The sequence below is a fragment of the Paraburkholderia sp. J63 genome (genome assembly GCF_905220245.1).
In the GTDB taxonomy this organism is placed as follows: domain Bacteria; phylum Pseudomonadota; class Gammaproteobacteria; order Burkholderiales; family Burkholderiaceae; genus Paraburkholderia.
This window is the reverse complement of record NZ_CAJMZF010000015.1, coordinates 1-174,270: the sequence shown is the minus strand read 5'-3', so window position 1 is coordinate 174,270 and position 174,270 is coordinate 1. Positions and strand designations below refer to the sequence as shown.

Here is a 174,270-nt window from a genome sequence, read left to right as displayed (position 1 = left end):
TGATTGCGCCGCACTTCTTCCCTTCTTCTGCACTCCGTACCACCGCCGCCCTTCCGGGCGGCGGTTTCATTTCAACGCTTCAACGTGTCGATGCTTCAATGCACGCCGTTCGCGGCAGCAATCGCTTCGGCATAGACATCGGCCACGCGCTTCGCAATCACGGCGTTGTCGAAATGCTCGCGCGCGTAGGTCTTGCACGCTTCCTCGTCGGGCAGCTTGATGCGGCCCGAGAACGCGGCATCGATCCCCTCGGCAATCGCCGCGGCGCCCGTTTCCGGCAACACGAGGTCTTGCGAGAGGCCGGCCACCGCTTCGGGCAAGCCGCCCACCGGCGTGACCAGCACGGGCGTGCCCGCCGAAAGCGATTCCACCGTGATGAGGCCGAAGCCTTCGAGCGCCACCGTGGGCACGATGCTCAGCGTCGCGGCGCGGTAGAGCGAAGGCAGATGCGCATCGGGCACGAAGCCCAGCAGCTTGACGTTATCGGTCAGGCCCGCTTCGTCGATACGCTGCTGGAGCTCCGCTTCAAGCCGCCCACGCCCGGCAATCAGCAGCAGCACGTCGGGATGGCGCTGCTTCACCACCTTGATCGCATCGATCAGGTCTTCGAGGCCCATGCGCCGCACGAGACGGCGCACCGCAAGCACGATCGGGCGGTTCTGCGGCAGTTGCAGGCGCAGCCGCGCCTCGGCACGCGTGCATTGCGGATCGAAATGCGCGGTATCCACGCAGCCCGGGACGATACGCACGCGCTCGGGTGAAATCGCATAGCGCTTCGTGAGGATGTCGCCGAACGCTTTCGAGAGTACGATGAGCCGCGACGATCGTTCGTACACCGATTGTTCGAGCGAATGCTTGATGCGCTGGCTCAGCGTGGCCGCGCCTTCGACGAAGCTCTCGTCGGCCCACGGTCCCTGGAAGTGCGAAACCTGCGGAATGCCGCGCGTCACGTCGAGGCCCGGGAAGGTGTAGAGCGCGAAGTGCGAGGAGATCACGTCGGGACGATGGCGCTGGATCTCGCGACGCAGCGCGCGGCGCGCGTCCATGAGGCGAAACGGCAACGCGCGCGCAGCCGAGCCGAAGCCCTGGATCGCGCCGCCGCTGTCTTCGGCCACCTTGGGCGAGCCGGCCACCACGCCACGCACGTGCACGCCGGCACCCGGCAGCGCGCCCACGAGCGAGTAATACATACGGTCGAGGCCGCCGGCACGCTCCGGAAACCAGTGCATGCCGATCTGTAGCGAATGGATGGAATGTTTCGTCATTTCGTATCCTTGTTATGCCCGAATACTGGCGTCTTCTGGCTGATAGCCGTTTCAGGGAGTCTCGGCGCGCTGCAGCGTCTGTCCGCCGTGCAGCGGCGCCGGCGCGAAATTGCCTTCCGCGCCGCGTCGGTCGTCCCGCATTTCATCGCTATGGTTGCCACGGTTGCGTACGGTCGCGCCCGCGTCGCCCGCGAGCTCACGATAGAGCGCGATGTATTGCGCGGCCATGCGCGCCCAACCGAATTCGCCGGCCAGTTGCGCGGCGGCCTCGCCCATCGCGCGGCGGCGCGGGGTATCGTCGGCGAGTTGCAGGATCGCATTGGCGAGCGCTGGCACCTCGTCCGGGTCGTCCAGCACGATGCCGCAATCGGGCGTGATGATTTCCGCACCGCCCGCCGTCTGCGCGGTGACCACGGGCAGGCCCGCCGCCATCGCCTCCAGCAGCGAGAGGCTCATTGCTTCGTAGCGCGAAGGAAAAACATAGGCGTCGACACTGCGCATCAGCACCGGCATCTCGCGCACGAGGCCGAGAAAATGCACGCGCGAGGCAATGCCCAGCTCACGCGCCAGCTCCGGGTACGGGCTGCCGGGCAAGTACCCCGCCACGGCCAGATGCACGCGCTCGGGTAATTGCTTGAGTGCGTGCAGCACCGTGCCCAGGTTCTTGCGCGGCGTGCGCAGGTCGCCCACGAACAGCAGGAAGAACTTGTCTTGCGGCAGCTCGAACTTCGCGCGATCGGCACCGGCCGAAGCAAAGCCGCGCGTATCCACGCCGTTGTAGATCACGTCCAGGCGCTCGACCGGCTCGCCGCCCGACGCGATGATCTCGTCCGCGACTTTGCGCGAGACGGCCGCGATCACGCGCGAGCGCCGGTAGGCCCAGCGTTCGAGCACGGCGTTCGCGCGCGTATAGACGTACTGGTACGCCGACCATACGCCGCCCGTGAGCCCGAACGGGTAATACTTGCTGCGCCCCCAGCCGCCATGCACGAAGTGCGCGGTGTTGACGTCGGCATGCGCCCACGTGATGAAGCCGTTCACATGCAGCACGTCGTATTCGCTGCGATGGCGGCGCAGCCATAGCGCGCTCTTCAAGGCGAACACCTGCTGGCGCAGCAGGTTGGTCGGCCACGCGCGCGAAGGCTGCACCGGCACCCACTTCACCCTCGGATGCGCGAGCAGTTCCGGCGCGACATGCGAAGCCACCAGCGTGACCTCGAATCCTTCGTCGAGCGCCGCGCGCGCGATTTCATGATTGACGCGCCCCTGGCCGTCGTTGTGGCGCACCACGTGCGTGACGATTGCGACTCTCAATCAGACCTCCCTGTTGCGGGCCTGGAGGCGAGTCAGCTTGCTCCAGTGTCCCGCGCTGAGAATGGAAAACACACTCGAAAACAGCAGCAGACCGCCCGTGCCGACCAGCGAGTTGGTGAACACGAGCATCGCGAAGATCGACACCGTGAGGCTCAGGCATGCGCAGACATAGCGGTCCTCGGGCATGCGCAGCGCGATGCGCAGCGCGCGCACGATGAGCCACAGCACGCCGGACATGTACATCAGCGTGCCGGGCCAGCCGAGCACGAACGGAATGTTCATCACGCCGCTGTCGAAGCTGCCGTACTGGCCGAGCTGGCCGTTATTGCTCGACAGCTTGGTCGATGCACCGGTCGCGCCGAGTCCCTCGCCCGTCACGTCGGTGAAGGCCTTTTTGGCGAAGTCGGCATAGAACTGGTTACGCGCCTCGTAGCTCTGATCGTCCTTCAGGTTCACGAGCGTATTGAGGCGCTGCTGCATGCGGTCGGCCACCGGGCCGAAGGTGAGCAAGGGTACGCACACGCCCGCGAGCACGAGCGCGCTCACGATGATGCGAATGCGCACTTTGTTGCTCGACTTCATCAACTGGATCACCATCGCGATCGCCCAGCCGCCCCAGGTCGAGCGCACCAGCGAAAGCGCGAACGAGAAGAAGCCGAACGCCGCCGCGACCCAGCGCACGCGATGCTTCGCGGCCATCACGAGCACCATCGCACCCATCATCGCGAACGCGAACGGCCCCGACGAATTCATCGTGCTGAAGACGCGCACGCCGAGCGGCACCGGGTCGCCCTGCGAGTTCATGTCGGAGCCGATCATCCACATGGCGTCCCACGGCGGCATGATGAAGAACTGCACGAGGCCGTAGGCGCCCATCACGAGCATGCCGTAGATGAAGGTGTTGACGATGGTGTCGCGGCACTCGGGATACTGGCGCGTGAGCACCATGATGTGAAAGCCGATCAGGAACGGATAGATCCAGTTCGCGAGGTCGTAGACGGCCGCTGCGGGGCCGCTCGCCACCACGCCCACCACGAAGCCGTAGCCGATGCCGAACAGCGCGAGCAGGATCGGCAGCCCGCGACGCTGCGCGAGCATCGGGTAATAGCGCAGCAGCGAAAGCCCGCTGATCATCGTGACCGCGAGCGGCGCGACCTGAATCAGGCTCGTGGGCGTGAAGCCGCCCTTGCCGTAGTCGGCGAGGCGGCGCACTTCGGGGCTCAGAAACCACAGCCACCACATGAAGCCGATATAGCGGACCGGATTCACGAAGTAGAGCCAGAAGCCCACGGCGATGGCGAGCGCGGGAAACGCGAGCGTGAGCACCCTCCCCTGGTGCGCGACGATCAACAGCGTCGTGAAGGTCCATAGCGCGATCACGGGCAGCGTATCGCGGCCGAGCGCGCGGCGCAGGCCCCGGCGCCTGGGCGCGGCCGGCGCCGGTGCAGGCGCGCTCGCCCGCACCGTGACGGGGCGAGAAGGCGGCCGTGGCGGCGGTGCCGGAAGAGCGGACGGAATACGCATGATCACATCCCGCCCGGCATCTGGCCTGAAGCGCGTGCACCAGCCGCCATACCGCTATTCGCGGCCTGCGCCACGCGCGGGTCGCGCTCGCGCATCATTTCACGCGTCAGTTGCGCGTGCTGCCGCGCGAAATTCTCGGTCGTGAGATCGCGCGTGCTCAACTGCTCGCAGGCCTCGCGCGCCTGGGCGAGCGCGCGCGCGGGATGGTCCACGAGCGCATTCACCGCTTCGCACAACTGCTGTGCGTTGAAGGGCTCGACATAGAATGCCGCCTTTTCGTCGAAGTAATCTTCGAGCGCGCCCACCTTCGTCACGATCATCGGCTTGCCGAGCGCCGCCGCTTCGAGCATCACGGTAATGCCGGACGCGTGCGTATTGGGGCGCAGCGGCACGACAATGATGTCCGCCCAGTCATAGAGCGCATGCTGTTGCTCGATGCCGGAGACACGCACGATCTCCACATTCGACGCGCGCGCCGATGCCGGCATGCGCCGGCGCGTGGCGATGCGCACCTGATAGCGCGCGTCGTTGCCGAGCGCGCCCACGAGCGTGGTCCAGTCGCGGTCGCGATCGTTGCCGATGCCGGCCACGCGCACGGGCATATTCGGCTTCCACTGCGAGGACGGACGCAGCGGGAAGTCGTTGGTGTTCAACCCATAGAGCACGTGGCGCGCATGACGGCCGAAATAGTCGCCGCACAGCGCCGCGTTCTCGCTCGCGAGCGTGGTGAGCAAATCGGCGCGCTTGAGCAAGCGCTGATAAAACGCACGGCGCAGCGCGCCATAGCCTGGCCAGCGGTCGAGCAGCCAGACGCTTTGCGCAAGCAGCAGCGGGCGCGCGCCGCCCTTCTTCGCATTCATCAGCAGAACTAACGCCACGGCCAGATGCTCCTGCTCCGTATGCGTCCAGATCACGTCCGAATCGAGAATCGCGTGGCGATTGCGCCACGCGTGAATGAAATCGAAGCCGAGCGCGGCCTTCAGCGCGCGGCGCGCGAAGCGCACCGGCGTGCTCTCGCTCACGTCCTGCGCGTAATTGAGCGCGAATTCCGCCGACTCCGCGTGATGGTAGCCGTAGAGGGAGCCGATATTCTCACCCTTGCGGTAACGGCGCGGATCGGCCCCATAGAAGAGGTGGACGTGGACTTGCGTACCGCTCATTCAAGGTCCTCCGTTGAATCGATTGCAAAATGCGCGTGAGGCGCGGGCCGCAGTTGGCCGCGGCCTCTTTCAGCGCGCGACGCGCCGGTCTCAGGCGAGCGCGCGGCGTGCTTCGCGCGCGCCGCCCCGCACTGCGCGCCAGCGCGCGAACGCGACGGAAGGCGAGCCCGCGCGCACTGCGCTCAGGCCCGTCAGCAGCAGGCCCGGATAGACGCGGGTGCCAACGAGCGCCCACCACCACCACGCCGTCTCGCGATGCAGTGGCGAAAGATGGGCGCGCAGGATCAGGTGGAAGTTGTAGGCGGCATTGCGGATCGAGGCGAGCGTCTGCGCATTGCGCGGATCTTCGCCTGGACGCGGCGCGGGGAAATGGTCGACGGCCACGCGCGGGTCGTACACGAGCTTCCAGCCCGCATGCTTCACGCTCATGCTGAACGCCATGTCGTTATGTGTCTGCGCGCCGGTGCCGCGCAGGCGGCGGTCGAAGCGCCGCTCGCCGATGGCCTCGCGCCGGTAGCTCATGTTCGCGCCCTTGAGCAGATCGACTTCGCGCGCCTCGCCCACGCCCAGATGATGATTGCCGATAATGCGACCCGAGCGCTGCACGCGGCCCACGAGCGTGCGCTCGCCGTCGAGCACGCGGCCCTCCTCGTGAACCCAGTCGCGCCCGCCGAGCGCACCCAGCTTCTCGTCGGCCTCGAAGTGCGCCGCGATACGCGCGACCCAGTCGGCGTGCGGCGCGGCATCGTCGTCGGTGATGGCGATCACGTCGCCCGTTGCGGCTTCGATGCCGCGATTGAGCGCGGCCACCTGGCCCGGCTCCTCCACGGTCGCCACTTCCACGTTGAGCACGCGTGGCGTCACGTGCTCCGCGAGGCACGCGTGCGTGGCCTCGTCGTCGGCGCGCGCCACCACCACGATCTGCTCGGGCGTGCGCTGCTGGCGCAGCAGCGCCGAGAGGCAGCGCGCCAGATCGTCAGGACGCCGATACGTCGGCACGAGCACGGTCACTTTCATCGCGCTTTTCTCCGGTTTTTCGACGTTGCGCATCACGCGCTCAGGTATTCCTGCACGGCGGAGTAGCCGTACGCGTACTTGCCGTGCGCGCGCGCCGGCACGCCGTTGAAAATGCCGCCCGTCACGTGCACGCCCACGTTGCGCAGACGCTTGAGCGCATCGGCGATCTCGGCTTCCGTATGGATGCCCGAGCGCAGCACGAGGAACGTCGATCCCGCATGGCCGCTCAGAATCGCGGCATCGGTCACGGCGAGCACCGGAGGCGTGTCCACGAGCAGGATGTCGTAGCGCTTCGCCAGCCCTTCGAGATACTGGTTCAGGCGTGGCGACATCAGCAGCTCGGACGGATTCGGCGGACGGCGGCCGCACGAGATGAAGTGCAGGTTGTCCACTTCGGTCGCGCGAATGGCCTCGTCCAGCGCGATCTGGCCGGAGAGCAGCTCCGAGAAGCCATTGGCCTGCGGGCCGCCCAGATAGCGCTCGAGCGCGCCGCGGCGCATGTCACCGTCGATCATCAGCACGCGCTTGCCCGAGTGGGCGAGCAGCACGGCCAGGTTCGCCGTGAGAAAGCTCTTGCCCACGCCCGGTACCGAACCGGTCAGGACCACTACGCGATTGCTCGCGTCCATGACGCTGAACTGCAGCGAGGTGCGCAGCGAGCGCAGGCTCTCGACCGTGAGGTCCTTGGGCGCCGAGTTCGCGAGCACTTCGCGCAGGCGGTTGCCGCCGCGCACCGGGGCGCGCTTTTCGAGCACGGCCTGCTCGGCCGACAGCGGCACGAGACCGTAGACGGGCAGATCGAATGTGCGTTCGATCTGGTCCGGATCGACGATGCCCTTGAACATGTTCCGGCGCATCAGCACGAAGCCGGTGCCGAGGATGAGGCCGAGCATCGAGGCCGCCGAGATGATGAGCAGCTTCTTCGGCTTCGAAGGATTGCCGGGGCGCATGGCCGCGTCGACGATATGGACGTTGCCGCCCGTGCCCACGCGCTGCACCGAAAGCTCCTGGATACGGTTGAGCAGCAGCACGTAGATGTCTTCGGCCACCTTCGCGTCGCGCTGGAGCTGCACGGCCTTCACTTCGGTGGCCGGCAGGTCGCGGAACTTGGTGTCGTACTTCGCGCGCTCGCCCTGCAACTGCGCGAGCTGCTGGCGCGCCGCGATCAGCACCGGATGCTGGTCGCCAAAACGCTGCTGGAGCGAAGCAATCTGCAGTTGCAGCGCCGAGATCTGCTGCTCGTACTGCACGCTGCCGTCCAGATAGATCTTGGCTTCGTCGCTCGCGTTGATCGAGCCGGACTTGCTCTGATACGCGGTGAGCGCGGCTTCGGCGTTCTCGAGATCGGCCTTCAGGCGCGGCTGCTCGCTGCGCAGGAAGTCGAGCATCTTGCTCGCCTCGGCCTGCTTGCTCGCTACGTGCTCGCGCAGATACGACTGCGCGACGGCGTTGGCGATATCGGCCGCGGCCTGCGGATCGCTGCCTTCGAGCGAGATGTCGATCACGCCCGTCTGCTTGCCCTGCTCCTGCACCTTGACGGCGTTCTGGAACGCCGTGACCGCGTCGAGGTCGTTCATGCGCACGACCTTGAAGCGCTCACCCGGACGCGCCTTGAGCTCGTTCACGAGCAGCGAGACGCCGCCGCCCTGCTCGCGCTGGCCCACCGCGCCTTCGAGCAGGCGGCCGCCGTCGGGTCCGGAAATCACGTAGCGGTTGTCGTCGAGCGCGGTGAGCGTGAGCTTCTTGCCTTCGAGCTCGGGCGCCACCTGGATCGAGTCGATGTTGAGGACTTCACCGCCCCACGCATAGTCCTTGAGGCCGAACCACGGACGCGATGGCGTGCCCGGCGTCGCGAGACGCGCGGCGAGGCTGCCCACGATGGGCAGCGAGACCGGCGCGGCCGTGAAGTTCAGCTTGAACTGCTTGACGACCGGCTCGAGCACGCTGCGGCTCTGGATCATCTGGATCTCGGCGTCGGTGGGCAGAGAGCCCTGCTGGCCGCTGGTGACGTTCGCGCCCGACTGCGTCTGCGTGAGCGCCTGGGACGTGTAATCCTGCTGCTCGACGCGCACCTGCGTATCGGCCGTATAAATCGGCTTGGCGACGAAGCAATAGAACACTGCCGCGCCGATCACGACCGCCGCGATCGCGATGAGCCAGCCGATGTCGTCAAAAATGACACGCAGCAACTGGCCGAGGACAACGTCCTCTTCCTCTGTGCGGGCCGCCGGGGCCGGCTGACTGATGGCTTGTTGCATACTCACGATTCGATCCCGTTTCAATTCATGTTGCGAGAAGAGAACGCCCGCGCGCGCTTAGCGCGTGAGCTGCTTCAGGTAGAAGGCCGTCTCGACCGAAGGCAGCACCTCTTGCAACAGACGGTTGAAGGTGGCCGAAGCGGCAGTGCCGACGTACACGACATCCAGCGGATGCAGCTGGAATTGCGACGACAGCATGATCGCGTCGGGCTTGGTCATATCGAGTCGGTAAATCTCCGGCTGGGTGGGGTTGTCCTTCATGCCGCGCATCACGAAGATCTGACGCGGGTTCGCGTCGGTGTCGAGAATGCCGCCGGCCGAGGTGAGCGCGTCGGCAATGGTGAGCTTGCCGCGGATCAGGTTGGTCTGGATCGGCGTCTTCACTTCGCCCATCACGAATACCCGGCTGTCCGAATGATCTGGCACATTGATGATGTCGCCGTCCTGCAGCAGCACGTTCTGGCTCGCGTCGCCGCCATTGAGCATGCGATTCGCGTCGAGCACGTAGAGCTTGCCGTTGCGCGTGAGGCGCACGCGGTTGATGTCGGCGTTGTCGGTATAGCCACCCGAGCGCGTGATGGCGTCGACGAGCGTGAGCGGCACGTCGCTCATGGAGAGCGGACCCGGCGTCTTCACGTCGCCGGTCACCTGGATCTTCTGGCTGCGGTACGAAAGCACGCGCACGTCCACTTGCGGGTTCTTGATGTACGGTCCCAGACCCGAAGCCAATTGGTCGCGCAACTGACCAGGCGTCTTGCCCGCCGCGTGCACGCGGCCCACGAACGGGAAGTAGATCGTGCCGTCCTTCGACACGGTCTGCCCGTACGGGTCGGCCTCGCCCGGCAGCGCGTTGGTGTACGGCTGCGTGAGCGCCTGCCCCACGGTCTGCGTGGTGTTGCCGCCCGACGAGAAGGTCGAGCCTTGCGGCGTCGAGATCTCGGGGTGGTCGTAGACGGTCACGCCCAGAATGTCCTGGGGCTCGATGTGATAGACGTAGTCGGACGCATTCGCGAACTTGCCCGGAGGCAGATCGTGGTTCTGCGCCGCAACGGCGGCCTGGGCCTGCTGCATGACGAGCTGCGAAGTAATCAGATGCACGTCGTACTGCTGCTGCGGCTGATTGCTCGGCTCTTCCTTGAGGCTCGAGGTGTCGAGGTAGTTGCCGGGCGCCGTGGAGCACGCGGCGACGAAGGCGCTCAACGCCAGAGCAGTCATCAGATTGAGTTTTCTCATTGGCATATTCGGCTCAGCCATCCCTTAACCAGTCGATCCATCAATTCCAGACTCTCGCGATACGCGGCCTCGTCGAGGCCATGCGGATCGGCGACATCGGAGTTTTCCCAATTACCGAGCGCGTACACCTTGCCGCGCGCGGTCGGTTCGATTCGCTCGACGGCGCCCACCTGGCGGCGCTCCGTCACGAGCACGAGGTCCGCGCGGCGCACGAGGCCGCGCGTGAGGCGGCGCGAGCGATGCTCGCCGACCTCCACGCCGCGCTCCGCGAGCAGGCGCTGCATCATCGGGTCCATATCCTCGCCGTCCAGCGCGCGCAGGCCCGCCGAATGAAACGCGCCCGCACGCTCGCCCGCCTGCTCGCGCAAGCGCGTGCGAAAGAGCTGTTCCGCCGCGGGCGAGCGGCAGACATTGGCGTGGCAGACGATCAATACGTCCTTGAACATGGCCTGGTGACTCCTCAGTTTTCCTTATTACCTGCGTAAGCTGCGGCGGTTCGCCGGGCGTCGCTACGCCGGAACCCGCGTCTGCGTGGCGGCTTCCGCGCGTGCGCGGCTCGCTTGCGTGGCGCTCGCGCGGCCCACCGCGTGATATTCGATGCCGAGTTCCTGGAGCGCGAGCGGGTCGTAGAGATTGCGCCCGTCGAACACGATCGGCGTCTTCAACTGCTCCTTGAGCGTCTCGAAGTCGGGCGCCTTGAACACCTTCCACTCCGTGGCGACCACCAGCGCATCGGCGCCGCTGGCCGCGTCCATCGCATCCTGCACGTAGGCCAGGCGTTCGAGCTGCTCGGGCGTCTTTGCCAGATCGAGCGCGAGCACGCGCTGCGCTTCGGGCATGGCGACGGGGTCATAGGCCACCACGCGCGCGCCGCGCGCGAGCAGCTCGGCAATCAGCGTGCGGCTCGGCGCTTCGCGCATATCGTCGGTATTGGGCTTGAACGCGAGGCCCCAGAGGCCGAAGGTACGGCCCGTGAGATCGGAGCCGAAGCGCGTGACGATCTTCTGCGCGAGCACCTGCTTCTGCGCGTCGTTCACCGTTTCCACGGCGCGCAGGATCTGCAGCGGCTCGCCGAAATCCTCAGCAGTCCGCATCAGTGCCTTGACGTCCTTCGGGAAGCACGAGCCGCCATAGCCGCAGCCCGCATAGAGAAAGTCGTAGCCGATGCGCGGGTCGGAGCCGATGCCGCGACGCACGGCCTCGATGTCGGCGCCCACGCGGTCGGCGAGATTCGCAAGCTCGTTCATGAACGAGATGCGCGTGGCGAGCATGGCGTTGGCCGCGTACTTCGTGAATTCGGCCGAGTGCACGTCCATGTAGAGCGTGCGCTCGTGATTGCGGTTGAACGGCGCGTAGAGGCGCTTCATCAATTCGCGTGCGCGCTCGCCGGGCACGTCGTCGTCGCAGCCCAGCACGATGCGGTCGGGGCGCGCGAAGTCGTCCACGGCGGCGCCCTCTTTGAGGAACTCGGGGTTCGAGACCACCGAGTACATGTGGCTCTCGCCGCGTTTGCGCAACTCGGAGGCGATCGCGTCGCGCACGAGCGCGGCCGTGCCCACCGGCACCGTCGACTTGTCGACGATCACCTTGAAGCCCTGCATATGGCGGCCGATATTGCGCGCAGCCGTCAACACGTATTGCAGATCGGCAGAGCCGTCTTCGTCGGGGGGCGTGCCCACCGCGATGAACTGCACGTCGCCATGCGCGACGGCCGCCTCGACATCGGTCGAGAACGTGAGCCGGCGCGCGCGCCGGTTGCGCTCGATGATCTCCTGCAGGCCCGGTTCGTGAATCGGCACGACGCCTTGATTGAGCAGATCGATCTTGCGCTGGTCCACGTCGAGACAGAACACGTCGTTGCCGATGTCGGCCAGACACGCGCCTGTCACGAGACCCACATAACCGCTGCCAATGATCGTCAGATTCATGCCCACCTCAAATGTGATTGCCTGTTGGTGTCCATCCGGGCCGCGCCGTCACCGTTACTTACAGTGCCTATGCACCGCTTGACGACGGCTCGTGCCCGGCGCGCTCAATATGCGTTCTGGCCTGCGAAGCCTTTCCACATGGTCATCGCCACGATCCGCAGATCAAGGCCGAAGCTCCAGTGCTGCATGTAGTGCAGGTCGAAGCGCACACGGTCGCGCATTTTTTCCACGCGGTCGGTTTCACCGCGGTAGCCGTTGACCTGCGCCCAGCCGGTAATGCCGGGCTTGATGCGATAGCGAGCCATGTAGCCGCGCACGAGGTCCTTGTAGATGTCGTCGTGGGCGAGCGCGTGCGGGCGCGGCCCCACCACCGACATCTCGCCCTTGAGCACGTTGATGAATTGCGGCAGTTCGTCGAGGCTCGTGCGGCGCAGGAAAGCGCCCACGCGCGTGACGCGCGGATCGTTGCGGCGCGCCTGCGTGACTTGCCCCGCCACTTCCGCATGGACCTTCATCGAGCGGAACTTGTAGATCTCGAACTCGTTGCCGTCGAGGCCCTTGCGGCGCTGCTTGAAGAAGACCGGCCCCTTCGAGGTCAGCTTCACCGCCAGCGCAATGACCGACAGCAGCGGCGCGAGCGCGACCAGCACGGCGCCTGCGAACGCGATGTCGAACAGGCGCTTGGGCAGCACGCGCAGGTCCGTGACCGGCGACGCCGCGAGATTGATGGCCGGCACGCCGAGCAGATCGACCACGGGCTGACTGAAGAACGACAGGCTGCGCACGTCCGGAATGAAACGGATGTTCACGAAATCGTTGCGCAGTGCCATGACGATGCGATGAATCGTGCGCTCCTTCGTGATCGGCAGCGCGAGCCACAGTTCGCGCACGTCGTGCTCGCGCACGTATTCGAGCATGGCCTGCAAGTTACGCTCGACGGGAACGCCAGCGAGACGCGCCTCGCCATCGGCATCGCTGTTCTCGTCGAACACGAGTGCGGGATGAAAGCCGGCCTCGGGACGGCTCTTCATTTGCTCGATCAGGAAGCGCGAGTAGCGATGATCGCCCACCACGGCCACCGCTTTCTGGTTGTAGCCTTCGCGGCGCAGGCTGCGCAGCACCATGTGCACCATCGTCTTCGAAACGATCAGGAACGCGACCGACGCGACCACCCAATAGGCGAGCCAGATGCGCGAAAGCGAATCGGCGCGGTGCACGCTGAACGACAGCAGAATGCCCGTGCACTCGACCGCGATCCACGCGGCGCACACGCGCGCCGCGAGCACGTAGAGCGACTTGCCGCGCCACGATTGATAGATGCCGAACGCCGGGAACATCCAGATCGCGAGCACGCAGTTGAATGCGAGCGCCACGCTCTCCATATCGGAAAGCGCCGCGAATTTCCCGTGGTGCAGAGCGGCCGCTACCAGCGCGCCGGCGGCGATGGCGGCAACATCGATGATTCTGGCAAGAACGCTCAGCATGTCCGGCACCTCGGGTTAGAAAAAAAGAATTGCAGCCACGCGCTATGCATCATGGCCGCCGCGACAGGAAACATCAGGAAACAGGAAAGTGCACCGGCTCGCCCGGCGCCGATAAAGCGCATCCGAATAAACCCTAATAAAGCACGATAAAAATTGAATGCGCAACGCCCAAAAGTATCTCCAAATGTTTCGTGGCTAACTGTCTATTTTTGGTGTGATTTTTTCGGCAACGTTTTCCGCAAGTTGCGGCTGCAACGCCTGCCGGCGCGTTGCCGAAGCGGAAATTTTTGCCGTGTCGACGGCACCGGACCCCGATTAATTTTTTCCTCACCGGGGCCGTCTCGTCATTTTTATTCGATTTTTTATTCGTCTCCGATTGTGACGGATTCGTTATTTTCAATTTGATTCGAATATTTTCCGTTTTCTTCTTTACGAATCTATTTATATCGATTTTAAGCATGCTACAAATCGCAGAACCGAAACGCCTTTCAGGAGAGTGAGATGACGGATACGGGTTCCGCAACGACATCGGCACACGCGGCTGATACGCGCGCCGAATCGCGCAGTGCGCTGCAAGTCTGCCCCGTGGTGCTGGCAGGCGGCGCGGGCTCGCGGCTATGGCCCCTGTCGCGCGAACAATACCCGAAGCAGATGATCAACCTCGTTGGCGAGCGTTCGCTGCTCGCGGATACGGCAGGCCGTCTCGACGCGCTCGCCGAACGCGTCACGCTCGCCGACAAGCTGATGATCGTATGCAACGAAGAGCACCGCTTCACCACCGCCGACCAGGTTCGCGCGGCGGGCAAGGAAGCGCGCCTCATTCTCGAGCCGCTTGCGCGCGACACGGCGCCGGCGCTCACCATCGCGGCGCTGTCCGTGGTCGCCGACCAGCAGGACGGCATTCTCGTGGTGATGCCTGCGGATCATGCGCTCGCGGACCTCGCGGCATTCCAGGCCGCCGTTGCCGACGGCGTGCGTCATGCGGCCAACGGCCAGATCGTGACGATGGGGATCGTGCCCACGCGTCCCGAGACGGGCTATGGCTATATCCACGTGGGCGAGCCGCTCGCAGCCGAAGATCAGGCAAACGGCGAAGCTGGCGCGCGACGCCTGAACGGCTTCGTCGAGAAGCCCTACTTCGAGCTCGCGCAGCAGTACGTCGCCTCGCAGCGCTACTGGTGGAACAGCGGCATCTTCATCATGCGCGCGAGCACCTGGCTCAAGGTCATTCGCCATTTCCAGCCCGCGATTTACGAGGCCTGCACGGCCGCCGTCGAGCACGGCAACGCAGACGGCGACTTCTTCCGTGTGGACAGCGAAGCCTTTGCGCGCTCGCCCTCCAACTCGATCGACTATGCCGTGATGGAGCCGCTTTCGGGCGACACCACCGTGGCAGGCGCCGTGGTCGTGCCGCTCTGCGCGGGCTGGACCGATCTCGGCTCGTGGGACACCGTCTGGCAAGTCGCCTCGAAGGACGATGCCGGCAACGTGGCCCAGGGCGAGGTGATGTTCGAAGGCGCCAGCGATACCTTCGCGCATTCGGACGGACGCCTGATCGCCTGTCTCGGCACCGAGAATCTCGTGGTGGTCGAGACCGCCGACGCCGTGCTGGTGGCCGACCGCTCGCGTGCCCAGGACGTGAAGAAGATCGTTCAGCGCCTGAAGTCGCAGCGCCGCAGCGAAGCCGTCGCGCATCGTCTCGTGCATCGCCCGTGGGGCCACTACGACAGCGTCGACAGCGGCGAACGCTTCCAGGTCAAGCGCATCGTGGTCGAGCCGGGCGCGCGCCTTTCGCTGCAAATGCACCATCACCGCGCCGAACACTGGGTCGTCGTGCGCGGCACGGCGCTCGTCACACGCGGCGAAGAGCGCTTCATCGTTTCGGAGAACGAATCAGCCTATATTCCGCTGGGCGTGGCGCACCGCCTCGAGAATCCCGGCAAGATGCCGCTCGAGATCATCGAGGTGCAATCGGGCTCGTACCTCGGCGAAGACGACATCGTGCGTCTCGACGATCAGTATGGCCGGCAGTAAGTTGGGCTAACGTGGGGTAAGGGGCGACGCAGAACGCCCCTCAACAAACGCAATAGACGCAACAGACAGTTGGGAAATGGACGGAGACATCACTGGCGGCTGTAGCGGCGATCATTCTGGAGTGCGAATATCCCACCGCTACAGCCGCTTGTGCCAGCAAATGTGCAAGACGGCGATGGATAACGGGCGCTCGACAAGCGATGCAGCAACCTCGGAAGCGAAGAGGCGAATGGGCGCCAGGGGGCGCCCGCGCTCAGCCCAGATGCGTTCTGTGGCGCAAGGCGTGGTGGCGGCGTTCGGCGCTCGCACTGCTTGCGGAGGAAGCATCGCGTGCTTCGCCGCCGCTGCGCAGTATGCCGGTCGCCGTGTAGCGCTGCAGCGGCGCGATGCGCACGCTGCCCGTGCCGTTGGCGGCAACGGAGCTGGCAACTGCAGTGGCAACGGCCGCGCTCACCGCCGTGGAAGCCGTGGCGGGCATGGCACGCGTGACGACGGCGCCCGGAGCATAGGGAAGCGCCGCAGTGGGACCCGCACTCGCGCCATTGGCGGACGCAGAAACGCCGCCAGCAGCGCCATCGTCGAAGCCCGGCATCTCGCGCTCGATCCATTCACGCGCCCAGTCGAACGCATAGTGCCGCGCCGTGTCGCCATCGCCGAACGGCGGCCCAATGAGGCCCGAGCGCTCCACGCGCCTGTCGTCCTTGACGATTTCCACGGCCGCACGATACATGTCGTTGCGCGCGGGCTCCACGCTCAAATGGATCTCGTAGCCGCGCCATTGCACGATCTGCACGGCTTGCGGCGTGGCGCTCGTCCATGGCGCATCGCCGGAAGACTCGAACGATTCGTCGGGCACGACGGTGCGGCCGGCAACGGGCGCGCTCGCGCTCGCGTCGGCCTGACGCGGCACGGCACCCGACCCATGCGCCGGTTGCGAACGATGTGGCATCGGCTGCGAGTGAGCCGGCTTGCCGGGCCGCGTGAGCCCGTCGTCCAGACTCACGAGCTGCCGCGTCATGCTCTCGATAGGATCGGCGAGCGGCGCGTCGGCGACCGACGCAGGCGCCTGCCATGCCTCGGGGCTCTTCCAGTAGACCGCGGGCAGACCGTCGTCTTCGACGACTTCTTCGGCCACGGCCGTCACGGATTGCACCGCCTGGGCGTTCTGCACCGCCGCCTGCGGCTGCACGGGCTCGGGCACATAGACGAAGCTGCGGCCGCGCTGCACGAGCAGCTTGACCAGTTCGCCGAGCGTGCCGCTCACGTGCCATTCCTCGAAACGGCGCCGGCAGGTCGGGCCGGACGGATAGCGCGCAGGCAGACGCGACCAGGATTCACCGGTCGTCAAGATCCACAGCACGGCGTTCGCAACGACGCGCGGCTCCGCGCGCGGACGACCGCGGCGGTTCAGCCGTATGGGAGGTTCATCGGATACGAGCGAGGACACCAGCATCCACTCGTCATCGCTCAGTTCTTCGAAATTCATGCTTTTCTCCACGCAGCCGGACCGGGGCTGCAGTGACGGAGCCGTCGCTTGCGGATCTTGCTGTCCGCATTGGCGTGCTCGGTTGCACCATAGGCTTATATGACTTGTTCATTTGCGTCTTCATTTGCACATTGGCAGTGCGTGTATTCACGGAATTGACGCAAAGAACGTGGTCTCACTCGTGCAAGGGAGAATTTGTGCAGGAAGCATACCACCTGAAACCAGCTGATGAGGAGGGCCGTAATAAGTGTTACGGTTAGAAACAAAGTAACGCTTTGCGTGGCCCGAATTATGCCCGTTCGCACTTGTCAACTTGCTTGCGAGCGCCCTCTCGACTTCGAAAACCCCTTGCTGCAAGGGATATTTCGCGCTTTTGCCAACCCTGTGCATTGCCCTGCCCCCGGCAACTCGATGCAAGCGTTTGCGTGCCTCTCGTGCCAGACCCGCCACTCTCGATGCGGCTCGCCACTTTGTTTATCTGGCTACACCCATCGCGCATTCCTGTTCGGCGGCATTATTCAGGCGCGCCTGATTTATAAACTCAGTTGTGCCCGCAACAAATGACATGGCGATGAAACCCACCGCTCTGGCGAGTTGCAACCGCTATTTCATGCTGCGCGCATGCGGCATGGCCGCGATGAACACGCGCACACGAACGCGCGTTCGATACGCGCATTCGATGCGCGATACGCGGCGCCCCACCGAGTTACGCGCCTTCATGCCGCGGCCACGCAGCAAAAGCCGCGCGACGAATCCGTCTATAGTACGAAAGCCTCAGTTATCAATCCGTTAGCTATTCAGGAGATTCGTGTATGCATACTTCCGCATTGCGTGGCGCCAGCGCCCTGATTGCCGTGGCCGGCGTCGCCGCCGCGCTGCTCGCGCCGTGGAATGCCGCGCAGGCCCAGCTCGGCAACCTGCTCAACCAGGCGGGCGGCAGCGGCTCGACTTCGGGCGCGGCCGGCAATATGGGTAGTCTCGGCAGCCTCGGCAGCTCGCTCTCGGGCTCCTCGCTCACTTCCGGCAGCGTCGGCAACGTCACGGGGCTGCTCCAGTACTGCATCAAGAACAATTACCTCAACGCCAGTTCCGCGAGCGGCGTGAAGGACTCTCTGCTCAGCAAGCTGCCCGGCGGCGCGTCCACCACGGACAGCGGCTACCAGCAGGGCACCAACGGCATCCTCACGGCCGGCAACGGCTCGCAGCTCGACCTCTCCGGCAACGGCCTGAAGGAAGCGGCCACGAAGCAGGTGTGCGACAAGATCCTGACCCAGGCGAAATCGATGCTTTAACGGAAGTCGCAAGGCGGCCACGTGCGGCGGCCGTCTTTTGAGTTCCGAAGTGAGTCTGAATGTGCGGTGTGGCGCAGAAGTGCGCAATTTCCGTGCCGCACCGCTTGAACACCGGCGGCGTTTGGGTGTCGAATGAGTTCAAGCGGAATGCAAGTCACTGCCATGAACCAGCGCCGAATCTCCGTCATGCCCCTCCACGTCGTGCTTTGTGCGCTTTGCGCGGGGCTGGCCGCCCTCCTCGTGCCGCACCTCGCGAAAGCGCAATCCCACGACCAACAGTTCGACTGCAAATCGAATCCGCATGAATTCATTTCGGCGCTGATTGAAGAAAAGTCCATTAACCCGCAACCGAGCCGGGTGGAAGCGAACTCGGTCAACGCATTTCGCCCCGTGCACGGCGCACGCCTGAGCGCCTTCGGCTTTCCCATTTACGTCGTGCTCGGCTATGCGCGCGACGACACGCTGTTCCATCGCGGCGCGGGCAAGGAAATCGACGCGCCGCTCTATGGCGTCGTGGTCTCCGCGCCCGCGGAATCGGTCCGAACGCGCGTGCGTGAGGCCAATAGCGACGCGACCGTGCACTCCGTCGTGCCGCTGCTGCTCACGGCCATCGTGTGCGGCGGATGAAGCGTCCGCAGCGTAACGCAACGGCTACGCGAAGAACGCCAGCGCGCCCATCACCACGCCAACGGCGCCAACGCCCAGCGAGGCCCATAGCAGCCACCGGCTGCGCGTGAGCAGCGTCATTGCCGTGAGCGCGATTGAAATCTGAATCAGCGTGGTCGCCTGAGCCCAGCGATGGTGACCGTGCAGCAGTTCCTCGGCGCGCGCGTCGTCCCGTGCCACCTGCTTCTCGATCGACTCGGCCTGCGCGCGAATCGGCTCCTTCTGCTTGCGATAACGATCGGCATCGGCGGCGAAGCGGCGCTGGGCTTCGGTTGAATTGGGCGTGAGCGCCGAAAGCGCGGCGCCCAGTTCGGCGAGATTCTGTTTCTCGCCTTTGGCCTGGTAATAAGCCCATTGATTCGCGGCCTCGGTTTTGCGAATCGCCGCTTCATTCTTGTAGTAGAGTGCGAGATTCTCGCTGTTGCCGCTCTGGTAGGCGAGGATCGCGCCGATCGACGCGAGAATCGCGGTCATCACGGCCATGCGGCCCGGAAACGGATCGCGCTCCTCCATGCCATGGTGGCCATGGCCGCCGTGGCCGGCGGCCGCGTGCTCGACCGCATGATCGTGCGGACCGTGCACTTCATACTCTTCAGACATCCAATCACTCTCCGGTATGACTCAGATACTTTCGCACACGGTGCATGCCGCATCGTGTTTTCGCGAAACGCTCAATTATCGTGAGCGCGGCCCGCTTGTCCAGTATCGGTTACGCATGTCAGTCCCATCGTAACAACCGGAAAGAAAATCGCATCGAATTGAAACCGGTTTGAAAGTTTATTGGTCTATTGGCAAACAAATGCACTTGCCTGTTGCGACACGGCAACCCTCAAGCGGGCGTCCAGATGAAAAACGGCCCCGCGCAATCGCCGCACGAGTGCGGTGGATTGCGCGGGCCGCGATGGCGTCGAGCCGTTGCGCGAGAGGCGCTCAACCGCCCAGGTAGGCGCGCTTGATATTGTCGTTCGCGAGCAGATTGTCGGCGCTATCGGCGAGCACCACGCGCCCCGTTTCGAGCACATAGCCGCGATCGGCCACGTGCAGCGCCTTGTTCGCGTTCTGCTCGACGAGGAACACCGTCACGCCCTCCTCGCGAATCGCGCGGATGATGTCGAAGATCTGCGCGATCACGAGCGGTGCGAGACCGAGCGTGGGCTCGTCGAGCAGCAGCAGGCGCGGCTTGCTCATCAGCGCGCGGCCAATCGCGAGCATCTGCTGCTCGCCGCCCGACATCGTGCCCGCGCGCTGCTTCGCGCGCTGGTTCAGGCGCGGAAACAGCTTGAACACATGCTCGATACCCGCGTCGATCTCGTGCTGCGAGGCGAAGAAGCCGCCCATCTGCAGGTTCTCGAGCACCGTGAGGCTCGGAAACACGCGGCGGCCTTCGGGCGAGATCGCCATGCCCTTGCGCATGATCTCGTGCGTGGACTTGCGCGTGATGTCCTCGCCTTCGAACGTCACGCGCCCCGACGAGGCGCGCGGCGTACCGCACACCGTCATCATGAGCGTGGTCTTGCCGGCGCCGTTGCTGCCGATCAGCGTGACGATCTCACCCTTGTTCACTTCGATCGACACGCCCGCGAGCGCTTCCACGGCGCCATAGTGGGTATGGACCTTTTCCAGCTTCAGCATCAGTCCTCTCCGAGATAGGCCTTGATCACGCGCGCGTCGTTGCGCACTTCGTCGGGCAGGCCGATCATGATCGGCTTGCCGTGCTCCATCACGAGGATGCGGTCCGATACGCCCATCACGAGGCTCATATCGTGTTCGATCAGGAGTACCGAGATTCCGAACTCGTGGCGCAAGCCGTCCACCATTTGCTGGAGCTCGATCTTCTCCTGCGGATTGAGGCCCGCGGCGGGTTCGTCGAGCATCAGCAAACGCGGATCGGTAATCATGCAGCGCGCGATTTCGAGGCGGCGCTGGTGGCCATACGAAAGCGTGCCCGCCTCGCGGTTGGCCACCTGCTTCAGGCCCACGCGCTCGAGCCAGTACGCGGCGCGTTCGAGCGCCGCGCGTTCGGCGCGGCGGTATGCGGGCGTCGCAAAGAGGCCGCTCAGCATGTTGCGGTTCACCTTCAGGTGCTGCGCGACCATCAGGTTTTCCAGCACCGTGAGCTGCCTGAACAGACGAATGTTCTGGAACGTGCGCACGAGGCCGCGCCGCGCGACCTGATGGCTCGGCTGGCCGGTAATGGCGTGGCCGTCGAGCACGATGTCGCCCGCGCTCGGCTTGTAGAAGCCGCCCACGCAGTTGAACACCGTGGTCTTGCCCGCGCCGTTCGGCCCGATGATCGCGAACACCTCGTTCGGACGCACGTCGAAATCGATGCCGTCAACGGCAAGCAGACCGCCGAAGCGCATCTGCAGGCCCGCTACTTTCAACAACGCTTGGGCGCTCATTGCGGCAACTCCACGTGCGGACGGCTTGCGGGCAAGAGGCCCTGCGGACGCCAAATCATCATCAGCACCATCACCAGACCGAAGATCAGCATGCGGTATTCGGCAAAGCCGCGCGCGACTTCGGGCAGCACCGTGAGCAGGATGGCCGCGAGCACCACGCCCAGTTGCGAGCCCATGCCACCGAGCACCACCACGGCGAGAATCAGCGCCGATTCAATGAAGGTGAACGACTCGGGCGTGACGAGCCCCTGGCGCGCCGCGAAGAACGCACCCGCGAGACCCGCGAACGAAGCGCCCAGCGTGAACGCGGAGAGCTTGATGCGCGTGGGATTCAGGCCGAGCGAACGGCACGCGATCTCGTCTTCGCGTAGCGCCTCCCATGCGCGGCCCATCGGCATGCGCAGCAGGCGGCTCGTGACGAACAGCGTGAGCGCCACCAGCACCAGCGCGAGCAGGTACAGGAAGATCACCATGTGCTCGCCATCGTACGGAATGCCAATCAGTTCGTTGAACGTCTTCGCACCTTCCACGCTTGCATGACGCGCCATCTCATAGCCGAACACGGTGGGCTTCGGAATGCTGGAGATGCCGTCCGGGCCGCCCGTGATGCTCGTGAGGTTATTGAGCAGCAGGCGGATGATCTCGCCGAAGCCGAGCGTCACGATCGCGAGATAGTCGCCGCGCAGGCGCAGCACCGGAAAGCCGAGCACGAAGCCGAACGTGGCCGCGGCGAGCGCCGCGAGCGGCAGGCACTCCCAGAACGTGAAGCCGAAGTACTGGTTGAGCAGCGCATAGGTATAGCCGCCCACCGCGTAGAAGCCCACGTAGCCGAGATCGAGCAGGCCCGCGAAGCCCACCACGATATTCAGGCCCAGGCCGAGAATCACGTAGATGAGCGCGAGCGTGGCCACGTCCACGGCGCCGCGCGAGCCCATGAACGGGAACACCGCGCCGAACGCGAGCAGCACCCAGATCGCTACGCGCTGCTGGCGCGCGCCGAGCGCGGGCGCCTTGGGCAAGCGCACCGAACTCGTTGCGCGCACAAACATCGGCTTGGCGAGCTGGAACACGAACACCACGGCGGCCGCAATCCACACGGGACGCCAGTGCTGGTGCAGCACGACCTGATAGCCGTCGAGCGTGAGCTGCAGGCCGAGGATGGGTGCGGTGAGGATGATCGTCGCGACGGCCGCGGCGAGCGCGCCCTTCACGGTCTGCGACGACGACGGGCCCTGCGCAGCGGCCATGCGAACCGAAACAGTCTGACTCATTGCAATCGCCCTCACACCTTTTCGACATCCGGCTTGCCGAGCAAGCCGGTGGGACGGAACAGCAGCACGAGCACGAGCAGGCCGAACGCCACGACGTCCTTGTACTCGGCCGGCATGTAGCCCGAGGCGAACGTTTCGGCAAGACCGAGCAGCACGCCGCCGAGCATCGCGCCCGGAATGCTGCCGATACCGCCCAGCACGGCGGCCGTGAACGCCTTGATGCCCGCGATAAAGCCGATATACGGGTTGAGCTTGCCGATCGTGAGACCGATCAGCACGCCGCCCACCGCCGCCAGCATCGCACCGAGCACGAACGTGAACGAGATCACGCGGTTCGTGTCGATGCCGAGCAGGTTGGCCATCTTCATGTCCTCGGCGCAGGCGCGGCAAGCGCGGCCCATGCGCGAACGCGAGATGAAGAGCGTGAGCGCGACCATCAGCACGAGCGTCACGCCGACGATCAGCATGCGCGCATACGGAATCGTCACGTCGAAGCTGCCGCCCATGTTGAACTCGAGCGCGCCGGAGATGAGCTCCGGCACGGACACGTCGCGCGCGCCCTGCCCGATCTGCACGTAGTTCTGCAGAAAGATCGACATGCCGATGGCGGAGATGAGCGGCACGAGCCGTGGCCCGCCGCGCAGCGGCCGATACGCGACGCGCTCGACCGCGAAACCGTAGAGCCCGGTGACCAGCACCGAGACGATGAGCGCCGCGCCCAGCACGAGCGGCAGCGGATAGCCCGCCGAGGTGCCGATCGCCGTGAGCGTGACGAGGCCCACATAGGCGCCGATCATATAGATCTCGCCGTGAGCGAAGTTGATCATGCCGATGATGCCGTAGACCATCGTGTAGCCGATGGCGATCAGCGCATAGATCGCACCCAGCGTAAGCCCGTTGACGAGCTGCTGGGTGAACTGCGGAAGAAAATCATTCATGCGTTGAGCCCCGCGGCCGTGCAGCCGATGAGAGACCTTTGAAACCGTGTCGATCTTTTTGATTTGGTTGCGCACACAACTTGCATGAAGGCGCCCCGCCCGCCTCGGGCGGCGGGGCGTCAGGCAACGTGCAGCGCCAGGATCAGTTCGCGGCGGTCTTGGTGGCGTCCTTGTGCCACGTGTAGACGACGAAGCGGAACGACTTCAGGTCGCCCTGGGCGTCGTACTCCACCTTGCCGATCGGCGTGCTCATGGTGTTCTTGTGCAGCCAGGCCGCGACCTTGGTCGGGTCCGTGCTCTTCGCACCTGCGATACCGTCGGCGATCACTTCGACCGCGGCGTACGAGGGCATCTGGAACGGGCCGTTCGGGTCGCGCCTGGCGTCGGCGAAGGCCTTCACGAGCCTGGCGTTGGCCGGGTCCGAAGCGAAGTCGGCCGGCAGCGTGACGAGCATGCCTTCCGAAGCCGGGCCGGCGATTGCCGTCACGTCCTTGTTGCCCACGCCTTCCGGCCCCATGAACGTGGCCTTCACGCCCTGCTCACGCGACTGGCGCATCAGGAGGCCCATTTCCGGGTGATAGCCGCCGAAGTAGACGAAGTCCACGCCTTGCGACTTGAGCTTGGTGACGACTGCCGAGTAGTCCGAATCACCTGCGTTGATGCCCTCGAACACGACGACGGGAATATGCGCCTTGTCGAGCGCGGCCTTCACCGAGGTGGCGATGCCCTGGCCATACGACTGCTTGTCGTGCAGGATCGCGACCTTCTTCGGCTTGACCTTGTTGATGATGTACGCGGCGGCGGCCGGACCTTGCTGGTCGTCGCGGCCGATGGTGCGGAAGATGTACTGGCGCTTCTTGCCTTCGGTGAGCTGCGGCGCCGTTGCCGACGGCGTGACCATCACCACGCCTTCGTTCTCGTAGATGTCCGAAGCGGGGATCGTCGAGCCCGAGCAGACGTGGCCGACCACGTACTGGATGTGCTGCGAGACAATCTTGTTCGCGACGGCGACGGCCTGCTTCGGCTCGCATGCGTCGTCCATCAGGACGGCTTCGAGCTTGTTGCCGTTCACGCCGCCAGCGGCGTTGATCTGCTCGATCGCGGTCAGGGCGCCCGCCTTGACCATGTCGCCGTACTGGGCAACCGGGCCGCTGAACGGGCCGGCGATGGCGATCTTCACGGTGTCGGCGTTTGCAGCGGCGCCAAAGGCGAGCAGCGCGGCGGCCACGGAAAAGGAGGTAAGGCGGTTAAGGCGGGACAACGGCGTCATCAGGAGCTCCTCGATTGTTTTCGGGTCAACCGGGCAGACGGCATGACCTGCGCAAACGAACACGAACAGCACCCCAAGGACTGCGCGGGGAGGACAACAAGGACGGGCCAAAAAACACAAGACGCAACGGGGCCCGGCAAGTATCGGCCGCCTGGTAGCGGCTTCAGTTCGGAGAGACTGTGGATACAACCTCTATTGCGCAAGCGATCCGCCTGCCCCGTTCACTGCATTTCAAACCGGAAAGGTGGTCCGGCCAAAATCAGCGACCCGCGGATGCTATCAATAAAACCGCGTTTTCCGCAACCGAGGGTTTTTTCGGATATCGACCGACATATTGATATATGTCAATTGATGAAAACCGCCCGAGAGCGACTCAAAACCCTTGAAAAATCGGCACGAAAGGGGTTTCGAAGCCATCGGGAAGCCGCTGGAGGCCCGTCTGGAGGCGGCTTGGGGAAACCGGTTTCCGATACGAAATTTTGAGTGTGAATTTCTATTTTCTGAAAATCATGCTGGAGGCCGTTCTAATATATTTATTGATAACAGGCATCATTTTAATGAGATGCGAAAAACGGCGGGAAATCTCGCGGCGCATATAGTGCAAACCCTAAATGCAAATCGCGCCAACTCATTGATTTCATTAACAAAAATTACATTTTCATTTCAATGAATAGTGTGCAATCGGAATAATCAGATCCCAGCGATACGAAGCGCGCGTACCTATTATTTCCAGACGGAAATCGGGAAAATTTTTGGCACGTCGCCGATTTTTCCCAAAAATCACCAATGAGATTTACGGCGCGCGGCCAGGACACCGTCGCATCCATGCACCACCCGCGCGAGGCACGTTCCGGACCCGTGAAAGGCAATGGTATGCTCGCTGCCTCGCCGCCGGTCTTGCGCGCCACTCGCGGCGCACGGCGCGCGGGGGCTGCGTCGCGCGCCCGCCCGGTCGCGCTGCCGCGCCGCGGTCCATACCCGTTCAGAACCGAAAGAACCGACCATTCGGGGGAGATCAAACAGAATGAAGAGCTTCACGCAAGCCGCCAAGGCCGCCACCCTTACCCTGATCGCTGGCGCTGCCGCGCTCACGTTCACCGCCGGCGCCGCTCACGCGGCCGACACCGCGACCGTGGAAGTGCTCTCGATCGTCGAGCACCCCGCCCTCGACGCCATCCGCGACGGCGTGCGCGACGAACTGAAGGCCGCCGGCTACGACGCAGGCAAGAACCTCAAGTGGGAATACCAGAGCGCCCAGGGCAACACCGGCACGGCCGCGCAGATCGCCCGCAAGTTCGTGGGCGACGACCCGAGCGCGATCGTCGCGATCGCCACACCTTCGGCGCAGGCCGTTGTGGCCGCAACGAAGACGGTGCCCGTGGTCTACTCCGGCGTGACCGATCCCGTTGCCGCCCAGCTCGTGAAGACGTGGGCGCCGAGCGGCACGAACGTGACCGGCGTGTCCGACAAGCTCCCGCTCGACAAGCAGATCGCGCTCATCAAGCGCGTAGTGCCAAACGCGAAGAACGTGGGCATGGTCTACAACCCCGGCGAAGCGAACTCGGTCGTGGTCGTGAAGCAGCTCAAGACGCTGCTCGCGCAACAGGGCATGACGCTCAAGGAAGCGGCCGCGCCGCGCACCGTGGACATCGGCCCGGCGGCGAAGAGCCTGATAGGCAAGGTCGACGTGATCTACACGAACACCGACAACAACGTCGTCTCGGCCTACGAGGCGCTCGTGAAGGTCGCCGACGACGCGAAGATCCCGCTCATCGCCGCGGACACGGACAGCGTGAAGCGCGGCGCCATCGCGGCGCTCGGTATCGACTACAGCGACCTCGGCCATCAGACCGGCAAGGTGGTCGTGCGCATCCTGAAGGGCGAAAAACCCGGCGCGATCGCATCGGAAACCAGCAACAAGCTGCAGTTGTACGTGAACCCGGCTGCGGCGCAGAAGCAAGGCGTGAAGCTCTCCGACGATCTGCTCAAGGACGCCACCACGGTCGTGAAGTAAGCGCGCAGCGACCTGCGGAGGCGCACGAGCCGTCGCGTTGCCGATCGGAAATTTCGCGGAAACAGCGCGGAATTCACGCAAATGCGTGCCGAAAACGCGTGACGGCAATGCACGACGCAAGCGCATGACGCAGGCGCGCGAAGCCGACGCGCCACGGAACGCGCCGCCGAAACCCGGCGCAACCATGCTAGTCGAGCCGTAAAGAACGTACCCGCCCAAAACGGGCCCCCGCGACCGCCGGCACGCCGCCTCACCCAGGCCGCGCGCCGGCGGCGTCCGATCCGGCGCGGCGACCACCGCCATGGTCATCGCAGTGAGCCCATCCGGCCCGCCGGAAACCGCAACAGGATTTCCCCATGTCCCTCTACTCGCTACTGGGCGCGCTCGAGATCGGCCTGATCTTCAGCCTCGTCGCCCTCGGGGTGCTGATCTCGTTTCGCATCCTCAACTTTCCCGACCTCACCGTCGACGGCAGCTTTCCGCTGGGCGGCGCCGTTGCCGCCACGCTGATCGCGAACGGCCACGATCCCTTCATCGCCACCTTCTGCGCGATGATCGCGGGTGCGTTCGCCGGCTTCGTCACCGGCTGGCTCAACGTGCGCCTGAAAATCATGGACCTGCTCGCCAGCATTCTCATGATGATCGCGCTCTACTCGATCAACCTGCGCGTGATGGGCGCACCGAACGTGCCGCTCATCTCCGAAGCCACGGTCTTCACGATGATCCAGCCCGCGTGGCTGCCCGATTACGTGCTGCGTCCGCTCGCGCTGATCGTCGTGGTGCTCGCGGCCAAATTCGGCGTGGACTGGTTCTTCTCCTCGCAATACGGCCTCGCGCTGCGCGCGACGGGGGCCAACCCGCGCATGGCGCGCGCCCAGGGCATCGCCACGGGCCGCGCGACGCTCGCCGGCATGGCGCTCTCCAATGCGCTCGTCGCGCTCGCGGGCTCGCTGTTCGCGCAAACGCAAGGCGGCTCGGACATCTCGATGGGCATCGGCACCATCGTGATCGGGCTCGCCGCGGTCATCATCGGCGAAAGCATTCTGCCCGCGCGCCGTCTCGTGCTCACGACGCTCGCGGCCGTGCTCGGCGCGATTCTCTACCGCTTCTTCATTGCGCTCGCGCTCAATAGCGACTTCATCGGCCTCAAGGCGCAGGACCTGAACCTGGTCACCGCCGTGCTCGTGACGATCGCGCTCGTGCTGCCGGCCACGCGCAAGAAGCTCTTCGCGCGCAAGAACGGGAGGGCCTAAGCCATGCTCAGCGCACAAGACCTCAAACTGACGTTCAACCCCGGCACGCCGATCGAAACGCGCGCGCTGCGCGGGCTCACGCTCGAGATTCCCACGGGCCAGTTCGTGGCCGTGATCGGCTCGAACGGCGCGGGCAAGTCCACCTTCCTGAACGCCATCAGCGGCGACCAGATGGTCGATAGCGGCAAGATCACCATCGACGGCCAGGACGTCACCAGGAAGCAGGCCTGGGACCGCGCGCATCTGGTCGCGCGCGTGTTTCAGGACCCAATGGCGGGCACCTGCGAGGCGCTCACGATCGAAGAGAACATGGCGCTCGCGATGGCGCGCGGCAAGCGTCGCGGCCTCGGTCCCGCGCTCAAAAAGCAGGACCGCGAACTATTTCGCGCGAAGCTGCGGCTCCTGAATCTCGGCCTCGAAAATCGCCTGACCGACCGCATCGGCCTGCTCTCGGGCGGCCAGCGCCAGGCCGTGAGCCTGCTGATGGCCTCGCTCCAGCCTTCGCGCATCCTGCTGCTCGACGAGCATACGGCGGCGCTCGATCCGAAGACGGCCGCGTTCGTGCTGGAGCTGACCGCACGCATCGTCGAGGAAGCGAAGCTCACGACCATGATGGTCACGCACAGCATGCGTCAGGCACTGGACTACGGCCAGCGCACCGTGATGCTGCACCAGGGGCAGGTGGTGCTGGACGTGTCCGGCGACGAACGCCGCGGGCTCGACGTGCCGGACCTGCTGCGCATGTTCGAACAGACGCGCCACGAGAAGCTCGACGACGACGCGCTGCTGCTGGGTTGATCGGCGCGGTTGCGTGGAGGTCGTGCCGGGTTGGGTCCGCACACGCGTCGCGTAAGCGTGAGGATCTGCGGTCATTCAGTCTTTGCTGATCTCGATGTGCGCCGTGGAGGGATACTTCTGCCTGAGACCCTTCCACACTGCCTCGCACGCTTCGCAGGCCTTGCTGGTGTGCGTCCCGTCCGAAAACGAAAATGCCACATGTCCCGCAATATCGATGTCGGCAAGATTGAACGGCTGCTCGTGACCGACCGTTAGCGTCGAGAGGTATTCGAGGAAAGCACGCAGTTTGTAGGCAAGGATCTGCTCGACGTGCACCTGGCTCCCGCTTTTCCCTTTGGCCTGCACGTCATACCTCTCCTGCCGGGTGTCTTCCCGAGTGATGTTATAGGCAGTGGCGAGCACGAGATCCTGCACCGGACCGTCGGGCACAACGACTTCTCCCAATTGGATACGGCGCTGAAGATCCCGCAGTTTCTTCAGGGCTTTCGGATCTTTCGAAGACGATGCCGTATCCGCCACCGCGGCGCGGCGAGTGAACCGGAGCATCATGTATCCCGTGCAGATGCTTTGTTTCGTCCCGCTCATGCGAATGCCATTCATGACGCCGCTTGCCCGGCCAACCAACGCGTCTTCGAGGCCTCGCTTGGGGTGGGCGATATTCTCCGCGACACCGCCGCCGTCAATTCGATTCCCCGGCGCCAGGTCTCCATCAAGCACCAAATACGGCTCCGCACGCCGCAGCGTCAACGTCAGCCCGGGAGGCGTCTTTGTGTCCTCTTCCACGGAGTAAGGCACTTCCACGTTATGACCTAACTGGACGCCAAGAAACGTCACCGCGTTGTCGGCTTGCCCCAAAATTTCCGCCATGCCACCTCTCCTGTGGATCATCCCGTAACCGCGCGTGATTGCGCATGATTGGGCGGCCCGGGAGAAAGATTGGCCGCATCGACTCATCGCCGGCGGCCGTGGGCCGCTCCGGTGAGCCCCTCTTTCCCAAGACGAATCAGACCGCAGGAATTTGAACGCCCGGCGATCAGGCACAAAAAAACCGCCAACGATCGGCGGGTTTTTTCTGGCTAATTCCTATGGATTCCGAAGCAAATGCAAGCGATGCGGCGAGGCCGCACTCAAACCGTCTTCGAATACTTGAACGTGCCCTGCGCGCTCGCGATCAGCACGCGGTCATCCACCCACGCTTCCGCGCGTGCGAAGAAGATCGAACGGCCGCCGCGCTCCAGAAAGCCCTTCGCGCGCACGAACTGCCCGAGCCCCTTGTCGAGATAGTTGGTGGTGAGCGAGAGTGTGAAGCCGTGCCGCGGCGGCTGGCCCGGCTCCGCGAACAGGCCCGCGTAGCCCGCCGCCGCATCGAGCAGCGTGGCGATCGCGCCGCCTTGCAGCACGCCCTGGCGGTTGAGCTTCGAGGCGTCGATGGGCATGAGCAGTTCCGCGTATCCCTCGCGCCACTGCGCGACGCTCACGCCAAGCGTTTCGAGAAATGGATTGTCGACGGCGAATTGCGGCATGCTGCTGTCCCCTTGATGATGTCGATTGCGATGTCGATGCGGACTGCGCGCCGTGGCGCACCACTCGCACCCTGCGCGCGCAGGCCAGGCAATCGATTATAGGACGCCGCCGCGTGCCGGACGCAACGGTGCACTGTTCAGATAAAATCCGCGCAACTGTATATGGTTTTACTGGCGGCCAGGGAGAACACTGTGCTTTTCCCCGCCGCCCACGTGCGCGCATTTCTTCCCAGCACCGCAAAGGAACCCATCATGACCGACAACACGCGCCCCACCGACTCCCTGACCCAGCAACGGGCGGCGGCGGCCGCCGCGGCGTTGCCGGTCCCCTGCCCCGGCGTGGACCCGCTCACCAGCATCCTGCCCGAGGAGCCGCTCCTCATGATGGGCGCGGGCCCCGTGCCCATTCCGGACGCCGTCGCGAAGGCCAACTCGGTCGTCATCAATCACCTCGGCGACACCATGGCGCGCGTCATCGACCAGGTGAAGACCATGGCGCGCTATGTGTTCCAGACGCGCTCGAACTGGGTGCTCGGCGTGGCCGGCCCTGGCTCGGCGGCCATGGAGATGGCCGTTTCGAATCTCGCATGGCCGGGCACGCGCGTGCTCTCCATCGTGAACGGCTTCTTCAGCGGCCGCATGGCGGAGATGGCGCGGCGCGTCGGCGCCGAAGTCACCACGCTCGAAGTGGCCGACCGCGAGATCGTCTCGCTCGATGCGCTCGCGCAGGCCATCGAACGCACGCGTCCCGAAGTCGTCACCGTGGTCCACGGCGAGACGTCCAACACGGTCTGGAACCGCCAGTTGCAGGACGTCGTGCGCATCGCGAAGGCCGCGGGCGCGCTGGTCGTCGTGGACGCGGTCTGCACGCTGAGCACGATGCCGCTGGAGATGGACGCCTGGGGCATCGACGTAGTAATTACCGGCGGCCAGAAAGGGCTTTCTTCGATACCCGGCGTTTCGCTGATTGCGTTTTCCGATGCCGCGTGGGAGCGCGTGCGCGCGCGTAGCGTGCCCAACACGCATTGGTGTCTCGACGCGATACTCGCCGAGAACTTCTGGCACAACGCGGGCTATCACTACACCGCGCCCGTCTCGGGCGTACTCGCACTGCACGAGGCGCTGCGGCTCGTCTGCACGGAGACGCTCGAAAAGCGCTTCGCGCGGCATCAGCGCTGCTCGCTCGCGCTCCAGAGCGGCGTGGCGGCGCTCGGCCTCGAGCTTTATACGCCCGAGGCGTGCCGCCTGAATTCCGTGGTCGGCATTGCGTTGCCCGCCAGCGTCACGCCGCGCGACGTATGCAGCCACATCTCGCAGCAGTATCAGGTGGAGATTGCCGGATCGTTCGGACTCCCCATCGTGCGCATCGGGCAGATGGGCGAGCAATGCCGCGAGCACCATCTGTTCCGTACCGTCCATGCGCTCGGCCGCACGATGTGCGATCTCGGTGCGAACGTCGATCTGCCTGCCGGCGTGGCCGCGCTCGAAGAATCGCTTTCGGCGGCGGCCGGGCGCCGCTGAGGCAGGCGCACCGCGCCGCGTGGCGTGCTACACGCGGCGCGCCCGCACGCAGAGAAACGCCGGCGCCAGCGCAAGCTCCGCATGAAGCCGGGGCGCCACTGCCTTCATTTCCGGCTGCGGCAGTGGCTCGATGAGTTGCTCGATCGCCCAGCCGCTCGCGGTGAGTCCATTGACGATATCGGCGAGCGGCCGGCGATACGCCTCCACATAGGGCTTGGGCTCACCAAAGCCGCCCCAGTGCAGGCCAAAGCGCGTGGTCTCGAAGTACGGGCGGCCGCCGCGCGTGCGCGTGTCGATCCAGTCGCGCATGGGATGCGCCATCGAGAACACCAGCAGTGCGCCGGGCCGCGCCACGCGCCGGAACTCCGCGAACGTGGACGCGAGATGCTCCACGTAATCGAGCGCGAGCGAGCAGACGATGCGGTCGAACTGCTCATCGGCGAGCCACGCGAGCGGCTGGCCCAGATCGCCTTGCACCACCTCCACGGGCAAGTCCGCGCAATGTGACTTCGCGAGCTCGACCATCGCGGGCGTCACGTCGAATGCGTGCACGCGTGCACCCGCGCGCGCCATTTCGGTACTGACGATGCCGGGCCCGCAGCCTGCATCGAGCACGTCAAGGCCCGAAACATCGCCCAGCAACGCAGCGGTGGCCGGCCGTTCATAGAGCGCGTTGTGCGGCTTTTCCGGCGCGATTTGCGCATAGCGCTGCGCGAACTGCGTGTAGTTCGCGCGACCGGGCAGCTCGGTGGCGGCGCTCGTGTTCGTTTCGGCGCAGGCGTCGGGCATGGAAGGGGCGTTGGCGCGAGTATCGTTCTGCATGCTGGCGTGACAGTCGTAAGCGAAAACGCTATTGTCCCGCGTTTTGCCCCGCATTGCGTACGCTGAGCTCCAGCCCCCGCTTCACGCGCGCGATATCCACGCCGCCCGCACCGGGCAGATCGGCGAGCGGCATATAGCGTGCGGGTGTGTGCAGCAAATAGGCCTGTAGCTCGTCGATCACGATGCGGTCCGACGGGTCGTAGCCCATGCTCGTCAGCTCGTCGGTGAGCGCCTCGCGCTCGGTGTACGTGAGTTGATGCCACCAGAACGTCCGGCACGCATGGGCATAAGCGGGATCGGAGAAGAAGCGCCAATGTCCGAGCTCATGGCTCAGGATGGCTGCGCGCACTTCGGTGTCGATCACTTCGCCCGCCGGCCCCTTGCCCGTGCCTGGAATCGTGATGAGGAAATCATGCGGCGACGCGGCGCGCCAGGCCGGTCCTCCCGCGCCCGCCTCCTGCCGGATGAGCCCCCATTGCGTGAGCAGCGTCTGCAACGCGCGCTCGCCTTCGGTGAGGCTCGCGTGCTGCCGCTGCGCCACCTCGAAGAACTGCGCGATCTGCGACGTGCTGAAATTGTTGCCCGCCGTGAGCCCCGCGGGGTCTTCGCCAAAGCGGCGCGCGTTCGCGGCAATGGCGTTCATCGACACCACGCGATCGCGCGGCATATCGCGACGCTCCACGAGCGCCACCACGCGCGAGAACATCGCGCCCTGCGCCGCGAGGCTCGGCGCATGGAGCACGTAGAGGCCGGCCTGGTCCGTGATGGCGTAGAGCCGCAGCGTCGGCCCCAGCGGCAATGCGCCTGCGAGCTGCGCGAGCGGCAAGCGCACCACCGCGGGATGCGGCGCGAACGCATCGGCGAGCTGCGCGCTCAACGTTCCCGTTGGCATCGGTGTGCCCGACGCCCCCGAGGCCCCGAATCCCGGCGTAGCGAAACCGGCGCACCAGCACACGAACGTTGCATATGCAACGTTCAGGACGCCGATGCGTGTGCGCGATAAAGTCCCCGCCGATCCGGACGGCATGCGCGAGTGCGGCACCTGATTCAATCGGTGACGGTCACGATCGTCACGCGGCGGTTTTCCGGCGCCGCAAGATTACGCGTGTTGAGCGGCTCGCTCGAGCCCTTGCCCACGGCGCTCAGGCGCTCCGCCGCGATGCCGTCCTGCTGCGTGAGGTAGTCGACCACGGCTTGGGCGCGCTCCTGCGAAAGCGTCATGTTCGCATCGGCGTTGCCGCGCGGGTCGGCGTGGCCTTCCACGCGAAAGCGGTATGCGGAGAGCTTGTCGGACTGCAGCGCCCGCGCGACCCTGTCGAGCGCGGCGCGCGCCGTGCTCGTGAGGTCCGTGGAGTTCGTGTCGAAGGTAATCAGTATTTGCGCCGATGGGGCTTTTTCAGGCCGCTTCGCCTTCGCCGACATCGCGCCCGGCTGCTGATTCGAGAGCACGAAGCCGCGCGTGAGCACGTCGCCGGTCGACTCGCTCGGCGTGAGCGCGTTGGTGATCGATTGCTCGGTGATGTCCTTCTCCTTCATCACCTGTGCCTGGGCATGGGCCGGGGTCTGAATCGCGCCCGCGATCGCAAAGGCGCAGCAGGCGAGCGCGGCGGGCCACGCACGCCGCAGCCGCGCTTGCGAAACGTTCTTCATGAAAGCCAACATGTCGTCTCTCCGTTGATTGCAATCTTGCCATCGAGCCGCTCCATTGCGGCTCGGGTTGCGGTTCAGGTGCGGCGCAGCGCGATCGCCGTCTGCCAGGGCGCCTGCGCCGCGTCGAGCAGATCCGCGAAATGCGGCCCGTCGAGCAGGCCCGCCGTCACGCGCAGCGTGGCCGGAACCGCATCGGAGCCTTCGCTCCACCACAGGCTTTCCCCTGCTGCCGCGCGCGTGGCAAGGCACTCGCCCAGCGCAACGCCCGGTTCCTCGCCCTCGGCTACGCAAGCATAACGCCAGGGCGTGCCGTCGTGCGGCTCGGACCCGTCGTCGCCATCCAGCACGCACACTTCTTCATCGAAGCGTTCGAGGTCGAACGACGGCGCAAGCGTCGAAAGCGCAAGCTCGGCCGCTGTATCGAACCACGCCTGCGCGCCGCGCAGCCCGCTCGCGAGCCGTTCCGGCGCAACCGGTCGCGCGAGCGTGAACGGAAAATAGCGCCCCACGCGGTCCACGCCCGGCATCAGCACGCCCATCCACGCCTCCCCGCCGCATAGCGCCGCGCCCAGCGCGAAACGCCATATCGGCGCGTTCAGGTAGAGCGGCAACCACTGCGCGCCATAGCGCGCCCGCGCTTCGAGCATGCCCGCCTGGACGCTGCGGTCCCACGGCTCGATGAACGCCGCCGGCAGCCTTCGCGCGACAAAGTCGCCGTGCGTGCGCACCTTGCCGAAAAACCCCGTCTCGCTCATAGATGATCAGGACAACGGAACTGATCGATCATGCCGCGCCGGAACGGATTCGTCACGCTGCTCGCGTCGAGCTCCAGTTGAACATGGCGGCCGTCCGAGACGAAATCGATCTTGAAGCGGTCGGGCTGCCCCATCTGCTGCAATTGCGCCTTGTCCATCAGATGCAGGAGCGCCCACGGGCCGTCGGCGCGCGCCGCATCGCCGCTGCCGGGCGGCGCGAATTCCACGTGCGCCTGCCCCGTGCCCTTGCCGCTCGGCCACTGGAAGCCCATGCCCTCGTTCGCGCCCGGCTTGACGACCCATTGCTGGCCGTCCACGTCGAGCGTGAATTGCGTAATCGACGGATCGATCGCAATGGGCTTCACCGTGAAGCGCACCGAGACATCGCGTCCGCCCGCACGGAACAGCGCGTCGCGTATCTGCGCGGCGCGCTGGAACTGCACGAGCACATCGTCGGGAATGCCAGGCGATTCCGTGCCGGGCCGCCAGCGCCACACAGGCCCCGACATATCGACGAAGTTCTGCAGATTCTTCTGGAAGAAGTCGTCGATCAGGCCGCCCGGCGCAAGCAGACGGCCGAAGTCGTCGGGCGCGGCGTCGCGCGTGGAGCTGCGCACGAGCGGGTAGCGGCCGTCGAGCGCCTGCTTGCACAATTGCCCGACGTTCGCGAGCCAGAGCGCATTGAGGCGCGCGCGCTCGCCGCCCGCCATCAGCGCCGTCGCGCCCGTGGCCACGTCGTTCGCGACCGCCGCGAGCGGCGCGGGCGCGCCTTGCGAGGCGAGCTTGAGCTTGCCGATGGCGTCGCCGGGCGGCGGCGCGAGGCCCTGGCGGCGCGCCGCATCGGCGGCCTGGAGATAGGTGGCCGCGTCCTTGAGCGCCGCGAGCTGCGTGTCGAGCGGCGACGGTCCTTGCCCGCCGGGCTTGCCCACGAGGTCGTGCAGCGGCTGAAAATGCGCATCGACGGGATTGACCTGCGCGGGCGCGCCGCCCACATTGTCCTCGGGCGTATTGCCGAGCGCGCTCTCGAGCTTTTTCTTCATCGCCTCGATCTTGCCGTTGATGAGCGCCCCCGCCTGCGCGCCCACCGAGCCGCCTTCGTTGATGTTGCCGAGCGTGGTCTCCTGCGCCGCCGCCACCATGACCGAGCGCAGCGGCGAATCGGCGTTGCCGAGCGCGTACGCGACGCGCGCGCCCTTGTCCACGCCATCGAACGGGACCACGTCGATGTCGCCGAGCAGCGCGTCCCACTGGCGAATGTATTCGTCGTAGTAGAGCTGCGTCATCGCGGTCTTGAGGTCACTGGCGGCGGCGGGCGTGAGCACCTGCTCGTCGCGGCCCAGCACCCAGTTGTCGCGCGCGACGTCGAGCACCGCCGTATCGCGCAGCGTGAGGAACTGGCGATAGCCCGCGCGCGTGAATGCGCCGGGCACGCCGCGCGTGAGCGGCGCGCCGCTCTTGCGCACCAGCACGAGCGCGGCGTTCTGGCCGCCCGCGCCCGCCACGCTGAAATCGGGCAGATGCTGGGCGTCGAGATCGCGCCGCACGCTATCGAACATGCGTTGCGCGAGCGGCATCTTCGCGAGATTCGTGCGCGCCTGCTGGATCAGGTTCTTGTCGAGCGGCAGCGAGGGGTCGAAGAACGCGGGCTCGAACAGCGCGGCAAGATGGCCGTCGATATCGTTGCGCTGCGCGTCGCTCGCATCGCGCAAGGGGCCGCGCTGCCAGTCGACGTCGGCCCACAGGCGCACTGCATCGGCGTCGTAGTGCGACGGGTCGCCGAGCATCAGGTAGGCGCGCAGGACCTCGTACTGGAACTCGCCGTTATTCGCATCGCCGCGCCGCAACTCCTCTTCCATGCGCCGCACCACGAGCGGCAACAGCGTCTGCCCCAGCAGCCGGCGATAGCTCGCCTGCGCTTCCAGCCCGAGCTTGTCGCCCTGGTAGAGGCCGAGGCGCGAGAGCCACGGCGCGCTCGCGTTGCGCTGCGCGTAGCCGCCAGGCAAGTCGCGCGCGGCATTCAGCAGCGGCAGCAGCGCGAGCGGATTGTCGGTGGGCGGCGTGGCCTGCGCGAGTTGCTTGAGCGCATCGACCTGTTGCACCGCGTGCGCCACGTAGGCTTCGTTGCGCTGATAGCTGATGAAAAACGCACCGAGCGCGAGCAGCGTGACGAGCGCGATCGCGCCGAGCGCAATGCGCTGCAGCCACGCCCGCCGCCGTTCGAGCCGGCGATTGGTGCCCGCAATTCCGGCCTCGTGAAAGATCACGTCGCGCAGGAGCCGCGTGATGAAGTACGCGCGTCCGGCCGAGGCGTCGGGCAGCAAGACCTGCTGCTGAAGGCCGAGCGCCGCGGCCACGGCGCTCATGACCCGGTCGATCGGCCGTCCTTCCTGCGTGCCGCTCGTGAAATAGACGCCGCGCAGCAGCACCGGTTTTTCATAGCGCGACGCGCCGAACGCGTCATTGAGGAATGCCTGCAATACGCCTTCGAGCCCCGCGAACTGCTGCGGAAAACCGTAGACGAGCGCGCGCCGCCGCGTGTCCGTCTCCTGCTGCATGCGATGGAGCACGCGCGCCTGCAGACGCTGCTCCAAAGCATGGAACTGCACGGGAAACTGCGCGAGCATATCGTTAGGGCTGCCAGGATTGGTGGGATCGCCGTCCTCGCCAAACGCGAACGTCACGCCCCAGACCTGCTCGCGCTCGTCGCGGCCCAGATCGTCGAAAAACTCGGCGAAACCGGCCAGCAGATCGCATTTCGTCACCAGCACGTAGACCGGAAAGCGCGTGCCCAGCCGGTCATAAAGCTCCTTCAGCCGCTCGTGCACGGCCGCGGCCTGCAACGCGCGCTGGGTATCGGAAAGCTGCAACAGGTCCTGCGCCGAGACCGCCACGATCACGCCATTGAGCGGCCGGCGTGGCCGGTACTTGCGCAGCAGTTGCAGGAAGCCGCCCCACGCGGCCTGATCGGCGGCCGCGAAGCTGTCCTGCGTGGTGAAGCGGCCCGCCGTGTCGAGCAGCACCGCATCGTCGGTGAACCACCAGTCGCAGTTGCGCGTGCCGCCCACGCCGCCCACGGCCTGATCGCCCAGTTGCGTCGAGAGCGGGAATTTCAGGCCCGAATGCGTGAGCGCCGTGGTCTTGCCGGTGCCGGGGGCGCCCACGAACATGTACCACGGCAACTGATACACGTACTGGCTGCCGAAGCGCCCTTTCACGCGCGACTTGCGCAAAATGGCCATGGCCTCTTCGAAGCGCTTGCGCAGCGCGTTCACGTCGGCGTCCGATTGCTCCTTGCCGGGCGCCGCGTCGTTTGCGCCTTCGGCCACCACGCGCGTGAACTTCACGTTGGCGAGACGCGCACGCAGCCAGCGCACGAACCAGTAGAGCGCCCATAGCAGGAAGAGAATCGCAATCACGATCCAGCGGCTCGTGGCCGATTCGAGCGGCGCATTGCCCGCCCATGCGAACAGCGGCCCTTCGATCCAGACGATCAGCGCGAGCGCGAGCACGCCCAGAAACGACAGCACGATTTTGCGGCGCACCCAGTCAACCAGCTTCTTGATCATGGCGTGGCTCCCGGTGCGAGCACGGCAATATCCACGCGGCGGTTGCGCGCGCGGTTGGCCGCCGTATCGTTCGGCGCGATGGGCTCCGTGTCGCCGCGCCCTTCGGCCGTGAAGCGCGCGGGCGTGCCAGTACGTGCGGCCAGCAGGTCCTTGACGGTCTCGGCGCGCGCTTGCGAGAGATGCCAGTTCGACGGGAAGCGCGCGGAAATCAGGCGTTGATTGTCAGTATGGCCCGTGACCACGACGTTGCCGCGCACGTCCTTCAACGCGTCGCCGATGCGCTGCACGATCGGCAGATACGTCGACGTAAGCTCGGCGCTACCCGAGGCGAACAGGCCATCGCCGTTCACTTCGACGATCGTGCGGTCGGGCTGCTCGGTCACGCGCACGAGGCCCTGGGCGATTTCGGGCGCGAGGAACTGCGCGAGCTTCGGCCCAGCTTTGGGCGCGGCCTCCATCTTCGCGACGAGCACGGGCGGCGGCGCCACGCGCACGCCATGCAGCGCCTGAAATACGGTATCCGATGCATCGTTGAGCCGGAAGCTCAGCACGAGATGCACGACCACCAGCACGACGCACGCCACCGCTGCCGCGACCCATAGCGGCACCAGTTGCAGGAGCGGCTTGCGCTCCACGCTCACGGGCTGCCATTGCGGCGAGAGCTCGCGCTCGACGGCACCGCGCTGCGCGCGGATCATCTGTTCGAGCCGCTCGCGCACCGCGTCGAGTTGCGTGCGTCCGCCGTCGATGAGCCGATAGCGCCCTTCGAAGCCGAGGCCGAGTATCACGTACATCAGTTCGAGCACGTCGACGTTCGCGCCGGGATTCTGCGCGAGCCGCTGGAGGATCAGGAAGAAGCGCTCGCCGCCCGAGGCTTCGTTATGGAAGGTCACGAGCAGGCTGCGGCTCGCCCACGCGCCCGCGCCCCAGGGCGTGCTCGAAATCGACTCGTCGAGGAAGGTGCAAAGACAGTAGCGCGAGGCGCCGAGTTTTTCGTCGTCGTAACCGCTCGCGCGCCCCTGGGTCTCGAATGCGCGCATCATCTGAATCAGTTGCGTGCGCAACTGTTCGAGGTCGGGGTGCGTGGGGAGCTGGCGCAGCGGCAGCGCGAGGTCGATGAGCGGATTGGCCGCGCGCAGCAGCGGGTTCAGGCCGCCCGCGCCAGTTGGAATCGGCGCGACGGACGACGCCGCGGCCACGAACGGCGCGCGCGCGCCGCCCGGCGTCGGGATCAGGATCGTGGCGCCGGGGTCGGCGCTCATGCGTGGGTCGTCGGGTGACACGGTGCACGTCCTCCTCAATCGATGGCGCCGTTGCGCAAGAGGTCGAAGCCTTTAGCGGCGGATCGCCCAGAATTCCATCGCAAGGCCGGGAAATTCGCCCGCGACGTGCAATGCCATGCCAGCCGAGGTCGCGAACTGCTTCCACAGTTCGTTGCCACGGTCGAGCTCGAAATACGTGAAGCCCGCATGGAACGGCAACTGGCGCGGCGCTACGGGCAGCGCGCGCAAGCCGATGCCGGGCAGTTGCAGATTCACGAGGTCGCGGATGCGCTCGATCGGCCCGATCTTCACTTGCGGCGCGAAGCCGGTGAGGATCGCTTCGGCCGGCATCTGCGCGCGCACGGCGAGCACGAAGGTGGCCGCCGCGAACAGGTTCTTGTCGGGCACCAGCGCGACGCGCAGGCCGAACTTGCGCTCTTCGAGCGGGATTGGCACCGCGTGCGGGTCCATGACCATGCTGAGCGCCGCGCGCAAGTCGTCGATCACGGGCGCGAAGCTCTCGCGCAAGCGGTCGTGACGATAGACGGGATACGCGCCCGGACGCTTGTTTTTCTGGCTGAACGTGGCCAGCTCGCCCGCGAGCTGCACCACCATGCGATAGAGCGATTCGGGATGCAGCCCCGCCATCGTGGCGAAGTGCGCTGCGAGCGGCTCCGTGCGGTTGATGAGTTCGAGCAGCAGAAAGTCGGAGATTTCGGCCACGCCCGTGACGCCGGGCTGCACGAGGCGCGCGGCCAGCGCCTCGCCGCGCTGGTGCAGCAGGCCCACGAGATCGTCGGTGAAGGCGCGCAGGCGCGGCGCCACGCGGTAGTCGAGACATGGCGGGCTGTAGTCGGCTTCGAGCACGACGCGATTGTCGGGCTGCCGCTCGATCACGCGCGCCACGCCGAGCGTGGCATAGGCGTTCGCCACGTCGGGCTCCAGCGCGAGACGCACGCGCAGCTTGCCGATCTCCACGAGCGCCGCGCTCGCGTTCGGGTCGTTGCTGTCGGGCACTTCGGCATCGGCGCGGCGGTGGCGCGCGAAGTTTTCTTCGCTATCCTCATTACCCGTTTCGGGCACGCCGGGGCGGCGCACCGGCAGCGCGAGCGTCACGAGCATGCTGCGCGTGCCCTCGGGAATGTCGAGCGGCTCGGGCAGGTCGTCGTCGGCGGGCAAGTTGAAAGGCGTGCCGTCGGGGAAGACGCCCGAGCACGAGAGCAGCGCGAGCTTGCCGAGCTTGAGCAACTGCTCGTCGATCTCGAGCGCGGCGAAGCCGTAGGCATAGGGGCGCAAGCCGCCCGCGCGCGTTTCGAGCTGCGCCTGCAGATAGCGGTCGTGCTGCTGCATATGATGCGGCTGCAGAAACATGCCTTCCGACCAGATGACTTTGCTGTTCCAGGACACGTTGTTCTCGTCGTCGTGTGTATGTCGTGTGTATGAGGAAGCGGCCTTTTCAGGCGGGCCCCGTTTTCGGTTTGAGCTGGGCGGCGTCGCTTGCTGCATTACCCGCTGTGTTGCCCGCCGCGCGGCTCGCTTCGCGTGCGCGCTGCAGCGCATCCACCTGCGCCTCGTAGGCCTCGTTGAAAGCCTTGCCGAAGAGCTTCTGGAAGTCGTCCTGCGCTTCGCGCGCGATGCCTTCGCGCAACTCGACGAAGCGGTCCCAGAGCTTTGCCTTGCGGTTCGAGAGCACGCGGTCGAGCACGCCCTGCTCGCTCAACTGCGCCTCTAGCGTGGCCGGGTCGAAGCGCGCGAGCACGTGTGCGAGCGCCGCGCGCATGCCGACGAGCACGGCCAGCTCGTGCGATTCGATGTCGACGAACGCGCGCGCGACCGCTTCGGCGGGCGGCAGGTAGCCGTGCGCGCGGCCGGTGAGCATTTGCGCGAGCGCGCTGTCCACGTCGGGGAAGAACTTGAGCGGGTTGTTGTCGCGCTCGACGATCAGCGTGGTGTCGAGCCGCGCCTCGCGCTTGGTCATCGAGCGCGCGCGCAGCACCGCCATGGTCCCGCGCAGCGAATCGCGCAGCATCGCGCCGACGAGCCGCGCGACGTCCGTAGCGGGGAGGTTCGGGGCGCGGGTGGGGTCGAGTCCCAGGCCTTCGAGTAGCGCCGTGAGCACGGCCTGATCGTTAGGGGAAACGGGTGTGGCGGGTGCGGGCGTTGGCGCGGGTGTGGCCGGTGCGGGCGCGGGTGCCTGCACGGCCGCTCGTGCGGTTGGTTGCTGCTGCGGCGGCGCTTCTTCGACCTTCGCTTGTGCGGGCGGTGGCGCCTCAGGCGGTGGCGACACAGCGGGCGCAAAAATTTGCGTCACAGAAGGCAGCATCTGCTGCGGCTGCGCTTGCGGCGCGAAGGAAGGTGATGACTCAGGTGCCACCGGCGCAAAGAGATCGTCGAAGGGCGACGCGCCATGCGGTTCAGCGTCGCCCAACAAGCTCGCGGGCAAACCCGTCGGCCCACCAGCGCCAAGACCGAGCGGATCGGCCGCGCCCGGCATGGCCGCAAAGGATGGCGAAGATGCGGGCATCGGCGGCTGCACGAGCGGCGACATCGGCGTCATCGCGGGCGGCACATGAGGGGAAAAAGCGCCGGGCGTCGCCACGCCGGGCGTCGCTACGCCGGGCGTCGCCACGCCGGGCGTCGCTACGCCGGGCGTCGCCACGCCGGGCGTCGCTACGCCGGGCGTCGCCACGCCGGGCGTCGCTACGCCGGGCGTCGCTACGCCAGGCACCGACGCCCCCGCGCCGCCCGATTCCCACTGCGCGAGCGCATCGGCCAACGGATCGTAATCGGCGGGAATGCCGCCCGGAGCAGACTGAGAAGCCGGCGTCAGCGCAGGCGGCGCAAGCGCCTGCCACTCGGGCGCCACATGGTCGCTCTCCGATCCCGCATAACCGTGCCGCGCCACCACGCGCTCGCCGGCGCCCAGGCACGCCTCGCCCAGCGCATCGAGCGCGCCCGCGCCCACGCCACCCACGAGACCGCTTCCACCCGGCGCGAACGGATCGGCGGGCAGCGCCGCGCCATCCGCTTGCGGCGCGCCGCGCAGCACGTCCACACCGGCGAGCGGATCGTGCCCGAACGGCCTCGCCTCGTCCTGCGCCGCGCCCTCGGCCAGCGCCACTTCCAGCAGATACGCGCCAATCATCAGTTGATCGCCATGCGCGAGCCGCGCCTCGCGCGTGCCGCCCAGCGCGCGCTGGTTCAGCACGCTCGGATTCGCACCGAGATCGCACAGCAGGTACTCGCCGCCACGGCACTCCACGCGCGCATGCACGCGCGAAATCGCGCGCTGCTGGTCCGGCAGCACCAGCGTGCAAGTGGTCGCGCGGCCAATCGTGCCGCCGTCCGGACCAAAGCGCACGGCGATCGGTTCGGCGAGCGGCTCGTCGTTGTACTTCGCCACGCGCAGCGTGAGGATCGGATTGGTCAATTGCATTGCAGTACCCGGTTCTGCCCTGTCATTCCATCAGGATTCCAGATCAAATCGCTTCATGATTCGATCTTCTTCGTGCCATCGTCCGCGTCCTTGGGGTCGGTGGGCGCCGTGGGCGACGAGCCGTCGCCCGATCCCGCGGAGCCGCCCGAATTGAGCTGGATCGGCATGCCCGAGACCGCGACCGAGCTCGGACCGATCACCACGAACGCGCCGCCCGCCTTCAAGGTGATGCTCATGCCCGCCTCGATCACCACGTTCATGCCCGCCTTGATATGAATGTTCTGGCCCGCGTCGATGGCGTAATCCGTGCCCACTTTCTCCTGCAGCTTCTCGCCCACCGTGAGCGAGGCCGTGCCGTCCACCTTGGCGTTCTGCGCGCCGCTCACGTGGTCGTGCCGGTCGCCGCTCACCTGCATGTACTCGTTGGCCGTGACCTTCAGGTGACGGTCGTTGCCGACGTTCATCAGCGCGTCGTTGATGACCCACGTTTCGTGGTCCTTCTGCGCGTGAAAGAACAATTGCTCGCCGCCGGCCTTGTCGAGAAAGCGCACCTCGTTGTTGCCCGACGCGTTGGGCGTGGAGTTGCTCTTGATCGTAGCGAAGGCCGAATTGGCGGGCAACGTATACGGCGGCATCAGGCTCGCGTTGTAGACGCTGCCCGTCACGAGCGGATGGTCGGGGTCGCCCTCGATGAATTCGACGATCACCTCCTGCCCCACGCGCGGCAGGAAGAACATGCCCCAGGTCTTGCCCGCCCAGCCCTGGGCCACGCGCGCCCAGCAGCGGTTCGTGACCTGGCTGTCCTCGTTTTCGAAGAGCTGCTCCCAGTGAAACTGCACCTTGATGCGGCCGTATTCGTCGGTGAAGATTTCCGAGCCGCTGTCGCCCACCACCACGGCCGTCTGCAAGCCGCCCACCACGGCGCGCGGCGTCAGCCGCTCGGCGCGGAACTGGTTGTCCTTGCGCAGCGCCGTGAATGCGCAGTCGAAGAACGGCAATTTGCTTTGCCCCGGCGACGTCCGGTTAGACACATAGGTATCCGAATTGATCTCGTAGACCGCGCGCACCACCAGATAGCCGTCGTTGCAGCTATCGACGGGATGCTCGCTCATCTGCAGCAAGCCGCCCGGCCAGACGCCGCGCATCGTGCTGCGGCCTTCGATGCTGTCGTTGCGCGCCTGGCGGATTTCCACGCCCACGCGCGCGTAGCGGTCGCCGTCGGTGGGATCGGTATGGCCCGTCAGGTGCTCCTGCATCGTGTAGCTCGGCGCGTCGTAGGTCTGCGTGCGCGTGGCGCGCGAACGCAGACCGCCCTGCAGGCTCGACGAGGGCTTTTCGAAGTCGTAGTCGTTCGTCTCGTAGTAGCCGGTCTGCAGCTCGCCGCCCGCAAACCACTCGTAGACGCATTCCATCTCCTCGCGCGCGGCCGCATCGCGGTCGCGGTACGGCACGTTGCGGTAGTCGGGGATCGGGCCGTGCACGTCGCCCGCATCGGCGAGCACCATCGTTTCGCGGCCCCGCGCGTGCTCGAAATAGTAGTAAATGCCCTCGTGCTCCATGAGCCGGCTCACGAAGTCGAAATCGCTCTCGCGGTACTGCGCGCAGTGCTCGCGCTTCGAGTAGGTTGCCGTGCAGCGGTTCGTCACGTCCACGTTGTAGTCGTTGAGCACGCTCATCACGATCTCAGGCACCGTCTTCTCGTAGTAGAAGCGGCAATGCGAGCCGCGCGTGAGCAGCCACAGGCGCGGGCGCACGATGGCCTGATAGCCCGCCATGCTGCCGTACTGCTGGTTGCCCGGCGAAGTCATGCGAAACACCGTCACGATGCCGTTGAACTGCCGCTCGCCGCCCGCGGGCAGCGTGAGCGCGATCGACAGGTCCTGGCCCAGCACCTGCGCGGGCGTGACGCTGTTCTGCTCGCACAGCAGGTCCACGCGGTACTCGGAGAGGCGCCCCAGTTCGTCGCTGCCGGTCATGCGCAGGAACAGCAGGCTCGCCGTGGTTCCCTTGCAGCTCACCGTTACGTGGCGGTTGGTATCTTGCGAGGTCATGTCAGGGAATCATCGTGTTGACCGTGGCCGGGTTCACGATCGTCACCACGCCGCCCCAGTTGCACATGCACTTCGAGACATTGTCTAGCGACGGCTGGTTGCCGAGCAGCACCGTGGGCGCGCCCGCCACCCAGGGCGAGAAGGTCGCGGGAATGCAGGGCATGGGCGTGAGCACGCCCATGGCCGCCGCCGTGGCCGCGGCTACCTGGGGATTGGCCGGCGACGAGCACACGCCGAACGGCATGATGTTGACCATGGGCACGTGGTCCATGATGTTCGCGGCGGGCGGCCCTTCGCCCATCACCTGATTGACGGGCAGCACCACGAGGCTCGACGGCGCGGCGCCGAACGAGCATTGCAGCGTGGCCCCCATGCTGACCTGTTGAGGCATGGTCTTTCTCCCCTGTGCGCTTTTGCATGCGATTCCTGGTCAACCCGCAATCAACCCAAAGACGCTCAGTCGAACGTATAAACAAACTCGCCGTCGCGCGCGCCCACCTGCACTTTCGTCACGCTGCCGCCGTTCATCATGCGCGTGAGGAACTCCGTGGAGACGCGCGGCAGCAAGGTGTTGGTCAGGATCGCGTCGATCATCCGTCCGCCGCTTTCGAGCTCCGTGCAGCGGCTCGCGATCAGCTTGACCACCTCGTCGTCGTAAAGGAACGGCACCTTGTGCGAGACGCGCAGCCGCTTCTCGATGCGCGAGAGCTGCAGGCGGATGATCGCGCCCAGCATCTCGTCCGAGAGCGGGTAATACGGAATCGTCACCACACGCCCGAGCAATGCGGGCGGAAACACCTTGAGCAAGGGCTCGCGCAACGCCTTCGCGATGCCTTCCGGATCGGGCATCAGTTCGGGGTCCTTGCAAAGATTCGTGATGAGGTCGGTGCCCGCGTTGGTCGTCAGCAGGATCAGCGTGTTCTTGAAGTCGATCACGCGGCCTTCGCCGTCCTCCATCCAGCCCTTGTCGAATACCTGGAAGAAGATCTCGTGCACGTCGGGGTGCGCCTTCTCCACCTCGTCGAGCAGCACCACGCTATAGGGACGCCGCCGCACGGCCTCGGTGAGCACGCCGCCCTCGCCGTAGCCCACATAGCCCGGCGGCGCGCCCTTGAGCGAGGACACGGTGTGCGCCTCCTGATACTCGCTCATGTTGATCGTGATGACGTTCTGCTCGCCGCCGTAGAGCACTTCGGCGAGCGCGAGCGCGGTCTCGGTCTTGCCCACGCCCGAGGTGCCCGCGAGCATGAACACGCCGATCGGCTTGTTCGGATTGTCGAGGCCCGCGCGCGAGGTCTGGATGCGCCGCGCGATCATCTCGGTGGCATGGCCCTGGCCGATGATGCGCCGGTTCAGATTCTCGGCGAGCTTGAGGACGTTCTCGATCTCGTTGCGCACCATGCGGCCCACGGGGATGCCGGTCCAGTCCTGCACGACCGAGGCCACGGCCTGGCGGTCCACGGTGGGCAGGATCAGCGGCTCCTCGCCCTGATGGCTCGCGAGCTGCGCCTGCAAGTCGCGCAGCTCGGCGCGCAGCGCCTCGGGATCGAAGGAGGGCACGCCTTCCGCGCCACTCTTGCCATCGGCGGCGGGTGCCGCGCCCTCGCCCGGCGCAGCCGCGCCGCCTTCCACCTTGCCCGTGCGCTCGCGAAGTTGCGCGCGCAACGAAAGAATGCGCTCGACCAGGCCCTTCTCGGTCTCCCAGCGCGCTTCGAGTTGCGCGAGCCGTTCGCGCTCCACCGCGAGCTTTTCGCTGGCTGCCGCTTCGCGCTCGCGCGTCTCGATGCCCACCGCCGTCTCGCGGCCGATGATCTCGAGCTCCGTTTCGAGCGCGGCAATACGCTTGCGCGCATCGTCCACCGAAGGCGGCGTGGCGTGCTGGCTCACAGCTACGCGCGCGCATGCCGTGTCGAGCAGGCTCACCGACTTGTCGGGGAGCTGGCGCGCCGGAATGTAGCGGTGCGAAAGCCGCACCGCGGCCTCCAGCGCTTCGTCGAGCACCTGCACCTTGTGGTGCTGCTCCATCGTCGAGGCGACGCCGCGCATCATGCGGATGGCCTTCTCTTCGTCGGGCTCGCCCACCTGCACCACCTGGAAGCGCCGCGTGAGCGCGGGGTCCTTCTCGATGTGCTTCTTGTACTCGGCCCAGGTCGTGGCCGCCACGGTGCGCAGCGTGCCGCGCGCGAGCGCGGGCTTGAGCAGGTTGGCGGCGTCGCCGGTGCCCGCCGCGCCGCCCGCGCCCACCAGCGTATGCGCTTCGTCGATGAACAGAATCACCGGCTTTTCGGAGGCCTGAACTTCTTCGATCACCTGGCGCAGCCGGTTCTCGAACTCACCCTTCATGCTCGCACCGGCCTGCAGCAGGCCCACGTCGAGCGTGCGCAGCTCGACGTCGCGCAGCGAGGGCGGCACGTCGCCCGCGACGATGCGCTGCGCGAAGCCCTCCACTACGGCCGTCTTGCCCACGCCGGCCTCGCCCGTGAGGATCGGGTTGTTCTGGCGCCGCCGCATGAGGATGTCCACCACCTGGCGGATTTCCTCGTCGCGGCCCACGATGGGATCGAGCTTGCCGCTGCGCGCCTCTCCGGTGAGATCGGTGGTGAAGCGGCGCAGCGCCTCCTGCTTGCCCATCGCCGCGGGCGCCATGCCGGCGGCGTCGGGTCCGGCGCCCGCTTCGGCACCGGCGTACGCGTTGAAGCCGTCGCTCGCGCCCATCGCCGCTTCGGGCGAATCGCGCAGCAGGCGGTCGAACTCTTCGCAGAGCGCGTCGAGCTTGATCTGCTCGAATTGCCGCGAGATGCCATAGAGCGTGTTGCGTAGCGTTGGGGTCTTCAGGAGTCCGACGATCAGATGGCCGGTGCGGACCTGCGATTCGCCGAACATCAGCGAGCCGAACACCCAGCCGCGCTCGACGGCTTCCTCGACCTGCGAGGAAATATCCGTGACCGACGAAGCGCCGCGCGGCAACCGGTCGAGCGCCGCCGTGAGATCGCCCGCGAGCCGCGCGGGATCGATGCCATAGTGACGCACGAGCCGGTGGAGGTCCGAGTCCTGCAACTGCAGGATCTGATGGAACCAGTGCACGAGCTCGATATAGGGGTTGCCACGCAAACGGCAAAACATGTTCGCGCTTTCGAGCGCGCGAAAGCCAAGCTGGTTGAGCTTGCCAAAGAGCGCTGCACGCTTGATTTCGGCCATGTCCTCATTCTCCCGGTTGAATGTCGAGCGCCGCGTGCGCTACAGCGCCTGGCGCGTCTTCCCGTGCCGGCTCGCGCGTGCGCGCCTGCGTTCTTGCGTCGATTCCTTCGTCCGTCGCTTCATGCGCCGGGCTATGTTCCTTGCGCGAATTGGCCTGAACCGCGGCGCCGCTCGCGGGATTGAGCTTCAGTTGCCGCTGGTCGCCCTGCGCCGCGCCGCTGAGCACCCAGCTCGTGAGCCCGAGCCGCGCGTGGCGGCCGAGCTTCAGGCGCGGCACGTCGGCCTCGCGCAGTTGCAGGTTCACGTCCCAGTCGAGCCCATCACGCACGTAGTTACGCACCCAGTCGACGAGCCGCTTGAGGCTCTCGCCGCCGGGCAGGAAGCGTTCGTAGTCGGCCAGCGAAAGCGGCCCGATCACGACGCGGAACTTGTGCTGGCAATCCCATACGCGCGCGCCCAGCAGCGTGGAAACACCGAGCGCCGACGAGCCGTCGCGCAGCCCCATGCGCGTGCGCGTCTCGGCCGGCAGCGGCATCCAGTGGCCCACCCATTGCTCGATCGACACGGGCAGCCGGAAAAAACGTGTGAGGATGAGCGCGAGCCCCGCGGCCGAGCGCGTGGGCGCGCCGAGCAGCCCCGCGAAATGGAGCTTCGCGAAATCGGGCACGGCGTCGCGCTCGCGCAGTGAAGTCTCGCCCATGCCGAACGTTGCGCCCACATACATCGCGAAGCGGTCACGCCCTGGCCGTTCGAGACTCACCGCGGGCTGCGCGTTGGCCCATGCCCGATAGAACAGGCTCACCATACGGTGCTGGAACACGTCGAGAAAGCGCGCGAACGTGGGGTCGTCGGCGTTGCGCTCGCGGTCGCGGATATATTCGGTCAGATGCGTGGGCAGCGCGCCGTGAGGACCGAGCAGGCCGAAGAAGTTCACGGCAAGGCGTGGCGCCATGCCCCCCTCACCATGACCATGTTGTGAAAACGCGGCCAGCGTCGTGGGATGGAACACGAGCTCGGGGCGCTGCGTGAAGCGCACGGCGTCGTCGCGCGGACGCAGCGACTCGCCCACGCGCGGCCGCTCGGGCCATGCGTTTTCGATCAGGCGCACCGCCTGGAAGAAGTCGAAGCGCCAGGCCTCGTCTTCGAGCAGCCGCAGCACGGTCACAGTGTCCAGCATTGTCCCGCCCTCGCCGGCCAGCGCATGATCTCGCCGCGCGCCGTCGTGCGCACCACGGTCTCGGTGAACGAATTCATCGAGACGTACAGGGAAAAATAACGCGCGAGCACCGCGCCCAGCACGAAGGCGCCCGAACCTTCGAAGGCCGTTTCGTCGAGCGTCACGCTCACCTGCTGGCCGCGTCCGAACACGATCGGTCCCGGCACGGGCAGCCGCCGCGTGATGGGCTTCGCCTCGATCGAGCGCACGCCTTCGATCTGGCGCTGCGCGGCGGGATCGTCGACGGGGCAATAGAGGCTCAGCAGATCGCGCAACGCCCGTGCGCCCGTCGAGGCGTCCGAGTCGAGCAGCGATCCGTAGTTCAACGAAAGATGGCTCAGCAGCCGCCAGGCCACCGCGCCGTGCGCGAACGACGGCAAGGGCCGGCTCGGCCCGCTCACGCAGCGCACGCTTTCCACCGGCGCTTCCACGCCCAGCGTGAAATCGGACGCACCCGTGCCCGTCGAAAGCATGAGCGGCAAATCGCGGTTGGTGCAGAGCACCTTGAGGCCGAGCTGGCGCAGATCGGCGCGATACGGGGCGTTGGCCGCATCGACGAGTGCGATGAACGTCTCGCTGCCCAGGTAGCTCGTGCGCTGGCCGCGCTCGCGTCCGCGCGAGGACTGCAACCGCCGCTCGCGGCGCACCTGGTAATACGCGCTCGCCTGCTCGCCCGCCGCGAGGTCGCGCGCATGATAGAACGCCTCGAAGCGCTGCTCCTCGTTCGACCCCGCACCGTAGCCCGTCACTTCCTCGATGCGGTAGATCTCGAAGTCGAGCGGCCGTGTGCGGTCCGCAATCACCTGATACTCGAATTGCGCGGAATCGAAGGCGATGCGGTCGGCGCGGCGCGCAAACAGATTGATCGCGGGCGTGCAATGGAGCGCGAAGTGGCTGGCGTCGAGCGTCTGCTCGAGCAGCGGGTCCGCGCGGTCGAGCAGCACGATCACTTCCACCTCGTTTTCGGCGCACGCGCGCAGCGCGCCCTGCAAGCCGTCGATGGCGACGAAGAGAAAGCGCTGCGGGAACGCGAAATATTCCTGCAGCAGACGAAAGCCCTGAAACGACTGGCGGCTCACCGGCAAGAGCGCTTCGTCGTCGTCGAAGCCGATGGGCTTGACCGCCGTCTTCGGCAGCAGCCGGTGCCATGTCGCGGGCCGCGCGACCGGCAGCACCGCCACGCCCACGGCCGAAGCGAGCAGCCGCTCGTAAAGCCGTGCGGGCAGCGAGTCCGCGCCGCGCAGATAGAGCGTGAGCGTATCGAGCGCGAGCTGGCTGAACTTCACGCCGCCCGTGGTGCGCAAACGCAGGCGCACACCGGCCTTCACGCCGGGCGGCAGCGCCATGTCCACGCCGCCGAGCGCGCCCGTGTGCGTGAAAAACCGGGCCTCCGAAATTTCGATGGGCCAGAGCGTGAGCGCATGCGCGGTGCGGTATTCGCAGCGCGTCGAGCCGTTCTTGTCGAGCACCGCATGCAGCGCGCTGCCGCGCGGCACGTTCACGCCGGCCGCGAGTGCGGGATGCGCGAGATCGGGCTGCATGCGCACGACGGCCATCGAGGGCGTGGGCGCGAGGTAATGCGGATAGACGAGTTCCGTGAGGTGCTGCGTGAAGCGCGGAAACTCGGCGTCGATCTTCAACTGCACGCGCGCCGCGAGAAAGCTGAAGCCTTCGAGCAGGCGCTCGACATAGGGGTCGGCGCAATCGAGCCCTTCGAGACCGAGCCGCGCCGCCACTTTCGGAAATTCGCGCGCGAATTCGCTGCCCATCTCGCGCAGATGGGAGAGTTCCTGGTTGTAGTAGCGGATCAGGTCGGGGTTCATCGTCGCTTCATGGTCGCTTCATCATCGCTGCCGCGTCTTTAGCGCGCCGCGCCCTGGTCGATCACGCGTACCTCGCCGCCTTCGAGATCGAGCTCGGTGCGAAAGTAGAGCCGCTCCGGATACGGGAGCGCCCACAAGTCCCCTTCGATCGCGAACACGACCGTGTTGTGATGGCCCGTCGTCTCCTCTTGCAGCACCGCCGTGACCTTCACGGTATCGCGCAGGATGCGCGGCTCGAACGCGACGATCACGTCGCGTATCTGCCGCTCGAGGCGTGCGAGATTCATGCTCGACGCCGTCTTGCCCGCAATGTCGGGAAAGCCGAAATTGACCACGGAGCGCTCGACGAGCGGCCATGCGGAAAGATCCTGAACGGCGCCAAGGCCGCTCGCGTTGAGCAGCCACGCGAGATCGCGCTGCACGCCCACGCGCAGCGCTCGCATCGAGAGCACGCGGCGCTCGCGGCTCTCGACCTTGGTGCCGGGCTCGAGATCGGTCAGGCGGTCGAGCAGCGCGGGCTGCAGCCGGTCGCGGCCCGTTGGCTCAGCCATGGTCTTGCGCGCCGCCGCCGGAGGCCGCTTGCCCATCGAGCACGAGCGCGCGCACGTCGAACAGCGCGTAGTCGTTCTCGTCGGTCGTGAACATGCGCTGCCCGAGCGGGCGCGCCTCGTCGAATTCGCCGCCGCCGGCTTCGCCCCCCGCGTCGACCCATTCCGTCGCGCGCGCGAGCGCCAGCGCGTTGCCGGTTCCGCCATTGGCCGCATCGGCCGCGTTCGCGGCCAGCGTGCCCGGATAGCGCACCGGAATGAGCCCCGCCGCCTGGCCCTCGTTGGCCCAGGTGAAGACGGCCGGCATCCATACGCGGTCGCGCAGATCGTCCGGGGCTTCAAGCTCGATACGATGGATGCGCTCGAACGGCACCCAGTAATAGCGGCCGTTGAGGATCACTTCGAGCGTGGGGCCCAGACGCGTGTCCGCATCGGCGATCCACGCGAACGGCTCGCCATTGATCGTGCCCGCCGTGGGCTGCGCCGTCTCCAGCGCATTGGCGCGGCATGCGGCGGCCGCCTTGAAGTCGCCCGCGCCGTCGAGGCGCAGCGCTTCGATCAGGAGTGCGATCCATGCGGTCGGCTCGCCGAAAATGAGCGGCGCGCGCCGCCCCGCGTATACGTCCTCGCGCAGCGCCTCGCACTGGAGCGCATCGCGATAGATCTGCACCATCGGCAGCGCGGCGGCGTCGAGATCGCCTACCACGTTGAGCTGCGTGAGCGCGCGCTCCCATGCGCCCTGCACGGCCAGCAGCTGAAACAGGAACACGCGGTACGACGCGTTGGCCGGATCTCCTCGCACCTGGTTTTGCAACTGCTTCAGGCACGCGTCGAGATCGCCGGCGCGCAAGCTCTCTTCTGCGGTCATTGTCGATTTGCTCCGTCAAGCCAGCACTACGGGCGTCGATCGGGTGAAACAAGCCCGGCGGCGGCGCGCTCCCCCGCGCGCACGCCGCCGCTTTTGAGCACGCTTTTGAGCGCGCTGCTGAACGCTTACTCCGCGACGTTCTTCGCGATGTCCCACTTGGTCTCGACCACGCCGCCTTCCTTCTCGCCCTTGGCGCTCTGCGGCTGGTACTCCACGTGGTACTTCTCGAAGTTGATCGTGATGTTCTCCGTGAAGCGATCCTCGCCGCCCGAGCCGCCTTCGCTGATCGACGAAATCAGCACGCCCGAGAACGTGATCTTGAAGTATTCGAGCGGATTGTCGCCGCCGGCCTTGCGCACCGTGAGGATCGCGGTGTCGTAGTGGCTGCCCTTCGCGCACGCGCCCATCAGCACCGGCGTGGATTTGTCGACGTATTTCGTGAACGAGAGATCCTGCACGTTCACCTTGCCCGCACCGCCGCCCGTGCCCAGGTGCATCGTGCCGCTTTGCGACATGCCCCAGCTCCATGCGAGCACATCGATTTCTTCCTTGTGCGTCTTGTCCTGCGACTCGCCCTTCACGTCGCCGATCTTCATGAAAATATCAACGGCCATGTCTGTTCTCCACTTTCACTTTGAAGGTTCGCGTCAGTTCGCGTGGGTACGCGCCGGTTCGCGCGGGTTTTGCTTCAACTCTCGCTTTAACTCTCGTTATGCCGCCTTTGCGGACGGCAACTTGGACACCAGCCGCAACGACACCGTGAGGCCCTCGAGCTGGTAATGCGGACGCAGGAAGAACTTGGACGTGTAATAGCCCGGATTGCCCTCGACTTCCTCGATCACGACTTCGGCTGCAGCAAGCGGGCGGCGCGACTTCGTTTCCTCGCTCGAATGCGCGGGGTCGCCATCCACGTATTGCAGAATCCAGTTCTGCAGCCAGCGCTGCATGTCGTCTTTCTCCTTGAAGCTGCCGATCTTGTCGCGCACGATGCACTTGAGGTAGTGCGCAAAGCGGCTGCACGCGAACAGATACGGCAGGCGCGCCGCGAGATTCGCGTTCGCGGTTGCGTCCGGATCTTCGTATTCGGCGGGCTTGTGCAGCGACTGCGCACCGATGAACGCCGCGAAGTCCGAGTTCTTCTTGTGCACGAGCGGCATGAAGCCGTTCTTCGCCAGCTCGGCCTCGCGCCGGTCGCTGATGGCGATCTCGGTCGGGCATTTCATGTCCACGCCGCCGTCGTCGGTGGGGAACGAGTGCACCGGCAGGTTCTCGACCGCGCCGCCCGACTCGATGCCGCGAATGCGCGAGCACCAGCCGTATTGCTTGAACGAGCGGTTGATGTTGGTCGCCATCGCGTAGGCCGCGTTGGCCCATGCGTACTTCTTGCTGTCCGCGCCCGCGGTGTCTTCCTCGAAGGCGAACTCGTCGACGGGGTTGGTCTTCGCGCCATACGGTGCACGCGCGAGGAAGCGCGGCATGGCAAGACCGATGTAGCGCGAATCTTCCGATTCGCGCAGCGAGCGCCAGGCGGCATGCTCGGGCGTCTGGAAGATCTTCGTGAGGTCGCGCGGATTGGCGAGCTCCTGCCACGAATCCATCAGCATGACTGAAGGATCGGCGCCGGTGATGAACGGCGCGTGCGCGGCGGCGGCCACCTTGGCGACCTGGGTGAGCAGATCGACATCGGGACCGCTGTTGTCGAAGTAATAGTCGGCCACCAGCGCGCCGTAGGGCTCGCCGCCGAACTGGCCGTACTCTTCCTCATAGAGCTTCTTGAAGAACGGGCTCTGGTCCCACGCGGTGCCCTTGTACTTCTTGAGCGTCTTGTACAGCTCGTTCTTCGAGATGTTCATCACGCGGATCTTGAGCGTCTCGTCGGTCTCGGTGTTGTTCACCAGATAGTGCAACCCGCGCCACGCGCTCTCCACCTTCTGAAACGACTCGGAATGGATGATCAGATTCACCTGGTCGGTAAGCTTCTGGTCGATCTGCGCGATCAGCGACTCGATGGTCGCGAGCACGTCGCCCGACACCACGTTAGTGTCGCGCAGGGCCTGCTCGGCCAGCGTGCGCACGGCCGTCTCGACGGCCTCCTTCGCCTTGTCGCTGCGCGGCTTGAATTCCTTTTCCAGCAGGCTCGCGAACTCGCTCGCTTCCAGTGTCGCGCCACCCTGCTGGGCTTCCTGCTGCTGAGTGCTGGGTTCGGCCATGGCAGACTCCCCCTCGATAGACGGTTGAACGGTTAGACGAACGCGACGATCATTCCTGCGGCTTGGGCGCCGACGCCAGGGCCTGCAGCAACGCCGGATCGCTCAGGAGCTTCTGGATCAGGTCTTCGGCGCCGGTCTTGCCGTCCATATAGGTCAAGAGGTTCTGCAGTTGACCGCGCGCCTCCAGCAGCTTCGCGAGCGAATCCACCTTGCGCGCGACGGCGGCCGGCGAGAAGTCGTCCATGCTCTCGAAGGTCATCTCCACCGCGAGATTGCCCTCGCCCGTGAGCACGTTGGGCACCTGCACGGCCACGCGCGGCTTCATCGACTTCAGGCGCTCGTCGAAGTTGTCGACGTCGATCTCGAGGAACTTGCGCTCGGCAACGGGGGCGAGCGGCTCGGCGGGCTGCCCGGACAGATCGGCCATCACGCCCATCACGAACGGCAAGTTCACCTTCTTCTCCGACCCGTACACCTCTACGTCGTACTCGATCTGCACGCGCGGCGCCCGGTTGCGCGCGATGAACTTCTGACTGCTTTCTTTAGCCACGGCCTTTCCCCTCGTCGATGCCGCGGCGGCACGCACCTGGGCGCGCCGTGTGGCGGCGTTGCTAAAAGCCTGCTGTGCGTCACTCCTCGTTCTGAACGCCGCCGATGTGGCGCGCCTGCGCGAGCCCGTCGGGTGCGAGATCCTCGAGGATCTCCATGAAGCTTTTGTCGACGAGCCGCCGCGCCCGCTTGAGCAGCATCGGCACCGGGCTCCCCGGCTCATACGTTTCGTAGTACTTGCAGATACGGTCGAGGGCGCGCTGGACGTCCTCGCGGCTGCTGATCTCGCCGGGCGGCCGCGCCGGCACGGCGGCGCCGGGCATGGCCGGCGATCCGCCCGCCGCCTGCTCCGCACCGTCGACCGCCGCGCCCGCCGACGCCGCTTGCTCCGCTTGCGCCGCGAGATCGGTCACGCGCTCGCCAAGGAACGCCGCCGCGTGGCGCAGCAACCGCGTGAGCGGATCGAGGTCGATCGCGCGCGTTGCACCCACGTGCGCCATGAGCACCGACTCGATGCGCATCGCGGCCTGCACCGCGCACTGCAAGGCGGCGAGCGACTCGCGTGCGCTCTCGCCGGCGTCGCTTACCGCGAGGTCGATCGAACTCAGTGAAGGCGCGCTCACACCGGCGGGCACGGCAATCTCGCCGCTCGCATATTCGATGTCGCGCAGCGTCACCTGGCCGTGCGCCCGCGAAATGGCGAGCGGCGCCTCGCGCACTTCGGCCAGCGTGGTCGCGGAGTCGACGAGCCCCGCGAGCGCGTTCACGCGTGCGGTGGGATCGTTGTCGTCGTCGGGATCGAGCTGCGGATAGAGATGCGCCCAACGTTGCTCGAGCATGCAGGCCATCAGGTCGAGGCCTTCGGCAAAGCCGCCGAAGCCGCCCCGATTGAGGAGCGCGCGCGACAGATGCGCGGCCACGCGCAAATCGCGGCTTTTTTCCAGCAGGGAAAGCGCGAGCGCCTGCGCCTCCTTCCAGTCGGGTGGCACCGCTTCCACCACGGTATTGCCGTACTGGACGTCGGGCTTGCCGTGCACGACGCGCTCAAGCTCGAGAAACGCCGGATCGTATTCGACGTCCTCTCCGCAAGGCAGCGCGGAGGAAACCTCCGCGAGCAGCGCCCCGGCATCTAGCATGGCCATGGTCCAGTGGTCCGTGTGGAATCGGTTCTATTCTGTGTATCGCCCAGGAAAGCGCATTTAGACGGATAGCAGTTTTGGGGCGCCGACCTGAGCGTGTTTCTAATAATGCTTGATCCAACCGCGGAAAATTCGTCAGCAAGGGCGGTCGTGCAGCTTAACGAGTCGCTATCAGAATAGCACGACAAGTACAAAAGAAAAGCGCCCTTGGGAGAAAGCTATTTACCCGAATTTCTGTAAATTCGTCATGCATTTAATTTACAGCCGATCAAGTATTTGTTCCGTTATTCATGCAAGCAACGCACCTGGGCGCTCAGCCTTGCTCCGCGTCGCTGAGCGCACAATCCGCGTGCGCCCGGCGCGATGGAATCGCTGCCACCCCGTGCCGTTTATCCCTTGTTTTCCACGGGTTAACCATCATGCAGCATGGCTAGGAAAGTGAATCCTCCGACTTATTCGCGCGACGCATTGCCACCCGAAGTTCACTAACATCGCTGATCGAACGATCGTTTTTTCGAGCGTGCCATGTTCGCTAACGCACATAGCGATTTACCCACTTCCAGCGTGGCCGATCAATAAATTCCACGTAAACCCTGGAATGCGGCTTTTACATCTTTTATTTACAAAAAGTAAGATGTTTTAAAACATAAAATGGGCGCTTTTTCAAGCTTGTCAGACGCACGACCACCTAATAGACTCGACGTAAAAGCTGTGCCGCCAATCAAACGATCCAACCAGGACGCACGAGCGTCATGCGAAGCCAGCTCAAAACGCGATGCGAGGGGAAAACGTGTCGAACATCGAAAGCGCAGCGCTCGTAGAAGGCCCGGAGAGTCCATGCATGCTGCCCGATCTCTGGCAGCGGCGCACTGCCCTGAGCCATGCCGAAATGGCTTCGCTCTACACTATCGTGCGGCGCGCGCTCACGGGCTATCACCCGTTCGAGCTGCAGGCGCTGGGCGAAGACAAGGAAGAGCTCATCTCGCAGTTTCTCTTCTCCAAAGTCTTTCGCCTCGAAACCCCCGCCGCCGAATTCATGAGTTTTCCCGCGCATAGCGCGCCTTCGAATAGCCATGCGGTGTGCAGCTATTTCCGCCGCTACCTGATCGATTGCCTGCGCAGCGCGAGCCATCGGCGCAACGTCTCGATCGACGAAAGCGACGTGCTCGCGGAGCTCGATCAATGCAGTACGATGCACGCCGATCCCGTGGGCGCCGCGCTGTTCCAGTACGGCCTCAATGAAGAGAGCGTGCGCGTGTCGGCCACGCGCTTCATCGCAGAACTCGACGAAGCGGCCCGGCTGCTGCTCGCCGGCACGCTCGGCTGGCTCTCCGCCGAAAAAGGCGGGCTTGCGCAAATCGCCGCGCGCTACGGCATCGCGTCCTATCACCATCGCGCGCGCAAGCTGGGCGTCACGCTGCGTAAAGGCGCGATGCCCGCCGACTTCGCGCGCACCGGCATCGGCCGCTGGATCGAAGACACGCTCGGCATCGAGATCGCCGCGGAGAATCGCCTCGCACTGCTTGCCGTGCTCGGCATTCTCGCCGAGCAATCGCAGCTCGCGCATGGCGCGGCTCGCGTGCCGCATGAGTGCGGCGCACGCGTCGCGAACGCGCCGCAGTGCACGCACGACAGCGGCCACGAGATTCACGAGTGAACGAATGACCATGGGGAAGCCCGCAACAGGACAGGAGCGCGCGTGCAACTGGCCTTCGCAAGCCTGACCGATCAGGGCGGGCGGCAGCGCAACGAGGACTCGCTCGGCGACTGGTCGAGCGAGCGACTGTTCTATTGCGTGGTTGCTGACGGCGCAGGCGGGCACGGCGGAGGCGACACGGCATCGGCGATCGTGGTCGACACCGTGCTCGCCGATCTGCGCTACCTCACGCTCGCCGAGCTGCCGCCCACGGGCGAGCGCCTCGCCAATGCGCTCGCGCATGCGAACGCGAATATCGTCGAAGAGCAGTCGCACGGCGGCCCCGCGCTGCGCGACATGCGTTCGACCGCCACGCTGCTCGCGATCGACCGCGAACGGCGCACCGCCGCGTGGGCGCATTGCGGTGATACGCGGCTTTATTGCTTTCGCGCGGGCAAAGTCGTCGCGCAGACGCGCGACCACAGCATGGTGCAGGACATGGTGGACGCGCGGATCATTAGCGCCGAGGCGGCGCGCCATCATCCGCGCCGCAACGTGTTGTTCTCGGCGCTCGGCACGCTCGAAGGATTGAGCATCGCGGCGCTGCCCGGCACGTTCGAGCTTCAGGCGCACGATGCGTTTCTGATTTGCACCGATGGCCTTTGGGAATATGTTGAGGACGCAACCATGATTGCTACGTTGGCGCAGGCCGCGAGCCCCCGAGCGTGGCTGGAGGCGCTGGCCGCTCATGTCCGGGCGCACGCCAAGGCGGGTAACGATAACTTCAGTGCGAGTGCGGTGTGGGTGGGCGACGATGTGGATGGCGAGGTGGTGCTTGCTGGACAAGAGGCGCAAGGCGCGAGCATTCAGGACATCAGAACCGCTGATGATGAAGCGACGGTCATGCGTCCGGCGGGGAAGACGGATTCCTGAGGCTTGCAACCATCCTCGCGCGACGGTACGGACTGCCTTCGTGGAAATTCACACGCCGAGTACCGTGAGCGCCCGGCGGTAGTAATGCAGCCTCTCGACCAGGCCATTTATTCCGCCGTTCACGCGACGCGTCAGCATGTGATTCACCTTTTGGATACTGGTGGCGTTGCACGGGTTCACCTGATCTGCGACCGCGCACAACTGTTTTAATTTCGAAAAGAAGTACGCCGAAGCGTACATGTCTATGGTTACGTCACTGTCGAGCAGATCCGGTTGTGCTTCAAGCGGTTCGCCAATTCCAGCACCAATGGTTCGATACGCACTTTTTCCCGTTATCTGAATGGCTCCACGGCCCCGATACCTGAAACCGTCGCCTGGTTTGTCGTTGCCCAGATCGGCCCTGTTTCCGTACCAGTGCTCGAAATACTCCTCCTTTGTTTTCGCCGTGAACGCGGCTCGCTTGACGCCAGGAAGCGCGAAATTTTCCGTGCTCGTCCACGCCTCATGTGTATGGCGAAGTTCAGAGCTTTCTACCGCGAGTTGGGCAAGAAAGGCTGCAACCCGTTTTGCCGAGTTTATATCGTACTCATCCATTGCGTCGTTTAGTGGCTCCAGAAATTTCCTGGGAGCATGCCGCATGATCTGATGCAGGCTATGCAATTCGATTGGCAGCGTTGACATGACTCGCTCCGGAAAGTTATTTCCTGACTTTCTCAATACTTTTCTCGTTCCCATCCTTACTCGGGAAAGAAGGCATCAGGAATTTCAAACGCATCGGGATCCGAACTCTCCTGGATGCCGGCCTTCCGGAAAAATTCGCTACCCAGTTGGCTAGTCGGGCGCCCGCTGCAAGACTTCGATGCAATATCGCGGTTGTTTTTTTTCACGACGACACCGGCAGCGTCGGCGATTCCACCGTTTTTTGCCCACTTCCCACTGGCCGTAAAGATCGTATAGCTGAATGAATTTCGAACGATACGCAACCACGCTCCTCCTCCGCCCGAGAAAATCAACGATCCGGCCTTGAATACGGCCATACGGGAACTGGAGACCGACGGATACTCCATATCGAGATGGCCCGGCTGTCCGTGACGATACTGAATGTATCCTTGAGTCGGGGAAAGATCCTGCGAAGCGCAGACCGATGCGTAGGCTTTTCCAACTTCACAAGAGAAAACGACGCTCTCCCCCTCATTGCAAAGCGAGACCGCTGGCTGCGCCGCCCAAACTGGCACGCAGCAAGCCGTCGCGAATACCATTGCAGCCATTTTCGATGATTGCTTCATCACTCGCCCAAAAAACATTTCAATTAACGACGTATTTTTCGCATGCGTACTGCCGCTTCAAGAATCTGACAAACGGCTATAGCCAAAGCAAGAGTGAGCCCCGCCGTTCCGACATCTGCGGGCGCGCGCATGACGGGGTAAACGGGGAGTTGCAGCCGCCCTTCAAGCTGCCTGTAATCTTGTACTTTTTCGAGCCATTCTCTTGTTGCCTTATAGACCTCGCTCACCTCCTTTCGCGTCTTGTCATCCTTCGAAAACGGCTCGTCCTTCCTCAGGGCATCGACGTAAGAGGCCATAAGTCTTTGCATCTCGTCAATTTCTCGTTCCGGCAACTGAGAAATGGCGTCGTAGAAGGCCTGAATATTGGCCGCGTTTGAGGTGGCGACGATTGATTTCGATTGTTCCGCGAACAAATTGATTGCGTCTTTAGAACGTGCTTTTATATAGATATGTTGAGGCTTTGGCATGATGCGGCCTCCGTGACGTGCCCGTACGATTGAACTTCAACTCATAGTCCAGCGATCGAGGCGTTTTGTCATCGCGAATGCCCGTCCATAGTGCATGGGCATTCGCTCTTCATTCAAAAATCCCCACACCCATGCTGCCCATTCAACAGCATGCAACTGTTCAGATTAGGCTGCGAGCGCACGCGCTTCCACTCGACCGCGAGCAGGTCCTGGTTGTCGCCGGGCGGCGTGGTCGTAAAGAGCGGCTGATTCGAGCCGACGCAGATATTGGTGCCCTGGAGGTTGTTCTCGTACACGAAGGTCTTCTCGCTCATGCCGAAGAACGACTGCATCGCGCTCACCGACGACGGCAGATCGAACGCGTACGGCAGCGTCACCATCAGCGTGCCCGGCTCGTTTTGCACGATATAGCCCACGTTCGAGAGGAACGCCGGGTCGATGGCGTATTGCCCCGGCAGCGAACCGGTCGTCGCGTTGGTCGAAAGCGTGCCGCTTAGCGTGGAGGCAGGATCGCCGTTGATCAGGCCGCTTATTGTGTAGCCGAAGTTCGGATTCGGGGCGCCATAGATCTTGACCGCGCCGTCGGCGGTGACGATCACCGTGGGCCGCGCGACGTACACGAAGTGATCTCCCGTGAGCGGCACGACGCCGCCCCAGCTGCATCCCGCGCCAAAGGTACAACCGTAGAAGTTCGGCTGCGACGTATTGGGCTGCACGTTGCCGCGCGTCTCGCCGTTCCAGGTCGAGGCCCAGATACGCCAGCCGTTGGTCGCGCTCATGCGGCCGATGCCGTTGTCGGTGAAAACGCCATTCTCCATCACGAGATCGATCGTGCCGCTCGCGCTCAGGTTCGTGTTCTTGCCGCCTGTCGGGCCGCTCGCCGAAGCCGTGCCGCCGCCCAGGCCAATGCCGCCCGTCGCGGCCTGGGCGAGCAGGTTGCCGTTGAGATTGGAGTTGGTCGCGTCGATGGTGGTGGCCGCGTTCGACGCTGCATCGAACGAATGGCTCACGATCGGGCCGATCACGAAGCTCGTCGAATTCAGGAAGTTCACATTGCCCGTGTTGAGCATCGCGAGCACGCCCACGTCGTTCTGCGGATCGTTCAGCGTGAAGTTGCCGGGCCCTTCGAGCAGCAGACCGGCCGCCTGGATGCCGCCCGGGTCCGTGACATTACCCGCCGAGGCCAGCGTTAGCGTATTGCTGCCGAGCGAAATCCCGTAGAGCAGTTGAATGCCCTGACTGCCGCTGCCCGTGTTGACGAGCGTGAGGCTCTGGTTCGCGGTGGGCTTGGCGAACGACGTGCAGGCACCTTGCGACGGACACACGCCGCTCACGGTGATGAGGCCCGTCTGCGTGCTCGAACCGAGCACGAGCGTCGAGAAGCCCGAGAACAGCGCATAGGTGGCCGCGTCGATGCTCAAGCCCGCTGCGCCGGTGCCGAACAAGGTGATCGGCGTGCCGTTTTCGGCGGTAAAGGCGAAGGTCGTCGGGTTCACGCTTGCGGGCATGAACACGAGCGTGCCGCCGGAGGACGCGAGGCTCGCGCCGTTGTCGGCGAAGCTCGTCGCGGTGCCGTCGTTGGCCGCGCGCAGCGCGAGCGTGCCGTTGGTGCCGGCGTTCACCTGCACGGTGCCCGAGGTGTAGTAAAAGTTGTCCGACACCGGCACGGCGCCGAAGGCGAGGCCCGCATCCGAGGTGTTGGTCGAGCCCGCGATCGATATCGTCGTGTTGGGCGCCGTGGCCGTGATGGTGCCGTTGTAAATGAGCGTACCGTAGTCGTACTGAATATTGCCGCCGCTCGAGCTGGTGGTCGGGCTCGTCACCACGCCGCGAATATCGATGGCGCCGCCGTTGTTCGACTTGATCTGCGAGCCGTCGGCGACGAGCACGCCTTGCGCGTTGGAGCCGGAGCCGCTGCCGTAGATCGAAAGCGTGCCGCTGCCGGTGGTGATCGCGGTGGCAGGCGTGGAGACGGTGACCGAATCGGAGGAACTCGAGTCGGAGGGCTGGGCACCGAGCACGACGCCCGTTGATGAAAGGCCGGTCGTGGGCGTGCCCGTGGTGAGGCCCGTGAGCGTGATCGTGCCGCTCGTCGAGACGATGTTGGCGCCGAGGAGGTCGACAGCGATACTGCCGGCGCTATAACCGCTGATGCCGGTCGTGGCGGGGACGCTGCCGCTCACGTTGATGGCGCCGCGGTCTGTCTGGATTGTCGGTTGCGCCGTGCTGCTGCCCTGCGCGGGGTAGCCACCGTCCATCAGCGTGCCAAACGCCAGCTCGGTTGCGCCGGTCACTGTGCCCTTCAACGTCACGCTGCCGGTCGTGGTCTGGATCGAACTGAAGTAGGCCCCGATCCCTGTGCCATCGGTTCCCGATTGGCCTTGCGGATTGTTCACCGTCCCGGTCACCAGCACATTGCCGGCCCCCGCACTGACCTGCGTACTGGAAAGCTCGACACCGACTCCACTCGGAGTGCCATTCGCCGTGCCGGTCAGGGTGATGGCGCCGCCCTTGCTCTTGAGAGTCGACTCGACAATCTCGACGCCATCCGCCCCATAGCCCGGAGCCGTCGATGTTCCCGTGATCTGCAGGCTGCGGCTGCCAACTTCGACGTCCGCACCGGACATGACGACGCCACCGCCGGCGCCAGTCGCGTTGGGCTGAAGGCCGAGCGTGCCGGTAATGTTCGCCGAGCCGCTGCCCGTCACGTCGATAGTGGGAACGGGGGTGCCTGCGCTCGAATACGAACCGGCAATGACGACACCGAAATCGTACGTGTAGCTGGCGTCGCCGATGCCGGTCAAAGTGATCAAGCCATTGGTCGTCTGCAGGGCGCTGCCCGACATCGCCACCCCGGAGCCCGAGTAAAGCGAGGTGCCCGTAATCGAGATGTCGCCCGCCCCCGAATTGATGAGCGTCTGGCTCATCGTGAGCGCCGTGCCGTTCGAATTGGTGGCATTGATGTGAACGCCGCCGCCTTCCGTCGTGATCGTCGAGCCGGCCATGCTCACGGGGCTATTCCCGGTGTCGCCGATCGTGAACGTACCGCCGCCGGTGTTGAACGTCGTACCGGAAATCGTCACGCCATACGCGCTCGCAGCCCCGCCCTCGTTGGCATCGAGCGTAACGTTCAGCGGGCCGGCGCCAGCGGCTGCACCAATCGTGTCGTTGCCCACGCGGTTGTCACCAGGAGTGACGTTGATGTTGCCGGCGGCGCTGAGCAAGAGCGTCGTCGCGCCGCTCGCCGTGCTCACGATGGGCGTATCCACCGTGATATCGCCCGAGGACGTCTTCGCGGTGAAATTGCCGGCCAGCGACATCGTGGCAATCGAACCAATGTTCGTGAAGGTTCCCGACGCCGCGTCGAAGCTATCTATGCCCGATGCGCCCAGCGACAGTCCCTGCGAATCGAAGAGATTCACGCTGCCCGTTCCATACGCGGCCAACGCTCCGATCGCATTCCCCGTGTTGGTCAGCGTGAAGGTGCCCGGTCCGCCGAGCGTCAGCACCGTTGCCTGGATCGGGGCGCCTTGCGTGACCGACCCCGCCGAAATCAGCGTCAACGTGTTGCCCGACACCACCGCGCCAGAGGGCAGCGAGATTCCCTGGCTGCCGCTGCCATCGTTTTCGAGCGTCAGGTTCGACGCAAACGTCGGGGTCGTCAGTACGCATGTATCGGCGTTAGCGGCACACATGGCATTCACGGTGATGAGACCGGTATGCGTGCTCGATCCAAGCACCACCGTGCTCACGTCCTGCGTGAGCGTCGAGAACGTTCCCTGGTCGATCGACAAACCCGCACCAGTCCCGAATAGCGTGATCGGCGTGGTGTTCTCGGCGACGAACGCGTAGTTCGACGACGGGTCCACCGCCCCCGGCAGCAGCACGAGCGTGCCGTCGGGCACCTGCACGGTCAAGCCGGTTGCGGCAAGGCTCGTCGTCGTGCCGTCGTTGGCCGCACGCAGCACAAGCGTGCCGCCGTTGCCGGTCGAAACGGTCACTGGGCCTTCGTTCATATAGCCGCTAACCGAGTTGCCGAGCACGAGGCCGGGGTCGGACGTATTGGTGGAGCCTGCGATCGAGATGCTGCCCTGCGTGCCGGTCAGGCTAGTCTGCGAGGCTATCGTCGAACTGATCGTCGCGTCGTTGATGACGGTGCCGACGTCGTTCTGCATGTTTGAGGTACTACCGGTGGGCTGCGGGCCGCCCTGCACCGCGCCGCGAATGTCGATGGCGCCGCCGCCGGTGGTCTGAATATTCGTCGCGTCGGTGATCAGCACGCCCTCGGCGCCCGTGCCCGAGCCGCTGCCGTGGATGCTGATCGTGCCCGTGTCCGACTGGATCGCCGTTGCGCCGCCCGCCGGTGGTAGTTGCGCCTCCGCAACAAGACCGACCGGCGCTCCGAAGCCTTCTTCAATCTGCCTTTCCAATACGATGCCCTGCACGGTCGTGTTCGCGGCTGGCGTGCCGCTGCTCTGGCCGCTCAGCGAGATCGCGCCGCTCGTCGTGCCGACCACGGAGCGGTCGATCTCCGTGCCGACACCATAGTCGTATTGCGCCGGCACGGTGCCTTTCACGGTGATCGCGCCGCTCGAGTTATTGAGCGTGGAGTCGGACAGACCGACACCCCACGGGCCATCGCCGCCGGTAAGCGACGGCGATCGTGCGGCGGGAGGTGCCGGCTCGCTATTCGTCGGGCCCGAGCCCGGGCCGGTGGTGGGTGGCGGCGCGACGTCGACCGTGCCGGTCAGATCGATCTCGCCTCTGGTGTTCGTCACCGTCGCAAACTGGAGCGACACGCCAAGGCCGTTACTGCCGTTCGCCGTCCCATTCACGACAATGTTGCCACTACTACTGGCAAGCGTCGGTTGCGCGGACGAATCCGAGAACTCCCCTGGTAAGCCAATGCCAAGGTACACGCCAAACAGGCCGTTGTTGCCTGGGCCCGCCGCCGTCCCTAGCGCCTTGCCGGTCACGTTGATGTTGCCGTTCGTCGTGCTGACTGAGCTGTAGTGCGAGTAGTAGCCGTAGCCGTTCGCGTCGGTTGCGCCGCTGTAGATCGTGCCGTCGAGCGTCACATTCCCGCTCGTGCTGGTCAACGTCGAGTCATCCAGGTACACGCCGTAGCCACCGCCGCTCGTCCCCGCATCCGAGGTGCCGATCGTGCCCGTCACCCCGAGCGCGCCCGCGCCTGTCTCGAACTGCGAGTTCTCGATATCCACCGCAGTTTCATTGTAGGCGCTCGTCGGCGCGGTGCCGTCGATGGTCAGATTGCCGCCCTGCGTATTGATCGTCGTCGACTGGATGCTGACCTGGCTCTGGCTGTTCGTGCCAATGCTCACCGCGCCGCCGTTCGTCGCGATGTTCGCGGAGGTGAGCGTCACCATGTTGCCCGGCGACGCGCCATTGACATTCGCATCGATCACGAGGCCGAGCTCGCCCGCCGACGAGGTGATGCTCGTCAAGTAGGCGAGCGTAACCGAGCCACCCGCGCTCAGCGTGAGCGTGGCATTGCCACCGCCACTCTTGTCGATGTTGACATTCTGGTCGACGTTGATGTTGCCGTCCGACGTAGCCACCTTCACCGACGTACCACTATTCAATTGTGTGGAGATCTGCTGATCGGTGACGGACGAGCTTGTGGGACCAAACATCATGACCCCACCGCTCTCGCTGCCTCCGGGCCCCGCAACACAGGTCGATGCGCCCGCGTGGCAAATGTCGATGTCATCGGGATCGAGCAGCCATTGCCCGGCCTTGCCGTTCGTTGCTGACGCATCGATTGTTGCGCCGCGCACGTCGAGCGTTCCACCCGAAGTCTCGATCAACCCGCCGTTACCCCCCTGCGCGCCGCCGCGCGCGGTGAGCGCGCCGTAGATCCGCGCCGCCGTCGTCCCATACGCAACGATATGCCCACCATTACCGTTGGCAAGCGCATCGGCATGAATCTGCGCATTCGGGTCCATCCAGACCGCGTTGGCGTCGCGAATCGTCGGGTCCGCGCCCGCCGCACCGCCGCCAAAGCGCACGCTGCCCCCACCCGCCGCGCCGCTCGCATTCACATTCGCGCCAGAAAGCAGCGCCACGTCGTACCCCGTCACATCCACTTGCCCGCCCGTGAGCCCCGCGCCGCCCGATGCATCGAGCGTGCCCGAAACGAGCGTCTCGCCGCCCGTCCCGCCATCGAGCACGATATGCCCGTCGCGCTCGGCAAGACTCTGCGCGCGCACGATGCCCTGCTGGTTGATGACCGTGCCCGCGAGCGCGTCGGCGGTCTGCGCGCTCATCACCACGGTGCCCCCATCGGCGGCCAGCGTGCCCGTGTTGCCGAGGAACGCGTTGGCCGCGCCCGAGTTGATCTTCAGCGTCGTGAGCCCGTCGCCCGCGAAGTCGAGCGTGACGTCGCTGCCCGCGCCCATCGCCACGGTGCCGAGCTTCGCGGCCACCATGCCGCTGTTGGTGACCGAGCCGCCGAGCAGCGCAATGGTGCCGCCGTCGGCTGCCGTGATCGACCCCGCATTGACCACCGCACCCGATGCATTGCCGACGAAATGGAAATTGCCGGCAAGAAAGTCCGCATTCGAAATACCGAGCGTGGACGCCACGAGCGAGCCCACGTTCACCGAAGACCCTGGCGCGAAAATCACGCCCGCCGGATTGACGAGAAACACGCGGCCGTTCGCGCTCAGGCGTCCGGCAATGCTGCTCGGGTCGTTGCCCACCACGCGGTTGAGCAACGCCGACGTAACCGAGGGCTGCGCGATGTTCACGGCCTCGCCCGCGCCGATCGAGAACGTGTTCCAGTTCACGATGGCGTTCGGCGTGCTCTGCGTGATGTTCATCTGCGAGGCGCTGGGCGAGCTCACCGTCACGCCGCCCGCCACCACTTGCGCGCCCGTGGGATTCGCGAGCACCGACGAAGCCCAGATGGCCTCGAACAGCGCCGCCACGACGCTCGCGATCGCCTTCGCCTGAAGCGGGTGCGCGTGCCCTGGCGGCGGCAACGCACGGGCACGGCGCCGGGGTGCCGCCGCGCCCGCGCGTCCCCTGCCTCCGCCGTGCCGCATCTCACACGTGCGCTCAGTGGCCCCGCCAGGCCCGTTGCCGCTATGCTCGTTCATCGCACACCTCGCCGGCATCATCTGGTCGACCATACCTGGCCGGCCGCATCAAAACGTCTTGCTCAACTGCATGTAGAACGTCGGCAGCTTGTCGTTGCCGGTCGTATCGGGCGAGGTCGTGCGCCACGCCACGGTGCCCTGCCATGAGAATCCGTACGGCAGCGCGAGGTACGCGCCAATGCCCGCGCCGCTGCGCGTGATGTTGTTCGGCCCCTGGTCCGGACGCGGATTCGCGTTGTACCAGCCCGTGCCGAAGTCGAAGAACGTGAACGCGGTGATCTTCGAGTTCACCGCGTAACGGAGTTCGGCCGTCGCCACGAAGCCTTCGTCGACGAGGCCTTCGGAGGGCGAATAGGCGCGCACCGCGTGCGGGCCGCCCAGCAGGAAGCGCGAGGAATTGTCGAGCGTGGTGCCCGCCCATTGCCCCGAGAACCCGACGAACAGGCTCACCTTCTCGGTCACCGCGTTCAGGCGGTTGGCGAAGAACGTCGCGCGCACTTCGTTGCCCGCGGTGTTGCGCCCGAACGCCGACTGGTCGACGGCGTAGTTCGCGGCGTCCTTGAAATGCAGGCTGCCGATCAAGAGCTCGATGTCGGCGCTGTTGAAGCCGCCGCCGAAGAACGCGTCGCGACTCTCGTAGGTGAGCCCCACGCTGCCTTCGACCATCGAGCGCCGGTCGTGGTCGTCGACGATGCCGATGTTGTCCGAGAGATCGCGGTACTCGAAATTCGCGCGCGCGAGCAGGTTCTGGTTACGCGTGCGCAAGAGCGGATGCGTGACCGTGAAGTCGACCACGGTGGCGTCGCCGCTGGCGTCGAGCGAGGAATACTCCTTGCCGAGCGTGTAATTGAGGCGCGCCACGGCCACGCCCACGCGCGTGCCGTATGCGTTCACCGGCGCCTCGTAGCCCACGCGGCCATACGCGGTGTCTAGCCGCTCGGCGCCGAGGATGCGCAGGTCGAGGTTGTCGCCGATGCCGAACGGCGAGTTCAGCCGCGCGAGCGCGCCCAGGCGCCAGGTGCCGCTCGTGGAGGCGCCGTAGTTGTCGAGATCGACGGCGAAGGTCCAGCGCTTCGCGGGCGCGACGCTGATCGTGAGGTCCACGGTGCCGGGCTCGCTGCCGGCCTCGATGGCCGAGGTCACGGTGATGCCGGGCAAGTCGGAGAGCAGCAGCATGGTGCGCTCGAGCACCTGCTGCTGCAGAGGCGCGCCCACCGGGATCTGCTCCACGCGCGCGCGCAGCAGCGACTCCTTGATCGGCGTGCCCGCGGCCACGTTCAGGCGCACGTGGCCCACGCGCCCTTCGAGCACGCTCATCGTCACGTAGCCCGAGCTCACGTCCTGCGGCGGGATCACAACCTGGGCGAGCACGTAGCCGCGCGAGCGGTAGATCTGCGTGATCTGCGCGGCAATGGCCTGCAGGTCGGCGAAGTTCACCTCGCTGCCGATCTTGCCCTGCACGGGCGCCAGCAACTCGTCGCTCGCGATGGTGTCGTTGCCCTTGAGCGTGATGCCCTTGAGCACGAACTGCGTGCCGCCCGGCTGCGCGGGCCCCGCGTTCTCCTGCGGCACCGCGGGCAGCGCGCCCGCGCCGCCCGGTGGCGCGGGGCGGGTCTCGCGCGGCTGCGTCTGGTTCAGGAGCGTGCCCGAGTTGGGCAACGTCTGTCCCCAGGCGATCGCGCTGCTCGCCGAGGCGAGCGCGGCAATCGTTCGGATTCCTTTTTTCATGTCATGATCCGCGCGCGATGGAAAGACGCCAGCCGCCCATCAGGTCGAACGGCGCCCAGAAAAACGGATGCGCGAAGCGCGGCTCCTTCATGACGGCGAGCTGCGCGGCGCGCATGGCGTCGATCGCTTCTTTGCCCTGCGAAAGCTGCGAATAGAACGTGCGCATCGTGATCGCCGTGGATTCGTCGGCGACCGGCCACATCGAGACGATCAGGCTCGTCGCGCCCGCATAGAAGAACGCGCGTGTGAAACCGAGGATTTCGTCGCCGCGCGCGATGCGGCCGAGCCCGGTTTCGCAGGCCGAGAGCGTGACGAGCGCGACGTTGTTGAGCTTGAGGTTGTAGACGTCGAGCGCGAGCAGCGAGTCGGGGCCGTCGGCGGGCTGCGAGGCCGGCGCGAGCAGGATGCGCGAGTGCAGCGGGTCGATGGTGTCGGCCTGGGCGTGCGTGGCGACGTGGAGCACGCGCCCGCCCGGCGCGCTCTCGCGAAACTGCGCGCGCGTGGCGGCGCTTTGCAGGAACAGCTCCTTGGTCGCGAACAGCGGCGCGATGCCCTCCACCTCGGCCTGCGCGCCGGGCAGCGCATAGGCGGGCGCGATCTGCGGATTGCCGAACGCCACGAGGTTGCTCGCCACTTGCTGACGCCGCGCTTCGAGCTGCAACGCCACGCTCGCGGACGGTTCGAGCGCGATGGGATGCTGCTCGATCAGGAAGCCGCCGGGGCCGTGCAGCGCCTGGAACGGCAGATAGTGGAGCGCGCCGTGCGGCACGATGATGAGGCGCTCGCCGGGCTGCAGCGCGAGCGGAGCGATCAGGAGTGCGTAGAGCTTGTCGCCGTAGGTGATCGCGTTCTTGCTCCGGTGCACGATGGCGTTGCGCACGTCGGTCACGGCGGTGTCGATGTCGGCGCGCTTGAGCGGCAGCGTGTGGCCCGAAAGGCCGCTCTTGCGGATCACCCACACCACGAGCGTGTCCTTCAGGCTGTGGTATTCGACGATGGCTTCGTTGGGCCGCAGCGCGTCGCGCACCGCCTGGAGCGTCGGCACGGTGCCGTTGAGCTGCTGGTCGTCCACGCCGGCGTCGACGCGGTTGCGCACCACGTCGAGCAGCGCGCGCGCCCGGCTGCGCTCGGAGAGATTCCACGCGCCCTCGTAGTCGCCCGCATCGACGGTCAGCTTGATCGCCTCTTCGAAGACCGACTGCGTGTCGCCGAACAGGCCCGTCTTGAACTCGTCGCTGCGAAAGCGCGCGCGAATCTTTTCGGAGTCCTCCACGGCCTGCAGATAGGCTTCGCGTGCGTGGTCCTTGTCGCCGAGCGCGAGGTAGGCGCGGCCGATGCCCTCGTGCACCCAGAGGTTGTCGTAATTGGCCTCGCTCGTGCCTGTGCCACCGAGCTGCGCCTGGTAGACCTTGAGCGCATCGGCGGCCTTGCCTTCGGCGAGCAGCAGCTTGCCTTCGATGCGGCCGTAGGCGGGCGCGAGCTCGGAGCTCGCGGGCGGCCCCGCCGAGTCGAGCGTCTTGCGCGCGGCGGCCGTGTCGCCGGCCGCGATCTGCGCGTTGGTGATGGAGAGCAGTACTAGCGGCTTGAAGCGCGGCGAGGCCGTTTGCAGCGCGTCGTCGTAAGCCGCGAGCGCGCCTTGCGCGTCGCCGCGGCGCAGCGCTACGTCGCCGAGCACCTTGTTGGCGGGCGCGAACACCTGGTCGGGCTGCTTCGGATGCGAGGCGAGCGCCTCGCGCGCGTATTTGTCGGCGTCGTCGAGGTCGCCCGCGTAGCTGTAGGCGATCGCGAGATCGCGCTTGGAGAGCGCGACCAGGTCGGCGTTGTCGGTGCGCTCGGCCACCACGAGCGCGCGCGCCGCCGCGTTGATGCTGTCGCGGAAGTCACCCCGCTCCGCCGCCGCCACCGACATGCTGCAGTAGTCGTAGGCCGGCAGCGCGACGCGGTCGCGCGAGAGCAGGAGGCGGCCTTCGTCGGTGAGCGACTTGAGCGTTTCCGCGTCGCGCTCGCGCTCGGCGGCCTCGCGGAAGCCCTGGGACTCGGGCGCGAGCCCGGCGGCGGGCGCGTTGGCGTTTGCGGCGGTGGTCGCGCTGTTGGCCGCGCCCGTAGCCGCGCCTTTCGCGGGCTTTTTGGCCTTGACGGGCGCGGCGCCGTTGCTTGCGCCGTTGCTTGTGCCGTTGGTCGCGCCCGATCCTGCGCCGTTGTCCGCGCCATCGGCCGCATTCGCGCCGGGGGCCGCGCCCACGCCGAGCAGCAGCGCGCACAGCGCCACGGCCACGACTCTCGCGAGCGGCACGCGCGCCGTCCTCGCGCGCGCGGCCCACGATGGGCGCCCTGTGCACCGTGCGCGACGCGCGCCAGCCTGCTCTTGGGTCATTAGATGTTCGAGTTCGTTCACTTCGCTTTCCTGCGGGAAAGAAACATCACGCGACCAGGCCCTGAGCGCGCAGCCGGAACCGGTCCGGCGGGCCATTTCATACGAGTTAAACGAACCGGACACAGGTTTTTTGAAAGCACGCGAAAAAATTTCGTGTGCGGTAGCGCACACAGGCAGGCGCCCGCACGCCCGCACCGGCGGCGCACGCAACCACTACACTTTCAAAATCGGCCGCGCCGAATCGTCTAGAAACTGGATGGGCGAGCGCCCAGCCCGCGCGGCCGCGCCCACGCAAGGCCGCGTCTGCCACGGAGCTTCGCTAGATGAGCAGCAGCACTGACGACAAGACGGTCATCGTGTCCGCATCGGGCGGGCAGGACGCGCCACGCGCGGACGACGCAACGGCCGCGACGGTGATTCACAACGCATCGCTGCACGCGCCGCCAGCCGATGAGGCGGCGGCGAAGACCGAAGGCGCGGAGCCGGCGCAGACGTCAACATCAACGCCAGCGCCCGTGCAGGCACAAGCTTCTCAGGCGAACTCGCAGACGACGCCAGCAGAGGCGAGCGCGGCAACTGCAACAAGCGCGACGAGCGTGGCAAGTCCAGCCGCGGCCATGTCCGAAGCGGGCCACCAGGCCCTGCCCTTCAATACGCGCATCGCCGAGTTCGAGATCGTCGGGTTGATCGGCGAAGGCGGCTTTGGCATCGTCTACCTCGCCTGGGACACGCTGCTGCGCCGCCACGTGGCGCTCAAGGAGTACATTCCGGCCGCGCTCGCCGCGCGCGTGGCGGGCAGCGCCGAAGTCACGGTGCGCTCGCAGCGCCACGAGGACACCTTCCGCGCGGGGCTCAAGAGCTTCATCAACGAGGCGCAGCTGCTCGCGCAGTTCGACCATCATTCGCTCGTCAAGGTCTACCGCTTCTGGGAGGCCAACGGCACCGCCTATATGGTGATGCCGTACTACGAAGGCGTGACGCTCAAGGAGACGCTGCGCCAGCTCGGCGCGCCGCCCACCGAGGCGTGGCTGCGCGCGCTGCTCGCGCCGCTCGTCGAGGCGCTCGCGGTCATGCATGCGGCGCAGTGCTTCCATCGCGACATCGCGCCCGACAACATCATGCTGCTCAAGGGCAGCCAGCGTCCGCTGCTGCTCGACTTCGGCGCGGCGCGGCGCGTGATCGGCGACATGACCCAGGCGCTCACCGTGATCCTCAAGCCCGGCTACGCGCCCGTCGAGCAATACGCCGAAGTGCCGTCGATGAAGCAGGGCCCGTGGACCGATATCTACGCGCTCGCCGCCGTGGTCTATTACGCGATCGAGGGCAAGACGCCGCCCGCTTCCGTGGGCCGGCTGATGGGCGACACCTATGCGCCGCTCGCGACCACGGCGGCGGGGCGCTACAGCGACGCGTTCCTGCGCGCCATCGACCACGCGCTCGCGGTGCGGCCCGAGGACCGTCCGCAGGACGTGCGCGCGCTCGCGGCCGAGCTGGGGCTCGCGCCCGGCGGCGATGGCGCGGCGGGTCAGGCGGGCGCGGGGCTCGAATTCACGCAGCCCTATGCGCTGCGTGAGGGGGAGACGGCGCTGCCGCTGCCGGGGGATGGGGCGTCGGCGGTAGGGTCGCGGGCGTCGGCGCCCTCGTCTGGATCGGCGGGGGTTCGTGGTTTGTCGGCTTCGGCGGCCGCTGCGGTGGGAACGGCGGCAGCGGGATCGGCGCCCACGCGCGCGGCGGCTGGCGCCGGTGCAACACCGACCGCCCCGCACAAGCGCCGCGCGCCGCTCGCGGCAGTGGGCGCGGGCGTGGCCATCGTCGCCGCGGTGGGGGCCTGGCTCGCGCTGCGGCCCACGGGGGCTCCGCCGCTGGTGAGCCAGCACGTCAATCAGCACGTCAACACGCCGGGTGCCGAGGCACCCGCTCAAACTCAGGCAACCTCGCCCGCCAGCACCGGCGCCGCGACCAGCCTGCCGCCCGTGCCACCGCCGGCCGCGGTCACGGCCTCGCCGGCTCCGGAAACGGCCGCGCCGACAACGCCAACCACCGCCGCCACGGCACCCACCGCGCCCGCGAACGCCGCGCCACCAACCGCCGCGCTCGCGCCCTACACGCCGGCCAGCGAGTTCGAGCGCATCGTGACGCTCGCCGACCCGTCGATCGACGTGCACACGACGCTGCGCAGCACGACCGCGCGCATCAAGAAAGACTTCCTGCAGTTCCAGGTGACGAGCAACCGCGCGGGCCGCGTCTACGCGTTCATGGTCGATCCTCAGGGCGACTATCTGATGCTGCTGCCCAACGGACGCGACAAGGCCAACACGATCGCCGCCGGGCAGACGCTCACGCTGCCGCGCGCGAGCTGGCCGATGCTCGCCGACGCGCCCGCGGGCCCCATCCACTTTCTCGTGATCGTGTCGCCCGAAGTGCGCGACTTCTCGGGCGCCGGGCTGCACAACGGCGACGTCTTCGCCGATTTCCCGGCGCGCGCGCAACGCGCCGCCGCGGCGCGGCGCACGGCGGACTACTCGCCGTTCGCGGGCAAGGCGCGCTGCGCGAAGCCTGGCGCGGCGGCAGGAGCCGCCGGTTGCAACAATGCGTTCGGCGCGGCGACGTTCGAAATCGACGTGGTTGGCGACAACGGCGGCTAGGCCCCGGCAACTGAAGCACCCACTCCGGATCGACAGGAGACCGTCATGGACCGATCGCTCTTTCTGCTCGCCGCGGCAGCGGCCGCACTCGCCGGCTGCGCGAGCGACAATCCGGCCAGCTCGGTGGTGATCGGGCCGGCGGAGCATGCGCAGGCCGGCAGCGCGCAAGCGGCAATGGCCGTGCAAGCGCCGGCCACGACGTCTGTTGCGAATGCGGCTCAATCGCCGTCGGCGCCAACCGTGGCCGCGAATCCGGCCGCGATGGCGGGATCGGCGAACCCGGCAATTCCGGCAAGCCCGGCGATGCAGTCGGCGACGGCTGCGCCGCAACCGGGTACGCCGCCCGCTGGATCGACTGGATCGGCTGCATCTGCCGCATCGACCACATCAACCGCTCCACCAAACCCAGCCGCCCCACCTGCCGCCGCCTTCGCCACACGCCACGCGTGGTACCAGGCCGCGCGCTTTTCCGATCTGCCAGGCTGGAACGCCGACGACCTCAGCGGCTCGCTCGACGCCTTCAAGCGCAGTTGCGGCGTGCTCGGCTCGCGCAGCGGCTGGGCCGCGCCCTGCGCCGCCGTGCGCAACGTCGACGTCGCCAGCGCCGCCGCCATCCGCCACTTCTTCGAGACGTACTTCGACGTCTACCAGATCCGCAACACCGACCGTAGCAGCGACGGCACCATGACCGGCTATTACGAGCCGCTCCTGAACGGCAGCCGCCAGTACGGCGGCGCCTACGTCTACCCGGTCTACGGCGTGCCTGAAGACATGCTCTACCTCGACGCGCGCCGGCTCGGCGGCGCGGCGCGCGGCAGCATCACGGCGGCGCGCCTCGAAGGCCGCACGGTGATCCCGCTGCCGGGCACGATGCCGGGCAGCGCGAAGGGCGTCTACGCGCTCGACCTGCGCGACAGCGTGCCCGATATCCGCGACAAGAAAATGCGTCTGCGTCGGGACGGCGATCGCATCGTGCCGTACTACACGCGCGCCGAGATCGAGCGCGGCGCCGCGCGCGCGCCGGTGCTCGCGTGGGTGGACGACCCCGTGCTGCTCTATTCGATGCAGATGCAGGGCTCGGGCAAGATCCGCATGCGCGACGGCACGATCCGCCGCGTGGCCTATGCCGAGCAGAACGGCCGGCCCTTCCTGCCGCCCATCGCGCACGCGGGCGCGAGCGGACGCAAGCTCAAGGTGCGCGGCATCGAGATGGATATCGACGTCGCCGACGACGACAGCAACAACGACAGCGGCAGCCCCGACCTCATCGCCGACGCCAACGGACCACAGGGCGCGCCAGGCACACCGGGCACGTCTGCGGGATCGCAGGACAGCGGCGCCTCGTCGACGGGCGCGAACGACAGCGAAGACGACCAGCCCGTCTCGCCGCTGCTGCGCGGCTTCAAGCTCGCCAACGTGGGCCCGTCGACGAGCGGCGCCGCGCGGGCCGCCGTCGCGAATGCGCAGCAGCCGCCCGCCAAAACGGCGAACGTGGGTGGCATGGGAACGGCAGCGGCAGCCACGAGCGGCGGCGGCGGCGCGAGCATCGCCACGGCGCTCGACGCGAACGCGCATCCGAAGCACGCCTTCGCGACCTCGGATCCGAGCTACGTGTTCTTCCGGCCGATCCCCGACTCGCCGAACGGGCCGATCGGCGCGCTCGGCGTGCCGCTTTCGGCGGGACGCTCGGTGGCCGTGGACCCGCGCACGACGCCGCTCGGCGCGCCCGTGTTCGTCGCCACGCGCGACGACCCGCAAACGCCCGGCGCCGTGAATCGCCTGATGATGGCGCAGGACTCGGGCGGCGCGATCCAGGGCGCGGTGCGCGCCGATTATTTCTATGGCTTCGGGCAGTTCGCGCAAAACGAGGCGAGCCGCACGAAGGAGCGTCTGCGCATGTGGCTGCTGCTGCCCAAAGGCCTGCACGTGGCCGCGCAGGAATCGGCGACGAAGACGCGCGGGCTGTCGAGCCAGTCAAATGCGCAGTCGAATGCGGATTGCCTCGTGGCGGACCCGCAATTGTGTGTGGATGATGATGTGGGGGGTGGGCAGTGAGGGGAATGGGCATGTCGGATATGCGCGCTCCCGTCGGTTCGCGTGTGCGCGTATTCGCTTGTTCGCGCACACGAATTCCGGTTGGCGTTTCTGCTTTTAAGCCAGGCCCCGGCCAATTGCAGAGGCGACGAAGTAAAACAGCACCGTCCCGATGATCAAGCGAACAAGTCGTGGCACACCCTTGACGTGATCGACGCCGGGGCGCGCGCTCAGCCAACCGGTCAGGGCAAATGCGAGCGATGGTCCAAGCACGTATACGAGGAAAAGCGAAGAAGCCCACCAGGGTAAGGAACATGGGCCTATTTCGTCACAGTCACCCGATATTCGCGGCATAAGGTTGAGTTGCAGTTTGTGCGGCATATGACTGGTCGTCCACATCGCCGCCCACGTCGTTACGATTCCGACGATGAAAAACAGTGCCGCCCAACCGATGCGTTTCACATGACCTCCCAGAACAGTATCGTTTTCGAGCGGCTCAAATCGGAATATCCCATTGACGTGCCGGGTATTCGTGCGCTCGATATACCCAACCTTCTTCCAATCACGCTCAATAAATCCAACGCACCGGAAATCGTCAATCGCGATCCGTTCCAAAGATCGATATGTCCGCCGCTCGAGGTCGCCGCGGACTCGCCGTGCCGTGCCCAGTAACTGTCGAACATGACGATTCCCGTACGCCCACGGATCCTGGATTCCCAATCGCTCCCTGTGACGTCCTCAGGCTTTTGGGGCAAGCCGCAAAAGGGTTGCTTGCTCAGCCATGAACCAAGTTGATCCGCTCGCGTCGCAGTGAATTTACCGTCGAGCAAGATGCGTCCAAATTGGTCGCCGGATTTTATTGTGACGTTCGCTGGCGTAAACGACTTCATTTCGATGCCGATCTTGTGAAATGTAGCGCTCATTCGAATCGCGCATTGGTTGCTGTATCCTGGCGGCACCTTGCCAGCTTCGTCCCGATATGGATCGCCCGTTACATAGTTGCCCCAAAGGTCTGCGAATGTCGTGGCGCGAACATGAATCTTGCATACGGATCCCTTCGTAGCGTTTGTTTTCACACGAACGCGCTGGGCAAGGACACTCATTGTGCGCCTCCCGTTCTTGCAAGCGCTTCGTCTCCCCAATAGACCATGTACTCGCTCTCGCCTTCGGTATCAATGCGAGGCAGCAGCCCATTAGCCTCAGCTTTCCCTGAAAACGTCCGTCCATCAGCAAGCTCGATATAAAAAGGCATCCCGGCGATGAATGCCGATACGAGATGGGCTTGCTCGTCGAATCGTATATCCGATGGAGCGGCCGCTACGTCGTGCGCGGTCGCCCGCATACCCCTTGCCGCGCCGGAATCCTCAAACCAGGAAGTACAGTTCGGATCGGCCAGCAGGCGCGGCGGCTCGGAGCACTGGCAACACACGATGTCGCCTTCGAGCGCCAACGCCACGCCACAGTGAATATGCCGGCGCGGGCCGCCAGCCTTGGCGATCGGACCCGCGGTCTTGCAGGCGTTACAAAATGCCAGGCTTCCGATATTGGCGGCCGGCCTGCCGCGGATGCTGAATGGTCTTCCTGACCCGAAAGGTTCTATGTAGCCGCCCGTTTCGGGTTGGTCACCAATACAAACGTATCGACGCATCATGGAGTTTGTCCCCTCATAGCACGCGAAGGCTGCATCAACCGGACGGCTGCGCCCCATCGACCCTGCAATGTCGGCGTCCATCCGCGCTTCGTCCACGAAAACCGGGACATCGCGTGACCAAGGTCAGAGGCAATTCACACTGGACTGACGCCACTGCAACCGCCCCCACCTCTGCGCGCCAATCCGATGCCCTCGCCGCATCCCGGTTATCATCGCGCTCTTGCGAGTCACAACCGCCAACCGCCACACCAATCTTTCACCAGGCTTTCGCCAGCCCAGCCCGGCAAGCGCTTCAAACCATGCCCCAAACCCCCTTCGACGCCGTGCTCTTCGACTGTGACGGCGTACTCGTCGATTCGGAACGCATCACGCATATCGTGCTGGTCCAGATGCTCGACGAACTCGGCTGGACGCTTTCCGTCGACGAGGCGATGGGCATTTTCGTCGGCAAGATGGTGAAGGACGAGGCGGCGCGCATCGAGCGGCATACGGGCTTTCGCCTCACCGAGGCCTGGCTCGAAAGCTTTCGCGCGCGCCGCAACACGGCGCTCGAGCGCGACCTCGTCGAGATCCCGGGCGCGCCGGCCGCGGTGCGCGCCGTGCATGCGGCCTTTGGCGGGCGCATCGCGGTGGCCTCGGGCGCGGATCGCCACAAGGTCGAGCTGCAACTGCGCAAGGTGGACCTGCTCGACTGCTTCGAAGGGCGCATCTTCAGCGGCCACGAAACCCCGCGCAGCAAGCCGCATCCCGACGTCTACCTCGCGGCGGCCGCGGGCCTGAGCGCGGCGCCGCAGCGCTGCGCCGTGATCGAGGACACCGTGACGGGCGCGCGCGCCGGTCTCGCGGCGGGCGCAACCGTGTTCGGCTACAGCCCCGGCACGCCGGGCCACAGCAGCGCCCAGGCGCTGCACGAGGCCGGCGTCGCGCACGTGTTCACGGACATGGCGCAACTGCCCGCCCTGCTCGCGAGCTGGGGTGCGCACTAAGGTCAGCAGCGCCGCCGGACCGGCGTCCGGCATCGCCATGAAGCCCTTGTGAAATTGACCCGCCGCCGTGGCGTTCGCGCGACACGGGCAAGCGCCGGGGCAGCAAAAAACAGCATCCAGAGAGCACGCGCGCGCTCATTCCACTACCATCCGTGGATGGCGTCGCAGGCTGGAAAATCGTCAAGAAGCAGCCGAAAAAGATAGTTTGCTACCGAATCGCTTTACGCTATCATCGCGCCGATGTCGAATCTTCATACTTTACGTCTCGCCGTCAGCAGCACGCTCGTCGTGGCTGCCCGCAAATGGCGGCGCACGAGTCATGGTGCGCTGGCCGCCTACAACGTCTCCGAAGCCTGTGCCGCGCCGCTGCTCACCGCCGGGCGCCTCGGCGAGGCCGTGCGCCAGGTGACGCTCGCCGAGCACGTGGGCATCGAAGGTCCCTCGCTCGTGCGCCTGCTCGACCAGCTCTGCGCCGCGGGCCTCGTGCGCCGCGACGAAGATCCGGACGACCGCCGCGCCAAAACCATCTCGCTCACCAACGAAGGCCGCGCCGTCACCGCGAAGATGGAGGACGATCTGCGTGCGCTGCGCGCGCGCGTCCTCAAGGGCGTGAGCCGCGCCGAGCTCGAAACCGCGCTGCGCGTGCTCAATGCGTTCAACGCGGCGGACCCGGCCAACGCCACCCTTCATGACTGAAAGCTGAAAGCGGCCCCATGACTTACCCCTCCATCCGCGACTGGCTTTTCTCGGTGAAGACCTTCGCCGCGGCGATGCTCGCGCTCTATATCGGGCTGGTGTTTCAACTGCCGCGTCCGTACTGGGCCATGGCGAGCGTCTATATCGTCTCGAACCCGTTCGTGGGCGCCACGCGCTCGAAGGCGCTCTATCGCGCGCTCGGCACGGCGCTCGGCGCAGCGGCCGCGATCACGCTCGTGCCGCCGTTCGTCGAAACGCCGCTGCTGTTCAGCGTGATCGTGGCGCTCTGGACCGGCACGATGCTCTATCTCGCGATTTCGGACCGCACCGCGCGCAGCTACGTGTTCATGCTCGCGGGCTACACCATGCCGCTCATCGCGCTGCCCACCGTGACCGATCCCTCGACGATCTTCGACGTGGCCATCGCGCGGACCCAGGAGATCACGCTCGGCATCATCTGCGCGAGCGTGGTGGGCAGCAACATCCTGCCGAGCCGGCTCGCGCCCACGCTCATCGAGCGCGCCGACGCGTGGTTCCGCGACGCCGCCTTCTATGGCAGCGAAACGCTCTCCGGCCAGATCGCGGGCAAGGCGCTTTCGGCCTGCCGGCAGCGCATGGCCGCCACCGTGAACCAGCTCGAATTCCTGCTGAGCCAGCTGAGCTACGACCACACGCATCCGGAGATCGTCGCGCGCGCGCAAGACCTGCGCGGACGCATGCAACTGTTTCTGCCGATGATTTCCGCGCTCGCCGACCCGCTCATTGCCTTGCGGCGCGATCTGCATACGTGGCCCGAGGGCCTCGACGCGCTGCTCGCCGACGCGGCCAAATGGTTCGACGCCCCGCTGCCCACGCGCGCCGCCGAGATCCACGACGACGCGGGCGACCCCGTGGCCGAGAGCCTGCGCGCGCGCGTGGCCGCGCTGCAGCCTGCGCACGACGCGCTCACGAGCTGGGAAGGCGCGCTGCTCTCGAACGCGTTGTGGCGCCTCGGCCAGGTGATCGACGTCTGGCAGGACTGCAGAACATTGCGCGCGCTGATCGCGCACGAAGCGGGCACGTGGCGGCCGCGCTACCGGCACTGGCGCCTCGGCGGCACCGAGCGCTTCTACGACCGCGGCCTCATGCTGTTCTCGTGCCTCGTGCCGATGAGCGCGATTCTCGTGGCCTGCTGGCTCTGGGTCAGCTCGGGCTGGCACGACGGCGCAGGCGCCGTGACGCTCGCGGCCGTGGCCTGCTGCTTTTTTGCCGCGCTCGACGAGCCCGCGCCCATGGTGTTCCGCTTTTTCCTCGCGACCGCGGCGAGCGTGGTGTTCGCGGGCCTCTATCTGTTCGTAGTGCTGCCGAGAGTGCACGACTTCGCGATGCTCGTGCTGTTGTTCGCTGGGCCGTTCATCCTGATCGGCACGCTCATTCCGCGCCCCGCGTTCAACATGGTGACGATGCTCGTGGCCGTGAACACGGCCACCTTCATCAGCATCCAGAGCGCCTACGAGGCCGACTTCTTCGTATTCCTGAACAGTAATATCGCGGGCGTCGCGGGCCTGCTGTTCGCCTATGTGTGGACGCGCGTGACGCGCCCGTTCGGCGCGGAGTTTGCGGCGAGGCGCCTGTTGCGCTCGAGCTGGTCGGACGTGGCGCTCTCCGCCGGCGCCGGGCCGATCGACGATCAGCGCAATCTGGCCTCGCGCATGGTCGACCGGCTCATGCAGCTGATCCCGCGTCTCGCGGCATCGGACGAGCATCGCCATCCTTCGATCGAGAGTTTTCGCGACCTGCGCATCGCGCTCAACGCGCTGGACCTGCGCCGTTCGCGCCGCAAGCTCGACGGCGACGTGCCCGCCGCCATCGACCGCGTGCTCGCGGGCGTAAGCGATCATTACGCGCGCTGCGCGCAGGCGAGCGAACGCCAGAACGCCCCGCCCGCACTGCTCGCCACCATCGACGACGCGCTGCATCGCGTGACCACGCGCGGCCTCGCGCAGGAAGCCGCCGATGCGGCGGATTCCGGCACGGCGGGCGCTGCGGGCATGACCGGCGAAAGCGCGCAAACGCCATCGCCGACTCCGCCGCAAGCGCGCTTCTCGCAGCGCTGGCTGCGCGACACGCTGCATGCGCTCGTGGGCCTGCGCCTCTCGCTCTATCCCACGCTGGTCGCCCAGCGTCCCGGCGAAAGCGCTTCGGGGATAAATCGATGAGCGCGCAACCTTTTTATCTACTTTCGACTTCCGCACCATGATCGGCGAAATCGACATCTTCGGCGTGTTCGTGCCCGCCGTGCTCGTGCTGATGCTGATCGCGTACCTCATCAATGTCGTGATCGGCAATGTGCTCACGCGCGTCGGCTTTTATCGGCTCGTATGGCATCGTTCCATTTTCGATCTCGGCATTTATGTTTTCGTGCTGGCCGCCGTCATCATCGTCTCGCATCGCTTCGTGAACTAACGTGAAAAAAACCTGGTTCTCCGCAGGACAGATCCTGCTGACGCTCATCGTCGTCGTCGTGGCCGCGCTCGTGCTGTGGCGCATCGTCAACTACTACATGTTCTCGCCGTGGACACGCGACGGCCGCGTGCGCGCCGACGTGATCCAGGTCGCGCCCGACGTGGGCGGCCTCATCACCCAGGTCGATGTGGTCGACAACCAGCCGGTCAAGAAAGGCCAGGTGCTGTTCGTGATCGACCAGGCGCGCTACTCGCTCGCGCTGCGCCTCGCGCAGGCCGCGCTGCAAAATCGCGAGGCCTCGCTCGCGCAGGCAAAGCGCGAGTACGCGCGCAACCTCACGCTCGGCAATCTCGTCGCGAGCGAATCGCTCGAAGAGAGCCGCACCAAAGTGGACCAGGGCGAGGCCGCCGTGGCCGACGCCCAAGTCCAGGTGGACACCGCCAAACTGAACCTCCAGCGCACGACCATCGTGAGCCCCGTGGACGGCTATCTGAACGACCGCGCGCCGCGCGTGGGCGAGTACGTCACGGCGGGCCGCGCCGAGCTCTCCGTGGTGGACATGCATTCGTTCCGCGTGGATGGCTACTTCGAGGAAACGCGCCTGCACGGCATCCGTATCGGCCAGCCTGTGGAGATCACCGTGATGGGCGAGCCGCGTCCGCTGCGCGGCCACGTGCAGAGCATCGTCGCCGCCATCGAGGACCGCGACCGCCAGCAAAGCCCCAACCTGCTGCCGAACGTGAACCCCGCGTTCAGCTGGGTCCGCCTCGCGCAGCGCATTCCGGTGCGCGTCGCGCTCGACGAAGTGCCTGACGACTTCCGCATGATCGCGGGCCGCACGGCCACCGTCGCCGTGCGCACCGAAGAGAGCGACAAGCAGAAGACCCGGAGCGGTGCGACGGCCGGCGCGAGCAGCGCCAGCGATGCTGCCAGCACGGACAGCACGAGCGGAGCGGTTGCTGCTTCGAACACGGCCGTCGCACCCGTGATGGCGAGCGGAGCCTCGCAATGACGCGCCGCAGTCTCTGGCGCTCCTTCGCGCTCGCGCCGCTCACGATCGCGCTGGGCGCGTGCATGAACCTCGGCCCCAACTACAAGGTGCCGCAGGACGCGCTCGTGAACGCTCCGCTCGCGCAAGGTGCCATCGCGGGCGCCGATCACGCGCCCGTTTCGCAGAACGAAGTACCCAGCGACTGGTGGCGTCTCTACGACGACCCGACGCTCGACCAGCTCGTCCAGCAGGCGCTCCAGTCGAACACCAGCCTGCGAGTGGCCGCCGCGAATCTCGCGCGCTCGCGCGCCCTGGTGGAAGTCGCCAGCCAGCAAGGCGGCTTCTCGGGTAATGCGAGCGCCGGATTCCAGCGCGCCCAGGTATCGGCCGAGCAATATCTGATGTTCAGCAAGGTGCCGGTGGGCAACCTCGGCGACCTCGGCATCAACGTGTCCTATGAGTTCGACCTGTTCGGCAAGCTGCGCCGCGGCGTGGAGGCGGCGCAAGCCGACGACGAGGCCGTGCTCGCCGCCGCCGATCTCGCGCGCATCACCGTGGTCGCCAGTGTCGTGCAGGCCTATGTCGAATCGTGCTCGGCCGGTGAGGAGCTCGCCATCGCGCAGGAATCGCTCAAGCTGCAGCAGCAGCGCGTGGCGCTTTCGAAGCGTCTGCGCGACGCGGGCCGCGGCAACCAGCCCGACGTGACGCGCGGCCAGACGCAAGTGGAAACACTCGCCGCCGACATTCCGCGCTTCGAGGGACGCCGCCGCGTCGCGCAATACCAGCTCGCCATGCTGCTCGCGCGCGCGCCATCCGACCTGCCGCCGGCCGCGCTTGCCTGCAACCGCCTGCCGAAGCTGACCCAGCCGATCCCGGTTGGCGACGGCGCGGCGCTCTTGCGCCGCCGCCCCGATGTGCGCGAGGCCGAGCGCCAGCTCGCCTCGTCCACGGCGCGCATCGGTGTCGCGATGGCGGAAATGTATCCGTCGATCAGCATCGGCGCGGGCGTGGGCACGATCGGCCTCACCGACGATCTGTTTTCGTCGAAGACCAATAGCTGGTCGTTCGGACCCCTGATCAGCTGGAACTTCCCCGTGAACGGCCAGCGCGCGCGTGTGGAAGGCGCACAGGCCGCCACGGCCGGGGCGCTCGCGCACTTCGACGGCGTGGTGCTCAACGCGCTGCGCGAAACGCAGACGAGCCTCGCCACCTACGCCGCCGACGACCAGCGCGCCGACGCGCTGCGCACGGCCTATGCATCGGCGCAGCAGTCCGCCGACGAAACGCACCGCCTCTTTGCGGCGGGCCGCGAGTCGTTCCTCTCCGATCTCGACGCGACGCGCACGCTCACCGGCGTGCACGCCCAGGTGGCGTCGGCCGAAGGCCAGGTGGCGCTCGATCAGGTGAAGCTATTTCTCGCGCTGGGCGGGGGGTGGGAGCCGGATCAGGAGAAGCCGGCGCTGGCGCCGTCGGGACAGGCGGAACCCGCCGCGCAGTCTTCCGGGGCTGATCGGCCGAAGGCTGCGCAATAAGCGATTGAGGGTAGGCGCTCAGCGAACCGACATCGGACCGTGGCGCGCTGCCCCGCTATTCCAGGCTATGTCTGCGGGCGCCATGTCCAAGGATTGATCACCGTGAGATCAGCCGCCTCGAATGGCGATGTGTCCCAGGTGGCAACCGCAAAACCGTGCGCAGCGGCAATCGCGGCGATATAGCCGTCCGCGGGCGCGATCGCTTTTCCGCTCGCACGGGCGCGGGCGCGCAAAACCGCGTACGCCTTCGACGCCCGCTCATCGAACGGCAAAATGCGGTCCGCGAAGAGCGGCAGCACACGGCTCTCCAGACTCGTTTGCAGGGTATCGCGACGCTTGCCCTCGGGCAGCGCCGCGATACCAAAACGCAATTCAGCGAGGCTAATGGTCGACAGATACAGTGTTTCGAGGAGCTGGTCATCGATCCACGCAAGCACGTTCAGGTCGCCCGGCGCCTTCAGCGGCTCCGAGACGACGTTAGTGTCGAGCAGGATCATTCAAAACTCACCGGATCGCTGGGCGTCTTGTCCCGCCCGATCTCGAGTTCGACGCCACCCGCCTCCCGGCCAATCTCGGCCAGCAATGACCCAAGCTTGACACGCGATTCGGGCCGGACCGCGCTTTCGAGGATGGCCCGGATTTCCGCCTCGGTGCTTCGCCCGTGCGTAGCGGCACGGACACGCAGGGCGCGATGGGTTTCTTCAGGCAGATTACGAACAGTGACGGATGGCATTGATCTCACCCTCAATAATTGATTGCAACGATATCATTCTATATCATTTGATATCAAATAGTATCGGTTGGATTTGCGATCAATCGCCCCTCGCTCACCCGGCCATGCTTGCCGATATTGTCAAGGAGTTCGAAATATTATTCGAGTTCGGCGGCTTGCCGGTGCTGCTCGACTGACTAGCGCAGTAGTTCGAACCTAGGTCAGGACTCCAATACACCCACCCCAGGACCTTCCACACGAAAACGCCGCATAAACGTTTCCGTTCATGCGGCGCAGCGCATTCAAGCGCGATACCACTGCGCGTCACGCTACCGCTTCAAAACCTTACAGGCCCACGAAGCGGTACTTACCCAATCTCAATGCACCATGCGCACGGGCGCCGAGTAGCTACTCGCCGCACCGCTTTGCGACGTGCCGTCCATCGACGACCCATAGCCGCTGCTATCGCGCGCATCGAGACGTGCACGGGCAGCCTGGTAATCCGAGGGATAGAACGGAGAAACCACGTTCGGCCGCCAGCCCACCGATTCGAGCGCCTTGAGTTCGCCACGCACCTGTTCGCGCGTGACAGGGCCATTATCCGATTGCGACTGGGCGAAAGAAACAGCGGGGACCGCGAGCACGGCGGCAAGCGCGACAACCTTGAGAAGCGACTTCATGACAGTACCTCCGGTAACTTGATATATCGGTCGGGCACAAGCCGCAAACCGTTGGATACAGTCTAGAAAGCCTCGGGCGCGGGATAAATGGCAGTGCGGCGAATTCACTGTTTTCGCGGAACGTATAATCGCGCGCTTCATCACCGTGGCTCATATGCTTCTTTCCCCAAGGAATAAAGCGCCGCGAAACGCGCGCGACGCAACACACAGCCTGCAAACGCGCGCGCACTGGTGCAAGATAGCGCTTCGGAAACCTCACGAAGGAGGTAGCGATGGCGACCTGGAAGCCGGATCCCAGCTTTTATCCCTCTGCGCGCCTGGCGGCCACGGCAACGCCGGAAACGCTCGCGTGGGTCGCGAGTTTCGACCCCACCGGCAGCGTGCCCGACTCGCTCGACGTGATCGACCTTGATCCCGCCTCGCCCGAATACGGCCAGATCGTCCATCGCCTCGCGATGCCGAACACCGGCGACGAGCTCCATCACTTCGGCTGGAACGCGTGCAGTTCGTGCCTGTGCCCCAACGCGCCGCACGCGCATACCGAGCGCCGCTACCTGATCGTGCCCGGATTACGCTCGTCGCGCATTCACATCGTCGATACGAAGCCCGATGGGCGCCGCCCGAAAATCGTGCGCGTACACGAGCCCGAAAGCGTCGCGCAGCGCGCCGGCTATACGCGCCCCCATACGGTGCACTGCGGGCCGGACGGCATCTATGTGACCGCGCTCGCCAATGCCGAGGGCGAAGCGCCCGGCGGCATCTTCCTGATGGACCATGAGAGCTTCGACATCCTCGGCCAATGGGAAATCGAACGCGGCCCGCAGCAGCTTGCCTACGACGGCTGGTGGCATCTCGGCTACGACACGCTCGTGACGAGCGAATGGGGCCTGCCCGCGACCTTCGAGAACGGCCTCGTGCCCGAAGTGCTGCTTGCCGGACAGTACGGCCATCGGCTGCACTTCTGGGACCTGCATACGCGCCGGCACAAACAGGTGCTCGACTTCGGCGCGGAAAACCAGCTCGTGTTCGAGCTGCGGCCCGCGCACGACCCCACGAAGCCCTACGGCTTCGTGAATTCGGTCATCAGCCTCAAGGATCTCTCGGCCTCGATCTGGCAATGGTACCTGGACGGCGACCAGTGGGCGGCGCGCAAGATCATCGAGATTCCCGCCGAGCCCGCCGATCCCGAGACGCTCCCACCCTTGCTCAAGGGCTTCGCCGCCGTGCCGCCGCTCGTCACCGACATCGCGCTCTCGCTCGACGACCGCTTCCTTTACGTCGCCTGCTGGGGCACAGGCGATCTACGCCAATACGATGTTTCGGACCCCGAACATCCGAAGTTGACAGGCTGCGTGCGGATTGGCGGGATCGTCTCGCGCGCCACGCATCCGCGCGCGCAAGGCCGCGCGCTGAACGGCGGCCCGCAGATGGTGGAAGTGAGCCGCGACGGACGACGCGTGTACTTCACCAATTCGCTGTACGGCGCCATTGACGCGCAGTTCTACCCCGAGGGCATCGACGGCTGGATGGTGAAGCTCGACGCCGCGCCCGAAGGCGGGCTCGCTTTCGACGAGCGCTTCTTCGTGGAATGGCCGAAAACGCATCGCCCGCATCAGGTCCGGCTCGAAGGCGGCGACTGCTCGTCCGATTCGTACTGCTATCCCTGAGCGTGCGCGCAGCGCGGCACGCATGGCGAGACGGGGGCAAAGCGGCATGGGCGGTCTGTTTAGTACATTCAGTACATTCGGCGCGCACTGGGCCGCCTGGAGCGCCGTGGTGGCGAGCGGCGTCTTTCACGGCGCGAATCCCGCGATGGGCTGGCTCTTCGCCACCGCGCTCGGGCTGCAGCGCCGCAGCCGTACGGCCCTGCTGCTGGCGCTGCCGCCCATCGCGCTCGGCCATGCCGCATCCATCCTGCTGTTCACGAGCTCGATCGCCGTGCTGGGCGCGTGGCTGCCTGTGCTTATGCACACCAGCGGGCTGCACTGGGTGCTCGGCGCACTGCTGATCGGCTGGGCCGCGTGGCAGCATGTCCGGGGGCACCGGCATCGCGTGCGCGTGGGCATGACGGCGGGTTTTCTCGGCCTTGCGGCTTGGTCGGCGCTGATGGCCACGCTGCATGGCGCGGGACTCATGCTCATGCCCGCGCTGCTGCCGATGTGCGGTGGAGCGGCGGCAAGCGGTGCGGGGGTGGTGGGTCCGCTTGAGGTGTCCGTGGCGTTCACCGCGCTGCATACGCTCGTCACGCTCGCGACGACCGCCGCTATCGCGCTCGTGGCCTATGAATATGTGGGACTGGGTGTGCTGCGGCGTGGCTGGGTCAATTTCGACTGGCTCTGGCGCGGCGCGCTGGTGGCCACGGGTACGTTGATGATTGCTACTGCGTGAGGGGTGCGCGGCGGCGCAGCGCGCTGGCTCCCCCCAGAGCGGAGCCATCGTCCTTGCCTTCATGTATCCGATTAGATACAATGTGATTACGCCTCACAACAGCAGGACATCAAGCGCGCGATCCAGATGGCACGCGAATTGACGGAGTAAACGATGACAACCACGATATACGACCAGTTCGACGCAGCGGACTATCTGGACAGTGAGGAAGCGATTGCAGAATTTCTCGCTGCTTCTGCAGAAGACCCCAATCCCGACGTACTGCTTGCCGCCATTGCAGCAGTTGCCCGCGCGCGCGGGATGGCAAAAGTCGCCGAGGACGCGGGCCTCGGTCGCGAGAGCCTGTACAAGGCGCTCGCACCTGGCGCGCATCCTCGCTTCGAAACGATCCAGAAAGTTCTGCGGGCGCTCGGTGTTCAGACCGTTTTCAAACCCCTGCCATGAAATCGCAAGCCAATTCGAATCGTCCCTCGCCACAGTCGACTTGAAGCGCAATTAATCGGGAGGCCAGGCATTATGTCAACGCGCAAACCATTGACTGACAAGGACGGCAAAGTCCGGGAACTGACCGGCGACGACCTCAAGCATTTCAAAACCAGCAAAGAGGCCCTGCCGCATTCGCTCAAGATAAAGCTCGGCGGGCGGGTGCCACAGAAAGCGCCCAAGCACTCGTGGACTAGCTGAAAAAACGCACTCTCCCGACGAAGTAGCAGCATGACCGAAGACGCGCACGCGTCATTCGATGCGGAGGATCGCCTCGATCGCCACCACGTAAATGATGCGCCCTCTTCCCATCACGTCCCAGCCGGATAATCGGTCCCAAGGCTCGTTTCGCGCCACGCTTCGATATCGGCGAGCGCCGCGCGCAGACGCTGCGAGACCGCATCCACCCCAAACGCGCCCAGCACCAGATGGCGCGGCGGCTCCGCCACCTCCGTCACGCGGATCATCGCCTGCGCTGCCCGCGCCGGGTCCCCCGGCTGATGGCCGCTGCCTTGCGCGGTGCGCTTCATGCGCGCGCCCGCCGTTCCGGCATAGTCTTCGATGCGGTTCGGCGTCTGCACGAGCGAGCGGCCGGCCCAATCCGTGCGGAACGGTCCGGGCTCCACGCAGGTCACCTTGATGCCGAGTGGCCCCGCCTCCGCGAGCAGCGCATCGGAGAACCCCTCGACCGCATGCTTCGAGGCAGCGTAATACCCCGACCCCGGAAAGCCGGCCAGCCCCGCCACCGACGTAATGTTGACCACGTGTCCGCGTTTTTTCGCGCGCATGCCCGGCAGCACGGCACGCGTCATCGCAAAGAGGCCAAACGTGTTCGCATCGAACTGCGCGCGGATCTCGCGCTCGTCGCCTTCCTCGATCGAACTCTGATAGCCATAGCCCGCGTTGTTGACGAGCACGTCGATACCGCCGAATCTCGCCTGGGCGAGCGCCACGGCGGCATCGATCTGTGCCGGGTCAGTCACGTCGAGCGAGACGCGCAGCAAATGCTCGCCGGCGTCGGGCGCGAGATCGTCGAGCGACGCCTTGTTGCGCGCCGTCGCAACGCAGCGCCAGCCGCGCGCGAGCACGGCAAGCGCCAGTTCGCGGCCAAAGCCGCTGGAACAGCCCGTGATGAACCAGACAGGAGACGCGTTCGGGGAAGCAACGGACATGACGGGACCTCGCTGAAGCAACGGTTTGCGGCGCGGAGATCCGCGCGTCGCGTGCTGTGCGGCCACGCGCGGGACGCGCCGGAAGGGCGGGAGGAAGCCGCGGCCGCCGGCAGTCTGCTCGCGGCGGCGCGACACGACCCGTCGATGATAGCGATAACGCGCCAAGCGTGCAGGACCGCCCTGGGTCCGCAGGCATTCGAAGCGCGCCTGAGTTCACGATCGCCACCGAGCCGCCCGGCACGAGGCGCGCGAGCCATGTACCATACGGCGCTCGCACTCGACTGTATTTGCCGGAGAAGAACCTCGCAATGTCCACCCTTACCACGCCCGAGACGCCCGACGCGGCCACCCACAACACGGAAACCACCGCAGGCACCGCTCAAACGGATCGCACGGATCGCACCAATCACCCGGATCACGCATCGGCAACCGCCAGCCCCGCCCTCGAAGCGCGCTACGGCACGCCCTGGACCGTGCCGTTGCCCGCCTGGAACGCGACGCTCGACTCGCTGCTCACGCATCGCTCGGTGCGCAATTACACCGACAAGCCCCTGCCCGCGGGCACGCTCGAAACGCTGATCGCCGCGGCGCAATCGGCGTCGACTTCGTCGAATCTGCAGACGTGGAGCGTGGTCGCCATCGAGGACCCCGAGCGCAAGGCGCGGCTTTCGAAGCTCGCCGCCGACCAGTCGCAGATTCGCGGCGCGCCGCTCTTTCTCGTGTGGCTCGCCGACCTCAACCGGCTCGAAGCCGCCGCGGAGCGCACCGGCGCGAGCGCGGAAGGCCTGCACTATCTGGAGACGCTGTTCGTCGGCGTGATCGATGCGGCGCTGGCCGCGCAGAACGCCGTGGTGGCGCTCGAATCGCTCGGCATGAGCGCGGTCTATATCGGCGCGATCCGCAATCAGCCCGAACAGGTGGCCGCCGAGCTGGGCCTGCCGCCGCGCGTGCTGCCCGTGTTCGGCCTGTGCGTCGGTTATGCCGACGAGTCGCGGCCCACGCAAGTGAAGCCGCGCTTGCCTCAGCCCGTCGTCCTGCATCGCGAGCAGTACGATGCGTCTTCGCAGCCACACGGCATCGCGCAATACGACGAGGTGATGGGCACGTTCCAGAGCGCACAAGGCCTGAGCGCGGCGGGCTGGACCTCGCGCTCGCTCGCGCGCTGGCGCAGCCGCGAATCGCTGCACGGCCGCGACCGCCTGCGCGATGCGCTCCAGGCGCTCGGCTTCGAGCTGCGCTGAAACCATTCACGCAAATCGATTCGAGCTAATTCGTTGAGCACACAACCAATCGGCAACTGAACAGACAAGCGAAGGAGCAACGCAGATGAAAATCGCCATCATGGGCGCGGGCGCGGTGGGCTGTTTCTTTGGCGCCATGCTGGCGCGCGCGGGGCATGACGTCGTCCTGATCGGGCGCGCCCAGCATGTCGAGGCCATCGAGCGCGAGGGTCTGCGCCTCGAGGCGCGGAGCTTCGACGAGCGCATCGGCCGGCCGCATCTGCGTGCGAGCACCGAAGCGGCCACCGTCGCCGATGCCGATCTCGTGCTGTTCTGCGTGAAGTCGACCGACACCGAAAGCGCCGGCGCATCGATCGCGCCGCACCTGCACGCCGACACGCTCGTGCTCACGCTGCAAAACGGCGTGGACAACGCGGAGCGCTTGCGCAAGGTCATCGCGCAGGACGTCGCGGCGGCGGTCGTGTATGTGGCGACGGAGATGGCCGGGCCGGGCCACGTGCGCCATCACGGGCGCGGCGAACTCGTGATCGAGCCCGCGCGCGGGAGTCTGGCCGCCGCGCAGGCGCTGGTCGAAGCGGGCGTGCCCACCGAGATCTCCGCAAACGTGCGTGGCGCGCTCTGGGCCAAGCTCATCGTGAATTGCGCGTACAACGCGCTATCGGCGATCTCGCAGCTGCCTTACGGGCGCCTCGTGGCCGGCGCCGGCGTGCTCGACGCGATGCATGACGTGGTCGCCGAATGCATGGCCGTGGCCCATGCCGACGGCGTGACGCTGCCGCCCGGCACGGACGATGGCGTGCGCCTCATCGCCGAGACCATGCCGGGGCAGTACTCGTCCACGGCGCAGGATCTCGCGCGCGGCAAGCGCAGCGAGATCGATCATTTGAACGGCTTCGTCGTGCAGCGCGGCGCGGCGCTGGGCGTGGCCACGCCGGCCAACCGCCTGCTGCACGCGCTCGTGAAGCTCATCGACGACAAGGCGCACGGGGCGATCTGATTCGTCGACTGCAGTGCGCTCTGGTGCACCCCGCTGCAATTTAGTGCGCCTTCACGAAGATAGCACCTGCACCCCGCTGCTTGAACGAGGCGCGGCGCGGTGCATCAAGCGCCGGACGCTTCGCGTTCGAACACGAGCAGCGTCGAAGTCGCCGACGCGTAAAGCTTGCCCGCTGCATCCGTGATCGTCGCCTCGGTGAAAGCCGCGCGGCGGCCGATGCTCAGCACGCGGCCCTCGGCGCGCACGGGGCCGGTGCTCGCGGTCATGGCCCGGTGATAGGCCACTTTGAGTTCGAGCGTCGTATAGGCCTGATTCGCCGCGAGACGCGAGTGCGCCGCGCATCCGCAGGCGGAATCGAGCAGCGTGGCCGCATAGCCGCCGTGCACGGTGCCGATGGGGTTGTACGCGTGCAGCCCCGGCAAGCCTTCGAAGACCACGCGGCCCTCCTCCACTTCCACGAGCCTGAAGCCCAGCGTTTCGCCGATGGGCGCGCTGCGGCCGCTCGCGAGCATGCGCTGCAGTTGTTCGAGACCGGTCAGGCCGGCCGGTAATTCGGCTACGAGGTTCATTTGAAACGTGTCTCCGTCGAGTGGGTGGTGCGGCGCGCCTCGATGCATTCCAATGCACCCGGCGGCGCGCCGGCATCCCGACATAGTAACGTTTTGCGAACGATCATGCTAAAACCTCGGCGGCCCGGGGAAACCGCGTTCCTGTCGTGTACCCTGACGCGAGCGCTCCGTGCGAACGTGCAGCCGCACGCCCTTGTTTCGTCAGTCCTGGACCCGGGTCATATGATCACCACCACCTCGCCTCGCCAACCTGCCTCCAGAAAGCGCGAGCCGCTGCTCAATACCGTCGATCGCGTCTCCGAACTCTGCTTTGGCCTGTTCATGGCGCTGACATTCGTCGGCGCCGTCAAGGTTGTCACGGGCGGCGAAAGCGCCGCGCACAAAATGTTCTTTTCCGCGCTCGGGTGCAATATCGCGTGGGGCCTCGCCGACGCCGTCATGTTCCTCGTGCGCACGCTCGCGGATCGCGGGCAGCGCCTGACCCTCGCACGGACCGTGAAGCGCGAGCGCGACCCTGCGCTGGCGCTGCACGCATTGCGCGACGCCTTGCCCAAGCCGCTGGAGCCGCTGCTGGAGGATGCCGAACTCGAACTGATTCGCGCGCGCCTGGCTGCCGCGTCCACGTTGCCGCCGCGCGCGCATCTCACCGGCGCCGACCTTCTCGGCGCGCTCGGCATCTTCGTGATCGTTGTGACCTCAACGTTTCCGGTTGCGCTGCCGTTTCTCATCGTCAAGGACCCGACAACGGCACTCGTCATCTCACGCTCGCTCACGCTCGCGATGCTGTTCGGCGCGGGTTTTGCGCTGGGACACTACTCCGGTGCGGGCGCCATGAAAGCGGGCTTCGCCATGACCGTGCTGGGCGCCGTGCTGACACTGGCGATCATCGCGCTGGGCGGCTGACCGGCCAGGACGTCGGTAGAAAGCGTGCCTCAATACGTTTCGAGGTGCAGCCGCCCTTCGCGCTTGAGCCGCTCCCATAGCGCATCCCACGCCATGCCATGCGCCTGGGCAATCTCGCCGAGCGCCTGCAGCACGCCGTCTTCCATGCCCTTGAGTCCGCACACGTAGATGTGTGTGCCGCCGTCCTTGAGCAGATGCGCCACGTCCACGGCGCGCTCGCGCATCGCGTCCTGCACGTAGCGCTTGGGCTGACCCGGCGTGCGCGAGAACGCGAGATTCGTGTCGATGAAATCCTTCGGCAAATTCATCAGCGGTCCGAAATAAGGCAGCTCCTGCTGCGTGCGCGCGCCGAAGAACAGCATGAGCTTGCCGGTGGCGCCCTTGAGCCTGCGCCGGCGGCGGTACTCGGTCATCGCACGCATGGGCGCGGAGCCCGTGCCCGTGCAGATCATCAGCAGATGCGAGTTCGGATGGTTCGGCATCAGGAAGGTATTGCCGAACGGACCGATCACGGTCACCACGTCGCCCTTCTTCAGGTCGCACAGATAGTTCGAGCAGACGCCATCGGTGGCGTTGCCGCTGTGGTCGCGCGTCACGCGCTTCACGGTCAGCGAGACGTTGTTGTAGCCGGGCCGCTCGCCATCGCGCGGGCTCGCGACTGAATACTGACGCGCGTGATGCGCGCGGCCACCGGCATTCGTGCCAGGCGGCAGAATGCCGATCGACTGCCCTTCGAGCACCGGAAGCGGCATGGCGCCGAAGTCGAGCACGAGGTGGTGGATGTCGCTCGATGCGGCGTCGTCCGTGAGCCGGTAATTGCCGACCACGGTGGCCGTGGTCGGCGCCTTGTGCGTGTACAGATGCACATAGGGCCGCGCCGCCGACCATGGCGGCACCGTCGAGCCCCGCACCATGTCCGAGCCGGAGCCCGGCGCCTCGTCGCCGTCGCTCGCCGCTGTGGCGGCTTGCGGCAGGTCTGGCGCGGCTGCGGCATCGGCCGCGCCCACCGTGGGATTCTGCGTGGGCAGTTCGTCCCAACCGAACTGGTCTTCGATGCTATAGGCCTGGGCCTTGAGCACGTTGCGCCAGTTGTCGATCGCGCCGGTCGGGCACGGCGGCACGCAGGCCATGCAAGCGTTGCAGACATCGGCCTTCACGACGTAGTTGACGCCGTCGTGCGTGATCGCGTCGATCGGACAGGTCTCTTCGCAGGTATTGCAGCGAATGCAGATCTCAGGATCGATCAGGTGCTGCCTGAGAATTTCCACGGGAACCGGGCCGCTCATGATGGTCTCTCCCGCCTGCCGTTCAATTGAAGCGCACGTACTCGAAATCGACGGGCTGACGGTTGACGCCCATGGCCGGCGGCGCGATCCAGTTCGCGAACTTGCCCGGCTCCGCCACGCGGCCCATGAGCGAGGCCACGTAAGCGCGATCTTCGGCCGTGGGCAGCCACTTCGCCTCGTTCGCGGCCCATTGCGCTTCGTCGATCACGCGGCCATCGGGCGCGACGCGCACGCCCGCGAAGGTGCCGATCTGGCGATTGAACGCCTTGTGCGGCACGCTCAGGCGAAAGTCGATGCCGGCTTTCTCGAGCACCTTGTTCCAGCGGTTCACGCCCGCTACGGAGTCCTTGATATAGTCGTCGCGCAGCACTTCGTTCATGGCGTTGAGCATCGGCACCTCGCGCTCGACGAGCTTGCCCTCTTGCACGTCGAGCAGGCGATACATCTGGCCTTCGAGCTGATGGTCGTCGTCGCGCTTCGTTTCCTCGTAGCGGCCCTTCAGGCCCGAGCTATAGAACGTAGCCGCGTTCGACGAATGGTCTGCGCCGAACAGGTCGATCGTCACCGAGTAATGGAAATTCAGGTAGCGCTGGATCGTTTCGAGGTCGATCACGCCCGCGGCGCGCAGGCGGCTCACGTCGTCGGTCTGGAGTTCGTTCATGACCTGCGCGGTGCGTTGCACGACGCGCGAGACGCCCGACTCGCCCACGAACATGTGATGCGCCTCTTCGGTCAGCATGAACTTCGTGGTGCGCGCGAGCGGGTCGAAGCCCGATTCCGCGAGCGCGGAAAGCTGGAACTTGCCGTCGCGGTCGGTGAAGTAGGTGAACATGAAGAACGCCAGCCAGTCGGGCGTTTTCTCGTTGAAGGCACCGAGGATGCGCGGGTTGTCGTCGTCACCCGAGCGCCGCTCGAGCAATGCTTCGGCTTCCTCACGACCGTCACGGCCGAAGTGCCGATGCAGCAGATAGACCATCGCCCACAGGTGCCGCCCCTCCTCCACGTTCACCTGGAACAGATTGCGCAGGTCGTAGAGCGACGGCGCGGTCAGGCCCAGATGGCGCTGCTGCTCGACCGAGGCGGGCTCGGTGTCGCCCTGCGTGACGATGATGCGGCGCAGGTTCGCGCGATGCTCGCCCGGCACGTCCTGCCACGCGGCCTCGCCCTTGTGCGCGCCGAAATGGATCTTGCGGTCCGCCTCGCCGGGCGCGAGAAAGATGCCCCAGCGGTAGTCGGGCATCTTCACGTGATCGAAATGCGCCCAGCCTCCGGCGTCCACGCTCACCGCCGTGCGCAGATACACGTCGAAGCCGTGCGAGCCCTCGGGCCCCATGTCGCCCCACCACGAAAGAAAATTCGGCTGCCACTGTTCGAGCGCCCGTTGCAGCGCGCGGTCGTCGGCGAGGTTGACGTTGTTGGGGATCTTTTCGCTGTAATTGATGGTGGACATGTCGGTTCCTTGCGGCCAGGGCGGATCGGCTTGAAGAGGATGGATCAGACGCGGGCGAGGTCGAACTGCGCCTTGCTGCCCTTGCCGTACACCTTGAGGGCGCCCTTCTCGCCTGTCGCGTTGGGGCGATTGAAGATCCAGTTCTGCCACGCTGAGAGCCGGCCGAAAATGCGCGTCTCCATGGTCTCGGGCCCGTTGAAGCGCAGGTTCGCTTCGAGTCCCGTGAGCGCATCGGGCGACATGGCCGCGCGCTCTTCCAGCGCGATGCGGATTTCGTCGGCCCAGTCGATGTCGTCGGGCGCGGCGGTCACGAGGCCGAGGCGCTCCGCTTCGAGCGGCCTCACCGGCTGGCCGACCTGCGCACGCGCGGCATCGAGCGGTTCGGCCTCGTCATAGAAGCGCCGCGCGAGACGCGACTGATGCGTGACCATCGGATACAGCCCGAAATTTGCTTCGGATAGCGTAATAACTGGCTCTTCGTCCTCGTTTGAAGGCAGCGCCGCCATATAGCTACGGTCGGCGGCAAATGCGAGCTCCGCGAAGGTGCCCGCGAAGCACGAGCCCGGCTCGATCAGCGCGAAGAGCGAGCGCGACGAGACGTCGATGCGCGCGAGCGTCCGGCGCAGCATGCCGATGGTCTCGCGCACGAACCAGTGATCGCGGTGTTCGATCAGCGCGGCGTCGGCGGCCAGCACGCCGCGTGCATCGCCTGCGGCCTTGAAGATCCACGTGCCGATGTCGAGCTCGTTGGTGCGCATCGTGAGGATCGCGTCGTCGAGCTCGCGCGCGAACTGCAATGGCCACCAGGCGGCGCCAGCCGCGACGATCGCGTCGATACCCTCGGGCAGCGGCGCTTGCGCGGTATCGGGCGCTTTCGCCGTGAAGGTGGCGGTGCGCTTTGCGCGGTCGATCGACACCTCGACGCTCGCATAGCTCAACCCGTTCTCGTGCTCGACGCGCTCGATGCGCGTGAGCGCGACGCCCTGCGCGACTTCGGGCCGGTCGCTCTGCGCGGCGAGTTCGAGCGCGCGCGCCTGCACCGCCTGGCCGAAGCGGTTGGGCTTGACCACCTCGTCCACGAGACGCCACGCCTTCGCGCGCTCGCCGCGGATGCCCTCCGCCACGGTGCAAAAAATATCGGCGCGGTCGTGGCGGACCTTGCGCTTGTCGGTGAGACGCGTGAGGCCGCCCGTGCCGGGCAGCACGCCGAGCAGCGGCACTTCGGGCAGCGCCACCGTGGACGAGCGGTCGTCCACCAGCACGATCTCGTCGCAGGCGAGCGCCAGTTCATAGCCGCCGCCCGCGCAGGCGCCGTTCACGGCTGCAATGAATTTCAGGCCCGAGTGCCGCGATGCATCCTCGATGCCGTTGCGCGTTTCGTTGGTGAACTTGCAGAAGTTGACCTTCCACGCATGCGTGGAGAGACCCAGCATGAAGATATTGGCGCCGGAGCAGAACACCCGGTCCTTGAGGCTCGTCATGACCACCGTGCGCACCTCGGGGTGCTCGAAGCGGATGCGCTGGAGTGCATCGTGCAGTTCGATATCGACGCCGAGGTCGTATGAATTCAGCTTCAGCTTGTAGCCTTCGCGAATACCGCCGTCTTCAGCGATGTCGATGCCGAGCGTCGCGACAGCGCCGTCGAAGCTGAGTTTCCAGTGCCGGTACTGCGAGGGATCGGTGCGGTAATCGACCCGTGGGGCGGCCGGTTGGGCGGCCGGTTGAATGGTCGACTGAACGGCGGGCTGGGCGACGGCGGATTCTGCGGCGGCCATGGGGTGTCTCCTGGGTCGACCGGAGCCAGCACTGAAGCGCCGGCCCCGGTCCCATGAAAAGCGGAATATGCACTTCGTTTCAATGAACGATAGTGCAACAGTCACCCCATGTAAAGCACTTTAATGCATATACGCAAATGCAAGTGGGTAAACCATGAACTCCAATGCATCGTCCCGCCGAAGCGGCTGCGACGCTTCAGTCGATGCGCACCGGCTCCGCGCCCAGCCGAGCCGCCAGGCGGTCGCGCAATTGCAGATAGGCGTCGGCAAGCGTTTTCTCGCTGGTGTCGAAGCGCATGTCCGCGCGGCTGTACAGCTCGCTGCGGCCCGCGAGGATGCGCTTGAGGTCGTCCATCGCCTCGCGGTTGCCCGACATGGGCCGCAAGTCGCCCTGCGCGACCACGCGGCGCATGTGCTCCTCGGGCGCCGCCTGGAGCCAGACCGTGAAGCAGTGCGCGAGCAGCGTATTGAAGGTGGCCGGCTCGGACACGAGGCCGCCCGGCGAGGCGATCACGGCGCGCGGATGCTCGGCGATCACGGCCTCCAGCGCGCGCTGCTCGTAGCGGCGGTACGCGCTCGCGCCATAGAGCGAGTGAATCTCCGAGGGCGGGCAGCCGGCCAGTTGCTCGATCACGCGGGTGAGCTCGACGAACGGCACCTTGAGCTCCTGCGCGAGCATGCGCCCGAGCGTGGACTTGCCCGCGCCGCGCAGGCCGATGAGCGCGATGCGCTCGTTGCGGTGCGGGTCGGCGCTCGCCTGCGAGAACATTTCGGCGAGCGCGATGCGGGCGCGCTGCAGCGAGGCCGGGTCGCGCCCCTTCAGCAGTTCGCGAATCAGCAGCCATTCGGCCGACGAAGTGGTGACGTCGCCGATCACTTCCGCCAGCGGGCAACTGAGCGTGGCCGCGATCTGCCGTAGCACCAGCACGGAGGCATTGCCCACGCCCGACTCCAGGTTCGCGAGGTGGCGCTCGGAGAGGCCGGTTTCCGCCGCCAGCGTCTTGCGCGTCATGCCGCGGCGCGCGCGCAGCATGCGCACGCGCTCGCCCATCGCGGTCAGGAACGGGTCGCGTTCGCTGCGCTCGCCGCGCCCTGCGTCCGTGGCATCGGGGGCGTCCGTGGATTCATCCGGCTGTGGCTCGGCAACGTAAGTTTGCTTCATCTTCAGACACCTCTCAACCCTATTTTGTGTACTATAGTGCTTGACATGCATTTTACTAGCCGCTAATTTTCCGCCAAAAGACAGGCCGGCGACAACGCAAACGCCGCAGCCGGCATAACGCGAAGCATGGGACCGCGCCCAGCGTTAGCGCACGGAAACGCCAGGTCCGGTCGACAGGAGACCCCGCATGTCCCCGCAAGACTTCGAGCGCCTGATTGCAGGCATCACGAAACAGATTGCCGGCCGATCGCTCGATGATGCACTCGACGCCTGGCTCAACGCCACCTGGCCGAATGGCAGCCCGACCTTCGCGGCGCTCGAGAAGGCTTGCCGCGAGGGCGTCGCGGACGGCTCGATGTGCCAGCGCGAGGCCGGCGGGCTGCGCTACGGACGCGTCATCAAGCCGCTGCCGGCCACGCACGGCTTTTCAGTCGACGTGGTGCTGATGAAAGATCTTGCCGGCCCGCATCATACGCATCCCCACGGCGAAATCGATCTCGTCATGCCGGTTACGCCCGGCGCAACGTTCGACGGCCGGCCCGCGGGTTGGTGCGTCTACGGTCCGGGCAGCGCGCACCGTCCAACGGTTGCGCACGGCGAGGCGCTCGTGCTCTATCTGCTGCCGCAAGGCGCGATCGAATTCACACCGGCGCCGGCCTGAACGACGGCGCCCCGCAGTATGAAGAATGACTCATTGCCAGGCAATCCGAATTGACTGGAACAGCAGCTTCACGACGACCGAAGATCGACGGTGCCGACGATGCCACAAGGCCGTTCATGGCCCGTGACGTGGGACAACGCGATCGAGTCGGACAGAGCGGAGACAGCATCGTGGACACCCAAGCAGCGCCGCCGGCCCCGGCAACCCCGCAGACCGTTAGCGCACCGGCCATCGCGCAGCCGCCCGCGCAATTCAATTTCGCGACGCACTTGTTCGCGCTGAACGCGGCGCGCGCCGCCAAGCCCGCCTATATCGACGACACCGCCACGCTCGCCTACGGCGAACTCGAAACGCGCGCGCGCCAGTTCTGCGCGGCGCTGCGCGCGCTGGGCTTGCGCGCCGAAGAACGCATCCTGCTCGTGATGCTCGATACCGTCGAGCTGCCCGTGGTCTTTCTCGGCGCGCTGCACGCCGGTGTCGTGCCCGTGATCGTCAACACGCTGCTCACCACCGCCGACTACGTCTATATGCTCGCGCACAGCCGCGCGCGACTCGTGATCGCATCGGGCGCGGTGCTGCCTGCCGTGCACGCCGCGCTCGAGCAGCGCCGCTTGCAAGGCACCGACGAGGACTGCACACTCGTGGTTTCGCAGCCACTCGCCACCGGCGCGCCCGACTGCCCGCGCGACGCAAAGGTCCTCCACGAACTCATCGCGAGCGCCCCACCCGCTGCGCACGCGGCCCGAACGAGCGGCGACGACATCGCCTTCTGGCTCTATTCGTCGGGATCGACGGGCAAGCCCAAGGGAACTGTGCATACGCACGCCAATCTCTACTGGACCGTCCAGACCTATGCCCGGTCCGTGCTCGGCATCCGCGAAAGCGACGTGGTGTTCTCCGCGGCCAAGCTGTTCTTTGCGTACGGGCTCGGCAACGCCCTCTCGTTTCCGCTCTCGGTGGGCGCGACCACGGTGCTGATGGCCGAGCGCCCCACCGCCGAGGCCGTCTTCGCGCGTCTCGTCCGGCATCGCCCCACGATTTTTTTCGGCGTGCCCACGCTGTACGCGAGCATGATGGCCTCGCCCCGCCTGCCTGCGCGCGCGGAGGTGGCGCTGCGCATTTGCGCGTCAGCGGGCGAGGCGCTGCCGCGCGAGACCGGCGAGCGCTTCAGCCGCCATTTCGGCAGCGACATCCTCGACGGCATCGGCTCCACGGAGATGCTGCACATCTTTCTCTCGAACCGTCCGGGCGAAGTCGAATACGGCACCACGGGGCGTCCCGTGCCCGGCTACGAGATCGAGCTGCGCGACGAGTCGGGCCGGCCCGTACCCGATGGCGAAATCGGCGAGCTCTATATTCGCGGCCCGAGCGCCGCGTTGATGTACTGGAGCAATCGCGAGAAGTCGCGCGCGACGTTTCTGGGCGAATGGGTCAAGAGCGGCGACAAGTACCGGCGCCTGCCCGCAGGCTGCTACGTCTATGCGGGCCGCAGCGACGACATGCTCAAGGTGAGCGGCCAGTATGTCTCGCCCATCGAGGTGGAGATGGTGCTCGTGCAACACGAGGCCGTGCTCGAAGCGGCCGTGATCGGCGTGGATCACGAGGGGCTCGTGAAGACCTGTGCATTCGTCGTACTGAAGCAGGGAGCGCACGAAGCGCACGCACGGAACGCACAGCACACAGACAACGGAGATGCCGCGCTCGCCGATGCGCTCAAGGCCTTCGTCAAGGCGCGGCTCGCGCCGCACAAGTATCCGCGCGAGATTCTTTTCGTCGACGATCTGCCGAAAACCGCGACGGGCAAGATCCAGCGCTTTCGTCTGCGCGAACAGTATCGGCCGCATTCGTGAGGGGAATGCACCGCGCGTGAGCATCGCCCGCGCGCGCCCTTCGACGTTCATTGCATGCGTCCAGCATCATTCGGCCATATCACGACACTGTGCACGACACTGCCCCCCGCAGTGCCGCCGAATATGACGCTTCAGGCCCTTTCTGGCCGCATCGGCGCGCCACAATGATGTTATTGTCTTCCATTGCCGCCACAGCTACACCCGCCTGCCTTGGGACCGCTTCGCATGGCGCCTTGCACGGGCCTGGAGACACACGTGCGCAGTCAAGGCCGGCGGCGCATCCGGCATTGAACCATGAGCGATTCCACCCTGATGAACGTATCGAGAATCACGATGCGCGCGCGCCGCAGCTGGGCGGCGCTCAAGCCGCGCATGGTGCGCGCGTTCGCGCCCGCCATGCGCAACCTCCAGTATGTGAAGCGGCGCATGCGGCCACTCGCCGTGGTCGCAAGCATCGGCTTTCCGCTTTACTACTACGTCTGGAAGGACCTGTTTCCGCAGCCTTATGAGAATCTCGCGCTGCGCCTGATCGGCGCCGCATTGTTCGCGCCGATTCTCGCCTTCGAGCGCTGGCCCGCCGCGCTCAAGAAACTGCTGCCCTGGTATTGGTACATTGCCACGCTCTATGCGCTGCCGTTCTTTTTCACGTTCATGCTGCTCAAGAACAACGGCAACGAGGTCTGGGTCGAAAGCGCGCTGATCGCGGCCTTCGTCATGGTGCTGCTGCTCGACTGGCTCATGCTCGTGCTGCAGTTTCTCGTGGGCATCGGGCTCGCACTCGTCGCCTATGTGCTCACGACCGACCCGATCGTCCTCGACTCCATCTATCTCACCCATCTGGCGATTTTCTCGTTCGCCGTGGCCATCGGCGCGGTGGCGAACTACGACCAGGACCGCATCCAGATCGAACAGGAGCGCGCCATGCTGGCCACGGCGGGCAGCGTCGCGCACGAGCTGCGCACGCCGCTCGTCGCGATCCGCGTGGGGGCGGCCGGCCTCATGCGCTATTTGCCCGCGCTGCTCGACACCTATGCGCTCGCCCAGCGCAACCGCCTGCCGGTGCCGAAAATACGCGTGGCGCATCTGCATTCGATGCAGGGCGTGGTGAGCCGCATCGAGCAGGAGGCGCTGCATTCGAACGCGATCATCGACATGCTGCTCGCCACCGCGCGCTTTTCCGGCACGAACATGCCCAACGCCACGACCTGCTCGATTGCGCATTGCGTGGAAACCGCGCTCGCGCGCTATCCGTTTCGCGAAGGTGACCGTGCGCGCGTGCATTGCAATCTGCGGCCCGATTTCGAATTCGCCGGCTCGGAAATGCTCACCGTGCACGTCTTGTTCAATCTGCTCAAAAATGCGTTCCGGCATATGGGGAGCATCGACGGCGCGCATATTTCGATCCGGCTCGAAACGGAAAATCGCGGTAACCGCGCCAATCTGCTGATTTTCAGCGATACCGGCGCCGGTATTTCGTCTGAAGTCTTGCCGCACATCTTTACCCGCTTTTATACTTCGTCCACCACCACCGATGACGTGTCGCTCGGAGCAGGAATCGGGCTGGCATTCTGCCGCGATGTCATGCAAGCGATGGGGGGAGCCATCGCCTGCTCTTCGGTGAAAGGCAAATACACCGAGTTTGTTTTGACATTCCCAGCGCCATGACGAAAGCCACTCCGAAAGCCATTCAGCCGTTCTCCTGGCCGACCACCGCCGCCTTCGTCGACGATAGCGCGGCGTTTCTGTCGAATCTGAGCCTGCAGCTCGACCCCGAGCTCGCGTTCCGCCTCTTCAGCTCGCCCACGGAGGCGCTGAAGTTTCTGAACGGCCGCGCGGCGCAGGACCGTCCCGCGTCGCCCATTTTCAGTCCCTATCTCGACCGCACCGAAGAAAACGATGCGCATCAGGTCATTGCCATGCGCGTGGACGCGATCCGCTCGCTCGTGCACCGGCCCGAGCGCTTCGATACCGTCTCGGTCGTGGTGGTCGATTACGACATGCCCGAGCTCAACGGCATCGAGTTCTGCCGCCGCCTCGCCAATCCGGCGCTCAAGAAGATCGTGCTCACCGGCAAGGCCGACGAGCACGTGGCCGTCAAGAGCTTCAACGAAGGCCTGATCGACCGCTTCATCCGCAAGCACGAAGTCGACGCAGTGGAAACCCTGAACCAGGCGATCCACGACATGCAGGCCGCGTATTTCGACAAGGCCTGCAGCACGGTGCTCGATGCGCTTGCGGTGTCCGAATACGCGTTCCTCAAGGATGGCGCGCTCGCCGCGCACGTGCAGGGCATTTTCGACTCGCTCGGCATCGTCGAGCACTATCTCTCGTATCAGCCGCATGGCCTGCTGATGTTCGATGCGCAGGGCACGGCCTCGCTGCTCATCATCCACACCGACGAGTCGCTGCGCGGCGTGCACGAGATCGCCGTCGAGCAAGGCGCGCCCGCGGCCTTTCACGCCGAGCTCGACAGCCATCGCAGCGTGCCCTACTTCTGGCGCACCGAAGGCTACTATCCGGCGCAATCGGAGCAATGGCAGCCGTACATGCATCCCGCATCGGTGTTCGAAGGCGAGCGCCGCTATGTCTACGCCGTCGTGAAGCAGCCCGCGGGTCTCGCGCTCGAGAACGTGCTGCCCTATGACGCTTATCTACAGCAGCTCGACCGCGAAATCCAGGCGGCGTGGGACTCGCGCTGAGCCGCTCACGCCGCCTGCCCGTCACGCTCGCGTCATCCGTGCGTCACGGCCGCCTCACTGGCCTCTAGACGCATGGGCGCGCATCACGCGGCCACCGGCAGCTCGGCCAGCGCACGCGGCTGACGCACGCGCGCACGCCCGGCGCCGCGCTCCATGAGGCGGCGCGTCGAAGGCCAGTTCCACATCTGCACCTCGTCGCGTATCGCTTCGCACACCTCCACGATCCGTTCGAGCTCCGCCTCGGAAAGCGCCGCGCTGATCGAGAGCCGCACGAGCGAGCGGTTCTGCGCCGTGGCCGGCGCGCAGAACACCGAGCCGAAGATGCCGCGCGCTTCGAGCGCGTCGCGCAGCACGATGGTCTGCGGCTCGGGCCCGGCTTCGAGCGCGATGATCTGCGTTTCGCTGCCGTTGAGGTTGTAGCCGAGCTCCGCGAGGCGCATGCGCAGATAGCGCGCGTTCGCGGCCACCCGCGTGCGGCGCCAGTCGTCGCGCTCGATCACGTCGAGCGTGGCCGCGAGACCCGCCGTTTCGTGCGGCAGCAGCGTCGAGCTGAAAATGGCCGGCAACGCCTCGCACTTGAAATACTCCTGGAAGCGCCGCGAACAGCTGATGATGCCCGCGCGGCCCGCGAACGCCTTCGCGAGGCTCGCCGTGCGGAAATGCACGCGGTCGGTCAGGCCCAGCTCCGCAACCAGCCCCCCGCCGTGCGCACCATGCGTGCCGAGCGAGTGCGACTCGTCCACCACGAACACGCAGTCGTGCTCGGCGCACACATCCGCGAAAGCCTGCAGCGGACACACGCTGCCATTCGTGCTGTACACCGAATCGACGATCACGATGCCGGGCCCGTAGCGCTGGATGCGCTGCTCGAGATGCTCGACATCGTTGTGGAAGAAACTGATGGCCTTCGCCCCCGCGCTGCGAATGCCTTCCCAGAGCGACATATGCGCCATCATGTCGACGTAGACGGGCGTCTGCGCATTCGCGATCGACTGGATCAGCCCCGTGTTGGCCGCGAACCCCGACTGGCACAGCACGCTTGCCTCGGCGCCCATGAAGCGCGCGAAGCGGTCTTCGAGATTCAGTTGCGGGCAATCGTCGCCGTGCAGAAAGACACCCGACATCAAAAGGCCGTTGCCTTCGGAGCGGATGCTCATGCACATTGCATCGAGAATCTCGGGGTGACGGGCAATCGAAAGATAATCGTTGCTCGAAAGATGCAAAGCGTCGGCATCCGGAACGCGGCCCTTCATGATGTGGCCCCCCGCCCAGCTCTGCTGCACGCGCTCCGTGTAATAGCGGTCGACGCGTGCGGCGAGAAAGGCCGGCAGCGCCGCGTCGTTGTTGTGTGCATTCCGCCAATTGTTATTGCCAACTTTCATCTCAGGCTCCTGGTGGTTGATGGCCGCCCCCCCAAGCTGAAAAGCGACTTCCCCCGGAAATCCTGTGGGACGGCTGGCCGGTAGTGGGCCCGCGCCGGAACGTCATGCGCGAAATGGCATGACATGGGAATTCCGGCGGCGGGCGGTTGAATGCGAATACGAATGCGAGCAGATCGAAGCCTGGCGAGCGTGGGCGAAGCACGCATGGCGCGAAGGACAAGACGCGGCGCGCACCGGCTGCGCCTGCGTGCACATGCACGCGGCGCGCTACAGTGCGCGCGGCCCGAACGTGGGTCGGGCGGCCGGTGTCTTGCGACGCATGGCCCGCGGCGCGGGCCCGCATCGACGCGTCTGGCATGCGCTTCCACGCGCACGAGGGGCAGCGGATTCGAAGGCAAATGAAGACGCGCGACGCCGTGAGCGGGCGCCTCGACATCCGCACGATTCCCGCCTTGCGTGATCGCCACTGGTTACCAAGGAAAAGACGCCTGCCCGAAGAAAGCGGTGCCTGTTTCCGGCTGCGCAAAAGGCCGGGCGCGGCCGGATGAAATGAACGTTGCATTGAACGCCATTCCCATCTGGGGTCGATTATCCTTTAAAAACAGCGATGTGGCTGATCTGAATTGCATTAGCATGCGCTATGCATACCGAAATGACTGCATAGGTTCAATGCGCCGAAATGAACGCTTGTCGGCGCATTCAATTCGCATAACTTCAAGAGAAGAGAAAGGATGACGAAATAAATTCGTCGCGCAAAGAGGGAAAACACCGAGGTGCGCGAGTGGCGCTCCTGTTTTAAGGGCCGGTTTCGCGAAAGCTGCCTGGGTAATGGGAATGAAGGGAATGAAAAAATTGCCGGGCGTTATTTGATTTTTTTATGACATTGCGGCCGCGCCCGTATGTCATTGCGCCATTGCGTCATTGCGCCGGGTCTTTATTGCACCGCTGCGCTGACTACCCGATTGCGGCCGCGCGATTTCGCCTCGTAGAGCGCCGCGTCCGCGCGCGCCATCAGGCTCGCCAATGTATCGCCGTCCTGATAGACGTCGACGCCGGCGCTGAACGTCAGGCCCTGGTGCGCCGTCGAGGCATCGCCCCCGGCGCCTGCGCGTTCGTCCGCCTGAAGCGCCCTGCCCGCGGGTGCCATCTCATGCGCCATCTCGTGCGCCGTGGCGGGGTCGCCGCGCCGCACCGCGAGTGCGGCCACGCGCAGCGCATCGACCCGCATCACCGCGTCCTCGCGCGCCATCGCCGGAAAGAGCAGCGCGAACTCCTCGCCGCCCAGACGTCCGAACAGGTCCGACTCGCGCACGCCCGCGGCGATCACGCGGCCGAACTGCGCGAGCGCGCGATCGCCAGCCGCGTGGCCGTAGCGGTCGTTGATGCCCTTGAAGTGATCGATATCGACGATGGCCAGCGCGCAGGACATGCCCGAGGCGCGCGCGGCGTCGAGCAGCGCGCCGGCCTGCGTGACGAAGGCACGGCGCGTGAGCGCGCCCGTGAGCTCGTCGCGGCTCGCGAGGCGTTCGAGCCGCTCGGCCATGCGGTCGTGCGCGAGCAGCACCATGCCGATCGAGAGCGCCGGCCACACGAGGATGCCGAGTGTCAGATACACGACATTGAAGGGCGTGAAATCGAGCAGCGTGCTTTGCTGAATCAGCCCCGTTCCATAGATGAGACCCCGCAGCCCATGCGCGAACGCGCCGAGCCAGGCGGCCCAGGTGACGAAGCGATAGCTGTAGACCGGCCGGCCCGGCGGCCGATGGCGCAGCGCCAGGCCGCCGATGGCGCCGTACACCGCGGCATGAAATACGGAAACGAGCGCGATGCGCGCCGCGAGATCCGGCGTTATCCAGTACCACCAGGCAATGCCTGCGCCCACCGCGGTGCAGCCCGCCCAGGCGAGCGGCACGCGCGGGCTCAGGCCGAAGAACTCGCGGCAGCCCTGCAGCACTCGCGTGATGGCCAGCGCGAGCAGCGTGTTCGAAACGAGAATCGTGACGAGCGGCATGCCCAGGCGCTGCATGCCCGCGAGCACGAGCGCGACGCTCGCCATCACATAGGCGCCCATCCAGCGGCCTACCCCGGGAATGCGCGCAGGCCGCAACGAGCCCAGGATGGCGAGGCTCATGATGCTCGAAAGCACCGTGACGAGGAGGATATTGACTGGATCCAGCATGGCGGGGTCGTTCGGATGGCGCCCGGCGAACGCGCCGAGCGCGTACAGCCTGAGCCTTGCGTGAGTTAACGGCAAAAAATGCAATAACTTGAGCGCGGGCCGCGATTGCGCTGTGATCGGGCGGTGATCGCGCCGCCACCACGGCGTCACCCGGCGCCGCCGCGACGGGAACGCTGCCTGCTCTTACTTCATTCATGCGTCATCGAAGTGACAGAAGTGACTCAATGAAGCTCTAGCCACCCCGCCGCTAGCCGGGACCCTGGCCGGTCCCAATGCATCAGGCATGAAAAATGCGCACCAGCGGTTGAACTCGGGCACAGACAGAACAAAGCGCGGGAATCCGCCGGCCCGGACGGGGTTGTGCCATTCAAAGAACACGGGCGCACGGCGTAGCAATCGTGCAAGGAACGGCGGGCGCGCGCCGCACAGGTAAACGACGTATGGCTACCGTATTACTCGTCGACGACGACATCAACGCGCTAAACGCGCTCAAAGAGCTGGTCGGTCAGGAAGGCTATCGGGTCAAAACTGCCGAGGACGGCACGGACGCGCTCAGGGCCGCGCTCGCCGATCCCCCCGACGTCGTGATCTCCGACTGCATGATGCCGCACATGGACGGCCTCGCGCTGATGCGCGAAATGCGCCGCAACAGCGCGCTCGCGCGGGTGCCGCTGGTGCTCGTCTCCGCGCTCGTCACGCCGCCCGCCGATGCGGATGTGGTCGGCTTCCTGCGCAAGCCCTTTGCGGTCTCGCAGTTGCTCGACATCCTGCACCGCGTCGCGATGCCGTGAATGCGCCGTGAGCATGTGCCGTGAGCGCGCGGCACAGCGGTTGCGCGCAGTGACAACGAGTGCCAACGCATGACTCTATCGGGAGACAGCGCATGAACGACTACGCAGGACGCTCGCAGGACGAGCGCGTGGCTCGACGCAAGCACGCGAAGCAGCCCGCCCAGGAGCCGCCGGGCGGCGAGATGGCCGTGCCCGGCACCGAGCCGGACCGCAGCCACAGCAGCGGCGAGCTTTCCGAGCAGGGCAAGGAAGTCTGGCGCAGGGGCGCGGGGCTGGATGGCGGCGGCAGAGCGGACGAGGGAGCCGATACGGCATCGCGCGAGAAGCCGGGGACGAAGCCGGACAAACGATAAGCCAGCGCCGGACGCGTGACGCGGCAAACGCCGCGCCACGGCGCGAGCCGCGCTTGCGGCATGCGCGCCCACCGCTTCCCCACGCGATGTGCCGTAATAAGCGCCGTAATGAATCTGACGCGAAGCCGCGCTAGAGTCGAGTCATTTGCCGCAACGAGACATGCTTGCCCCTCAACTCGCGCCGCTCGTCGCCGCGTTCTACGAAACCGTCCGCCAAGGCAGTATCGTCGCCGCCGCACGACACCTCTCACTAAGCCAGCCCACCATCACGGCGCGCGTCCAGCAGCTCGAAAAACACTACGGCGTGGAGCTCTTTCATCGCCGCGGCAACCGCATCGGACTCACGCAGACGGGCGCGGCGCTCATGCCGCTCGTCGAGCGGCTCATGCAGAACGAGCGCGAGATCGACTCCGCATTGCGCCACGAGCGCGAGCACCATGCGGGCAGCTTCCGTCTGGGGACCACAGGCCCCTACTACATTCTCCCCGCCGTGGCGGCGTTCCGGCGCCGCTATCCGAACGTGCAGATCGGCATCGAGGTGGGCAATTCGAACGAAGTGCTCGACGCGCTCGTCGAGTATCGCGTAGACGTGGCCGTGTCGTCGAACCGCGTGGACGATCCCGCGCTCGCGCGCCACCGCATCGCCGGCGACCGGCTCGTGCTGGTGGTCGATCCCGCACACGCGCTCGCGCACCGGCGCGCGACCGACCTGGGCGTGCTGGCCGCCGAAACCCTGTTGCTGCGCGAGCCCGGCTCGCGCACGCGCGAGGCCACCGAGACCGCGCTGAGGCGGCGCGGCGTCGTGCCCGCCGCCATCATCGAAATCGGCAGCCGCGAAGCGATCTGCGAGGCGGTCCGCCAGGGTCTCGGCTGCTCGCTGATGTCGGCCGGTGAAGTGCCGCGCGGCGCCTCGCTCGCGAGCGTGCCCATCAAGCCCGATGGCCCCGTCATGCACGAATATCTCTACCACCTCAAGAGCCGCGCGAACGGGCATCTGATCGCGGCATTCATGAGCACGCTCGAAACGCTGCGCGCCGCGCAGGACGTCGCCGATGTGGTGGTCGATCCGGTCGCCTCATTTGATTCGTAAAACGAAGTAATTGAGGTGGCAGTCGCTGTGCATGATGCGCTCTCGCGGCGCGTATACCGAAACACGCCGAAGCGAGCAAGCCGGACCCAAGCCACCCCGCGCGAGCCCTATACCGCCTCACGCCCAGCAAGCGCCATTGCCGCCAACGTGTCATGCTCGCGGGTACGAAACCCGCATCGCGGCCCGGAACCCTCCCCGCACCAACATTGGCACCATGACCTCGAAGGACCGCCGCCGCTTTCTGCGCACCGCCGCCGCGGGCGCTGCGCTCAGCCTGTTCCCGCCGGCCATCCGGCGCGCGCTCGCGATACCGGCGAACCGCGCCACCGGCACGATCGAGGACGTCCAGCACGTCGTGATCTTCATGCAGGAAAACCGCTCGTTCGACCACTATCTCGCCACGCTGCCCGGCGTGCGCGGTTTCGGCGACCGCATCACGATCCCGCAGCCGCAAGGCGCGAACATCTGGCAGCAGAGCGACGGCACGCGCAGCGTGCTGCCCTTCCACCTCGACAAGACGAAGGGCAATGCGCTGCTCGCGGGTGGCGCACACGAATGGGTCGACGCGCACGGCGCGTGGGACAACGGCCGCATGACGCACTGGCCGAAGTCGAAGGGCGATATTTCGATGGGCTACCTCGAAGCGGCCGACCTGCCGTTTCATTTCGCGCTCGCGAACGCGTTCACGGTCTGCGATGCCTACCATTGCTCGCTGTTCGGCGGCACCAATTCGAACCGCCTGTTCCTGTGGAGCGGCACGAACGGTCCGGGCGGCGGCGGACTCTTTCCGCATGCCGTCGTGAACAACGACGGCTGGGACTGGCTCGGGCCGTCCGGCAATGGGCTCAAGTGGACCACCTACGTCGAGCGTCTGCAGAAAGCGGGCGTGAGCTGGAAGATCTATGAAAACCAGCCCGATAACTACAACGACAATCCGCTCGCAGGCTTCGCCACGTTCCGCAAGCTCCACGAGGCGATGCCGGGCTCGCCCAATCTGCCGTGGACCGCAGAGATCGAGGCGCGCGAGCCGCTTTACAAGGGCATCGGCAACACCATGCCCGATGGCGGCTTCATGCAGGCGCTCAAGGACGACATCGCCGCCAGCCGGCTGCCGCAGGTGAGCTGGATTATTTCGCCGCAGGCGTCGTGCGAGCATCCCGCCGTCTCGACGCCAGGCCAGGGCGCGTGGTACATGCAGCAGTTGCTCGACGCGCTCACGGCGAATCCGGAAGTCTGGAGCAAGACCGTGCTCTTCGTGAACTACGACGAGAACGACTGCTTCTTCGATCACATGCCGCCGCCGGCCCCGCCTTCGCCCATCGGCGACGGCGCTTACGCGGGCAAGTCCACGGTCAGCACGAAGCACGAGTACTTCAGCGCGCCGAATCCGCCCGGCGACGAGGCCCCGCTCGCGCCGGACGGGCAGCCCTATGGCCCCGGCCCGCGCGTGCCGATGTTCGTGGTCTCGCCCTGGAGCACGGGCGGCTTCGTCAACTCGCAGGCGTTCGATCACACCTCGGTGCTGCGCTTTCTGGAATTGCGCTTCGGCGTGGAGGAGCCCAATATCAGCGCGTGGCGGCGCGTCGTATTCGGCGATCTGACCTCCACGCTCAACTTCAGTACCCCGAACGAAAATCCGGCCCGATCCTTCCCTGCCCCGAGCAAAGCGGCCGCCGACGCCCTCAATGCGCAGCAGCACGCGCTGAAGCCGGTCTCGCCGCCGCCGGTTGCCGAGCAGACGATGCCGGGCCAGGCGCGCTTCGCCCGGCCTTCGCGCGCGTTGCCGTACCGCCTGCATACCGAGGCGAGCGTGGTGGTCCGGCCGCATGCGGTGCGCCTCGTCTTCGGCAACGAAGGCCGTGCCGGCGCGGTCTTTCACGTCTACGACACCTGGCATCTCGATCGGGTGCCGCGCCGCTATACCGTCGAGGCGGGCAAGCAACTCGACGACACCTGGACACCCGAGGCAGCCGATGCCGGCGCATACGATCTCTGGGTGCTCGGTCCCAATGGCTTTCATCGCCGCTTCACGGGCAACGTGAGCGCCGCGCCGCGTGGGCCCAACCCGGAAACGCGTCTGCGCTACGACGAGGCCCGCAACACCCTCACGCTCACGGTCGCCAACGCGGGGCCCGTGCCCGCCGTTTGCATCGTGGCAGCGAACGCGTATCGCACCGATGGGCCGTGGACGCTCACCGTCCCCGCGCATGGTCAGTCCGAACAGAGCTGGCCGCTCGACGCGTCGGGCGGCTGGTACGACTTCACGCTGCGCGGCGCGGCCGATACAAGCGGTATGAACAACACAAGCGACACAAGCAACATCGCGCGCCGTTTCGCCGGACGCATGGAGACCGGCAAGGACAGCATCAGCGATCCGGAAATGGGGGTCGCGCACTGAGCGACGCGCGCTTGCGACCGCAGTGCCCGAATGCGGCGCAAACGCGGCGAGCAACGAAAAGAGGCCCGCAGTACACTGCCGATTCCCCTCACGCCGTCCGCACGGCGGCGCGTTTCACACTGAAGCCTTGCATGGAAGCGGAGTGAGTGCCGAACACTCACTCCCGCCCCTATCGACAGGAGCCACGATGAAGATCGATTTGTCAGGAAAACTCGCGCTCGTCACCGGTTCGGCGGCGGGCATTGGCCTCGCCACCGCCAAGGGCCTCGCCGGCACGGGCGCCGCCGTGATCGTGAACAGCCGCCATGAAGGCAGCGTGCGCGCGGCCGAGGCCGCCGTGCGCGAAGCCGTGCCCGGTGCGCAGGTGCACGGTTTCGTCGGCGACCTCTCGAACGCCGCGGGCTGCGAGGCCATCGTGAAGGCGTATCCGAAGGTGGACGTTCTCGTGAACAATCTCGGTGTCTTCGCGCAGCAGGACTTCTTCGAGATCCCCGATAGCGAATGGCTGCGCTTTTTCGAAACCAACGTGATGTCGGGCGTGCGGCTCTCGCGTGCCTACGCGGGCGCGATGGTCAAGCAGGGCTGGGGGCGCATCGTGTTCATCTCGTCGGAGTCGGGCCTGAACATTCCGCCCGACATGCTCCATTACGGCATGACCAAGACGGCACAGATCGCGGTCGCACGCGGCCTCGCCAAGCGGCTCGCGGGCACCGGCGTGACGGTGAACTCGGTGCTGCCGGGCCCGACGCTCTCGGAAGGCGTGGAAGCCATGCTCAAGGACGAAGTCGCGAAGACGGGCAAGCCCGTCGAGGAAGTCGCGGCGGCGTTCGTGCAGCAGCACCGCGCTTCGTCCATCATCCGCCGCGCGGCGAACGTGGAGGAAGTGGCGAACATGGTGGTCTATGCGTGCTCCAGGCAGGCATCGGCGACCACGGGGGCGGCGTTGCGCGTCGATGGCGGCGTGGTCGATACGATCGCCTGATACGGTCTGGATAATTGATATGGCATCCTGATCGATATTGCGGACTTGCATATGCACAGGTCCGATCGACTACGATGCCGCTCGTCCAACGCGCAGCGGCCGGTGGTGCCGCCCTCAGCCTGCGCGGGCCAGAATGCGCCTCTCCTCGTCGACTTCGAGGCAGACGCGCTCGCCCTTGCCTGCCGCAACATCGAGCCGCGCAATCACGACCGGTCCCGCATCGGTCCGCACGCTCGCAAGGTGCACGGCGCCCGGCTCGCTTGCTCCCACGCGATGGCTCACGGTAGTCGCCGCGAGCACCGTGCCGCGCGACACCGCCTGCTTCGTCCAGTGCGCGCCGCCGCACGCGGGGCACAGATAGCGCGCCGGAAAGAGCGTGGTGCCGCAAGCCGCGCAGCGCAATACTTCGAGCTTCATGGTCTGTCTCATTGCGAATGCCCCGCCGCTTCGAGCACCACGGCGTTCGCGCACATGCCGTAGCGGTATTCGACCATGCCGTAGCCGCTCACCAGCGCGAGCCGCGCGCGCTCGATCTGGCGCTCGCCCGCCGCGCCGCACAGTTGCGTGAGCGCTTCCACGAGGCCGTGCATGCCGCCCGCCGCGCCCGCCTGCCCCGCCGAAAGCTGGCCGCCCGAAGTGTTCACCGGCAGCGCGCGCGAGGCGACGCGCGCGATCAGTGTGCGCAGATCGCCGTCGGGCGCGAAGCCCAGATCCGCGAGCTGCACGAGCGCCATGACCGGATAGTCGTCGTACACCGAGACGAGATCCATCTCGGCGGGCGTCGCGCGCGCCTCTTGCCAGAGCTCGGGCGCGAGCGCCGCCAGCGAGGTCTGCAGGCCGTCGCCCATCTGATGATCGGCGTTGTAACGGCATTGCAGCGCCCGCACGCGTACGTGGCGGCCCGGCTTGACGAGGTCCGCGCGCGCCACCACGAGCGCATTCGCGCCGCACACCACGGGCACGCAGTCGTAGCGGCCCAGCGGCGCGGCCACGAGCGGCGCGTCGAGATAGTCGTCGAGCGTGAGCGGCGTGCGATAGACCGCGAGCGGATTGAGCGCGGCCCACGCGCGCTGCGCCACGCACAGCGCGCCATAGTCGGCGCGCGCGAGTCCGAAGCGCTCGGCGTGCTGCTGCGTGAGCATCGCGAACAGCGCGTTCGGGCCGCCGCTTTCGAGTGGGCGCAGCCAGGTTCGCGTGGTGAGGTTGTAGTGGTCGACGAGGCGCCGGAAATCGGCCGGCTCGAAGCTGTCGCCCGAGACCAGCACGATGACGTTCGCGTCGCCGCACTGGATCGCACGGATCGCGTGCTGCAGCAGATTGATCGCGCTCGCGCCGCCGTGGCAATCGTCCATGCACCAGCGCGGCGAGAGGCCGAGGCGCCATGCCAGATCGATCGCGTGATCGGGGCCCAGCGTGAACGAGGCCACGCCCAGCCCGTCGATCTCGCGCGCGGCGAAGCCCGATTGCGCGAGCGCCGCCGAAAACGCCTGCGCGAGCAGATCGCCGGTCGAAACGCCGTTCGCCTGGCGGCGATACGGCACCTCCACGCCCGCGCACAGCAACGCGCCGTCGTATCCGTGTGATCGCATTACTTCGGTTTCCTTATCGTGTGCTGCTGCCTGTTCCGTTGCGCACCGTTTCCCGCGTGCACACGAGCGCAATCACGGTAATGACGCCCATCGCCATCAGCATCAATGCAACAGGCCATGCCGCGTGATACTTCGCGAGCAACGCCGTGGCGACGAGCGGCGAAAGCCCGCCCGCGAACACCGACGCAATCTCGTGGCCCAGCGCCATGCCCGAATAGCGCACTTCCGTGCTGAACAGCTCGCCCATCAGGCTCGGCTGCGTGCCGATCATGGCGCCGTGGCACACCGCGTTGCCGAGCAGCAGCGCGAGCCAGATCAGCGCGGGCGCCCTGGTGTCGAGCAGCCAGAAGAACGGAAACGCCACCACGATGAGCCCCACCGCGCCGATCAGATACACGGGCTTGCGGCCGATGCGGTCCGAGAGCCGGCCCCAGAGCAGCATCGTCACGAGCTCCACGCTCATCGAGACCATCACGCCCGCGAGCATGACCGCGCCCGGCACGCCAATGAACTTGCCGTAGACGAGCGAGAACGCGAGGAAGATATACGAGCCGCCGTTTTCGGCCACGCGCAGCCCCATGGCGACGAGGATCGCGCGCGGATGCTTGCGGATCGCGTCGAGCACCGGCATGTGCGAAGTCTTGCCCGCCGCCTCGTTCTTCGCGAATTCGGTGCTCTCGGGCAGCGTCGAGCGGATGTAGACGCCCACGCCGAAGATGACGATCGAGAGCAGGAAAGGCACGCGCCAGCCCCAGCTCATAAAGCTGTCGTGCGGCAGCATCTGCACGGCGAAGAACACTGCCGCCGAAAGCACGAAGCCGCCGCCCACGCCGATCTGACTCCACGACGCGTAGAAGCCGCGCTTTTCGGGCGGCGCCGACTCGCTGATCATCAGCACGCCGCCGCCCCACTCGCCGCCTGACGCAACGCCCTGCACCACGCGCAGCAGCACGAGCAGCGCGGGCGCCCACATCCCCACTTGCCCGTAGGTGGGCAACAGGCCGATCAGGAACGTCGCGCCGCCCATCAGCGAGAGGGTCCAGACCAGCGCGCCCTTGCGTCCGTAACGGTCGCCGATGTGCCCGAACAGCACGCCGCCGAACGGGCGCGCCGCGAAGCCCACGGCAAAGCCCGCGAACGCCGCGAGCGTGCCGATGAGCGGATCGGTGCCGCGCGGGAAGAACAGCTCGCCGAACACGAGCGCTGCGGCCGTGCTGTAGAGAAAGAAGTCGTACCATTCGAGCGCGTTGCCGGCGACCGACGCCATCACGATGCGGCGCAACGCGCGCGGATCGAGTGCATGTGCACTCGTGCGCGCTTCGGCGTGCGGCGCGTCGGACACGCCGGCGGAACAGGTTCGGGTGCTTGCCATGCTGCCTCCTCGTGCCTCTGCTGGGCTCTCTTGACTGCTCTTGTGACTTCTCTTGTGACTTGCGCGTGCGTCGTGCGGCCCCGTGCGATGGGGTGCTTTGTGCGTGTTTGTGCGTGTTTGACGCTACGCGCGCCTGAGCCGGTAGCCCGACGCTTCCAGATCCCACGCCGTCGCACTAATGCCGGCCTCGCGCAGCTTGTACTTCTGGATCTTGCCGTTTTCCGTGCGCGGCAGATCGGTCACGAAGTCGAGATAGCGTGGCACCGCGAAATACGGCAGACGCGGCTCGCAATAGCGGATCAGGTCGAGCGCTTCGAGCGTTTCACCGGCGCGCAGCACGAGCGCGGCCATCACCTCGTCCTCGGCGAGTTCGGACTTCACCGCGTAGACCGCGGCCGTCTCGACCGCGGGATGACTCAGCAACACCTGCTCTACTTCGTAGGACGAAATATTTTCACCACGGCGGCGAATCGCGTCCTTGAGCCGGTCGACGAAGCGATAGTAGCCATTGGCCTCGCGCACCACGCGGTCTCCCGTGTGGAACCACAGATTGCGCCACGCCTCCACGGTCTTCTCCGGCATGCCGAAATAGCCGCTCGCGAACGCAAATGGCGTGTCGGCGCGCAGGATCAGCTCGCCCGCCTCGCCATCCGGCACTTCGCGGTCGTGCTCGTCGACCACGCGCGCGTCAAAACCGGGCACGAGCCGGCCCATGTAGCCCGCGCGCTGACCGTCAATGCCGCCGCCCAGCACGAAGTTCGTCTCGGTCGAGCCATAGCCGTCGAGCAGCGCAATGCCGCAACGGTCGGTGAATTCCTGCTGGAAATGCCCCGGCACGCCCGGCGCCAGCGCGATGCGCACGTGGTGCGCCCGCTCCTCGCCCGACACGGGGCGGCCCAGCAAGATCGGCACCATCGCGCCGAGCACATAGGTCACCGTCGCGCGGGTTTCCACGAGCGAGGCGAAGAAGCCGCTCGCCGAGAAACGCCGGTCGGCGACGAGTTGCGCATCGGAAACGAGCGCCTGGAAGAACGCGTTGAGCGCATTCGTATGGAACAGCGGCAAGCAGGTATAGAGCACGTCGCCGGGCACCACGCCGAGATGCCCGGCCGTGAGGCGCGCCCACCAGTAGAACTGGGCATGCGGGCACATCACGCCTTTCGAGAGACCGGAAGTGCCCGAGGTGTAGAGAATCGCGAGCGCATCGCCATCGCCGATGAGCGGTGCGGCGACAGGCTCGCCGAGCGGCGGCAAGGGCTGCATTGCGATGCCGCCTGCCACGGGCGCGCCGTTACCGTCCGGCGCTTCGGCGCGCTCGCCGCTTTCGATCAGCCAGATCGATTCGAGCGCATGCGCTTGCGCATCGATGGCCTGCACCGCGCCCACGAGATGCGTTTCCGCCACGATCAGACGCGCGCCCGAATTGCGCAGGATATGTTCGAGTTGCATCCCGCGCGAAGCGGTGTTGATGGGTACCACCACGGCGCCCAGCCATCCGCAGCCCAGCACGATCTCCATGAACTCGCTGCGGTTCGTGCACAGGAGCGCGACGCGGTCGCCGCGCCCGATGCCGTGCGCCGCCAGCGTGCCCGCGCGGCGCGCCGCGATGTCGAGCGCCTGCGCACTGCTCCAGCAGGTCCTGCGATCCGAAAACAGCACAGCATCGCCATCACGCGCGGCGCGCGCCGCCAGCAAGGCCGGCAGCGCCAGCGACGCCGCCTGCCCCGCCCGCATTTGCCCGCCGGCCAGCGCGGCGCCCGAGTCCATGCAGCCCATAAACCGGTCTCCTCGTGGTCCGTCCTGAATCGATGGGGCCAGTCTAGGTTTAGGCTAAGATATCTGTCAAATTCATCAATATTATCGACATCATCAATATGGCTGATTTCAACGAAGCCGACCTGAATCTCGTGCGCGTGTTCCAGGCGATCCTCGAAGAACGCAGTCTCACGCGCGCGGGCCAGCGCCTTGGCCTTTCGCAGCCGGCCATCAGCTACGCGCTCGGGCGGCTGCGCGCGATGTTCGACGATCCGCTCTTCGTTCGGTCTCCTGATGGTATGCTGCCCACGCCCACAGCGCAGCAGCTCGCGCTGCCGCTCGGGCGCGCGATTGCGTCGATACGCGAAGCGCTGCGCCATGGCGAGCCGTTCGACCCGGCCACGAGCTCGCGTGAATTTCATCTTTCGATGACCGACGCGGGCGAGCAGTTCTTCCTGCCGCCGCTGTGCGAAATGCTCCAGCGCGTGGCGCCGCACGTGAAGCTCGAAGCGCGCCAGATACCCGTGGCCGAAGTGACCGAGCAATTGCGCCTCGGGCAGCTCGATCTCGCCATCGGCAATCTGCCCGCGCTCAAGCCGCATACGCATAGCGCCCTGCTCTTCGACGAGCCTTATGTCTGCATGACGCGCCGTCGCGCGGGACTACCCGCGCGACGCCTCTCGCGCGAGCGTTTTCTGGCCATGCGGCACATCATGGTGGTGTCGAGCGAGAGCAGCCACCGCACCATCAACGACTCGCTGCGCGCGGCGGGATTCGATCGCCAGATCGCGCTGAGCGTGCCGCATTTCTCGGTCGTGCCGCAGATTCTCCGGCGCACCGACTGGATGGTGACCTTGCCGCGCCGCGTCGCCCGCTTCTTCAACGAGCACGATCATTTCGCCATCTACGATCTGCCCGTGGACATGCCGAGCGTGGAGGTCACCGTGCACTGGCACGAGACTTTCGACAACGATGAGGGCAACCGCTGGTTTCGCGAGCTCACGATCGAGACGCTGCGCAAGGTCTGAAGCGGCGCGATGAGTACTACTCGCGCGCCGCCGCCAGCCGTCGTCAGTTGTAGATATCGAACGAGAAATACTTCCTGGCGATGCGCTGGTAAGTGCCGTCGTGAATGATCGCGGCCAGCGCTTCGTTGATCTGCTGGCGCAACTCGGTGTCCTCCTTGCGCAAGCCAATGGCCGCGCCCGTTCCCAGCGTCTTCGGATCGCGAATCTCGGGGCCGGCGAACGCGAAGTCCCCGCCGTTCGCCGATTTCAGGAAGCCGAGATCGGCTTGTACCGACGATTGCAGCGCGGCGTCGAGACGGCCGGACACGAGATCGGAATAGACGAGATCCTGGGTCTGATAGGCGCGGATGATGACGCCCTTCGGCTCCCAGTAGGTCCGCACGTAGGTCTCCTGAGTGGAGCCCTGCTCGACGCCGACGCTCTTGCCTTTGAGCGATTCGACGCTCGGCTGGAGGTTCGAGCCGCGCTTCGCGACCAGACGCGGCAGCACGTTGTCGATCGGATCGGAGAACGCGATCTGCGCGAGGCGCTTGTCCGTGACGCTCATCGACGAGAGCACGCCATCGAACTTGCGGGCCTTGAGCGCGGGGATCATGCCGTCGAACGCGTTTTCGACCCATACGCATCGCGCCTTCAAGCGTGCGCAGATCTCGTTGCCGAGGTCGATGTCGAAGCCCACGAGCTGGCCGTCGGTCGATCTCGATTCGAACGGCGCATAGCTTGGGTCGACGCCGAAGCGGATGACCGAAGGTGTCTTCGCCCAGGCGGCTCCGGCAGCGAGGGCCAGCGCCATTGCAATGGTGAGCTTTTTCATCAGTAGTCCATGCCAATCAGAAGAGTTATTCGTTTCGTGCCGTCGCGCCCATGCCTTTCGTGCCGCGCCAGTCGCACGCGGGCAGCCGGGCCTGTGTTTTGCGCCCGTCGAGAAGGTACGTGTTTGCGCGAACGGCTGGAAATTAAATATTCATCTGCATGGCAGTGGAAAACCCGATGGCCCTGATCCGGCGGGTTTCAGCGCCGTTCGCCAACCGTGCGGAATCAGGGAAAACACCCTGGTGAAGGTTCTGAAATGTCCGGGAATCCTGAACCGCTGAAACCCGCAAGGCCATCAGGCCTGTCGTGCATGCGGGTGCCAGCCGTTGTTCCTGAACGAGGTGGCGAAGAACAGGACCTGATAGCGGATTGCATTGGACCAGTACGACCACGTATGGCCGCCTGGGCGCTCCGCATAATCGTGCGGCACGCCCAGCGCAATGAGCTTGTCGTGCAGCACGCGGTTCGATTGCACAAAAGAGTCGTTCACGCCGCAGTCGATCGTGAGCGCGATATGCGCATTCCCGAAGCTGCCCGCGTCCTCGACGATGGCGTTGCGGGTCCAGAAGTCGGCATGGCGCGCGGGATTGCCGAACACGCGGTCGATGCCGGGCTCGTCCTCGCAGTTGCGCGGATCGACCGCGCCGCTGATGCTGCCCGCCGCGCCGAACGCCTCGGGATGGTCGAGCGCGATGCGCAGCGCACCGAAGCCGCCCATGCTCAGGCCCGTGATCGCGCGCGTCTCGCGCGAGGCCAGCGTGCGGAAATGCGCGTCGATATACGACACCACCTCGGTGCCCACATAGGTTTCGTAGCGGCTCGTGGGCTCGAACGGGCTGTCGATGTACCAGCTCTCGTGGCCGCCATCGGGCATCACGAGCATCACGTGATAGCGGTCGGCCAGCTTGCCGATGCGCGTGTTCGAGGTCCAGTCCGCGTAATTGCCGCCCGAGCCGTGCAGCACGTAGATCACGGGATAGCGCGCCGCCCCGCTGCCGCGCGCGTAATCGTCGGGCAGCACCACGGTGGCGTCGAACGCGCGATGCATCGCCGCGCTCGGGATCGAGACGATTCTCGTCTGGAAGGCCCAGGTGGGTGCGCTCAGGAGCAGCGCAACGAGCGAGGCCAGAAACAGCGCCAAAAACTTGAGGGGCCGATGCGCGTGGGCGGTATACATGAGTGGTCGCTCGGGTTCGGACTGCCACGAAAGGCACGACGCCTGCGACGACTCTAGCAACGGCTACTTACAGCCAAATTTCGGCGAACCCTACGGCTACATTCACGCCGGCCTTCGCCCGAATCTCGCCCGCAGGACGCAGCGCCTGTCCGATTGTTTCAATCCCCGCAATGACCTCCCGCCAGGTTTCTAAAGTTTGGGATCATTTTGTTACACCTCTTACCCCGCCCCTGCCGCATGGTTACATAAGCCTTACATTTCGGCCGCTATACTCAGCACCGTCTTAAAAACAAGTAGGTTATCCATGTCGAAGAAATTGATCCCGATGGTTGCGATTGCGGCGCTGGCCGCTGCGGTTTCGTTGCCCGCCACGGCTGGCGACATGAACAACGCGCTGGGCGGCGCGCTCGGCGGTGTGGCCGGCGCGGCAATCGGCGGCGCAGTGGGCGGCCGCACGGGCTCCGTGATCGGCGGCGCGGTGGGCGGCGGCGCCGGCGGCGCGGTCACCTCGAATCGCCGGGAACGCACGGGCGCCATCATCGGCGGCGCACTGGGCGGCGGCGCGGGCACGGCGGCGGGCAACGCCATGGGCGGCCGCGGCGGCGGCCTCGTTGGCGCGGCGCTGGGCGGCGGCGCAGGCGCGGCGCTGGGCGGCAACGTCTCGCGCTCGAACTCGTACGCCAACGATTACCACCACGGCTATCGTCACCGCAGCAAGCATCGCCATTGGGATTAAGCCCTTTGCGGGATTAAACCCTCGTCCGGATTGAGCAAGCTCGCGCCCCGCGCGAGCTTGCTCCCACCGCCTTGCACAATTCGCCGGGCTGCGCCACTAGCACATGAACTGCCACGGACGGCTCATTGAGGAATGCCGCACCACGTTGCGTGACCTCGTCCGTCTGCGTAACCGCCAGCTTCACCTGCCCGATGCTGGCAACTGTGACGTCCCCACGACCCTCTCCATCTCGCGCCCGTCTGCGCAGACCGATTCCCCGATCACGTTTTCCGCGTCGTTCACAAGTGCCTGGGTCGATGCATTGCGCGAACTCGCCGCTACTGGAACCAAATCGTGACTTCGAAAGCTTGCTTCTTTGACGACGGTTAACACCGGAACATGTTGAAGATGCTCATATTTTCCCTTTCGTTTCGTTCTGTTCAAGGGAGTGTCATGAGCGCACAAGAATTGACCGTATATGTCCCAGACGGCGGCAAATGGCTGCAACGCACGGGCAATATATGCTACTTCGAAGGTGAAACTCCGTACCCGGACATATCCACGCCCGCACGGCGTCTGCCGGTGCACGAACGGTTCGACGTTACAGAAATTCCGGGGGCCATGACAAAAATGGGATGGCACACGTCAGCGGCGCTTCTGAACAAATGGTTCCATTGCTCACCAAAGAATCAGGCGATGACCTTCTCAGAAAAATTGAATGGCTACAACGAAGACGGATCGCGCCACTATCCCGACCACCGAATTGACAGGAACACAATCCAGCTCGCCTGGGTCTTGTCCTATCCAAGAGTGAAAGCCGCTTATGCGAAATTGACTAACGACTATTCTTATCTTAACTCGGACGCCGCAAGGAATGCTTTAGTCAGGAAGCTGCGCCAATTCAAGGATAGAGGGCATGTCGATACTCTGGAGGAAGCAAACGGCGACATCGCAGCATTGCATGCTCACTTTCAGTTCCAGCGTCTTCAGGTCGATACCTCTGCGTTGGAGAAAGCGGCGGTGTTTTTCCGGGCCATGCTCAACTATGGGATGCCTGATGATCTGGCGGGCGCACTGGGCGGCTTCGGGCTATATGTGGCACCAGCGAAAATCCGCATTCGACCGCCAATTATTGGAAGCGGCACACTTGCCGAAGTGACGCATATTGCCATATATGTCAAGAACCCGTACTCGTTTTTCGACGACCCAATAGAGAGTGCTTCGCAATATTTGGGGCACTGGAACAGGGATGGAATTTGTCTTGTGCCGGAGGGCTATGTAGCGCAATGGGCTGACTTTAGCGGTTGGAGCAATTATATTATTCAACCCGAAGGTCCATACGGACGCACATATTGGCCCGTACACAATAGCGACTTCAGGCGTTGGCAAGACAAGCACGACGCCGGCGGCGACATGATCCTCTTTTCAGACTACCGAATCGAGAAGGTATCTCCGACGATAAAAGTGAGGATATAAGAATGGCCACGGTTAAAATTAAACACGTCAGCGTCAGCATTCTCGCTTGCGTCGTTCTAGTCGCATTGACTAGTTACGTCTTTGAAGCGCGAAGGCGCGCGAGAGCTACTGAATGCATCAACGCCACGTCACACAATGGCCTGTATCGAGCGCAATCATGCTTGACGGGTGTACGCGGTAATGTGGGTGATTACGTCGGCAGACTGTACGATACACGCGGAGGTCAATTGATTGCCGAAACGACGTTCGACTCGATGGACGGTGGAGCACCGGCCTTCATGTATGACGACCACGCCGTATTGTTCGAGGGCGGCGGGGATTCGGGGCTAATCTATCTCCCCCCTTCATTGCTTGACCGCTTGCACGCGAAGATTCCTTGAGTATTCAGATTGGAAGCGACCCGGCATTGCCGGGTCGCTCGCATAAAAGCCCTTCCAGACGCGATCAGAAATTAAAATTGTCGATATTCGAGGCATCGAACGTCGTAGGCGGCCCGAGTATGATTTCCCCGCTTTTTCCAATAGTCCGCTTGCCGAGCTTGCCGGCCTCGAACGATTCGCCCTCCTTACCACTGATCGTGCCCGAGGCAAGATTGGCCGCCGCATAGGCGGCGAGATAGCCGAGCGCACCCGGGTCCCAGAGCTGGAACGCCTTCACGGTGCCGTTCTTCACGAACGCGCGCATCTGGTTCGGCGTGCCGAGGCCCGTCACGGCTACCTTGCCCTTGCTCGACGACGACGAGATATAGCGCGCCGCGGCCGCGATCCCCACGGAAGTGGGCGCGACGATGGCCTTCAGGTTCGGATACGCCTGCAACAAGCCTTGCGTCTCGACGAACGACTTCTGGTCATCGTCGTTGCCGTAGGCAATCTTCACGAGCTTCATCTTCGCGTACTCGGGCTTCTTGAGCTCCTCCTGCATCCACTTGATCCACGTGTTCTGGTTGGTCGCGTTGGGCGTGGCCGAGAGAATCGCGAACTCGCCTTCGTTATTCATCAGCTTCGCCACGAGCTGGATCTGGCCGCGCCCGATGCTTTCGGCGTTGGCCTGGTTCACGAAGAGCTGCCGGCCCTCGGGCGCGGTGTCCGAATCGAAGGTGACGACCTTGATGCCCTGCGCCATCGCACGCTTCAGATACGGCACGAGCGCGTTCGCATCGTTGGCCGCGATCACGATGGCGTCCTGGTGCTGCGTGGTGAGCGTGTTGATGTACGAGACCTGAGAGGAGGCGCCCGCGTCCGAGGGGCCGACCACCTTGCCGTCGCCCTTGAATTCCTTGATGGCTGCCATGCCGCCGTTGTCGGCGATTACCTCATAGGGGTTGTTGATCTGCTTCGGCACGAAGGCGATTTTCAGGCCTTCCTTGATGCCGGCCGCGTGCGCGGGCAGGCCCGCTCCCATCAGCATGGCGCACAGCAAAGCCGTGCATACGTGACGTACTGGCTTCATCATGAACGTGTCTCCTCGATGGATGCCCCCTATTGATGGGAGCGATTGCGTCCCGCTTGAATTCGGCAGGATTCCTGCTTTTTAAGCCTGTTGTCGACTGCGTTTTCAGCTTGCCGCGCGAGCGAGCGCGCGTTTCTCGCGCAGCATGCGCCAGCGCGCCGCGAGATTCGGAATTAGCACCGAGGCGAGCAACAGCGCGCCCGTCACGATGGTGAGCGTTTCGCTCGATACATCGGCGAGCGTGAGCGCATTCTTAAGTATTCCTACGATAAGCAACGAGAGCAGTACGCCGTACATCGAGCCGCGCCCGCCGAAGATGCTCACGCCGCCGAACAGTACCGCCGCGATCACCGAGAGCTCGAAGCCCTCGCCGTTGTCGCCGCGCGCACTCGTGAAGCGCAGCGTATAGACGATGCCGGCCAGCGCGCTCATCGCGCCCGAGAGCACGAACAGGCGCAGCTTGATCTTGGCGACGTCGATGCCCGAGAACGCTGCGGCCGTGCTGTTCGCGCCGATCGCATAGAGGCTGCGGCCGAACGCGGTGGCCTGCAGCAGCAGCGTGAACGCCACGGCGCACGCGGCCACGATCAGGAACGGCAGCGGGATGAAGGTGCTGCCCAGATTGTTCATGCCGAACGCCGTGTACGCGGGCGGGAAATCGGCCACGGCGCGGTCGCCGAGCAGCACGTAGGCGAGCCCGCGAAACAGCGCGAGCGTGCCGATGGTGACCGCGAGCGAGGGCAAGTTGAGCTTCACGATCACGAGCCCGTTGAAGAGGCCCGCGAGCGCGCCCGCCACCACCACGAGCGCCATCGCGAGCGGCATCGGCACGCCCATGTGCCAGAGCACGCCGAGCAGCGCGCTCGACGCGCCGAGCACCGAGGCCACGGACAGATCGATTTCGGCGGCGACGATGATGAGCGTCATCGGCAGCGCCATCAGCGCGACCTCGGTGAGATCGGCGAGCACGTTGGCGAGATTCTCGCCGGTGAGAAACACATTGGAGAGCAGGCGCCCCGCCACCAGAGAAAGCACCAGGATCACGACGAGCAGCGTCTCCCAGCTGAGCGGCAAGCCCGCGCGGCGCGTGAGCAAAGCGGAATCCGGCTTAGCCATGATCGCGTTTCCTCATCATGCGTTTGGCGACGGAGCGGGCGAGCAGCGTATCGGCGGCAATCGCGGCGACGATCAGCGCGCCCTGAATGGCCTGCTCCCAGAACGGAGAGACGTGCAGCACCACGAGCGCGATGCTGATGACGCCGAGCACGAGCGCGCCGAGCGTCGCGCCGAGTATCGTGCCCACGCCGCCCGTGATGGCGACGCTGCCCACCACGGCCGCGGCCACCACCTGCAACTCGATGCCCTTGGCCGTGCTCGCGTCCACGGTGCCGAAGCGCGCGAGCCACAGCGCGCCCGCGAGGCCCGCGATGGCGCCGCTGATGACGAAGCCCACGGCCACGCGGCGCTCGACATTGATGCCGGCGAGCCGCGCGGCTTCCGGGTTCGAGCCGATCGCATAGTATTCGCGCCCCGGGCGAAACTGCTTCAGGTACACGGAGAGCGCCGCGAGCAGCACCAGCGCGATCAGCGCGAGCACCGGCACGCCGAGCACGGTGCCGGTGGCGAGGCGCGAGTACGCATCGGGCAGGCTCGTCGCGTTGATCTGTCCGCCATGGACCCACGCATAGTCCGCACCCCGAAATATATAGAGCGTGGAAAGCGTGGCGACCAGCGAGGGCACGCGCCCTGCCGCGACGAGCAGCGCGTTGATCGAGCCCGCGATCATGCCGATGCCCAGCCCCGCCGCGAGCGCCACGATCACGGGCATATGCGGGAATGCCACGTAGAGGCTGCCGACCGCATACGCGCTGATGCCCACGGTCGAGCCCACCGAAAGATCGATGTGGCGCATGAGGATCACGATCGTCATGCCCGCCGTGAGCAGGCTCACGATCGAAACATTGAGCAGCACGTCGCGCAGGTTCTGGAGGTTGAGGAACTCGGGCCTCGCGATCCCCGTGCCGCTCACGATGATGAGGAGTACCACGAACAGCGTGGTCTCGCGGCTCTTTGCCAGTGTTTGCGCGAGCCTCGTCGCCAGCGCGAGCGCGCCGCGCCGCTGCACGCGCGGCTCGCCGCCGTGCAACGGGTGAGGAGAAGTGGAATGGCCCATCATGCTGCATGCCCCAGGTGAATGTTGGCCTGCCCGAGCGCGGCGCCCATGATGCGCTCTTCGCTGGCGTCGGCGCGCGCGATATCGGCGGTGATGCGGCCTTCGTGCATCACGAGCACGCGGTCGGCCATGCCCAGCACCTCAGGCAGCTCGCTCGAAATCATCAGGACTGCCATGCCTTCGCTCACGAGCTCCGCGAGCGCGCCATAGACTTCCGCTTTCGCGCCCACGTCGATGCCGCGCGTGGGTTCGTCGATGATGAGCACCTTCGGGCCCGTCGCGAGCCATTTGCCGAGCACGACCTTCTGCTGGTTGCCGCCCGAAAGCGTGGCCACCGGCGCATTGAGATCGCTCGCCTTCAGGCGCAGTCGCGTGCCCCACTGCCCCGCCAGCTGCATTTCGCGCCCGGCGGAAATCAGGCCGAAGCGCACGAGACGGCCGAGCACGGTGAGCGCCGCGTTGCGCGCGATGCTCAGTTCGAGCGCGAGGCCCTGCTGCCGCCGGTCTTCGGGCACGAGCGCGAGGCCCGCTTTCACGGCCCGCGCAGGCATGCCCATCCTGAGCGCCTTGCCCGCCACCTGGACCTGGCCCGCATCGCAGGGATCGATGCCGAAGACCGCGCGCGCCACCTCGCTGCGCCCCGCGCCCACGAGCCCCGCAAGCGCGACGATCTCGCCCGCGCGCACGTCGAACGAAATGTCCTTGAACACGCCGCGCCGCGTGAGGCCGCGCACGCGCAGCATCACTTCGCCGGCCATCACGTCCGCCTTCGGGTAGAACGTCGCCAGGTCGCGCCCTACCATCTTCGCGACGATGTCCTGCGTCTTGAGCGTGGCCGTGGGCGCATCGAATACTTTTGCGCCGTCGCGCATGATGGTCACGTGCTGCGTGAGCGCGAACACCTCTTCGAGGCGGTGCGTGATGAACAGGATGGCCACGCCGCGCTCGCGCAGCTTGCGCGCAATCGCGAAGAGCCGCTCCACTTCGGGCAGCGAGAGCGCAGCAGTAGGCTCGTCCATGATGAGGACGTTCGCATTGAGCGAGAGCGCCTTGGCAATCTCGATCACCTGCTGGTCCGCGATGGACAGGCCGCGCACGAGCCGCTCGGGCTTGAGCTCGACGCCGAGCGTCGCGAGCAGCGCGGCCACCTCGCGACGCATGGCTTCGTAGTCGATGCGGCCCAATTTGTCGACGGGCTGGCGCCCCATGAAAATATTCTCGGCAATCGAGAGGTCGAAGAACAATGTGGGTTCCTGATAGATCACCGCGATGCCCGCGTCGCGCGCCTGCGCGGGCGTGGCGAACTGGCGCGCGGCGCCGTCAATCAGCAGCTCGCCGCTATCGGGGCGATAGACGCCCGCGAGTATCTTCACGAGCGTCGATTTGCCCGCGCCGTTCTCGCCGAGCAGCGCGTGCACCTCGCCGGCCTTGAGCACGAGCGTGCCGTCCACGAGCGCGCGCACGCGCCCGAACGACTTGCTCGCCCGGCGCAGCTCGAGACGCGGCACGGCGCCGGCCATTGCGTTTGCACCGTCGTTCGCACTTTCGTTCGCATTTGCTTCCGGCTTTCTTTCCGCAATCACGCGTGTCTCCGTATTGATTGTGTGCGCAACTTTCTCGGGCGCGCGATACATCGCTAGATGCGGTAGATGCGCTCCGCGTTGCCGCGAAAGAGCGCATCGCGCTCGCTCTCGCTCGCGCCGTTTACGATTTGCGCATACGCCTGCCACAGATCGGCATAGCTGCCGAACAGCCGGTCGACCGGGAAATTCGATGCGAACATCGCGCGCGTCGCGCCGAACGCGTCGATGGCTTCGAGCACATAGGGGCGCAGGCTCTCCACGGTCCATGCGTGATCGAACATCGCGAGACCGCTGAGCTTGACCGACACGTTCGGGCAGGCCGCGAGCGCGCGCAGGCCGTCGCGCCAGGTGCGCCAGCCCGCCACGCTGTCACGGTCGACAAACATGCCCGCATGATTCACGATCAGCGGCACGCCGGGATGCGCGCGCGCGAGCGCGGCCGCTTCTTCCATCTGCACGGGATAGAGCTGCAAATCGAACGAAAGGCCGTGCTGTTCGAGCAGCGCGAAGTGCTCGCGCCACGTTGCATCGCGCAGGTAATGGCGTCCCACATAGTCGTAAAGCGGATTCGCATGCACGTTGAGGATCTGGCGAATGCCGCGCGTGCGCCCGAACGCGGCGTGCGCCGCGAGTATCTCCGGCGCATTGGGCGCGCTCAGGTCGGCGGCGGCCACGATGGCGTTGGGAAAACCGTTCCCGGCATCGGCGATCGATTCGAGCCAGCGCGTTTCTTCCACGGGATCGGCGGGATCGTGATTCGCTTCCACGTGCACGACCTTGAGCACCTGTACGCCACCGGCTTCGCGCAGCAGATCGGCGGGCAGATAGTTGTGCTGGAGATCGCGCGCATCGCCCACGAACGAGGTGCCCGGCTTCGCGAGCCACGGATAATGATGCGTGCCGAGGTCCCAGAAGTGGACGTGCGGATCGACGACCTGCATGACGTGCTCCTCCGGCTGAGTCATGGCGTCGGGTCGGCCATGAAATCCCACCATTTGCGCATGACCGCGTTTACGTGTTTTCGCGGCGATTCGAACGACTATAATTCCGGCATCGATAGCCAACCAATCCGATGTTGGGATCGGGCGATACACAAACCGGATCGCAGGACTCATGAACCATCAGACTGCCGTCGTCTCGCTCGTCAATCGCCTCAAGTTCAAGCACCTCGCCCTGCTCGTCGCGCTCGACGACGCGCGCAATGTCCATCAGGCCGCCGACGCCATCAACGTGGCCCAGCCCAGCGCGAGCCGCATGCTGAGCGACATCGAGGAGGCCTTCGGCTTTCGCCTCTTCGAGCGCAATGCGCGCGGCATGCAGCCCACGGCGCTCGGCGTGGTCACGCTCGCCTATGCGCGGCGCGCGCTCTCGGACCTCACGCGCTTTGCCGCCGACCTCGACGTGAAGCGGCGCGGCGGCCACGGCCAGCTCAACGTGGGCGCCATCATGGGCGCCGCGCCCGATCTGCTCGCGCAGGCCGTGGCCACGCTCAAGGCCGCGCGGCCGCTCCTGCACGTGCGCATACTCGGCGAAACCAGCGATCAGGTCGTGCAGTTGCTGCATCGCCGCGAAGTCGATCTCGCGCTCGGACGCCTCACCACGCCGCTGCAGCACAACGACTTCGATTTCGAGCCGCTCGCGCGCGAGACGCTCGTGCTCGTGGTGCGGGCGCGCCATCCGCTCGCACGCCGCGAGCACGTCACGCTCGCCGAGCTGATGGACTGGCCGTGGGTCGCGCAACCCATCACGAGCCCCGCGCGCGAGCTCTTCGAAGGCGAGCTCGCGCGCGCCGGACTCGCCACGCCGATGAACCTCACCGAGTCGGCGTCCATCTTCGCCACGCTGCAACTGCTCGAAAGCTTCGACGCCGTGGCCATGCTGCCCGAATCCGTCGTGCGCGACCACGTGCGCGGCAAGCTGCTCACCGTGCTGCCGCTCGAAATCGGCAAGAGCCTGCCCGGCTTCGGCATCCTCACACGCAAGGATGAGGCGCTCGCCGAGCCCGCCGAGCACTTCGTGGGCCTGCTGCGCCGCTTCTCGCAGCCGTTCAAGACCAGCGATGCGGTGCACGATGTCGGGCTCGCGGCTCATCATTCTTGACTACTGAAGATTGACGAACAGCCCGCCGTCCACGAGCAGGGCCGCGCCCGTTACGTAGCGCGCGCGATCCGAGGCGAGAAACACCACGCATTCGGCCACGTCTTCGGGCGCGCCCAGACGCCCCAGCGGAATGCGCTTTTCCATGTACTCGCGCTTGGCCGCATCGGCAAGATCTTCGGCATTGAGGTCGGTGGCGATGGTGCCCGGCATCACCGAATTGCAGCGGATGCCATAGGGCCCGAGTGCGATCGCGCATGACTGCATGAGCGAATGCACGCCCGCCTTGGTGGGCGTGTAGTGCGTCTGCATCCCTCCGCCCACCAGGGCGCTGATCGAGCTCGTCGCGACGATCGCGCCGCCCGTGCCCTGCTCCTTCATCTGGCGCGCGACCGCCTGCGTGACGTAGAACGCGCCGTTCAGATTCACGCCGATGGTGCGCTCGAGCACGGCAGGCGGCATGTCGAGAAACGCATGGAACGGGCAAATGCCCGCATTGCTCGCGAGCACGTCCACGCGGCCGAACTGCTCGACGGTCTGCCGCACGAGGTCGACGCCCGTTTGCGGCGCGGCCACGTTGCCTTCCACCGCGATCGCGCGGCGGCCCAGTTTCGCCACTTCGTCGAGCACTTCTTCGATCGCCGCGCGGCGGCCATACGATGCGTCGTTGTCGCCCCAGTAATTGATCGCGACGTCGGCGCCCTCACGCGCGCTCGCGAGCGCAATGGCGCGTCCGATGCCGCGCGATCCGCCGGTGACGATCACCACCTTGTCCTTGAGCAGCACGATGCTTGTCTCCTCTGCGATGTCGCCGTTATCGACCGGTATCTGAAACTCAACGAGCGTACGGACGCGCGAGCGTGCAATCGGGATTCAGGCGCACGCCGAAGCCCGGCGTGTCCGGCACTTTCAGGCGCCCCTGCACGGGCACGGGCTCGTCGAGCAACAGCGGCGTGAACATCGGCACCACCTGATCGGCCTTCGGCGCCATCATCAGAAATTCGGCGAACGGCGAGTTGTGCCGCGTCACCACGAAGTGATAGCTGTACACCGAGGAACCGTGCGGCACGACCATTACGTTGTGCGCATCGGCGAGCGCGGAAATCTTGATGAGCTCCGTCATGCCGCCGCACCAGTTCACGTCGGGCTGGATCAGATCGCAGCAGCCCATTTCGAGCAGCATGCGAAAGCCCCAGCGCGTGGCCTCGTGCTCGCCCGTCGAGACCAGCATGCCACGCGGCACGTTGCGGCGCAGTTCGGCATAGCCCCAGTAGTCGTCGGGCGGCAAACACTCTTCTATCCACTTAAGGCCATATTCATGCGCGGCTTGCGCGAGGCGCGTCGCGTAACGCACGTCGAGGCTCATCCAGCAGTCGTACATGAGCCAGAAGTCGTCGCCCACGCGCTCGCGCATGGTGGCAAGCAATTCGATGTTCTTTCTCAGACCCTCCTCGCCTTCGGCCGGGCCATGCAGCAACGGCAGCTTGCCGCCGATAAAGCCCATCTCCTTCGCGAGATCGGGCCGCGCGCCGGTGGCGTAGAACACGAGCTCGTCGCGCACCGGGCCGCCTAACAGTTGATAGACCGGCTCTTCGCGCAGCTTGCCGAGCAGGTCCCAGAGCGCGAGATCCACGCCCGAGATGGTGTTGAGCACCACGCCTTTGCGGCCATAGTAGAGCGTCGCGTAGTACATCTGATCCCAGATCTTTTCGAGGTCGGTCACGCGCTGCCCTTCGAGAAAGCGCGCGAGATGCCGCTCGACGATGAACGCGCCAATCTCGCCGCCCGTCGTCACGGCGAAGCCCACCGTGCCGTCGCTCGCTTCCACTTCGACCACGAGCGTGCCCAGCACGTCGATGCCGAACGAGCGCCGACTCTGACGATACTCGGGATAGCGCGCCATGGGCGTGGCAATGTGATCGTCGATCCAGTGCCCATCGGCCTGATCGTGATAGTCGGCGCCGCCGCCGCGCACCGTGAATGCGCGCACGTGTTTGATGGTTGGCATGGCCATGGGGCATTGCTCCTGGAATCCTGGTCCGGCGGTGGGTTCGGCGACGAGTCCGCCGTGCTTCGAACCGGCACGCGTCCTGTCCAATATGTGGAACGCGTGGCTTCGCGGCAGCTCAGTACGTCGCGCGTCCGCCCGAGAGATCGAACACGGAACCGGTGCTGAACGCGCAGTCCTCGGACGTGAGCCAGACGATCATCGCCGCGGCCTCATCGGGCATCAAAAAGCGGTTCATCGGAATCTTCGAAAGCATGTAGTCGATGTGCTGCTGCGACATCGAATCGAAGATCTCGGTCTTGGCGGCCGCGGGCGTAACCGCGTTCACGAGCACGTTCTTCGTCGCCAGCTCCTTGCCGAGCGATTTCGTGAGACCGATGAGCCCCGCCTTCGATGCACTGTAGTGCGAAGCATTGGGATTGCCTTCCTTGCCCGCCACGGAAGCAATATTGACGATGCGTCCGTAGCCCTGCTCGATCATGCGCGGCACGACCGCGCGGCAAGTCAGATAGCAGCCGATCAGGTTCACCTCGATCACGCGGCGCCACATCTCCACGGGCAGCTCCCACGTGAGGCCATTGCCGCCCGTGATGCCCGCGCTGTTCACGAGCGCGTGAATCGCGCCATGCGTCTGCACGGTGCGCTGCGTGGCGGCTTCCACGGAGGCTTCGTCCGTGAGCTCGACCGTGACGGCCGAGACGCTGCCGAGTTCGGCGAGCTCGGCGCGCGAACGTTCGAGCCGCTCGGCGTCGATGTCCCACAGCGCGACCGCGGCGCCCGAACGCAGCGCGCGCTGCGCCACCGCATAGCCCAGCCCGCGCGCGCCGCCCGTCACGACCATGACGCGGTTCTTCAGATCAAGCTGGTTCATTGCGTGCGCCCTCCGCCATCGCGCGCGCGCAATATTTCAATCTCCTTACTGCCCCGGCTGATCGGCTTCATGCGGCGTCTCCCGATATTGGACTTGAGCGTTGCCCAAGCAATATAGGCAGGCCGCGATAGCCGGACAATCCGATTGACGCATGGGGTGATAGCAAAAGCGGATCGGTACGCGCGGCGCGTACTTTAACCAATCCCGATACGTCGATTCAAAAAGCAAAAAAGGCAGCAGCCCTTGCGGGCCACTGCCTTTCTCATCAGCTATCGAGCGCGAGCGTTATACGACACGCTATACGCGCGGCCGGCTCAATCAGTCGCGATTGGCCTGCAGCACCGTCAACGCAGTCATATTGATGATGCGTCGCACGGTCGAGCTCGACGTGAGCACATTCACCGGCGCATTCACGCCAAGCAGGAACGGCCCCACCGCCACGTTGCTGCCCGCACCGGTCTTGAGCAGGTTGTACGCGATGTTCCCCGAGTCCACGTTCGGGCACACGAGCAGATTCGCCGCGCCCTTGAGCTTCGAATGCGGGAGGATGCGCAGGCGCAGCGCCTCGTCGAGCGCGCAGTCGCCGTGCATCTCGCCGTCGATCTCCAGATCCGGGTTCTGCTCGGTCACGAGCTTGAGCACTTCGCGCATCTTCGTGCCAGAAGCCGAGCTGCCCGAGCCGAAGTTCGAGCGCGAGAGCAGCGCGACCTTCGGTGCGAGATTGAGCCATTCCATCTGGCGCGCCGCCGCAAGCGTGAATTCGGCGATCTGCTCGGCGTTCGGATTGTCGTTGACGTGGGTGTCCACGATGGCGACCGTGCGCTTGTCGAGCAGCAGAATGTTCATCGCCGCATAGGTCTTCGCGCCGCGGCGCATGCCGATCACTTCATCGACGAAGCGCAGGTGGTCGTGATACGCACCCACCGTGCCGCACACCATACCGTCCGCATCGCCGAGACGCACCATCATCGCGCCGATCAGCGTGAGGCGGCGGCGCATTTCCACGCGCGCCATTTCCTTCGAAATGCCGTCGCGGCAACGCAGTTCCCAGTAGGTGGTCCAGTACTGGTGGAAACGTTCGTCGTACTCAGGATTCGTGACTTCGACGTCTTCGCCGAGCTTCAGCCGCAGGCCGAACTTCTCGATGCGCGCGAGCAGCACCTCGGGACGGCCGATCAGGATCGGACGCGCGAGCTTCTCGTCGACGATCACCTGCACCGCCCGCAGCACGCGCTCTTCCTCGCCTTCGGCGAACACGATGCGCGCCTTCGCGCCGTCACGCACAAACTGCTTGGCCGCCGAGAAGATCGGCTTCATGAACGCGCCCGAGTGGTAGACGAACTGCTGGAGCTCGTTCGTGTAGGCGCTGAAGTCGTCGATCGGACGCGTCGCCACGCCGTCTTCCATTGCGGCCTTCGCCACCGCCGGCGCGATACGCACGATGAGACGCGAATCGAAGGGCTTCGGAATCAGGTACTTCGGGCCAAAGCGCAGATCGTAGGCGCCGTAGGCCGCCGCGACGGAATCGTTGAGCTCTTCTTCGGCGAGCTTCGCGATGGCGTGCACCGCCGCGATTTCCATGTTGCGCGTGATGGTCGTTGCGCCCACATCGAGTGCGCCGCGGAAAATGTACGGGAAGCACAGCACGTTGTTGACCTGGTTCGGGAAGTCCGAACGGCCCGTGGCGAGCACCGCGTCCGGGCGCGCTTCGAGCGCGACCTCGGGGAAGATTTCCGGCGTGGGGTTGGCGAGCGCGAGAATGAACGGCTTCTCGGCCATCTTCTTGACCATCTCCGGCTTGAGCACGCCGCCGGCCGAAAGACCGAGGAACACGTCGGCGCCTTCGATCACTTCAGAGAGCGAGCGCGCGGACGTGTCCTGCGCGAAGCGTTCCTTGTCCGGGTCCATCAGCGTCTTGCGGCCCTGGTAGACCACGCCGTCGAGATCGGTCACCCAGATGTTCTTGAGCGGCAGGCCGAGATCCACCATCAGATCCAGACACGCGAGCGCCGCGGCGCCCGCGCCCGAGGTCACGACCTTGACCTTCGAAATATCCTTGCCCACCACTTTGAGGCCGTTCAGGAACGCGGCCGAAACGGTGATGGCGGTGCCGTGCTGATCGTCGTGGAAGACCGGAATCTTCATGCGGTCGCGCAGCTTGCGCTCGACCGTGAAGCAGTCGGGCGCCTTGATGTCTTCCAGATTGATGCCGCCGAACGTGGCTTCGAGGCTCGCGATGATGTCGACGAGCTTGTCGGGATCGCTTTCGGTGACTTCGATGTCGAACACGTCGATGCCGGCGAACTTCTTGAACAGCACCGCCTTGCCTTCCATGACCGGCTTGGAAGCGAGCGCGCCGATATTGCCGAGACCGAGCACGGCCGTGCCGTTCGTGATCACGCCCACCAGATTGCCGCGGCTCGTGTAGCGGAACGAGTTCTGCGGGTTCTCGACGATCTCCTCGCAGGCCACGGCCACGCCCGGCGTATAGGCGAGCGCGAGGTCGCGCTGGGTGACGAGCGGCTTGCTCGCCGTGACCGAGATCTTGCCCGGGGTGGGGAATTCGTGATATTCGAGGGCGGCCTGACGATCGGTTTTGTTCATGTTCTCACTCCAATATGGCGCCGGACGCCATGGCGGCGCGCCGGTGTGTTCGAATGAGCACCGATTCTAGAGAGCCGGCATAACGACCCCATTTTGATTTAGTATGGGGCCATTATTTTTTCCTGATGCCCCCCCGGGGGTCCGCGGATCGTGTCATTCAGTACCGACGAAGTAACGAGGCGCCTGATTACCCGCCTGAAAATGCGCCATCTGGTGCTGCTCCTGCAGATCCGCCAGCACGGCTCGCTCACGCGCGTGGCCGAGCATATGGCCACGAGCCAGCCCGCCGTGACCAATGCGCTGGCCGAAATGGAGAACATGTTCGGCGCGCCGCTGTTCGAGCGTTCGCCGCGCGGCATGACGCCCACGGTGCTCGGCAACGTGGTGCTCGCGCGCGCGCAGGCCATGCTGCACGACCTCGACCACCTCGCGCGCGACATCGAGGCGGTGCATGCCGGCCACGCCACGCGGCTGCACGTGGGCGTGATCCCGTTCATTTCGGGGCGCACGCTCGCCACGGCGATCCGGCTCGCGCAGTCGCGCCTGCCGCAGCGCGTGACCATGACGATCCACGAAGGCACGAGCGACGCGTTGCTGCCGCGCCTGCGCGACCACACGCTCGACCTCGTGATCGGGCGCGCCTCGGCCACCGTCGACGTGAGCCGCGTGCATTTCGACGTGCTGTACCAGCAGACGCCGCGTCTCATCGCGAGCCGGCGCCTGGCCGCGCGGCTCGGGCGCAGCAAGGCGAACTGGCAGAAGCTCGCGGAGCTCGACTGGATTCTGGGCGCGCCGAACACGCCCATTCGCGAGCAGATTTCCGATCTGTTCCTGCATGCGGGCACGGCGCCGCCCGTGCCGATCCTGGAGAGCTATACGTCGCGGCTGATCGGCGAAATGATCGCGGCGAACGAAAACGCCGTGTCGATCGTGCCCGCCGATATTGCCGAGGAACTCGTGCATATCGCGGGCGTGGCGATCGTGCCGTATACGTTCGACTGGACGCTGCCGCCCATCGCGCTCTTCACGCGCGCGGGCGTGCAGCGCGAAGTGGATAGCGTGTTCGGGCAGGCGCTGCGCGAGCTTTATCTGGAGGTGGAGGCGGCGCGGCGGTGAGTTGCGCCCTGTGCTCCGCCCATCAAACCCGCCCCACAACCACCCGCGCCTCGTTCACCTTCTCATCGCGCTGCATGCGCGAAACCAGCATCAATGCGCAGACCAGCGTGATGATCACGTGCACGATACCGAGCGCGACCACAGAAAGAATGCTGCCCGTCGAGCTCAACAGGAACTGCCCGAGAATCGGCGTCGTGCCCGCAAACACCATGCCGCAGATCTGGTACGCGAGCGAGATGCCCGTGTAGCGCACCTGCGCCGGGAACGCCTTCGCGAGCATGCCGGCCATGGCCGCGTAATAGAGCGAATGCGGAATCGAGGCAAGCGCCATGCCGAACATCGCGAGCTTGGTCGAGCCCGTGGCGATCAGCGAGAACATGATCGGCAGCGCCACGATCTCGGGCACGAGCATATAGACGATGGCCTTCCTGAGGTCGAGCTTCGTGGCCAGCACGGCGCCGAACGGCTGCACGATCAACTGCACGACGATCGCGAAGGTAATCACGCTCAGGAATTGCGTGCGGTCGAAGCCGATCGACGTCACGGCCCACGAGAGCGCAAACGTGGTCTTGAAGTAGGTGGCCGAAAGCGCGATCACGCAGGCGCCCACGCCCATCGCCACGAGCGCCTTGTGGTGGCGCAGCACTTCGCCGATCGGCAGCTTCGCCACCTGGTTCTTCGCCTGCAGCTCCTTCATGGCGGGCGACTCGTCCACGCTCATGCGGATGAACATGCCCACCACCACGAGCAGCGCCGACATCAGGAACGGCACGCGCCAACCCCACGTCATGAACTGATGATCGGGCAGCGTCGAGATCACGAGAAACGCCACGGTCGCGAGCAGGTTGCCGGCGGGCGAGCCCTGCTGCGCGAACGCCGAATAGAAAATCTCCTTGCCCTTGGGCGCGTGCTCGGACGAAAGCACCACCGCGCCGCCCCACTCGCCGCCCATTGCGATGCCCTGGAGCAGGCGCAGCGCGATGAGCAGCACCGGCGCGAGCACGCCCGCCTGGGCGTAGGTGGGCAACAGGCCCATGGCCGCGGTGCAAAAGCCCATCAGCATGAGCGTGATGATGAGCGTCTTCTTGCGCCCCACCTTGTCGCCGAGGTGGCCGAACACGATGCCGCCGACCGGGCGCGCGAGAAAGCCCACCCAGAATGAGGCGAACGCCGCGAGCGTGCCCACCACGGGCGAGCTCGACGGAAAAAACAGCTTGCCGAGCACGAGCGCCGCCGCCGTGCTGTACGCGTAGAAGTCGTACCACTCGATCGTCGTGCCCACGAACGAGGCGATGCCGGCCTTGCGGGCCTGGCGATGCTGGGTGTCGAGAGAGGAAGCTGCCAAGTTACGTCTCCAGATATCGATGTCGGCCGCGGTGTTTCTCATGCGAAACAGCGCGAATCCGGGGCCTTTCCGATGCGAAACACGCCGTTTCAATGCGCGTCGCAAGCCGGTTCGCATCGTTCGTTGGTCGAACAATCTTTCATTTTCCGAACAACTTTCGGAAGGAGCGGACTATGAAGCGCCCGCTTTATAGCGTCAACCAAGGGATAACCCTAACTCGCACGGCGCTCAATCTGGGCCGTGTCCCGCGCGATTTAGGTGTTTACCCGTAAGCATATTGTCAGCACGTTATCGATATGCCGATAATGCTCTCATGGATGTGAAAACTGCAGTGCGCGTCTTCGACGTGATCAACCTCTTTGCCGAAGTCCGGCAACCCATGATCTACAGCGAGATTGCGCGTCGAACCGAGATCCCCCTGTCGAGCTGCCACGCGTTGTTGCAGACGATGGTGGCCAAGGGCTATCTCTACGCGCCGGGCGTGAAGGCCGGCTATTACCCCACGCAGCGTCTTTTGCACGTCGCGCGCGACATCTGCAGCGAAGACCCGCTGACGCTGATGTTCCAGCCGCTGCTTGCCACGCTGCGCGACGCGACCGGCGAGACGGCCGCGCTGGCCACGCTCGCGGGCAATCGCGTCGTCTATCTGGACGTGATGGAGTCGCGCCAGAAGATCCGCTACAGCGACGAGCCGGGCGGCTTCATGTCCGTCACGAGCGCGGCCGGCAAGGCGCTGCTCGGCGCGCTCGCACCCACGCCGCGGCGCAAGCTGCTCGACAGCTGCGAACCGTTGACGGTCGCGCCCGGTGGCTCGTTCGTTGATCGCGCAACCTTCGAGCGCGAGATCGAGCAAGGCGTGGCCGACGGCTGGCATCGCTCGACGGGCGAAAGCGTCGAGGATGTGGCGGGCCTCGCATGTGGTTTCCTGATTCACGGCGAGGCCTTCGCGCTCGTCATCGGCGCGCCCAAGGCGCGCCTCCTGAAGAACGAGCAGCACGCGGTGAAGGCGCTGCTCGAAGTGTTCGCGCAAATCCCGCCGTCGCTGCTCGCCCCCTGAGGGCGCGGGCGCCCGCGCGGGTCATGGCGCAAATCGGCACGGCGAGGGGTTGCGCCAGTGGGCTCCGGCTGCACGACTCGCGGCTTTGCCCGCCGTCCAGCAAGGATGTGGAGGAACGAAACATGCGTTGGAAGAACCGGCCGGAAGGCTCGAACTGGGGCGACTTCGGCCCCGACGATCAGTTGGGCCGCCCCAACCTCATCGGCACGGAGCAGGTGCTCAGGGGCGCGCGCGAAATTCGTGCGGGGCTCACCTTCACGCTTTCACTGCCGCTCGATTTTCCCGGCGAGAGCAAGCTCAACGTGCGCCGCCATCCGCCCATGCTGCGTCCCACCTTCCGCGACGGGCTGCCCTATGTGAACTTCCCGTTCGCGCGCAACGCACCCAACGCCACCGATGTCGTGAGCGACGACCAGGTGCTGCTCTCGCTGCAATATTCGACGCAATGGGATTCGCTCGCGCACGTGGGCGCGCGCTTCGACGCCGACGGTGACGGTCTGGCCGAAAGCGTCTATTACAACGGCTATCGCGCGAACGAGGACATCGTCGGCCCGATGGAATACCGCGCGGAAAACGGCTTCGCGCCGCACGCGTGCGGCGGCGAGCACAGCCATGCGGACGTACTCGGCATCGAGAACCTCGCGGTAAAGGGCATGCAGGGCCGCGGCGTGCTGATCGATCTGGCCGCGCATTTCGGGCGCGAATGCCGCACGGTCGGCTACGACGATCTCATGCGCGTGATGCAGGCGGACCACGTCGAAGTCGAGCGCGGCGACATGCTCGTGCTGCGCACCGGCTTTGCCGAGATGGTGCTGGAGATGAACCGCGAGCCCGACGAGGCCGTGCTCGCGAGCCATTGCAGCGCGCTGGACGGCCGCGACGAACGCCTCCTGCAATGGATCACCGATTCGGGCATTGCCGCGCTCGCCGCCGACAACTACGCCGTCGAGCGCTATCCGGCGCGCGAACCCGCCACGCCGGGCGAGCACCCGCTCATGCCGCTGCATCACCACTGCCTCTTCAAGCTGGGCCTGCCGCTTGGCGAGCTCTGGTATTTGCGCGATCTTGCCGCATGGCTGCGCGAGCACGGACGCTCGCGTTTCATGCTCACGGCGCCGCCGCTGCGCTTGCCGGGCGCGATGGGTTCGCCCGTCACGCCGGTCGCCACCGTTTGATTCCATCAGTATTCCTGTGTTTTTCGCGCAACCTCGACCCGTATTCCCGACATGGCTAAAGAACGAGTTTTGATTACCGGCGGCGCTGCCGGCATTGGCGCCGCGTGTGCCGCCCGCTGCAACGCAGACGGCTACGAAGCGGTCGTGATCGATCGCGTGGGCGACGGCATCATCGCCGACCTCTCCGATACGCAGGCGACGGCAGCCGCGCTCGCGCAAGCGCTCGCAGGCGGCCCGATCACGCGTCTCATCAACAATGTGGGCGTGGTGTTTCCCGCCGACGCCGAACACCAGACGCTCGAAGAACTCGAACGCGCGTGGGCGCTGAACGTGCGCTGTGCGCAGCAGTGCATGCAAGCGCTGCTGCCGGGGATGAAGGCTGCGGGCTTCGGGCGCATCGTCAATATGTCGTCGCGCGCGGCGCTCGGCAAGGAGCTGCGCACCGCGTACTCGGCCACGAAGGCGGCGCTCATCGGCATGACGCGCGTCTGGGCGCTCGAACTCGGCGCGTTCGGCGTGACCGCGAATGCCATCGGTCCGGGCCCGATCCGCACCGAACTGTTCGACCGCGCGAACCCGCCCGGCGCGCCGCGCACCCAGGCCATCATCGACGCGGTGCCGGTCAAGCGCGTGGGCACGCCCGACGACGTCGCGCACGCGGCCTCGTATCTGCTCGACGCGCGCAGCGGCTTCGTCACGGGCCAGGTGCTGTACGTGTGCGGCGGCATGACGGTCGGCGTCGCGGGAGTCTGATGATGGACCCCATCGACCAACGCGAAGCGCACAGCGGGCAGACCGCGCCGGCCGCCGAAATCCGGCGCGCGGGCATCGTGGGTGCGGGCAGCATCGGCGTGGCGTTCGCGCTTCAGTTCGCACGCGCGGGCTGGCGCGTGCGCCTCTTCGATCCCGACGCAGCACGGCGCGCCGCGGTGCCCGCGGAGCTGGCATCGCGCCTCGAAGACCTCACGCGTTTCGCGCTGATCGACGAAAGCGCCGCGCAGATCGCCGCGCGCGTGGCAGTGGTCGACACGCTCGAAGCCGCAGCCGCCGACGCCGATCTCGTGCAGGAATGCGCGCCCGAGCGCGCCGAGCTCAAGCGCGAACTCTTCGCGCAGCTCGACCGCGCCGCGCCCGCACAGGCGATTCTCGCGAGCGCTTCGTCGTTTCTCGCGGCGTCGAAATTCGTCGACGAAACCTTGCCGGGCCACGCGCGCTGTCTTGTAGCACACCCAGGCAACCCGCCCTATCTCGTGCCCGTGGTCGAGATCGTGCCCGCGCCGTTCACGTCGCCGGCCGCCACCACACGCGCCATCGCGCTCTATGGCGAAGCAGGCCTGCTGCCCGTGCGCGTGAAGAAGGAAGTGGCGGGCTTCATCTTCAACCGGCTGCAAGGCGCGGTGCTGCGCGAAGCGTATTGCCTCGTGCGCGACGGCGTGGCCTCGGTCGACGATATCGACACGGTGATGCGTGAAGGGCTCGCGCCGCGCTGGTCCGTGATCGGCCCATTCGAGACCGTCGACCTGAACACGCGCGGCGGCATTGCCTCGCATGCGCAGAAGATGGGGCCGTCCTATGAGCGCATGGGCGCCGAGCGCGGCCAGCACGATCCATGGACGCCCGACCTCGTCGCGCAAGTGGAAGCCGCGCGGCGTGCGGCGCTGCCGCTCGATCAATGGGACGCGCGCGTGGCGTGGCGCGACCGGCAGCTCATGCGTCTCGCGCGGCACCGCAAGCACGCGCCGCCCGCCAGGGACTGACCTGCAAAACGAATCGCATGCCGAATCGCGAGAGAGACCCAAAACGATTACGACTTGAAAGAGACACACCCATGCAAAGAATCACCGCGTTTTTCACCGAGCTGATGCGCCGGTACCTGCCCGATCCCTTCGTCTTCGCGATCGGCCTCACCTTGCTCACGATGGTGCTGGCCGTGACCGTACAAGGCCAGGCCATCACCGCGCTCACCACGAGCTGGGGCAAGGGCTTCTGGGCGCTGCTCGCGTTCACCACGCAGATGGCCGTGATTCTCGCCATGGGCTACGTGCTCGCCACCGCCCCGCTCACCGACCGCTTTCTCGACCGCCTCGTCTCGCACGTGAACTCGCCGCGCATGGCCATCGTGGTCGCGACGCTGGTGGGCGGCGCCGGCAGCTGGCTCAACTGGGGCTTCGGCCTCGTGGTGGGCGGCATCGTCGCGCGCAAGCTCGCGCTGCGCGTGAAGGGCGTGCACTATCCGCTCATCATTGCGTCGGCGTATAGCGGCTTCACGCTCTACGGCCTCGGTCTTTCCGCCAGCATTCCCGTGCTGATTTCGACGAAGGGGCACCCGCTCGAAGGGCAGATGGGCGTTATTCCGCTATCCGAAACGATTTTCTCGCCCACCATGCTCATCACGAGCCTCGTGACCATCGTCACGCTGCCGCTCCTGAACGCGTGGCTGCATCCGAAGGCGGGCCAGCCGGTGAAGGAAATCGACCGCGCGCTCGAAGCGGCGCCCAAGGCGGCCGCCCCCACGCTCGACACGGACGAGCACGGCACGCTCGCGCATCGCCTCAACAACAGCCGCTTGCTGAGCTACGTGATCGGCGCGATCGGCATGGGCTATGTGGCGCTGCACTTCGTCCAGGGCGGCTCGATCGACCTGAACCTCATCAACTTCTTTATTCTGTTTCTCGGCATCCTGCTGCTCGGCACGCCCATCCGCTACGTCGAGAAGCTCAACGAAGGCATTCGCACGATCAGCGGCATCATCCTCCAGTACCCGTTCTATGCGGGCATCATGGCGATCATGGCGTCCTCAGGGCTCGTCGATACGTTCTCCGCGGCCTTCGTCAAGGTGGCCACGCCCGGCACGCTGCCGTTCTGGGGTTTGATCAGCTCGTTCGTCATCAACTTCTTCGCGCCCTCGGGCGGCGGCCACTGGGTCATCCAGGGCCCGTTCATGATCGAGGCGGCCAAGACGATCGGCGCGTCCGTGGGGCACACCTCCGTGGCCGTGATGCTCGGCAACGCATGGAACGACCTCGTGCAGCCGTTCTGGATCCTGCCCGCGCTCGCGCTCTCGCGGCTCAAGCTCAAGGACATCATGGGCTATACGGTCATCATGATGTTCTGGATCGGCATTGTTTATTCGGTGGCGATTCTCGCCTGGGGCTGACGCGCCCCGGACCAACCGACTCTCACGATTTTCGACAGGAGACCGAACTTGCTCTACCTCGTACACATGCAGGTGCAGATTCCGCACGGCACCGACGCGGCTCACGCCGACGCCCTGAAGGCCCAGGAAAAAGCGTTTTCGCAAAAGCTCCAGCGCGAAGGCAAGTGGCGTCATTTGTGGCGCGTCGCGGGCGAGTACGCGAATTACAGCGTTTTCGACGTGGAATCGAATGACGAGCTGCACACGCTGCTCGCGGCGCTGCCGCTGTTTCCGTTCATGACGATCAAGGTGACGCCGCTCGCCCAGCATCCTTCGGCGATCGCGCCGAACTGAACGGAGCGCGCCCGGTGCCCTTTCTCATCGAAACTTTCGACAAGCCCGATCACGCCCACGTGCGTGCGCAGGAGCGCGCCGCGCATCTGGCCTTTCTCGCGCAGCACGCGCCGCTGCTGCTCGCCTGCGGCGCCAAGCTCGACGACGACGGCTCGAGCGCGGGCGGCGGCATCTATATCGTCGATCTGGAGACGCGCGAAGAGGCCGAGCGTTTCATCGCCGAAGACCCGTTCTCGCTCGCGGACCTCTTCGAGCGCGTGAGCATCGTCCGCTGGCGCAAGGCCTATGTGGACGGCGCGTGCTATCTCTGAGCGTGCGGACCGCTGCGGCGCGCGCGGCGGTGCTTCATTGCGCCTCCGCGCCGCTCGCCGCCTCGGGCAGAATGAGCCGCTCCGGTGCGTTCGCACCGGCCATACGCGTCGCCACGTAATAGAGCACGCCCGGCACCACGATGCCCACGATCCACGAAATGTCCACGCCGCCGAGCGCCGCGACCCACGCACCCGTATAGAAGCCCGTGGCCACGAACGGCATCTGCACGAGCACTCCCACCAGATACACGGCGATACCGATCCCATTCCAGCGCCCGTAGCGGCCATTCGCATCGAACAGCGCGGGAACGTCGTAACGCTCGCGCGTCACACAATAAAAATCGACGAGATTGATCGCGCTCCACGGCGTGAAGAACACCAGCAGAAACAGCAGGAACGACGAGAACGCCTTGAGAAACGCGTGCTGCCCCGCCAGCGCGATTGCGCTCGACATGCCCACGCTCAGTATCACGAATGCCAGGCGCGTGCAGCCTGAAATCTCGCGTCGCTGGCCGAGACCCGTGATGATCGCCGCCACCGACATCACGCTGCCGTAGGCGTTGAGCGTGGTGATCGTGAGCTTGCCCAGCGCGATGGTGAAATAGAGAATCGCCGCAATCGCGCCCGTCGCGCCCAGCCCCACCACGAACGCCACCTCATGGCCCGCGAAACGCTCGCCGGCCAGCGCGGCGGCGAATACGCCGAACGTCATGGACACCTGCGCACCGACGACGGTCCCGGCGAACACCGCGAGAAACGTCTTCAGCGGCGAAGTCGATCGCGGCAGATAGCGCGAATAGTCGGCCACGTAGGGGCCGTAAGCAATCTGCCACGAGGCGGAGAGCGAAACGGCCAGCAGGAACGACGCGAGCGTGAAGTGCCGGTTCGCCATCAACGCCTCCCATCCGTGGCCGTGCAGCAGGCTCGCGAACAGGTAGACGAAGGCCAGCGTGCCGATGACGCTCGATACGCGGCCCATCGCGTGTATGGTCCGGTAGCCGAGCCCGGTCAGCAGGATCACGACAGCGGAAAAGATCAGGATTGCTGATGTATTGCCGACATGAAGCAGCTCCGATATCGCCTGCCCCGCCAGCACCGTGCCGCCCGCGGAAAAGCCCACATACATCACGCAGACGAGCGCGAGCGGAATGATCGCGCCATAGACGCCGAACTGCACGCGGCTGGAGATCATCTGCGGAAGGCCGAGCTGCGGCCCCTGCGCGCCATGCAATGCCATCACGGCGCCGCCCAGCAGTTGCCCCGCCAGCAGGCCGACGAGCGACCAGAAGACATCGCCGCCCAGCACCACGGCCAGCGCGCCGACCACGACCGCCGTGATCTGCAGGTTGGCGCCGAACCATAGCGTGAACTGGCTGCGCAGGTTGCCGTGGCGCTCGGCCTCGGGAATATGGTCGATCGACCGGCGCTCGACCAACGAAACGCTTGCAGTAGATGTTGCGGTACGAGCCATTCTTTGCTCCTCGATTGGGCGGAGACTGCGTGAATGAAACTGCGTGCAAAGCTATCGGAATGGAACTGCGGGAAAGCGCGAAACAGGCGCGGCTCGCGAGGCCGCTGCGAGGCCGGCGCAGGACGCGCGACACGCGCCCTGCGAACCGGGAGACAACGCCTCAGGCGAGCACGGAGCGCGCGATCACGGTGCGCTGAATTTCAGACGATCCTTCATAGATGCGCAGAATGCGCGCATCGCGCACGAGCCGCTCGATGCGCATCTCGCGCGTGAAGCCATAGCCGCCGTGCATCTGCAACGCGGCATCGGTCACGAAGCCCACCATCTCGGAGGCATAGAGCTTGGCCATCGAGGCCGCGTCGGTGAACGGCTCGCCCGCGCCGCGCCGCACGGCCGCCTGCAGCGTGAGCAGCCATGCGGCTTCGAGGCGCGTCTTCATGTCGGCGAACACCCATTGCAGACCCTGCTTGCGCGCGAGCGGCTCGCCGCCCACCTCGCGCTGCTTCGCCCACTCCACCGCATCGCCGAGCGCGGCTTCGGCAATGCCGAGGCTCGTCGCGGCCACGTCGAGGCGGCTGTTGTCGAGCACCTTCATGGCCGTGCGAAAGCCCGTGCCCTCCTCGCCCAGCCGGTTCGTCAGGGAAACGAAGCAGTCCAGCGCGACTTCGTGCGCCGGTGCGCCGCGAATGCCCATGAGCTTCTCCGCGCCCGCTACCGTCACGCCCGGCGTATCGGTATCGACCACGAAGGCGCTGATGCCGCGCGTGCCCAGGTCCGGCGCCGTCTTCGCATAGACGACGATGAATTGCGCCGCGCCCGCGTTCGAGATGAAATGCTTCACGCCGCGCAGCCGGTAGCCCTCGCCCTCGCGCACGGCCTGGGTCTTCATGCCGGCCGGGTTCGAGCCCGCCTGCGGCTCGGTGAGCGCGAATGCGCCGAGCTTTTCGCCGGCCGCCGCGGCCGGCAGATAGCGGGCGCGCAAATCGTCGTCGCCGCCGATCAGGATCGAATCGGTGGCGAGGTAGTGCGCGCCGATCATCGATGCCGTCGACGCGCACGCGCTCGCAATCTCGGCCAGCGCAAGAATGATGGCCGCCGGCGTCGTGCCGATGCCGCCCCAGCGCTCGGGCAGGTTCATGCCCATGACGCCCAGTTCCGCCAATGCGCTCACATAGCGCGTGGTGGCGATCTCGTCATGGTCGACCTGCGCGGCGTGCGGCGCGAGTTCGGTTTGCGCATAGCGGCGGATGGCGTCGGCAATCTCCTGATCGGCTTCGCTCACGCCCAGTCGTTTAAGCATGGCTGCTCTCCTCTTTTATTTCGGTTTCCTGATCGATAGACGGATGCGTGACTTCAACGCCGATCGCCCCCGCTTCGCACAGCGCGGCAAGATCCGCCCCATCGAGGCCTAGACGCGTGGACAGCACGCTCAACGTGTGCTCGCCGAGCCGCGGCGCGCGCGTGGTGCGCGTGGCGGGCCACGCCGAGAATTTCACCGGCTGGCGCGGCAGGCGCACGGTCTTGCCGTCGCCCGTGGGCGCGTCCGTGAGCAGGCCGCGCTCGCGCGCCTGCTCGCTCTCCAGCGCGGCGCGCACGCTCTGTATCGGCGCGACGGGAATGCCGGCCTCGCTCAACGCCGCATTGACCTGCGCGACGGTCCGGCTGCGCGACCACGCCTCGATACGCTCGCGCAGCGCCGATTCGTGCTCGCAACGCGCGAGATCGCTCGCAAAACGCACGTCTTCGGGCAGATCCGGCGCGTCGATCGTCTGCGCGAGCCGCTCGAACAGGCGGTTGTTGAGCACGGCAACCACGAAATGGCCGTCGCTCGCGCGGAACGCACCGAACGGCGCCGACGACGGATGACGATTGCCCACCCGCGACTGCACCGCCCCCGTGGTCGCGTAGCGCGAGACGAGCGTGGCGGCCAGGCTCAAGGTGGCGTCGAACATCGCCACGTCCACATGCGTGCCCTTGCCCGTGCGGTCGCGCGCAAGCAGCGCGGCCAGCACGCCCCACGAAGCGAAGATGCCGCTCACGACGTCGGAAACGGATTCGCCCACGAGGGTCGGCTCGCCATCGGGCGCGCCGGTGGCGTCCATGAGCCCGCACATGGCCTGCAGGATGATGTCGTAAGCAGGACGATGCGATTGCGGCCCGCTCTGGCCGAAGCCCGAAACGCTCGCGTAGACGAGCGCCGGATTGAGCGCCGCGAGCGTCTCGTAGCCGATGCCGAGACGCTGCGCCACGCCGGGGCGAAAATTCTCGACCACCACGTCGGCCTGCGCGCACAGCGACTGCGCAAGCGCGCGCCCGGCCTCGCTCTTCAGGTCGATCACGACACTTTGCTTGTTGCGGTTCATCGCGCTGAAAAGGCCGCTCTCGCCATGCGCGAAGGGGCCAATCGCGCGGTAGTCGTCGCCGCCCGGCGGCTCGATCTTGACGATTTCGGCGCCCAGGTCGCCGAGCAGCGCGGAGCACAACGGTCCCGCGAGCACGCGGGAAAAATCGATCACGCGGATGCCTTGCAGCGGCAGCATGGATTCAGTCACGGCGCGTTTCTCCTGTACAGCCGGTCGGATCGACCGGTGAGGCGATTCTGCGCCGCTCGGGCAATAAGATAAAATACTGGAATAAATTAACTCCTATACGATTATCGTATGGCCCTCTCCTTGCGCCTGCTCCGCTATTTCGTCACCGCCGCCGAGACCGGCAGCACGACCGCCGCCGCGAAGCACCTGAACGTCTCGCAGCCCTCGATCTCGGTCGCCATCCGCGAGCTCGAGACGCTGTTCGACGCGCCGCTTTTCTCGCGCGACGTGGGCACGGGCATGACGCTTACCCAATTCGGCGAACGCAAGCTCGTGGAGGCGCGCCAGTTGCTCGCCTCGGCCTCGGCGTTCGAAACCGGCGACACGGGCGACATCGACAGCGGCCTCGTGCAGATTGGCGTATTCCGCACCATCGCGCCCGTCTATCTGCCGCGCGTGCTCAAGATCGCGCTGGCACGCTTTCCAGGGCTCGCGATCCGCTTCGTGGAAGGCGACCTCGCACAGCTCGACACCTGGCTGCACAAGCGGCAGATCGATTTCGCGCTGATGTACGACGTGGGCCTGCCCGACGATATCGAGCGCGAATGCCTCGCCGAGCTCAAGCCTTATGCGCTCGTGCCCGCCGACTCGCCGCTCGCGAAACGGCGGCGCACGGTCTCCCTGCACGAGCTCGCGAGCGAGCCGTTCATCCAGATCGATCTGCCGCAAAGCCGCGACTTCCTGATGGCGCCGTTCTGGCAATGCGGGCTCTCACCGAACGTCCGCTACCGCGCCACCTCCATCGAGCTGGTGCGATCGATGGTGGCGAGCGGTCTGGGCGTTTCGCTGCTCATCACGCAAAGCCCGCAGGTCGCGCATTCGCCGCTGGTGGCCGAGCGGCCCATCCGCGAGTCCACCGTGGTTCAGCCGCTGGTGATCGCATGGCCCGCGCGCACGCCGCGCAGCCGGGCTTCGGAGCTTCTTTCGACCTGCGTGCGCGACGCCGTCGCTCAGGCCATGCGCGAGCGCGCGGGCCGCTGAACGGCGAGCATCTCCTTCTCTGTCGATTGAATCGCTGCCCACGTAGAGTACGCACTTAAATTTTTCATGTCGAAAAACTAAAACAAGTTTCATTTTTCAGGCCACTTTCGACATGGACCTGTCACCGCGCTTCCTTACATTCTCGATTCCCGCCGCATAGCCGGAAACACTGTGCATTGGACTACTAACCATACGCCGGTCCCAGCGCACGATGCCCCCTCCTTCTTCTACGGAATCGAAATGAAAAAAGCGTTGTTGAATACTCTCGCCCTCGCCGCCGTGGCCGCGTCGTCAATGGCGCACGCGCAAAGCAGCGTCACGCTGTACGGCACCGTCGACGCCGGGCTCGACTACATCAGCAACCAGAAGTCGTCGGCGGGCCACGGCACCGTATGGGGCGTGCAGTCGGGCAACGTCAGCACGAGCCGCTGGGGCCTGCGCGGCGCCGAGGACCTGGGCGGCGGACTCAAGGCGATCTTCCAGCTCGAGAACGGCTTCAATGTCGCGAACGGCAAGGGCTCGAACGGCGGCTATCTGTTCGGCCGCCAGGCGTGGGTGGGCCTCGCGAGCGACCAGTACGGCTCGCTCACGCTGGGCCGCCAGTACGACGCGCTCGTGGACATGATCGCGCCCATGTCGGCCACGGGCTCTGGTTTCGGCGGCAATATCGCCGACCATCCGTTCGACAACGACAACCTCAACAACGACGTGCGCATGAACAACGCCGTGAAGTTCCGCAGCGCGACCTATGCGGGCTTCCAGGCCGAGGCGGCCTATGCGTTCAGCAACCTGGGCGGCGGCTTTTCGGACAACAACGCCTATACGTTCGGCGCCTCGTGGAACGGCGGCCCGCTCAATCTTGCCGTGGCCTGGTTCCAGGGTAACGACCCGGGCACGACCACGGGCGGCGCATTGTCCGCGGGCAGCGGCACCGACAACGACCCGATGTTCGTCTCCGCACGCACGCGCACGCTGGGCGCGGGCGGCAGCTACACGATCGGCGCGGCGAAGGTCGGCGTGGTGTTCACGCGCACGATGATCGCGTCGCCTTCGCAGATCATGCAGGGCGGCTCGCTCAATGCGTTCAATGCCGACTACCTCACGTTCAACAACTATGAGGTGAATGGCCGTTACCAGCTCACGCCGCAATTCAGCCTCGGCGGCTCATATGTCTATACCGATGGATCGTTGAGCCGTGCGGCCGGCAATGCGTCGCCGCACTGGAACCAGTTCATGCTGCAAGCCGATTACGCACTGAGCCGCCGCACTGATCTGTATCTCGAAGGCGTCTATCAGCGCGTTTCGGGTGCCAACGGCATCGCGGTGCTGGGCAATGCCTCGATCTACAACCTCGCGGCTTCGTCGAGCAACACGCAGGCCGTGGTCGCGGCCGGCATGCGCGTGAAGTTCTGACGCAAGGGGCCGAGGCCCCAACGCTCTCTGACGCGCGCGGCGGCGCGCTTTTGCATCGATACTTTTCGGCATGGAGCGGGCTCGCCCGACGGCGTACCATGATCTTTTGGCGAACCCGCTAAAATCCGCCTCCATAACGCCGAGGCACGCCCATGCCACCTCACACGGTTCTGTTCGGTGCGTTCGATCGCCACAATTTCGGCGATCTGCTGTTTCCGCACGTGCTGGAGCGCATGCTCGCACCGCGCGCGATCTATCACGCCGGACTCGCGACACGCGATCTGCGCGCGTTCGGCGGCCATGCCGTGCGTGCGTTCGGCGCGCTCGCCGCTTCCCTTCGCGATGCTCCGCTGAACGTCATTCACGTGGGCGGCGAACTGCTGACCTGCGATGCATGGGAAGCCGCGGTCATGCTCGCGCCGCCCGAGCGCGTGCCAGCGTTGATCGCACAAGAAAAGGCGTGGAAGGACGATCCTCTGGCGTGGGCGCAGACACACGTGGGCATGGCGGCGCGAGCACCCTACGTGCTTTCCAGACCAGCATTTGCGCAGACGCAGATCGACACACTCATCTTCCACGCGCTTGGCGGCGCGGGTCTCGATCGGCGTGACGCGCCGTTTCGCGCAGAGGTAATCGAAAAACTCAGGTATGCAGATCATCTGAGCGTGCGCGACGGGCAAACCCAAATTCAGCTCCACGCGCAAGGCATCGATGCTCCGCTCGTACCCGATCCCGCCGTCATGGTGGCGGAGCTATTCGGCGATCGGATTCGTGACCATGCCGCGCAAGTCGCCATGCAGGCCGTATTGCGCGCGTTCCCGCAAGGCTACGCGGCCATTCAGTTCGATGCGAGCTTCGGCGACGATGCCACACTGGACGTGCTCGCGCATGAAATCGCCCAGGCGGCGCGAACACACGGATACGGCATCGTGCTGTTTCGCACAGGGGCCGCGCCGTGGCACGACGATCTCGACGTCTATCGCCGCTTTGGCGCGCGTATCGAAGGCACGCCCTTTAAAATTTTTGCTTCGCTCGATCTTTGGGATATTTGCGCGCTGATCGCGAATAGCCGCCTCTTTTGCGGCAGCAGTCTGCACGGCAGGATCGTGGCGATGGCGTTCGCCCGGCCTCGCATCAATATCGTTCATGCGCAAGACGCGATGCAGCCGCCCAAGCAGGCGGCCTTCGCCGCGACGTGGGAGCCCGCGGAAATCGCTTCAACAACAAACGTGCGCGAACTCGCGGAGGCAATAAACACCGCGCTGAACGCCGACACGGCATTGTTGCGTCACACGGCCGACGATCTCACGCACCGCTACCGCATCGCATTCGAACCCATCAAAGCGCTCGTCACGTAATTTGCGTGGCCAACGAATCGAGCGCGTCAATCGGGCCTGAAAACGCAAGCGGCCCGCCGGCGAACCGCGCCTCGTGAGCGCGGTTCGCACGGCGGGCCGCCATGCTTTCCGGGAAAACGCGGGAGAGGACCGGCCGATCCGCCGTCCGCGCTTTCCGGTTTCCGATCAGACGATCGGGCTTCGATTAGAAGCGGTGACGCAGACCAACCGTTGCAGCGACCTGGTTCGGCGTGGTCGACGGCGACAGCGTGTTGATCATGGCTACGTTCGAAACGCCGTCGAGCGAGCCCGAAGCGTGCTGGTAGACGCCTTCGACATAAACGTCGGTGCGCTTCGAGAGCGAGTAGTCGGCTTGCAGCGAAACGGTGTGCCACTTCGGATCAGCCGAGCCCGCGTTGCTCGTGAGCTTGCCGTCCGTGAACGTGTACGCTGCGTTCAGGCTCAGGGCCGGCGTCAGCGCGTAGGTGCCGTTCAGCTCGAAGTTGTCGAGGTGCAGGTTCGTGTTCGGCTGCGTGAACACGATTTGCGTGTCGCCGCCCTGGCCGCCAGCGATCAGACCTTGGTATTGCGTGTGGGTCCACACGAAGCCCACCGTTGCCGGGCCGTACGTGTAGTTCAGGCCTGCGCCGAAGGTGCGTTGCGTCTGCGCCGACAGGTTGAAGTTGTTGCCGTCGCCTGCCGCGTTCGCGCCGTTCGCGTTGTTGTTCGTACGCGAGTTGTTCATCTGCAGGTAAGCAGCCGCGAAGTTCAGCGGGCCGTTGCCGTACGATGCGCCAGCGCTCCATGCGCGGTTGTTCGCGAACTGGCCAGCGTCGTTGCTGAAGCCGTACAGGCCACCGAACTTGAAGCCCGCGTAGTTGGCGCTCTGGTACTTGACCGAGTTCTTGATCGAGAACGAGTGATCGAGGTTGTCGTTGTCGAACGGATGAGCAGCCATGTTGTTGCCGAAGCCCGAGCCTGCTTCCGAGAGCGGCGACAGGTAGTCGACCATCGAGTCGTACTGGCGGCCCAGCGTCAGCGCGCCATACTGGTCGCTTTGCAGACCGACGTAGGCCTGACGGTTGAACATCGTGTTCGATTCGGTGTCACGGCCGTTGTTCAGGTTGAAGCCGTTTTCCAACTTGAAGATGGCATGCAGACCGCCGCCCAGGTCTTCGCTGCCCTTCAGGCCGAAGTACGTGTCGGACAGCGCGCCGCTGCCCTGGTTCCATGCTGCGTGGCCGCCCGCGTTGTTCGCGTAGACGATACCCGCATCCAGCGAACCGTAGAGCGTGACGCTGCTTTGTGCGTGAGCCGAAACTGCGAACGCGCTCAGGACGCCCGCGATGATCAAAGTGTTCTTCATGACTTTCCTATATGACATTCAGACCGCGCTGAAGTGGCCCGGGTACTGGAACCACCCCGGCAATCTCGGAGCGAAGTTTAAGTGCCAATGCAGTGGGAACGGGATGTTCACGCCATGGAACAGACAATTGCAGAATATGGAAATATCGCAATTGCAGGACTTAAAACCTTGTGTGGAAAGGAAAATTCCGCACTGGCCCCGTCCTCGGAATGTTACAGACGTGTGGTTATCACGCGACGCCCTTGTCAAGTCAGTGAATTTGATTATTGTCGAATTCGACTCGATTATGCGTTGATCCCCATGCTAGTATTTCGCCGTCTGAAGAGACTCCGGAACAGTTAATACAGACAGCCGGGGTGGTTCGTGTCTGCGGCCACCCTCTTTTCTTTTGTGCCCTTTAATGATGTTCGGGCTATGCGGGCATTGGGGAAATACTGCTTAGGAAAGGCATAAGAGCGCTTAAAACGGTATTCATATTTCTATTTGCCGATTTGCGTCACGCTCTTTAAATACGCGCGATCATCGGCCCAATCCGTTCAATCAGTCCACCGTGAAATGCACCGTGCGCCTCGCGCGCTCGTCCACCGCGAGCGAGAACACATCGGGCCGCGCGTAATGCCCTACCACGTCGAAGTCGTAGCGGGCGCGCACGAGATCGTCGGTATCGATCTGCGCGACCACGAGACCGGTTTCGCCATGCAGCGGTCCGGCAAGAATTTCGCCGAGCGGCCCCACGATCACGCTGCCGCCATTGATGAGCGGACGCGCGGGGTCCCAGCCCGGCACGTCGATACCGAGCGCGGCAGGCGTGGGCTGCACCTGGCACGCGCTGATCACGAAGCAGCGCCCCTCGTGTGCAATGTGGCGCATCGAGCATTGCCAGATCTCGCGCTCGTCCACGGTGGGCGCGCACCAGATCTGCACGCCCTTCGCATACATCGCAGTCCGTAGCAATGGCATATGGTTCTCCCAGCAGATGGCCGCGCCGGCCACGCCCGCGGCGGTGGCCACCACGGGCAGCGTCGAGCCGTCGCCCTGCCCCCAGATCAGCCGCTCGGTGCCGGTGGGCATCAGCTTGCGATGCTTCGCAATCAGCCCTTGCTGCGGATCGAAGAAGAGCGCCGTGCAGTAGAGCGTGCTGCCCGCTCGCTCGATCACGCCAATCACGATCGAGGCCTCGCATCTCGCGGAAAATTCGGCGAGCGCTTCGGTCTCCGGGCCGGGCACGTCGATGGCGTTCGCATGGTATTGCGCGAATGCCTCGCGCCCTTCGGGCAAGCGGTAGCCGAGCCGCGTGCCGAAGATCTCGCCCTTCGGATAGCCGCCCAGCAGCGCCTCGGGCATGACCACGAGTTGCGCGCCCGCGGCGCGGATGGGCGCTTCGAACGACAGGATATGCTCCAGCGTGGCCGCCTTGCCTTGCGGCAATGCGCCGATCTGCAGCGCAGCGACAGTCGATTTCGACATGGTGTTCCTCCGTGGATAAGACGCGTTTGTCCCGCGTTTGTCCGTATCATGACGGGGTCGCAACCCTGCGCACACGCGTGCGGACACTTTCTGCTATGCATGCCAGTGATATCTCCGGCGTCGATCTGAATCTGCTCAAGATATTCGAAGCCCTGTTCGAGGAAGGCGGCGCGAGCCGGGCCGCGATTCGCCTCGACATGACGCAGTCCGCCGTGAGCGCGGCGCTCAAGCGGCTGCGCGAGCTTTATGCGGACCGTCTCTTCACGCCGACCGGGCGCGGCCTCTCGCCCACGGCGCGCGCGCGGGAGCTCAAACCGCTGATCAGCGAGGCGCTCGACCGCTGCCGCCAGAGTCTCGCCATCGCGTCGCCGCACGCCACGAGCTTTCATGGCCGCGCCGTGGCCATCGGCCTCTCCGACGACTTCGAGCTCGCGCTCGGCCAGCCCATCATGGCGTATCTCGCGCGGCATGCGCCGGGGCTGCGCGTGATCTTTCGGCAGACTTACAGCCAGATCGTGAGCGAGGGACTCGCCAGTCAGGACATCGACCTCGCCATCGCCGCGGGCGGGTTCGCCACACGCGGCCTCAGCCATCAAGTGCTCGGGCAAGGCGATTACACCTGCCTGCTCGACCCGGCCACGCTGCCGACAGCGGCGCCCGCCGCGCTCACGCTCGAGGCTTTTGTCGCGCGCGGCCAGATCCTCGTCTCTTCGGGCGGCGTGGTCGGCATCGTCGACGAAGCGCTTGCGGCCCTCGGCCTGCGCCGCACCGTGATCGCCTCGACAACGCATTTCGCGGCGCTGCCGCATTTGCTCAAGGGCACGCCGGCCGTGGCGACGATTCCGCGCCATGCCGCCAGCGCGATCGCCGCCATGACCGGCCTGCTGGAGGTCGAGTGCCCGCTCACGCTGCCCCGCTATCCGATCGAGCTCGGCTGGCGTGCGAACGCGCTGCGCGATGCCGCCGTGGCGCGCGTACGCGAAGCCATAGGCGCGTGTGCTCCTGCGCTGGCAATACGGCACGATTGATGCGGCGGCACGCTGCACGACACGGCGCGACGCAGCGCGAAAACACGACGCAAAAAAATTTTGCTCCATTGCGACGGATTCGCGCCGCCGCCCCGTTCAATGCACATGAGGGCCACGCGCCCGCCATCAGGAACGGGAGAGTTTTCATGCCTCGCAAGCCGCTACATTCGCTGCTCGCCGCCACCGTGCTGACACTCGCCAGCACGTGTGCATTTGCACAGACGGTCATCATCGCGCCGCACGCCCCGCCGCCGCCGCGCGCGGAAGTCGTGCCGCCGCCGCGCGCCGGCTACGCATGGGACCCCGGCCACTGGCGCTGGGAGGGCGGCGGCTACCGGTGGGCGCCGGGCCACTGGCGGCCGATGCACCAGGGCTACCGGTGGGTGCCGGGGCACTGGGCCGCGCGCGGTCCGAACTGGCGCTGGGTGCCGGGACATTGGGCCTGAGGCCGTGCCGTTACGCGCTGCATGATGCAGCGCGTGCGCCGATGAACGCATTCGCCCCATACACCCCATACGTAGCCCGATCATGAAGACACTCGTTTTACTCCTGCTTGCCACGGCCGTCCTCACCGGCTGCATCGTGGAGCCCGCGCGGCCGGCGTACTACCGGCCCGCGCTCGTCGTATATTGAATGCTCGCGAACCGGCGCACGCCCGTGGAGGAAACGACGATGAGACTCGCGCGGCACACGCCGCTGCGTTCGCACACAACGGCTGCGCGCTCGACGCAAACGAGCCACGGTGTGGCGTCTTGAGCGAGCGCGACCCCGACGCGGAACTCGTCGCGCGCATCGGCGAACGCGATGCGGGCGCGGTGCGCTCGCTCGTCCTGAACAAGCTGCCGCGCCTGCTCGCGCTCGCCACGCGCATGCTCGGCGACCGCATGGAAGCCGAAGACGTGGCCCAGGAGGCATTCGTGCGCATCTGGAAGCAGGCGCCGCATTGGCGCAGCGGCGAGGCGAAGTTCGACACGTGGCTGCATCGCGTCGCGCTCAATCTCTGCTACGACCGCCTGCGCGGACGCCGCGAAATTCCCGCCGACACGCTGCCCGACGAACCCGATCCCGCAGCGCCGCCCGAGCAGCGGATCGAGGCGCGCACGCGCGACGAGCGTGTGCGCGCCGCGCTGGCCGCGTTGCCGGTGCGCCAGCGCGAAGCGCTCGTGCTCACTTATTACCAGGAGCTTTCTAACCTGGAAGCGGCCGGCCTGATGGACATTTCGGTCGACGCGCTCGAAAGTCTGCTGGCGCGCGCCCGGCGCAGCTTGCGCGCACAACTGGCCGGCGAACAGACCGGTAAGGATTCCGTATGAAATCTGAACGATTCCACACGCTCGTCGAGGCCTACGGCGCCGATCCGCGCCGCTGGCCCGAGCACGAACGCGCCGACGCGCTCGCGTGGGCGCGCGCGCATCGCGCCGAAGCCGATGCCGTGCTCGAAGCCGCGCTCGCGCTCGATGCCTGGCTCGCGCGCGACATGGTCGCGCCGCCCTCGCGCGCGCTCGTCGAACAGATCATGGCGGGCGCGCCCATTCCCGCGCCCGAGCACAAGGCGCCTTCGAAGCGGCGCCGGTTCTGGTGGTCCGGCGCGGCGTTCGCGGGCGCCGGCCTCGCGGGCGCACTCGCCGGTGCGCTGACCATGTCGCTCGTGCTGCTCGGCAACCCGCCGCCTTCGGCAAGCGATGCGGCGCACGGCGCGGCGCACGAGAGCCCCTCGTGGATGAGCACGGGCTTCGACGGCTCGATCGACGACTGGGGCGACGAATGAACGGACGCTCCTGGAAAGCGCTGATGGTGGGCTCGGTGCTGCTCAATGTGTTCCTGCTCGGCGCGATTGCGGGCGGCGCCTGGCGCTGGCTCGCCGCGCACGGCACGGCGCAACCGCCTCAGGCGCAGCGCCTCGCGCTGCGCTTCGCCACCGACGAACTCCCGCCCGAACGGCAGCAGCAGTTCCTCGATACGCTCAGGACCGCGCGCCGCCAGGGCCGCGAGTACGCGCGCGAGGGCCACGACGACCGCCGCGAGGTACTCGATCTGCTCGCCGCGCCGCAGCTTGACCGGCCCGCACTCGACGCCGCGCTCGCGCGCACGCGTGAAGCCGATAGCGCCCTGCGTGCCCAGGTGGAAAGCGCCGTGGCCAACTATGCGGCCACGCTCACGCCCGAGGAGCGCGTGAAATTCGCCGAGGGGCTCGAACGCAGCGGTCAATGGCGTTTGCCGCTACGGCAGCGTAAAACTGCCCCGCAAGCGAGCGACGCGCAATAAAAGCCGGACCAAAAAAGTTTGCACGGCAGCGACGGATCGCAGCGCGACCCGCGTTTAAGAGAAGTACACAACGCCACAAGGACCGCGCATGGAAAGCCTGCCCACCGCTCGCGCCGGTGCGATCGCCATGAATCGCTTCGGCCTTGGCGCGCGCGACGACGAGACGCCGCCCGGCGACCCGCAGCGCTGGCTGCTCGACCAGTTCGACCGCTACGAGCCGCTGCCCGTGGCATGGCGCGGCGAGCCCGGCGCGGTCGCGATCGTGACGCGCTTCGGCGAGGAGCGCCAGCAACGCATGGCCGACGACACGGCGTCCAGCAGCACGACTGTCGCCAGCAACATGAACGCAAGCGACACGCCGGGCAGCGCGGCCTCGCCGCAAGCGGCGCAACAAGCCAACAGCCAGGCCGCCCGCCAGGCCACCAACCGCGCGATACGCCGCGAGGGTGTCGAGATCTATCGCAACGCCGTGAACGCGCGCCTCACCAGTGCTTTGGATACCGAAACACCTTTTGTCGAGCGCCTCGTGCACTTCTGGTCGAATCACTTCGCGGTATCCGTCGACAAACCGGCGCTCGCCGGCCTCGCGGGGTCGTTCGAGATGGAAGCGATCCGCCCGCACGTGCTCGGCCGCTTCGAAGACATGCTGGTCGCCGTCGAGCAGCACGCCGCGATGCAGGTCTTTCTCGATCAGGTGCGCTCGGTCGGCCCCGACAGCCGCGCCGCGCTGCGCGCCGATCAGCGCGATCCCGCGCACAAGCGCGGCCTCAACGAAAACCTCGCGCGCGAGATCATGGAGCTGCATACGCTCGGCGTGCGCACGGGCTACACGCAGGACGACGTCACCGAATTCGCGCGCGCGCTCACGGGCTGGAGCGTGGCCGGCGTGCGCGGGCCGCAGCCCGGCAACGCGGCGCCCGGCGCCTTCGTTTTCAGGCCCGCGCTGCACGAGCCCGGCGCGCGCACGGTCATGGGCCGCCGCTACGACGAAGCGGGCGAAGAGCAGGCGCTCGCGGTCCTTCACGATCTGGCCCACGCGCCGGCCACGAGCCGCCATATCGCCTTCCAGCTCGCGCGCCACTTCGTCGCCGACAATCCGCCGCCCGCGCTCACCGATCATCTTGCTCAGGTCTACGAACAAAGTGGCGGCGACCTGCCCACGCTCTATCGCGCGCTGGTGGAATCGCCGCAGGCATGGGGCGCCGCCGATACGAAGTTCAAGACGCCGTGGGAGTGGACCGTTTCGTCGATGCGCGCGCTCGGCTGGCGCGAACGCGGCGACCTGAATGCCGCGCCGCTGCTCACGCAACTGGGCCAGCCGATCTGGCGCCCCGGCTCGCCCGCGGGCTACGACGACATCGCCGCGAGCTGGGCCGCGCCCGATGCGCTGGTGCGGCGCGTGGAAGTCGCGCAGCGCTTCGCAGCGCGTGTGGGCGACCGGCTCGATCCGCGCACGCTCGGGCCCGCCGTGCTGCCCGGCACGCTCAGCCCCGCAACGGCCACGGCGGTCTCGCACGCCGAGAGCGTGCCAACGGCCATCGCGCTCCTGCTCGTCTCGCCCGATTTCCTGAGGAGGTAACCGGCATGCTCTCCCGCCGCCAATTCTTGCGCTGCGCCGCCGCAGGCGCGGGCGCAATGCTCGTCGCGCCGCAAATCGTGTTCGCGAGCGCGGCCACCGACCGCCGCTTCGTCTTCGTGATCCAGCGCGGCGCCGCCGATGGCCTGAACATCGTCGTCCCCTACGCGGAACCCGCCTACGCGAACCTGCGCGGCGCGCTCGCGATCGACACCGCGAACGCCGCGAAACTGAACGGCACCTTTGCGCTGCACCCGTCGCTCGCGCAAATGGCGCAGATGTATCGCGACAAACAGGCCTTGTTCGTGCACGCGGTGGCCTCGCCGTATCGCGACCGCTCGCACTTCGACGGCCAGAACGTGCTGGAGACGGGCGGCAGCGCGCCTTATCAGGTGAAGGACGGCTGGCTCAACCGGCTCGTCGGGCTCGTGGGCGCCACGCGCGAGAACGCCATCGCGCTCGCCCCCACGATGCCGCTCGCGCTACGCGGCACGGCGCGTGCGACGTCTTATGCGCCGTCCGCATTGCCCGCGGCATCCGACGACCTGCTCACGCGCGTCTCCGCGCTCTACGAAGGCGACGCGCAACTGCACGGCCTCTGGGCTTCGGCGATGGACGCGCGCGGACTGGCCGGCGATGCGAGCGCGCATCAGGACCCGGCGAGCCTGGGCAAGCTCGCGGCGCAATTTCTCGCGCGCGCGGATGGCCCGCGCATCGCGATGATCGAGACCGGCGGCTGGGACACGCATAGCGCGCAGAACGCGCGGCTCGCGAACCAGCTCAAGGCGCTCGACACGATGCTCGCCTCGCTGCGCGACGGCCTCGGCCCCGCGTGGGACAAAACCACGGTGCTCGTGGCGACCGAGTTCGGCCGCACGGCCGCCGCCAACGGCACAGGCGGCACCGACCACGGCCAGGGGTCGGTGGCGATGCTCGCGGGCGGCGCGGTCGCGGGCGGGCGCGTGCTCGCGGACTGGCCGGGCCTGCGCCCCGCCGATCTCTACGAGCAGCGCGACCTCAAGCCCACGGCCTCGCTGGACGCGCTGATCGCGGGCGCCGCGGCGGAGAGTCTGCAACTCGATCCGCAGCGCACCGCCGCCACGCTGTTCGCGCAAGCGGGCGCACAACGACCGGTTACGGGTTTGATTCGAACATGAACGAATAATCAGGATTACCGATGATCTGGCGTGAGGAGACCAATACGCCAATCAGCGAACCATAAATCCGCAAATCAAGGAGGAACTGTATCGTGAAGACGAAGAAGCCAATGCTGCTCGCCGCCCTGCTCACCGGCACGGCCCTGCTCTCGGCCTGCGTGGTCGAGCCCGCGCGGCCGCCCGAGCCGCCACCGCGCGTCGAGGTCGTACCGCCCGCGCCGCAGCCGGGCTATCACTGGGTGAAGGGACATTACCGCTGGGAAGGCAACCACTGGGCCTGGATTCCCGGACACTGGGCCGGCTGACGAGCAAGCGGCCATCAAGCACGCGCGGCGCGAATGCGCCGCGCGTCGTCCATTCACCCTATTCACGCCATTCGTGTATTACGCCGCCTGCGAGCAATGGTCCGGCATGCGCAGCGCCGCTTCGTCGGCGGCAAGCACTTGCGGAATGGTTTCCTTGAGGAAGTCGACGAAGGTCCTGATCTTGGCGTCGAGATATTGCCGCGACGCGTACATGGCGTAGACCGTGAGCTTCTGAAGCTGATAGTCGGGCAAGACCCGCAGCAAGGAACCGTTGCGCAACGCCGGCACGGCGGACGACATCGGCAGCGAGCCGATGCCCACTCCCTCGCGCAACGCGCCGGCCAGTGCGTCCGCAACATTCACCTGGAACGTCGAAGGCGGCAGCTCGAACGTCTCGGCCCCGCCCGGCCCTTCGAGGTGCCAGCGGTCGCGGGGAAAGACCGGCGTGAGAAGCTGGAGACACGCGTGATCGGCAAGCTCGGCGACGCTGTGCGGCGTACCGTGCTCGCGCAGATAGTCGGGCGACGCGCACAGCACGCTGTGCACCTGGCCCAGCGTCTGCGAGACGAGCGCCGAATCGGGCAACTCCGTCGAGCTCAATTGCAACGTCACGTCATACCCTTCGTCGAGCAGATCCGGCACGTGCTGCGAGAGCGTGAGCTCCACCGAGACCGAAAGATAGCGCTTCTGATACTGCATGACCGCCGGCACGACGTAGGCCTGCCCGAAGCTCGTCGTGGCATGGACACGCAGCCGGCCGGATGGCAGCGCCTGCGCGTCGCCGGCCTCGGCTTCCGCCTGGTCGATGTACGCGAGAATCTGCTCGCAACGCCGCAAATAGCGTTCGCCGGCCTCGGTCAGCGCGACGCGGCGCGTGCTCCGGTTGAGCAGGCGCGCCTGCAAATGCGTCTCCAGGCTCGCCACCGCGCGTGACGCGAATGCGGTCGTGATATCGAGGCGATGTGCGGCGGCGGTAAAGCTGCCTTCTTCGGCCACGCGGGCGAAGATCCGCATGCAATTCAGCGTATCCATCTTGTTGAAAGAAGCAGGGTGGGCATGGAGGGACGGCGGTTTTGCCGGACCGGTGCGCGAGGAGCGCATCGTTCCGGCGCCGCGCGCGCAAACGCCGCTAAGCTTACCATCCATGCCGCTGGAACGTGCGCGCCGCGCCGGACCGGGCCGCCTCCTGGCGGCGACCCCGAGCCCGCAACGCGCCGCCACTACACCACGTTCTTTTCGACGATGGGACGGTTCTCCAGCACGCGCTCCCAGCTCAGCGAAGACAGATCCAGGGTCCGGTATTGCCCGTCGATAATGAGCTCGCTCACGCCGCGCCCCGTTGCGGGCCCCTGCTGCAGGCCGTGGCCGCTATAGCCATTGGCGAACACGCAGTTCTCGATATCCGGGTGATAGCCGATGATCGCGTTCTGGTCGAACACGTTGTACTCGTAGTAGCCCGACCAGCAATTCTCGACGCGCAGCGCCTCGAATTCCGGCACGCGATGAGCCAGCGTCGGCCAGATCACCTCGTCGAACAAGCGGTGATCGACTTCGTCGAGCGGGAGATCGTCGGGGTCGTTCGCTTCGCTGGGTGAGGTCCCCGTGATATAGGTCTTGCCCTCGGGCCGGAAATACACGCCGGTGGGATCGATAAGCAGCGGACTATTCGCCAGCCGCGCCGGCGACGACACATTAAAGATGCTGCGACGCCGCGCGTACACCGGAATGTCGATGCCCATCATGTCGGCAATGCGCCGCGTCCACGCGCCGGCGGCGTTCACGAGCGTATCGCAGGCATAACGCTCACCATTGCTCGTCAGCACCTGCGTGACCTTGCGGCCGTCGAGCTCGAGACCGCTCACCTCCGCAGCCACGTAACGCGCGCCCAACGCCTGCGCCTTCTTGCGCAGCGCCTGCACCAGACCATAGCCGTCGAACCAGCCCTCCCCGCTGAGGCCATAGGCGCCGGCCACGATGTCGTCCACGTTCAGCCAGGGAAACCGCTCTTTGAGCGCGTCCGGCGCAAGCAGCGCGATATCGGCGCCCAAACTCGTTTGGAGTGCGTAGTTTTCGCGCAGGGTGGCTTCACCGGTCGCGGTGGCAAGAAACAGATAGCCGCCCTCGTGCAAATCAATGGAGGGCTGGTGGCCTTCTACCTGAAGCCGCTCGCCGATATGGCGCAGAAATTCGATGCCGTATAGCGACATCTGGATCGAGAGCGGCGTGGAGAATTGCTGCCGGATGGACGCGGCCGATAACGCCGACGACGATCGCGCATAGCTCGGGTCGCGCTCGACGACCGTCACGGCAATCGTCGGATCCGACGCGCGCAAAAAGTAAGCGATGGAACTACCAATGACGCCGCCACCCACGATAACGACTTTAGCACTCACGACTTGCTCCAGATGGCCAATTGCCTGGCATGCCGAATGGAAAGCCGGTCCGGGGGCGCTGCAGATACACGCTCGATCGCGATGCGATGCACTGGCTCGCGCGCCGCCCGGCCTTCCGGAGGTCTCCCCACGCCCGCAATGAGATTGTCTAGTCGATGTTGAAATCGATGCCCTGCGCGAGCGGCAATGCCGACGAGAAGTTCACGGTATTCGTTGCGCGCCGCATATAGGCCTTCCACGCATCCGAGCCCGATTCGCGACCGCCGCCGGTTTCCTTCTCGCCGCCGAATGCGCCGCCGATCTCGGCGCCGCTCGGGCCGATATTCACATTGGCGATGCCGCAATCGCTGCCCGACGCGGAAAGAAAGCGCTCGCTCTCGCGCAGGTCGGTCGTGAAGACGCACGACGAGAGGCCGTGGTGCGCCGCATTGTTTGCCTCGATGGCCTCTTCGAAGTGGCTGTACTTGAGCACGTAGAGAATCGGCGCGAAGGTCTCCGTGAGCACGACCTCGGTCTGCGCAGGCATCTCGACGATGGCCGGGCGCACGTAGAAGCCCTTTTCGTTGCCCGCCACGACATGGCGCTCGCCGCCAAAGACCTTGCCGCCCTCGCGCTTTGCCTGCTCGAGCGCGGCTTGCATGCGCTCGAACGACTGCGCGTCGATGAGCGGCCCCATCAGCGTGCCCTGCTCCAGCGGGTTGCCGATCGAGACCTTGCCGTAGAGCGTCTTCAAGCGCTCCACGGTCTGCTCATAAACGCTCTCGTGCACGAACAGGCGGCGCAACGTCGTGCAGCGCTGGCCGGCGGTGCCCACCGCCGAGAACAGGATGCCGCGCAGCGCCAGTTCCATGTCCGCGGTGCCCGAAACGATGCCCGCGTTGTTGCCGCCGAGCTCCAGAATCGTGCGGCCAAAGCGGCGCGCGACTTCCACGCCGACGGCCCGTCCCATTTCGGTGCTGCCCGTGGCGCTCACGATATTCGAGCGCGGATCGGCCACCAGCTTCGCGCCCACCTCGCGGCCGCCGGTGACGAGACGCGTTAGCCCTTCGGGCGCGCCGCCGAATTCCTCGAGCGCGTCCTGGAGAATCTTGTCGACGGCCAACGCGGTCAGCGGCGTCTTCTCCGAGGGCTTCCAGATGACGGCGTTACCGCAGACGAGCGCGAGCGCCGCATTCCACGACCACACCGCGGCCGGAAAGTTGAACGCCGAGATGACCGTACAGACGCCCATCGGATGCCACGTCTCGGCCATGCGGTGGCCGGGGCGCTCCGAGGCAATCGTCAGACCATAGAGCTGACGCGAAAGCCCCACCGCGAAGTCGCAGATGTCGATCATCTCCTGCACTTCGCCCAGCCCTTCCTGAAGGATCTTGCCGGTCTCGAGCGTGATGATGCTGCCCAGCGCGTGCTTGCGCTCCCGCAGCTTGTTGCCCAGCACGCGCACGAGCTCGCCCCGGCGCGGCGCCGGCACGGTGCGCCAGGTCTTGAAGGCCTCGTGGGCTTGCGCGAGCGCGGCGTCGGCATCGGCGACGGACTGGCTCGCCACGCGGCCAATCAGCTCGCCGTTGATGGGCGAATGAACGGCGATGTCGCCGGCCTCTGCAAGATGGGAAATCCCGAGTTCCGAAAGGATGGTGGATGCTTTCACTGAAAAACCTCTTCGATGTTTCCGATAGGAAATATTGCGTCTCAGGAAACTATACACGCAGTCCGAAGGCCGGGAAAAGAAAATTTCGCATCGGAAACAATGTGACCGCGAAGGCGCCGTGGCGCGCCATCCCGGCCGGCCGCCCGGATCTCCCCGCATTACAGCAAGAGAAATTTTCATGACGATTAGCATTCCTGATCCCGTCTTGAGGCATTGCTCGAGCGCGAGCAGCAGCGCTTTGCAGCGCGGCATCCGCGCTCCGCCGCGCTCTATGCCCGCGGCAGGGAGGTCTATCTGTACGGCACGCCGCTGCACTGGATGCAGTTGTGGCCCGGGGCGCATCCGGTCTACATGCGCGATGCGCAAGGCGCCCATCTGCGCGACGTCGACGGCAATGAGTTCGTCGATCTGTGCCTCGGCGATACGGGCTCCATGTTCGGCCACTCGCATCCCGCCATCGCCGATGCCATCGCCCGCCAGGCTCACCGTGGCGTGACCGCCATGCTGCCGGCCGAGGACGGCGTCTGGGTCGGCGAAGAATTGAGCCGGCGCTTCGGCCTGCCCTACTGGCATCACGAGCGCCTCGTGCGCCTCGTGGAGTTCAACGACATCGAAGCACTCGAGCGCGAGCTCGCGCATGGCGACGTGGCCTGCGTGATCACCGAGCCGATGATGACCAATATCGGCATGGTGCCCGTCGCGCCGGGCTACCACGATGCGCTGCGCCAGATCACGCGGCGCCACGGCACGCTGCTCCTGATCGACGAAACCCACACGATCTCGATGACCGACGCGAACTACGCGCACATGATCGAAATGGCGACGCGCATTGCACGCAGTGTCGAAGCGGATATAGCAAGGCATGCGCTGCCGTGGCACGTCACGCAGATCGGCGCCCGTGCCGAGTATATGTTCATGCCGCTGCCGCCGCGCAACGGCAGCGAAGCCAAAGCCGGACGCAACGGGCCGCTCGAAGCGTTCATCCATCTGTACCTGCTCAACCGCGGCGTGCTCATCACGCCGTTCCATAACATGATGCTTGCCTGCCCCCAGCTCGCCTCGAACGACGTGGAGTAGCACAACCGCGCATTCTCCGAGTGTCTTGCCGAACTCGCGGGAGGCTGACGATGGGCCGCCTCGAAAACAGGATCGCGCTCGTGACGGGCGCCGGCCAGGGCATCGGCGCGGCGATTGCCGGGCTGTTCGCGCGCGAAGGCGCGCACGTCGTGGTAAGCGACCGCGACCTCGAACGCGCGAGCGAAGTTGCTGCGCGCATCGCCCTGGCCGGCGGCCGCGCAAGCCCGTGCTTGCTCGACGTCACTGACGAACAGGCGTGGCAGCGCATCGTCTGCTGGATTCAGACAGAGCTCGGCGGACTCGACATCCTCGTCAACAACGCGGGCGTCGCACTCGTGAAATCGATTGAAGACACATCGCTCGCGCAGTTCCGCGACGTCATGTGCGTCAATGTCGAGGGCGTGTTCCTCGGCATCAAGCATGCGGCGCCGGCGCTCGCTGCGCGCGCGAAAGACCGTGCGGCGAGCGCGGCCATCGTGAACCTGGCGTCTGTGCTCGGCGTGCAGGGCATTCCGGACAACATCGCCTATGGCACGTCGAAGGCCGCGGTCCGGCAGTTGACCCGCTGCGCCGCGATCGAGTTCGCCGAACGCGATACGCCTATCCGCGTGAATGCCGTGCTGCCCGCCGTCACCGACACTCCCATGGTGCGCCGGGAAATCGAGGAATGGGCCGAACTCGGCACGTTCGGCACGCGCGACGTGGATGCGACGCGCGCTGCGTTCGGCGCGCGCGTGCCGCTCAAACGCATTGGCAGCGCTGACGAGATCGCCTACACCGTGCTCTTCGCTGCCTCCGACGAAAGCTCCTTCACGACCGGCGCCGAATATGCGGTGGACGGAGGACGGCTTGCCGTCTGACCCAATATTGGAGAGAACAGCGTGACTGGCAGACTGACTGGAAAAATCGCGCTCGTGACCGGTGGCGCCCAGGGTATTGGCCGCGCCATTGCGGAGGTATACGTGGCAGATGCCCATGCCGTGCGCGAAACGGTGGATCGCGTGGCAGCCGTGCACGGCGGACTCGATATTGTGGTGCACAACGCGGCGGCGTTTTCGCGCGATCCGCTCGATTCGATGCCGCTCGATGCGCTCGAGCGGGTGCTGGCCGTAAACCTCAAAGCCTGCTTTTACCTCGCGCAAGCGGCCGTGCCGCATATGAAGGCGCGCGGCGGCGGCCGGCTGCTCGTGACATCGTCGATTACAGGGCCGCGCGTGGTCATGCCCGCGACCGCGCATTATGCGGCGAGCAAGGCCGGCGTGAACGGCTTCATTCGGGCTGCCGCGCTCGAACTCGCCGCAGCGGGCATCACGGTCAACGGCGTCGAGCCCGGCTATATCGATACGCCAGCCATGGCCGCCTTGAAGCAGCGGTTTGGCGAGGAGGCGATCGCCCGCCACATACCGCTGAAGCGGCTCGGCCGGCCCGAAGAGATCGCCAACGCCATGCTGTTTCTGGCGAGCGACGAATCGGCCTATATCACGGGCCAGACGATCGTGGTCGATGGCGGGTCCATGCTGCCCGAGAGCCCGGTTTTTGCGCAGGCCTAGCTCGTACCGGGCGGAGCGGGTCTCGAGCCGGCGTCCACGTTGTCATCCTGCATCAGCAACGCCGAAAGCAGCCGCCGCAACTCCAGACCCTCCTTTTGGCTCAATCGGGCCGTGAGGATCCGCTCCACCTCCTCCACGCGCGGGCGCAAGACCGTCAACTGCTTCTTGCCGTCCGCGGTGAGAAACAGCACGTAGCTGCGCTTGTCGGCGGGATCGTCGGAACGTTCGATCAGGCCGTTGCGCACCATGCGCGCGACCAGATCGGCGATCGTCGAACGGTCCACGTCGAGCGCATCGCCGAGCTGCCGCTGATTGAGCCCCGGCGTTTCCCGCAGGATTTCGAGCGCCGCGTATTGCACGCTGGTAATTTCCGCGGAGACTTCGCTGAGCCACACGGCTGCATGGCGTTGCTGGGCACGGCGCACGAGGCTGCCCGTAAACTTCTGGAGCGGTTGGGAAGTGTCGTGTCGGGTGGCCAATTTCGCAGTGTCGCGCGGTTTCGCGCCATGTCGGTTCAGGTCAGGGCAGCCGCAATATCGGCCGGAAGAAGGCGCTCAGTTCCGCATAGTCATCTAGCGGCAGCACATGGGCGACGTATTGATCCGGCCGGACCACCACGAGCGCACCACGTTCGCGGTCGATGCCGCGCTCGTCGAAGATATCAGTCGCCGCATCGCTCGTAAATGCCTTTTCGTAATCGACAAGGCCGTGGCAGCCCTTGCGCGGCAACAGCAGCGCCGGCAGGTCTTCGAGACGCACTTCGCGATGAGGCTGCTGCAGCACCGCGCGCAAATCGAGCACGCTGTCGATGTCCGCATGCTCCGGCGTGGCGAGCCGCAGTATCGAACCGGGAGCGGTGGCGAGATGATCGCACAAGCCCCGCAGTGCATTGCCGCCCGCATCCGAGAATGCATAGAGACGCCAGCGGCCATCGGCACGCGCCGCGTGACCGAGATGGACGGGTTTCGCATCCGCAACCCGGATCACCGGCGCCGAATGGAATCGCATGCCGATCGGAAAGCCTTTCGCGAGTGCCTGATGCGTTGCTTCTCCGGTCAACATGCCCCGGCGATAGCGCGTAGCCACACCGGCCGTATATCGGCCCGCACGAACGAAATACGCCTGCAGTTCCGCGGGATCGACGCCGCCGGCTTCGGGGCGGCCGGGATCCTTCGGCGGCGCGGCCATCATGGCCGACCACTCCTTGTCGAAATCGATGAGCTCCTGCGCAATGGGCTGGCGTTCATCCGAATAGGTTCGCAGCAACTCGACGTCGCTGCGCTGTTGCAGCACCGCGCCGAGCTTCCAGCCGAGATTGAAACCGTCCTGCATCGAAACGTTCATGCCCTGGCCGGCCTTCGCGCTATGCGTGTGGCAGGCATCGCCGGCGATAAAGATCCGGGGCTCGCGCGCGGTGCCGTCGGGCGCGAGCGCATCGTCGAAGCGCTCGGTCAGACGCTGGCCCACTTCGTAGACCGAGAACCACGCCACTTCCTTCACATCGAGCGAGTACGGATGCAGGATGCCCTGCGCCGTCTCGATGATGCGATCGACCGTGGTCTGCTTGATGCTGTCACGGTTCTCGGGCGTGACTTCGCCGAGATCGACATAGAAGCGGACCAGATAGCCCCCTTCACGGGGAATGATGAGCAGATTGCCTTTGCTCGCGGATTGAATCGCCGCTTTGAGCCTGATGTCCGGAAAGTCGGTGACAGCGAGCGCATCCATCACGCCCCATGCGTGATTGGCCGCGTCGCCGCGCAGTGTCTGTCCGATGGCGGTCCGCACGCGGCTGCGCGCGCCGTCGCAGCCCACGACGTAACGCGCCCGCACCGTGACAAGCTCCTGAGGCCGACCCGCATCGGTGCATTGCAGCGTGACATGGACCGGATAGTCGTCGGTGTCGTCGCGCTGGACGTCGACCACTTCAAGACCGTAATCGGGTTCGAAACGCTGCGCGGACCGGCGCATGACGTCGAGCAGATAGTCCTGGATCCGTGCCTGATTCACGATCACATGCGGAAATTCCGAGAGACCTGTTTCGGTATCCTGAACACGTCCGGTACGCTTGATCGTGCCTCGATCCTGTGCATCGGGCCGCCAGAATACGGTTTCGTTGACCCAGTAAGCTTCGCGCAACAAGCGCTCGCTCAGCCCGAATGCCTCGAACATCTCAACGGTCCGGCACGCGACGCCATCGGCCTGCCCCATCAGCAGCGGCCCGGCGCGGCGCTCGACGATACGGGTCCTGATGGAGGGGAATTGCGAGAGCTGTGCCGCGAGCACGAGCCCGGCGGGCCCGCTGCCCACGATGAGCACGTCGGTCGTATCGGGTAGCACGGTCTGTGGCGCGCCCTCGGCGGCTGGCTCGGTCATCGGGTCGCCGGTGCGCAAGCCGTTGAGATAAAACTGCATGATGTCTCCTCTATTGTGAATCCGTTCGTGTCAGCGCAAATATACTCCGTACACCAACTATTTAAAAGAACTTTTTGACGGGATGAAATGCCTGCACCTCGGCCGCCGCGCGCCCCCGGGATCACACGACCATGAGGTCGTAGCCGACCAGAATTTCCCCCTTGAAGTGCTTCGCCGCCGCGCTGCGCCATACGGCATCGGGTGTCACGGGCATAACCGGTGTCAGATGCGAGAGAATCAGCGTCTTGACGCCCGCCTCCTGCGCAATACGCCCGACTTCCTCGACCGGAGAATGATCGGCCATCATGTGCTTCATGATCTGGTCGTAATTCGCCTTGGGGTTATCGCGGGCGATATGCTGAGCCAGCTTTTTCGTGGCGTCGATATTCATGGCCTCGTGCACCAGAATGTCGGCGCCCTTCGCCATTTGCGCAACGGCATCGAGCGGAACGGTATCGCCCGAAAACGCGATCGAACGATCGGGAAAATCGAAGCGGTAGCCGAATGCGGGGTTGACGGGCGGATGCTCGACCCGCACCGCCGTCACGCGGACATTTTCGTCGGCCATCACGAAGCCCGAATCCGAAAACTCCGTAACCGGCACTGCCGTCAACGGCGTCCCGCCCAGGTCCTCCGCCCAGAACTGCAGCGTGGCCTTTTGAGAACGCAGATAGTCCTTGGTCATCTGATCGAGCGGCGGCGGTCCGTACATCTGCACTGAAGGACTCATGCCGTAAATCCAGCCAAGCAGCAGGAACGGACCGTATTCGATGTTGTGGTCGGGGTGATGATGCGTGAGGAACCCCGCCCTGACCTGGTTGAATAGCAGGCCCGTCCGCGCGAATTCATTGGAAACGCCCAGGCCGAAATCGAGGACGTAAGCCGATCCGTTATGCATCATGACGTGGCTGGTCTGATGCCGCGGCATACCCACCATCGGTCCTGCGCCCGTGCCAAGCATGACGAGCTTCGTGCCCCTGGCGTCACGCAATGCCGCCTTCGCGAGATCGGCGCGCTGGTCGAGCGACAGTGTGTCGTTCTCCTGAATAGCGGACTGCGCCCTGGCGGTCGACATCATCGCTGCACCGGCCGCGGCAGCCATGCCGCCCAGCAACGCGCGGCGGGTAGAGTTCGGATTTTTATCGAAGCTCATCTTTCAAAATCTCCTTCATTGCGATCGGGATCGTTCGTTCTTGCCGGTGCCGGCGGCCCCGTCACCGGCCATCCGGACAGCGCTATTTTTGATATTCCGTCGATCAGAATGTGGTTCGCAGTCCGACTCGTGCGATTGCCTGCGAGGCGCTGCTCGACGAGCCGCCAGGGTTCAGGATGCCGTTGATGTCGGCTTGCGCGCCCGAGTTTGCGCGCTGATAGACACCTTCCGCGTAGACCATCGTGCGCTTGGAAAGCGAATAGCTCAGTATCGCGTTCAACTGGTTGGCGTGGTTATCGTCGAGGGCTTCATTGCCCTTCATATACATGTAGCTGAGGCCCAGCGAAAAGGCCGGCGTGATTTGCCAGTTGGTGGCGAGTTGCCCCGCGTAGGCATAGGCGCCCGTGAGTTCATTGCGAACCGTCACGAGATTGGCGGAAGTCAGCGTGGGGCCCAGCGCATAGTGAGCGCCGACACCCCAGTTTCGAATGGCAATCTGTGGGGAACCGCTGACGGCGCCCGGATATTTCTGCTCGGTATAAGCGGCGCCGAGTCCGAACGGGCCGTGATCGTAATTCAGGCCGAAGCTCATGCCCGAGTTCGATCCGAACGATCCCGCAACGCCGCCGAACGAATACAGTGCGCCAAAGGAAAGCCCGGCGATCTTCGGCGACTGATACTTGACCGCATTATTGATGGGGATGCCGTTCGTTCGGGCCCAGCCGAACCAGCCCGTCGGATTTTGCGGAATGCCGAGTTTCTGGAACGGACCTGCCGCAAAGCTATAGAGACCGCCGGAGATCAGGCCCGGCGTATTTTGGGCTTCGGTCAGGGAGGTGAACATGAACTCGTAGACGTTCCCCAACGTCAATTTGCCGAAGCGAGGATCGTCGAGTCCGACGTAGGCGTTGCGTCCGAAAAGCGCCGGCTGCACGGTTGCGCCCGTGCCCACCTGAAACTGGTCTTCGAGCTTGAAGATGGCTTTGGTTCCACCGCCCAGGTCTTCCGCGCCTTGAATACCGAACAGGTTGGGCGCGTAGATGCCGTCGTCGAACTTGGCGACAGAGTGACCGCCCTCATTCGATATATACGACACCCCGGCATCGATTAATCCATACATGGTGACGTTGCTCTGCGCAAAGGCACAATGTATTGGAAGGACTGCGAACAGTACTACCGCGTAGCGCTTTTTCATCTAAGTCTCCAAACTTATTTTAGGTTCTACACGATTGCGAGGCAGCGCACACCGTGCAATGCCTCGCAATGTCTCGCCGACTACGTCATGCCTGTTCCTGCGACCTCCGTTTTCGCGTGTGCTTTAGTCTTCCCGACGACATTCACGACGCGTGCACGCTCTCGCTTTTTCTGGCAAGGTCGAGCGCCACGTCCACGATCATGTCC

Annotated in this window: 148 protein-coding genes; 62 read left to right on the top strand and 86 right to left on the bottom strand. The window is 65.7% G+C overall.

Translation table 11 applies throughout. The features are described 5' to 3' along the window. Positions 1-95: 95 nt before the first annotated feature. From U5775_RS18485 to U5775_RS18440, 10 genes are all read right to left on the bottom strand, one after another. Positions 96-1,265 (bottom strand): glycosyltransferase family 4 protein, encoded by a 1,170-nt coding sequence (locus tag U5775_RS18485; protein WP_322059534.1) that lies wholly within the window; start codon positions 1,263-1,265, stop codon positions 96-98. A gap of 51 nt (positions 1,266-1,316) precedes the next feature. Next, on the bottom strand, positions 1,317-2,579 hold the full coding sequence (locus U5775_RS18480) for a glycosyltransferase family 4 protein (RefSeq protein WP_322059533.1): 1,263 nt from the start codon (positions 2,577-2,579) through the stop codon (positions 1,317-1,319). Beyond that, positions 2,580-4,103 carry a glucose-6-phosphate isomerase gene (locus U5775_RS18475; protein WP_322059532.1) on the bottom strand — a complete coding sequence of 508 codons (1,524 nt, stop codon included), beginning with the start codon at positions 4,101-4,103 and terminating at the stop codon, positions 2,580-2,582. 2 nt (positions 4,104-4,105) lie between these two features. After that, a complete protein-coding gene (locus tag U5775_RS18470) occupies positions 4,106-5,263 on the bottom strand; it encodes a glycosyltransferase (RefSeq protein WP_322059531.1) in 1,158 nt (385 codons plus the stop codon). Between the two features lie 90 nt (positions 5,264-5,353). After that, positions 5,354-6,280 carry a glycosyltransferase family 2 protein gene (locus tag U5775_RS18465; protein WP_322059530.1) on the bottom strand — a complete coding sequence of 309 codons (927 nt, stop codon included), beginning with the start codon at positions 6,278-6,280 and terminating at the stop codon, positions 5,354-5,356. A gap of 32 nt (positions 6,281-6,312) precedes the next feature. Then, complete coding sequence (locus U5775_RS18460) at positions 6,313-8,538, bottom strand: polysaccharide biosynthesis tyrosine autokinase (protein ID WP_322059529.1); 2,226 nt, start codon at positions 8,536-8,538, stop codon at positions 6,313-6,315. Positions 8,539-8,595: 57 nt separating this feature from the next. Continuing rightward, complete coding sequence (locus U5775_RS18455) at positions 8,596-9,771, bottom strand: polysaccharide biosynthesis/export family protein (protein WP_322059528.1); 1,176 nt, start codon at positions 9,769-9,771, stop codon at positions 8,596-8,598. Further along, positions 9,768-10,217: a low molecular weight protein-tyrosine-phosphatase gene (locus tag U5775_RS18450; protein WP_322059527.1), complete on the bottom strand. Its 450-nt coding sequence runs from the start codon at positions 10,215-10,217 to the stop codon at positions 9,768-9,770. Before U5775_RS18450 ends, U5775_RS18455 begins: the two co-directional genes overlap by 4 nt. A 63-nt stretch (positions 10,218-10,280) precedes the next feature. Next, complete coding sequence (locus tag U5775_RS18445) at positions 10,281-11,699, bottom strand: UDP-glucose/GDP-mannose dehydrogenase family protein (RefSeq protein WP_322059526.1); 1,419 nt, start codon at positions 11,697-11,699, stop codon at positions 10,281-10,283. Between the two features lie 104 nt (positions 11,700-11,803). Then, a complete protein-coding gene (locus U5775_RS18440; RefSeq protein WP_322059525.1) occupies positions 11,804-13,183 on the bottom strand; it encodes an undecaprenyl-phosphate glucose phosphotransferase in 1,380 nt (459 codons plus the stop codon). Positions 13,184-13,684: 501 nt separating this feature from the next. Here U5775_RS18440 and U5775_RS18435 point away from each other — a divergent pair. Beyond that, positions 13,685-15,217, top strand: a complete 1,533-nt coding sequence (locus U5775_RS18435) for a mannose-1-phosphate guanylyltransferase/mannose-6-phosphate isomerase (RefSeq protein WP_322059524.1) — start codon at positions 13,685-13,687, stop codon at positions 15,215-15,217. A gap of 253 nt (positions 15,218-15,470) precedes the next feature. Here the strand turns inward: U5775_RS18435 and U5775_RS18430 are convergent, their stop codons facing one another. Beyond that, a complete protein-coding gene (locus U5775_RS18430) occupies positions 15,471-16,703 on the bottom strand; it encodes a transposase (protein WP_322059523.1) in 1,233 nt (410 codons plus the stop codon). An 812-nt stretch (positions 16,704-17,515) separates the two neighbouring features. Here U5775_RS18430 and U5775_RS18425 point away from each other — a divergent pair. Beyond that, complete coding sequence (locus tag U5775_RS18425; protein ID WP_322059522.1) at positions 17,516-17,995, top strand: DUF2501 domain-containing protein; 480 nt, start codon at positions 17,516-17,518, stop codon at positions 17,993-17,995. 186 nt (positions 17,996-18,181) lie between these two features. After that, a complete protein-coding gene (locus U5775_RS18420; protein WP_322059521.1) occupies positions 18,182-18,622 on the top strand; it encodes a hypothetical protein in 441 nt (146 codons plus the stop codon). Positions 18,623-18,646: 24 nt separating this feature from the next. On the opposite strand, the gene U5775_RS18415 is transcribed toward U5775_RS18420, so the two are convergent. The 6 genes from U5775_RS18415 to U5775_RS18390 form a co-directional block, all read right to left on the bottom strand. Beyond that, positions 18,647-19,261 carry a DUF4337 domain-containing protein gene (locus tag U5775_RS18415; protein ID WP_322059520.1) on the bottom strand — a complete coding sequence of 205 codons (615 nt, stop codon included), beginning with the start codon at positions 19,259-19,261 and terminating at the stop codon, positions 18,647-18,649. A 330-nt stretch (positions 19,262-19,591) separates the two neighbouring features. After that, on the bottom strand, positions 19,592-20,293 hold the full coding sequence (locus U5775_RS18410; RefSeq protein ID WP_322059519.1) for an ABC transporter ATP-binding protein: 702 nt from the start codon (positions 20,291-20,293) through the stop codon (positions 19,592-19,594). After that, positions 20,293-21,063: a high-affinity branched-chain amino acid ABC transporter ATP-binding protein LivG gene (gene livG / locus U5775_RS18405; RefSeq protein ID WP_322059518.1), complete on the bottom strand. Its 771-nt coding sequence runs from the start codon at positions 21,061-21,063 to the stop codon at positions 20,293-20,295. Before livG ends, U5775_RS18410 begins: the two co-directional genes overlap by 1 nt. Further along, a complete protein-coding gene (locus tag U5775_RS18400) occupies positions 21,060-22,334 on the bottom strand; it encodes a high-affinity branched-chain amino acid ABC transporter permease LivM (RefSeq protein WP_322059517.1) in 1,275 nt (424 codons plus the stop codon). The genes livG and U5775_RS18400 overlap by 4 nt, the downstream gene beginning before the upstream one ends. Before the next feature lie 11 nt (positions 22,335-22,345). Next, positions 22,346-23,272 carry a high-affinity branched-chain amino acid ABC transporter permease LivH gene (gene livH / locus U5775_RS18395; RefSeq protein ID WP_322059516.1) on the bottom strand — a complete coding sequence of 309 codons (927 nt, stop codon included), beginning with the start codon at positions 23,270-23,272 and terminating at the stop codon, positions 22,346-22,348. Between the two features lie 142 nt (positions 23,273-23,414). Next, on the bottom strand, positions 23,415-24,542 hold the full coding sequence (locus U5775_RS18390; protein ID WP_322059515.1) for a branched-chain amino acid ABC transporter substrate-binding protein: 1,128 nt from the start codon (positions 24,540-24,542) through the stop codon (positions 23,415-23,417). A 1,024-nt stretch (positions 24,543-25,566) separates the two neighbouring features. On the opposite strand from U5775_RS18390, the gene U5775_RS18385 reads away from it, so the two are divergent. The 3 genes from U5775_RS18385 (at position 25,567) to U5775_RS18375 (ending at position 28,607) form a co-directional block, all read left to right on the top strand. Beyond that, positions 25,567-26,556: an ABC transporter substrate-binding protein gene (locus U5775_RS18385; RefSeq protein ID WP_322059514.1), complete on the top strand. Its 990-nt coding sequence runs from the start codon at positions 25,567-25,569 to the stop codon at positions 26,554-26,556. A gap of 356 nt (positions 26,557-26,912) precedes the next feature. Then, complete coding sequence (locus U5775_RS18380; protein ID WP_322059513.1) at positions 26,913-27,809, top strand: ABC transporter permease; 897 nt, start codon at positions 26,913-26,915, stop codon at positions 27,807-27,809. A gap of 3 nt (positions 27,810-27,812) precedes the next feature. Continuing rightward, entirely contained in the window at positions 27,813-28,607 is a 795-nt protein-coding gene (locus tag U5775_RS18375; RefSeq protein WP_322059512.1) for an ABC transporter ATP-binding protein, read from the top strand. Positions 28,608-28,682: 75 nt separating this feature from the next. Here the strand turns inward: U5775_RS18375 and U5775_RS18370 are convergent, their stop codons facing one another. Then, a complete protein-coding gene (locus tag U5775_RS18370; protein ID WP_322059511.1) occupies positions 28,683-29,474 on the bottom strand; it encodes a hypothetical protein in 792 nt (263 codons plus the stop codon). Between the two features lie 260 nt (positions 29,475-29,734). Then, on the bottom strand, positions 29,735-30,130 hold the full coding sequence (locus U5775_RS18365) for a PaaI family thioesterase (RefSeq protein WP_322059510.1): 396 nt from the start codon (positions 30,128-30,130) through the stop codon (positions 29,735-29,737). Between the two features lie 381 nt (positions 30,131-30,511). Here U5775_RS18365 and U5775_RS18360 point away from each other — a divergent pair, with 381 nt between their 5' ends. Beyond that, entirely contained in the window at positions 30,512-31,651 is a 1,140-nt protein-coding gene (locus U5775_RS18360; RefSeq protein ID WP_322059542.1) for an alanine--glyoxylate aminotransferase family protein, read from the top strand. A 27-nt stretch (positions 31,652-31,678) separates the two neighbouring features. Here the strand turns inward: U5775_RS18360 and U5775_RS18355 are convergent, their stop codons facing one another. From U5775_RS18355 to tssA, 19 genes are all read right to left on the bottom strand, one after another. Beyond that, positions 31,679-32,440: a class I SAM-dependent methyltransferase gene (locus U5775_RS18355; protein ID WP_322059541.1), complete on the bottom strand. Its 762-nt coding sequence runs from the start codon at positions 32,438-32,440 to the stop codon at positions 31,679-31,681. Between the two features lie 61 nt (positions 32,441-32,501). After that, positions 32,502-33,365, bottom strand: a complete 864-nt coding sequence (locus U5775_RS18350; protein ID WP_322059509.1) for a hypothetical protein — start codon at positions 33,363-33,365, stop codon at positions 32,502-32,504. A gap of 155 nt (positions 33,366-33,520) precedes the next feature. Then, entirely contained in the window at positions 33,521-34,135 is a 615-nt protein-coding gene (locus U5775_RS18345; protein WP_322059508.1) for an OmpA family protein, read from the bottom strand. Between the two features lie 62 nt (positions 34,136-34,197). Continuing rightward, complete coding sequence (tagF, locus tag U5775_RS18340; protein ID WP_322059507.1) at positions 34,198-34,878, bottom strand: type VI secretion system-associated protein TagF; 681 nt, start codon at positions 34,876-34,878, stop codon at positions 34,198-34,200. Further along, positions 34,875-38,444, bottom strand: a complete 3,570-nt coding sequence (tssM, locus tag U5775_RS18335) for a type VI secretion system membrane subunit TssM (RefSeq protein ID WP_322059506.1) — start codon at positions 38,442-38,444, stop codon at positions 34,875-34,877. The genes tagF and tssM overlap by 4 nt, the downstream gene beginning before the upstream one ends. Then, positions 38,441-39,727 (bottom strand): type VI secretion system protein TssL, long form, encoded by a 1,287-nt coding sequence (gene tssL / locus U5775_RS18330; RefSeq protein ID WP_322059505.1) that lies wholly within the window; start codon positions 39,725-39,727, stop codon positions 38,441-38,443. The genes tssM and tssL overlap by 4 nt, the downstream gene beginning before the upstream one ends. Before the next feature lie 51 nt (positions 39,728-39,778). Next, positions 39,779-41,113, bottom strand: a complete 1,335-nt coding sequence (gene tssK / locus U5775_RS18325; protein ID WP_322059504.1) for a type VI secretion system baseplate subunit TssK — start codon at positions 41,111-41,113, stop codon at positions 39,779-39,781. Positions 41,114-41,162: 49 nt separating this feature from the next. Then, positions 41,163-43,142, bottom strand: coding sequence for a type VI secretion system-associated FHA domain protein TagH (gene tagH / locus U5775_RS18320; protein ID WP_322059503.1), 1,980 nt, complete (start codon positions 43,140-43,142; stop codon positions 41,163-41,165). A gap of 53 nt (positions 43,143-43,195) precedes the next feature. After that, positions 43,196-45,193, bottom strand: a complete 1,998-nt coding sequence (locus tag U5775_RS18315) for a type VI secretion system Vgr family protein (protein WP_322059502.1) — start codon at positions 45,191-45,193, stop codon at positions 43,196-43,198. Position 45,194: 1 nt separating this feature from the next. Continuing rightward, positions 45,195-45,584: a DUF4280 domain-containing protein gene (locus U5775_RS18310; protein ID WP_322059501.1), complete on the bottom strand. Its 390-nt coding sequence runs from the start codon at positions 45,582-45,584 to the stop codon at positions 45,195-45,197. Positions 45,585-45,649: 65 nt separating this feature from the next. Then, on the bottom strand, positions 45,650-48,391 hold the full coding sequence (gene tssH / locus U5775_RS18305; protein WP_322059500.1) for a type VI secretion system ATPase TssH: 2,742 nt from the start codon (positions 48,389-48,391) through the stop codon (positions 45,650-45,652). A 4-nt stretch (positions 48,392-48,395) separates the two neighbouring features. Next, entirely contained in the window at positions 48,396-49,568 is a 1,173-nt protein-coding gene (gene tssG, locus U5775_RS18300; protein ID WP_322059499.1) for a type VI secretion system baseplate subunit TssG, read from the bottom strand. After that, the gene (tssF, locus tag U5775_RS18295) at positions 49,553-51,430 is read right to left on the bottom strand and encodes a type VI secretion system baseplate subunit TssF (RefSeq protein WP_322059498.1); all 1,878 of its coding nucleotides are present in this window, start codon (positions 51,428-51,430) and stop codon (positions 49,553-49,555) included. Before tssF ends, tssG begins: the two co-directional genes overlap by 16 nt. Before the next feature lie 38 nt (positions 51,431-51,468). Further along, positions 51,469-51,981 carry a type VI secretion system baseplate subunit TssE gene (gene tssE / locus U5775_RS18290; RefSeq protein WP_322059497.1) on the bottom strand — a complete coding sequence of 171 codons (513 nt, stop codon included), beginning with the start codon at positions 51,979-51,981 and terminating at the stop codon, positions 51,469-51,471. Beyond that, on the bottom strand, positions 51,974-52,846 hold the full coding sequence (locus U5775_RS18285; protein ID WP_322059496.1) for a type VI secretion system accessory protein TagJ: 873 nt from the start codon (positions 52,844-52,846) through the stop codon (positions 51,974-51,976). The genes tssE and U5775_RS18285 overlap by 8 nt, the downstream gene beginning before the upstream one ends. Before the next feature lie 125 nt (positions 52,847-52,971). After that, complete coding sequence (locus U5775_RS18280; RefSeq protein WP_322059495.1) at positions 52,972-53,460, bottom strand: type VI secretion system tube protein Hcp; 489 nt, start codon at positions 53,458-53,460, stop codon at positions 52,972-52,974. Positions 53,461-53,556: 96 nt separating this feature from the next. Beyond that, positions 53,557-55,056 carry a type VI secretion system contractile sheath large subunit gene (gene tssC / locus U5775_RS18275; RefSeq protein WP_322059494.1) on the bottom strand — a complete coding sequence of 500 codons (1,500 nt, stop codon included), beginning with the start codon at positions 55,054-55,056 and terminating at the stop codon, positions 53,557-53,559. A 49-nt stretch (positions 55,057-55,105) separates the two neighbouring features. Continuing rightward, entirely contained in the window at positions 55,106-55,606 is a 501-nt protein-coding gene (gene tssB / locus U5775_RS18270; RefSeq protein WP_322059493.1) for a type VI secretion system contractile sheath small subunit, read from the bottom strand. Between the two features lie 79 nt (positions 55,607-55,685). Then, on the bottom strand, positions 55,686-56,747 hold the full coding sequence (gene tssA, locus U5775_RS18265) for a type VI secretion system protein TssA (protein WP_322059492.1): 1,062 nt from the start codon (positions 56,745-56,747) through the stop codon (positions 55,686-55,688). Positions 56,748-57,585: 838 nt separating this feature from the next. Here tssA and U5775_RS18260 point away from each other — a divergent pair. Next, positions 57,586-58,401: a hypothetical protein gene (locus U5775_RS18260; protein WP_322059491.1), complete on the top strand. Its 816-nt coding sequence runs from the start codon at positions 57,586-57,588 to the stop codon at positions 58,399-58,401. A 42-nt stretch (positions 58,402-58,443) separates the two neighbouring features. Next, a complete protein-coding gene (locus U5775_RS18255) occupies positions 58,444-59,313 on the top strand; it encodes a PP2C family serine/threonine-protein phosphatase (protein WP_322059490.1) in 870 nt (289 codons plus the stop codon). A gap of 48 nt (positions 59,314-59,361) precedes the next feature. On the opposite strand, the gene U5775_RS18250 is transcribed toward U5775_RS18255, so the two are convergent. The 6 genes from U5775_RS18250 to U5775_RS18225 all read right to left on the bottom strand — a co-directional run bounded on the left by U5775_RS18250 (position 59,362) and on the right by U5775_RS18225 (position 72,208). Next, positions 59,362-59,994, bottom strand: coding sequence for a glycoside hydrolase family 19 protein (locus tag U5775_RS18250; protein WP_322059489.1), 633 nt, complete (start codon positions 59,992-59,994; stop codon positions 59,362-59,364). Between the two features lie 56 nt (positions 59,995-60,050). Further along, positions 60,051-60,581 (bottom strand): hypothetical protein, encoded by a 531-nt coding sequence (locus U5775_RS18245; protein WP_322059488.1) that lies wholly within the window; start codon positions 60,579-60,581, stop codon positions 60,051-60,053. A gap of 41 nt (positions 60,582-60,622) precedes the next feature. Continuing rightward, a complete protein-coding gene (locus U5775_RS18240; protein ID WP_322059487.1) occupies positions 60,623-61,066 on the bottom strand; it encodes a hypothetical protein in 444 nt (147 codons plus the stop codon). A gap of 113 nt (positions 61,067-61,179) precedes the next feature. Next, positions 61,180-68,070, bottom strand: a complete 6,891-nt coding sequence (locus tag U5775_RS18235; protein WP_322059486.1) for a filamentous hemagglutinin N-terminal domain-containing protein — start codon at positions 68,068-68,070, stop codon at positions 61,180-61,182. A gap of 165 nt (positions 68,071-68,235) precedes the next feature. Continuing rightward, a complete protein-coding gene (locus tag U5775_RS18230; RefSeq protein ID WP_322059485.1) occupies positions 68,236-69,915 on the bottom strand; it encodes a ShlB/FhaC/HecB family hemolysin secretion/activation protein in 1,680 nt (559 codons plus the stop codon). 1 nt (position 69,916) lies between these two features. Next, positions 69,917-72,208, bottom strand: a complete 2,292-nt coding sequence (locus U5775_RS18225; protein ID WP_322059484.1) for a CHAT domain-containing protein — start codon at positions 72,206-72,208, stop codon at positions 69,917-69,919. Between the two features lie 404 nt (positions 72,209-72,612). Here U5775_RS18225 and U5775_RS18220 point away from each other — a divergent pair, with 404 nt between their 5' ends. Together U5775_RS18220 and U5775_RS18215 are read left to right on the top strand one after the other, a co-directional pair. Further along, positions 72,613-74,934, top strand: coding sequence for a serine/threonine-protein kinase (locus U5775_RS18220; RefSeq protein ID WP_322059483.1), 2,322 nt, complete (start codon positions 72,613-72,615; stop codon positions 74,932-74,934). Positions 74,935-74,979: 45 nt separating this feature from the next. Beyond that, positions 74,980-76,989 (top strand): murein transglycosylase A, encoded by a 2,010-nt coding sequence (locus U5775_RS18215; RefSeq protein WP_322059482.1) that lies wholly within the window; start codon positions 74,980-74,982, stop codon positions 76,987-76,989. A gap of 96 nt (positions 76,990-77,085) precedes the next feature. On the opposite strand, the gene U5775_RS18210 is transcribed toward U5775_RS18215, so the two are convergent. The 3 genes from U5775_RS18210 to U5775_RS18200 are packed head-to-tail and all read right to left on the bottom strand — an operon-like array spanning position 77,086 to position 78,700. After that, positions 77,086-77,430, bottom strand: coding sequence for a hypothetical protein (locus tag U5775_RS18210; RefSeq protein ID WP_322059481.1), 345 nt, complete (start codon positions 77,428-77,430; stop codon positions 77,086-77,088). Then, positions 77,427-78,071 (bottom strand): type VI secretion system amidase effector protein Tae4, encoded by a 645-nt coding sequence (locus U5775_RS18205; RefSeq protein ID WP_322059480.1) that lies wholly within the window; start codon positions 78,069-78,071, stop codon positions 77,427-77,429. Before U5775_RS18205 ends, U5775_RS18210 begins: the two co-directional genes overlap by 4 nt. Beyond that, the gene (locus tag U5775_RS18200) at positions 78,068-78,700 is read right to left on the bottom strand and encodes a PAAR domain-containing protein (protein ID WP_322059479.1); all 633 of its coding nucleotides are present in this window, start codon (positions 78,698-78,700) and stop codon (positions 78,068-78,070) included. The genes U5775_RS18205 and U5775_RS18200 overlap by 4 nt, the downstream gene beginning before the upstream one ends. A gap of 218 nt (positions 78,701-78,918) precedes the next feature. Between U5775_RS18200 and U5775_RS18195 the strand changes: the two genes are divergently transcribed. The 6 genes from U5775_RS18195 (at position 78,919) to U5775_RS18170 (ending at position 85,269) form a co-directional block, all read left to right on the top strand. Further along, positions 78,919-79,605 carry an HAD family phosphatase gene (locus U5775_RS18195; protein ID WP_322059478.1) on the top strand — a complete coding sequence of 229 codons (687 nt, stop codon included), beginning with the start codon at positions 78,919-78,921 and terminating at the stop codon, positions 79,603-79,605. Between the two features lie 240 nt (positions 79,606-79,845). Further along, positions 79,846-80,301: a MarR family winged helix-turn-helix transcriptional regulator gene (locus tag U5775_RS18190; RefSeq protein WP_322059477.1), complete on the top strand. Its 456-nt coding sequence runs from the start codon at positions 79,846-79,848 to the stop codon at positions 80,299-80,301. 17 nt (positions 80,302-80,318) lie between these two features. Beyond that, on the top strand, positions 80,319-82,499 hold the full coding sequence (locus tag U5775_RS18185) for an FUSC family protein (RefSeq protein WP_322059476.1): 2,181 nt from the start codon (positions 80,319-80,321) through the stop codon (positions 82,497-82,499). Positions 82,500-82,536: 37 nt separating this feature from the next. Next, on the top strand, positions 82,537-82,746 hold the full coding sequence (locus U5775_RS18180; protein WP_322059475.1) for a DUF1656 domain-containing protein: 210 nt from the start codon (positions 82,537-82,539) through the stop codon (positions 82,744-82,746). Position 82,747: 1 nt separating this feature from the next. Next, a complete protein-coding gene (locus U5775_RS18175; RefSeq protein ID WP_322059474.1) occupies positions 82,748-83,758 on the top strand; it encodes an HlyD family secretion protein in 1,011 nt (336 codons plus the stop codon). After that, a complete protein-coding gene (locus U5775_RS18170) occupies positions 83,755-85,269 on the top strand; it encodes an efflux transporter outer membrane subunit (RefSeq protein ID WP_322059473.1) in 1,515 nt (504 codons plus the stop codon). Before U5775_RS18175 ends, U5775_RS18170 begins: the two co-directional genes overlap by 4 nt. Before the next feature lie 65 nt (positions 85,270-85,334). On the opposite strand, the gene U5775_RS18165 is transcribed toward U5775_RS18170, so the two are convergent. From U5775_RS18165 to U5775_RS18155, 3 genes are all read right to left on the bottom strand, one after another. Next, positions 85,335-85,766, bottom strand: coding sequence for a type II toxin-antitoxin system VapC family toxin (locus tag U5775_RS18165; protein WP_322059472.1), 432 nt, complete (start codon positions 85,764-85,766; stop codon positions 85,335-85,337). Then, complete coding sequence (locus tag U5775_RS18160; RefSeq protein WP_322059471.1) at positions 85,763-86,002, bottom strand: FitA-like ribbon-helix-helix domain-containing protein; 240 nt, start codon at positions 86,000-86,002, stop codon at positions 85,763-85,765. Before U5775_RS18160 ends, U5775_RS18165 begins: the two co-directional genes overlap by 4 nt. Before the next feature lie 356 nt (positions 86,003-86,358). After that, positions 86,359-86,661, bottom strand: coding sequence for a DUF4148 domain-containing protein (locus tag U5775_RS18155; RefSeq protein WP_322059470.1), 303 nt, complete (start codon positions 86,659-86,661; stop codon positions 86,359-86,361). Between the two features lie 272 nt (positions 86,662-86,933). Here U5775_RS18155 and U5775_RS18150 point away from each other — a divergent pair, with 272 nt between their 5' ends. From U5775_RS18150 to U5775_RS18135, 4 genes are all read left to right on the top strand, one after another. Further along, positions 86,934-88,328: a selenium-binding family protein gene (locus tag U5775_RS18150; RefSeq protein WP_322059469.1), complete on the top strand. Its 1,395-nt coding sequence runs from the start codon at positions 86,934-86,936 to the stop codon at positions 88,326-88,328. Positions 88,329-88,374: 46 nt separating this feature from the next. Continuing rightward, positions 88,375-89,049, top strand: coding sequence for a hypothetical protein (locus U5775_RS18145; protein WP_415913601.1), 675 nt, complete (start codon positions 88,375-88,377; stop codon positions 89,047-89,049). 153 nt (positions 89,050-89,202) lie between these two features. Then, positions 89,203-89,493 carry an addiction module antidote protein gene (locus tag U5775_RS18140; protein WP_322059467.1) on the top strand — a complete coding sequence of 97 codons (291 nt, stop codon included), beginning with the start codon at positions 89,203-89,205 and terminating at the stop codon, positions 89,491-89,493. A gap of 72 nt (positions 89,494-89,565) precedes the next feature. Then, positions 89,566-89,733, top strand: a complete 168-nt coding sequence (locus tag U5775_RS18135) for a hypothetical protein (RefSeq protein WP_322059466.1) — start codon at positions 89,566-89,568, stop codon at positions 89,731-89,733. A gap of 110 nt (positions 89,734-89,843) precedes the next feature. Here the strand turns inward: U5775_RS18135 and U5775_RS18130 are convergent, their stop codons facing one another. Beyond that, the gene (locus U5775_RS18130) at positions 89,844-90,704 is read right to left on the bottom strand and encodes an oxidoreductase (protein WP_322059465.1); all 861 of its coding nucleotides are present in this window, start codon (positions 90,702-90,704) and stop codon (positions 89,844-89,846) included. A 308-nt stretch (positions 90,705-91,012) separates the two neighbouring features. Between U5775_RS18130 and U5775_RS18125 the strand changes: the two genes are divergently transcribed. Both U5775_RS18125 and U5775_RS18120 read left to right on the top strand, forming a co-directional pair. Beyond that, positions 91,013-91,945 carry an NADPH-dependent oxidoreductase gene (locus tag U5775_RS18125; RefSeq protein ID WP_322059464.1) on the top strand — a complete coding sequence of 311 codons (933 nt, stop codon included), beginning with the start codon at positions 91,013-91,015 and terminating at the stop codon, positions 91,943-91,945. Between the two features lie 85 nt (positions 91,946-92,030). Beyond that, the gene (locus tag U5775_RS18120; protein WP_322059463.1) at positions 92,031-92,942 is read left to right on the top strand and encodes a ketopantoate reductase family protein; all 912 of its coding nucleotides are present in this window, start codon (positions 92,031-92,033) and stop codon (positions 92,940-92,942) included. A gap of 104 nt (positions 92,943-93,046) precedes the next feature. Here the strand turns inward: U5775_RS18120 and U5775_RS18115 are convergent, their stop codons facing one another. After that, on the bottom strand, positions 93,047-93,511 hold the full coding sequence (locus U5775_RS18115) for a PaaI family thioesterase (RefSeq protein WP_322059462.1): 465 nt from the start codon (positions 93,509-93,511) through the stop codon (positions 93,047-93,049). Positions 93,512-93,733: 222 nt separating this feature from the next. Here U5775_RS18115 and U5775_RS18110 point away from each other — a divergent pair, with 222 nt between their 5' ends. Beyond that, complete coding sequence (locus U5775_RS18110; protein WP_322059461.1) at positions 93,734-94,414, top strand: hypothetical protein; 681 nt, start codon at positions 93,734-93,736, stop codon at positions 94,412-94,414. Between the two features lie 29 nt (positions 94,415-94,443). Here the strand turns inward: U5775_RS18110 and boxA are convergent, their stop codons facing one another. The 4 genes from boxA to U5775_RS18090 all read right to left on the bottom strand — a co-directional run bounded on the left by boxA (position 94,444) and on the right by U5775_RS18090 (position 100,087). Next, a complete protein-coding gene (boxA, locus tag U5775_RS18105) occupies positions 94,444-95,700 on the bottom strand; it encodes a benzoyl-CoA 2,3-epoxidase subunit BoxA (RefSeq protein ID WP_322059460.1) in 1,257 nt (418 codons plus the stop codon). A 22-nt stretch (positions 95,701-95,722) separates the two neighbouring features. Further along, the gene (gene boxB, locus U5775_RS18100) at positions 95,723-97,150 is read right to left on the bottom strand and encodes a benzoyl-CoA 2,3-epoxidase subunit BoxB (RefSeq protein WP_322059459.1); all 1,428 of its coding nucleotides are present in this window, start codon (positions 97,148-97,150) and stop codon (positions 95,723-95,725) included. A 44-nt stretch (positions 97,151-97,194) separates the two neighbouring features. Continuing rightward, positions 97,195-98,925 (bottom strand): 2,3-epoxybenzoyl-CoA dihydrolase, encoded by a 1,731-nt coding sequence (gene boxC / locus U5775_RS18095; RefSeq protein ID WP_322059458.1) that lies wholly within the window; start codon positions 98,923-98,925, stop codon positions 97,195-97,197. Between the two features lie 196 nt (positions 98,926-99,121). Then, on the bottom strand, positions 99,122-100,087 hold the full coding sequence (locus tag U5775_RS18090; RefSeq protein ID WP_322059457.1) for a helix-turn-helix transcriptional regulator: 966 nt from the start codon (positions 100,085-100,087) through the stop codon (positions 99,122-99,124). 187 nt (positions 100,088-100,274) lie between these two features. Between U5775_RS18090 and U5775_RS18085 the strand changes: the two genes are divergently transcribed. The 4 genes from U5775_RS18085 (at position 100,275) to U5775_RS18070 (ending at position 105,297) form a co-directional block, all read left to right on the top strand. Continuing rightward, complete coding sequence (locus U5775_RS18085) at positions 100,275-100,748, top strand: DUF4863 family protein (RefSeq protein WP_322059456.1); 474 nt, start codon at positions 100,275-100,277, stop codon at positions 100,746-100,748. Between the two features lie 116 nt (positions 100,749-100,864). Next, positions 100,865-102,598 (top strand): benzoate-CoA ligase family protein, encoded by a 1,734-nt coding sequence (locus U5775_RS18080; RefSeq protein WP_415913600.1) that lies wholly within the window; start codon positions 100,865-100,867, stop codon positions 102,596-102,598. A 294-nt stretch (positions 102,599-102,892) separates the two neighbouring features. Continuing rightward, positions 102,893-104,263, top strand: a complete 1,371-nt coding sequence (locus tag U5775_RS18075) for a HAMP domain-containing sensor histidine kinase (protein ID WP_322059455.1) — start codon at positions 102,893-102,895, stop codon at positions 104,261-104,263. After that, positions 104,260-105,297: a response regulator gene (locus U5775_RS18070; RefSeq protein ID WP_322059454.1), complete on the top strand. Its 1,038-nt coding sequence runs from the start codon at positions 104,260-104,262 to the stop codon at positions 105,295-105,297. The genes U5775_RS18075 and U5775_RS18070 overlap by 4 nt, the downstream gene beginning before the upstream one ends. Before the next feature lie 83 nt (positions 105,298-105,380). Here U5775_RS18070 and cqsA read toward each other — a convergent pair whose 3' ends face one another. Beyond that, entirely contained in the window at positions 105,381-106,679 is a 1,299-nt protein-coding gene (gene cqsA, locus U5775_RS18065; RefSeq protein ID WP_322059453.1) for an alpha-hydroxyketone-type quorum-sensing autoinducer synthase, read from the bottom strand. Between the two features lie 398 nt (positions 106,680-107,077). Here cqsA and U5775_RS18060 point away from each other — a divergent pair, with 398 nt between their 5' ends. Beyond that, positions 107,078-107,227, top strand: a complete 150-nt coding sequence (locus U5775_RS18060) for a hypothetical protein (protein ID WP_322059452.1) — start codon at positions 107,078-107,080, stop codon at positions 107,225-107,227. Between the two features lie 386 nt (positions 107,228-107,613). Here U5775_RS18060 and U5775_RS18055 read toward each other — a convergent pair whose 3' ends face one another. Then, complete coding sequence (locus U5775_RS18055) at positions 107,614-108,858, bottom strand: GGDEF domain-containing protein (protein WP_322059451.1); 1,245 nt, start codon at positions 108,856-108,858, stop codon at positions 107,614-107,616. 440 nt (positions 108,859-109,298) lie between these two features. Between U5775_RS18055 and U5775_RS18050 the strand changes: the two genes are divergently transcribed. From U5775_RS18050 to U5775_RS18030, 5 genes are all read left to right on the top strand, one after another. Beyond that, the gene (locus U5775_RS18050) at positions 109,299-109,649 is read left to right on the top strand and encodes a response regulator (RefSeq protein ID WP_322059450.1); all 351 of its coding nucleotides are present in this window, start codon (positions 109,299-109,301) and stop codon (positions 109,647-109,649) included. A gap of 92 nt (positions 109,650-109,741) precedes the next feature. Beyond that, on the top strand, positions 109,742-110,002 hold the full coding sequence (locus U5775_RS18045) for a hypothetical protein (RefSeq protein WP_322059449.1): 261 nt from the start codon (positions 109,742-109,744) through the stop codon (positions 110,000-110,002). A gap of 160 nt (positions 110,003-110,162) precedes the next feature. After that, positions 110,163-111,092: a LysR substrate-binding domain-containing protein gene (locus U5775_RS18040; protein ID WP_322059448.1), complete on the top strand. Its 930-nt coding sequence runs from the start codon at positions 110,163-110,165 to the stop codon at positions 111,090-111,092. Between the two features lie 214 nt (positions 111,093-111,306). Then, positions 111,307-113,490, top strand: a complete 2,184-nt coding sequence (locus U5775_RS18035) for a phosphocholine-specific phospholipase C (protein WP_322059447.1) — start codon at positions 111,307-111,309, stop codon at positions 113,488-113,490. 187 nt (positions 113,491-113,677) lie between these two features. After that, positions 113,678-114,472 carry an SDR family oxidoreductase gene (locus U5775_RS18030; RefSeq protein ID WP_322059446.1) on the top strand — a complete coding sequence of 265 codons (795 nt, stop codon included), beginning with the start codon at positions 113,678-113,680 and terminating at the stop codon, positions 114,470-114,472. A 114-nt stretch (positions 114,473-114,586) separates the two neighbouring features. Here U5775_RS18030 and U5775_RS18025 read toward each other — a convergent pair whose 3' ends face one another. The 4 genes from U5775_RS18025 to U5775_RS18010 all read right to left on the bottom strand — a co-directional run bounded on the left by U5775_RS18025 (position 114,587) and on the right by U5775_RS18010 (position 119,167). Beyond that, positions 114,587-114,889 (bottom strand): Zn-ribbon domain-containing OB-fold protein, encoded by a 303-nt coding sequence (locus U5775_RS18025; protein WP_322059445.1) that lies wholly within the window; start codon positions 114,887-114,889, stop codon positions 114,587-114,589. 8 nt (positions 114,890-114,897) lie between these two features. Continuing rightward, positions 114,898-116,061 (bottom strand): thiolase family protein, encoded by a 1,164-nt coding sequence (locus tag U5775_RS18020; protein WP_322059444.1) that lies wholly within the window; start codon positions 116,059-116,061, stop codon positions 114,898-114,900. Positions 116,062-116,074: 13 nt separating this feature from the next. After that, entirely contained in the window at positions 116,075-117,433 is a 1,359-nt protein-coding gene (locus tag U5775_RS18015) for an MFS transporter (RefSeq protein ID WP_415913599.1), read from the bottom strand. Positions 117,434-117,556: 123 nt separating this feature from the next. Continuing rightward, positions 117,557-119,167: an ATP-dependent acyl-CoA ligase gene (locus U5775_RS18010; protein WP_322059538.1), complete on the bottom strand. Its 1,611-nt coding sequence runs from the start codon at positions 119,165-119,167 to the stop codon at positions 117,557-117,559. Between the two features lie 140 nt (positions 119,168-119,307). On the opposite strand from U5775_RS18010, the gene U5775_RS18005 reads away from it, so the two are divergent. Then, the gene (locus tag U5775_RS18005) at positions 119,308-120,216 is read left to right on the top strand and encodes a LysR family transcriptional regulator (RefSeq protein WP_322059443.1); all 909 of its coding nucleotides are present in this window, start codon (positions 119,308-119,310) and stop codon (positions 120,214-120,216) included. A gap of 43 nt (positions 120,217-120,259) precedes the next feature. Here the strand turns inward: U5775_RS18005 and U5775_RS18000 are convergent, their stop codons facing one another. Together U5775_RS18000 and U5775_RS17995 are read right to left on the bottom strand one after the other, a co-directional pair. After that, on the bottom strand, positions 120,260-121,030 hold the full coding sequence (locus tag U5775_RS18000) for an ABC transporter substrate-binding protein (RefSeq protein WP_322059442.1): 771 nt from the start codon (positions 121,028-121,030) through the stop codon (positions 120,260-120,262). A 294-nt stretch (positions 121,031-121,324) separates the two neighbouring features. Continuing rightward, complete coding sequence (locus U5775_RS17995) at positions 121,325-122,206, bottom strand: alpha/beta hydrolase family protein (RefSeq protein ID WP_322059441.1); 882 nt, start codon at positions 122,204-122,206, stop codon at positions 121,325-121,327. Positions 122,207-122,510: 304 nt separating this feature from the next. On the opposite strand from U5775_RS17995, the gene U5775_RS17990 reads away from it, so the two are divergent. The 3 genes from U5775_RS17990 (at position 122,511) to U5775_RS17980 (ending at position 124,777) form a co-directional block, all read left to right on the top strand. Continuing rightward, positions 122,511-122,942 carry a hypothetical protein gene (locus U5775_RS17990; protein WP_322059440.1) on the top strand — a complete coding sequence of 144 codons (432 nt, stop codon included), beginning with the start codon at positions 122,511-122,513 and terminating at the stop codon, positions 122,940-122,942. 432 nt (positions 122,943-123,374) lie between these two features. Then, positions 123,375-124,397 (top strand): DUF6402 family protein, encoded by a 1,023-nt coding sequence (locus tag U5775_RS17985; RefSeq protein WP_322059439.1) that lies wholly within the window; start codon positions 123,375-123,377, stop codon positions 124,395-124,397. A 2-nt stretch (positions 124,398-124,399) separates the two neighbouring features. After that, positions 124,400-124,777 carry a hypothetical protein gene (locus tag U5775_RS17980; RefSeq protein WP_322059438.1) on the top strand — a complete coding sequence of 126 codons (378 nt, stop codon included), beginning with the start codon at positions 124,400-124,402 and terminating at the stop codon, positions 124,775-124,777. A 64-nt stretch (positions 124,778-124,841) separates the two neighbouring features. Here the strand turns inward: U5775_RS17980 and rhaS are convergent, their stop codons facing one another. The 5 genes from rhaS to U5775_RS17955 form a co-directional block, all read right to left on the bottom strand. Then, complete coding sequence (gene rhaS, locus U5775_RS17975; protein ID WP_322059437.1) at positions 124,842-125,849, bottom strand: rhamnose ABC transporter substrate-binding protein; 1,008 nt, start codon at positions 125,847-125,849, stop codon at positions 124,842-124,844. A gap of 102 nt (positions 125,850-125,951) precedes the next feature. Further along, positions 125,952-126,962, bottom strand: coding sequence for an ABC transporter permease (locus U5775_RS17970; RefSeq protein ID WP_322059436.1), 1,011 nt, complete (start codon positions 126,960-126,962; stop codon positions 125,952-125,954). Continuing rightward, positions 126,955-128,022 (bottom strand): ABC transporter permease, encoded by a 1,068-nt coding sequence (locus U5775_RS17965; protein ID WP_322059435.1) that lies wholly within the window; start codon positions 128,020-128,022, stop codon positions 126,955-126,957. The genes U5775_RS17970 and U5775_RS17965 overlap by 8 nt, the downstream gene beginning before the upstream one ends. After that, positions 128,019-129,539: a sugar ABC transporter ATP-binding protein gene (locus U5775_RS17960; protein ID WP_322059537.1), complete on the bottom strand. Its 1,521-nt coding sequence runs from the start codon at positions 129,537-129,539 to the stop codon at positions 128,019-128,021. The genes U5775_RS17965 and U5775_RS17960 overlap by 4 nt, the downstream gene beginning before the upstream one ends. 116 nt (positions 129,540-129,655) lie before the next feature. Next, positions 129,656-130,543, bottom strand: coding sequence for an amidohydrolase family protein (locus U5775_RS17955; protein WP_322059536.1), 888 nt, complete (start codon positions 130,541-130,543; stop codon positions 129,656-129,658). A gap of 172 nt (positions 130,544-130,715) precedes the next feature. On the opposite strand from U5775_RS17955, the gene U5775_RS17950 reads away from it, so the two are divergent. Next, entirely contained in the window at positions 130,716-131,702 is a 987-nt protein-coding gene (locus U5775_RS17950; protein WP_322059434.1) for a LysR family transcriptional regulator, read from the top strand. Here the strand turns inward: U5775_RS17950 and U5775_RS17945 are convergent, their stop codons facing one another. From U5775_RS17945 to U5775_RS17930, 4 genes are all read right to left on the bottom strand, one after another. Then, positions 131,703-132,485 carry an SDR family NAD(P)-dependent oxidoreductase gene (locus U5775_RS17945; RefSeq protein WP_322059433.1) on the bottom strand — a complete coding sequence of 261 codons (783 nt, stop codon included), beginning with the start codon at positions 132,483-132,485 and terminating at the stop codon, positions 131,703-131,705. A 49-nt stretch (positions 132,486-132,534) separates the two neighbouring features. Beyond that, a complete protein-coding gene (gene rhmD / locus U5775_RS17940; protein WP_322059432.1) occupies positions 132,535-133,713 on the bottom strand; it encodes an L-rhamnonate dehydratase in 1,179 nt (392 codons plus the stop codon). A 112-nt stretch (positions 133,714-133,825) separates the two neighbouring features. After that, entirely contained in the window at positions 133,826-134,578 is a 753-nt protein-coding gene (locus U5775_RS17935) for an SDR family NAD(P)-dependent oxidoreductase (protein WP_322059431.1), read from the bottom strand. A gap of 318 nt (positions 134,579-134,896) precedes the next feature. After that, a complete protein-coding gene (locus U5775_RS17930; protein ID WP_322059430.1) occupies positions 134,897-137,182 on the bottom strand; it encodes an NADP-dependent malic enzyme in 2,286 nt (761 codons plus the stop codon). Positions 137,183-137,332: 150 nt separating this feature from the next. Here U5775_RS17930 and U5775_RS17925 point away from each other — a divergent pair, with 150 nt between their 5' ends. Continuing rightward, a complete protein-coding gene (locus U5775_RS17925; protein WP_322059429.1) occupies positions 137,333-138,298 on the top strand; it encodes a LysR family transcriptional regulator in 966 nt (321 codons plus the stop codon). 22 nt (positions 138,299-138,320) lie between these two features. Here U5775_RS17925 and U5775_RS17920 read toward each other — a convergent pair whose 3' ends face one another. After that, entirely contained in the window at positions 138,321-139,643 is a 1,323-nt protein-coding gene (locus U5775_RS17920; protein ID WP_322059428.1) for an MFS transporter, read from the bottom strand. A 313-nt stretch (positions 139,644-139,956) separates the two neighbouring features. On the opposite strand from U5775_RS17920, the gene U5775_RS17915 reads away from it, so the two are divergent. The 7 genes from U5775_RS17915 (at position 139,957) to U5775_RS17885 (ending at position 145,676) form a co-directional block, all read left to right on the top strand. Beyond that, a complete protein-coding gene (locus tag U5775_RS17915; protein ID WP_322059427.1) occupies positions 139,957-140,700 on the top strand; it encodes an IclR family transcriptional regulator in 744 nt (247 codons plus the stop codon). A 122-nt stretch (positions 140,701-140,822) separates the two neighbouring features. Then, complete coding sequence (locus U5775_RS17910) at positions 140,823-141,875, top strand: cyclase family protein (RefSeq protein ID WP_322059426.1); 1,053 nt, start codon at positions 140,823-140,825, stop codon at positions 141,873-141,875. A gap of 51 nt (positions 141,876-141,926) precedes the next feature. After that, complete coding sequence (locus tag U5775_RS17905) at positions 141,927-142,628, top strand: SDR family oxidoreductase (protein WP_322059425.1); 702 nt, start codon at positions 141,927-141,929, stop codon at positions 142,626-142,628. Beyond that, entirely contained in the window at positions 142,628-143,632 is a 1,005-nt protein-coding gene (locus U5775_RS17900) for a 3-hydroxyacyl-CoA dehydrogenase (RefSeq protein ID WP_322059424.1), read from the top strand. The genes U5775_RS17905 and U5775_RS17900 overlap by 1 nt, the downstream gene beginning before the upstream one ends. Before the next feature lie 71 nt (positions 143,633-143,703). Continuing rightward, entirely contained in the window at positions 143,704-145,032 is a 1,329-nt protein-coding gene (locus tag U5775_RS17895; RefSeq protein WP_322059423.1) for a short-chain fatty acid transporter, read from the top strand. A 48-nt stretch (positions 145,033-145,080) separates the two neighbouring features. Then, positions 145,081-145,365 carry a muconolactone Delta-isomerase gene (catC, locus tag U5775_RS17890; RefSeq protein WP_322059422.1) on the top strand — a complete coding sequence of 95 codons (285 nt, stop codon included), beginning with the start codon at positions 145,081-145,083 and terminating at the stop codon, positions 145,363-145,365. Between the two features lie 14 nt (positions 145,366-145,379). After that, positions 145,380-145,676 (top strand): YciI family protein, encoded by a 297-nt coding sequence (locus U5775_RS17885; RefSeq protein WP_322059421.1) that lies wholly within the window; start codon positions 145,380-145,382, stop codon positions 145,674-145,676. A gap of 34 nt (positions 145,677-145,710) precedes the next feature. Here the strand turns inward: U5775_RS17885 and U5775_RS17880 are convergent, their stop codons facing one another. The 3 genes from U5775_RS17880 to U5775_RS17870 all read right to left on the bottom strand — a co-directional run bounded on the left by U5775_RS17880 (position 145,711) and on the right by U5775_RS17870 (position 149,699). Continuing rightward, entirely contained in the window at positions 145,711-147,147 is a 1,437-nt protein-coding gene (locus U5775_RS17880) for a cytosine permease (RefSeq protein WP_322059420.1), read from the bottom strand. A gap of 160 nt (positions 147,148-147,307) precedes the next feature. Further along, the gene (locus U5775_RS17875) at positions 147,308-148,447 is read right to left on the bottom strand and encodes an acyl-CoA dehydrogenase family protein (RefSeq protein WP_322059419.1); all 1,140 of its coding nucleotides are present in this window, start codon (positions 148,445-148,447) and stop codon (positions 147,308-147,310) included. Beyond that, on the bottom strand, positions 148,440-149,699 hold the full coding sequence (locus U5775_RS17870) for a CoA transferase (protein WP_322059418.1): 1,260 nt from the start codon (positions 149,697-149,699) through the stop codon (positions 148,440-148,442). The genes U5775_RS17875 and U5775_RS17870 overlap by 8 nt, the downstream gene beginning before the upstream one ends. A gap of 108 nt (positions 149,700-149,807) precedes the next feature. Here U5775_RS17870 and U5775_RS17865 point away from each other — a divergent pair, with 108 nt between their 5' ends. The 3 genes from U5775_RS17865 to U5775_RS17855 all read left to right on the top strand — a co-directional run bounded on the left by U5775_RS17865 (position 149,808) and on the right by U5775_RS17855 (position 153,490). Further along, complete coding sequence (locus tag U5775_RS17865; RefSeq protein ID WP_322059417.1) at positions 149,808-150,719, top strand: LysR family transcriptional regulator; 912 nt, start codon at positions 149,808-149,810, stop codon at positions 150,717-150,719. Between the two features lie 240 nt (positions 150,720-150,959). After that, on the top strand, positions 150,960-152,132 hold the full coding sequence (locus tag U5775_RS17860) for a porin (protein ID WP_322059416.1): 1,173 nt from the start codon (positions 150,960-150,962) through the stop codon (positions 152,130-152,132). A gap of 152 nt (positions 152,133-152,284) precedes the next feature. Next, positions 152,285-153,490, top strand: coding sequence for a polysaccharide pyruvyl transferase family protein (locus U5775_RS17855; protein ID WP_322059415.1), 1,206 nt, complete (start codon positions 152,285-152,287; stop codon positions 153,488-153,490). Between the two features lie 184 nt (positions 153,491-153,674). Here the strand turns inward: U5775_RS17855 and U5775_RS17850 are convergent, their stop codons facing one another. Both U5775_RS17850 and U5775_RS17845 read right to left on the bottom strand, forming a co-directional pair. Next, complete coding sequence (locus tag U5775_RS17850) at positions 153,675-154,835, bottom strand: porin (RefSeq protein WP_322059414.1); 1,161 nt, start codon at positions 154,833-154,835, stop codon at positions 153,675-153,677. A gap of 540 nt (positions 154,836-155,375) precedes the next feature. Next, entirely contained in the window at positions 155,376-156,302 is a 927-nt protein-coding gene (locus U5775_RS17845) for a carbon-nitrogen hydrolase family protein (RefSeq protein ID WP_322059413.1), read from the bottom strand. Positions 156,303-156,397: 95 nt separating this feature from the next. On the opposite strand from U5775_RS17845, the gene U5775_RS17840 reads away from it, so the two are divergent. The 8 genes from U5775_RS17840 (at position 156,398) to U5775_RS17805 (ending at position 162,633) form a co-directional block, all read left to right on the top strand. Then, positions 156,398-157,330 (top strand): LysR substrate-binding domain-containing protein, encoded by a 933-nt coding sequence (locus U5775_RS17840; RefSeq protein WP_322059412.1) that lies wholly within the window; start codon positions 156,398-156,400, stop codon positions 157,328-157,330. A gap of 146 nt (positions 157,331-157,476) precedes the next feature. Further along, positions 157,477-157,776, top strand: a complete 300-nt coding sequence (locus tag U5775_RS17835) for a YXWGXW repeat-containing protein (protein ID WP_322059411.1) — start codon at positions 157,477-157,479, stop codon at positions 157,774-157,776. Positions 157,777-158,082: 306 nt separating this feature from the next. Then, positions 158,083-158,643: an RNA polymerase sigma factor gene (locus tag U5775_RS17830; protein ID WP_322059410.1), complete on the top strand. Its 561-nt coding sequence runs from the start codon at positions 158,083-158,085 to the stop codon at positions 158,641-158,643. After that, the gene (locus tag U5775_RS17825; protein ID WP_322059409.1) at positions 158,640-159,098 is read left to right on the top strand and encodes a hypothetical protein; all 459 of its coding nucleotides are present in this window, start codon (positions 158,640-158,642) and stop codon (positions 159,096-159,098) included. Before U5775_RS17830 ends, U5775_RS17825 begins: the two co-directional genes overlap by 4 nt. Next, positions 159,095-159,595: a periplasmic heavy metal sensor gene (locus tag U5775_RS17820; protein ID WP_322059408.1), complete on the top strand. Its 501-nt coding sequence runs from the start codon at positions 159,095-159,097 to the stop codon at positions 159,593-159,595. Before U5775_RS17825 ends, U5775_RS17820 begins: the two co-directional genes overlap by 4 nt. A gap of 88 nt (positions 159,596-159,683) precedes the next feature. Beyond that, positions 159,684-161,174 (top strand): DUF1800 domain-containing protein, encoded by a 1,491-nt coding sequence (locus U5775_RS17815; RefSeq protein WP_322059407.1) that lies wholly within the window; start codon positions 159,684-159,686, stop codon positions 161,172-161,174. 5 nt (positions 161,175-161,179) lie between these two features. Continuing rightward, positions 161,180-162,328, top strand: a complete 1,149-nt coding sequence (locus U5775_RS17810; RefSeq protein WP_322059406.1) for a DUF1501 domain-containing protein — start codon at positions 161,180-161,182, stop codon at positions 162,326-162,328. A 110-nt stretch (positions 162,329-162,438) separates the two neighbouring features. Beyond that, entirely contained in the window at positions 162,439-162,633 is a 195-nt protein-coding gene (locus U5775_RS17805) for a YXWGXW repeat-containing protein (RefSeq protein ID WP_322059535.1), read from the top strand. 78 nt (positions 162,634-162,711) lie between these two features. Here the strand turns inward: U5775_RS17805 and U5775_RS17800 are convergent, their stop codons facing one another. The 3 genes from U5775_RS17800 to U5775_RS17790 form a co-directional block, all read right to left on the bottom strand. Continuing rightward, positions 162,712-163,665 (bottom strand): LysR family transcriptional regulator, encoded by a 954-nt coding sequence (locus U5775_RS17800; protein WP_322059405.1) that lies wholly within the window; start codon positions 163,663-163,665, stop codon positions 162,712-162,714. Positions 163,666-163,853: 188 nt separating this feature from the next. Then, entirely contained in the window at positions 163,854-165,026 is a 1,173-nt protein-coding gene (locus tag U5775_RS17795) for an FAD-binding oxidoreductase (RefSeq protein WP_322059404.1), read from the bottom strand. A 148-nt stretch (positions 165,027-165,174) separates the two neighbouring features. Next, positions 165,175-166,674, bottom strand: a complete 1,500-nt coding sequence (locus tag U5775_RS17790) for an aldehyde dehydrogenase family protein (protein WP_322059403.1) — start codon at positions 166,672-166,674, stop codon at positions 165,175-165,177. On the opposite strand from U5775_RS17790, the gene U5775_RS17785 reads away from it, so the two are divergent. Genes U5775_RS17785 through U5775_RS17770 form a run of 4 tightly spaced genes read left to right on the top strand, consistent with a single transcriptional unit; the run spans position 166,665 to position 169,301 of the window. Next, on the top strand, positions 166,665-166,856 hold the full coding sequence (locus tag U5775_RS17785) for a hypothetical protein (protein ID WP_322059402.1): 192 nt from the start codon (positions 166,665-166,667) through the stop codon (positions 166,854-166,856). The genes U5775_RS17790 and U5775_RS17785 overlap by 10 nt on opposite strands. Positions 166,857-166,887: 31 nt before the next feature. Further along, positions 166,888-167,751, top strand: coding sequence for an aminotransferase class III-fold pyridoxal phosphate-dependent enzyme (locus U5775_RS17780; protein WP_322059401.1), 864 nt, complete (start codon positions 166,888-166,890; stop codon positions 167,749-167,751). A gap of 50 nt (positions 167,752-167,801) precedes the next feature. After that, positions 167,802-168,611, top strand: coding sequence for an SDR family NAD(P)-dependent oxidoreductase (locus tag U5775_RS17775; protein WP_322059400.1), 810 nt, complete (start codon positions 167,802-167,804; stop codon positions 168,609-168,611). A gap of 21 nt (positions 168,612-168,632) precedes the next feature. Beyond that, on the top strand, positions 168,633-169,301 hold the full coding sequence (locus U5775_RS17770; protein ID WP_322059399.1) for an SDR family oxidoreductase: 669 nt from the start codon (positions 168,633-168,635) through the stop codon (positions 169,299-169,301). Here the strand turns inward: U5775_RS17770 and U5775_RS17765 are convergent. From U5775_RS17765 to U5775_RS17750, 4 genes are all read right to left on the bottom strand, one after another. Then, positions 169,298-169,780: a MarR family transcriptional regulator gene (locus tag U5775_RS17765; protein WP_322059398.1), complete on the bottom strand. Its 483-nt coding sequence runs from the start codon at positions 169,778-169,780 to the stop codon at positions 169,298-169,300. The genes U5775_RS17770 and U5775_RS17765 overlap by 4 nt on opposite strands. Before the next feature lie 40 nt (positions 169,781-169,820). Then, positions 169,821-171,716, bottom strand: a complete 1,896-nt coding sequence (locus U5775_RS17760) for an FAD-binding monooxygenase (protein ID WP_322059397.1) — start codon at positions 171,714-171,716, stop codon at positions 169,821-169,823. A gap of 121 nt (positions 171,717-171,837) precedes the next feature. Then, positions 171,838-172,869, bottom strand: coding sequence for an MBL fold metallo-hydrolase (locus U5775_RS17755; protein WP_322059396.1), 1,032 nt, complete (start codon positions 172,867-172,869; stop codon positions 171,838-171,840). Positions 172,870-172,972: 103 nt separating this feature from the next. Beyond that, the gene (locus tag U5775_RS17750) at positions 172,973-174,064 is read right to left on the bottom strand and encodes a porin (RefSeq protein ID WP_322059395.1); all 1,092 of its coding nucleotides are present in this window, start codon (positions 174,062-174,064) and stop codon (positions 172,973-172,975) included. Positions 174,065-174,270: the final 206 nt, after the last annotated feature.

Excerpts from the sequence above, each read along its gene's own strand:
- U5775_RS18485 (WP_322059534.1), bottom strand. The coding sequence starts at position 1,265 with ATGACGAAACATTCCATCCATTCGCTACAGATCGGCATGCACTGGTTT.
- U5775_RS18475 (WP_322059532.1), bottom strand. The coding sequence starts at position 4,103 with ATGCGTATTCCGTCCGCTCTTCCGGCACCGCCGCCACGGCCGCCTTCT.
- U5775_RS18470 (WP_322059531.1), bottom strand. The coding sequence starts at position 5,263 with ATGAGCGGTACGCAAGTCCACGTCCACCTCTTCTATGGGGCCGATCCG.
- U5775_RS18465 (WP_322059530.1), bottom strand. The coding sequence starts at position 6,280 with ATGAAAGTGACCGTGCTCGTGCCGACGTATCGGCGTCCTGACGATCTG.
- U5775_RS18460 (WP_322059529.1), bottom strand. The coding sequence starts at position 8,538 with ATGCAACAAGCCATCAGTCAGCCGGCCCCGGCGGCCCGCACAGAGGAA.
- U5775_RS18455 (WP_322059528.1), bottom strand. The coding sequence starts at position 9,771 with ATGAGAAAACTCAATCTGATGACTGCTCTGGCGTTGAGCGCCTTCGTC.
- U5775_RS18450 (WP_322059527.1), bottom strand. The coding sequence starts at position 10,217 with ATGTTCAAGGACGTATTGATCGTCTGCCACGCCAATGTCTGCCGCTCG.
- U5775_RS18445 (WP_322059526.1), bottom strand. The coding sequence starts at position 11,699 with ATGAATCTGACGATCATTGGCAGCGGTTATGTGGGTCTCGTGACAGGC.
- U5775_RS18440 (WP_322059525.1), bottom strand. The coding sequence starts at position 13,183 with ATGCTGAGCGTTCTTGCCAGAATCATCGATGTTGCCGCCATCGCCGCC.
- U5775_RS18435 (WP_322059524.1), top strand. The coding sequence starts at position 13,685 with ATGACGGATACGGGTTCCGCAACGACATCGGCACACGCGGCTGATACG.
- U5775_RS18430 (WP_322059523.1), bottom strand. The coding sequence starts at position 16,703 with ATGAATTTCGAAGAACTGAGCGATGACGAGTGGATGCTGGTGTCCTCG.
- U5775_RS18425 (WP_322059522.1), top strand. The coding sequence starts at position 17,516 with ATGCATACTTCCGCATTGCGTGGCGCCAGCGCCCTGATTGCCGTGGCC.
- U5775_RS18420 (WP_322059521.1), top strand. The coding sequence starts at position 18,182 with ATGCCCCTCCACGTCGTGCTTTGTGCGCTTTGCGCGGGGCTGGCCGCC.
- U5775_RS18415 (WP_322059520.1), bottom strand. The coding sequence starts at position 19,261 with ATGTCTGAAGAGTATGAAGTGCACGGTCCGCACGATCATGCGGTCGAG.
- U5775_RS18410 (WP_322059519.1), bottom strand. The coding sequence starts at position 20,293 with ATGCTGAAGCTGGAAAAGGTCCATACCCACTATGGCGCCGTGGAAGCG.
- livG (WP_322059518.1), bottom strand. The coding sequence starts at position 21,063 with ATGAGCGCCCAAGCGTTGTTGAAAGTAGCGGGCCTGCAGATGCGCTTC.
- U5775_RS18400 (WP_322059517.1), bottom strand. The coding sequence starts at position 22,334 with ATGAGTCAGACTGTTTCGGTTCGCATGGCCGCTGCGCAGGGCCCGTCG.
- livH (WP_322059516.1), bottom strand. The coding sequence starts at position 23,272 with ATGAATGATTTTCTTCCGCAGTTCACCCAGCAGCTCGTCAACGGGCTT.
- U5775_RS18390 (WP_322059515.1), bottom strand. The coding sequence starts at position 24,542 with ATGACGCCGTTGTCCCGCCTTAACCGCCTTACCTCCTTTTCCGTGGCC.
- U5775_RS18385 (WP_322059514.1), top strand. The coding sequence starts at position 25,567 with ATGAAGAGCTTCACGCAAGCCGCCAAGGCCGCCACCCTTACCCTGATC.
- U5775_RS18380 (WP_322059513.1), top strand. The coding sequence starts at position 26,913 with ATGTCCCTCTACTCGCTACTGGGCGCGCTCGAGATCGGCCTGATCTTC.
- U5775_RS18375 (WP_322059512.1), top strand. The coding sequence starts at position 27,813 with ATGCTCAGCGCACAAGACCTCAAACTGACGTTCAACCCCGGCACGCCG.
- U5775_RS18370 (WP_322059511.1), bottom strand. The coding sequence starts at position 29,474 with ATGGCGGAAATTTTGGGGCAAGCCGACAACGCGGTGACGTTTCTTGGC.
- U5775_RS18365 (WP_322059510.1), bottom strand. The coding sequence starts at position 30,130 with ATGCCGCAATTCGCCGTCGACAATCCATTTCTCGAAACGCTTGGCGTG.
- U5775_RS18360 (WP_322059542.1), top strand. The coding sequence starts at position 30,512 with ATGATGGGCGCGGGCCCCGTGCCCATTCCGGACGCCGTCGCGAAGGCC.
- U5775_RS18355 (WP_322059541.1), bottom strand. The coding sequence starts at position 32,440 with ATGCCCGACGCCTGCGCCGAAACGAACACGAGCGCCGCCACCGAGCTG.
- U5775_RS18350 (WP_322059509.1), bottom strand. The coding sequence starts at position 33,365 with ATGCCAACGGGAACGTTGAGCGCGCAGCTCGCCGATGCGTTCGCGCCG.
- U5775_RS18345 (WP_322059508.1), bottom strand. The coding sequence starts at position 34,135 with ATGTTGGCTTTCATGAAGAACGTTTCGCAAGCGCGGCTGCGGCGTGCG.
- tagF (WP_322059507.1), bottom strand. The coding sequence starts at position 34,878 with ATGAGCGAGACGGGGTTTTTCGGCAAGGTGCGCACGCACGGCGACTTT.
- tssM (WP_322059506.1), bottom strand. The coding sequence starts at position 38,444 with ATGATCAAGAAGCTGGTTGACTGGGTGCGCCGCAAAATCGTGCTGTCG.
- tagH (WP_322059503.1), bottom strand. The coding sequence starts at position 43,142 with ATGCAATTGACCAATCCGATCCTCACGCTGCGCGTGGCGAAGTACAAC.
- U5775_RS18315 (WP_322059502.1), bottom strand. The coding sequence starts at position 45,193 with ATGACCTCGCAAGATACCAACCGCCACGTAACGGTGAGCTGCAAGGGA.
- U5775_RS18310 (WP_322059501.1), bottom strand. The coding sequence starts at position 45,584 with ATGCCTCAACAGGTCAGCATGGGGGCCACGCTGCAATGCTCGTTCGGC.
- tssH (WP_322059500.1), bottom strand. The coding sequence starts at position 48,391 with ATGGCCGAAATCAAGCGTGCAGCGCTCTTTGGCAAGCTCAACCAGCTT.
- tssG (WP_322059499.1), bottom strand. The coding sequence starts at position 49,568 with ATGCTGGACACTGTGACCGTGCTGCGGCTGCTCGAAGACGAGGCCTGG.
- tssF (WP_322059498.1), bottom strand. The coding sequence starts at position 51,430 with ATGAACCCCGACCTGATCCGCTACTACAACCAGGAACTCTCCCATCTG.
- tssE (WP_322059497.1), bottom strand. The coding sequence starts at position 51,981 with ATGGCTGAGCCAACGGGCCGCGACCGGCTGCAGCCCGCGCTGCTCGAC.
- U5775_RS18285 (WP_322059496.1), bottom strand. The coding sequence starts at position 52,846 with ATGACCGCAGAAGAGAGCTTGCGCGCCGGCGATCTCGACGCGTGCCTG.
- U5775_RS18280 (WP_322059495.1), bottom strand. The coding sequence starts at position 53,460 with ATGGCCGTTGATATTTTCATGAAGATCGGCGACGTGAAGGGCGAGTCG.
- tssC (WP_322059494.1), bottom strand. The coding sequence starts at position 55,056 with ATGGCCGAACCCAGCACTCAGCAGCAGGAAGCCCAGCAGGGTGGCGCG.
- tssA (WP_322059492.1), bottom strand. The coding sequence starts at position 56,747 with ATGGCCATGCTAGATGCCGGGGCGCTGCTCGCGGAGGTTTCCTCCGCG.
- U5775_RS18260 (WP_322059491.1), top strand. The coding sequence starts at position 57,586 with ATGCTGCCCGATCTCTGGCAGCGGCGCACTGCCCTGAGCCATGCCGAA.
- U5775_RS18250 (WP_322059489.1), bottom strand. The coding sequence starts at position 59,994 with ATGTCAACGCTGCCAATCGAATTGCATAGCCTGCATCAGATCATGCGG.
- U5775_RS18245 (WP_322059488.1), bottom strand. The coding sequence starts at position 60,581 with ATGGCTGCAATGGTATTCGCGACGGCTTGCTGCGTGCCAGTTTGGGCG.
- U5775_RS18240 (WP_322059487.1), bottom strand. The coding sequence starts at position 61,066 with ATGCCAAAGCCTCAACATATCTATATAAAAGCACGTTCTAAAGACGCA.
- U5775_RS18230 (WP_322059485.1), bottom strand. The coding sequence starts at position 69,915 with ATGAAAAAAGGAATCCGAACGATTGCCGCGCTCGCCTCGGCGAGCAGC.
- U5775_RS18220 (WP_322059483.1), top strand. The coding sequence starts at position 72,613 with ATGAGCAGCAGCACTGACGACAAGACGGTCATCGTGTCCGCATCGGGC.
- U5775_RS18215 (WP_322059482.1), top strand. The coding sequence starts at position 74,980 with ATGGACCGATCGCTCTTTCTGCTCGCCGCGGCAGCGGCCGCACTCGCC.
- U5775_RS18205 (WP_322059480.1), bottom strand. The coding sequence starts at position 78,071 with ATGAGTGTCCTTGCCCAGCGCGTTCGTGTGAAAACAAACGCTACGAAG.
- U5775_RS18200 (WP_322059479.1), bottom strand. The coding sequence starts at position 78,700 with ATGGACGCCGACATTGCAGGGTCGATGGGGCGCAGCCGTCCGGTTGAT.
- U5775_RS18195 (WP_322059478.1), top strand. The coding sequence starts at position 78,919 with ATGCCCCAAACCCCCTTCGACGCCGTGCTCTTCGACTGTGACGGCGTA.
- U5775_RS18190 (WP_322059477.1), top strand. The coding sequence starts at position 79,846 with ATGTCGAATCTTCATACTTTACGTCTCGCCGTCAGCAGCACGCTCGTC.
- U5775_RS18185 (WP_322059476.1), top strand. The coding sequence starts at position 80,319 with ATGACTTACCCCTCCATCCGCGACTGGCTTTTCTCGGTGAAGACCTTC.
- U5775_RS18180 (WP_322059475.1), top strand. The coding sequence starts at position 82,537 with ATGATCGGCGAAATCGACATCTTCGGCGTGTTCGTGCCCGCCGTGCTC.
- U5775_RS18170 (WP_322059473.1), top strand. The coding sequence starts at position 83,755 with ATGACGCGCCGCAGTCTCTGGCGCTCCTTCGCGCTCGCGCCGCTCACG.
- U5775_RS18165 (WP_322059472.1), bottom strand. The coding sequence starts at position 85,766 with ATGATCCTGCTCGACACTAACGTCGTCTCGGAGCCGCTGAAGGCGCCG.
- U5775_RS18160 (WP_322059471.1), bottom strand. The coding sequence starts at position 86,002 with ATGCCATCCGTCACTGTTCGTAATCTGCCTGAAGAAACCCATCGCGCC.
- U5775_RS18155 (WP_322059470.1), bottom strand. The coding sequence starts at position 86,661 with ATGAAGTCGCTTCTCAAGGTTGTCGCGCTTGCCGCCGTGCTCGCGGTC.
- U5775_RS18150 (WP_322059469.1), top strand. The coding sequence starts at position 86,934 with ATGGCGACCTGGAAGCCGGATCCCAGCTTTTATCCCTCTGCGCGCCTG.
- U5775_RS18145 (WP_415913601.1), top strand. The coding sequence starts at position 88,375 with ATGGGCGGTCTGTTTAGTACATTCAGTACATTCGGCGCGCACTGGGCC.
- U5775_RS18140 (WP_322059467.1), top strand. The coding sequence starts at position 89,203 with ATGACAACCACGATATACGACCAGTTCGACGCAGCGGACTATCTGGAC.
- U5775_RS18135 (WP_322059466.1), top strand. The coding sequence starts at position 89,566 with ATGTCAACGCGCAAACCATTGACTGACAAGGACGGCAAAGTCCGGGAA.
- U5775_RS18130 (WP_322059465.1), bottom strand. The coding sequence starts at position 90,704 with ATGTCCGTTGCTTCCCCGAACGCGTCTCCTGTCTGGTTCATCACGGGC.
- U5775_RS18125 (WP_322059464.1), top strand. The coding sequence starts at position 91,013 with ATGTCCACCCTTACCACGCCCGAGACGCCCGACGCGGCCACCCACAAC.
- U5775_RS18120 (WP_322059463.1), top strand. The coding sequence starts at position 92,031 with ATGAAAATCGCCATCATGGGCGCGGGCGCGGTGGGCTGTTTCTTTGGC.
- U5775_RS18115 (WP_322059462.1), bottom strand. The coding sequence starts at position 93,511 with ATGAACCTCGTAGCCGAATTACCGGCCGGCCTGACCGGTCTCGAACAA.
- U5775_RS18110 (WP_322059461.1), top strand. The coding sequence starts at position 93,734 with ATGATCACCACCACCTCGCCTCGCCAACCTGCCTCCAGAAAGCGCGAG.
- boxA (WP_322059460.1), bottom strand. The coding sequence starts at position 95,700 with ATGAGCGGCCCGGTTCCCGTGGAAATTCTCAGGCAGCACCTGATCGAT.
- boxB (WP_322059459.1), bottom strand. The coding sequence starts at position 97,150 with ATGTCCACCATCAATTACAGCGAAAAGATCCCCAACAACGTCAACCTC.
- boxC (WP_322059458.1), bottom strand. The coding sequence starts at position 98,925 with ATGGCCGCCGCAGAATCCGCCGTCGCCCAGCCCGCCGTTCAGTCGACC.
- U5775_RS18090 (WP_322059457.1), bottom strand. The coding sequence starts at position 100,087 with ATGAAGCAAACTTACGTTGCCGAGCCACAGCCGGATGAATCCACGGAC.
- U5775_RS18085 (WP_322059456.1), top strand. The coding sequence starts at position 100,275 with ATGTCCCCGCAAGACTTCGAGCGCCTGATTGCAGGCATCACGAAACAG.
- U5775_RS18080 (WP_415913600.1), top strand. The coding sequence starts at position 100,865 with ATGGCCCGTGACGTGGGACAACGCGATCGAGTCGGACAGAGCGGAGAC.
- U5775_RS18075 (WP_322059455.1), top strand. The coding sequence starts at position 102,893 with ATGAGCGATTCCACCCTGATGAACGTATCGAGAATCACGATGCGCGCG.
- U5775_RS18070 (WP_322059454.1), top strand. The coding sequence starts at position 104,260 with ATGACGAAAGCCACTCCGAAAGCCATTCAGCCGTTCTCCTGGCCGACC.
- cqsA (WP_322059453.1), bottom strand. The coding sequence starts at position 106,679 with ATGAAAGTTGGCAATAACAATTGGCGGAATGCACACAACAACGACGCG.
- U5775_RS18060 (WP_322059452.1), top strand. The coding sequence starts at position 107,078 with ATGAAGACGCGCGACGCCGTGAGCGGGCGCCTCGACATCCGCACGATT.
- U5775_RS18055 (WP_322059451.1), bottom strand. The coding sequence starts at position 108,858 with ATGCTGGATCCAGTCAATATCCTCCTCGTCACGGTGCTTTCGAGCATC.
- U5775_RS18050 (WP_322059450.1), top strand. The coding sequence starts at position 109,299 with ATGGCTACCGTATTACTCGTCGACGACGACATCAACGCGCTAAACGCG.
- U5775_RS18045 (WP_322059449.1), top strand. The coding sequence starts at position 109,742 with ATGAACGACTACGCAGGACGCTCGCAGGACGAGCGCGTGGCTCGACGC.
- U5775_RS18040 (WP_322059448.1), top strand. The coding sequence starts at position 110,163 with ATGCTTGCCCCTCAACTCGCGCCGCTCGTCGCCGCGTTCTACGAAACC.
- U5775_RS18035 (WP_322059447.1), top strand. The coding sequence starts at position 111,307 with ATGACCTCGAAGGACCGCCGCCGCTTTCTGCGCACCGCCGCCGCGGGC.
- U5775_RS18030 (WP_322059446.1), top strand. The coding sequence starts at position 113,678 with ATGAAGATCGATTTGTCAGGAAAACTCGCGCTCGTCACCGGTTCGGCG.
- U5775_RS18025 (WP_322059445.1), bottom strand. The coding sequence starts at position 114,889 with ATGAAGCTCGAAGTATTGCGCTGCGCGGCTTGCGGCACCACGCTCTTT.
- U5775_RS18020 (WP_322059444.1), bottom strand. The coding sequence starts at position 116,061 with ATGCGATCACACGGATACGACGGCGCGTTGCTGTGCGCGGGCGTGGAG.
- U5775_RS18015 (WP_415913599.1), bottom strand. The coding sequence starts at position 117,433 with ATGGCAAGCACCCGAACCTGTTCCGCCGGCGTGTCCGACGCGCCGCAC.
- U5775_RS18010 (WP_322059538.1), bottom strand. The coding sequence starts at position 119,167 with ATGCGGGCGGGGCAGGCGGCGTCGCTGGCGCTGCCGGCCTTGCTGGCG.
- U5775_RS18005 (WP_322059443.1), top strand. The coding sequence starts at position 119,308 with ATGGCTGATTTCAACGAAGCCGACCTGAATCTCGTGCGCGTGTTCCAG.
- U5775_RS18000 (WP_322059442.1), bottom strand. The coding sequence starts at position 121,030 with ATGAAAAAGCTCACCATTGCAATGGCGCTGGCCCTCGCTGCCGGAGCC.
- U5775_RS17995 (WP_322059441.1), bottom strand. The coding sequence starts at position 122,206 with ATGTATACCGCCCACGCGCATCGGCCCCTCAAGTTTTTGGCGCTGTTT.
- U5775_RS17990 (WP_322059440.1), top strand. The coding sequence starts at position 122,511 with ATGTCGAAGAAATTGATCCCGATGGTTGCGATTGCGGCGCTGGCCGCT.
- U5775_RS17985 (WP_322059439.1), top strand. The coding sequence starts at position 123,375 with ATGAGCGCACAAGAATTGACCGTATATGTCCCAGACGGCGGCAAATGG.
- U5775_RS17980 (WP_322059438.1), top strand. The coding sequence starts at position 124,400 with ATGGCCACGGTTAAAATTAAACACGTCAGCGTCAGCATTCTCGCTTGC.
- rhaS (WP_322059437.1), bottom strand. The coding sequence starts at position 125,849 with ATGATGAAGCCAGTACGTCACGTATGCACGGCTTTGCTGTGCGCCATG.
- U5775_RS17970 (WP_322059436.1), bottom strand. The coding sequence starts at position 126,962 with ATGGCTAAGCCGGATTCCGCTTTGCTCACGCGCCGCGCGGGCTTGCCG.
- U5775_RS17965 (WP_322059435.1), bottom strand. The coding sequence starts at position 128,022 with ATGATGGGCCATTCCACTTCTCCTCACCCGTTGCACGGCGGCGAGCCG.
- U5775_RS17960 (WP_322059537.1), bottom strand. The coding sequence starts at position 129,539 with ATGGCCGGCGCCGTGCCGCGTCTCGAGCTGCGCCGGGCGAGCAAGTCG.
- U5775_RS17955 (WP_322059536.1), bottom strand. The coding sequence starts at position 130,543 with ATGCAGGTCGTCGATCCGCACGTCCACTTCTGGGACCTCGGCACGCAT.
- U5775_RS17950 (WP_322059434.1), top strand. The coding sequence starts at position 130,716 with ATGAACCATCAGACTGCCGTCGTCTCGCTCGTCAATCGCCTCAAGTTC.
- rhmD (WP_322059432.1), bottom strand. The coding sequence starts at position 133,713 with ATGGCCATGCCAACCATCAAACACGTGCGCGCATTCACGGTGCGCGGC.
- U5775_RS17935 (WP_322059431.1), bottom strand. The coding sequence starts at position 134,578 with ATGAACCAGCTTGATCTGAAGAACCGCGTCATGGTCGTGACGGGCGGC.
- U5775_RS17930 (WP_322059430.1), bottom strand. The coding sequence starts at position 137,182 with ATGAACAAAACCGATCGTCAGGCCGCCCTCGAATATCACGAATTCCCC.
- U5775_RS17915 (WP_322059427.1), top strand. The coding sequence starts at position 139,957 with ATGGATGTGAAAACTGCAGTGCGCGTCTTCGACGTGATCAACCTCTTT.
- U5775_RS17910 (WP_322059426.1), top strand. The coding sequence starts at position 140,823 with ATGCGTTGGAAGAACCGGCCGGAAGGCTCGAACTGGGGCGACTTCGGC.
- U5775_RS17905 (WP_322059425.1), top strand. The coding sequence starts at position 141,927 with ATGGCTAAAGAACGAGTTTTGATTACCGGCGGCGCTGCCGGCATTGGC.
- U5775_RS17900 (WP_322059424.1), top strand. The coding sequence starts at position 142,628 with ATGATGGACCCCATCGACCAACGCGAAGCGCACAGCGGGCAGACCGCG.
- U5775_RS17895 (WP_322059423.1), top strand. The coding sequence starts at position 143,704 with ATGCAAAGAATCACCGCGTTTTTCACCGAGCTGATGCGCCGGTACCTG.
- U5775_RS17880 (WP_322059420.1), bottom strand. The coding sequence starts at position 147,147 with ATGGCTCGTACCGCAACATCTACTGCAAGCGTTTCGTTGGTCGAGCGC.
- U5775_RS17875 (WP_322059419.1), bottom strand. The coding sequence starts at position 148,447 with ATGCTTAAACGACTGGGCGTGAGCGAAGCCGATCAGGAGATTGCCGAC.
- U5775_RS17865 (WP_322059417.1), top strand. The coding sequence starts at position 149,808 with ATGGCCCTCTCCTTGCGCCTGCTCCGCTATTTCGTCACCGCCGCCGAG.
- U5775_RS17860 (WP_322059416.1), top strand. The coding sequence starts at position 150,960 with ATGAAAAAAGCGTTGTTGAATACTCTCGCCCTCGCCGCCGTGGCCGCG.
- U5775_RS17855 (WP_322059415.1), top strand. The coding sequence starts at position 152,285 with ATGCCACCTCACACGGTTCTGTTCGGTGCGTTCGATCGCCACAATTTC.
- U5775_RS17850 (WP_322059414.1), bottom strand. The coding sequence starts at position 154,835 with ATGAAGAACACTTTGATCATCGCGGGCGTCCTGAGCGCGTTCGCAGTT.
- U5775_RS17845 (WP_322059413.1), bottom strand. The coding sequence starts at position 156,302 with ATGTCGAAATCGACTGTCGCTGCGCTGCAGATCGGCGCATTGCCGCAA.
- U5775_RS17840 (WP_322059412.1), top strand. The coding sequence starts at position 156,398 with ATGCATGCCAGTGATATCTCCGGCGTCGATCTGAATCTGCTCAAGATA.
- U5775_RS17835 (WP_322059411.1), top strand. The coding sequence starts at position 157,477 with ATGCCTCGCAAGCCGCTACATTCGCTGCTCGCCGCCACCGTGCTGACA.
- U5775_RS17825 (WP_322059409.1), top strand. The coding sequence starts at position 158,640 with ATGAAATCTGAACGATTCCACACGCTCGTCGAGGCCTACGGCGCCGAT.
- U5775_RS17820 (WP_322059408.1), top strand. The coding sequence starts at position 159,095 with ATGAACGGACGCTCCTGGAAAGCGCTGATGGTGGGCTCGGTGCTGCTC.
- U5775_RS17815 (WP_322059407.1), top strand. The coding sequence starts at position 159,684 with ATGGAAAGCCTGCCCACCGCTCGCGCCGGTGCGATCGCCATGAATCGC.
- U5775_RS17810 (WP_322059406.1), top strand. The coding sequence starts at position 161,180 with ATGCTCTCCCGCCGCCAATTCTTGCGCTGCGCCGCCGCAGGCGCGGGC.
- U5775_RS17805 (WP_322059535.1), top strand. The coding sequence starts at position 162,439 with ATGCTGCTCGCCGCCCTGCTCACCGGCACGGCCCTGCTCTCGGCCTGC.
- U5775_RS17800 (WP_322059405.1), bottom strand. The coding sequence starts at position 163,665 with ATGGATACGCTGAATTGCATGCGGATCTTCGCCCGCGTGGCCGAAGAA.
- U5775_RS17785 (WP_322059402.1), top strand. The coding sequence starts at position 166,665 with ATGCTTTCACTGAAAAACCTCTTCGATGTTTCCGATAGGAAATATTGC.
- U5775_RS17775 (WP_322059400.1), top strand. The coding sequence starts at position 167,802 with ATGGGCCGCCTCGAAAACAGGATCGCGCTCGTGACGGGCGCCGGCCAG.
- U5775_RS17760 (WP_322059397.1), bottom strand. The coding sequence starts at position 171,716 with ATGCAGTTTTATCTCAACGGCTTGCGCACCGGCGACCCGATGACCGAG.
- U5775_RS17755 (WP_322059396.1), bottom strand. The coding sequence starts at position 172,869 with ATGAGCTTCGATAAAAATCCGAACTCTACCCGCCGCGCGTTGCTGGGC.
- U5775_RS17750 (WP_322059395.1), bottom strand. The coding sequence starts at position 174,064 with ATGAAAAAGCGCTACGCGGTAGTACTGTTCGCAGTCCTTCCAATACAT.